The organism is Gracilibacillus salinarum (genome assembly GCF_022919575.1).
GTDB lineage: Bacteria > Bacillota > Bacilli > Bacillales > Amphibacillaceae > Gracilibacillus > Gracilibacillus salinarum.
This window is the reverse complement of sequence record NZ_CP095071.1, coordinates 2,018,503-2,249,188: the sequence shown is the minus strand read 5'-3', so window position 1 is coordinate 2,249,188 and position 230,686 is coordinate 2,018,503. Positions and strand designations below refer to the sequence as shown.

Sequence of the window (230,686 nt, the reverse complement as noted above, 5' to 3'; positions counted from 1 at the left end):
CTAAAGCGTAAAAAATGAATCCGAACAAATTACTTTTCCAGAATTCAGCTTTATATGTTTCCCAGAACTGGGGGAAGACAGGCTGATCGGTTTTTCCCATTAGCCATTGACGAATCAGGGTGAACATCGCAACGGTCGCAGGGAATAATCCGAAGATTCCCAATCCAAGTATCGTAAAAACGATCCACAACAAATTCACATAGGCAAACCGTGTGATCCATTCGGTTGCAGCAAATAAAGAATTTCGCATTATTTTTTTCTCCTAAGATAGTGATTTACATTCATTTTACCACACTCTAATCAGTAGAAAAACATTGACGCTTAAACGCTTACAATCGTAATATGAGTAAAACATGTATAAGCTTATGAATAAGGCGTAGGCGTATCTACTTAGCGACCGTAAATCGTTAAACTATATGTGAGGACCTCCTCCATATAGCATGTGAAGAAAGAGAGGAGCCAATATATGAGCAGACAATTATTAAGAAAAGTAGCACTTGGTGAAGAAAAGGCAGATTTAGTTATACAAAATGGGACGTTAGTTAACGTGATGACAAGAGAATTACAGTCAGGCATTGATGTAGCAATAAAATCTGACAGAATCGCATTTGTTGGGAAGGCAGACCATGTTATCGGTGAGGGGACAACAGTTATTGATGCAAATGGAAAATATATTTCCCCTGGACTAATGGACGGACACATGCATGTGGAAAGTACGATGCTGTCTGTTACAGAGTTTGCCAAAGCAGCACTCAGAAAAGGAACAACAGCTGTCTTCATGGATCCGCATGAAATTGCTAACGTGCTTGGATCAGAAGGGGTAAGGATGATGCATGAAGAGGGGAGACAACTGCCTTTAAAGGTTTTTACAACGTTTCCTTCCTGTGTTCCAGCTACTAATGATTTAGAAGATGCCGGAGCAACGCTTGACGAAAAAGATATCGAAAAAGGTTTGACCTGGGACGGCGTTGTTGGTCTTGGAGAAGTTATGAATTTTCCTGGTGTCGTGTATGACGATCCTAAAATGATCAAAGAAATAGAGGCCACAATAGCAGCTAACAAGACAGTTACGGGTCATTTTCCTGATGGAACAAGTGGCATGCTTCAAGCATATATCGCTTCAGGTGTAGATTCTTGTCATGAAACCGTCGCACGGGAGCAGGCACTGGAGAAAGCGCGATTGGGTATGCATATTATGATTCGTGAAGGTTCTGCATGGCATGATGTGAAAGAAGTAATCAAGATTGTTACAGAAGACGGGATTGATCCGACGAATGTGACGTTAGTGACGGATGATGTTTATCCCCAAACGTTAGTCGATAAAGGGCAATTGAATCATGTTGTTCGTCGTGCGATAGAAGAAGGAACAGATCCGGTTATGGCTATTCAGATGGCAACGATTAATGTCGCTCGATATTTTCAAATGGATAAGCAAATGGGAAGTATCACGCCTGGGAAAATAGCGGATCTTATTATAATCGATGATCTTCAGGTGATGGAAGCCTCTACGGTGATCACAGATGGTGAAATCGTTGTGGCAAATGATCAGATCGTTAAAAAAATCCCGGTGTATACCTATCCTGACAATGCCAAAAACACTGTCAAATTAGCGCGCTCCTTATATGCTTCCGACTTTGCTTACGTGACGGATACGGAAGCAAAGCAAGTGAAGGTTAATGGAATTCGTGCCATAGAAAACAGCGCTAGAACAGAACGTATGGAAGCCAGTTTGAAAGTAGCGGATCATGTTATTCAAATGGATTTGGAACAAGATATCATTCAGCTCGCCTGTATCGATCGTCATCATGGAACTGGTCAGGTCTCATTGGCATTTACACAAGGATTCGGATTGCAATCAGGTGCGGTTGCTTCTACCGTGGCACATGATAGTCATAATTTACTCGTCATGGGTGTTGATCGTGAGGATATGGCACTTGCGGGCAATAAATTGGCGGAATCTGGTGGGGGAATGATTGTTGTTAAAGATGGAAAGGTGTTAGCGCATGTTCCCATGCCGATTGCTGGTTTAATGTCGGACCAGCCGCTTGAGACGGTAGTGGAACAGGTAAAACAATTGGAAGCAGCATGGCGAGAATTAGGTTGCAGCATCCATGCACCGTTTATGACATTCTCACTGATTGCTTTGCCAGTTATACCGGAAATCCGTATCTCCAATCGAGGTTTGGTAGACGTTACGAAGTTCGAATTGATCGATGTCATTCAACACCAAAATACGTTTGTAAAATAATCAATAAGAAAAACCGGGCATAAACCACCCGGTCCTAATTGACTTCATTAATAAACAACTTCCTATGATATGGATTATGTATAGCTAGCTATCGCTGCCAAGTATCCATATTGAGATATTTAATGTGCTGGGATACCGCTTCGGCCAACCACTCCGCGTCCTGCGAGGCACGGCTGAAGCTATGCTACTACCCGAAATACTTCTCTGCTGCCTTGCACCGAGGAAGCCTACTTCGAAGCTTTACTAGTAGAAGCAGGTGCAGACGTTGTGGATCTTCAGCGCCTGCATAATCCCGCGGGAGTCTTCGTGGTTGGTCTACGCTAAAATTGGGACTCTACAATTCTTGTAAGAGCTAGCATATTGATCGTATGCATATATAATAGCTATTGAAAAATGCCTAGAACCACTGCTTTTTGCTGTTACATCCGTTGTAGCACTCTCCTTAAGCGTAGGAAATAGGCGGAGACTCCCGTGGAATCAGCGCGAGCTGAAGATCCATTTCATTTGTGCCTGTGTCTTCAAGCATCGCTTCGAAGTGGGCTTCCTCGGCACAAGGCAGCAAAGATGTTGTTCAAGTAGTAGCCTAGCTGAAGCCGTGCCCACAGGACGCGGAGCCTATTTCCGGAGCTTTGCAACGCAGATAAAATATTTCAAAATGACCGTTTTGCCATACAGCCTTAGCATCACAAATCCATATTATAGGAACTCAGCTTCATGTTCCATATAATTACTGCTGTGACTGCTGTTTTATACTTTCTTGACTGACAAAAAAACCATCGGCTTCTTCAAAATGCCGATGGTTTTTCTTATGAGTCAAGAAAGTATAAATTTTGTGCTATATGATGTTCGCTGACAGAAACGGCCAAGTCCGGCTCCAGCGCCCAGAGACTAGGCGACTTCGCGAAATCGCCCTACGATAAGTCATCATCGATTCGCAAGCTCACCGTGATTCCTTTATCTTAGTTGATTCGCTCCACTCGCTACGTCTCTAAACGGGCGCTTGCGCCTTTGTTCTGAAAATTACCCTTTTACAGAACCCATCATACCAGCAACGAAATGTCTTTGCATCAAGAAGAATACAAGTGCGGTTGGAAGGGTTGCAATAACGATTGCTGTCATAATCACGCCGTAATCTGGTGTATAACCAGCTCCCAGGTTCGAAATTAACAGTGGAATCGTTTGTTTTTCTGGCGATTGTAATACTACTAATGGCCAGAGATAGTTATTCCAGCTGTTCATAAAAGCGATAATCGCAGCTGCTGCGTACGTAGTTTTCATCGTTGGAAGATAGATGCGGAAGAAAATCCCGATCTCACTTAGCCCATCAATTCTTCCAGCTTCCACTAAATCTTTAGCAAACATCTTCGTGTTCTGACGGAAGAAGAAGATGAAGAACGCTGTAATAATTGTAGGTAACAGAGCAGCAGCTAATGTATCAAGACCAATTAATGGTGCATCTGCAGACACTTGACCAAACAAGCGGTAAAGCGGAATCATAATAGCTGCAAATGGAATCATCATCGATAAAATTAATACGCTAAAGATGATATCTTTTCCTTTTGAACGGTAAATTTCAAAACCATAACCAGCCATGGAACCAATTAAAAGCGTTAAGACTGTGGTAATAACCGCAATGATAAGGGAATTCCATATGGCTGTACCGATTTGCGTCTGATCCAATAACTTTTGGACATTCTCAACAAGTGCTGAACCAGGCAATAAACGCCCCTTTGTAATGTCGACAGATTGGTTGGTCATACTTACCAGCATCCATAAGAATGGGAATATCGAAACAAACGCGGCTGCACTTAGAAATAAATAAATGAAAAATCGTTTTAATTTTTTCAATCTCGATCACCTGCCACTTTAAATTGAATAAAGGATAGAATTACAACTAGGATCAAGATGACATAAGAAACAGTTGCTGCATATCCAAAGTCTGGCGTATATTCAAACGATAAGTTATAAATATACATAGAAATTGTCATTGTTGCGTTACCAGGACCACCACTTGTAATGTTCATGACTTCATCAAATAGTTGTAACGTACCGATCGTTGATACAATGGAAGTAAATAAGATGATCGGTTTAAGCATAGGTATCGTAATTTGGAAAAATTGTTGTACAGCGGATGCACCATCAATTTTTGCTGCTTCGTAAATGGATTTATCCACGTTTTGCAATGCTGATAGATAGAAAATCATATTGTACCCTGTCCATCTCCAAGTAATGGCGATGATGATCGTTATCTTAGCCCAGAATGGATCAGATAACCATGCGATCGGGTTGGAAATAAGATTTATACTCATGAGAAAGTCATTGACTAACCCATTATTGGCAAATAAATATTTGAAAATAACAGCATAGGCTACCAGTGATGTAACAGCCGGTAAGAAAATAGCTGTACGGAAAAATCCTTTAAATTTCAATGTAGGATCATTTAATAACACGGAAAAAATTAGTGCTAATACAATCATTACAGGAACCTGAACTAACAAATAAAGGACGGTATTTGTCAACGCTGTAATAAAGGTCGGGTCATTAAATAATCTTACATAGTTGTCAAAACCGACAAAATCAAGATTAGCACCCATACCTGATTGTAAGGATAGCAGGAATGCTTGAATCATTGGATAAAAATAAAAGAGACTGATACCTGCTACAGATAACAGGATAAAAAACCAGCCAATATAATTCTTTTTGAGTTTGTGCATCAGTGATGTTTTCGGTTGCTTTGATACAGTATTGGAAGTTTGATTCACGATTTTCCCCCTCCTCATTCATGAGTTTTCTTTGATTCAATAGATTGTGTTTAAATACCCTTTTAAAGGGGAGTCCGCTAATTGACGGAACTCTCCTTTAAGGGCTTTATTTATTATGTTGATTTCTTTATCTCAGTTGATTCGCTCCAGTCGCTACGTTGCTCCCAGCCGCTCTGCGCTTTTCTAGCTGTCTGGCTCCGAGCGTCAGCAACTAGCAAACTTCCCTCGCCTTCGTCCGATAAGTCAACATCGATTCGCTTGTGCTCATCGTGTTTCCTTTATCTCCTACGGCTCAGTCCAGTTTGTACGTTGCTACCCAGCCGCTCTGCGCTTTTCTAGCTGTCTAGCTCCGAGCGTCAGCAACTAGGCGACTTCACGAATCGCCCTCCGATAAGGCATCATCGGTTCGCTAGCTCACCGTGATTTCTTTATCTCAGTTGATTCGCTCCAGTCGCTACGTTGCTCTCAGCCGCTCTGCGCTTTTCTTACTTAAATTGGTTTTCTGCTTGTGCTTGTGCGTCTGCTAGTACGTCTTCTAGAGATTTACCGTTCAAGTATTGCTGGATTTCTGCTGCTAGGATGTCTTCGATTCCGTAAGTGTTCATACCGTAATCAACTTGTGGAATTTCTTCCATCCATTGAGAGAAATCATAGACAACTTGCTGATTGTTAAAGAATTCGTTTTCGAACTGATAAGCGTCACCTTCAGATGCAGGAGTGTATGTTCCAAGTGCGCCTACGTCTTCTACAAGGCTTTGGTAGAAGTCAGCGTTAGAGCCAAATGTTTGGCCTAAAAATTCTGCTGCTGCTTCTTTACCGTCAATGTTTAGTACATACCATGAGCTACCACCTTGGTTAGATGCATTTTTTGCACCTTCCATGTCAAGACGTGGTGTTGGAGCAACTTTCCAATTGCCTGATTGAGATTCTTCAGCTTCGACACTAGCTGCGATCCAGTTACCAGCAGGGACAGATGCTACGTCGCCACTGTTGAACGCTGCTAAGTATTGGCTCCAGTCAGATACTAATTGAACAAGATCATTAGACATTAGTTCTTTGTAATGTGTTAACGCTAATTTTAATGGCTCATTATCCACTAGATTGATTTCGCCATCTTCATTTGTGTACCAAGTACCAGTTGTTTGCATCATGACACGTAAAATACCTAAATCATTTGGATCAAGTGCTAGCATAGGGTGACCTGTTTTCTCTTTTACATCTTTTGCAATGGTAACGAAATCAGCCCATGTAATATTTGTTAAATCTTCTTCTGTGTAACCAGCTTCTTCAAGGTAATCTGTACGGTAGAAGAAACCAGTAGCACCAGTATCGAATGGAAGACCATATTGTTCACCATCGAAGCTAGTTGGTGCTATTTTATAAGAAGCGAAATCTTCTGTATTGAAATAATCACCGATTGGATAGAATGCATCCGGATAAGACTGTAAAAAGCTTTGTGCACGTTGATCTTCAATTAATACAATGTTTGGCATACCTTTCATCGTACCAGAGCTAAGACCAGTGTTAAGTTTTTGAACGATATCGTCTTGTGCATTTTCGATAACTTCTAATTCAAAACCTTCGGCATCATAATTTTCTTTCGCAAGTTCTAGCGCTGCAATGTTAAAGTTAGGATCCCATGCCCACGCAGTCAGCTGAGAAGTACCTGAAGCATCATCGCCACCTTCAGCATCTCCTTCTGAATCATCCCCACCACATGCTGCTAATACGGTAGCTGTTACAAGCGCTATCATAAGCAACCAGAATTTGTTAGTAATATGTTTACTCATTGCTAAATACCCCCTAAGTATTTTTGTTAGGTACGTTGAAAACGATTTCAACGATGTAACATGATTGTAACAAAAAAATACTAAAGACATCTTGGATGATCTTTAGTAAAAAATAAGATTATTTTTAGAATGGGCAAAACCATAAAATGTTATTCGCAGTTTTTTTAGAAAAAGGTACTTTTTTTAGGTGTTAATTTTACCATTATCCACTTGAGATGGGGAAGGGGGGATCCACCAGCAGGGGGGTAAAACCTGTACTGATGGAGGTCTCCTGTTATTCAGGATGTTCATTTACTGGAAGAACGATAATCACTTTCGTTCCTTTGGCAAGCTCGCTTTCTATTTCGACGCCATAGTCTTTCCCGTACAGTAATTGAATACGCTCGTGTACATTTTTGACACCAATACCACTAAATAATTTTCTTTTTTGTTTCGTTTTGACTGTTTTATTATCGATCTGTTCTTCTCCCATTCCATCGCCGTTATCGACAATTTCACAAACTAATTGATTTTCACGGCGTGCAATTAATATTTGAATAAAGCCGTTTTTCTTTTTGGTAAACGCATGGAAGAACGCATTCTCAATAAAAGGTTGCAGTACAAGCTTCGGCAAGTACAGATCGAGACAATCTGGTGAAATCAGATAATTGACTTTAATCCGGTCGCCATAACGGGCTTGGTTAATTTGTACATAGTTCTTCAGATTTTCTAGCTCTTGTTCCACACTTACTGTCTCATCAACATTACTTAACGAATTTTGAATCAGTGCAATAAAAGAATCCATCGTATTTTCGGCAATTTCTTGCTTTTCCTGTTTAATCATAAATTTGATCGAAGCTAGTGTATTGTATATAAAATGTGGATTGATCTGGTGTTGCAGTGCTTCTAATTCTGCTTTTCTCTGTTTTTCTTGCGTGTTCATAAGCAGCTGTACGTAATCCTGTAACTCATTCAGCATATAATTAAATGCTTCAGCTATTTTTTGCGTTTCATAACCACCTGTCACTTTTAACGGTTTATTGAACTGGTACCTTCCCATATCTGAAATTTGGTTGACTAATTGACTGATGGAGACGGTCATTCTACGTAAAATTAAGAATGCGACCAGTACTGCAATGCCAACAATTGCTACACTTATTAAAATGATGTCACTGGTATCGATGACATTATCGGCTACCACCCTCTGATCGATCAGGTTTACTAGATAAACATCTAGACTGGGAAGATATTGTGAAAGAATCGTATAATCATGATCGAAGACGTTGACTTGACGATATTCTAAATCTTCGTCTTCAAAGCTTTTCGCATAATTTAGTAATTTCTCTGATGTGTCACCAATTCGTTCTTTTAAATTACTGGAAATGATTTTCCCACCGGGGGTAATTAACATTACATTATTGCCAGCACTCGTATAGCTTTCGTAGAACTTCCGCAGATCTCGTTCTGTTAATGAAAAAAACAAATAACCATAAATATAGTCCGATTTCAGACGTAACGCTTTGGAAGCAACGATCATAGGGACTCCATTTGTGACTTCAGAATTCTCGAACTGGTAAACGATATCATTGGAACTTTCCTTAACACGCTTAATTAAATCGGAATTAGCCAGCTTGTTTCCATCTACCGGCCATTTAATATAATTCATATTAAAGACGTGTTGATTGTTACTCATGATGACCATGTTGGCATCGTTAGGGTCTACCTCTGCATAGATTCTATCCATTTCATATTTCATTTCATAATAAAAATTAGATTCATCGACAGTGGTAGGGTGATTTTCTAACAGTGCTTGCTTCATCACACCATTCGTTTCAACTTCTAATGAAGCAGAGACAGTGGATTCCGTGAAGTTGTCGATTCTTTCGGTAATCTGATTCATAATTTTTGAGTTGGTTATGCTGAATGTATCCATAAATAAATTACTCGACATTTGGATACTGCTGTATGTGATGGATAACGATACAGCTATAATACTAATTACCATGACGAGAAAGATTTTGATGAACAAATTATTTGAATGAATAATCTTTAGCATTCTTTTCATTAGTACGTCCTCAATTCATTTACTTATTATCCCGTCGGTACGTGCTTGGAGATACAGATGCTACTTTTTTAAATACTTTAGTGAAGTAACTAGGGTCGGAATAGCCTACTTCCTCACTGATAGCAGAAATCGACAGGTCAGTGCTTCGCAATAGCTTCATTGCATTCTTAATGCGTACATGGTTTAAGTATTCACTAAATCCTTCCTGATGATGTTTACTGAAGTAGCTCGATAAATAGGAAGGATTAAAATGAAAATGGTCAGCCAATGTCTTTAACGTTAAATGTTGCTCATAATGATCATCAATATAATCAAGCAGCAATTGAATATTAGACGTTGTTTCCACATTAGATGGCAGTACTAATAGTTCTACTTTGGCGATAAAGGCATCAAATATAGCAATTGCTTCACGGATATGAAAGGCATCATTAATATCAGAGAAATAGCTGTATTTTTCTGCTTCTAAATCTTTAATTGGATAGTTCATGTTACCAAGCAGCACGATGATATTAAAGATAATATTCTCTAACCAGGATTTGAATTCGAAGGCATCTCGGTCATACTGATGAGAGAGAATGCCGATGTGTTCGTTTAAATAGATAAAGGCTTCCTGGAACTGTTTGCGTTTAAAAAGATAAATTAAGTGATTCAAATCAAAGTCGGGTTGTGTATCATCCTGTGCAGGCAATTGATCATAGGCAAGTAATCTACGATCTGCTAGATAAAAATGATATTGCTGCAGCTTTTTCTGGTTAATTTCATATAGTTCCTTCAATTGATGAATGGAATGGAAAGGTTGTCCGATGATCCACTTTGCAGATGGTGAAGCAGCTGCCCTGCTACCATTCTCTATCGCTGTTCTTACTTGTGGAAGGTCATCCGCATCAAAATTCGCGATAAAAAGGAGACCATGCTCTTGTATAGGGATATCAAAATGAATGACATCCTTCAACTCTTTTTTTAAGAGAGCAGAAATCTGTTGCTTTGACATGTTTGGTGGATGATGTTTACTCCAAAGCGCTTCTATTAAGAGAAAGGTATCGTATGGAAATTGTTCTTGAATAATGTCCATATCACGAATGGATTGATAGCCATCAACCATTTTTCTTAATATACCATGTACAGAAGAATTGCTCGTTTGAATGTTGGGAGACTTCGTTTGTCTTGCTGTGACACGATTTAACGTTTTAATTAACTCTGTTGTGTTTAACTTTGGCTTTAATATATAATCTGCCACACCATTTTGAAAGGTTTGACGAACATAATCAAAATCTTCAAAGCTGCTTAAAACGATAATTTCGGTATCAGGATAGTGTTCTTTCACCCTTTTCACTAATTCAATGCCGTCCATTCCCGGCATGACGATATCCGTAATCATGATCTGTGGCTGATAAGAATCAAGTAATTCTAAAGCCTCTTCACCATTCGAAGCCTCTCCTATAATTTTATAACCTTCTTGTTCCCATTCAATATAATTAATAATGCCTTGTCGTATCAGCATTTCATCATCTACAATTAAAACTTTGTAAAATTCTTTCATTATTCGATTTGTCCTCCTTATCAAGGAAATCCTTTTTCTATTTTATCATGGCATTAACCGTCCGTAATACCCCCACTGATTGAAGTCTTACTTTATCATATCAAATCATGCAGAAGTGTACGATGATAAATAATGGAAGTGGTTTCAAAATCAGAGCGGATTATTTATGTTTTACAGTGGCTCTATGTATAATAGGTGATGAAAACGCAGTCAAATTAAAATGAATGGAGAGGGATTATGCAATATCGTCAATTTGGAAAAACAGATATGAAAATTAGTGAATTAAGCTTTGGTACTTGGGCGGTAGGTGGAGCATGGGGGCAAACAAATGATACAGAAGCACTCAATGGATTAGCAAGAGCAATGGATGCAGGTGTTAATTTCTTTGATACGGCAGATGTCTATGGTGATGGACACAGTGAGGAATTATTAGCAAAAGCAACAAAAGGTAAAGAGGACCAGATTCACATTGCTACGAAATTTTGTCGTGCTGGAGACATTCATGATCCGGCCAATTATTCAGAAGAAGCCGTCACAAATTATGTGGAGAATAGTTTAAGAAGACTGGAGCGCGAGCAACTGGACCTTATTCAAATTCATTGTCCACCAATCGAGATTATAAGAGATGGTGCCGTTTTTGGTGTGTTAGATTCTTTAAAGCGACAGGGGAAAATACGCCACTATGGTGTCAGCGTGGAGACGGTTGAGGAAGGGTTATTAGCGATGGAAAATCCGAATGTTGACGCGCTGCAAGTCATTTTTAACATTTTCCGGCAAAAGCCTGTTACAGAGTTGTTTCCTGTAGCGAAGCAAAAGAATGTTGGAATTCTGGCAAGGGTACCACTGGCAAGCGGGCTATTAACAGGCAAATTCTCAGCTGGCCACCAATTTGAAGAAGATGATCACCGGAAATTTAATCAAAATGGAGAAGCTTTTAATGTAGGAGAAACCTTTGCCGGTTTACCTTTTGATAAAGGGGTGGAATTGAGCAATCAGCTGAACTGGATCAAAGATGGCCGAGGTAATATGACAAGAGCTGCACTGAAGTGGATCTTAAGTCATGATGCTGTTTCCTCCGTAATACCTGGATTTAAGACAATCAAGCAAGTCGATGATAATCTGGCGGCGATGAAAGTACCTGAGTTTACTGAAACCGAGCTTGAACGACTACAAAACTTTTATAAAAATGACGTGCATGATCATATTAGAGGTCCCTATTAATACAATGAGGTATGGAAACTTTCCATACCTTTTATTTTTTTGCGTTTGGAATTAATAAGGAAAAGTGGGGGACGGATATGGCGGAGATTGCATCGGTGATTTTGTTAAGTATGGTTGTGATTATTCTTATTATCCCAGGCATGTTAATGCTATATGCCTTTTTAGTTGACCGAAATCAAAAAAGGCATGCTGTGCTTAAGAATTATCCATTGATCGGCAGAGTTCGTTATTTTTTGGAAAGTATCGGTCCTGAGTTAAGACAGTACTTATTTACGGAGGATAATACCGGAAAGCCTTTTTCGAGGAAAGACTATCAGGATATTGTCCTGCCGGCAAAGTATAAGAGAAGACTAGAGGGATTTGGTTCCAAACGGGATTTTGATCAGCAAGGTTATTATATAAGAAATACGATGTTTCCGAAGTTAAAAGAAGAACTATCTGTTCAGCATGCACCACTTATTGATACCAAAATTTATCACGTTGATAAAGAAAATCTATTCTCACGCAAAGAACATCGTCAATCGCAGCAGGTGTCTCCTTATTTATTAAAAAAGGAACATGAAGTCGTTATTGGCCCGAATGTCAAACATCCTTTTCGTTTGCAAGGACTGATTGGAATGTCTGGAATGAGTTATGGCGCGCTCGGAGATCGAGCCATCAGTGCTTTATCCATTGGCTTAGGCCGTGCAGGCGGTACGTGGATGAACACAGGAGAAGGCGGCTTGTCTGCCTACCACTTCAAAGGAAATGTCGATATCATCATGCAGATCGGTCCTGGTTTATATGGAGTGCGCACCAGCGATGGCAAGATGTCGTGGGAACAATTAAAGCAAAAAGCAGAGATCACACAAATTAAAGCGTTTGAGATTAAATTAGCACAAGGGGCCAAAACAAGAGGTGGTCATTTAGAAGCTGATAAAGTGACAGAAGAAATTGCGCGTAACCGGGGAATTGAACCATTTAAAGCGAATGACAGTCCTAACCGTTTTCATCAGTTTGATAACGTCTACGGCTTATTAGATTTTGTAGAAGAAGTCAGATCGGTATCGGAAAAGCCGGTAGGTATTAAAATCGTTGTCGGACAGGAAGAGGAGATTTATCATTTGGCAGAAGTAATGAAAGAGACCGGCAAGATTCCTGATTTTATTTCCGTTGATGGCGGTGAAGGTGGAACCGGTGCAACTTTTCAGGAGCTGACAGATAGTGTAGGATTACCGATAAAATCAGCGATCCCGATCCTGAATCAGGCGTTAATCAGTGCTGGTGTACGTGAGAAGGTGAAGATTATTGCCTCAGGGAAATTATTCACACCTGACCGGATGGCTTTAGCGTTAGCACTTGGGGCAGACTTAGTGCAGGCGGCTCGTGCTTTTATGATTACAACTGGCTGTATCATGGCTCAAGTCTGTCATACTAATCATTGTCCGGTAGGTGTCGCAACGACTGACCCTAAATTACAGCGGGGCTTGGATATCGAAGAAAAATCTTATCGTGTTACCAATTATGTGCTATCGATCAGGGAAGGTCTATATAATATTGCATCGGCAGCTGGTGTTGAATCACCATCTCAGTTAAATGAACGGCATATTGCATTTAAAGATAGTAACCATGTTGTTCATAAGAATCATTTAATGACACATAAATAATGTGGTATACTTAGTAAAGTATATTAAGAAAGTTGGGGAACATGATGCTGCGCGGAAGCTTTCAATGGATGAAATCATTAAATAAATCAATTATTCTTAATAAAATTCGTACCTCCGGCTCTATTTCACGTGCTCAAATTGCAAAAGAAACGCAATTAACACCACCAACAGTAGGAACGATTGTCAAAGAATTATTAGAGCAGGGCTTAATTAAAGAAAGTCAGCTCGGCGCTTCGCAAGGTGGCCGAAAGCCTACTATGCTGGTGTTAAATACAACCGGATTTTATATTATTGGCATTGATGTCGGACCAGAGGATATTCAATTTGTCATCTCTGATTTGTCGGGTGATATCATTGATGGGCAGGAACAACCTTTAACCACGGGCATTCAAAAGCAGGACTTTTTGCAAATGCTCTTAGATGTCGTTACGCAATTAATTCAAAAGCATAGTTCGTTACAATTTATTGGTATAGGCGTTGCTATGCATGGTGTGGTCGACGCGGATCAAGGGATATCTATTTTTGCGCCTAACCTTAACTTGCGTGATGTAGCAATCAAACAACACTTAGAGGCTCATTTTGATATGGATGTGAAGGTAGAGAATGATGCAAAAGCATTGGCTTTAGGTGAAGCGTGGTTTGAAAATAAAACGACTCACAGCAGCATGATTGCCGTTAATGTTGGCAGGGGGATTGGTGCTGGTATTGTCATTGATGGCAAATTATTTAGTGGCGAGCATGGTATCGCCGGTGAGATAGGTCATATGATGATTGATTTAAAGGGGAAACGATGTACCTGTGGCAATGATGGCTGCTTACAAACGATTGCCTCTGGCCCTGCAATAGGAGAGCGAGCAATGGAGCTGCTGAGACAAGGTAATCCATCACTTCTATCCGAATATCCCGAACCAATCACAGCCGAACTGGTTCATCAGGCGGCAGTCGAAGAGGATCAGCTGGCCAAAGATATTCTAAAGGAAGCTGGAAGTTATTTAGGCATAGCCCTAACCAACCTGATACATGTCTGTAATCCGAGCTCGATTATCATCGGCGGGGGAGTGGCACAAGCCGGGGATTTCATTTTAGACCCGATTGTTCAGACCATTCAGTCAAGAGCGATTTCCAACCAAGCACAACAAACACCCGTGTCCCTTTCTAACCTGGGGCAATACGGATCTGCCTTAGGTGCAGTTGCTTTAATTTTGAGTGAATTATTTGAACCGAATATGAATTGAAATATTGGAGTCGGCTAAATACCAAGGTATGTGTTTAGCCGTATTTTTATTGTCTGATGGCGAAGGAAAGGAATATATTGTTCAGAGATTATATGAATGATTTTTTATCACGGCGCTAACCGTCCGTAATACCCCGGCTGATTGAAGTCACGCTTTATAATACGAATTCTTTAGTCGACGCAGCTTCTGTTTTCCAAATGAATGTCAAAAAGAATTTGGCTCCTCTTCCATATTTCAATTATAATAGAATAAGTAGTTCTATTAGATTATAAGAAGAAAGGGGATAGCTGATGGATGAGAAAAAACGTTTTACTTTTTCTGTATCGGAGAATCCATTGCCCTTGTATATAGAGAGTATTGGGTATAATTCAAATGAATTAGATTTTAATCGTCCTGAAGGATATCCATATTATCATTGGCTGCAAACAGTAAATGGTGAAGGTATTATAGAATTAGGAAGTGAATCTTTTTTCTTACCGCGTGGGAAAGCGATTCTTTTGACACCGTACACTCCACATAAATATTATTCGAATCATGGATCAAATAAAAATTGGGAAACGTACTACATTACTTTTACAGGAGTAGCAATTGATCCTATTTTAAATGCATTAGACATGAACTATTCTGCTTTCTATGAAGAGAATGAAAAGATTTCATTTAGTACACATGTGGAGAAAATCATTGAAAAATTGGAAGAATATCAATCGCCACATCATTTAGCCCACGAGATATCTGCTGATTTATATCAATTTTTAATGCGGTTGAAAAAGTATGGTCAAATGAATAATAGATTGTCAGTCTTGCAATCATTTGAAAAAATCAGGGAGATTGTAGAATGGTTGGAACAAGTGTATCCACAGGACATTGGCCTATTAGAGATATCAGAAAAAGCACGAGTAAGTTCGCAACATTTAAATTCGATGTTTCATGATACATTCGGTATTAGTCCATATTCTTTTCTGGTACAATTGCGGATCAGAGAGGCAAAACGAATCTTACTAACTACACCAGATTTATCTTTGAAAGAGATTGCCAAACAAGTAGGATTCAATGGTGTTAGTCATTTTGTAGCGACATTTAAAAAACGGGAAGGTATAACACCTTCCACTTATCGAAACCTGCATTTATAATAATGCAGGTTTTTTTATCAAACAGAAAGTATGTAAGTACAGTCACAGCAGTAATCATACTGAACATGAATTTGAGTTCCTATAATATGGATTATGTAAACTAAGGCTATATGGAAAAATGGTCATTTTGAAATATTTTATCTGCGTTGCAAAGCTTCGGAAATAGGCTCCGCGTCCTGCGGGCACGGCTTCAGCTAATTTATGAAAGAAAATTCTTTTCTTTCATAAATGGATCTTCAGCTCGCGCTGATTCCACGGGAGTCTCCGCCTATTTCCTACGCTTGAGGGAAGTGCTACAACGTATGGAACAGCAAAAAGCAGTGATTCTAAGCATTTTTCAATAGCTATTATATATGCATACGATCAATATACTAGCTCTTACAAAAATTGTAGAGCCCCCATCCTAGCGTAGGCCAACCACGGAGACTCCCGCGGGATTGTGCAGGTGCTGGAGATCCACTTTGTGAAGCGTTCTTCTTCACAAAGTTAGCTCCAGCCGTGCCCCGCAGGACGCGGAGTGGTTGGACGGAGCGGTATCCTAGCACATTAAATATCTCAATATGGATGCTTGGCAGCGATGGCTAGTTAACATAATCCAATTATGGGTGATTGTGTATTTTTTAATTAATTATGTCTAGGTGAATTTTCCTGTTTTTATTAGTTTTTATAACTGCAATAAAATCAAGGTGGGTACATATTCCTGAAAAGCAAATTACATTATCTGAAACTGATATAGAATATTTTGATATATATTTAAAAATGAAATCGCTTTATAATTAACTTGTATTAATTAATTAAATTTATTAAGGAGGTCAATTAGTTGAAAAAGTTTAAAGTGTTTTTGGGTTTATTATTAGTTATAGCTGTTCTCACATTGGTTGCTTGTGCCCCGGAGCGTGAAGGAGCTTCACAATCTGAAGAAAATAAAGAACAAGGGGAAGAGAACCAAAGCGAAGAGAAACCAGATGAATTAAAAGTATGGGTGAATGATGAAGAAGAAGCGATTGAGGCAGCAGAAGAAATGTTTACGAAATATAAAGAAGAAACAGGAATAGACGTTGTTGTTGAACAGGTTCCAATGCCTGATCAACTGCAGAAACTTAGTTTGGCTGGACCAACAGGTGATGGGCCAGACTTATTCTTCCAGCCGCAGGATAGATTAGGAGATGTGGTTGCTCAAGGGTTAGCAGAACCGTTTGAGTATACTGATGAGGAGTTAAGTGGGTATAGTGAAGCTGCGATAGATGCTTTCACTTATGAAGGACAGTTATATGGATCTCCTGTAACGATCGATACCTATTTTCTCTACTATAACAAAAGTTTAGTAGATTCACCGCCAGAGACAATGGACGAAGTATATGAGATTTCAAAAGAATTGACAGCGCCTGAGAAAGATCAATTTGGATTTTTAATCTCCCCTGAGTTTTATTACTTATATTCCTTTATGAATGCTTACGGTGGTTATATCTTTGGAGAAGAAGACGGAGTATATGATACGTCAGATATCGGTTTAGATAATGAAGGTTCAATTGCTGGCTTGCAAGAATATAAAAAATTCATCGATGAAGGTTTACTGCCTAAAAGTCTGACAGTTGATGTGATTGATGGATTATTTACAGAAGGAAAAGTCGGGATGGCTGTTAGTGGTCCATGGAATATTCCAATTTATCAAGAGGCGCTCGGTGAAGATTTAGGCACTGCTCCTTTACCAAAAATTAATGGAGAGGCTGCTCCTTCATTTGTAGGAGTAAAAGCATGGTTAGTATCTTCTTATTCGGAAAGTCCTGAATGGGCAATGAATTTAGCTAAATACATGACGAATAATGAAAATTCTCAGCTGTATTATGATTTGACAGGAGAAATACCTCCAAGACCAGAAATTCTAGAAAGTATTGAAGATCCTGTGTATGACGGCTATACAGCACAAATTCCAAATGGAACGCCTATGCCAAATATCCCTGAAATGTCAGTAGTATGGGATATGGATGATGCCATTGAATTAATTGTAAATGGTGGAGATGTAGAGGAAAATTTAAAAGATGTTGTAGGCAATATTAAAGATAAAATACAACTTTCAGAATAGTAGTTGCTTAGAATGAGAAGGTTTCCTTCTCATTCTAAATTTAAACAGAGGATGATTGAAATGTCTAAGAATGAAATTTATTCTGAAAATATTCAGGACAGAAAGAATAATCATAATCCAACTATTGCAACAATATTATCCATTATTTTTGCGGGATTAGGACAATTATATAATAGAAGATTTTTGAAAGGTACCATTTTAATTTTATTAGAAATATGTTTTCTGCTGACATGCGCTAAATTTATTAATTTGGGGTTATGGGGAATCAGAACATTAGGGACAATAGCTGGAGAAGACCATTCCATTTTTTTATTGGTATATGGTTTGATTTCATTGATCCTAATAGTGTTTGCGGTTATTTTTTATGTGCTAAATGTTAAAGATGCTAGAAAACAAGCACAGCTTATTGCTCAAGGCTGGCAAGCACCTAGTATAAGAGAATCCGTAAAAATCGCTTATGACAAGAGTTTTGTTTATATTTTGATAATACCTGGGTTCGTATTGTTAATTTTTTCAGTGTTATTGCCTTTACTGTTTGCAGTATCTTTAGCATTTACGAATTATGACCTATATAATTCACCTCCGAAAAATTTAATAGACTGGGTAGGATTTGAGAATTTCGGAACACTTCTTACTGCTCCACTCTGGAAAGATACATTTGTCAGTGTATTTGCCTGGACTATTATTTGGACATTGGTGGCAACAACTTTTCAAATTGTATTAGGTTTATTTTTAGCGTTATTAGCAAATGACAGTAGAATTAAATTTAAAAAAGCTATCAGAACAATTTTGATTTTACCGTGGGCAGTTCCGGGTTTTGTGTCCATATTAATTTTTGCTGCAATGTTTAACAATGAGTTTGGGACTATTAATCGTGACATAATCATACCCCTTTTTGGTGGGGAAGGAATTCCGTGGTTGTCAGATCCATTTTATACGAGAATAGTGCTTATACTCATTCAGACATGGTTAGGGTATCCGTTTGTATTTGCCTTATTTTCTGGAGTTCTTCAAAGTGTGTCAAAGGACTGGTATGAGGCTGCCGAAGTGGACGGTGCTACCAGATGGCAGAAATTTAAGAATATAACACTTCCGCACGTTTTATTCGCAACAGCTCCTTTATTAATAATTCAATATACTACCAATTTCAACAATTTCAACGTCATTTATTTATTTAATGAAGGTGGTCCTGCCGTTCAGGGACAAAATGCAGGCGGTACGGATATATTAATTTCATGGGTGTATAAACTAACGTTTGAAACGAATAATTACAGTATGGCTGCTGCGATTTCTTTAATAATTGGTATTTTAATATCGGTATTTGCCATTTTGCAATTCCGTAGAACCAGTTCTTTTAAGCAGGAGGGTAAAATTTAATGAATGCCAAGTTTAAATCAAATTTAGAAGTAGCAGGAATATATCTCATCTTTGGTATTATGACTGTAATTATTGTATATCCGATTATTTGGGCTATTGGAATGTCGTTGAACTCTAGTACCAGTTTTTATTCATCATCTATCATTCCTGAAAACTGGTCATTCGTTCACTATAAATGGCTATTCACAGATCCTAGCAGTGATTACCTTAATTGGTATAAGAACAGTATGATAGTTTCCAGTGCATCTGCTATCTTTTCTGTCGTTATGACATCTTTAGTAGCTTATGCTTTTTCTAGATATAATTTTGTTGGTAAAAAAACAGGATTGTATACGTTTTTGATTTTGCAAATGTTTCCGGCAATGATGGCAATGGTTGCCCTTTATATCCTGTTAAATTTAGTAGGCTTACTTGATACATTAACAGGATTGGTTCTTATTTATGTTGGTGGTCAGATACCTTTCAATGCATGGCTTGTAAAGGGTTATTTAGACACGATTCCTAGAGAATTAGATGAAGCTGCACGAATTGACGGTGCTGGGCATTTAACAGTATTTTTGAAAATCATTATGCCGTTAGCTAAACCAATTCTAGCTGTAGTTGCTTTATTTAATTTTATGAATCCATTGTTTGATTTTCTGTTGCCATCTATCATTCTGCAAAGTTCAGAGAATTATACTTTAGCATTGGGTCTGTTCAATTTTATTAATGATCAGTTTTCGAACAATTTTACCCGCTTTGCTGCAGGCGCCATTTTAATAGCTGCTCCTGTTGCGGTTCTGTATTTATTCTTGCAAAGGTATTTAATATCTGGTCTAACTGCAGGTGGGACAAAAGGCTAACACTAAAAAAGAAATTAACTATTGGGGAGGCAATACTATTTTGAATCAGGAATTTATTAAAGGTGTAGATATTTCGATATTAGATGAAGTTGAAAAATTTGGCGGAGAATTCTTTTTGAATAACCAAAAAAGAGATTTATTTGAAATATTAAAAACGAAAGGTATTGATACGGTAAGACTTCGATTATGGGTAAATCCTTTCGATTCACAAGGGAATCCTTATTTAGGAGGAACAAATGATTTAAGTACAACGCTTCGATTAGCCAGAAGAGCTAAGGCTGAAGGCATGAAGTTGATGTTGAATTTACATTACAGCGATTTTTGGGCAGATCCAAAAAAACAACAAAAACCGAAAGAATGGGCAAGCTTAAGTCAAGAGGAATTAATAGAAAAGGTATACAGCTATACGAAAGAAGTATTAGCAGTGTTTGATAAAGAAAATTTGGTGCCTGAGTACATCCAAATTGGTAATGAAATAACAAACGGTATGCTATGGCCAGATGGTCAAACCCCAAAATTCAAATTTGAAGAAAAGGAATTTGAGGTATGGGAAGAGCATGAAAGAGATGGGGCTTATGATAGATTAGCAGATTTGCTGAAAGCTGGAGTTTCGGCCGTAAGAGAAAACTATCATACTGATCAAATGAAAATTATTCTGCATCTTGATTTCGGCGGTGCGAATAAGCTATATCGAATTTGGTTTGATGAAATCTGTAAAAGAGACGTAGATTTTGACATTATCGGTTTGTCATACTACCCATACTGGCACGGCAGTTTAGCAGATCTAAGTTCTAATTTGAAAGATATAGGAGATAGATTCAAAAAAGATTTATTGATTGTAGAAACTGCGTATGCATTTACAGATGAGTCACCTAAAGATGAAGACAGTATATTTAATAGAGAACTATCTGATATAGCTGGTTATCCTCCTACACCTAAAGGACAGCAAGATTTCTTGATAGATCTTATGAATACTGTTAAAAACCTTAAAACAGATGACTATTGTGGATTAGGCATTGTATATTGGGAACCGGCTTGGCTGCCTGTTAAACAAACTACTTGGGCAAGTATTGAAGGTATGAAATATGGTAATGATCTTGGCCGGGGAGGTAATCACTGGGCCAATCAAGGATTGTTTGATTTCAAGGGGAATGCTTTAGAGACATTGGATGTGTTTCATTCATTTTAAATAAATATAGGAGGTTCATTTTATGAAAAAGCTAAAAGTATTTTTTACTGGTAGTATTTTATTCCTTAGTTTATTTATTCTAACAAGTATTACGAATCCTGGTGATCTTCAAGCATCAAGTAATCTTATCATGGGTGGAGATGTTTCCATGCTAGAAGAAGTGGAGGAGCTGGGAGGCACTTTCTATGAAGATGGTGTTGAAAAAGATGCACTTGAAATCTTAAGCTCAAATGGTATGAATTACGTTCGATTACGACTATGGGTGGATCCTTATGATGCACAAGGTAATCCTTACGGTGGAGGAACGAATGATATACAAACTGCTCTTTCTTTAGCAAAACGTGCAAAAGCAGAAGGGATGGGGATTTTACTTGATCTTCATTACAGTGATTTTTGGGCAGATCCGGGAACACAGACTAAACCTAAAGCATGGCAAGACTTATCTTACACTGAATTAAAAGATGAGGTATATAATTACTCTAAAAATGTAATAGAAACATTTAAACAGGAAAATGTGATGCCGCAGATGGTTCAAGTAGGAAATGAAACTACATCTGGAATTCTATGGGACGATGGAAAGGTAGGTACAGATAATACTGATTTCACACAATTAGCGGAACTGTTCTCTTCTGGAATTTCTGGGATTAATGATGCGCTAGATAGTGGGGAAGATGTAGAAATAGTACTGCACCTTGACCATGGAGGGGATAATAGTTTATATAGATGGTGGTTTGATGAAATAACTAATTTAGGGGTGGACTTCGATATAATTGGTCTATCCTATTACCCTTTTTGGCATGGTACGATGGGGGAATTACATTATAATTTAAATGATATCAGTAAAAGATATAATAAAGATGTCATGATTGTAGAAACTGCTTATGGATTTACATTAGCTGATGGTGATGGTTTAGGTAATTCATTTTACGAGACAGAAGAAGAAGTTGGTGGCTATCCGGCTACTCCGCAGGGACAAATGGACTATATGAAAGATTTACAAGAAATAGTTGCAGACATTCCGAATGATAGAGGCAGAGGGATCTTCTGGTGGGAACCCACTTGGCTTCCTGTAGAAGGAGCGAATTGGGGCACGGATGCTGGTAAACTTTATAATGATGATACTGGTTTATTGTCCAACCCTTGGGATAATCAAACGTTATTTGATTTTAATGGGAATGCATTAGAAAGTGTTTCTGTCTTTAATAGTACGGTCCCAACTAATTTGCTTCAAAACCATGATTTTGAACAAGATGGTTGGACAAACTCTCCAACTGATTGGGGTGTTTGGACACAAGATAGCAGTAATAGTGATGCAGTAGTTGTAGAAAGTCCAGGAATAAATGGTGATTATAAACTGACGCATTGGAAAGATAATGACTATACTGTATCAACCTATCAGACAATAAGTGGACTTGAAGATGGCGAATATACTTTGTCAGCATGGGTTCTGAATAGTGGTGGACAAGATGATGTGTATATCTATGCCAAAAACTATGGTGGTACGGAATTACAACAGGATTTACCGGTAAGTGCGGATAGTTGGGTGAAGGTGGAAATAGAAAACATTACTGTTACAAATGGCCAATGTGAAATTGGTATTATTTCATATGCGAATGCAGGTAATTGGATGAATATCGATAATATGAAATTTTATAAGAATAATTAATGGTATACTAACATAACAACATTGAAAGACAGGTGATAACATGAAATTCAAACCAGTAAGTGAAAAAATACCAAAAATGTTACACGGGGCAGATTATAACCCGGAACAGTGGGAAAAATACCCGGAAGTGTTGGAGGAAGATATTCGATTAATGAAGCTGGCCAATTGTAATGTGATGTCAGTCGGTATCTTTTCCTGGGCGAAATTAGAGCCGGAGGAAGGAACGTTTACTTTCGATTGGATGGATAAATTATTGGATAAGTTCCATGAAAACGGTATATTTGCGTTTTTAGCAACGCCAAGTGGGGCAAGACCTGCCTGGATGTCAGAGAAGTATCCAGAAGTATTGAGAGTGGAGGCGAATCGTGTTCGTAATTTACACGGTTTACGTCACAATCACTGTTATACGTCTCCGGTATATCGTGATAAAGTCACCACAATGAACACGAAATTAGCGGAGCGTTATGCAGATCATCCGGCTGTGATCGGTTGGCATGTTTCCAATGAATATGGTGGTGAATGTCACTGTGATTACTGTCAGGAAGCATTTCGTGACTGGTTAAAAGAAAAATACCAAACATTGGATGCTTTAAATGATGCGTGGTGGACCACGTTCTGGAGTCATACGTATTCCAGCTGGTCACAAGTGGAGTCACCAGCTCCGCACGGGGAATCCATGGTGCACGGATTAAACCTTGATTGGAAACGCTTTGTTACGCACCAAACATTAGATTTTTATCGTCATGAAGTGAAACCGTTAAAGGCAGTAAAACCAGAAATGCCAGCAACGGCAAACTTTATGGAATTATTCGAACCGTTAAATTATGCAAAAATGGCAGATGATATCGACTTTATTTCATGGGATTCGTACCCATTGTGGCATGATACAAGTGATCCATCCTATCGTGCAGCCTATACAGCGATGAATCATGATTGGTTCCGTTCTTTAAAAGATGGACAGCCATTCTTATTAATGGAAAGCACGCCAAGCTTAACGAACTGGCAGCCAATCAGTAAATTGAAAAAACCGGGCATGCATAATTTGTCTTCCCTGCAGGCGGTTGCTCATGGTTCTGATTCTGTACAGTATTTCCAATGGCGTAAGAGTCGTGGATCCAGTGAGAAGTTCCATGGTGCAGTCGTTGATCATCTTGGTACTGAACACAACCGTGTTTTTCAGGAAGTAAAAGAATTGGGCGAAAACCTGTCCCAATTAGATGAAGTTGTGGGAACGACGGTAGATGCGGAAGTTGCGATCATTTTTGATACGGAAAATCGCTGGGCTGTCAACGATTCACAAGGTCCACGTAACAGTGGTGTGCATTATGAGCGTACGGTAACCGAGCACTATCAGGCATTCTGGGAACAAGGCATCGCAGTTGATGTGATTGATTCCGAGAAGGACCTTTCCAAGTATAAAGTAGTCGTGGCGCCAATGTTATATATGGTTCGTGAAGGTGTTGGCGAGAACATCGAGAAATTTGTGCAAAATGGTGGCACGTTCGTTACAACTTACTGGTCCGGAATTGTTAATGAAACGGATTTATGTTTCTTAGGCGGATTCCCAGGTCCATTACGTAAAACGCTAGGTATCTGGTCAGAAGAAATAGACGGTTTATATGATGGTCAGACGAATCATGTCAAAGTCATCGGCAATAATGAATTAGGCTTAAGTGGAGAATATCAGGCGAAGGAGCTTTGTGACCTGATTCATTTGGAAGGCGCTCAGGCTTTAGCGCAATATGGAAGTGATTTCTATGCGGACAGACCGGCCTTGACAGTGAACGAATTCGGACAAGGAAAAGCGTATTATATCGCTTCTCGTAATGACCGTTCCTTCCACAAGGAATTTTTCGAGAAATTAGCAGATCAAGCAGGATTAACACGAGCAACAGGCGGGACACTGCCAGTTGGTGTCAGCGCACAAGTACGTACAGATGGCAGCAATGACTATTTATTCTTGATGAACTTCTCCAGTGAAAGCCAGGAAATTACCCTCGCTGAAGGGGAATACCAGGATCATATAACAGGAGAAGCAGTAACAGGAAATGTAACATTAACAGCATATGATGTGAAAGTGTTGAAAAAATAACAGGAATAGCTGAACAGACCAGATCAATGATGATTTGGTCTGTTTTTCTTATCAATCAAGATAGTATAAAAGTGCAGTCACAGCATTAATCATATGGAATATGAAGCTGAGTTCCTATAATATGGATTATGTCAACTAACAGCTTAGTATTTATTTTGATATGATTCATGTGCTATAATACCGCTCCGGCCAACCACTTCGCGTCCTGCGGGGCACGGCTGAAGCTAACTTTGTGAAGAAGAGCGCTTCACAAAGTGGATCTTCAGCGCCTGCCTGTCCCGCGGGAGTCTACGTGGTTGGCCTACGCTAAAGTTTAGCTCTGCAACTAATACCACAGCTTGTATATAGAGTGCTATGCTCAGTGTCATATTTCACTGTTAGATGTATCATGTTTAGCGCTACTGCTTTTAGCTCTGCCAATCGTTGTAGCACTTCCCTCAAGCGTAGGAAATAGGCGGAGACTCCCGTGGAATCAGCGCGAGCTGAAGATCCACTTAGGAAAGAAAAGAATTTTCTTTCCTAAGTTAGCTGAAGCCGTGCCCACAGGACGCGGAGCCTATTTCCGGAGCTTTGCAACGCAGATAAAATATTTCAAAATGACCGTTTTGCCATACAGCCTTAGTTGACATAATCCATATTATAGGAAGAAGTTTATTAATTAAGTCAATTAAGATCGGGTGGTTTATTGCCGTTTTTTCTTAGGAAAAACAGCAAGTCATTTGTTATTTTATGTTAAAATTGGAAGTAATACATTTTTTTCATCAGTTGGGAGAAGGTTTCATTGAGAAGAAGATGGATTTTTTTAATGACCTTAATAGTTGTCACTTTGGCTATATTCTTCATTAGTAATCAATGGCGGATTGTGACGTATAAAGAAGTGATGGCGGATATGATAGGAGAAGAAGAAGTGTCATCGATAAGTATTACAGATTGGGAAAATAACAGAGAATTTAACAGTCAGGATAAAGCTGTTATTGCCCCTTTTTTAACAGGATCTTCAAACATGTCATTAAAGAAACGCAATGTAAATGTCGATGTCGACTATATGATGTACATCGAAACAGAAAGTGGCGCACGCTTTGATTTGGGGATTGGAAAGAATAGAATGACGATTTCACATGCAGGTGAATTTTCGATTATCGGTCAAAATACGCTTTACCCATTATTTGAACATGCAGATTGGCAATCTAAGTAAGCTGTAGTGTTAGGGGTTATTCGATTGCAAGGGAAACCGAAGAAATATAGGTATTGGATTCCATTTGTATGTGCCATGTTTGTTTTGATTAATGTTGTGATGAAGATCAATGATATGGAAACCCCGCAAACCGGAGTATGGTCACCGCCAGATCCGAAACTCATCTTATTTATAAAATGGTATGGTGGAATAATGGCAGGAATATCATTTGCTTTCGGTTTGTATGGTTTATATCGATATAAAAAAGTGATGAGGTTGAAAACAAATAAAGAAGGGGAAATGTGAGATGAACTGGCAAGCACTCGGCAGTATGGGCTGGTTACTATTAATATTCATGATCGTGATATGTTTAATAGCCTTTATTTTTCATAGTGTAGGTACATTTTTTAAAGATAATGGAGGCGATAACACTTATACGCCTACTAGGAAGGAAAGAAATATTGAGCAGAAGTTAGATCGAATTATTGAGTTGTTGGAAAAAGAAAAGAATTGAATGCGTATGAAAAGGAAGGTGATTTTCCGTGAGTAATCAAACACCAGAAGAGAGAAGAGAGCGGTTGAGACAACAGAAGTTGAAAGGAAATCCATCAGGCAGTATTCATGGTGGCGGAATTGCTGATTTAGTTGGAAGTTTAGGATGGAAAGGTACGGGCATTTTAATTGTAGTGATAATCGTTGGTGTTATCATTTATAATGTCTTTTTCCGTTAAAGTAGAATAATGGAGGATAATACATACACATGATCATATTGAAAGGAAATAAAGTCATTTTACAAGAAGCAAATGATGGGGATTTAGCGGAGTTATTCTATTGGAAATTTGAAGAGAAGGAACAAGCAGCAAAAAAGTGGAATGGTCCTTATATCAAAGAAAAGAGAGTGTCAAAAGAAGCGTATCGGCAAAGTTGGAAGCAAGATATTATCGAAGGTATTCCTTCCTCGTTAGTAATCAAAACGGGTGAGAAAGTGATTGGATATGTTGGCTCCTACTGGGTGGATAAACACACCAATTGGCTAGAAACAGGGATAGTGATCTATGACAGTAACTATTGGAACGGCGGTTATGGTTCAGAGGCTTATAATCTGTGGATTGACTATCTTTTTGCATCTACTGCTATTCACCGGCTTGGTATGTCAACATGGTCCGGTAATAGCAGAATGATAAGGGTTGCGGAAAAACTGGGAATGAAGGAAGAAGCAAGAGTAAGAGAGGCAAGAGTGGTGAACGGTGAATATTTTGACGCTATTAAGATGGGAATTTTGAGGCGAGAATGGGAAGGATTAAAATAAGGAAAGCCGACCAATCGAGGCCGGCTTCTTTCCGTTAACACTGAAATAAACTTATTCCTCTAACCACATTTTCGCCATCTCTTTTTGGTCCAAGTTAAAATACTCAATCTTCGTACTTGGAAAGAGACTTTCTAACTTAGAATCTTCTTTCAGATATTTACTGTCCGCAACAAAGGCAGTTTTATTGAAGCTTTTCCAGTGCTTAATCATTTTGAAATCTTCTATTAGTGCTTTAAAGGTTAATCCTTCCCAATTTTCCAAGAGGAGCAGCACGTTCACTTTTTCTAAGTCACTAACTTTATTGTCAAAGAAATCGTCGACTTGCTGAATGTCCTCCTTAGTTAATTTTCCACTTGCACTTATTTCTACAATAGAGCTGTTCTCAATATTTGCAATCTCAATCATCTAATTTCATCCTTTCCGTGCTTATCTATTTAACCATTCCTTGTTTGAGAGTGGATTAAACATGCTCGGCATGCTTTTGAAAAATTATAAGTAATGAAAAATCGATTATATAAAGGAGAGATAAAATGTATCTGTTAATATCTATCATATCTAGCGCGATACTAGGCTTACTTCTTTTCATGCTGGGTCCAATTTTTGGCGGGTTAATCGCATTTGGGATTATAGTCGGCTGTCTGTTTAGAGGATTATATTTATTAAGTGCGATACATCAACAATTAAGCCAGGTTACGTCGAACGAAACTGAAGTCTCTCGAATACTTGGAAGAGAAGGAGCAAAGCAGTAGGTGAGATGCTCTGCTCTTGTTAGTCTAACTGAACATAACCTTTAAGTTTGAAATCGCCGTACTCTTTAGCAAAAGTAAAGCGGTATGTATGCTGTTCCCTGGTACCCTCTGTTTCCTTCTCCACTTTAGCTATGAGGTTAAACAGGTAGAGAGAACGACTGACCTCATCCACATGGATATCTAGCAATCTTCCTTCAGGATAAAGCTCTTGCTCTATCACCGAGAACACCATCTCTTCCTTCAATACGGCGTCAGCAATTGCCTTGAAATCTTCTTCATCAGTAAGCGCATAATAGGATTCCAACAGATCTTTCCCAATATTCACTAATTTTTGATCGGAATAAAAATAAGGAGTAAATAACTGATACATAAAAAAGAATAAAATAAGTATGCTCGCTATTACGCGAATCGGAATATGAAAGCGAATGTCGTCTAACCATTGATCTATTTTCATAGAAAACCAGATAAATGTTGTTAGTGCTATCGCTAAAATAATGAAATACATAAAGTGATCCATATGAAACCAATCGTCTCTGATCAAAAAATAAAAGAAATAACTAGACAAACATAATATGAACGTTAGTCTGACAACCTTTTGCCTTGCATTGCTCTTAGAAAAAGGTCGATCACTCATCACAATACCTCCACTTCTTGTGCCATTCATGCATTATCCTTGGCATTATATTCTGTTATTACTGTTTATCACGGCGGGCGCTAACCTTCCGTAATAGCCCCGCTGATTGAAGTCTCACTTTATTCATTGTAACAAAACTGCAAACGATTTCGAAAATCAATTGACGTTAAGCGTATTTCTCGCTACAATTAAATTATTCCATAATATAAAATAGTGTTCCACATTATGAAATTTGAGGAGGTGGAGTAATGGCACAGGTTCAATCGGTGGAGCGAACTTTTTCAATACTGGAAATTGTTGCACAGTACCCGAGCGGGATCAGTATTACCGCCTTAGCTAAAGAAATGGACTTGGCTAAAAGTACTGTCCATCGTTTGCTGGGTACATTGGTAGCTAGAGGTTATGTCCAAAAAGACGCCCATACAGGTTATTATCAGCTAGGTGTTCAATGTCTGGTATTAGCAAGTTCACTGTTAAATAATCTAGATATTCGAAGCATTGCCAAAGACGCGTTGCACCGCCTTGCTGAGTATGCCGGTGAAGTCGTTCACTTATGCATTCATGATCAGAATGAAGTCGTTTACATCGATAAAGTTGAAAGTGAACAAACACTCAGAATGTACTCACAAATAGGAAAAAGGGCTTTGATGCACTGTACCGGGGTGGGAAAGGCATTGCTTTCAGGATTTAGTGAGCAAGCCATTGACCAATTAGTGAAGGAAAAAGGCTTACCTTCATTTACAGATACAACGATAACGACGAAGGAAGAGCTGGAGCAATCGTTAAAGACTATTCAAGAACAAGGTTATGCCATTGATGAACAGGAACATGAGATGGGAATCCGTTGTATTGCAGCACCTATTTTTGATCATGATGGTCATGTAGTTGCCGCAATTAGTATTGCTGGTCCTATTGAAAGAATGACAAAAGAACGAGTAGAAGGCGATTTGACAAGAGCGATATTGAAAGAAAGTCATGATATATCAGCGAAGTTAGGCTATCTTAACAAATAAAGGAGAAGGTGACAAAATGAAGATTACCAATATTGAAACGTTTGTCGTACCGCCAAGATGGTGCTTTGTGAAAGTAGAGACCGATGAAGGTATTGCGGGTTGGGGAGAGCCGGTCATTGAAGGGAAAGCAGCTACTGTCGAAACGGCGGTACAAGAGCTGTCAGAATTTTTAATTGGAAAAGATCCACTGAATATTGAAGACCACTGGAATGTGATGTATCGTGCCGGCTTCTACCGTGGTGGTCCAATATTGATGAGTGCGATTGCCGGGTTGGATCAGGCTTTATGGGATATAAAGGGTAAATATTTCAATGCACCTGTTTATCAGCTGTTAGGTGGCGCTTGTCGGGAATCTATTCGTGTGTATTCCTGGATTGGCGGTGACAGGCCAAGTGATGTTGGAGAGGCTGCTAAGAAAGTAGTCGATGCCGGCTTTACAGCAGTGAAAATGAACGGTACAGAAGAACTGCAATACGTAGACAGTTATGAAAAAATTGATCATGTAGTCGAAAGAATAGCTTCTGTCCGGGAAGCGGTTGGGCCATATATCGGTATTGGCATCGATTTTCATGGAAGGGTTCACAAACCGATGGCCAAAATACTTGCTAAAGAATTAGAAGTATTTCGTCCTATGTTTATAGAGGAGCCTGTTTTGCCGGAAAATAATGAAGCGTTAGCGGAAATAACCAAGCATACTTCCATTCCAATTGCGACTGGCGAACGGATGTATTCACGCTGGGATTTCAAACCATTATTTGAAGCTGGTTACGCTGATATTATTCAGCCTGATCTATCACATGCAGGTGGTATTACGGAAGTGAAGAAGATTGCCTCGATGGCAGAAGCTTATGATGTTGCAGTTGCACCACACTGTCCGTTAGGTCCAATTGCACTTGCGGCTTGCTTACAGATGGATGCAACAGCTCATAATGCGTTTATTCAGGAGCAAAGCTTAGGCATTCACTACAATAAAGGAAATGATCTGCTTGATTATATAACCGATCACGCTGTTTTTCATTATCAAGATGGACACGTGAAGATTCCGCAAGGTCCAGGATTGGGCATTGAGATAAATGAAGAAAAAGTAAAAGAATTAGCGAAAACGGGACATAAATGGCGTAACCCAGTTTGGCGTCATCAGGACGGAACGGTAGCAGAATGGTAAGGAGGTCGTATGATGGATGTCGTAACAATCGGTGAAACGATGGCCTTGTTTACACCAGAAACAACAGGAAAGATGCGTTATTCATCTCATTTTTCCCGGAAGTTCGCTGGTGCCGAAACGAATGTAGCCATTGGATTAGAACGGCTGGGATTCCATGCTGGATGGATCAGCAAGGTTGGAAATGATGAGTTAGGCAAAGCGCTTCTCTCTTTTGTCCGCGGAGAAGGTGTGGATGTTTCTGGTGTAACAACGGATGATCAGGCACCAACTGGTCTGTATTTTAAAGAGCTGCGAACAGAGAATGATGTCAGGGTGTACTATTATCGGGCGGGTTCAGCAGCAAGCAGAATAACACCGGATGATATTATGGAAGACTATATTGCAAATGCGAAGTATCTTCATCTGACGGGGATTACGCCTGCTTTAAGCGACAGTTGTTATCAGGCGGTATTACAAGCGATCCAATATGCTAAAAAACATCAGGTGACAATTGTATTTGACCCGAACATTCGTGAGAAATTATGGGCATCGAAAGAAAAAGCAAAAGAAGTTCTTTTGCAGTTGTCGGCTCAGGCGGATATTGTTTTGCCTGGTATCAGTGAAGCAAAATATCTCTTTGGTGAACAGAAATCAGCGGATTATGGCAGGCTTTTTATCGAGAACGGGGCCGCTACTGTAATTTTAAAAGAAGGAAGTAAGGGTGCACATTACTTTTCTGATAATGCAAGCGGATTTGTCCCGAGTTATCCGGTAGATCGAGTGGTAGACCCGATTGGAGCAGGGGATGGCTTTGCAGCCGGTATTCTGTCAGGTTTACTGGAAGGCATGTCGCTAGAGAGAGTTATCGCCCGTGGTAATGCGATCGGGGCAATGGTGACGATGGTCAATGGAGACGTTGAGGGATTGCCGGATTTAGAAGAAATCGCCCATTTTATGAAAAAAGACAAAGAGGATGTCAAACGGTAAAGGAGCGAAATGCAAATGGAAACCTTGCAAAAAATTTATCAGCATAAATTAGTTGCGATCATCCGTGGTGTAGCGCCAAAGGATGTGATCGACGTGACGAAGGCATTGTATGAAGGCGGTATCAGAACGTTAGAAATAACGGCAGATACACCGAAGGTATTGGAGATTATTGAGAAAGTAAGGACGGAATTTGATGATCAAATGATTGTCGGTGCTGGAACGGTTTTGGATGCGGAAACAGCACGTGCTGCAATTATGGCAGGTTCACAATTTATTTTTTCGCCAACGGTAGATGTCGATACCATTAAGCTAACCAAAAGATATGGCATCGTCAGCATTCCAGGGGCGATGACGCCAACCGAAATATTGACAGCTTATGAGAATGGCGGGGATTTAATTAAAGTGTTTCCTGCTACAATTCTTGGCCCCACCTATTTGAAAGACATGAAAGGACCGTTGCCTCACATTCCATTAATGCCAACAGGTGGTGTTAATCTCGACAATATCTCGGAATACTTTAAAGTAGGTGCCAAAGCAGCAGGCCTAGGCAGTGCGTTAGTCCGTGGCCAAGACAACTATTCAGCAGCAGATCTTCAAGCATTAACGAAGAGAGCACAACAGTTTACTGCAAAACTGTAAGCAGGGGAGTGACAAACATGACAAAAGATTGGCAAACATTATCTGTCCTGGAACGAAACCGGACAAAAGCGAGAGCACACTATATTCCTTATGCAGATCAGCAGACAGCAAAAAAGGATGTGCGCTCTCATTCAGATCGTTTTCAACTGTTGAATGGCAAGTGGAAATTTGCGTATTTTCCGACAGATCAGCATGTGCCAAACGACGTGGCTCAGTGTGATGTCAGTGATTGGGATCAGTTGTACGTGCCATCGAATTGGCAAATGCATGGCTATGGAATTCCGCACTATACGAATAAACAATATCCATTTCCAATTGACCCGCCGCATATCCCTACGGAAAATCCTACAGGGGTCTACCGGCGAACTTTTTATCTTAATGAAGAATGGGAAGACAAACGAGTATTTATTCGTTTTGAAGGTGTCGACAGTGCTTTTCATCTTCTGATCAATGGAGCGGAAGTAGGATATAGTCAAGGTAGTCGAATCCCGAGTGAATTTGCCATTTCTGATTTCGTGCAACCTGGAGAAAATGAGATTACCGTGAAGGTGTATCAATGGTCAGATGCCAGTTATATCGAAGATCAGGATATGTGGTGGCTGAGTGGAATCTTCCGGGATGTGTATGTATTGGCACGCCCAGCATGTCACGTGGAAGACTTTTTTGTCCAAACTGTGCTGGATGAGAATTATCAGGATGCTACGTTGCAGATAGAAACAGTACTCAATATCGATCCGGGCAGTGATTACCAGCTTCAATTCCAATTATTTGATTCAGAGGATAAGTTGTTGAAGGTATGGGACACAGCACTGACTGGCAGAACAACGATGACATCGGCAGAATTGGCAAATCCGAAGAAATGGAGTACCGAAAGTCCAGCATTGTATCAGCTGCTCATTACCTTAAAGCACAATAATCAGGTGGTGGAAGTGATACCGGCTCAAGTTGGCTTTCGCTCTGTTGAATTGAAAAATGGTCTGATGCTCGTAAATGGAAAAGCGATCAAATTAAAAGGTGTAAATCGTCACGATCATCATCCGGATCTCGGTAAAGCAGTACCGCTAGAATGGATGATTGAGGATGTGAAACTGATGAAACGCCACAATATTAATGCTGTCAGAACGGCGCATTATCCGAATGATCCTCGTTTTTATAAGCTGTGTAATGAATATGGGTTGTATGTGATTGATGAAGCTGATTTGGAATGTCACGGCTTTGAATACATCGGCCAGCCGCATATGATCAGTGATGATCGAGAGTGGCAAGAAGCCTATCTCGACCGGATGATCCGGATGGTAGAACGTGATAAAAATGAACCGTCGATTATTATGTGGTCATTAGGGAATGAATCTGGCTACGGACAGAATCATGATGCTATGTATCAGTGGAGCAAAGAGCGTGATCCTTCTCGGCTTGTACATTATGAAGGAGAATGCCGTACCATCATGAATGCGAGCGACAAAGATCCGAGTGTAGATCCCGTTTCTTCTGATGTGTTTACAACCATGTATACAGATATCGATATACTAGAAAATCTGGGAACGAAGGATTTCCTGAAAACACCGCATATTGTCTGTGAATATGCGCATGCGATGGGGAACAGTCCTGGTGCGTTAAAGGAATATTGGGATACATTCTATCGTTATCCAAGATTGCAAGGTGGATTTGTCTGGGAATGGATGGATCACGGGATTAGAACGAAAACAGATGATGGAACAGAATATTTTGCCTATGGTGGCGATTTTGGTGATCAGCCGAACGATTCCAATTTTGTGATGGATGGGTTGGTTATGTCTGATCATACGCCATCGCCAGCACTTGCTGAGTACAAGAAAGTACTTGAGCCTGTATATATGGAAGGTTTTGATTGGGGAGAGAAGACGGTAAATGTAACGAATCGTTATGATTTCATAAGCCTTGGGCATTTGCTGCTTGTGTGGACGATAGAAGTAGATGGCAAAGTGATCGAAAGTGGTTCAATCCCATTAGAAGAGATTCAGCCTTTTGAAACAAAAAAAATAGTGGTGCCGATTCAGACGGGAGCACTTACTGAGGATGCTTGGCTGAATATGAAATGCGTATTGGCCGAAGATGTTGCCTGGGCACGAGCAGGTTATGAAATGGCATGGTCTCAGTACCAGGTGCCTGCTGTAGATAAGCGAACACCGCTATATCGTGCACAGTCCGGCTTTTTGTCTGTTACAGAGCATGCACAGCAACTGGAGATTCAATCTGCTGACTTTTTGATAGCATTCGATAAAATAAAGGGTGAGCTTGCGAAGTGGGAGGTTCGAGGAGAGAACCTGCTATCCCGTGCACCGAAGTTAAATGTGTGGCGAGCATTAATCGATAACGACATATATGAAACGAATCAATGGAAACCAGTGAGTAACATGAGCTACTGGAAACAATTCGGTTTGCATTGGTTGCAGCATCGCCTTGAGCGGTTGGACTATCATATCAGCGAAGATCGCAAGAAAGTGGAAGTAAAGGCGACAGTCCGGATTGCACCGCCGAAATTGGCCTGGTCGATTGATACTACGTACACTTATCACATTTTTGCAAGTGGTGATATAAGGCTGCGTGTCCAAGGAGGCTTTAACGGTGATGTGCCGGAAACGATTCCGAGAATTGGTCTGCAAATGAAAGTACCACGAGACTTTCAGCAGGTGAGTTGGGATGGTGGGGGACCTGGTGAGGCTTATGTCGATAGTCGAGAGGCATCTCGTCAGGGCGTCTGGTCGAGTCAAGTAGCTGACTTGTTTACCAATTATGCGGTGCCACAGGAAAATGGTAATCGCCATCAGGTAAAATGGATGACCTTAACCGCTGAACAATCTGCTGGAATGCTTGTCATTGGCGAACCAGACTTTGATTTCAGTGTGCAACGATACGATATGGAAACGATTGATCAGGCGCGTCATACCTATGATTTAACAGAAGCAGAGGCACTGACCGTCAACCTTGATTATAAACAGCATGGGCTAGGTTCGGCGAGTTGTGGTCCAGATGTGTTAGAACAGTATCAATTACGACCAGAAGACTTTTCATTTACGCTGCGGCTTATGCCATATACTAGCGAGGATGATGCAGCTTCTTTAGCAAAAACAGTCTTGCAATAAATTTTATGGCCACTTTTCGCTGTTTTATGGTCACTTTTCGTTATTTAATGGCCACTTTTTCGTTTTTTATGGTCACTTTCAGCAACTTAATGGCCACTTTTCCGCTTTTTATGGCCACTTAGCTAAAAATTCCCGACTCCAAATGGAAAGCGGGAATTTTGGTGTTTCATTAAATGGTATCAAAAGTGAACGTTGTTTTCGTGAAGTATTTTTCCCCTTTGTTTAGCCAAACAGATGGGAAGCCTTCATGGTGAATCGAAGCTGGTGATGCTTGTGTTTCCAGGCAAAGACCAAGGTATCTTACCGATTCGCGCTCACGTAGTTTTAATCCTTCTGGAAGGTTATTAGACGTGTACATGACTACTCCAGGCTGATCTGTTACAACAGATAATCGGCGGCCACTGTTATGATCAATGACTTCTGCATTTTCGCTGCTGTCCTGGTCGAACAGGAAGTAGTGATCATAGCCGTGATTGGCTACGAGATTTTGTTTGTAATCAGATGTGACACCATCTTTCATCGGACGGCCCTCACGAAAATCATAAACGGATCCATCAACATCAAGAATGGTACCGGTAGGAATTAATTCGTCATCTAATTCTACAAATCTGCTACTGTCTAACCTGATCTCATGATCTTGAATATCGGATTTCAGATTACCACTTAAGTTAAAATAGCTGTGATTTGTTGTCGTTAATACCGTACCGTGATCTGAGATGCCTTCATACGTAATCGTAAAGGCATTTTCATTTGTTAAGGAATAAGTAACATTCATATCCAAATTTCCAGGATAACCATTTTCGCCATCTTTACTATGAAGAGTTAAGGTCAAGCCAACTTCTTCATTATTCTCAAACGGTGTCGTTGTCCAGATCGATTTATGAAAACCAGGTTCACCACCATGAAGATGATGTGCTCCTTCATTCTGCGGTAATGTATAAGTCTTGCCGTTCATATCGAATTCTGCTTTTTCAACCCTGCCGGCAACACGCCCGATTAAGGCACCGAAATAGCCAGGATTCACAAGGTAATCAGCATAATCATCAAAGCCGATCACGACATTTTCCAAGTTTCCTTCTCGGTCAGGGGCAAGAATTTTTGTAATAATTCCGCCAAAATTAAGAATGGAAACAGCCATTCCATTATCATTGACAAGCGTAAACTCTTTCCATTGCTGATCTTGTACGTTGATTACTTCTGTTTTTACTTCCATTATCCGGTCCTCCTACTGCTTATGCATCGTTAAGATGTGACAGAAATCGTTTGAATGCGGCGCGTCCTGCAGTATCTGTTTTGTATACACCTGCATCTTCTAATACGCGGGCGAATTTCTTTCCTAATTCATCCTCAACAATTTTGTCCACGTTTGTTTCGGTAATGCTTTCATAACTGTCCTTTATTGATTGTACCCAATTCGCATGATAGTCTGCAACCGTTATCGTTTGATCCAGCAGATGTTGCTTGATCATTTCTAACTCATCTTTGAGACGAGGAGGTAATACGGCGAGGCCCATCACCTCAATTAATCCGATGTTTTCTTTTTTGATATGATGGACGTCTTCATGTGGATGGAAGATACCCATTGGATGTTCGTCCGTCGTGCGATTATTACGAAGAACAAGGTCGATTTCAAATTGTCCATTTCGCTTGCGAGCAATTGGCGTAATCGTATTATGTGGCGTTGTATCCGTATATGCAAGTATATCTGCATCCGGATCACTGTAGTCACGCCATTTTTGCAAAATATAATCGGATGCTTCGACTAACCGGTTGCGGTCACGGTGACGCAGGCGAATAACTGATAATGGCCATTTCACTACAACTGCTTCGACATCGGAAAATGTATCCAGGTCAAACTGGAATTCTTCTTCTGCATCTGTCATTGCAAAGGTATAATGTCCGCCCTGATAATGGTCATGCGACAGAATACTGCCACCAACAATCGGTAAGTCGGCATTGGAACCAATGAAATAATGAGGGAATTTCTCTACAAATGCAGTCAGTCTGGCGAATGAATGCCAATCAATTTTCATTGGTCGGTGTTCACGGGCAAAAATGATACTGTGTTCATTGTAATAAACATACGGTGAATATTGTAAGAACCAGGACTCATCTTCTAAGGGAACTTCAATGACCCGGTGATTCGAGCGGGCTGGGTGACCAATCCGTCCAACATAACCTTCATTCTCAGCACAAAGCAAACACTTCGGATAGGCGCTATCCTGTTTCATTTCTTTTTCACGTCTGATTTGTTCTGGATCTTTTTCCGGCTTCGATAAGTTTATGGTGATATCTAACTCTCCGTAGTCGGAAGGGGTTTTGAACTGAATGTTATGTGCAATTCGCTTCGTTTGGATGTAATTACTATCTTTACTTAGTCGATAAAAATAATTGGTCGCCGTTTCAGCTGAGTCTTGATATTTCTGATAAAAGACAGCATTGATTTCAGATGGCTTCGAAAGGAAGACATCCATTATTTTCGCTGTCAGCTGTTCGCGTTCGTCCAGTAATCCTTCAATTAATTGTTTTTCTACTGCGAGATCCGCTAACTCCTCCAGGACATCAGGAATCTCCAACTCTAGTGCCGGAGCATCCTCCTGATATGCTACTTCTTCTAAGAGTCCTAGTACCTGATTACGGGAGTAAATTCGATCACTTGCTTTAATTAGTTCTTTTTCGACGGCTTTATCTACTAAGGTGTTTACTAAACTCGCAATCTCTGCCATCCTTAATCCTCCTTGTAACCATGTGGGTTTGCCTGATGCCAGTTCCAAGCATCTGTTAAAATGCGGTCAATATCCGTTCTCGATGGATTCCAGCCAAGCATTCGTTTTGCTTTGTCCGAAGCAGCAATTAATGTGCTAGGGTCACCAGCTCTTCTTGGAGCTACAACGGCAGGGATTTCATGCTTGGTTACTTTACGCGCTGCATCGATAATCTCTTTTACAGAGAAGCCCTGACTGCTTCCTAAGTTGAAGACGTTACTGTCTCCGCCTTCTTTCAAGTATTTTAAGGCAAGGATATGTGCATCAATTAAATCCTCTACATGAATATAATCACGGATACATGTGCCATCTTCCGTGTTATAGTCATCACCAAAGATTGAGATATGTTGACGTTGATTTAATGCTACTTGTAAGACAATAGGAATCAGATGAGTTTCTGGACGGTGATCTTCACCGATTTCACCAGTACTGCGAGCTCCTGCCACATTAAAATAGCGAAGGGAAACAAATCGGGTACCGTGTGCTGCTTCGGTCCATTTCATCATTTTTTCCATAGTCAGCTTTGTTTCACCGTACGTGTTTGTCGGCTGTGTCGGCATTGTTTCGGTAATTGGTACTTGCTCAGGCTCTCCATAAGTTGCAGCAGTTGATGAGAAGACGATATGTTTAATGTCAAACTCGGTCATCGCTTGCAACAGGACTTGTGTACCGTACACGTTGTTATCAAAATATTTAAGCGGATTTTCCATCGATTCACCGACTAATGAATTTGCCGCAAAGTGCAGAACGCCATCGATCTGCTCGTGGCTGAATACTTCGCGGAGAAAATCGATATCACGAATATCACCGTTATAGAAGGTCGCATCTGGATGAATGGCACCTTGATGTCCTGTTAATAAGTTATCAATCACCACTACCTCATATCCTTGATCCATTAATTGATAGACAGCATGGGAACCAATATATCCCGCTCCACCTAAAACTAAAATACGCATCACAAATTCCCCCTTATTATAATGAAATTTCTTTCGCACCGTCGCCAATAGCGGCTACATAGAAAGTAGGCGCATAGCCAATTTTCTCCTGATAGGCTTTGTCGATCGCTGCTTTTACTTGTTCTACTTCTGTTTTTTCTACAATGGCAATGGCACAGCCGCCAAAGCCTGCACCTGTCATACGAGCTCCGAGGACTCCTTTTTGCTGCCATGCTGTGTCAGCGATGGTATCCAGTTCCACACCTGTTACTTCATAATCATCACGCAATGAAATGTGCGATTGGTTAACAAGCTGACCAAATGTTTCCAAGTCACCTTCTTTTAACTTTTGCAATGCTTTAATGGTTCTTGCATTCTCGTATACGGCATGTTTAGCCCGTTTTTGATTGATGGCATCTTTAATAAGATCACGATTTTCTTCAAACTGTTCAGGTGTTAACTCACCCAGGCTGTTAATGTCCAGTTTTGCCTGCAGATCTGCTAAAGCCTGCTCGCATTGACTGCGACGTTCGTTGTATTTCGAGTCTGCTAATTCACGGCGTTTGTTCGTATTGATAATAATAATATCGTGTTGTTCTAACTGAATCGGTGCATATTCATAATGTAGCGTATCACAATCTAATAACATGGCGTTATCTTTTTTACCCATCCCAATTGCGAATTGATCCATGATACCACTGTTAACACCGATGTATTGATTCTCGACTTTTTGTCCGATTTTTACCATGCGGATACGGTCAATATCTAAGCGATAGAGATTCTCTAATAACACGCCGGTTACCAGCTCAATTGAAGCAGAGGAGGATAGTCCAGCCCCATTCGGAATATTTCCGTAGATAAGCACATCAAAACCGCTGTCAATCTGAAATCCTTCTTCTTGGAAATAGAGAATCATTCCCTTAGGAAAGTTCGTCCAGTCATCTTCTTTTTTATACGTTAGATCGTCTAAAGATACTTCGAAGATACCTTTGTCAGCAAAATTCTCAGAGAATAAGCGTATCGTACGATCTTGACGAGGGACAGCTACAGCATAAGTTCCAAAAGAAATTGCTGCAGGGAAAACGTGTCCGCCATTATAATCTGTGTGCTCGCCAATTAAGTTAATTCTTCCAGGGGCGAAAAAAGTTCTTGGTTGCTCGGTAGTTTGAAAAACGTCTTGAAATTTAGCTACTAGGTTAGAAAGTTCCATCTATCCAGTAACCTCCTTTGATGTATTTTGTCGACTTAATTAAATTAATTTACTAACTTTATTGTAAGCGATTTTGACAAGATATACAACATGAATAAGAAAAATAATTTATGATTAGATTTACAAAAGTTAACAATATCTTTACTACTAGTTTAATTTTCCCCAATTTTCGACTGCTACACTTACTTATGTAGTAAAAATTAAAGGAGGGCAAGAAATGAAAACACGGTCAAAATGGAAGGTCACAAGTTTGTTTCTGGCATGTTTAGTTTTCTTTACACAATTGACTAGCGCATTTGTTCCAGTCGTACAACTGGATGCAGCAGGGAATGATGCAGATGATTTACTTTTTTCAGAGTATGTGGAAGGTAGCAGCAATAATAAAGCATTGGAAATATACAATGGAACAGGGAGTGAGGTCGATCTATCTTCGTATGCTTTGGAACTGTATTCAAACGGGAATACCTCTGTTCAATCCACATTACAATTATCCGGAACGTTAAGTGATGGTGATGTTTATGTGATTGCTAACAGTAGTGCTTCAGCTGAGATCAAAGCGGTAGCAGACCTTTTGCATAATATTAGTAATTTTAATGGCAATGATGCCGTTATCCTGAAGAAGAACAATGAACAAATCGATGTAATTGGTGAGATTGGCAACGATACAGAATATGCAAAAGATGTCACCTTAGTACGTAATGTTTCTGTGTTGTCTGGGAACTTAAGCTTCGATGCATCAGAATGGATGGAATATCCGCAAGATACGTTGACTTATCTCGGCAGCTATGGAGAAGGAGATGATTCTTCAGAAGGAGATCCAACAGAAGCTGGTGAAGTAATTGCTATCGCAGATGCACGTCAACAAGCAAATGGGAATGAGGTAACCATTGAAGGTGTCGTTACTTCTGGGAATTTAGCTGATCCTAGTGGTACGCAATTATCCTATTACATACAAGATCAGTCAGCCGGTATTAATTTATTCAGCTTGGATGGAGCAGGCTATACTGAATTAACAGAAGGAGATCGCATTAAGGTTACAGGTGAATTGGATGAATATAATGGCTTGAAAGAGATCGTTCCTGCTTCCCATGAGGCGATCGTGGTTCATGCTAAAGGAGAAAGTTTGCCATCTCCGGCAGCCGTTACTATTGCGGAATTAAATAATGCAGAAGTGGCAGAACCGTTAGAAGGTCAGCTCGTTCAGCTTACAGGATATATGGACTCGATTCCGGTCAGCCCAGCTGGTGGCGGATATAACATATCTTTAACAGATAGTGAATTAAATAGTACGACCTTACGTGTAATGGAAGGAACGATCGATCCCGCTACATTGCAAGAAGGTAAATGGTATGACATTACGGCGGTATTAAGCCAGTATAACAGCTATCAATTACTTCCGCGAAAAGCAGCAGATGTCCAACTGGCTGATGAGCAGCCTGAAGGACCTGATGCCAGTGGTGAATATACCGCGACAGTTGATTATGTAACAGATGGCGACACGATTCGTTTACAAGAAGGCGTATTAGGCTCTGATCGGGTTCGTTTTATTAATATCGATACGCCTGAACTTAGTGTAGCTGGAGCTAATGGTGTTGATGAAGCAAATCAAAAAGAGCACGCACAAGCTGCGAAGGATCGTTTGTCAGAATTACTGCAGCCAGGCGATCAAATTACCTTGAAAATTGGAGAAGAAGCAACAGATCAATATGGTAGATTATTGGCGGAAGTCATTAATAAAGATGGAATCAATACCAATCTGCAAATGGTCGAAGAAGGATTGGCGACCACTTATTTTATATGGCCGATCGGTGATGAACAGGTATACCAGACATATCAGGATACAGTAAAAGCAGCAATCGATAGTGAGCTAGGTATTTGGGATCCGGAAAATCCTTTGAAAGAACTTCCATTTGAATATCGTGCCATCACGGAGGGTGGCGATTTCCATCGTTATGTAGGGAATTCGGAAACGATGAAATATGTAGAACCTACCGAATATGAAGAAGTACCAGTTGAAAAGAGAATATTCTTTGCAAGTGCTGAGGAAGCAGAGGCACAAGGATTTACAGCTGCTGGTGAAGATCCAGGTACAGATCCAGACACGGATCCAGATAGTGAAATGTTAGACGTTCAACTTTTAAGCATGAATGATCTTCATGGGAAAATCGATCAGGAATACACACTGAATCTTGATGGCAATGATGCTGTTTATGGTCGTATGGATTATACGGCGAGCGCTATTAAACAACGCGAACAAGAAAATGAAAACACGTTACTTGTTCATGCCGGTGATATGATCGGTGGAAGCTCGCCAGTATCTGCGTTATTACAGGATGAGCCGACAGTAGAGATCATGAACGAAATGGGCTTTGATGTTGGTACATTAGGAAATCATGAATATGATGAAGGCTTGGCTGAGCTTAATCGTATGATTGACGGGGGAGACCATCCGGAAGGCCTAGGTACAGAAGGGTACGGAGGTATGAATATTGATATGATTTGTGCCAACTGTATTCAGGAAGATACAGGTGAGACATTCCTTCCGCCATATGTCATTAAAGAAGTAGATGGTGTGGAAATTGGTTTTGTTGGGGTGAACACACAGGAAACGATGAATATGGTAATGCCGTCCTCGTTAGAGAATGTAGCATTTACTGATGAAACAGCAGCTGTTAATGATGCAGTAGAAGAGCTGCAGGAACAAGGTGTAGAATCGATTGTTGTATTAGCTCACATGTCTGCCACACAGTCAGGTGCATCTGCTTCGGGTGCAGCAGCTGACTTAGCAAAAGGTGTAAATGATGCGGTGGATATTATCTTTGCTGCTCATAATCATCAGGTTGTGGACGGAGTGGTCGATAATAAGTGGATTATTCAGGCATCAGAATATGGAAAAGCTTTTGCCGATGTTGACCTTCAAATTGATCGTGAGTCAAAAGATATTAAAGATGTGCAAGCAGAAGTCGTTTTTGTAAAACAAGCGGACTACCAGCCTGATCCGGCGGTAAAAGAAATACTGGATTATTATCAATCAGAAGTGGAAACCATTATTAATGAAGAAATCGGCTATAATGGGCAAGAATTGACGGGTCAATATACAAATGATGGCGACCATGGTTTAGGAAATTTAATTGCAGATGGGATGAAATGGGCAATGGATGCTGATTTTGCCATGCATAATGGCGGCGGTATTCGTGACAGTTTGGATGTTGGTCCTATCACTTGGGGTGAAGTGTTTAACATTTTACCATTTGCCAATACATTGATGTCAGTTGATATTAAAGGGAAGGATCTTATTCCGATCTTAAATAACAACTTATCAAGCTATGGTTCTGACTATAGTGTTTCGGGCTTACACTATACGTACAATTACGATTATCAGCATGTAGTCGATATTACACTACCAGACGGTACACCGATTGATCCGGAAGCAACCTATACACTGGCTACAAACAATTATATCGGCACACAAGATGGACCAATTAAAAATTTGGGTACCAATGTACAAATGGGACCTGTTGATGTTGATGCAGCGGTAGATTATTTGAAGTATTTAGATACGACTGAAACGAATCCGTTAGAGATTGGACCAGAAGGCCGAATTGCTCAAACGGACGAGATCCCGGATATGGACACAGAAGGCGAAGTGATTGGTTATAATGCAGAGGATTTAATGGGGGCTTACACCAATGGAAAGGATCATGGCTTAGGGAATCTGATTACCGATAGTATGAAGGCAGAGATGGACAGTGACTTTGCTGTAACTAATGGTGGTGGAATCAGCTCTACTCTACTTAAAGGAGACATTACTGCTGAGTCATTAGAGAAAATCTTGAAGCATGGTAATACATTAGTGAAAATGGAGGTAACAGGGGCAGAGTTAGAAGCAATTTTAAATAACCAGCTCTCTGAAGATGGATCTGACTACAGTGTAGCAGGCTTCCATTATCAATATGATCACGCCGAGCAAAAAGTAGTATCGATTACACTGCCAAATGGTGAGGCCGTACAAGCAGATCAAGTCTATACATTGACGACGAATAATTATCTTGCAGAACGTGGTGTGTTTGCATCGATTGATTCTGAACGAGAAGATGGACTTGTTGATGTCGAAGCACTGGAGAATTATATTGTCTCCTTAGAAACGACTGAGGAAAATCCGTTAATGTATGGACCAGAAGGCCGTATTTCGACAGTGCCGGTAGTAACAGTTCCAGAAGTAAAGGAGAATACGGTTACGGTTAAAGAGGAAGACATTGATAAAGTACCGGATCATGGAACGATTGTTATTAACTTGCGTGACAACGAGCATATAGACGAAAGCAAATCTCTGGAAGTTTCACTTACAAAAGAGCAAATAGTTAAACTGAAAGAGAAGCAAGCGGAAATAATGATCGAGAAAAATGATGTTACGCTCGTTTTCCCACTTAGCCTGTTCAGTGGTGAGGAGAGTGTTACCATCAAAATAGAAAAGCTGGAAGAGGTCGAAGGTGCCTTAAGTAGCGTATATGATTTCACGATTATCGAAGGTGATAAAATAATCGATGACTTTTCGGATCATGGCAGGGTAACAATGACGTTTAAAGTAGATGAAGAAGATGTAACTGATGTGGATCTGATGAAAATCTTTTATTTAAATGAAGAAACAGGTGAATGGGAAGTAATCGGTGGTTCTTATGAAAATGGCATGGTAACAGCAACAACCAACCATTTCTCCACCTTCACCGTGATGCTGGAAACTTCTTCGGATGGGGGAGATGACTTAGATCCTGAACAACCAGTGAACCCCGAAGATCCAGTAGACCCGGAAGAACCCGGTGATAATACTGACACCGATGGGGGCAATGACAACAATGATCAAGATACCGATGATAAGGATGCTTCAACAGATTCAAATGCAAGTAACACATTACCAGAAACGGCAACATCAATCTTTCATTACATGCTGGCAGGATTAATCGTGTTGGCATTAGGCTTGCTAATAATGATTCGCCAACGAATTAAACAATCATAAGCACAAAAGCTGCATCCAATCGCCGGATGCAGCTTTTTGTGCTGAGGTAAGAAAGAAAATGATAAGTTGTCGTATCGCTTTTTAACATGAACGGCCATGTCCAGCTACAGCGCCCTGAAACTAAGTGACTTCCTGCATCGCCCTACGATAAAGAAGATTTGCCAATTGGTGATAACCAGAGGCCTAGTCGCCCTTATGCCCTTGGGCGAAAGTCATCAGCTACATCACTTGCTCACCGTGATTCCTTTATCTCAGTTGATGCCGTCCAGTCGTGGAAGTAATCATGCTGAACAGGAAGATAGGTTCCTATAATATGGATTATGTCAACTAAGGCTATATGGCAAAACGGTCATTTTGAAATATTTTATCTGCGTTGCAAAGCTCCAGAAATAGGCTCCGCGTCCTGTGGGCACGGCTTCAGCTAACTTATGAAAGAAAAGAATTTTCTTTCATAAGTGGATCTTCAGCTCGCGCTGATTCCACGGGAGTCTCCGCCTATTTCCTACGCTTAGGGGAAGTGCTACAACGCATGGAACAGCTAAAAGCAGTGGTTCTAGGCAATGTATTTCATCAATTAAGGTGTAATCTTGCCATATCCTAGCTGTCGCATAAATTGTGGAGCTATACATCAGCGGAGGCCAACCACGGAGACTCCCGCGGGATTGTGCAGGTGCTGGAGATCCACTTTGTGAAGCGTTCTTCTTCACAAAGTTAGCTCCAGCCGTGCCCCGCAGGACGCGGAGTGGTTGGACGGAGCGGTATCCCAGCACATTAAATATCTCAATATGGCTGCTTGGCTAGCGATGACTAGTTGACACAATTCATATTATGGGAAGTTTTATAAATGGTGGAATCCTACCATGCAGCAAGATGAAAAGAGAAGTCCATTATGAATGAGGGACAGTTTATTCTTCAACTGTAAGAAGCAAAACATCGACATCCCACTGATGGAATGTCGATGTTCGTTACAAGCTAATTAATTCTGCTTAATCGCAGCATATTCTTTTCTTGCCAGTTTCGCAGCTTCTACCATTTTTTCTAAAGCAGCGATTGTTTCTGGCTCTTGTCTGGTTTTGAGACCGCAGTCCGGGTTAATCCAGAATTGCTCTACATCAATCGTTTCCAGTGCGCGTTTGATGTTTGCCTCTAACTCATCCAATGTTGGTACACGAGGGCTGTGGATATCATAAACACCGAGTCCGATATCTTTCTTGTAATCATTTGTTTCAAATGTTTCTACCATTTCACCATGGCTTCGAGAAGTTTCGATCGAAATCACATCAGCATCTAAACCATCGATAGCTTCATAGATTTCTCCGAATTCAGAATAGCACATGTGTGTATGAATTTGTGTTTCTGGTTTCACCGTCGATGTTGCCAGTAAGAAGGCATTTACTGCAGCATCGAAATAAGCTGGCCATTTCAAACGATCAAGTGGTAAGCCCTCGCGCAATGCAGGTTCATCAACCTGAATAATACCAACACCCGCTTTTTCAAGTGCCAATACTTCTTTCTCAAGTGCTAAAGCAATTTGATCCTGTACATTGAAACGAGGCAGACCTTCATGAACAAAGGACCAGTTTAAGATTGTAACAGGACCTGTCAGCATCCCTTTTACCGGTTTGTCTGTTAAAGATTGGGCATATTCGATTTCTTTTACCGTAATCGGTTTTTCCCATTCAACATTACCAGCAAGTAGTGGTGGCTTTACACAACGGGAGCCATAGGATTGAACCCAGCCAAATTCTGTAACGGCAAACCCTTTCAGCTTCTCACCGAAGTATTCGACCATATCGGTACGCTCGAATTCACCGTGGACAAGCACATCCAGATCTAAATCCTCTTGAATCTGAATCCATTTCTTTGTTTCTGATTCTACAAATTGTACATACTGCTCGTTCGTTATTTCCGCTTTGCGCCATTTCGTTCTGGTACGTTTTACTTCAGCTGTTTGTGGCAAACTTCCGATTGTTGTTGTCGGTAATAAAGGCAGATTGAGCTTTTCCTGCTGACGTTTTTTTCTTTCGGCAAAAGGTAAATCCCGTTTCGCATCCTGTCTAGCAGCTTCAGGCGTTTGGTTGCGGTATTCCGATTGGTTTAACGCATCAATGGCTTCTGTACTAGCAAGAAATGCTTCTTTGACAGTTTCTTTTCCATCACGAAGCGCAGTGGTCAATGTATGGAGCTCTGTCAATTTTTCATCGGCAAAGCTTAATCCGCCTTTGACTACATCATCCAGTTTCTCTTCCAACTGCTTGGTAACAGGTACATGTAATAGGGAAGAAGAAGGCTGAACAATGAGTGTATCAACCGCTGCTGCCTGTTTAACTTCTTCAAGCAGTTGATATTTTTCCTCTAAATCCGCTCGCCAGACGTTACGTCCGTTAATAATACCTGCGCCTAGAACTTTATCAGTCGGGAAGCCGAATTTTTGAATAAGGGATAAATTATCACCATGGACAAAATCTAAGCCAATCCCGCTTACTGGGAGCTGGATGACACGCTCGTAATGCTGAACTGTTTCAAAGTATGTTTGCAGGATGATTTGAATACCGTTGACATTCTGGGCAATCGTTTGATAAACATTTTCGACGATTTCTATTTCTTTTTCAGAAAGATTTGTACCTAATACGGGCTCATCGACTTGTACCCAAGTAGCGCCAGCATCTGCTAATTCCTGAAGTACTTGCTCATATAGAGGTAATAATTTGTTTACCCAGCTTTCTAATTCATCTTCCTGGTAACCTTTCGCTAATTTAACAAATGTAACAGGGCCAACGATAACTGGTTTTCCATCAATATCTAATTCTTGCTTCGCTTCTTGATAATAGTGAAGCGCGCGGTTTTCGATTAATTTTGGTTCGGTATCCTTCAGTTCAGGTACGATGTAGTGATAATTTGTGTTAAACCATTTAGTCATCTCAGCAGCAACAGCATCTTTCTCACCACGCGCAATAGCGAAATAAGTAGACAAAGCGGATGGATCATGGTGCTGGAATCTTTTTGGAATAATATTGAACGCAACCGCCGTATCTAAAACGTGGTCATAGAAAGAAAAATCGGCTACTGGGATTACATCGATACCTTGTTCCTTCTGCTTCTTTAGCGCTTTTAAACGTAATTGTTTCGTCTGATTTAATAAGGATGCCTCGTTAATATCACCTTTCCAGAAAGCCTCAATTGCTTTTTTCCATTCTCTTTTTTCTCCAATACGTGGATACCCTAGATTTGCGCTTAAAATAGTAGTCATTAAAAAAACTCCTTTTCGATTTATATTTTCGTTACAGCTTTGGTTTGCTGGTGTACATATTCTGTTAATTCGGCTGTCGCCGGATAGTGCATAAATGGTGTAATAATATAGATGCCGTGAAAGTATTGAACGGCTGTATCAATTAATTCTTTCGCAATATTGATTCCTTCTCTGCGGCTGTCCTCTTTGTTCTGATGCTGCTGCATGCGTGATCGAACTTCGTCTGACAGCTTCATGCCTGGTACTTCATTATGTAGAAATTCTGCGTTGCGATGAGAGGTGAGTGGCATGATGCCAATAAATATCGGTTTGTCAATGTGTTTCGTTAACCGGTGTAATTGAATGATTTGTTCATGATTAAAAATCGGTTGAGTGAGAAAATAATCAGCGCCATGCTTGATTTTTTTCTCCATCCGTTTTACTGCTTTTTCAAGGTTGGCAACGTTCGGATTAAAAGCTGCTGCCACTTGAAAATTGGTTTTGGTTTTCAATGAGCTGCCAGAGAAAGATAATCCTTGATTACATTGTTTGATCAATCTGGTTAATTCAAAAGACGTTACATCAAATACAGAGGACGCGCCTGGGAACCCGCCAATGCGTGTCGGATCGCCAGTGATGGCAAGAATTTCATCGAATCCTAATGTGTGCATGCCTAATAAGTGTGATTGCAATCCAATTAAATTGCGATCGCGGCAAGTTAAATGAATCAGCGGTTTTACCTTACATCCAAGCTCTTTCATTTTGACTGCCATGGCGACATTACTGATTCTTGGTGTAGCTAACGAATTGTCTGCTAATGTAATGGCATCCACACCGGCTTTTTCCAAGGCAAAGACACCTTCGATGAAGTCATTCGTATCTAAATGTTTTGGTGCGTCCAGTTCGACTATTACTGTATGATCCTGCCTGGCTTTATCGGCCAAAGTAGCATGTTGTGGCGGTGTTGCTTGTTGTTCAGGTGTGAACGTAATGGTTTTGACTTCTTTTTCTTTTAATGGTGTTAAATCTTTAACACCATCTTTAAAAGCACGGATATGCTCAGGTGTCGTACCACAACAGCCACCGAGTAACCGGACACCTTGATCACGGAAGTCTTTGGCACACTGTTCAAAATATTGGGTGCGTTCGCTATACACCAATTTCCCGTTTTCATAGGCGGGCAGGCTGGCATTCGGATAAGCAGCCAGGTATGCTTTTTCTAATAAAGGCACAGATTCCAATGCTTTAAGCATGTAATATGGCCCAAGGTGACAATTGACACCAACGACATCAGCCCCTGAATCTTCCAATTTAGCTAATGCATAGGGAAGGCTGATACCATTTTCCAAAACGCCCGGTTCATGCATGGAGACGTTAGTAATGATTGGTATATTCGTCTCTGCACGGGCAATTTGTAATGCTTCCTGGATCTCTTCGAAGTCATAATAGGTTTCAAGTAGAATCCCATCAACACCTTCGAGTAAAAGGGTGAAGAGCTGTTCCTTGAAACTGCGGACAATTTCTTTCCGCGAAGCTACTAACTTTTGTACACCTCGTATACCACCCATTGTACCGAGTACGGCCGCCTTATCGCCTGCTGCACTTTTGGCGATTTTGACCGCTTTGGAATTAATATGATGGACACGATCTTCCAATCCGAAGCGTGTCAGTTTAATATAATTGGCACCATACGTATTGGTTTGAATCACTTCGGAACCGGCATCAAGATAGGATTGATGCACACGTAAGATGTCATCTGGATGACTTAAGTTGTACGATTCAAAGCATCGATCAACACCATGAGCATAGAGCAGGGTGCCGATCGCGCCATCTGCCACAACCAAACGATCTCTTAAACTAGTAAGAATGTCTGGCAAGGAGAATCACCTCTTTTCTGCAAAATAAAAAATCCCCGTCTACTTAAAGACGGAGATAGATTGGTAAATGTCTCTCATCTTCAAGCTTTGCGCTTGCTGGAATTAGCACCTTGTCATTAATATGACGGTTGCTGAGGTATCGTCAGGCCAGTCCCTCCACCTCTCTGGATAAGAAAGTATGTAATTGTTAGTAACTTTTGTAAGTATATTACATTAAAAACAATTCAATTACAAGTATTTTTTGGAAAAAGTTTCAGAAAATTTAGTTTGCTTGACAGTATACACAGCTGTGATAAGATTAAAATAGTTGAAAATGATTATCATTAACAGAGGGGAGAGCCTTCATGAGTTTACAACAGTTAATTAAAGAACGCCGCTCAATCGGCTCGTATTTAGATAAGGAAGTGTCGATAGAACAAATAGAAGAAATGTTGGAGACGGCTGTTTGGGTACCCAATCATAAAATGACAGAACCTTGGCGTTTTGTATTTCTGCAAGAGGAAACAAAACAAAAATTAGCCGAAATTAATCGGGAAGTGGCAAAAGCAAAAAGCCATAATGCTTCAGAAGAAGATCTGAAAGTGATAGGTGATAATGCATATCAAAAGGTGATGAATGTACCTTTTATTTTCTTTGTCATTAATACATTACACAAACAGGAAAAACTTCAAGAAGAAGACTATGCATCCTCAAGCTGTTTACTGCAAAACTTCAGTCTATTAGCCTGGGAGCAGGGCTTAAGCGTATTTTGGAAGTCTGGTAAATTGGCATTCTGTGAGGAGACAGCAGCATTAATCGGTTTGCAGGACAATGAACGTGTGGTAGGACAAATTCATGTCGGTTACCCATCCAAATCCCAAACACCAGTACCAAGAACACCAGCCAAAAACCGCATCACGATTTTATAATACAACAGGAGGGAAGTTTCCCTGTTGTATTTTTTTATGTGTCAGGAAAGTATAAATTTTAGGCTATATGATGTTTCGCTGACAGAATCGGCCACGTCCGGCTCCAGCGCCCAGAGACTAGGCGACTTCGCGAAATCGCCCTACGATAAGTCATCATCGATTCGCAAGTTCACCGTGATTCCTTTATCTCAGTTGATTCGCTCCACTCGCTACGTCTCTAAACGGGCGCTTGCGCCTTTGTTCTGTGGCAGGAAAATTTTAGCGATAAAGAAGCGCGATGTAATGAAAGTCTTGAATGTAGCAAGTATAGGAAAAACTACGGTACTTGCTGATAAGAATGAAAAATAGATAATTCCTCTCAGTAGCGAGATAAGAAAGGAGCCAAAAGTAGTGAGAGGTAGTGCGAGATTTGTACCGTTTATTGAGAAAGGGACCAAAAGTAGTGAGAGGTAGTGCGAGATTTGTATCGTTTATCGAGAAAGGGATCAAAAGTGGTGTGAGGTAGTGCGAGATTTGTATCGTTTATTTAGAAAGGAACCAAAAGTGGTGAGGAGCAGTGCGAGATTTGTATCGTTTATCGAGAAAGGAACCAAAAGTGGTAAGCAGCGTAACAAGATTTGTAGTGTTTAAAAAGAAAGAAGACAAATGATGGTGTTTCCCAGGTGTTTGTTATTTATTTTAAGCAAAGAAAGTATATAAGTACAGTCGTAGAAGTAATCATGCTGAATAGGAGATAGGTAACTATAATATGGATTATGTCAACTAAGGCTGTATGGAAAACGGTCATTTTGAAATATTTTATCTACGTTGTGTATTTCGCAAGTGAAAAGTGAGCCAAATCGCAATTTAAATTTGAGCCACTTCCTCAGCACTTGTTTTTAGCCAATCCTCCGTTTCTTTCATTCTGAAAGAAGGCCCATTCATGTTTAACACATGTGATTTGTGTGTTAAACGGTCTGTTAATGCGGCAGTAAGTACTGGATCGTGGAAAATCTCCTGCCATTTTAGAAATGACAGGTTGCTTGTAATAATGGTTGATTTCCTTCCTGCTCTTAACGATAGGTGAGAAAATAATAATTCTGCACCTTCTTTGTCAAATGAGATATAACCTAATTCATCGAGAACAACCAAATCATATTTTTCAAATTTCAATTCAAATGATCGCAGTGTTCTCTCCGAACGATGTTCCTTAAGCTGGTTAATTAACGAGGGTACCGTCGCAAAAAACACTCTATATCCAGCTAAGCATGCTTCCATACCTAATCCTATGGCAATATGTGACTTACCTGTACCTGGTGATCCTGTAAGAATGACATTTTGTCCTTCCGTAATAAAATCCAAAGTTTTTAGAAACGGTAATTTTTGTTTTGCTTGACTTGGCAATGCCTCTACGATTAATTCTTCTAATAGCTTTTTCTGCGGGAAATTAGCTGCACGGATTCTGTTTTGCTTTGCGCGTACTAACCGATCACTTTTCTCCTGTAAAAGAACTTGCAATAAAACTTCATAGGCTTGTTTTGGATTTTGAAAATCTGTTTCCTCCTGTACCATTTTCCGAATGCTTGGTAAACGTAATTCTTTACATATCTCTACAATTTGCTGCTTTTTATCCATATTTAGTTACTCCTTCATCTATTTGCTTAAACATATTGGCATAGGCTCTCATATTGTTTTCTGATTGATACATCGTTTCATCAGGGTTATATACTTGGACTCCTTCAGGAGTAGATTGTTCACAAATGAATAAAATTCTTTCCGTATTTACATATCCTGTTCGTATAGAATTTAATTCTTCCACCGCCTTTAAGACCCTGTCTAAGTTGTTATTTTCTTTAATATAGAGGAGTAACTCTATGAATTCTTTTTCTTTTCCGATATAATGATGGTTGTATATATTTTTTATTTGTGTTGGTGCCTGCTTAAAGCTTTGACTTTGAGTGATGGCACCTTTTTTCTTTTGAAATGTTTTTAAATAATGGTAGATATTCATCTCCCATTGATGTAACCCCCAATTTCGTGGATGTTCTGCCACTAGCTCTCCTTCTACAAATAATTTGATTTCCTCTGCTCCTACCTTTGCTTTAAGGTATTTTCCTACATGTCCTTCTGGAACAGAATAATGATTTTGTTTAATAACTACTGTACTATACTTATCCACTCGACATTCAACCAGATCAGCAACGTCAAATGGGGTAATCACTGCGAGTTTTGATACAGACTTTTCCTTTTCCATTAAAATCACGTGCTTTTCTTTATGTTCATGATGATGTCGCCCATTTATTCTTTGTAATGATCTAGAAAGATGGTCTTCAGCCTCTCTTAAACTCGTAAAAGAGTATTTCGATGAAAAGGCTTTTCGCCTTATAAACTCTACACTTCGCTCCACGTGTCCCTTCTGGTTACCTTTTCTTGGTTCACAGAGACGAATTTTAAATTGATAATAGTTAGATAGATGAATCATGCTATCCGTAATGGCCCTCTCTGTTCCAATAAATGATTTCACAACGGTTCGCATATTGTCATAGGTAAATACCGAAGGTATAAAACCAACATGATCGATAAATTTCGTATGAACATCTAACACGCAAACTTGTGACTCAGATTGATATAGCCTCGCAAATCGATAATTACTATGTGCTAACGTAAACACTGCAAGTGAAAAACTTCTAATCTTCCCATCTATCTCTAGCTTTACTTCCCCCCAGTCAAATTCAACTTCATATCCTGGTTCACAATACCGTCTGATGAAAACTTCCTTTGTTTTTGCTGCTTCCTCATTAACAAAGTTCCTAACAGTTGTATAACTAATGGGATACCCAGCATCTATTAGGCTCTCGTGCATATCTATTATTTTCATTTGCTGTTTATTCATATAGTGATTTCTTTTCCACTCATTATCCTTTATGTAGCCTCTAAGAATATTTTTAATTTCCTCTGTTAATACTCTCTTTTTACCCGTTCTCTTTTTATAAGCAGGGGGCTTTACAATATCTTCTGTAATCGGTAGATTACGAACATCATTCTTCCTACTTTTCTCAAATTCTTTTATATACTTACTGACAGTATTCCTTGCCTTCTTTGTTTCCTTAGCAATCTTTCTCTCACTCATTCCCTCCAAATATAATTGTATGATGGTCTGTTTCTCGCTCAACATAATCACTCCTGATGCTTCCCCCTAATATGTCATTAGGGTTATTTTCTATCAAAGTGGCTCAGTTTTCAATTGCTATAGTGGCTCACTTTTAAGTTACCATATACATACGTTGCAAAGCTCCGGAAATAGGCTCCGCGTCCTGTAAGCACGGCTTCAGCTAGGATACTACTTGAACAGCATCTTTGCTTTGCTGCCTTGTGCCGAGGAAGCTCACCTCGAAGTAACACTGGCAGACACAGGCACAGATAAATGGATCTTCAGCTCGCGCTGATTATACGGGAGTCTCCGCCTATTTCCTACGCTTTAGGGAAGTGCTACAACGGATGAAACAGCAAAAAGCAGTGGTTCTAGACATTTTTCAATAGCAATTATATATGCATACGATCACTATTCTATCTCTTACAAAAGTTGTAGAGTCCACATCTTAGCGGAGGCCAACCACGGAGACTCCCGCGGGATTGTGCAGGCGCTGAAGATCCACTTTGAGAAGCGGTCTTCTTCACAAAGTTAGCTTCAGCCGTGCCCCGCAGGACGTGGACCTCCCCCTGTCAAGTAAACAACTAAAATAATAAAAGACTAAGCTACTGTATTTTCAAAACATTCCATCGGGGTATAACCATTTAATGTTAGTTGTAAACGTTCATAATTGTAAAAGTGAATATACTCCATAATGGCTTGTACTAATTGAGAAAAGGTTTGATATTCTTGTTGATGTAGATAATATTTTTCGCATTTTAATGAACTCCAAAAGCCCTCCATCGGTCCATTATCAATACATTTCCCTGGACGCGACATACTATGTTGTAGTCCTGCATTCTCCACGATTCGTTTAAATCCATACGAGGTATATTGTACGCCTCGATCCGTGTGAATGAGAGGGTGCTCGCCGTCTGATAACTCGTTTAAAGCCTCAATCAACGTATCAAATACCAATTCATTGTTATTCGCTCTTCTTATCTTAAATGCCACAATTCGGTTTTCGTTTAAATCTAATATGGCGCTTAAATAAGCTTTGTTCCCTTTTCCGTACTTAAATTCTGTCACATCTGTTAACCATTTCTCATTCGGCTTATCTGCGTGAAACTCGCGATTTAAGATATTCGCTGCTGTGTGCTCAGGTCTTGATGGTATATAGGATCTGGTTTTTCGTCGTATAACTGCTTTTATCCCTTCAATATCCATTAATCGATAGATACGCTTGTGATTGATCGGATGCTCAAATTTTCTTTTTAACTCGCTAGTCATTCGCAGATAACCAATTGCTTGATCCCATTCATCGTACAACTTACGTATCTCTTGTAACAATTCTCGATTAAACTGATCTTCCTCTGTATCTTCTCGGATTAGCCACCTGTGATAGGCACCACGATTAACCCCTGCCACCTCACACAATAGACAAATCGAAAAGGCCGTTTCTTTTTGTAGTTGTTGAATCACCTGATAGAGATGCTCATGACGTACTCTAGTTATCGTCGTGACCACCTCCTCTCCTAGCTCGTCCCACTTTTTTAAGAAAGCCACCTCTGCACGCAATCTTTCATTTTCCTTATCTTTTTCTCGATTTTCACGCTTTAGTTTCTCCTCTTTCGTTAAATCAGCCCATGATTTTGGTTTTCCACGTCGATCCTGAAGTCCATCCCAGCCTTTAGCTTCAAATTTCCGTATCCATTGATATACCTGTTGATAAGAAACACCATACATGTCAGCGGTGTATTGGTAATCCTTATCATGATATAACGCAAATTTCACGATTTCAATGCGTTCTGTCATCGCTGTTGGTCGTCTTTTAACCGTCATAGAGAATCCCCTTTCTTCAGCACGTGCTTGTCTCTCCCTATACCGATTATACTTTTTCAACCAATTCCTTAAAACCGATGCATCTGATATATCATGCATTTCTGTCACTTCTCGAACTGAATAGTTCCCAGATAAATAATCTCGGATGGCTTTACGTTTCCGTTCCTTCGAATAATATTGAATCTCGCCTTGTTTATTTAAACCTTGTTTTCCTTCTTTTTCTACGATTTTGGCCCATTTCTTAACGGTAGAATGATGCACACCGTATTTTTTCGTCATCTTCTCCAACACACGGCCTTCATTTTTATATTCTTGAACCACTTTCCATTTGAATTCTGTTGAATAATATGGACGTCCCACAATTTGTTTCCTCCCTTTAACAGTTTATTTTTTTTATTTAAGCTGTCTACCCTAAAGGGAGGTTATCAACGCGGAGTGGTTGGCCGGAGCGGCATCATACCACACATAATATTTCAAAATAACCACTAAGCTGTTAGTTGACATAATCCACATTATAGGAAGTCGTTCATTAATGAAGTCAATTAGGACCGGGCGCGTTGGGCTTTTCAGATCTTATATACCTAATCCGTTGCATAAAAAATCCGAATATAACACGGATTTTACTGAATGCTTCTCGTGTTATATTCGGCATACTTTATATAAATATCTAACTTTTCTATCTGTCCAGTACAACTCTCGTGTTGCCAATCATATCATGAATACCTTGTTTCTGATTGGTAAAGGCGACAAAGGCATAAAGCAAAATCGTTATCGGAAACACACGATGAAGAAATCTTCCAATTACTTCACGAAAGATCAGATCGCTCCAGCTCAGTGGCCCATGGTCTTCCCGAATCACTCTCAAACCAAATATCACCTTGCCTAACGTTTGATTGAAAAACTTTGTCGTCAATAGGAAGTACAGATAAAAAACGATCGAGCTGATGATACTTGTAATCGTCCAGAAACCTATTTCCAGATCAAAACCATTGTCCACAAACTTAAACGGAATAAGCAAGATGCCGTTAATGCTGAAGACAATAATTAAATCAACCAGATAAGCCCATAAACGCATCCAAAAACCTGCATATCTATGATGAATGGTTGTTTCAGATGCATATTCTATTTGATTTTCAGTCATAGCGACACCTCCTTATCTCGAATATAGGTACATAGCTCGTGGTGCATTTTCTTGACGTAGCAACTCGGTAATACCTGATAACTGTGACTCTGAACCAAGCATGCTTTGAACTGTACCGCCAAGCAATTGGTTAAAAGGCATACCCTGATTATATTCAATGACCTGTGCATTACCTAACTCGTAATCTTCTTCCATCATTGCGATCGTATCATCTAACGTTCCAATCTCATCAACCAGACCTGCTTCCTGCGCCTGTGATCCGGTATATACTCTGCCATCACCAAGTTCACGAACTCGATCTTCAGTTAAACCTCTGCCATCGACGATCACTTGAACGAAATCGTCATACATATCATCAATCATCGTTTGCAGGATCTCGCGTTCTTCATCTGTCATATCACGATAAGATGATAATATATCCTTATGTTTACCGCTTTTAATCGTATTAAAATCAATTCCCAGCTGATCCGCTAATTCTGATAAATTAATACTTTCCATGATTACGCCGATTGATCCTGTTAATGTCGCTTTATGGGCAACAATTTTATCCGATGGAGCGGAGATATAATATCCGCCGGAAGCTGCTGTGTTCCCCATCGACACATAGACGGGCTTTTCGTATTCCTCTTTAATTTCTACAATTTTGTCATGGATTTCTGCACTTTCTACGACACCACCTCCAGGGGTGTTCACTTGTAATACGATGCCTTTAACGCTCTCATCTTCTCCTGCTTTTTCAAGCTTTTTTAAGAAACGACTATGGTTATAAGAAGTCGTATTGATTAATGTACTAGGTGTTGTATCCTGAATCACTCCATTTACATGTAGGACAGCTATTTTATTCATATTAGAACCTTGTTCCACTACTTTCTCAGCCATCCCATCCTCTTCTGGTATGCTGAACATGTTCTCAAAGTCTGCCGTAAGCATACTGGACAAAAATTGAAAGCCAATCGAAGCAAAAAATAACCCAGCTGCCACTAAAAGTGCAATCCAGCGTTTCTTGTTCATACGTTTCATCTCCTTCTTTTTATTATGTAAAAGGGAAAAATAAAAAGAGCCCTTCATTCTGCTCTCTCATCTATACGTTCTAATAAGCTATATGTTTCAACTTTTTTATCCTGAGAAAATGACACTTGATTCGTTATAAATCATAACAATCTATGCGATTATATTAGGCACTCTGATTATAATAGAAAAAGAGCCGATGATAGGACATCACCGGCCAAAAGAAAAAGGGGCTATCATTTTGTGAGAAAGCAATCTTTGCAGCATTGCTCAATTTGGAACATCTTTAATATATCAAATGAATGAAAAGGGCGTGTTAAATCTAAGTAAAGATCATGTAAAGTTTTTCCTGTTCTACTATTTTCTCGTTATAATAATGATAGTTAATTTGTTAGGAGGACTGGTGATGAAGCGTTTTTCGATATGTATAACAAGTGATGTGCATGGCTATATTATGCCAAATAATTATCGCAACCAAGAGGAGGAAGCGATGGGATTGGCTAAGGCAGCCTCCATTATTAGTGAGATACGAAAGAAGCATCGTATGATATTAATTGACAATGGTGATTTTATTCAAGGAAGTCCTTTCACCTATTACTTCGCAAAAAAAGTGTCCCGTAAGCCAAGCCCGATGATTAAATCTGCCAATCTATTAGGGTATGATGCAGCCATTATTGGTAATCATGAATTTAATTATGGTATGTCCTATTTAAATAATACGATAGATGCTTCTGATTTTCCGTGGCTCTCAGCTAATATCGTCCATCATGATACAGGTGAACCGGTATTTGGCCAACCTTACATTATCAAAGAGATTGATCATGTGCGCGTAGCTATTCTTGGTACTACCACACACTATATACCTAATTGGGAGGATCCGAAAACAATAGAAGGTTTGTCTTTCGAAGATGCATGTCAATCTATTAAAAAATGGGTTGACTTTATTAAAGTAACAGAAGCACCTGATGTCATGGTCGTTTGTTACCATGGCGGCTTCGAACGTGATCCTTCCTCAGGTGAGCCGACGGAAGCGTCCACAGGGGAAAATCAAGGCTATCAAATTTGTGAAACGGTCGATGGGATCGATATATTGATTACAGGACATCAACATCGTTACATAGCCGAGGTGATCAAAGGAGTAACAGTTATTCAGCCTGGCAGTAATGGACAGGCTCTTGGTGAGATTGTTGTGAGCTATAATGAGGCGGAAGTTGCTTCAATAAGTACAGCGATTCATTATGTAGGAGAACAAACAACTGTTGATACACAGATAACAGACGGAATAGCGGAGGAAGAAAAAGAAGTGCAAGCATTTCTGGATCAGACCATTGCAACGACAGCTGGTGCTATGGAAATTCAAGATCCCTTGTCCGTTAGAATGCAGGGACACCCTTTTATTAACTATATCAATGCACTGCAAATGAAAGTGTCTGATGCGCCTATTTCCTGTACGGCGTTATTCCATGATCAATCTCCAGGATTTCCAAAGCAGATCACGATGCGGGATATTGTCGCCAACTATATTTATCCGAACACATTGAAAGTTCTGCGTGTTACCGGTAATGACATTAAAGCAGCTTTAGAGAAATCGGCTACTTTTTTTACGGTAGATAATGGACAAATTAATATCAATCCTGATTTTATCCATCCGAAACCTCAACCATACAATTATGATATGTGGCAAGGAATTGACTATCAAATCAAAGTCTCTAATCCAATCGGTGATAGAGTTATCAAGCTTAGCTTCCAAGGTGAGCCGATCGAGCCTGAACAATATTATCAAGTGGTGATGAATAATTACCGTGCCAGTGGCGGTGGAGACTATCATATGTTCAAACAAAAAGAAGTGATAAAAGATATTCCTGTTGACATGACGGAATTGATTACAGATGATCTGTTAAAACAGGGCGTAATCCATCCAGATTTGACTAGACATTTTGAAATTCTGAGATAATAGTAGAATCAAATATTGGTAATTAAATAGAGAAATATTACGAAATGATGTATAAAATCTATCATTGTTGCCCCATAATGACAAATGTGACAAGCTACTGTAACGTCGTAATTTTTGTTACAGACTCTTAAAATCGCTGTAACCACAACGGGTATTTTCTTGTGTTATAGTGGTGCTTGTCAACATGAAAGGAGGCAACTTTGATGAAAAAGTTTTTTGTGTCATTAGGATTTGCAGCGACTAGTTTCCTATTTGTGCTACCAGTATCGGCAGCAGAATATCAAGTAGAAAAGGGAGACAATCTTTGGTCCATTGCGGAGGAACATAAAACATCAGTTGCGGAATTAATGGAAACGAACAACCTGGAGTCAGACTTAATTTTTCCAGAACAGAAATTAGAGATAGATAAAGAATTAACTTACATTGTAGAAAAAGGTGACTCACTTAGTGAAATAGCAGTAGAACATGATGTAACAGTGAGTGATCTTAAAGAGTGGAATAATCTTGAAACAGATTTAATCATCATTGGTGAAAAACTAATGATTAAAGATTCTAAGAAAGCAACAGAAGAAGATACAGATCAGAAAGCTCAAACAAAGCAAACAGCTAAAGAGGACAAGCAGCAAGAAAGTACAAAACAAGAAAGCACTCAGGAAGAAACACCGGAAGCTTCTGAACCAGCAGTAGAACAAACAAACTCTGAGAAAGAAGCATCATCAGAAAAATCTGGTGAAACAATCAGTGTAAGTGCAACAGCATACACTGCACAATGTGAAGGTTGCTCTGGTGTAACAGCAACAGGAATTGACTTAAATGAAAATCCAAATATGAAAGTCATTGCTGTAGATCCAAATGTTATTCCACTAGGCTCAAGAGTCTATGTTGAAGGCTATGGTGAAGCTATTGCAGCAGATACAGGCGGAGCAATCAAAGGTAACAAGATTGATATCCACGTTCCAAACAAAGATGAAGCAACTGATTGGGGCGTACGAACAGTAGACGTCACAATCCTTGAATAATCAATGTAAGGCAACTTCAGCTCTCTCGTATATCGAGAGAGCTTTTATTTTTGCTTAATAGCAGAAATTGCTAAGTTATTCATCGTTAGACGTTGTATAAATCGCTATGTTAATCTTGAAATAGAAGGAACAAACTAATTCATTTTGTGACATTATATTGCTGAGGGGATGAGGTATATGCGATATAGAGGAAAGAAACAGGTAATGAGAACGTTGCTGTTGATGATATTGTTGTACTTTTTGTTAATTAAAGACAATGTAACTGTTTATATCGTGGGAATTATCATCTTTTTCACTATGGAGATAGCTCTTATATTATTAAACATATTTCAAAAAAAAGAGGATGGGACAACGTTAATGTCGATGATCATATATTAGGATAGCCTGATATCCATGTGCTCTCAACGCTTATTAGCATCAAGCTGTCATTACTGTGCAAGCCTTCATGAGTATCATAGACCTTTATATCTTGCCAGTTCGTTTATTCTCTAAATCTCCTAAACAAATAAATTCAAAAACATTTAAAAAAATTCACAGATTAAGAGTTGCTATTTTGCCATAAATACCTTATAATCTTAACAACGTTGTTATTTAAAACTGCAAGCGATTACAAAAACTTACATTGGGAGTGTTCGATTTGAAGAAAAAATATGTCCTAGTAGGAACTGGTGGACGTGCAGAATTCTTTTATGGTTCATTGGTGAGAGACTTTCAGGAAACAAGTGAATTAGTAGCTTTTTGTGACTCCAATCAGACAAGACTCGATTATGCCAATCAATTGTTAGTAGACAAATATAATGTAGAAGCAATTAATACGTATACAGCAGATCGATTCGATGAAATGATAGAATCCGAGAAACCGGACATTGTCATCGTTACATCCATGGACAGAACACATCATCGTTATATCATCAGAGCGTTGGAGTTAGGCTGTGATGCCATAACGGAAAAACCAATGACAGTCGATGCAGAAAAAACACAGGCCATTATCGACGCAATTGAGCGCACTGGACAAAATGTTCGGGTGACATTCAATTATCGTTATGCACCACATAATACCAAGATTCGTGAATTGATTCGCGATGACGTCATAGGAAAAGTCAATTCTGTTCACTTCGAATGGGCATTAGATACACAGCATGGGGCTGATTATTTCCGTCGCTGGCACCGTGATAAGCGTAATAGCGGAGGTTTGCTCGTGCATAAATCAACCCACCATTTTGACCTTGTTAACTTCTGGCTTAACACAGAACCTGAAACTGTGTATGCTACAGGTGGCTTGCAATTTTACGGGAAAGAAAATGCTGAAGAGCGCGGTGTTACGAAGTTTTATGAACGAGCGCATGGCAGTGATTACGCGAAGGACGATCCATTCGCGATTGATATGGAGTCCAATCCGCACTTAAAAGCGATGTATTTGGATGCCGAGAAAGAAGACGGCTATCACCGTGATCAGAGTGTGTTTGGTGATGGTATTAATATTGAAGATACATTAGGCGTCAATGTTACGTATAAAAATAAAGCAATATTAACGTATTCCTTAAATGCGTACCTGCCTTGGGAAGGATTCCAAATTGCTTTCAACGGAACGAAAGGGAGAATTGAAGTTGCAGTAAGAGAACAATCCTATATTAATTCCGGAGGAGAAAAAGGTGACGAAGGGAAACTGAAAGAGAAAACGATTCGTGTGCTGCCAATGTTTGGCGAACCATACGAAGTGGAAGTGGAAGAAAAAGAAGGAGGCCACGGAGGTGGTGATCCTGAATTGTTAAATGATTTATTCGGTGAACCGAAAGAAGATGAATTCAAGCGAGCAGCATCACATGTTGATGGAGCTATTTCCATCTTGACAGGTATTGCTGGTAATCAATCATTAGCAACAGGTCAAGCAGTAAAAATTAAAGATTTAGTAGATTTGAAGAGGTAAAATTAGAAAAAAACAGTCATTCGCCTCGTCTATTAGCGAGTACCGAAGTTTTTCTACCCTTTCCTACCATACAAATCAGGCTGTTGAATCCGCTTCAACAGCCTTCTGTTTTCTCCTATTGATCTTGGTCCGTTTGATACACTTCATCATTTAATGATTGGTCGGCATTCGTATAGCCGATTACACTGAAGCCGGTGATTAATAGAAGAAATAACACTACTAACAATTTTCTCATAGGTTACCCCTCCCATTTGTTTGTCAATCTAAGATATATTGTATATGATAAACCGTATAATAGCTATATAAATTCTGTGGAAATTTGTCACAAATTTGTGTATGGGAGGGAGAAATATGGATACATCTTTTCAGGAAGCAGAAATTATCAAAGTGGAATCAATTGGAGAAGGATCAAGAGTTTGCCTGGATTTTGTGGATGCTCTGGCCCCGACAGAAGGAATTTTGCTCGGGAATACCGGGCATGGCTACGTATTTGTATTAGCAGAGAATCGTTCTACAGATACATACCCTGCCAGACCTTTTCGGATTAATAGTGGTGCGATTCATCACTATGCCTTGAAAAGTGAGGACACTACTGCTTACTTAGCTGAATTACAACCAGGTCAAGTAATGTCTGTCTATAATGCGCAAGGTGAAATCAGACAAATCGCAATCGGCCGAGTGAAGGTGGAGAAGAGGCCATTGATGAGGGTCGTTGCAAAAGTTGGTGACACCGAGATCTCTGCGACACTGCAAGAAGCAGATAGTGTACATGTTTATGCTGCTGATGAAGGGGAGAAGCAAGCAATCACCTTACAGACTGGTGACCGGATTTTAGTGAAATTGGATCAGCCGGGCAGACACCTTGGACAAAAGATTGAAGAAGATATCGTTGAATTTTAACGTTGTGTAAATATTCAGAAAAATAATCAAAAGGCATTGACAAAAGATGAAGACCGTACTATGATAGTAACAAGATTTCATAACGTGTTGGCTTTGACGAAGAGAAGTAGCTTCTTCTTAAGCACTAAAGAGAGCTGATGGTTGGTGTGAATCAGCGTGCTGGAATAGTGAATGGACTTCTGAGCCCCAAACCGAACGAATTTCTAGTAGGCTTTGGCGAGATTTCCACTCGTTGCAAAGGGGTAGCGCTATATATGGCGTGATAAGAGAGCTGTATGAATCAGCTAATGAAGGTGGTACCACGGGTTTCCTCGTCCTTTTTATGGATGGGGGAACCCTTTTTGTTTATACGTTAGGAAAGTATAAAATTTTAGGCTATAGGATGTTCGCTGACAGAAACGGCCACGTCCGGCTCCAGCGCCCAGAGACTAGGCGACTTCGCGAAATCGCCCTACGATAAGTCATCATCGATTCGCAAGCTCACCGTGATTCCTTTATCTCAGTTGATTCGCTCCACTCGCTACGTCTCTAAACGGGCGCTTGCGCCTTTGTTCTAACAAAATAAAGAAATCGATGAGAAGGATTAGTACAATTTTCCGCTGTATCAAAGAGAGCCGGGGAGGCTGGGAACCCGGTATACATGGAGGTTGGAATGGACCTTTGAGAGTGGACTGGAAATGACAGTACAGCCCGCCGGCTAATCACCGTTAACCGATCAAGAGCGGAAGGCTGTCAACAATGATAGTCCTTCAAATAGAGTGGCACCGCGGAATCCGAACCGTCCCTATTTCCTACACAAGCGTATGGAATAGGGGCGTTTTTTTTGTTTATCACGGCGCTAACCGTCCGCTGATTGAAGTCTCACTTTATAGAACGTAAGGCAAGATCAACATATATACTTAAAAATTTGCAAAAAGGAGTCGAACAAGATGATTAATTATAAATCTACGATATTAAATGGGGATACGATCACACCGATCTCTGTCTTCAACCGCATCAAAGGAAAGAAAAAGTTCTTACTGGAAAGCTCCGTCAGTCACGGTGATAAAGGTCGTTTTTCTTTTATCGGCATTAATCCGTACAAAGAAATTATCGGTACGAAAGCAGAAACAACCATCATTGACTATAGCAAGGACACAAGAGAGACCATTCAGCAATTGCCGTTAGAAGTTGTCAAAGCACATATACCAAATCAGGAATTGCCATTACCATTTGTTTTCTATGGAGGGGCAATTGGTTATATCGGTTACGATGCGATCAGACAATATGAAGATATTGGCGCTCTGTTGGAGGATGAAATTGAGATGCCGGATGTCCACATGATGTTTTATCAGGATGTTATCGTCTTTGACCATAAGAAACAAGAAGTGACGGTCACGACCATTAACTTAGATGAAACACGAAATGATCAGCAATTAGAACAGCAACTCTACCAGCTGCAGGATCAAATTCTGACACCTGAGACGACGATGACGGACGAAGCGTTGCATGTCAGCTTCCAGCCATCGATTGAAAAAGAAAGATTCTTACAAATGGTTGAGTCCGCAAAACAACATATTATCGATGGTGATATCTTTCAAGTTGTTTTATCACAGCGGATGAAAGCAAGCTTTGATGCTGATCCTTTCACTTTTTACCGGAAATTACGAGTCGCTAATCCATCGCCTTATATGTATTTCATCGATTTTGAGGACTACATTGTGCTAGGTGCATCACCGGAAAGTTTGATTAAAACAACTGGTAAAGAGGTCGTGACCAATCCAATTGCTGGTACGAGACCAAGAGGGAAATCAGAAGATGAGGATCGTCAGTTCGAAACAGATCTGATCGGAGATGACAAAGAGCTTGCCGAGCACAAGATGTTAGTAGACTTAAGCCGGAATGATCTTGGTCGTGTTTGTGAGATTGGTTCGATAACGATTCCGAAATATATGACGATTGAGCGCTATCAGCATGTTATGCATATCGTTTCCGAAGTACATGGACAATTGACCGAAGCATACACAGGACTGGATGCACTAATTTCGGCCTTGCCAGCTGGCACCGTATCAGGGGCACCGAAAATTCGTGCCATGCAAATTATTAATGACCTGGAAGAAAAGAAACGCGGCGTCTATGCCGGTGCAGTTGGCTATATCAATATGAATGGTGATCTTGATTTAGCGTTAGCCATTCGCACCATGGTGATTAAAGGCAAGAATGCTTATGTACAGGCAGGAGCGGGCATTGTCTATGATTCTAATCCAGAATCGGAATATCAAGAAACATTAAATAAAGCAAAATCATTATTGGAGGTAAGTAAAAAATGATTCTCTTAATCGATAATTATGATTCCTTTACCTATAACTTATTTCAATACGTGTCAGAGCTTGGCAAGGAAGTCGAAGTAGTCCGTAACGACAGAATAACATTGGACGAAATCAGATCAAAGGAACCGGAAGCGATTATACTCTCACCTGGCCCAGGGACACCAGAAGAAGCAGGTATTTGCATTGATGTTGTCAAGCATTTGGCAACGGAATTTCCGATATTGGGCATTTGTTTAGGGCATCAGGCAATTGGAGCAGCATATGGAGCAACCATTAGTCATGCAGGTCAAATCAAACATGGTAAAACATCGATGATTCGTCATCAAAATGATGAAATTTTTCATTATTTGGAACAGCCGTTGGAAGTGATGCGATACCATTCTTTAGTCATTGAAAAGAACTCGATCCCAAGTGATTTGTTAGTGACAGCAACAGCAATGGATGATCAGGAAATCATGGCGGTCAAACACACGTATCTACCGGTTTATGGTTTGCAGTTTCACCCTGAATCGATTGGTACAGGGAAGGGGAAAAAGTTGTTAAATAACTTCTTTGAAGCGATAAGAAAGGAGAAAATATCATGAGGGATTTTTTGAATAAGGTAATTGCCGGAGAAGATTTGTCCTTGGAGGAAATGGAATTGGCAGCTCGACATATGTTTGCCGAAGACACAAGTGATATTGCAATTGGTGGCTTCTTGTCCGCTTTAAAAGCTAAAGGGGAGACATCAGATGAAATCACCGGCTTAGTCAATGTGATCAGGGAAAAATCTACACTGCAGCTGCCGGGAGAAATAGTAGGGGCAATCGATAATTGCGGCACAGGTGGCGATGGATCGCAAAGTTTTAATATTAGTACAACATCTGCCTTTGTGATTGCGGGAGCAGGAATTACTGTTGCCAAGCATGGTAACCGGAGTATTTCCAGTAAAACAGGAAGTGCCGATGTACTGGAACGTCTCGGGGTATCATTAGCCTTCACACCTGAGCAGACACAGGAGATCCTAAAGGAAAATGATATTGCCTTCTTATTCGCACCGAATGTACATCCAGCTATGAAACGGGTGATGAAAGCACGTAAAGAATTAGGCGTACCAACTATTTTTAATTTAATTGGTCCATTAACCAATCCGGTGGCATTAACTACCCAACTGCTAGGAACATACCGTCGTGACTCTCTTGATATCATGGCAAATGTCTTGCATAAGTTAGGACGGAAAAGAGCGTTAGTTGTTAATGGAGCAGGCCATATGGATGAAGCCTCTTTAGCTGGTGACAATCATTTAGTATTATTAGAAAGAGGAGAGATTATGCAATTCACGCTGCATCCCGATGAGGTAGGGTTATCTGTGGTGGATAACGAAGCGATCAAAGGTGGCGATGCGGAAGACAACGCACAAATCTTACGTGATGTATTAGAAGGGAAAGCAGGTCCGCATCGTGATACGGTTGTTTTGAATGCTGGACTTGGCATCTTCGCGAATGGAAAAGCAGAAACTGTTCAACAAGGAGTGGCGCTTGCTAAAGAATCGATTGATTCAGGTGCCGCCTTGCAAAAATTAGAAAACTTAATTGCCTACAGCAATAAAGTGAAGCAAGAGGTGTAATATGACAATATTAGATAAAATCTTAGCAGAAAAAGAAAAAGAAGTGGCACAACTAAAAGCAGAATATCAGCCCGGTACCATTCAGGGAAAACGAGTAAACATCTCACTGTATGATCAGTTTATGAATGCTGACTACATGAGTATTATTGCTGAAATGAAGCGAGCTTCACCGTCGAAAGGATTGATTAATGACGGAGTGGATCCTGCAGAACAAGGCAGTTTATATGAGAAATGCGGGGCTGGTGCCATTTCTGTTTTGACCGATACGCCTTTTTTTCAAGGCAAAATGGAAGACATGCAGGCAGTACGTGAAGCAGTCAGCATTCCGGTTTTAAATAAAGACTTTATCATCGATGAAATCCAGATTGATCGCGCTTATGATGCTGGGGCGAACCTGATTTTATTAATTGCTGCCGCCTTGCCGGAAGGCCGTTTAGCAACGTTATATCAGTATGCTGCCAATAAAGGTCTGGAAATTCTCTTTGAAGTGCATAACGAAGAGGAATTGAAGGTAGCACAGAAGATTGGAGCCAGCATCATCGGTATTAATAATCGTGATCTCAAGACGTTTGAGGTCGACTTAGCGATTACTGAGAAATTGGCTGAACGAATCGATACGAGCAAGACATTAGTAATCAGTGAAAGTGGTATGAAAGAAAAAGCAGATGTTGAACGAGTGAGGAATGCAGGAGCGCGAGGAATTCTCGTCGGTGAGACAATGATGCGATCCGCGAATGTAAAAGAAACCTTTGATCAACTTCGGGTTCCGTTAGGAGAATAAGTGATGACTCAAGTGAAAATCTGTGGTTTACAGAATCAACTAGCAATCGAGGCAGCTGCCGGCGCTGATTTTATCGGTTTTGTGTTTGCTAAGAGTACACGAAGAGTAACAATAGACGAAGCGACCGAACTGGCAAAATACGTTCCAGATGGCGTGAAGAAAGTGGGCGTTTTTGTTAATGAAAGCATGGAAACCATCCGAACGATAGCTGAACAAGTGAATTTGGACTATGTGCAACTGCACGGGGATGAGTCGCCTGCCTTTTGCCGGGACATTGGGTTGCCTGTGATTAAGGCATTTGAGGTGCGAGATCCAAGTGATTTAGAAAAGGTTGCACAGTACGACTGTGACTATTACTTGCTCGACAGTCCAGGCGGAAAGTACCGAGGCGGATCAGGTGAAACCTTCGACTGGTCCATTGCTAAGCAATATGATTTTCTGCAGAAACGAATTATTCTCGCTGGGGGATTAAGACCAGGGAACGTTCAAGAAGCGATCACAGAGGTTATGCCTCATGGTGTAGATGTTTCGAGCGGAGTAGAGACAGATGGTGAGAAAGATCTAGACAAAATACATGCATTTATAGATGCAGTAAAGAAAGGTGATAAAGATGGCATATCAAGCACCAAATGAAACAGGTCATTACGGTGAATACGGAGGACGTTTTGTTCCGGAAACGTTAATGCCCGCTGTATTAGAATTAGAAAAGGCATATAAGGAAGCGATTCAGGATCAGGCATTCCTAGATGAATTCGATTATTATTTGAAAGAATATGTGGGACGCGAAACACCGTTGTATTATGCAGAACGTTTTTCTAAAAAATTGGGAGGACCTAAGATTTACTTGAAGCGTGAAGATTTAAATCATACAGGTGCTCACAAAATCAATAATGCATTAGGACAGGCGCTGTTAACCGTACGAATGGGTAAGAAAAAAGTAGTTGCTGAAACAGGTGCAGGACAGCATGGTGTTGCGACGGCAACAGTTTGTGCTTTATTAGGGTTAGAGTGTGTAATTTTTATGGGGAAAGAAGATGTCAGAAGGCAGAAGCTTAACGTGTTCCGGATGGAATTGCTAGGAGCGAGAGTCGAAAGTGTTGATCAGGGTAGTGGTACATTGAAAGATGCGGTGAATGAGGCGTTACGTTACTGGGTAACGAATGTGGAAGATACGCACTATATTATTGGATCTGTTGTTGGTCCACATCCATTCCCGCAGATTGTGCGTGATTTCCAAAGTATGATTGGTTCAGAAACGAAAAAGCAAATACAGCAAAAAGAAGGACGATTACCAGATGCGGTTGTTGCTTGTATCGGTGGAGGCAGTAACTCGATGGGAATGTTCTATCCGTTTGTGGAAGATGACGATGTGCGTCTATATGGAGTCGAAGCCGGTGGAAAAGGCGTCGAGACAGATAAGCATGCTGTCACATTACAATACGGGACTAAAGGGATGCTGCACGGTACCATGACGTATCTGTTGCAGGATGAACATGGCCAGATTCAAGAGGCTCATTCGATCTCAGCAGGTCTCGATTACCCAGGTGTAGGTCCTGAGCATAGTTATCTGCGAGATATTGGGCGCGTCAATTATGTTCACATTACTGATCAGGAAGCATTGGAAGGCTTGCAGGAGCTGTCACGGATAGAAGGAATTATCCCGGCATTGGAGAGCTCTCATGCGATTGCCTATGCGATGAAATTGGCAAAAGAAATGAAAGAGGATGACGTGATGGTGATCTGCTTATCCGGCAGAGGCGATAAAGACGTAGAAACGGTAAGAGATGCATTAGGGGGTGAAGCAAATGGGTAAGGCAAAATTAGAGCAAGCTTTTAATCGTGTTTTAGATCGTGGAGACAAAGCATTTGTACCCTACATTATGGCTGGTGATGGCGGTCTTGATCAGTTAGACGAACAATTGAATTTTCTTGAAGAGGCAGGAGCAACAGTAGTCGAATTAGGGATCGCTTTTTCCGATCCGGTAGCGGATGGTCCGACGATTCAAGAGGCAGGTTTACGCGCATTGGAAAATGGTGTTTCGCTTCACGCCGTGCTGGAGAAGTTACAGGAAACGAAGCAAACTCGTCAGATTCCGATTGTCTTAATGACATATATCAATCCGATTCATACGTATGGTATCGAACGTTTTGCAAAGGCGTGTGAAGAAGCGGGAGTAGATGGACTGATTATTCCAGACTTACCTCTTGAAGAAGAGGGGATGATCGTACCGACACTTCATGATCACGAAATTGCCTTGATCCGGCTTGCGGCCTTAACGAGTACAGAAGAACGCCTAACCGAAATTGCAAAACGGACGGAAGGCTTCTTGTATGCTGTGACAGTAACAGGTACGACTGGTGCAAGAGCATCTTTCCAAGAGAATCTGGGTGAGCATCTTGCGTCCTTACGAGAAAAAAGTAATGCACCTGTACTTGCAGGTTTCGGTGTATCCACCCCCGAACACGTCCGTTCGTTAACGGAGCACTGTGATGGTGTAGTTGTCGGAAGTAAGATTGTTGACTCTTTACACCGAGGCGACCGAGCAGGCATTGAGGAATTGATAAAATCGGCCCAGATAACTTCTCAGCAGATTAAATAAGCGGAGACTGAAAGAAGTATCCTAATCTATGAATAGCTGAACATAACCGGAGTTGTATGAAACAACCAACGTGTTATGTTCGGCTTTTTTTGTGTATGGATATACTGAGAAGTAAGTTCTAAAACAGATCTAGAAAAAGCGTGATCAGACGAATAGGAAAACATTTTATTTCGATTGGGTCATTTTGATATTTTTAATGTGCTTGGCAAAGCTCCGGAAATAGGCTCCGCGTCCTGTGGGCACGGCTTCAGCTAGGCTACTACTTGAAATAACATCTGTGCTGCCTTGTGCCGAGGAAGCTTACATCGAAGCGATACTAGAAGACACAGGCACAGACCAAGTGGATCTTCAGCTCGCGCTGATTCCACGGGAGTCTTCGCCTATTTCCTACGCTTAAGGGAAGTGCTACAACGATTGCAATAAACAAAAGCAGCAGTTCTAGGCATTATTCTAGTAGTAGTGTAGGATGAACGTTTATGAATAACACTCAAAATACTACAACCTACATCAGTTGTAGAGCCTAAATATTAGCGTAGGCCAACCACGGAGACTCCCGCGGGATTGTGCAGGTGCTGGAGATCCACAACGTCTGCACCTGTGTCTTCTAGTAAAGCTTCGAAGTAGGCTTCCTCGGTGCAAGGCAGCAAAGAAGTATTTCGGGTAGTAGCCTAGCTCCAGCCGTGCCCCGCAGGACGCGGAGTGGTTGGACGGAGCGGTATCCCAGCACATTATCTATTTCAAAATGATCTCATCGCTAAAGTCTTTTTACTTCGCAGTATGCTTCAACTTGAATTCACACAAGCATCCGGGAACGCTCTGTTAGTTTTTGTTAATAAAATAGTTAAATAAAACCGGTATAATATACTTAATGTTCAATGAATAGTCATAATTTCTGATCTTACTTAATAGAATGATAAAGTATAAAATAGGACAAGTATGTGCTATGAATCTAAAAAAAAGATATGTTTTTACAAAAAAAGTGAATTCACACAATCCCCTTATAGTGGCATACTGTAAATAAGTTCTATTGCAATAGATCCACAATTTGTACGAACAACATTACTTAAGGCTATTTGTCTTCATTTTTTTACTGATGTATGAAAGCGATAACAAAAGTACAGCGGGATTGTGCATTGTTTGGCTAATTAACAAAATAATGTGTATCCTGTTGGAAGTCATTACCTTATTGAAATAATTAATTAGGGGGAGTTTAGCTTGAAAAAGAAAATAGTATTGTTCATTTTTGTTGGTTTGCTATTGTTCCTTGCTGCTTGTAGTAATGATGAAGCTAGTAATGAGCCGGAGGAAACGGAAGATGGAAGAGTGGTCCTTACAGGTTTAATTACGAAGCACCCGTTAACGAAGGAATTAAAAGATATGGAATGGTTAGAAGAAGTCGAGAAAAAAGCTGGTGTAGATATAAAGTGGGAGGAAGTAACAGCTGATTGGGATCAGAAAAAAGGTGCGATGTTAGCTGGTGGCGATATTCCAGACATTATTGTCGGTCCTAATGCGATTACAGACGCTGATTTTGCTCAATTCCCAGGACTTTTTGAAAATTTAAAACCGTTGATTGAAGAAAACGGCGCTAACATTCAGGCCATGTTTGAACAACAGCCCAAAACCGAAATTCTTTCCACGCAGTCAAACGGAGATATTTACGGTTTATCGAAATACCAACGTTTTTGGCCAGATACAGCGACTATGCAGTTTATCAATCAGCAATGGTTAGATAATCTGGGATTGGAAGTCCCGACAAACTGGGATGAATTATTTGACGTATTGATGGCGTTTAAAGAAGAAGATGCAAATGGTAACGGTGATCCTAATGACGAAATACCAATGGACTTTTCTCCTGTTGGTGAAGGCGGATTTGGTTACTTCCAGCCGACCGTATTACTTGGCAGCACTGGCATGACGATTACCGGCGGCGGTGGCCAAGGATATTTCTTAGAAGATGGCGAAGTGAAGAACTTCTTCACAGATGATCGTTACAAGGACTTAGTGTCTTCCCTTCATAAATTGTACGCGAACGGCCTAATTAGTGAAGAAGCCTTTACCCAGGACTATTCACAGTACCAGGCAGTAGCACGTGGTGAAGGAGAAAATGCGAAAGTAGGTTATACATTCGGTTGGGAAAAGACAGACCGTTTCGGCTTACAAGTTGCCGATCAATATGTCTCGTTTGCTCCGATGAAACAGTCAGCTGACTATCAAGGTGACGTATCCTGGTCCTATGATTACGACAACTTGAATTACGGTGTCAATTTTGTTCAAATGTCTTCCCAAACAAGTAATAAAGAAGCTGCGATGCGCTTTATCAATGAATTATACGATCCAGAAGTAAGTTTACAAGTATTATTTGGTTCAATTGGACCGAATATTGAAAAAACAGGCGATAATGCTTACAAAGTGTTAGCTCCACAAGACGAAGAAATGGATCCTGGTACGTGGAAATGGACGTCTTCATGGGCAGATAATGGTCCGATGTATATTGCAGATGACTTAGAAGTGGAATTACCGACGGATATGCAGTCTGTAGATGAACAGCAGGCACCATTTAAAGAGGTATTTGAAACCGTAGATGAAAATGACGTCTTTCCAGGTATGATGCTGAAGTATTCAGAAGAAGACAACAACAAAATGACATTAGTAAATACTGATTTTATGAACCTTGCCATCTCCAAATTTGGTGAATGGATCACATCAGGTGGAATTGATGAACAATGGGATGATTATGTGAAACAAGTAGATCAAATCGGTCTTCCATCCAACATTGAGATTATTCAAAGCTACTATGATGATTACAAAGCACAATTAGATTAAGGAAAAAAATCAGACGAGAGAGATATCACGAAGTGGGTATCTCTCTCTTACAAAGGAGAGTCGGGAATGGCCTTTGCACAAGCAACCAAATCAAAAAGTGTATCCCAACCTAAAAAAGCCACTATTTTGAATACGTTTAGAAGAGACTATCAGCTTTGGCTTATGATTCTACCTGCGATCATCTGTGTCATTATATTTAATTATATCCCGATGTACGGTATTCAGTTAGCTTTTCGTAAATATGATTTCACAGCTGGTTTAACGGGTGGAGAATTTGTTGGGTTTCAGTATTTTATTCAGTTTTTCAATAGTCATCTTTTCTGGGATTTAATTCGTAATACATTATTGATCAGTATCACGACCATCGTCGTCGGATTTCCGGCACCGATAGCGTTAGCGCTTCTGGTCAACCAAATTCGCTGGAAAAGAGGAAAACGGATTTTGCAAACGACGGTCTATCTGCCACATTTTATTTCGATTGTGGTATTGGTAGGGTTGTTAAACGTGATGTTATCGCCAAATACCGGTGTACTTGGTCTATTATTAGCGAAGCTCGGCGTTGAAGGGAATTTACTCGCTTCGGTCAATGCGTTTATTCCTATTTATGTGTTATCAGATGTCTGGCAACATGTCGGCTGGAACAGCATCATCTATCTCGCCGCACTGGCTTCGGTAGATCCGCAGTTGTATGATGCAGCCAAGATAGATGGGGCAAATCGTTGGCAGATCATTCGCAATGTAGAGATTCCGGCCATTATTCCGACAATTGTCATTTTATTAATTCTGAACATGGGAACCGTCATCAGTACCGGATTCGAGAAAATCTTCCTCATGCAGAACAGTCTCAACCTGCCAATATCGGAAGTCATCGAAACATACGTTTATAAAACGGGGATCATGTCCAATCAGTTCAGCTATGCTGCTGCGATCGGATTATTTAATACAATGATTAACTTTATGATGCTGGTAGTGGTCAATACGATTGCCAAAAAAGTGGCACGTATCAGCCTGTGGTAAAAATGTGTAAAGGAGGACAAATCTATGACTTCGATCTCGCTAAATAGAATCCGAAACAAGAAACCAGGCGATTTGCTGTTTGACATTTTTATAGTGGCCCTATGTGTCTTAATGTTTTTCGTTGTCGCCTATCCAATATATTTTATCATTATTGCATCGATCAGTGACCCGACGCTTGTGTCGACAGGTAAGGTACTGTTTATGCCAAAAGGCTTCAGCTTCTTCGGCTATGAGCAAATTTTCCAGGATTCACGTGTCTGGATCGGGTACCGTAATACATTATTCTATGCGCTATTCGGAACGTTGATTAACTTGATGTTAACCTTACCGGCAGCATATGTACTGTCTCGGTATGAATTTAAAGCTCGTCGCCTGCTGATGTTTTTCTTTATATTTACGATGTTTTTCAACGGTGGGTTAATCCCGACTTACATGCTGATGAAAGATTTAAGTTTATTAGATACGGTCTGGGTGTTTATTTTTAACCCATTAACGGTCAACGTATTTAATTTAATCATTACGCGAACTTTCTTTGAAAATAACATTCCGGGCGAAATGTACGAAGCAGCAACGATGGACGGCTGTTCGCACTTCCGTTTCTTCACCTCGATCGTGATGCCGCTGTCGAAGGCGGTTACTGCCGTAATTGGTCTCTATTATTTAGTCTGGCACTGGAATGACTTTTTTACCGGATTGATTTATATTCGAAACTACGATCTGCAGCCATTGCAAATCGTCCTAAGGGATATTCTATTATCCAATCAAGTATTCTCAGAAGGTGCAGGAAGCGGTGGTACCGGTGGTGGATATGCACAACGTTATGCTGACCAGGTCAAATACGGTGTCATCATCGTATCCTCCTTGCCAGTGCTAATGTTGTATCCATTCATTCAGAAGTATTTTGAAAAAGGTGTATTGATTGGATCAGTAAAAGGATAGGAAGAGGAAGAAAGCCGGGCTACCCGGCTTTTTTCATGTGATAAGAAAATATAAAAAGCGTTCAAACGGACAACCAGCGCAAGCAATATGTCACAGTAACGAGTATGAAGGAATCGTCGCGTTTGTTCGGCTATCTTGTAAGACGAGAAACTCTATAACCATTGTCATTTTGGAAGCTTATACAAAGGTAGTAAGGGCCGGGTGGTTTATGCCTGATTTTTCTTATAGGTTAAGAAAATGTTAACGAAGGTGTAGTTCAGCGTAGTGAAAAACTAGAATGTACCAAGTATAAGAAAAACGATGGTATTCGCTATGAAACGAGCCGAATGCCGCTTTTTTTCTATAGTAAAAGGAGCCAAGAGTAGAGAGCGGTGCGATGAAATTTGTATTGTTTAAAGAGAAAGGGACCAAAAGTGATAAGCAGCGCAACGAGATTTGTATTGTTTAAAGAGAAAGGAACCGAAAGTGGTAAGCAGCGCAACGAGATTTGTATTGTTTAAAGAGAAAGGAACCGAAAGTGGTAAGCAGCGCAACGAGATTTGTATTGTTTAAAGAGAAAGGAACCGAAAGTGGTAAGCAGCGCAACGAGATTTGTATCGTTTAAGGAGAAAGGAACCAAAAGTGATAAGCAGCGCAACGAGATTTGTATCGTTTAAGGAGAAAGGAACCAAAAGTGGTAAGCAGAGGAACGAGATTTGTATCGTTTAGGGAGAAAGGAACCAAAAGTGGTAACCAGTCCAACAAGATTTGTAGAGTTTTAAAAGAAAGAAGACAAATCTGGTTGTTTCCCGGCTGGTTTTGTCTCCTTACATAGTCTGTACCAAGCGCAGGCGCGCCCGTTTTTTATAAGCAAAGAAAGTATATGTTGTAGAGCAAACATCCTAGAGTAGGCCAACCACGTAGACTCCCGCAGGACGCGGAGTGGTTGACCGAAGCGGTATCCCAGCACATTAAATATCTCAACATGGGTGCTCGGCTAGCAAAGGCTAGTTGACATAATCCTATCAACTAAGCACCTTCTGCAACCTGGGCAAATGTTGGGTAGGCAATCCGCATGATCAGATAAGCTAGTAAACTGACACCTAACGCGGGAATGAAACCTGGTATGGAATAATAGAAATAACAAACCCCAGCAACCAAGGCGAGCATTATGATTGTTTTGATCGGTTTGCCGATTGCTAGAATAGCTGAATATTTAAAGTAGCCAAGAAATGAAAATTGATAGTGCACAAAGATCGGAAATAGAAAAATAGCGACAATTGCGATAATCGCTAACAATATATAGCTCATCACCATCATAAATGATTTAAATAATGAGGCATCCATCAGTCCTAATACGTGAATATTGAACAATATTAGAGCTGTCGCAATCGCAATAATATAGCCTAATACATTGGATTTGAGAAACTCTTTTTTATAATAATGGAAAAAGGTGCGAAATAATTTCACATCATCCTCTTCTTTGATATCCTGCCTGATCGTTGCGAATAATGCAGCTGTTGCTGGGAAGATACCGAATGCCACTAAACCAAGCAACGTAAAGATAAACCAGTAGAGATTAAGCAATAAAATCTTAAACAGCCATTCTCCGATTGAAATATATGATGTCATTCCTTTATTCATTGCAAGAACCTCCTGTAATCGTTTTCTAACTATTATATTAAGCATACACAAAATATATATCCTGGTAAATTCAATTTAAACAAAACGAAAAAAAAGATAGGTATTCAAAAAATAAGTAAGGAATTGCGAAAAGTAAGGCGGTTATATAAAATGAATCTAAACTAAAGGAGTGATAGAAATGATTTTAGAAGCGGTTATGCTCCAAGTGAAGTCAGGAATGGAAGTGGATTTTGAACATACTTTCGCAGAGGCATCATCAATTATTACCTCGATGAAAGGGTATCTATCACATGAATTACAACGGTGTATCGAGGAGAAGGGCAAATATTTATTGCTAGTTCGCTGGGAGACATTAGAAGCTCACACTATCGGCTTTCGCGGATCTGAAGAATATCAGGAGTGGAAAAGTTTACTCCATCACTTTTATGACCCTTTTCCAACCGTTGAACACTTTGAGCTGGTATCACCAACTAAATGAGAAGGTGGTGACAGGGATGAAGGGATTGCCAGATCGATTATCTAAGAAAGTAGAAGGGTTTTCATGGAAACAAATGACGATTGGCTGTTCGGAAGCGAAGACATACTTTTTGCAAGGACCCGCGTATAATCAATACCTTAAAATACAACCAGCGAATGCGGTAGAAAATTTGTCCGATGAAAAGGACAGATTAGTCTGGTTGCAGGGAAAGTTAGCCGTTCCAGAGGTGATTGATTATGATAACGATCACCAAAACAAATACTTATTAATGACAGAAGTTAAAGGAATCAATGCGTCTGAGCGTGTCCACTTGGCAAATGTAACAGATTTGATGGAGCAAGTGGGCGCTGGTCTGCAAGTTATACACAATGTCAACACGACAGGCTGTCTGTTTGATCAAACACTTGAAATTAAAATTACAGAAGCGAATAGAAGGGTACAAAATGGCCTTGCGGATGAAGAGGATTTTGATTGGGAAAGAAAAGGGAGGAAGGCATCCAAACTCTTCGAAGAATTGCTTTTCAAAAAGCCTTCTAATGAAGATCTCGTTTTCACTCATGGTGACTATTGTTTACCTAACATTATACTGAATAAGGGCGAAGTCAGTGGTTTTATTGACGTCGGGAGAACAGGAATCGCCGACAGGTATCAGGATGTCGCTCTAGCGGTCAGAAGCATTGCCTTTAATTTTGGCAAGGAGTATATATCGTATTTTCTTGAAGCGTATGGAATGCCAGATGTCGATGAAACGAAAATGGATTACTATCATCTGATGGATGAATTTTTTTAACATATGGAGGTGAGGTTTGATGAAGAAGAGCACAAGAATGGTGATTAGCATATGTACTCTAGCTTTGTTAATAACTCTATTTTTAATCGGTACGCAAGCTTACTTCCATAAAAATGAAATCAATCTTGCAAGTGACCGATGTCAGGAATCGGGTGGAATACCGGAAGTAGAAAGTGATTTATTATCTTTACATTATACTTTCTCTTGCGATAAATCCTAACAAAGTAAAAAATTGACTGGGACATAACAAAAAAATGCATATGTGAAAAACGAACAACTCAGAAATAAATAGGAACTTTCTAAGTACAATTATACGTAGTTGAAGCATACTGCGAAGTAATGACTATTTAGCGATGTATCATATTTTATGCTAAGTAAGAATCTATCTAATGCTGTAAAATTGTATTTCTATTTGGTGATTATGACATTTTTATTGTGCTTGGCAAAGCTCCGGAAATATGCTCCGCGTCCTGTGGGCACGGCTTCAGCTAACTTATGAAAGAAAATTCTTTTTTTTCATAAGTGGATCTTCAGCTCGCGCTGATTCCACGGGAGTCTCCGCATATTTCCTACGCTTAAGGAAGTGCTACAACGCATGGAACAGCTAAAAGCAGTGGTGCTAGGCATTTTACATATTATAGACACTAAAGGACACGCTCAAAATACTAGCTGTATTATTAGTTGTAGAGCAAAACCATAACGTAGGCCAACCACGGAGACTCCCGCGGGATTGTGCAGGTGCTGAAGATCCACAATGTCTGCACCTGCGTCTACCAGTAATGCTTCGAAGTAGGCTTCCTCGGTGCAAGGCAGCAAAGAAGTAACTCGAGTAGTAGCCTAGCTTCAGCCGTGCCCCGCAGGACGCGGAGTGGTAGGACGGAGGGGCATTCTTGCAGACAAAGCATGTCAAAATGGTCTCCCAGCTGATCACGATACCTATATTTCGCGCTTCGTGTTACTTCTCAGTATATCCATACAGCACATCAAAAAAGCCAAACGCACCACGAATGTTAGTTGGAAACATTTTGTGTTTCGTTTGGCTTTTGATTAACGAAAATACTTTTATCTCAAGCTGCTCTCTGTTTTACACGTACATTGCCTGAATTTCTTTTTGAAGCTTCTGATCTGCTACATACTCATCATAGCTGATCTCTTTATCCACAATGCCTTTAGGCGTAATCTCAATCAGACGATTGGCGATACTATTAATAAACTGATGGTCATGAGAAGTGAAAAGGATCGAGCCTTTAAATTTAATCAGACCATTGTTTAAGGACGTAATCGATTCAAGATCAAGGTGGTTGGTTGGCTCATCTAATACGAGTACGTTGGCATTGCTTAACATCATTTTAGACAGCATACAACGAACCTTTTCACCACCGGACAGGACGTTTGCTTTCTTCAATGCTTGCTCACCAGAGAATAACATACGACCTAAGAAACCGCGTAAGAACGTTTCAGTCTGATCCTCAGGAGAGTATTGGCGAAGCCACTCCACTAATGTCATATTATTGCCCTCAAAGTATTCCGAGTTATCTTTAGGGAAATAAGATTGAGAAGTGGTGACACCCCAAGAGAAAGTACCTTCATCAGGTTCCATTTCACCCATTAAAATATCTAATAACGTAGTCTTGGCAATTTCATTTGGACCAACGAACGCTACTTTGTCATATGGCTTTAAAATAAAGCTGACATTATCAAGAACTTTCACGCCATCAATCGTTTTGGAAATACCTTCAACACGTAACAAGTCGTTTCCAATATCGCGGCCAGGTGTGAACGCAACATATGGGTAACGACGAGAAGAAGGCTTGATATCATCTAGTGTAATGTTATCGAGCATCTTCTTACGGGAAGTTGCCTGCTTTGATTTCGATGCATTCGCACTAAAGCGGGCGATGAAGTTCTGTAAATCCTTCATTTTTTCTTCTTTCTTCTTGTTTTGCTCTTTTGCCATTTGTAATGCTAACTGGCTGGATTCATACCAGAAATCATAGTTCCCAACATACATTTCAATCTTTCCGTAATCGACATCCGCGATGTGCGTACATACTTTGTTTAAGAAATGACGGTCGTGGGATACGACGATAACGGTATTTTCAAAATTGATTAAAAATTCCTCTAACCATTGGATTGCCTGAATATCCAAGTGGTTGGTCGGCTCATCGAGTAATAGGATATCCGGGTTGCCAAATAAGGCTTGAGCTAGTAACACTTTTACTTTTTCCGAACCAGATAATTCTGCCATTGTCTTGTAATGCAGATCCTCGCTAATGCCAAGTCCTTTTAATAGAATGGCAGCATCGGACTCTGCTTCCCAACCGTTCATTTCAGCGAATTCACCTTCTAATTCTGCGGCGCGCATACCATCTTCTTCCGTGAATTCACCTTTCGCATAAATGGCATCTTTTTCTTGCATCACTTCATATAAACGAGTGTGGCCCATGATGACAGTCTTCAAAACTTCAAATTCTTCATAAGCAAAGTGATCCTGCTTTAATACGGCCAGACGTTCATCTTTGCCAAGAGAAACATGACCTGATTGTGGTTCGAGTTCTCCTGATAATATTTTCAAAAAAGTAGACTTACCGGCCCCATTTGCACCGATTAAGCCGTAGCAATTTCCAGCTGTAAATTTAATATTGACATCTTCAAATAACTTTTTATCACCGAAACGTAAACTAACATTGGTTGCTTGTAGCATAACTTCACAATTCCTCCATTATCTCATATATAAAGCAAGCTTAAGTGATTTATGGTAGGAAGTCAATCAAGGAGTGATATAATTTGTGTAGAAGGAGGGATTCGGATGCAATCTTATGCCAAGCATCATACCTATGGTTTTCGTTTCAAAGGGGAGCATCAGGAGCGCGTAGCAGGCTTGCATGCGATCGGGAAAGAAAAGCAAACAGAAGAGAGTTACAGATGGGATGGCCTGCAACGAGCGGAGCATGGTCGCATTGTCTTTCAATATACGTTGGATGGTCGGGGCGCGATACGAATCGGAGAGACCATCCACCAATTGGAAAAAGGGGACGCTTTTTTTGTAAAGATTCCTAGTGATCATTGCTATTATTTACCTGACGATTCTTCGCATTGGGAGTTTGCGTTTATTACATTGTATGGGGATGAAGTGAACAGTCAATATGAGCGGATCACTGAAAAAGCGGGCCACATTAGTCATTTGCCACTGCACTCGCGACCAATTAAGCATATTTTTCGTTTGCTCGATATTATTGAGACAACCGGGATTCAGCATGGCTATGATGCTTCAGCTTACGCGTATTCTTTTCTGATGGAGTACTTACAATATGTCGAATATGAAGAGCGTCAGGAAGCTGATCTCCCTGTTGCAGTAGCGAAGGCAGTGACCTTTATTGAAAAAAACTATGCAGCTGATATTGGCTTGGATGATATTGTTGTTATTTCTGGTTTATCCAAATATCATTTCACGCGATTATTTTCTAAACATTTCAAACAAACACCGATTCAATTTCTGACGAAGGTACGTATTGAAAGGGCACTTGAATTATTGCAGCAAACCGAAGATTCGATTGAGGAGATCGCTTTTGCGGTTGGATATGCCAGTAGTAATTATTTCACTAAGGTATTCAAGCAGTTACTTCACGAAACACCAAGTGCATATCGCCAAAGCAAATCCGTTATGCCGGTGGATCGCCTTTTTATCGATTGATAGAGCAATATATTACTCATTTCATCGATATTTACGATTGTAAACGGTTGTAAACCTTTTTATGATAGAAGCAGTAGGAAGCAATTTTTTGCGAATCATAAGGAGGGAATCACTTGTCAAAGATAACTTTTTTAGGTGCTGGAAGTACGGTTTTTGCGAAGAATGTGTTAGGGGATTGTATGACAGTGGAGGCGCTTAAGGATTTTGAATTTGCCCTATTTGATATTGATCAAGAACGTTTACATGATTCTGAAATGATGTTGAATAATATGAAGAGCAGTATAGCACCGACAGTCAAAGTAAAGGCCTATCAAGATCGAAAAGAAGCACTGCGAGGCGCGAAATATGTGATCAATGCGATTCAAGTCGGCGGCTATGATCCTTGTACGATAACGGACTTTGAGATTCCGAAAAAATATGGACTCCGGCAGACGATTGCGGATACGCTTGGGATCGGCGGTATTTTCCGTAATTTGAGAACGATTCCAGTCATGAAAGAATTCGCCCGTGATATGAAGGAAGTTTGTCCAGATGCATGGTTTTTAAATTATACGAATCCGATGGCGGTGTTGACGAATGTGATGCTCGAAGAAGGGATCAAAACAGTAGGACTGTGTCATAGTGTTCAGGTTTGTGCAGATCATCTGCTCGATTCGCTGGACATGCCAAAGGATAATATTCAATGGAAGATTGCAGGTATTAATCATATGGCGTGGTTGCTCGAAATTACCCGTGACGGAAAAGATCTATATCCCGAAATTAAAAAACGAGCGAAGCAAAAGCAGCAAGAAAAGCATGATGACATGGTCCGTTTTGAATTAATGGATAAATTCGGCTATTACGTAACGGAATCCTCAGAGCATAATGCAGAGTATCATCCATATTTTATCAAAAGTAAGTATCCCGAATTAATTGATCGTTTTCAGATTCCGCTTGACGAATACCCACGTCGTTGTGTGAATCAGATTGAAGGTTGGAAGAAAATGCGTAATGAATTGGTGAATGATCAGCATTTAACGCACGAACGGACTCATGAATATGGCTCTTACATTATTGAAGCTATGGAAACAAATCAGCCGTTCAAAATAGGCGGAAATGTTCAAAATACGGGTGGCTTAATTCGTAACTTGCCTGAAAAAGCTGTCGTCGAAGTCCCTTGTCTAGTCGACGCGAGCGGTGTCACACCAACACATGTCGGAGAGTTACCAGAGCAGCTGGCAGCATTGAACCGGACTAATATCAACACACAGCTGCTAACGATGGAAGCGGCTCGAACACGTAGCAAACAAAAAATTTATCAGGCAGCCATGCTCGATCCGCATACAGCAGCAGAACTATCGCTCGATGACATAGTAGCGCTTTGTGATGATCTGATCGAAGCACATGGTGAATGGTTACCGGAATATTACTAAAAAGTAAGGGAGTATCAACATGGCAATCATAATTAATCAGCTAACAAAAGAATTCCACCTGCAAACGAAGAACTCCAGTTATATTTTTAATGTATTGGAGAATGAACAATTAGGGCATTTATATTATGGCAAAAAAATTCGTCATAAAGATTCGTTTGAACACCTGCTTGTCAAAATGAATCGAGGAAATACATCTTATGTGAAGGAAGGCGATATGTCCTTCTCACTGGAACAAACGAAGCAGGAATATCCATCTTATGGAACAACGGATTACAGAGAGCCTGCTTTTCAAGTATTACAGGAAAACGGCAGCCGCATTACTAATTTTCAATACCGAAGTCATCGTCTCCTGACTGGTAAACCAAAGCTTACTGGTTTACCTGCAACATACGCCGAAAAAGGGGATAATGTCGAGACAATAGAAATAACGATGTATGATGAGGTTATTGATGCTGAACTGGTGTTGCTATATTCTGTTTTTGAAGATCAGGATGCAATTGTAAGAAGTGCACGATTCACGAACCAAGGTCAAAACGGCTTACAATTAACACGAGCAATGAGCGCGAGTGTCGACCTGTTTGACTCTGATTACGAGATGCTTCAGCTGTCAGGTGCCTGGATTCGGGAGAGACATTTGAAAACTCGAAAACTGCAATCTGGCATACAAAGTGTTTCGAGCACGAGAGGGGCCAGCAGCAGTCATCAAAACCCGTTCCTTGCGTTGAAGCGCCCTGCAACAACAGAGTTTCAGGGAGATGCATTTGGATTTAGCTTAGTGTACAGTGGTAACTTCCTGGCTCAGGTCGAAGTGGATTATTTGGATGTTTCGAGAGTCAGTCTAGGTATTAATCCATTTGATTTTAACTGGTTATTGGAAAAAGAGGAAAGCTTCCAAACGCCAGAGATGGTAATGGTTTACTCGGATCAAGGGCTGAATGGCATGAGCCAGCAATTCCATGATTTATATCAAAATCGTCTGGTCAGAGGAAAATGGCGCAATCAAACACGCCCTGTATTGACGAACAATTGGGAAGGAACTTATTTTGACTTTAATGAAGAAAAAATAGTAGATATGGCAAAGCAGTCGAAGGAATTGGGTGTAGAGTTGTTTGTGCTTGATGATGGCTGGTTTGGTAAACGTGATGATGATACGACTTCATTAGGTGATTGGTTCGTCGACGAGCGGAAATTGCCTAATGGAATCAAGGGTCTGGCGGAAAAGATTGTGGCGCTGGATATGGATTTTGGATTATGGTTTGAACCGGAGATGATCTCGAAAGTAAGTGAATTGTATGAACAGCATCCAGATTGGCTTATTCAGGTACCAGACCGCAATCTATCCCACGCCAGGAATCAGTATATCCTTGATTTTTCTAGAAAAGAAGTGGTCGATGCCTTATATGAGATGATGGCTGATATCTTAAGTGATTCGCCAATTTCTTATGTGAAATGGGATATGAACCGATACATGACAGAAATTGGATCTGTGGCATTGCCAGCAGCGCGTCAGCAAGAAGTACCACACCGGTATATTCTTGGTGTCTATGATCTATATGAACGGTTAACAAGTGCATTTCCGGACATTTTGTTCGAATCTTGTGCAAGTGGTGGTGGTCGTTTCGATCCGGGAATGCTATATTATGCACCACAAGCCTGGACGAGTGATGATTCCGATGCAGTTGAACGTTTGAAAATTCAATACGGCACGTCGCTTGTGTACCCGGTCAGTGCGATGGGCGCACACGTATCAGCGGTTCCAAATCATCAGGTAGGTCGGCTGACCAGCCTTCGTACCCGCGCTGAGGTAGCCTACTTTGGGGCGTTTGGTTATGAATTGGACGTTACCCAAATGCCGGAAGAAGAAAAAGCCGAGATGAAAGAACAAATTAACTTTTACAAACAGCATCGCGATTTATTCCAATTTGGTACGTTTTACAGGATTCACAGCCCGTTTGAACAAGACGGCAACCGCACGAGCTGGACAATGGTAGCAAATGATAAATCAAAAGCAATCGTCGCAGACTATCACGTGTTGTGCCGCCCGAATCCCGGATTTATCCGGTTACAATTGGTTGGGTTGGACCCAGAAGCCGATTATCAAATCGAAGGCTATGAGGGAGTTTTTCATGGGGATGAGCTGATGGAAGCAGGCCTGCAGCTGGACCACGAACAATTCCGTGAATACGAAGCCTTTGAGGCAGTAGGGGATTTCTATTCTCGTATTTTTATTTTGAATAAGATATAAAGAAAAGGACCGTTGGAGAGACGGTCCTTTTTGTGTCAGTATGAAAGTATATAAGTGCAGTTACAGCAGTAAACATATAGAACATGGAGTTTTTTCCTGTAATATTGATAGGTTTGAGATGCTTTACAAAGCTCCGGAAATAGGCTCCTCGTCCTGTGGGCACTGCTCATAGCCGTCAAGCTAAGGAAAAGAGCAAAAGTTGTCTATAAGAAGAATTACCTTAACTTGACGGCTATGGGGCACGGGTTGCAGTTAGGCTACTACTTGAATAGCATCAGTGCTGCCTTGTGCCGAGGAAGCCCATATTGGCAGACACAGGAACAGATAAACGGACGATAACTTCCTGATAGCAATCAGTAGGGGGTCAACCCCCACACTGATTGAAGTCTCACATGCCCGTTTATTATTATTTAGGTGCTAATTTCGCGAATTCTTGTACTTCTAGTTTTTCACTGGTACCATCGTGCCACGTTGCTTGAGCATCGGTTCGGCGATGTGGCGGCGGAAGTATTGGACGAGAGGTCCGGTGAAAAAGGCAAAGATAACGGTTGCGATACCGACGATGGCGCCAAAGGAAAAGCCAATGGCAACGCAAAGGACATCAGTCGTAATACGCGCAATCGGGAATGGTATTTTTTGTTTCGATACATTTTCAATGACAAACGCCATTGCATCATAAGGAGCAACGCCTAATTCCGGTGTAATGTATAACGCGACACCGAAGCAGGCTATCACGAAGGCCACTGCCATCAAAATTAACCGTATCCCCAAATGAGATAAGTCATCGGTAATAATTGACATACATAAGACAAAGAAATCCGATATAAAACCGATTCCCACCATATTCACAATCGTCCCGATTCCGAGTGATTTTCGATAAAAAGGGATGACGACAGCTAATAAAATAATATTGAAAAATAACTGATACATTCCGAATGACAAATCGAACAGACTGCTTAATCCTAAATTAATCGTAGTAAAAGGGTCTGTACCTAAGGCACTTACTCGCAAAATAGCTACAGCTAAACCAATCAGGATGTTTCCAAACAACACCATGAAAAATGAACGCCAAGTAATAGTTTTCATGTTATGTCCCCTATTCTTTTCTCTAGTATATGTGATCGTTTCCAACCCTTATTATATCGAAAACAATAGTAGATAGATAGAGACATTTGCTGAAAATTCAAGAAATGATGAACTTGACAGAAGAAAAGAAAGGTAGTAAATTTATACCCATAGGGGTAAAATACCCTGATAGGTATATGGGAGGCGAGAGCAAGATGATACAAGCAGATAAGGTAGTGGATGCGCAAGGATTAGCTTGTCCAATGCCAATTGTCAAAACAAAACAGGGTATATCAGATATGCAGGATGGACAAGTGATCGAAGTACAGGCAACAGATAAAGGATCGAAAGCAGATTTGGCAGCCTGGTCAAGAAGTGCTGGTCATCAATATCTTGGAACGATAGAAGAAGGAGAAGTACTCAAGCATTATCTTCGAAAATCATCCAATGATGATAACTTGGAAAGAAAGCATCCGGATATCATCAGTAATCAAGCATTAAAAAATAAAATTACTGAAGGTGAACAGCTGTTGGTCCTTGATGTTAGGGAAGAAGCAGAATATGCTTTTGACCATATACCAGGAGCGGTATCTGTTCCATTAGGTGAAATCGACAACCGAATGACCGAGGTAGATCCAAACAAAAACGTCTATATCGTATGCCGCACAGGTAGCCGAAGTGATCTAGCTGCTCAAAAGCTAGCAGCGAACGGATACAAGCAAGTGTATAATGTCGTCCCAGGTATGAGCGAATGGGACGGACCAACAGAAACGAATTGAGTAGGTGCAGATGGAAACAGAGCATTCATCTGCTTTTATTAGATATCTGTTAATACCGTAGGGGGTAAAAAAAGATGACCATAACAGCTATGAAGTCTGCGGAGTTAGTAAAACGTATATTTAACAAAGATTCATTATTTATTTTAGATGTTAGAAACAAAGAGGCATATGAAGATTGGAAAATTGAAGGAGAGCATTTGGACTATTTAAATGTACCATATTTTGACCTTTTAGAAGGTGTCGAATCGATTATCGATCAATTGCCAACAGATAAAGAAATTGTAGTTGTCTGTGCTAAACAGCCGTCATCGGTAATGGTGGCGGAGATGCTGGCGGATAAAGGGCTGGATGTATTTTACCTGGAAGGTGGGATGAAAGCCTGGAGTGAACACTTAGAACCTGTGAAGATCGGTGACATTGGAGAAGCTGGTGAAATTTATCAGTTTATACGGATTGGCAAAGGTTGTCTTTCGTATATGGTGATTTCGGCTGACGAAGCAGCGATTATTGACGCCACGAGAATGATCGACATATATCAGGATTTTGCTAAAGAAAAAGGTGTCCGGATCACCCATGTAATGGACACCCATCTGCATGCTGATCATATTTCGGGAGGACGTAAGCTGGCAAAGGCATCTGGTGCGAACTATTGGCTGCCGCCGAAAGATGCAACGGAAGTAACGTTTGATTATCACGCCTTACAAGATGGAGATACGATTACTATTGGCGATGTTGTGATCGATATTCAGCCGCTTTACACACCAGGTCACACAGTAGGTTCGACCTCTTTTATCGTTGAGGATCGCTACCTGTTAACTGGTGATATATTGTTTATCGATTCAATTGGCCGACCTGACCTGGCTGGTAAAGCAAACGATTGGGTTGCTGATCTGAGAGAAACCCTTTATTCGCGATATCGAGCATTAGCAGGGGAGCTGCTCGTGTTACCTGCACATTTTATGACAAACGATGAAATGAATGATGATGGAACGGTTGCAGCGAAATTAGCAACTCTTTTTGCCTACAATCATGGGCTGCAAGTCGCTGATGAAGAGAAGTTTCGCAAGATGGTGACAGAAAATCTTCCGCCACAACCAAATGCCCATCAACAAATCCGTGACACCAATATGGGGAAAGTAAATCCGGATATGGAAGAGCAACGTGAGATGGAAGTAGGACCTAATCGCTGTGCAGTGCAATAATTAGAGGAGGATAACGAATGGATAGTAAAAAAATAGTAGATGCAAAAGGGTTGGCGTGTCCAATGCCGATCGTCAAGACAAAAAAAGAAATGGAAATGGTTGAATCAGGTGATATTTTGGAAGTGCAGGCTACAGACAAAGGTGCCAAAAGTGATTTAACAGCGTGGACCAGATCGGGCGGTCATGTTTTATTAGATAGTAAAGAAGAAAATGGTGTGTTTACTTTCTGGATCAAAAAAGGATAAACAAAGAAGTGGGAACCTCTAACGGTTCCCCTTCTGCTTTATAGGAGGTGTAAGGATGGATGCAATGTTTCTCATCACCATTTTTCTGATAGGTTTTGCCGGCTCTTTTATCTCAGGAATGATCGGGATTGGTGGATCGATTATCAATTATCCGATGTTATTATATATTCCGTCATTGTTAGGGTTCACTGCCTTTACTGCACATGAGGTGTCTGGCATTACCGCTGTCCAGGTTTTTTTCGCGACGATTGGTGGTGTCTGGGTATATCGTAAGGGTGGATATGTCAATAAAGCATTGATTCTGTATATGGGAATCAGTATTTTAATTGGTAGCTTTATAGGTAGTTTTGGATCACGTTTGTTATCAGAAGCAGGAATTAACATCACGTATGGTATCTTAGCATTAATAGCTGCGGTCATAATGTTTCTGCCAAAGAAAGGAATGGATGAAACACCACTGGAGCAAGTTACATTCTCAAAAGGACTGGCAGTTGCCTTATCACTTTTGGTCGGAGTAGGAGCGGGGATTGTCGGAGCAGCAGGAGCTTTTCTATTAGTGCCGATTATGCTGGTAGTCTTGAAGATTCCCACAAGAATGACGATTGCTTCTTCTTTAGCGATTACATTTATTTCGTCAATTGGGACAACACTTGGAAAAATGACTTCTGGACAAATTGACTATTATCCAGCGCTGATTATGGTCATTGCTAGTTTGATTGCTTCACCTTTGGGTGCGATGACGGGTAAGAAAATAAATACAAGTTTATTGCAAATGATCTTGGCACTATTAATCGTCGGAACAGCGGTGAAAATGTGGATGGACATCTTGTAATCGTATAAAACTTGCTGGGTAAGCTGACATTATTTGCTGTGCTATCACATATTAGTAGTTATAGAGTATGCCTTGTAATAGGACATCCTGCATACAGGAGGTAACTTATAATGAAAAAAATACTACCAATCGTTATGTTGTTAGCAATGGCTGTATGGGCAGTGTTTAACTTTGTGAAACAGGATTCAAGCGCTGAAGAGAAGGATGTAGGTTTACAAATCGGTAATCTGGCACCAGACTTTGAGTTGCAGACCTTAGCTGGTGAAACGGTACGATTATCCGATTTTCGTGGAGAGCCTGTCCTGTTGAATTTTTGGGCAACATGGTGCGGACCGTGCCGCTCGGAGATGCCTGATATGCAACGATTCCACGAAGATACAGGAGCAGCAGTATTAGCAATCAACTTAACCGATACCGAAACAAACACGCAGAATGTCCCCGATTTTCAAAAGGAATATGCCTTAACGTTTCCGATTTTGCTGGATGAAGACGGGAAGGTTAGTAAACGATATGAAATAAGACCGATTCCGACAACCTATATTATCGATTCCGATGGCATCATTCAGTTTTTTGTATTCGGTCCATTAAACTATGAACAGATGAAGCTGGAATTTGATAAGCTTGAATAAGCAAAAAGTTCTGATCATCGTTGTCCGTTGATCAGAACTTTATTTTAATAGATAAAAGAGTAGTTCTTATAATGTGGATTATGTAAACTAACAGCTTAGTATTTATTTTGAAATGATTCATGTGCTAGAATACAGCTCCTGCCAACCACTTCGCGTCCTGCGGGGCACGGCTGAAGCTAGGCTACTACTTGCGTTACTTCTTTGCTGCCTTGCACCGAGGAAGCCTACTTCGAAGCATTACTAGTAGACGTAGGTGCAGACGTTGTGGATCTTCAGCACCTGCCTGTCCCGCGGGAGTCTACGTGGTTGGCCTACGCTAAAGTTTAGCTCTACAACTAATATCACTGCTAGTATATAGAGTGCTATGCTTCTGTGTCTTACCTCATTGTTAGATGTATCATGTTTAGTGCTACTGCTTTTAGCTGTGCCGATCGTTGTAGCACTTCCCTAAAGCGGAGCCTATTTCCGGAGCTTTGTAAAGCACATCAAATCTATCAAAATGACAGCAAAGTCAGATAGCTCTACTTTACATAATCCACATTATAGGAAGTTGTCTATTATTTATGTCAATTAAAACCGGGCTGGTAAGGCCCGGTCCTAAATTTAGAATGTCACAAGAAATGGCTGTTTTTCGTGATTCAAGCAGTGTTCTATTCGTTCCCGAAAATTCCCCCATGTCACCATTTTCAATGCCTGATCAACTGGGAAGAAGCCAACCTCTAAGCTTTCTGGACTGGTAGTGGGCTGTCCGCCGACTGCTTTTGCCAGAAATAAAGTATTACATATCGAACGATTGACATTCTGAAAGATGCCGCAGAATTGGATGATTTCCACATCGATTCCTGATTCTTCTTTTGTTTCCCTAATGGCAGCATCTTGCAGCGATTCGCCTTCTTCTACTTGCCCACCAGGCATTTCCCATCCTCTTTTTGGTCCTTTTATCAATAAGATTTCGTTCTTATCATTGCGTATAACGGAAGCTGCTGACACAATATGTTTCGGTGGCTCCATCATCCATTCCTCCTTCGGGATTTAATCACGGTGCTAATCGTCCGTAATACCCTACTGATTTATGCTGGTGTCTCGTCGGATCCAATAATACAGTGCAAATATAAACAGGAAAAGGGGATGGCTGCAACCATTTTCCATCCATTATTTGCACCGGAAAAATAATAAGCAATGGGTAACGAGGTAAACATACTGATCAGCATAAACAGCCATGATTTTTTGAACAGACCAAACAGAACCATTACGATCGATAGTACGAGACAAATTTGCCAAAGAAAAACTGTTAGTGTAAAGCTATTCATTAGACTCCTGCTCCTTTTATTACGGCGCTAACCGTCCGTAATACTTCCACTGTTAGAAAGTTAACATGGCGCCTCTTTCATCAAAGACAGCAGATGGATTCCAAGCTACTTCCCAAATATTATTCTCAGGATCAGCAAAATAAGCTGTTCTTCCACCCCAAAAAGCATCACTTGGTTTACGGAGGATGGTGGCTCCGGCTTCTTTGATTGCATCCATGGTCTGATCCACTTCCTCGGCACTGTCTACATTAATCGCGAAGGTTACACCATGGAATTTCTCCGGTTTTTTTTCTAATGTGATACCGGCATCATTGGCTAGTTCTTCCACTGGAAAAAGGGTAAGCATAACACCAGCTGTTTGAAAGGCTGCATAGCTATCGGAACTAAACGCTGTTTCCACCCAGCCTAATTTCTGATAGAAAGAGCGAAGCATTGGTAAATCGAAAGCGCCTATGGTAATAAGACTTATGCGTTGTTTGACCATCGTATGAAGTTCCTCCTATAAAAATAAGTTATAACTATATAATTCGATGATGGCTTGTCTGATTCCTGCATAGGTAACAGAACTAACGATGGTAATTTTCACAATTAATAATAATATCACCGCTTCTTGGGACTTATTTCATTAATTCGATCATGTGCCTGCTTGGTCGATTCCTCCAATCTGGTTACTCGCTCCGATATTTCTGCGACTACTTTTTCGTTGGCTTTTAAATCGACCTTAATATCATCTACTCCTCTGCTAATATAGAGAAGAGAAGTGCGAACCTCTGCTTCTTTTTCGGTTTCCGATTTCATATGTTGATCGGCTTGTAATTTCTGTCTTTGTTTGTTGAGCTGATAACCCATGAAAGCAGTGATTAGAGATAAGCATGCAATAATAATACCTAGCAATTCTGCACTCATAATCAACCACCCCTTGTACAGCATATGCGAATCTTGCCATTTCGTATACGCAATCTGACCCCCTTTCCGAAAACAGCTTCTTCATCCCTTTTCCACTATACGCATTGTCGTGTTAAAATAAAGTGAGACTTCAATCAGTGGGGGTATTACGGACGGTTTGCACCGTGATAAAAAATGACGTATGTTAAAGTATAAGTACGTGTCAAAAAGTTTTCGAATGAGTAGCAAGAAAGTTCGATAAAGTGAACATATCAAGAGGTTCGCTGCTTATCCTGTAAAGAAGTGAAGGTATGAGAAAGGATTGTATATATGAGTAAAACAGTAGTAATTGCAGAAAAACCTTCAGTAGGTCGTGATATTGCACGTGTACTGAAGTGTAATAAAAAGGGCAACGGGTATTTAGAAGGTTCTTCCTACATTGTGACGTGGGCGCTTGGCCATTTAGTGACATTAGCGGATCCTGAGGCATACGACAATAAGTATAAAACATGGAATCTTGATGATTTGCCGATGCTTCCACAAAACTTGAAGCTGGTCGTCATCAAGAAAACCGGAAAGCAATTTCAAACGGTCAAAAGTCAATTGATTCGTAAAGATGTCAAGGATGTTGTCATTGCAACAGATGCCGGACGTGAAGGGGAACTGGTTGCACGCTGGATCCTGGATAAAGTTCGGATCAATAAACCGGTCAAGCGTTTGTGGATTTCGTCTGTAACGGACCAGGCAATTAAGAAAGGCTTCCAATATCTCAAGCCAGCCAAACAATATGATAATCTTTATGCTTCAGCCGTCGCAAGATCTGAAGCCGATTGGTATGTAGGATTGAACGCAACAAGAGCATTAACGACCAAGTTTAACGCGCAATTATCGAGTGGTCGTGTGCAAACACCAACATTAGAGATGATCGCAACAAGAGAAAAAGAAATTAAACAATTTAAGCCGAAGAAGTTTTATCAGATCAAAGCGAAGACCAACGACGGGATTACGTTAACCTGGCAGCATCCGAAAGGGGAAAAGCGCATATTTGATCAGCAAAAGGCGAAACAGCTTGTATCAAAGCTGCAAAACCAGCCGCTCAAAGTAGCCAGCATCGATAAAAAGCAGAAAAAAAACTATGCGCCAACGTTATATGACTTAACCGATTTGCAGCGCGATGCCAACCGTATTTTTGGTTTTTCCGGGAAACAAACGTTATCGATTATGCAGAAATTGTATGAACAGCATAAAGTATTAACATACCCGCGTACGGATTCCAAATATATCTCAACGGATATTGTTCCAACGTTAAAAGAACGAGTGGCAAGCTGTGGTGTTGGTCCATATGCCAAAGCAGCCAATCAAATTAAAAAGCAGCCGATCAAGGCCAATAAATCATTTGTCGACAATGCCAAAGTTTCCGATCACCACGCGATTATTCCGACAGAAGAACCTGTCTACTTATCGAAATTATCAGATCAGGAACAAAAGATTTATGACCTGGTGATCAAACGTTTCTTAGCTGTCCTGCTTCCGCCTTTTCAGTTTGAACAAATCCAATTAACCGCTGATTTAGCAGGTGAGACGTTCACGGCAAGCGGTAAACGTGTGATCGATTTAGGTTACAAGAAAGTCTATAATGATGAACAGGAACAGGATGACGAACAAAAAATCGGTAACATCAGTGAAAATCATACTTGGAAACAGCCGACATTAACGATGACAGAAGGCGAAACGAAGCCACCAGAGCGTCTGACAGAAGGTACGTTACTAAGTGCAATGGAAAACCCGGCGAAGTTCCTCCAGGATAATGAAAAGCATGCCACCAAAACATTAAAGGAAACAGGTGGTCTCGGTACCGTTGCAACCAGAGCGGACATCATTGAGAAGCTGTTCAATACGTTTTATATGGAGAAAAAAGGCAAGTATCTCTATTTAACGTCAAAAGGGAAACAGCTGTTAGACCTTGTGCCAGATGACTTGCGTTCGCCAATGTTAACGGCTGAGTGGGAGAAGAAGCTAACTCAAATTGCAAATGGTAAGCTGAAGAAAGAAGCGTTCTTGCAAGAAATCAAAGGCTATACGAAAGAAGTGGTCCATCAGGTAAAAACAAGTGACGCCAAGTATAAGCACGATAATATGACCGGCACGAAATGTCCGAAATGTGGCAAGTTAATGCTCGAAGTTAATGGCAAAAAAGGACGCATGCTCGTCTGTCAGGATCGCGAGTGCGGCGAACGTAAACCGATCGCGAAGAAAACAAATGCCCGCTGTCCAAATTGTCACAAGCGTATGGAAATGAGAGGACAGGGAGATGCCCAGACCTTCTCTTGTGTATGTGGATATCGCGAGAAATTATCCACCTTCCAGAAACGGAAAGAAAAACAAGGAAAGAATAAAGCAACGAAACGGGACGTTAATAAGTATCTGAAAAAGCAGGATGATGATTTCGCCAACACCGCTTTAGCAGATGCACTGAAAAAACTGAAGAAATAAGTGTAGAACGATACAAGGTGAGAGATGGCCTTGTATCGTTTTTGTTTATACAAAATTTTAGCAATGAAGAAGTTCGACGTAGTGAAAATTAGTATGTACCAAGTATAAGAAATTTTGTGCCGCCTTTTAACATGACCAGCCATGTCCAGCTACAGCACACAGAAACTAGCCGACTTCCTGCATCCTTTACGATGAAGAATACTTGCCGATCAGAGGATCAGTCGTCCTTATGCTCTTAGGCGAAATTATCATCGGCATCACTTGCATATTGTGATACCTCAGTCGCTATGTTTCTATACGGGTGCTTGCGCTTTTCTAATAAGAATGAAAACGATATAATCATTCGCATTAGTAAGATAATAAAAAGCAATATCAGAAAGTTCTTTTACTATATTTGTATGGATTAGCGAGAAAGGAACCAAAAGTGGGGAGCAGCCATCAGAGATTTGTATCGATTAGCAAGAAAGGAACCAAAAGTGGGGAGCAGCCATCAGAGATTTGTATCGTTTAGCAAGAAAGGAACCAAAAGTGGGAAGCAGCCATCAGAGATTTGTATCGTTTAGCAAGAAAGGAACCAAAAGTGGGGAGCAGCCATCAGAGATTTGTATTGTTTAGCGAGAAAGGAACCAAAAGTGGAAAGCAGCCATCAGAGATTTGTATCGTTTAGCAAGAAAGGAACCAAAAGTGAGGAGCAGCCATCAGAGATTTGTATCGTTTAGCAAGAAAGGAAACAAAAGTGGAAAGCATCCACCGGAGATTTGTATCGTTTAGCAAGAAAGGAACCAAAAGTGGGAGCAGCTATCAGAGATTTGTATCGTTTAGCGAGAAAGGAACCAAAAGTGGGGAGCAGTCACCAGATATTTGTAGTGTTTAAAAAGATAAGCACAGGCCGGCACATAGACTCCCGCGAAGAGCAGAATCCCGGCACATGAATCAATTTAAAATGACCACTAAGCTGCTAGATTGCATAATTCGTATTTCAGGTAGTTCCGTACACAAAGAGTAAATCTTTACACTTTTTTTATACTTTTCTAGTCAAATTATTGATAACTGTCATTTATGCTATAGATATTACGATTGAAAGGAAGAGAGTGCTTATGTCAGATACGATTCTGAAAGCTACGAATATTTCAAAGATATACGGCTCACACCGGGCGTTAAATAAAGTGAGTCTGAAGATTAAACGCGGGATGATTTATGGATTGATCGGGGCTAATGGAGCGGGGAAATCTACGTTCATGCGAACCGTCATGGGCCTAATCTCTACGGATGAGGGAGCGCTTGAATTATTTGGTCAATCTGGAGTGAAGGAATTACAGCAGGCAAGGAGAAAAATGGGCCAATCGATTGAAACACCAGCACTTTATCCTAACCTGAGCGCTAGAGAAAACCTGCAAGTTCAAGCGGCAAATGGTGGGGTAAGTGAACGGGAAATTAACTATTTACTGCAATTAATGAACCTTAGCGATACAGGTAAAAAGAAAGCAAAAAACTTCTCATTAGGAATGCGTCAGCGTTTGGCGATCGCTTCTACTTTAATTACCAATCCTGAATTCTTAATACTCGATGAACCGACGAATGGACTTGATCCTTCCGGTATTGTCGAAATGCGGTCGATTATTCAACGATTGGTGACAGAACGAGGCATCACGGTATTGCTTTCCAGTCATTTGCTTGATGAATTGTCACAGGTTGCGACCCATTATGGTATTTTGCACGATGGAGAGTTAATCAGTGAATTTTCGAAGGAAGAGCTGGCAGGCAAAACGCGTCAGTACATGGAGTTGGAAACAGCAGATGTGCAGCAAGCAATCGTCGTTCTCGATCAATTAAATGTGAAGGATTATGAAGTAATAAATGGGACGGAAATATATATTTATGAACAATTGGATAACGTCGCGGACATCAATCATGCGTTGGTTCTGGCTAATGTGAAGGTGTCCCGAATAGGAACAACGCGGCAAAAATTAGAAGATTACTTTTTACAATTAACAGGTGGTGGCGAGCATGCTTAATCTTCTTACAGCAGAAAGAATTAAATTATTCCGAAGTAGAAAACTAATCATAGTTCTAGCTATATTGGCGATTCTTCCTATTATCCAAGTAGCCAACAGCAAAATGACGGTGCATTATGGGAACGAGCTGGTCCAAGTAATTGACACAGTCATCAATGGTGCAACAGGTGTACTGATGATCAAGAAGAATGGATTAACCGTACTGCTCGTATTAAGTGCATTTATTAATTTGTTTATAGGAGAAGAATTTCAAAACGGCACAATTCGAAATGCGTTGTCACTAGGAAGGAGTCGTACCCACTATTATGCGTCGAAGCTAGTCATTGCCGCGATTCTTTCATTAGTTGGTGTACTGATAATGGCGGTGATTGGTATGATCAGCTATTCCGCTGTATTTGGATTTGGTGAAGTGGCGGAAATAAATAATTATGCCGTCTATGCTGTTCAATCGTTCGGCACGCTTTACTTATTGATTCTGGCAAATGTTTCGATTTATGTGATGATTACCTTTCTGACAAAAAACAGTGCGGTTTCGCTGATTTGGAGTTTTCTATATACATTGGCCACAGGATTTGGTGCAGGGATCTTTCAGCAAACCGAACATTTTAAACAAGTGACTTATTGGTTTACGGAATCCTTTTTGTTTTATTTCAATTTCGCAAGTACTGAAGATGTGGCAAGATACCCTGAGATGATGCTAGTAAGTTTGATTACAATCATGATATCATCGATCATAGGAATTGTTATATTCAAACGAACAGATATAAAGTAGGGCGATAATATGACAACGATATTAATTATGGAAGACGATTAAGCCATTCACTCTTTAATAAAAGAGGCGCTCGAATTAGAAGGATTCACCACGATAAGTGCTTTTTCGGGAACGGAAGGGAAATTGCTGTTTGAGCAATATCAGATCGATTTAGTGCTGTTGGATCTGATGCTTCCCGGAATGAATGGAGATGTTTTTCTGGAAGACATCCGTAACAGTTCAACGGTGCCAGTGATTGTAATTTCCGCAATCAATGCACAAGCTTCTAAATTAGAGCTGCTGACGAGTGGAGCAGATGATTACATTACCAAACCGTTTGATGTGAAGGAATTACTGGCCCGCGTGCAGATACAACTGCGTCATGCTGAAAAAGCAACGGATAGCATGATAAAGGAAGTACAATACAAGAATATCAGTGTGAATATCGATACACGTGAGGTCAAGTGTAATAAACAAGTCATTCATCTCACAGGACGTGAATATGCGATTCTGCTTCTATTGCTTGCCCATCCGCACAAAGTATTCAGTCGTGCTAACATTTATGAAAGTGTGTGGAACGAACCGTTTTTAGCAAATGATAAAACGATTAACATGCATATCAGTAATCTGCGTCAAAAGCTAAATGTGGAAGATACCAATTATATTAAAACAGTGTGGGGGATTGGCTTTAAATTTGATTAGTGAGAGGAAGTATTCGTGATGTGGGGATTGGTATTTGTATTTCTTTCCTTAGCGCTTCTTTTCTATCTTTTTTTCCTTAAGCGAGAATTAAGAAAACTAAAAAAGGATATTCGCGCGCTTCCGGATCATTCCAGCTTTGGCAGTCGTTTATATCTCGATTTCCGTACGAAGGAATTGCTGGAGTTAGTCGATGAATTGAATGAGATGATCGATGCGTTTGAAGCGAAAAACCAGCAAACAAAACAGATGGAGGAAAACGTGAAAGTATCGATTGTCGGTCTTTCTCATGATTTAAGGACACCACTGACTGCGATGAATGGTTATGTGCAGCTGTTGCAAACAACAACCGATGACAAGAAAAAAGCACATTATTTACCTATCATCGAACAATCGATCAAGCGGCTGTTGGATATGACCGAGCATTTTTATGATTTAGCACGGATCGAAACGAACCAAAAGGATTTGGAGTTGCGTTCACTGTTATTTCCAAAACTAGTGGAGGAAATCTTTCTAGATTATTATGAGCAATTTGAGGATAAGCAAATAGAGGTCCGGTTTCCAGAACAAATTGATTCACAACGTATTATTGGAGATAAGCTGATGTTAATACGGGTTATTCAGAACCTCGTTCAAAACATCTTGCGTTATGCCAAAAGCAAAGCAATAATCAGTTATCAAAGTGATCACCAGTATCTTATTTTACGAGTGGAAAATGACATCAAACCTGATAGCAAAATCGCTATCGAAAAAGTTTTTATGCGATTTTATACGGAAGTTACCAGCAGAACCAATACAGAATCTAGCGGCCTGGGCCTGTATTTATCCAAACAGATTATCGAAAAAATGAATGGAAAAATGGAAGCGAAACTGCAGGGAGAATGGTTTGTTCTTGAAATGTATATTCCGCTTGATAGGATGGATGTTTAAGATTATAACTTTGAAAAGTTTTTCAATACAAAGGGTTTTTGAAACAAAAAAAATAACGAAGATACCGGGAACTCATCGAACTAGATTCGTGCTTTACGGCAGGAAAGTATAATTTTTAACAATGAAGGATCTCGATGTAGAAGTAATCATGCTGAATAGGAAGATAGGTTCCTATAATATGGATTATGTCCACTAGCCATTGCTAGCCGAGCATCCATATTGAGATATTTAATGTGCTGGGATACCACTCCGGCCAACCACTTCGCGTCCTGCGGGGCACGGCTGAAGCTAACTTTGTGAAGAAGGGCACTTCACAAAGTGGATCTTCAGCGCCTGCATAATCCCGCGGGAGTCTACGTGGTTGGCCTACGCTATGGCTTTGCTCTACAATTAATAATACAGCTAGTATTTTGTTCGGTATCCTTTAGTGTCTATACCTCATCTTTAATATGGATAATGCCTAGCACCTCTGCTTTTCACTTTTATATACGTTGTAGCACTTCCCTTAAGCGTAGGAAATAGGCGGAGACTCCCGTGGAATCAGCGCGAGCTGAAGATCCATTTATGAAAGAAAAGAATTTTCTTTCATAAATTAGCTGAAGCCGTGCCCACAGGACGCGGAGCCTATTTCCGGAGCTTTGCTAAGCAGATAAAATTTTCAAAATGACCGTTTTGCCATATAGCCTTAGTTGACATAATCCATATTATAGGAAGTTGTTTATTAATTAAGTCAACTAGGTCCGGATGATTTATGCCCGGTTTTTCTTATGAAGTAAATACAAACACCCGGGAAGTGTAGCATGCTTTGGTCGAAAGAGCACTCCGATCGGACAATAACACTCCACTTTAATCACCTATTGATCGAAAGCGGGTACTGACGTACGAATTCACTATCTTGCTGCATACATTAACAAACAGAACTTCTTATTTCGTCATCCTAACTTTTCAACAACCGGTTCATCGTCGGCTTACTCTTCTTCGAAACCAGAATATACAGGATATCGCCGGTTTCGATCACTGTATCACCACTAGGTGTGACGAGTTCGTTTTTTCGGATGATGGCATTGATCAGGACATCATCAGGGAAATCGATGTTTTTGATGATGGACTGGTTAATCGGTGATTCTTCGTTGACTTCATATTCCATTATTTCGGCATTGGCTTTGCCTATCGAAACCAATTCCAATGAATGACGTGGTTCCACTTTCTTTGGACCTGTCAGTTTAAATATCTTTGCGAAGTAAGCGATAGTTGAGCCTTGTAATAAGGTAGACGTCAAGACAACGAAAAATACAACGTTAAAGATCATTGGACTGTTTTCGATTCCGGCAATGAGCGGATAGGTGGCCAGAACGATTGGAACGGCACCTCGCAGTCCTGCCCAAGCTAGGAATAATTTATCCCGCCATTTGAATCCCATTCTGGTTGTCGAAAGGAAAACGGCAATCGGTCGGGCGATAATAATTAAGGTTACAGCGAGCAGGACAGCTTTCCAAATCACGTCAAAGGTTAATAATTGGGAAGGGAAAACGAGTAACCCTAAAATAATAAACATCACAATTTGCATGATCCAGGCAAAGCCTTCATGGAATTTGATAATCGAGTGACGATAGGTAAGGTCGGCATTCCCGATGAACATGGCCGCTAAATACACCGCTAATAAACCACTTGCTCCTACGAAATTCGTAATACTGTATGCCAGAAGTGCGAAAGCGACCGCAAATACAGGATACAAACCACTCGACTCTAAGTTGACGCGATTAATAGCGAAGATTCCTAGTTTACCAGCAAGAAAACCAATTAATAACCCCATTCCCATTTGCCAAAAGAAAGAGCCGAAGATTAACAAGTAGGATGGACTGTCGTTCGTTAATAACTCAATAAACGAGATCGTTAGAAAGACAGCCATCGGATCATTCGTACCAGATTCTACTTCCAATGTGGCACCTAATCTTTCCTTCACATTCTGTCCTTTTAACACAGAAAAAACAGCTGCCGCATCGGTCGAACCAACGATCGAACCAAATAAGAAAGCCTCCAGCCAGCTAATGTCCAGAATGAGCTTTGCAGCTACAGCGACAATCGATGTTGTGATTAATACGCCTAGTGTAGCTAGGGATAAGGCTGGTTTAGCAACAGATCTCACGGTCTTGAAGCTCGTTTGTAAACCACCTTCAAATAAAATAATGACTAATGCGATAATACCAATTACCTGAGCAAGTCTGGCATTATCAAAATAAATCAGACCTAACCCTTCACTGCCGCTGATCATACCGACAATGATAAACAGAATCAAGGAAGGAACTCCTAGTTTGGAAGATATTTTTGTTGTTAGAACACCAGTAATTAACAGGATGGAGGCGATAAACATGAAGTCTTCTAACGATAGTAATGCATGGTCCATTGTAACTCCTCCTTTTTTATAGATTTACATCAATCTGAATAATGGAGTCATTGTTATCGTGAATATCTAAATAATGTAATGTTTCATTGGTGGACGCGTGGTGGAACATTTTCTGCAGTAAGGATATCGCTACTCCTTTTTTGTAGGCATGATAGCCAAATGTTTTTCTTAGTGTGTGCGCACCGATGTTTTCTTGTACACCAATTGCTTCAGCGGCTTTCTTTATGATTCGGTATGCTTGTTGACGGGTGATAGGGGCATTTCCTTTGTTTGATTGAAATAAAAAATGGTCAGGCTGAAAATCTTTCATGTGTACATAGTCAAAAATCGCGTTCTGCGCATTTTGATTGAGGAAAAAAGGTGTGTCACTGTCGTTGGGGTAGAGATAAGACGTTACTTGCTGTCCATCCCAGACATCTCTCACGTTGAGGGTGAGTAAATCGGATAATCGGAGACCGGTGTTGATACCTAGAACAAAAAACAGGTAATCCCGCTTTGAATGACGAAGTAGGTGCTGTTTGATTTCATTAATGGCTTTTGGGTCCTTGATCGGATGGACAAATTCCATAATTACGCCTCCTAATGTTACATATTATTAATTATAAAGGTGATATGTAACATTATCAACTAATTGAACTGCTCTTTTATTAGGAGCAACAGAATATAATCCATCAAAAACCGAATATAATCAATAGAGTGTGAACGGTTTCTTTTATATAATGACAGTATTACGGAGGAAGTATAGGAGGAACTTATGCGTACCTATCAATTGGATATTACAACAGAACCGAAAGAAATTTATCCGGCATTAACCAATTTTCATCAACAAAATAAGACCGGTGACACGATCAGCTTCACTAATTATTATATGGAATGGAATCAGCAGCCATTTTTCGGTATTAGTGGAGAGTTTCATTTTAGCCGTTACTATGAACAATTCTGGGAAGATGAAATAATTAAAATGAAAATGAGTGGCATCAACATTATCTCAACTTATATTTTTTGGAATCACCATGAAGAAACCCAAGGAAGCTTTGTATGGGAAGACAATAAAAACGTCAGAAGATTTATCGAGTTGTGTGCCAAGCATCAATTGCTTGTTAATATTCGGATCGGTCCTTTTAATCATGGAGAAGCAAGGAATGGCGGCATGCCGGATTGGCTCTTTGGCCGTCCATTTTCATTGCGATCGAATGATGAGGAATACCTTTATTATGTGAAGAGACTTTTTCAGCAAATAGGCAAACAAGTAGACGGGCTTCTGTTTAAAGAGGGTGGTCCAATCATCAGTACGCAGTTGGAAAATGAATTTCAGCATGCTGGTGCACCGTGGGAAATGACGACAGGGACGAGCAATGAGTGGCTGGAGGCTGGCACGGACGGTGAAGCACACATCAAGCAACTGAAAAAGCTTGCGCTAGAAGTCGGAATCGATACGCCGATATACAGTGCAACTGGCTGGGGTGGTGCGGCTGCCCCGACAAATACTGTTCTGCCCTTGTGGGGTGGCTATGCCTACTGGCCGTGGATTTTTTATGGAGAGGTAGAAAAGCATCCAGCAACGCCTAGCTTTATCTTTCGAGATTACCATAACAATCAGGTACCCGAGACGTTTGATTTTGAGCCTGCTTATCAGCCGGAAAGTGTGCCATATGCCTGTGCTGAAATGGGCGGTGGCATGACGGTGTTTTACTATTATCGTTTTCAGTTGCCTTATCCAAGTGTCGATGCATTAAGTTCGATAAAAGTAGCGGGCGGTTGTAATTTTGTCGGCTATTATGTGTTCCATGGCGGCTCGAATCCGAAGGGGAAGCATACACCATTTCTAAATGAGACGGTCACACCGAAAATAAGTTATGACTACCAGGCACCGATCGGTGAATTCGGACAAGTCAGGGATTCCTATCACCGTTTGAAAAGACAGCACTTATTCTACCAGCAATACGGAAAAAGCTTTGCCAGCACGAAAACAATTTTACCAACGGAGGAAATTCAGCCGGAAGACATCGATACGGTACGGTATGCGGTTCGTACAGATGGAAAGTCGGGCTTTCTCTATATTAATAATTTTCAGGATCATATCGAGACGAAGGATCAGAAGGACTTTACCATTGAACTTAAGCGTGGGGATGACCTTATCCGATTTGCTTCATTATCCTTAGCGAAAGATGAAAATTGTATCCTGCCATTTCATATTGATCTGGATGGTATCCACCTTCGCTATGCGACCAATCAACTGATTACGGAAACGAGCTATCAGGGCGAAACGTATTATTTTTTCTTCACGCCAAAAGGGATGAGAAGTGAATACGTGTTAGATACTGCTGGGATTCGCGAAATACATGCAGCGGATGGAACGATTGAGCGAAAGGATAAAGATATCAGGGTTAACCTGCCACAGAAGCTGACCCGGTTGGATATAACGACAAATCAGGGTGAAATGGTTCATATTTGTACGCTTACGCATGAGCAAAGTATGCAGTTTTGGAAGGTGGATGACCGCATTCTCTTGACAAAAGCAAATGTGCTAGCCGGTGAATCCGGACTAAGATTAGAAAGCGAAGGGGCCGATAGCATCGACTTGGCAACTTTTCCACCGTTAGCAGATAAACAAGCCATATTTACGGAGTACAAGGTCCCATTTATCAAGGAAGAGATTGGCTTTGATGTCGATTACAGGTCAGATAACAAAGCGGTCATCACCTTTGCCCCAACGGCTTTTGCCAATGTAAAAGAATTATTGTTGAAAATCGATTATGAAGGGGACATTGGCTATGCATTTATTGATGGAGAGCTGATTCACGATCATTTTGCCAATCAGGACACATGGGAAATAGGGTTAAAACGATTTGAAAAAGAATTACTGGAAAAAGGGATGTATCTTTATATTTCTCCGATTAAGGAAGGGGTAGCGGTTAAAAGTGATTCATCAATGGCGGCCCGGACAGAAGTAGCGGAAAAAGTGACCGCTGCGATTGCATCGATTCAGGTTGTGCCGATTTATGAGGTAGGTATCGAGTAAGTTCACTTCCTCCTAAGTTTATGTACTAATTAGCCAATGCCAGACCATAAACTAGGTACAGGGAGGGGAAAAGTATGACCATCCATGTTGTAAAAAGTGGGGAATCGTTGTGGCAAATTGCAAATCTTTATCAGCTTCCGATCGTTACTATTATGGAAGTGAATGGATTACCTTCTGCCAATACAATCATCCCTGGACTGGCACTTTATATTCCGAATGTACCTGTTATTCAGAATAGAGCATATATGGTGAAAGCCGGCGATACCATCTGGCAGCTGGCAAATCGTTATAATACGACGATTGAAGCGATCATACAGGCAAACCCTGGTCTTAATCCTGCTGCATTATATGTAGGACAGATACTGATGATTCCAACAGCAATGAGACCTCAAATAGAGACTTTAGGTTTTGTGATTCCCTATTCACAGGAATCTGTGCTAACGGTTATCCGCTCGTTAGCGAATTTGCTTACGTATGTGGCCGTGGTGTCTTATTCATTTACTGACGAAGGCTATGCCTATGTATTGTTAGATGATACAGAAGTGGTGCGCGAAAGTAATCAGCTCGGTGTTACACCATTATTGATGATTCGTAATTTTACAGCAGAGGATTTTGATGCGGAATTAGCAGGCAACGTGTTTGCTAACCCTGTTTATCGCCGGAACTTAATTGATAGTTTAATGCGTTTCGTGAATGAAAAAGGATATGGCGGTGTTTCGCTCGATATCGAATTTATCCCACCTGCAAGAAGACAAAATTTTAATACCTTTTTGCAGGAATTGAAAGCGGCGCTCGGGTCCTTGATTTTACATGTAAATGTCCATGCCAAATCAGAGGACTTGCCAACCAATCGGATTGTTGGTGCCTATGACTACCAGCAGATTGGAGCAATAGCAGACATTGTAGCCATCATGACGATTGATTATGGCTATCCAGGTGGCCCGCCTGATCCAGTAGCGCCGTTGTGGTGGATGAATGAAGTTGTCCAGTATGCAACGAGCCTGATTGATTCCCGTAAGCTGCAAATTGCTTTTCCTTTGTACGGTTATGATTGGCGGGTGAGTGATAACAATACCACCGCTTTGTCGGTCAACGGAGCACAAGACCAGGCGATCGCAGCGAATACCGTGATTGCCTATAATCAGCCGGCAGCCTCGCCTTGGTATCGTTATTGGGACGGGACGGAAGAGCACATCGTCTGGTTTGAGGATAGCAGGAGTTACCAGGCGAAGTATAACGTCGTTGATTTATATCAGTTATTAGGTGTTACTTACTGGCAGTTAAATTTGCCAGCACCGCAAAATTGGGCCTATTTACATGATCATTATACCGTGACAAAGATTTGATTCTTAAGCACCCCTTACATCATCGAAGGGGTTCTTTTTGTGGGAAATTATGTTAAAATTATTTCGTGCACTTATAAAAAGGTGGGATTTTTTGCGGAAGATAGTAATAAATTGTGTGAGTTTGATTGCCTTGTTTTTCGCGGGAAGTTTTTCTAATATGGATATTTCGGCCCCATTAGGTGTTGGATCGTTAGGAAAAGGTTTCCCGGAAGGCAAAGAGATAGCGCTAGTGGAAGTCGGAAATAATAGTAAGTTTGGCGATATTCATATCGAAGAGGTACTGGTAAATAATGATCAGCAGCCTGAAAAAGTGAAAATGCAAGTAAGTAATCATGATAAAGGCATGATTGTTTCGGGAAACTTTAAGGGTGCCGAGGAGAAAGGATTCATTTTTAAAGAAGTATCAAATGTAAATCTGGAACCTGATACTGATCCTAACAGACAATTTGAAAAGGTTCAGCAAGGTATGGAAGAAGCAGATCTAATCACTTATGCCATCACACTGGTACATCAAGAGCGCGTAAATCAAGTGATTATTAAGTATCGTCATCTAGGTGAAGCATATGAAAAAGTAGTAGGGATAGATATGCCACAGTCTGGAGGTTAGTAATGAACAGATGGAAAACGCTAGAATCAAAGTATCTTCATAAAAGTCCTTTTGGTAATATCCGAAAAGATAGTTGCGAATTACCGAACGGCACTGTGATAGAAGACTATTATGTCAATGAATATGCGGCTTGGATAAATGCTATTGTTCTGACGAAAGATTATAAGTTAGTACTGGTAGAGCAATATCGTCATGTGGGTGAAGACTTTTTCTTAGAAGTTCCTGCTGGTAAAAAGGAAGGGAATGAAACAGATGAAGAAGGAATAGTCCGGGAAGTAAAGGAAGAAACGGGCTATATCAGTGAACAAAAGCCAATCCTTCTTGGGGAATTCATGGTTAATCCAGCAACGCAAAACAATTCTGTAAAAACCTTTCTGCTTTTGGAAGCGTTCCAAGCCTATCAGCAAGACTTAGATGAGACAGAAGATGTCAAAGTGAGAATGGTAGATTTTGAGCAGTTTGGCTATCAAATGACAACCAAGCAAATAAAGTCACAGTTATTCACTGCCAATGCCTATTTTATGGCGAAGAATTATCTGAGGCAGAAGGAAGTGGAACGTTGAGAAGAGTAAAGGTCTGCACGTATCAGAATATATGGCCGTCGATCTTTGCCACGGAAGCGGAGCAGCTGAAAGAAATCTTTGGTGGAGAGTGTACAGCTATTTATCACATTGGAAGTACAGCAGTTCCTGAACTCCACGCCAAGCCGATCATTGACATAATGCCGATTGTGAAAAAGATTGACATCATTGATACATATAATAACCAAATGAAGGAAATCGGCTATACACCAAAAGGAGAAAATGGTATTCCGCAACGCAGGTATTTTCAAAAAGGTGGCGATAATCGTACACATCATGTTCATATCTATCAGGAAGGAAGTCATCAAATTACAAGGCATTTAGCCTTTCGTGAATACTTAAGAGAGCATCCAGGTGAACGCAATCGCTATGGTCAATGGAAAGTGAAATTAGCAAATCAATTTCCTTATGAAATTAGTTCTTATATTGATGGGAAAGATGATCTCGTTAAGGAAATAGAGAATAAAGCGTTGGAATGGTATAAAGGTTTCTAAAAGGAGTATTGAAGAAAAAGCGCAGTACTTTTATATTACAGTCGGCTATGCAGGTATTTTGATTTTACTAACCAAGCATTCATATTGAGATATTTATACATACAACAGAGGAGATAAGGAAATGAGAACAGAAAAAGAAAAAATGGTAGCTGGAGAAATGTATAATCCAGCAGATAATGAATTAGTAAGTGGCCGGATGAATGCCAGACGTATCGTTCGCCAATATAATCAAACAGAAGAAGCAAAACGAGTGGAGCTGTTAAAAGAATTACTAGGATCGACAGGCGAAATGGTCTACATGGAACCAAATATCCGCTTTGATTACGGTTATAACACACATGTGGGAGAAAATTTCTTTGCAAATTTTGACTGCACCATTTTAGACGTTTGTGAAGTTCGCTTTGGCGATAATTGTATGTTAGCGCCAGGCGTGCAAATCTATACGGCAACATACCCGCTCAATCCAACTGAGCGTAATTCCGGGAAAGAATATGCAAAACCGATTACGATAGGCGATAATGTCTGGATTGGTGGAAGCGCCATTATTAATCCTGGTGTAACGATTGGAAACAATGCAGTGATAGCATCAGGTGCAGTCGTCACGAAAGATGTACCTGATAATGTAGTGGTGGGCGGCAACCCTGCTAGAGTGTTACGAGAAATAGCGTTATAAGAAAAAAGCCAGAGAAAGAGCACAAATCAAAAAGAAAAGCGGAGACATTTGTATCGTAAGCGAGGAAAGGGAACAAATCCAGGAAGAGTGCTGATAGATTTGTATCGATCGTCCAAGAAAGAGCACAAATCTAAAAGAAAAGCGGAGACATTTGTATCATAAGCGAGGAAAGGGAACAAATCCAGGAAAAGTGCTGATAGATTTGTATCGATCGTCCAAGAAAGAGCACAAATCTAAAAGAAAAGTGGAGACATTTGTATCATAAGCGAGGAAAGGGAACAAATCCAGGAAAAGTGCTGATAGATTTGTATCGATCGTCCAAGAAAGAACACAAATCAAAAAGAAAAGCGGAGACATTTGTATCGTAAGCGAGGAAAGGGAACAAATCTAGGGAAGAGCGCTGCTAGATTTGTATCGATCGTCCAAGAAAGAACACAAATTTAAAAGAAAAGCGGAGACATTTGTATCATAAGCGAGGAAAGGGAACAAATCTAGAGAAGAGTGCTGGTAGATTTGTATCGATAGTCAGAGACAGAGCATCATTCGCAGGGAAAGCAGACAGAATTGTTTCCATATTCAGAAGTAGAGACGCATTAAGGTTTGCAAAACTATAAATTCTGCTGTTTTCGCTTGAAAAAGTAACGGGAGGCGTACAGTTTGGAGATCGAAAAGTTCAACGTGTCTGATATTGAGGAAGTGGTTTCCTTATTCTATGATACGGTTCATCATGTTAACCGAAAAGATTACTCAACAACAGCGCTTCATGCTTGGGCACCAGCAGATGAACAGGCGGAAAAACTGGCAACCTGGTGTGAATCGTTACGTGCAAACATAGCGTATGTAGCAAAATCTCAAGGAAGGATCGTAGGATTTGCTGATCTATCTTTTTTAGGTCATATAGATAGATTGTATGTCCATAAGGATTTTCAACGGAAAGGGATAGCGACGGCATTAGTCGATGCTCTGGAATCAGAAGCGAAGAAATGGAACCTTTTAACGGTTGATACCGATGCTAGTATTACAGCAAAACCTTTTTTCATAAAGCGAGGTTATCGAGTCGTTCGTCCTCAAATAGTAAAACGAAGAGGAGTAGAGTTGAGGAATTATAAAATGATCAAGGAATGGAAGGAGTAGAGGTCTGATGACGGTGATAAGCAACATCTACTTGGAAGAACTCACCGAAGATGACAGTCATGATCTGTACATTTGATATGCCAACACTTCAAGATTCAAGAGATAACTAAGAAGCTAAGTGGGGGATAAACGGACGATAACTTCCTGATAAGTTTCGCTAGCAATCAAGGGAGCAAAAACCCTCCCCTGATTGTAGTTTCACTTTACGTAGCCGAACTATGTATCGACAATCGGGAGCAGGGAAATGGCTACGGAACAAGTCTGCTTACCTATTTAGAAAAAAAGCTCACAAGTATAGGGATAGAAAGTCTATACTTAATAACTGCTAATGATGGGAAAGCAAAATCATTTTATCAAAAAAATGACTACTTCATACATGATAATAGACTAGTGATGAAGAAGCTTCTAACTTAAGAGATACAGATAGGCGTGAGATAATGACTAAACTAATAATAGACTCGACAAACAAAGAATCGTTGCAAGAAATCGATGATCTATAAGCAAAAAGCTTGGAATCATGGGGTAAAGATGAACAGATTGGAGTGAAACTAGATGAAAATAAGAAATGTCACAAGCGCTGATTATGATAGTATTTTTCCTGTCATTAATGATTGGTGGGGTGGCAGACAGATGGCTCACCTGCTGCCTAAAGTATTTTTTGTTCACTTTAACAATACTAGTTTTATTATCGAACAAAAGGGAGAAATAATTGGTTTTTTAATTGGATTTTTCTCACAATCTGATCAAGATGTAGCTTATATTCATTTTGTCGGTGTGCATCCCGACTTTCGCCAGCAACAGATTGGTAAGCAGCTTTACCATGCATTTTTTAATGAGGCAGAAAAGAATGGCAAAAGATTTGTTCGTGCGGTAACTTCTCCTGTTAATAAAACTTCTATTGCTTACCACACAAAGATCGGATTTGCGATCGAGCAAGGTAACAAAGAAGTAGACGGTGTTTCTGTTTTGGCAAATTATGATGGAGAGGACCAGGATAGAGTTTTGTTCGTGAAGAAAATCTATTAAAAAGGATGAAAATATGAAAAAAACCGTATTATTTATCCATAGCGCTGGACCACAGGGACCGAATGAAGGAAGTAGTAATTTAATCGCTTATCTCGAAAAAGAACTCAGTGATTCCTATCGTCTAATCACGCCTGAAATGCCTGCACCTGAAGAGCCAAAGTATGATCAGTGGAAACATCAGCTTGAGAAAGAAATTAACAAACTTCATGGCGAGGTAATAGTAATCGGCCATTCCTTAGGTGGTTCTGTTTTGCTAAAGTACCTTTCTGAGCAGGCTTGTAAGCTTACGATCAGAGGTATGTTCATTCTTGCATCTCCGTATTGGGGCTTGGATGATGAATGGCAGTTAAATGATTTTATCCTTCCGCACCACTTTGCAGAGAATCTCCCTCCGATAGCTAACGTATTTCTGTATCATAGTCGTAATGAGAAAATTGTTCCTTTTATCCATCACCAAGCCTATGCAAAAAAACTGCCCCAGGCAACGCTGAGACAGATCGAAGGTGATCGTCATCTTTTTCATGATGGGTTAGTTGAACTGGTTGATGATATAAAAGGTTTATAACAAACAGGGAGGGTGTTTATGGAAATCTGGGATATTTACGATCAAAATAGAAAGAGAACAGGAAGAACGCATAAACGGGGGCTTCCAATGGCAGATGGTGATTATCATATCGTTGTTAGTGTCTGGATTATCAATGAGAACGGGGATATCCTTTTAACTAAAAGACATCCGGACAAATCGCATCCTAATCTCTGGGAAGGCACAGGTGGCTCGATATTAGCTGGTGAAAACAGTCTGGAGGGTGCTTTGCGGGAAGTAAAAGAAGAGATAGGAGTCCCCCTTTCTAAGAAAAATGGAAAGCTGGTAAAAAGCACAAGACGAGATGGATTTCACGATTTCAAGGATGATTGGCTGTTTGCAGAAAACGTTGATATTCGGGATGTTGTGTTGCAGGAAGAGGAAGTAGTCGATATCAAATGGGTGACGAGGAAAGAGTTGAAAGCAATGTATGACAGTCATCAGCTTGTTCCAACGCTTCGGTATGTGGAAGAATTACTATAAGAGGTTGTTCAAAAAGTCACCAAAAGATAAGCAGCGAATCTCTTCGTTGGTTTGCGAGTCCGCTTCTCACGTATTCATACCATACGTTCCGATGCTCCTCGCTGCACCGCCTTGACCTTCTTGCTTCTCATTTGTCGATTTTTGAACAGGCACTATAAGGAAAATCTAGCAGATTGGAGAGGTAATTATGAAAAGGTATCACGCCTCAATATGCATTGTTCTGTTGATAGTTTTAGCTGGTTGTTCTTCCCATTTTAATGACGATGATATTATTTTTCGGGTAGAAGAAGGTGGAGAACCAAAGCTTATTGTTACCAACCAAACTGGTTTTGATTTAGTAGATTTATCATATGAACTAAGCTATGCTGTTGAAAATGAAAACGATGAGGAAGTCCTTTATCCAGAAAATGATTTTACGATAAAAGATGCAGAACAGAAAGAATTCTCTCTCCCATCGACTGATGATAGTAATCTTGATCTGAATAAACTGGTTGTCAGATTAAAGGGAGATGTGAAAACTTCCCTCTTTAAAAAAGTACCATTTGGGATAAGCGGTTCATTAAGCGGATTAGTGGAAAGGTGAATGATATGGAAATAAAGCTGGAAAAAGCAGTAGTAGATGATGCAAACTCAATATTTCCCATTCAGAGAGAAGCCTTTTTGCCTCTTTTAGAAAAGTATAAAGATTATCACACGAACCCAGCAGCAGAATCTATTGATAGAGTAATCAAAAGAATCAGTGATCCATCTGGTGGCTTTTTCAAAATAGTAGCGGATAACGAGTTGGTTGGAGCCATTTGTGTTACTAGTAAAGATAACTTACAATATTGGATCAGTCCAATGTTCATCTTGCCCGCTTTTCAAGGAAGAGGAATAGCTCAAAAAAGTATAACCCTCGTTGAACAATTATTTACGAAGGCGCGGACGTGGGAGTTAGCCACTATTTTAGAAGAAAAACGAAATGGTCATCTGTACGAGAAAATGGGCTATCAAAAAACAGGTATAATCCGGAAGCTAAATGAGCAGACAACGTTGATTTATTATCGAAAGAAGACTTACTGATAAGTTCTAGTTGCTTTCTTGATCAATTCCTGACTTACACTACAGAGCTGTTCGACTTGAGTCATGGAGAATGGAGAAAAACCTAGCATCGTTAATTCTTTCTGTAGCGATAACGGCAGCTCTTTCTGAAAATCTTCGTAAGGTAATCCATTGGCTGTCTCTAAATATAGTCCGACTGCTTCACCGTACATTTGCCATTGCAGTTGCAAAATATGATTAGCATGATTCAATCTTTCTATTTTTTTATCACACAGGACATCATGTATGTCAGTTAACTGATTGCTGTTATATCCCTGTTTTCTTAAGAATTGTCGGAAGTGACGAAGACAAGCAGAGATGTTATGGTCTTGTGATAGAGAAAAAGGAGAAGCTTTCATAAAAGTTTCCTTGTGGTTATGAATCACTTCAGAGAACATAGCCTCTGTAGAACATGATTGTTTTCTTATAAACAAATATAAAAATCCAGCATCCGCCATCGCCCCCATCGCTGTTATATTAGCTGAAATGGTCATATGGTTATGGATACACTCCACTGCGTATGTGCACCGTTCTTTTACCACCGCAGAAACAAATTGGATCATCTTTTGCTTTGCTTGAACGGAATTTAAATAGCAAATTGCCCATTCCCGTAACGCTTGGTAGATCCCATCTGTGTCTTTTATGATCATAGTCTCCGTAATAAAACGATAATTCCATGGCTCTTCACGAATGGCTTGTTTAGTTGGCAATTGCGTCGCTGGCAGTACCTCTGCTTGTATTATTTCTTTCTCATAGTATAGGTCGATATTTTTAGAAGTGACAGCAGTTTTTGTAAATACCGTTACATCGACATCACTATAACGATCTGCTTCTCCTCTGCCAACAGATCCTCCAACAGAGGCATAAACAACCTCTGGTTCACAATTGTTAATAAACTGGTGCGCTACATGAATCAAGTACTCATTTCTACTTCGCAAACGGCTCTCCTCCCTTGCTATTCATCCAGTACCACATCAAATTCCTTAACAAACACCGCATTTCCACTAATCCGAATCTCATAGGTCTCCTTATTTCGTGAGACATCGACTAGTACACGTCCATCTTTTTTTATTTCATGCCCCTGTTCTACCAGAAGCTGCAGTGAATCGGAAAAGTCCGGGTTCATATAAGTAGCGTAATACGCACCCATCACTCCAGATGCAGTGCCAGTCACGGCATCCTCCACCGTTCCTGAGTAGGGAGAAGAGAAGTGTCGCGCATGCATATCCGCTTCCGGATCAATCGTTTCCATGCAAAATGGATGGATAGATGCTCTTTTATTCTCTCGTAAGATAGCGGGAAAACATTTGGTGTTAGGGTTCATCTTTTGAAATGAAGCGAGTTCTTTTATGGGAATTAATAGTGTCCATGTACCAGTACTGCCATAAACGACAGGAATATCCGTACGAATTTCTGTTTCTTCTAATCCGATCGCGTTCGCTAATTTTTTTGCAGATCCATTAAATGCTGCAAATGCTGGAGATGCTTGTTTCATTGTCAGAAATAGCTCATTTTTCACAGTCTCTATGTTTACTGGTAAAATACCTGCGTTTGTCTCAATAGTAACTTCCGTTTTATCACTTAGCAGTCCTTTTGAATGTAAGGCATAGACCGTCGCTATTGTGGCGTGGCCGCACAGGTTCATTTCGTGGCCAGGTGTAAAAAAACGGATGCGTAAGTCTGCTATATCTGATGGCAGCGGAAATGCAGTTTCGTTAAAACCAACTTTCAATGCTGTCTTCTGCATTTCTTCATCTGTTAACTGCTCGCCATTCAAAACGATTCCCGCCGGATTTCCTTTACCCGCTTTTTTACTAAATGCATCATAATGATAGACGGTAACCTTCCTCATTCTCCTATCCCTCCCGCTTTATCACGGTGCTAACCGTCTGTAAGACTCCCACTTCAAGCTTCGAGTATCACAAAGAAGGTAAGTGGGAGTAAACAGACACTATTACCCTGATAAGTTACGTTAATGATCAGTGGGGGTCAAAAACCTCCACTGATCAAAGTCTCTCTGCATTTCCAATAACCTCCATTCCATTATAACCTACTTAGCGCTTAAGAACATAATCCATCAAAAACCGAATTTCGTTAATTGGTAAAGCGCTTTAAAGAAGCTATTGTATAACTATAGCCATAAAAGGAGTGAAACGAATGAGTGAGGTTCAAATCGCTAACGTGAAAGTATGGGAAGAAACACGGGAAATTCCAACATATGAGACAGGGAAACCAGATAAGAATCCAATGTTTCTGGAAAAAAGAGTCTATCAGGGAAGTTCTGGCCGCGTCTATCCTTATCCGGTGATTGATAAAATCGATGACGAGAAAGTGATGAAAAGCTATCAACTTGTGATTCTGGAAAATCAGTATATTCGCGTAGAATTGATGCCGGAGATTGGCGGAAGAATTTACCGGGCATTAGATAAAACAAATGATTATGATTTCGTGTACTACAACCGGGTGATCAAGCCAGCCCTGGTCGGATTAGCAGGTCCGTGGATTTCGGGTGGAATAGAATTTAATTGGCCCCAGCACCATCGTCCCAATACGTTTGGTCCTGTGGAATACCGGATGGAGAAGGAAGAGGGGGGCAGTGCCGTATTATGGATCAGTGAAATCGACCGGATGTATGGCACGAAGATGACCGCAGGATTCCGACTGTATCCGGACAAAGCGTATGTGGAAATAGATGCACAGCTCTACAATCGTACCAGTCAGGATCAGACGTTCCTATGGTGGGCAAACCCTGCTGTCGCGGTGAATGACAAGACACAATCTATTTTTCCACCGGATGTCCATGCTGTTTTTGATCACGGAAAGCGCGATGTATCCCGTTTTCCGATCGCCACTGGAACCTATTATAAGAAAGATTATTCAGAGGGCGTTGATATCTCGCGGTATAAGAATATTCCTGTTCCGACCTCTTACATGGCCTATAAATCAGACTATAACTTCGTAGGCGGTTATGATCATGGTGTGCAGGCTGGGTTGCTGCATGTCGCCAATCATCATATTTCACCAGGAAAGAAGCAGTGGACGTGGGGGAACGGTGAATTCGGTCAGGCGTGGGATCGCCAGTTAACGGATGAAGACGGACCATATATTGAATTAATGACAGGAGTTTATACCGATAATCAGCCAGATTTCACCTGGTTAAAACCTTATGAGGAAAAGGCATTTACGCAATACTTCATGCCTTATAAGAACATCGGTGAAGTGAAAAATGCCTCGAAAGACGCGGCTGTTAATCTGGAAATAGAGGGAGACAATCAAGCAGAAATAAAGGTCTATACGACGTCTCCTTTCGACAAGGTTCAAATAGAATTGACAGGACGTAAGAAAACGTATCTTTCCGAGATTTCCAGCTTGTCACCGACGAATACCTTTTCTGCTAAAGTTGCACTGGATGAGGCAGAGCGGGAGCATGACCTGCGACTGATCGTCAAGACACAGGAAAGCGTGCTCGTTGCTTATCAGCCAAAGAAAGAAGAAATAGAGGAAATACCAGCACCTGCAGAGCCGATGAAGGAGCCGAAAGCATTACAGACTACTGAAGATTTATATTTAGCAGGATTGCATTTGGAGCAGTATCGTCATGCTACATTTAATCCGGCAGACTATTATCTTGAGGGGCTGAAACGAGAGCCACGGGATAGCAGGCTTAATATTGCTTATGGCAAATGGTTATTGCGGAAAGGTCAATTTGCTGATGCAGAGGGACATTTCAAAAAAGCCATCCATGCGATAACCGTAAGAAATCCCAATCCCTATGACGGAGAAGCCTATTTTCAGCTCGGTTTAGCCTTACAGTATCAACAGCAATACGATCAAGCATTTGCAGCATTCTATAAGGCGGTTTGGAGTGCGGATTGGCAGGATAGCGGCTATTTCGCCCTTGCCCAAATTGCGACGATCAAGGGAAGCTATCAGGAAGCATTGGAGCTGGTGAACCGTTCTTTGATTCGTAATGATCACCATTACCAGGCGCGACTGCTGAAAATCGCTTTATTAAGAAGGATGGGTTCCCGAGATCAAGCCATTTCATGTGCAAAAGAAACACTGGAACGCGATAAAATGGCACTGGCTGTATTTCATGAGTTAGCACAGCTCTATCGTCAGACAGGTGAGCAACAACTGGCTGACGATACGCAGACAATTTTTAATCAGGTTATGAGAGCGGATGTGACGAATTATCTGGCACTGGCGGATGATTATCAGCATGCCGGGCTCTACACGGAAGCAGTTGAATTGTTGGAAACGATCAGTGAACAACGGCATCCAATGGTACATTATGCCTTGTGTTATTTATATCAGTTACTCGGAAAAAGTGACAAGTCGGAGCAGCAACATCAATTTGCCAAGCAGGCTCCATCTGATTATTGTTTCCCTAACAGTCTTTTCGACTATCAGGTGCTGGCTTTCGCTATTGAACAGGATCATGCTGACAGTAATGCCCATTACTATATCGGGAACTTACTCTATGATAAAAAAAGATATCACGATGCTATCTGGCATTGGGAAAAATCTGCGAAACTGGATGCCTCCTTTGCCACGGTTCACCGCAACCTTGCCTTAGCTTATGTTAATAAAGAAAGTAAGCCGGAACAGGCTCAACAGTCATTAGAAAAAGCGTTTGAGCTGAATAAGCAGGATGCCCGCGTCTTCTATGAATTGGATCAGCTTTATAAAAAGATCAATAAAGCACCGGCAGAACGTCTGAATCAGTTAAAGGCGTATCGTCATCTGGTAGAAATGCGCGATGATTTGTATCTGGAATACGTCACGTTACTGAATACATTGGGTCAGTATGAGGATGCACTGCGAGCGCTGCAGATAAGAAAGTTCCATCCGTGGGAAGGTGGCGAAGGAAAAGTCACTGGACAATATGTGATCGCAAATGTGGAATTGGCGAAACAAAGCTTAGAAAACGAACAGTATCAGGAAGCGGTGGACTACCTGACACAAGCCCTGCATTTTCCAGAAAACTTAGGGGAAGGCAAGCTGGAAGGTGCACAGGAAAATAATATCTATTATTACTTAGGATGTGCCTATCAGCATGTAGAGGCATCGGAGAAAGCAGCGGAGGCATTCAGCATAGCATCGACAGGTTTAATGGAACCAGCCAGTGCAATGTATTATAATGACCAGCCACCGGAGATGATCTTTTACCAAGGACTTGCCTGGTTGGCTTTAAATAATGAAAAAGAGGCAAAACGCCGGTTTCATAAGCTGATCGATTACGGTGAATCACATTTCTATGATCAAGTAAAGATTGATTATTTTGCTGTTTCTTTACCAGATTTCCTCGTGTTTGAAGAGGACTTAATCCTGCGAAATAAGCTGCATTGCCAGTTTATGATCGGGTTAGGAATGCTGGGATTGGGTGACATTCAGCAAGCAGAATATTATTTTTGTAACGTCCTGAAAGAAAATAGTAATCACCAGGATGCGCTGATTCACTTGAATCTATGTCAGCAGAAGGGAGATAGTTATCATGCTTAATTTAAATGGAACGTGGCATTTTTCACTTGATCCGAATGACGAGCAGAATTGGATAGAAGGGATTCCCGAAGAGACGATTCAAGTTCCTGGATCCATAGAAGAGCAAGGGTATGGAGAAGCGACTGCACATCAGCCGATTGGAACATGGAAAAAGAAACGGGAATATGAAGGGGTGGCTTGGTATGTAAAGGAAATAACCATCCCCGAAGATGTGGCTGGAAAAGACGTTATCTTACAACTGGATGGTGTCAGATGGATTACGGAATGCTGGTTAGATAGTCAGTATCTTGGTAAAGAAGATCGTTTGTCAACTGCTCAATGCTATTCTGTCAGTCATGTGCTCAAGCCAGGTGAAAAACAGCGACTTGTGGTGAAGTTAGATAACCGGATGCACCTGCCCATGCAGGAAAGTCATATTCATTCCCAGCATACTTCCACCTATTGGGGAGGGATTACTGGTGGTATCCAGTTAATTGCCAGACCGCGTCAGGGAATAAAGGATATAGCCATTACGTCAGATATCAACCGTCATCTGGTAGAGCTAAATATCGCGCTTCGTCATGAGAACCGTGAATCATTATCAATGGAAGCAGCAATAGTGGATGATCAGGGAAAAGAGGTGACGAGCGTCAGCTTACAAGAACTACCGCAAGAAGGGCGTTTGCAGTTAGAGATGGCGAAGGATGCAAGAAAATGGTCACCGGAAGATCCTTATCTGTATACGGTGGAAGTAAGCTTATTTCGTGACGGTCACCTATATGACAAACGAGCGGTGTCTTTCGGTTTTCGAGAAATCACAATAGCCAAATATCAAATCCTGCTAAATGACGTACCGGTATTTCTGACAGGCTATGTAGATTGCTGTATCTTCCCTCAGACCGGCTATCCAGTCTGGGATATCGACCATTACCGAAAACAGTTTGCGATCGTGAAGTCATATGGATTTAATCATGTGAGGCTTCATGGCTGGACACCACCTGAAGTGTTCTGGCAAGCAGCTGATGAAGCTGGTATGCTGGTTCAGACTGAATTACCACATTGGAGCAGGCAGTATAATGACCCGACAAAGAATGCGCCAGAAAGTGTCCATCAGTTTTTGAAGAAGGAATTAAAAAGCATTCTGCATGCATTAAAAAATCACCCTTCTTTTGTCATGCTCTCCATGGGGAATGAGTTGATCAGCGAAGAAGGTCACCCGCAAATGAATGAACTGGTCAAAATGGCAAGGGAATGCGATAACAGCAGAATCTACACAGATAATACCGGTTTCGGAAATCTTCCTGCGCAAACTCGCGAAGGTGACTTTTTTGTTCCAACATTAAATTGGCATCCGCCTTATAATATTGATCACGCTGCAACAACGGATACAACGACTGATTATGCAGAAGTGACACGATTGGAAGAGAAACCGTTGATCGCCCATGAACACGGCCAGTTTACCATGTATGTCAGACCGCAGGAAGCGGAGAAATATCAAGGCATCCTGCAACCATATTGGCTCGAGACGATTAATGAAACACTTGCTGCTAAAGGCCTTGATCAGCAAACAGAAGCGTTTATCGAAGCAACTGGCGTACACCTCGTGCGGGCATTAAAGGAAAACATCGAGAAAGCGAGGCGTACACCGAATTTATCCGGCATACAGCTGTTGGATATTCGCGACTTTCCTGGGCAAGGACATGCAACAGTGGGCATTCTTGATGTTTTCTGGGATGACAAGGGATTGATCGAGCCAGAGGCGTTCCGGCAATTCAATGAGCCGACCGTATTATTAATGCGGTCGAAGCAGCGAACGTATTTCAGTCAAGAACATCTCACTATCCAGCTGGAGCTATCCCATTTCGGCATACCTTGTCCGACGGCTAATGTCCATTGGCAACTGGTGGATGAAGAAAAGGTGTATGAAAAAGGTGTTGAGCAATTACATGATATTGCTGGTGATGGAATTCGGGAAGTCGTCACCATAAAAGAAGCGATAATCGTGGATCAAGCGAAAAAAATAACATTGAAGGCATGGACAGATTGCAACGGAAAGCAAGTCAGCAATCAGTGGGATTTCTGGGTGTATCCAAAGCAAAACCTTCCACGTCATGTAGAACGGATTTGGACCAATATCGACGAGCTTCGTGCCAGTCTGTATGGAGCAAGGTTTGAAAATGAGCTTGGCGTAAATGAACTGAGTTTTCAGCCGGAAACAGAGGTCGACTTAGCGATCACAGATCAGCTGTCCCGAGATGTCATGCAATACGTGCTGGATGGCGGAAACCTGTGGCTCATGGCGAAGGAGGGCGGCCAATATGATGAAGTGATCACCCGTTACCTTCCGACGTTCTGGAATTACTTATGGTTTCCTGAACAGGTGGGTACTACAATGGGGATGCAGATTCATTCGCATCCACTACTTAATCGTTTACCGCATGATGGTTTTTCGGATTGGCAATGGTATCATTTAGTCGATCGCACGGTTGCGTTGAACCTGGAATCAATACCAAAGGTACAACCATTGATCGAAGTGGTTGATAACTTTAATCGAGCGAAGAAGCTAGCCTATATGTTCGAAGTTCGTCTTGGAAGAGGGAAGATTTTTGTATCCACTTTAAATCTGACCAATCGCAAACAGATGAAATCACCTGAAACACAGCATGCTTTTTTCAACATAATTGATTATCTGCAAAGTGAAGACTTTCAACCAGACGCATCGATCACGGTAGGTGAATTGTTAGGGTTGTTTAAGGTGAAATCCTTGATTAAATTGACGTACTGAGCTAATTTATAAGTAAAAAAAGGGGCACGTAATGAGAGTTTTGATTAGGCAAGAAACAGAAGAGGATCACGAATTGACTGAAAAGATCATTAAAAAAGCCTTTGAAAATGAGGAGTTAAGTGATCATCAAGAGCACTTACTGGTCGAGCGTCTTAGAGCTTCCGAAGCTTTCATCCCGGAATTGTCATTGGTTGCTTTACATGATGAGCAGGATATTGTCGGACATATTCTGTTATCCAACATAAAAATCGTTGATGGCGATCATGTGACAGATTCATTGGCATTGGCGCCAGTTTCCGTGCTTCCCGATTATCAAAATCATGGGATAGGGAGTCAGCTTATTCAAGTTGCCCTGACAAAAGCAGAAGAGCTTGGCTTTGCTTCTGTGATTGTCTTGGGGCATCCGGCGTATTACCCAAGATTCGGTTTTCAGCGTGCCAGCAGATGGGGAATTCAAGCGCCATTTGATGTGCCAGATGATGCCTTTATGGCGCTCGAGCTATTGGAAAATAGTTTAGCAGAATTCAGTGGCGTTGTTCAATATGACGCGACGTTCGGTTAAGCAGAGGCGTGGATAGTGTTGAACATATAGCAATCAAGGACACTTTGGTTTTTAATGTCGGAGTGTTCTTGATTATTTAACTAATTTGAATGTAATGATATACAAGTATTTATCCTAGTGGGAAAAGTAATAAAATGGAAGAATTGAAGTAGTGGAACATTCCCTTTGTCACTTATAACTCCTCCTACTACTAAGTCAAATGGAAAACTTAAAAATGAGCTAAATAATCGACATCACTTGATCTACAAAACTTCAATGTGTGCGTTTATTTATAAAAGTTTTTTGATCTCTTTTATTAATTCAGGAATTTTATTTTGGACAACATCCCATACAATCTGGTAATTAATAGAGAAGTATCCATGAATCATCATATCTCTCATACCGGCCATTTTTCGCCATTCAATCTGGGGGTTCTCTTTTTGTGTTGGTTCAGGAATATTTTTGGTAGCCTCACCGATAACTAATATGTTTTTCAATACAGCATCAGAAACTAAATCATTATCAATGAAATCGTCAAATGAAAGGCCATCAGTGTAAGTTTTAATTTTTATTGCAGCAGTATATATATCCTCTAAAAAAACCCTAGGCTCCCTCTGCATACTTTGCACTCCTTAAAATACTAGGTTTAAGTGCTGGCTTAATATCATCGATTATAACCAAATCAACAGATTTTTGAAATAGATCTTCAAGATTGAATTTTAAGTCCATATAGTTATCAAATGTCATCGCGTTATCTTCAAATTCTACTAACAAATCAATATCACTGGAACTATTTTGTTCTTCGCGAGAGTACGATCCAAACAAAGCGACACTATTTAATCCGTATTTCTCTTTCCAATTTTTTAAGTTTACAGATAGCACATCCAGGATTTCCTGCTGCGATAACATATTGACCACCACCATCTTATAGTATTCCGTATTATATTCTATTATAGCACTAATAAAGGATGTTCAAAAGGTCCGGACCAAAACGCTATGAACTACTGTCATGGCTTGCCTCTCCGTTTCTCTTGTATGAACAAGCATACATTCCGGTAATTGAAGTTAAGTCGCCTAGCATTTCTTTACGCCTTTTGTTCTCATTTCATCAATGCACCTCCATCCGTTACAAGGCTAAAAAATGAATCGCTTAAGAAAGAACGTTGCTTCACCCTTTCTGCTGCTGTCGATAAGCAGTAGGGGACATCCCAATTACTTTTTTGAACAGCCGGGAAAAATAATAAGGATCTTTCATGCCCAATGAATGACTGATCTCCTTTAAGCTCCATTCGGTTAGATCGAGTAACTGACAGGCGTGCTGGATTTTCATTTTGATAAAATAATCGATTGGCGGTGTACCTGTTTCTTTTTTGAAAATGTAGATGACATGTTGTTTGGAAAGGCCGATGTGCCGGGCAATATCATCGAGTTGCAGCATTCCGTCCAGATGCTCATGCATATAATTAATCGCATTGTCGAGATAATGTTCCCGTTTTTCGTCCTGCTGAGAGCGGATCACATGGAGGCCAATCGTACTCAGTAAATAACGCATTGTTTGCGATAAATGAATATGATGCAGACTGGAATAAGCTTTCATCGTCAATAGATTATAACAGCGCTCGAATAATTCGACGAATGTCCCGAAGAAATGAGAGGGAAACCGTAATACGCTGTTATCCAGTTCAAATTGTTTAATAAAAACTGCCACTTGTTCTCCGGTTAAATGAAACCAGTAAATACTCCAGGGATCGTGATCAGCTGCTCCATACCGATGCGGAACGTCGGCAGGTATGACGGTTAACATATGTTTTTGAACCGTCAGTTTGTTCTGACCGTTAAGCTCCACCCAGCCTTCGCCATCTGAGCAATAGATAAAAAGATAAGAATCAGCTCCATCAGGTCGATCGCGATAATGAAATGCAGCTTTCGGAAAATAACCAATGTCTGTTACCATCAGCTCTTTTATCAGTTCGTGCTGACGAAACTCTTTTTGCATATAATCTGGTAATACAAAAAGCTTTTCCGATTTAAAACCATCTTTTTTACGCATTTTCGTAAACTCCTGTCTAAGTAAGTAGTTAAGCATATTGTCCATCAGAGGCGTTGCTGTGTCAATCGAAGGTCATCGAGAAAAGGTATTCGAATGCTACCTGCAATCTCGGCACATTTTTATAGCAATATACACTGATGGAAATTCGAAAAAAATATGCTAATCTGTTAATGAAATCGCTTACTTTTAATGTTAAGATTAAGGGAGGGAAAGGGATGAACAGGTTTAATCGTGAATGGCGTCCTATCCAAAAAGGATTAATGGGTGGATTGTGCGGTATCGCGTTATTGTTAGCTGGATGTGCCGATAATGCAAGCAGCAATGGAGAAGAGACGATAAGTATTATGGCTAATGTGCATACACCACAAGTGGCAACAGACAGTCCGATTGTGGAACAGATCGAAGAAAAAGCAGGTGTGAATTTAGATATAACATGGGCACCGGACGAAACGTACGATGACAAAATGAATACCGTGATCGCGACACAAAGTTTTCCAAGAGCCATGTTCGTGAAGAATTCTGAGTCGTATACGCAAATGAAGGACTCCTTAACTGATGATGTCTATTGGGAAATAGGACCATATCTTGATGACTATGAGAACCTGAGTAAATTAGATCCGGTAGTATTGAACAATACGGCAGTGGACGGTAAGGTGTTTGCCTTGTACCGCGAAACGCCTTTATCAAGATGGGGCATTATGTACCGAAAGGATTGGGCAGCGAATTTAGGTATCGAAGCACCTGAAACAACGGAAGATTTATATGAGATGTTCAAAGCTTTTACCGAGGAAGACCCGGATGGTAATGGAAAAGATGATACTTTTGGCGTCGCAGTCAATTCGGACCTGGTGTATGGTGGTTTTAAATTTGTCAGCTCCTACTTTGGAACGCCTAACAACTGGGGAGAGAAAGACGGAGAGCTGATGCCGGAATTTATGTTTGAGGAATACATCGATACAATGAATTTCTTCAAAAAGCTACGTGATGACGGCTATGTCAATAAAGATTTCCCTGTAACAAGTAAGACAAGTCAGACCGAAATGCTGACTAGCGGCAAAGCAGGAGCTATTGTAGGCTGTCTCTGTAATGCGGCAGGTTTCCAGGAAAATTTGCAACTTTCCCATCCGGAAGGTGAATTAGATGTGCAGAATCGCATCTCTACTGCAGATGGTGAACCCGGAACATGGGCTACCGCCGGATATGGATCTGTTGTTTTATTTCCAAAAGAAAGCAATAAAACAGAAGAGGATCTAAAAGAAGTACTGTCGTTATTCGATACAATGATGGAGCCAGATATTTATAATTCGATCGTTTATGGTACAGAAGGAGAGCATTATGAAATGGTTGATGGCAAAGCGAAGAAATTGGAAAGTGGTGCCGATTCCTTCGAAACAGAAATTCAGCCCCTGTTAGGATTGGCAATCGGTGGTGAGAATGCTATTGATGCACTGACACGAAGTTTTGCTAATGATTTGGATGAGAAGCAATATAACCAGACGATGGATAATAACAATATTCTGATTCATGACCCTACTGTTGCGCTTCATTCTGAAACATATGGGGAGAATGGAACGTACCTGCAGCAAATTATCGATGATGCAACCATTCAATATATGTTAGGTGACATTGACTTAGAAGGATTCCAATCAGCTGTCGATAAGTGGAAAGAAGAAGGCGGCGGACAAATTATTACGGAATACAATGAAGCATATCAGGAAGCAGAAAGTAACTAAATGTTGGAGTGATAGATAGATGCGTTATAATATTGCAGAACTAGAATCACAATATAAGCAAACGATTGATAGTATTGTAGACCCAGAGCACAAGGCAACTCCAGGTAGGCCGGTTTACCGAAGTATTCAGGAAGCGGTAGATGGTCTCGCTGAATCAGGTGGTTGTATTTTTATTGCAAAAGGTGTGTATCGGGAGAAATTGATAATCAACAAAGCATCTGTAACGTTGATCGGTGAGTGCCGTGATCAGACCATTGTAACCTATGATGTGGCAAGTGGTAGTGAAAAAACAGATGGCTCGACATATGGTACGTTTGGAAGTGCTAGTGTCATCGTTCAGCAGCCGAATTTTACAGCGGTTAATCTGACGTTTGAAAATCGTTTTGATTTCATGAAGGAATATCTGAAAAAGGATAATGATCCATCCAAAATGAAAAACTTACAGGCTGTTGCTTTTCGTACAGCAGATCAGAGTGATCATACGAAACTGGAAAACTGTTATTTCAAAGGATATCAGGATACGTTGCTTGTTGATCAGGGAGCGCACTATTTTGATAAGTGTATCATCGAAGGAGCAATTGATTTTATTTTTGGTGCTGGTCAGGCTGTTTTTGAAAAATGTGAGATTGTATCCTTAAATCTTCAGGATTCTATTCATAATGGCTTTGTCACAGCTGCCAGTACTTCGATTGAGGTGCCTTATGGATATTTGTTCGATCAGTGCCGATTGCAGAGAGAATCGAATCAAATGCCGGATCATACGGTATATTTAGGGAGACCGTGGCATCCAGGCGGAGATCCGGATGCGATAGCGAGTGTACTATTTTACCAATGTGAGATAGACGCTCATATTAAAGAGGAAGGCTGGACCGAAATGGGTGGCTTCTCTCCTTTGGATGCCAGATTATATGAATATAATAATCAAGGTACAGGGGCTGTAATCAATCCGAACAGGAGAAGTATATCTCAGCAGGAAGCGGAGAAATGGCGCCAGCATCTAAGCAAGATTTGTGTTCGGTAAAGAGGAGGAAGGAGGCGATTGATTCATGGCAGAAACACCGATTGAGTTCCATGAAGAGCATGTCCCGGGCTTTCTTATTCATCACAAACAGGATCCATCACAAATGAACGTCTTTCATAGACATCAAGGCTATGAAATTGTTTGGTTAAAAGCAGGAGAAGCCTTGTACGTATTTGAAGAGAAAGTGTATCATTTACGGAAAAATACTATTCTGCTTTTCAAAAGCTCGGAATTTCACCGGGTAAGCTTACGGGATGGTGCAGCATATGAAAGAGTAGTTGTGATGTTTACTGCTGACTTTTTTTCGTTTGATCATGTGCTGCTCAAATCTTTTTTTCATTTCATGGATCAATTGCCTTTTCCGCATTTTAAGCTGGATTTATTTGTTTGGGATACCGATACATTTCAAGCGATGATCGATAACCTTTTGTTTGAAAGTAATCATAAAAACAACTGGCAACAGAAAGCGGCTCTCGAGATTTATCTGATGGAATTGATCCTGTTTCTAAGCCGTTCAATGAACATCGATCAACAAGCCAATCATAAGCTCGATCGTGTTAGTGAGCAGCAAAATCCGGTAGATTTCCATGATCAGATCGTCAAGGAAATCAATGAAGTCTGGAACACAGAATGGCGATTGGATACCATAGCTGAACATTTGCATATCAGTAAGTTCTATCTGTGCCGTTTTTTCAAAAAAGAATTTGGTGTCACCATTCAGGAATATATTCTGCAGCGACGATTATTTGAAGCAAACCGTCTGCTGACGGAGTCTTCTTTAACTGTTCATGAGATTTCGGAGCATGTTGGATTTCAGTCCGCTTCCAGTTTTATTAGAAGGTTTAAGGAGCGAAATCGTGTGACACCGAATCAGTACCGGAAGAAACAACAAGCGCTGCGTGATAGCAAATGACAGATATTATTTAGCACCACAGTAGGGACAAGAGACGCGTGTGTCATCGTATTCACTATTACACCTCGGGCATTGGATGATTTTCTTTCGTTCGGCGTTGGCTAATTTTCTCTGTGCAAACAGTTCGTTCATGATTACTTCCTGGTTATCGATGATCTCTGCAACTGCGAAGAGCAGCATCCCAATAACAATGCCGATAAAAGTATAAAGCAGAAACATTATAAAGTGGCCTGACATAATCCCGATAAGCACACTTAGAACGATGGCGATAGTTCCAAGACTAAATAGTATTTTTATCACGGCGCTAACCGTCCGTAATACCCACTTCAAGATTCGCGAGATCCATAAGAAGCTAAGTGGGGGATAAACGGACGATAACTTCCTGATAAGTTTCGCTAGCAATCAGTGGGGGCAAAAAACCCCCACTGATTGAAGTCTCACTTTATCATCATATTTCACTCCTTTTTTTAGTACCTCTCCGGTTTATCACGGCGGTAATCGCCCATAATTCCCCCCAATAATTGATGTCTCACTTTATCCTTCACTAAGTTTCATCATACCTATTGCACAATAAGTAAAAATATAATATAGTAAAAATTATTATTAGATTTCAAAATTTTCCATATGGAAACATAGCACTCCAAAGATGAATCAAACCTAATTTAATAAATAAGCAAGGAGTGGACTGTGTTGAAAAAGGTATACCTGCTTTTTACGGATACGGGAACACTGTTATCACGTCTTATAAATTTGTGCACCAATTCTAATTTAAATCATGCTTCCATTGCATTCGACAGCTCATTGACAGAAGTCTACAGCTTCGGTAGAAAAAGAACCTATAATCCGTGGAGTGGCGGCTTCGTCCAAGAGAATTTACGGACACCATTTTTTCGCCGTTCTCAATGTGCTATTTATCAATTAACCATCCCTGACGAGACCTATTACCTGTTGAAACAACGTATTGAAAAAATAGAAGCAGAAACAGATCATTACCGTTATAATCTGCTAGGCTTATTTGGCGTGTTATTAAATTTGGAATGGCAACGAGAGCAAGCCTATTTCTGTTCGGAATTCGTTGCAACTGTTTTAAACGAAGCAGGTATTTATATGGCAGAAAAACCAGCATGCCTGGTGAAACCACAGGATTTAAAAGAATGGGAAGCGTTACAATTAATCTACCATGGTGAACTGATTGCTTATTTACAATACCATGGCGGTTATGATGTACCTGTAACCCTTTGGCAAAGGTATTTGATGTAGATCGGTTATCACGGCGCTAACCGTCCGTAATACCTCCACTTTAAGGTTTGAGAGATAACTAAGAAGCTAAGCGGGGAATAAATGGCCGGTAACTCCCTGATACGTTTCGCTAGCAATCAGCAGGGGTCAAAAGCCCCTACTGATTGAAGTCTCACTTTATTCTTGGTTATTTTCTAATTTTTGCTTATTAACTTTGAGTAACTCTTTCAATACACGGTGAATGTTTTGCAAGCTGATCAAAATAATACCTAACATGATGAATGTAACAATTTCTCCTGTGATGAAAGAAAGTAATGCTATTAAAGTAGCATACAGTATATATAACCAATTGTTCATAAGTATCATCCTTTTCCATTTTATATGGATTATTTTAACATAAATAAAGCATCGTGATGATTCTTTATTCAAAAATAATAGGCATTTGTCACAACATCAGTACTTCGATTCATACAATAAGTTGTATCAACACGAAGGAGCTGATGAATATGTATCCCTATTACAATTATGGTTACACCAATTCTTATATGATGAGACCTCAAACCCTTAATGGAACAGCAACTTGGACAAATGGCGGCAATGTTACCAAATGCGGTATTCCGTGGTCTTATAATCAATATATGACAGTGGCGGTCAGCAGTAATTCCAGCTTTCAATGTGGGCAGACGCTTAAAGTGACCAATCCCCAGAATGGCAGAGAGGCAATTGTGACAGTGGTGGACACTGTGCCAAATGTACCGGCAAACCAATTGAATTTACATCAACGAGCATTTCAGATATTGGCGAATCCAAGTGTCGGTGTGCTTCCTGTACAATTTCAGGCATCCCCTGAGGTTGAACAGGAAAAATGGGGCAAGTATTTATTAGAAGTGACGCAGACAGCCTATCCGAATTATAATGTGACCGATTATGGATTCGTAGAAAGGACGCCTGTAACCAACGACCAAGTCAAAGAAGTGTACGATTTTTATCTCACAAACGGCCAGGAGCAATTAACGGTGAGAGGAACGGTTGTCTACAATCCCATGACAAATCGTGTGGTTTCGTTTGGAATTACGGAATTATAGGCGAGGATAGAGCAGGAGCGTGGATGTTATCATGCTTCTGTTTTTTTGTCAGACTGCTCACAGCAGTAATCATATTGAACATGATTGGAGTTCCTATAATATGGATTATGTAAACAAGCCCCTTGCTAACCAAGCATCCACCTTGAGAGATTTAATGTGCTGGGATACCGCTTCGGCCAACCACTCCGCGTCCTGCGGGGCACGGCTGAAGCTAACTTTGTGAAGAAGATCGCTTCACAAAGTGGATCTTCAGCGCCTGCCTGTCCCGCGGGAGTCTACGTGGTTGGCCTACGCTAGGATAAGGACTCTACAACTTTTGTAAGAGCTAGCAGATTGATTTCACCATAAATATCACCTTTTTAATAAGTTAATGCCTAGAACCACTGCTTTTAGCTGTGCCATAAGTTGTAGCACTTCCTCCTAAGCGTAGGAAATAGGCGGAGACTCCCGTGGAATCAGCACGAGCTGAAGATCCACTTTAGAAAGAAAAGAATTTTCTTTCTAAAGTTAGCTGAAGCCGTGCCCACAGGACGCGAAGCCTATTTCCGGAGCTTTTCTACGCAGATGATATCTATCAAAATTACCACTATTTCAGATAGTTGACATAATCCTTATTATAGGAAGTTGTTTATTGATTAAGTCAATTAGGACCGGGCGGTTTATGCCCGGTTTTTCTATATTAAAACATTCCGTTTTCGTTTTTACTTTCTTCCGGAACAGGCTGTCCAATGTCCCACATTTCAACAATTTTGCCGTTTTCAAAGCGAAAGATATGAACAGCTGCAGCGCCTGGATCACCTTGGTTCTGTCTGATATGGGAATAGACGACAACTTTTTCTACTTCCTGAATGACGAGTTTAATGTCCAAAATTTTTGCCGGACTTTGTGATGCATTCTCTTCCATCGCCAGCATAAGTGAATCTGCATCACCTGGAAAGTAGGGATTATGGTGGCGGAATGAAGCACTTATGTATTGCTGGTATGCCTCACGAATTCTATTTGATACGACGAGTTGTAAAAATGATACAGCTTTTTCCTTTACATCAACATTCATTGAAAGCATCCTTTCCTGTATGGTTATGTGCATTATATGGTCCGTTTTTACTGCTGTCAACAATAGAAAATACGCCCCAAGGCTTAGTTCAAAATATAACCTCAGCCTGTTACTGATTCCGCCAAGACAAGCTATCATATAAGTATGGAAGGAGGGAACGTCAATGAGAACATTTCTACTCATTAGTTTAGCGGTGATCGCTGCCATTATCTTACTAGCCAATATTGGCCCGATGATTATGCTGTTGATCAGTCTGGTCATTGCTTATTACGGAGTGAAAAAATTCATCACGGCCGACACAACCGGTTCGAAAGTTGGGTGGGGGATTGTCATTCTGATCGGTGTATCGATGTCGATTTCAAACATCCCAGCCTTGATCGGTGTGGTTGCAATGGTTGTGTTGTATTACACATACAAAAAATGGAAGCAAGAGAAAGAATACGAAGATTACTTAGAGTGGGACAAGCTGTAAACATATAAGGAGGAATAAATAATGGCAAACTTATTTTCACGCATGAAAGACACAGTGATGGCAGATTTACACGAAGCAATGGATCGGAAAGAGGAAAAAAATCCAATCGCACATGTAAACCAGTATATTCGTGAATGCGAGCAGGAAGTAAAGAAAATTAAACGACTAGTTGAAAAACAATATGAAATAAAGCACGATATCGCAAAAGAATTAACGCAGGCAAAAACGATGGTAGAAAAACGCAAGCGTCAAATTCAACTAGCAGAAGAAATGCAGGAAGCGGAATTAGCCAAAGAAGCACAAGTGGAATTAGAACAATTTGAAGCGCGGGTCATTCAGTTGAACGAAATGTCGGACAAAGCGATAAAAGATTTGGAAACGTTAGAATCAAAATATGTGCAAATGAAGCAAAAATTAAAGGACCTTTATGTGAAACGTCTTGAATTACGAAGCAGAGAAAATATTGCCCGCACGAAACAAGGCATGAACAAAGTGCTCGAAACAGAGCTAGTTTCCAAAAGTGTATCCAAATTCGCCGAGCTCGAAAGCTATATTGAGCGTATCGAACAACGCGTTCAAACAGAGCACCGCCTGCACACTTTGGATGCCCGTTTTCAAGAATTAGAAAAAAGAGCTACAACAACTAACTAAAAACATGCTATTCTATAAAGGTGCAGAAAAAATCTGCACCTTTTCATGTCTGGAAAAGCACTTGGAATAAATACTACCGACAAACGATACAAAACTTGAGGACAGGTAAAGAGATTTGTATCGATTGATAGGGAAAGAACACAAATCTCAAAAAAATGCGAATAGATTTGTATCGAAAACGTGAAAAGGAAACAAATCAGGGCAGCGAGCGTTTCGATTTGTATCGATTGGCAGGGAAAGGAAACAAATCTCAAAGACATTCGAGCAGATTTGTATCGAAAGGCATAGAAAGAGTACAAATCTCAACTAATTCCGATCACATTTGTCCTCAAAGCCAGAAAACAAATCCCAAGGCTGCTTCTAAACAACGTACGAGGCAACTCATTCTAAGAGCCATCAGTTTACATTAATAAAAAAGGGGTGACCCTATATGTCAAAAAAGACAGGCTATGATTTAATGCAATTATTATTAATCATAGGTGCGGTATTTTTGTTAATTGAATTAATTTTCATCGATGTAGGTCTGCTTTTCTTGATCGCAATCGGAGCGGTGGCGATCTATTTCGGCAGACGATCTTTTAAAAGTACGACTGGCAAAACGATTTTCTGGGGTGGTGTATTCTTCGTTATCATTGCGATCCTGCAGACGTTTGCGATACGTTTTTTTATTTTTGCAATTATAATCTATTTGGTATGGCAGTGGTATCAGCAAAAGCAAAAAGAAAATCAAGGGCTGCCGCAATTTATCGATATCACCGAAGAGACGTTATACGAAGACCAGATGATTCAAAACAAATGGTTTGGTAAATACCAGACAACGAAAAACGGTTTTTCCTGGCAGGATTTAAACATCCAGTCGGGAATTGGTGATACTCAGGTGGATTTAAATAATACGATGTTGCCAAATGAAGAGAATGTCATGGTGATACGCCACTTTGCCGGAAAAATTAAAGTGATTGTCCCTTATGATGTCGAAGTCACGATTGATCATTCTGTCATTTTCGGTGACATCCATGCCTTTGATCATCAGAAGAAAAATGTGTTCAATCGACATGTCCAGCTGCAAACAAAAGGCTATCGTCAATCTCGCCAAAAAGTGAAAATCTATACACAGATGATCGTTGGAAAGCTTGAGGTGAGAAGAGGATGAAGTTATATACCAGGATGATTGCGACGACGACTTTACTCGCTTTCCTGCTGCTGCTGATTTTGACCGTCTTTTATTATTTAGCATTTCCGATTCATAATTGGCAACTGCTGTGGACACATAAAGTGATGGAAATTCCAGTTGTGCTGATGATGCCAGCGGTCACTATTTTGTTTGGTATTGTCATCGGTATTATTATCGCCGCGGTTTGGCAACGTCGCATTCATTTTATCGAAAATAGTCTGCATCGTGTATTAAATAACCAATCGGTTGCCGATCCTGTATCCTATGAGGAGATGACCGATGTATTGAGTCGTTTAAGGGACGTGCAGCAATACATTCAGGATCAAACGAAGCGGACACAAAAATTGATTGAAGAACGAGCAACGGCACAGGAAGAGACCATCAATCAAGTCATCTCAGAGGAACGCAATCGCTTGGCCAGAGAATTGCACGATTCCGTCAGTCAAGAACTGTTTGCCGCGTCCATGCTGGTGTCAGCTGTACTGGCTGCCAATATCGAACAAGACGAAAAAACCACGAAGCAATTACACCAGATCGAAGCGATGATTCAGCAGGCCCAACTGGAAATGCGTGCATTATTGCTGCATTTACGACCAGTATTGTTAAAAGACAAAACATTGAATGAAGGAATGGAGCAATTACTTGAAGAACTCCATGCCAAGGTGCCGATGGATATCAATTGGCGCTTAGAAACAATTGAAGTGAACAAAGGGATGGAAGATCAGCTGTTCCGGATTTTGCAAGAGGCGATCTCTAATGCACTACGTCATGCGAAGGCGTCATTAGTCGAAGTTTTGCTAATGGAACGGGATGATTTTCTTATATTGCGAATTTCGGATAATGGAATCGGATTTGATGTAGAGGAAAAACAGCATAACTCCTACGGTCTTACCAATATGTATGAGCGTGCTGCTGAAATAGGGGCTCGTCTCAATATTGTCAGTTTGGAGAACGAAGGAACAAAGATAGAAATTCGTGTACCACTAATGAGCGAAGAAGGTGAGAAGGAATGATTCGCGTCTTATTTGTTGATGATCATGAGATGGTTCGGATCGGAGTCAGTGCATATTTAACGACACAGGAAGATATTGACGTAATCGCTGAAGCGGAAAATGGCCAGGATGCGGTTGATTTAGCGTTATCCTTGCGTCCGGATGTGATCTTGATGGATCTTGTTATGGACGGGATGGATGGCATTGAAGCGACCAGGCAGATTATCGCGAAGTGGCCAGAGGCAAAAATCTTAATCGTGACCAGTTTTATTGATGATGACAAAGTGTATCCTGCCTTAGAAGCAGGCGCCACCAGCTATCTGTTGAAGACGTCCAAGGCAGACGTGATTGCGAGAGCGATTCGTGATACCTATAATGGAGAGTCTGTATTGGAAAAAGAAGTGACAGCAAAAATGATGGCGAAGTTCTCCTCCTCTCATGATGTGCCGCTTCATGACAGTCTGACAAAAAGAGAGATGGAAATCCTGCTGTTAATTGCTGAAGGGAAGACAAACCAGGAGATTGCTGATCAGCTATTTATCGCTTTGAAAACAGCGAAAGTACATGTCAGCAACATCCTCAGTAAGCTCGAAGTGCAGGACCGCACACAAGCAGCTGTCTATGTGTATCAAAATAATTTATTGTAAAAGAAATCCCGCTCCGATGGAAGCGGGATTTTTGTTGAAGTGGCCATAAAATGATGAAAAGTGGCCATAAAACCGCATGAAGTGGCCATAAAGTATCGAAAAGTGGCCATAAAACAGACGAAAGTGACCATAAAACACGTCAAAGTGGCCATAAAACTTGCTATAACCCCAAAGTAGCATTAGGAATTTTAATGCGGAAGGAGATATTGTCATTCGCCAGGTCAATTTGTTGGGCACGCACTCGGAAGTTGCTGTCTAAGTTCATTTGTGTGACAGCAATGTAGATCTGTTCTTCTTTAGGATCGATCGTAATCCATTCCGGTGTTTCGACGCGACTGCTGACATATTGCAAAATCCGATCCTCTGGTAACCGTAATAAGCCAAGAGACATTCCGGTTGCTTGCAAAATGATGTCACCATTTTGCTGGACTTGCGGTTCGAATTTTATATTGACGGGAACTTCACTTGAAAAAGCCTCAATCGTTCCCATTAAATGTACTTGTTCATCGAATTTAACGGTATACTGAATATTCTCGCCAAGCTTCGGTAATTTATCGATATATGCATTGACCAGTTCGTTCAAATTCGATTTGCTCGAACGAATGGTGAATTCTGCACCTGCTTCATCCTCAATAAATACTTGTTCCGGCTCTTCAGCACTCGGAGCTGGCCAGAAAATAAACAGTACAATTGCCAAAAGCAAAGCCAGGTTAATCGATACTAACGTAATAAATAATTTTCTCCAGTTCCTCACTTTTTTTTCTGCCATGTTGGTCATCCTTTATTCTTCTTCTGCTTGTCGTAAGTTATTTTCCAGATAGGTAATAACACGTTCCGCAATTAACTGATAGCCACGATGATTCGGGTGGAAATTATCATCAGCGTAAACATTCTCTGTTTCGTTCTGAAAAACGTCCTGCATTGGTATATATTGCACCTGTTCGAATTGGTTGGTTACTTCTAAACTTTTGTTGTTCCATCTGGTGATGATTTGATTTAATGCTTCAATTTCACCGAAATATTGTTCGAATGGATTGAAAAAACCAATTAAATAAATCTTGGCATCTGGCTGTAATGACGTGATCTTATCAAAAATAGCTGTAAGCCGTTCTCCGTATGGTCCTCGTCCTTCAATAAAAGGTTCCTCCGTAAGGTTTACGAAATTATCCTTCATTATTTTCATGATATCATTAGCACCGATCGTAATTAAGACCGTATCAGCTTTTTTAAGGGAATCTTGAATTTCTTCTTGTTCCAGTCGTTTTAATAAATGATCGGTACGATTACCGCGTTTTCCGAAATTATCGATGGAAACATTAATGCTCTGGTTATCAAGCTGCTCTTCTAAGACACCAACATATCCACCGTTTTCTTCCTCGTCTCCAACACCTTGTGTCAACGAATCCCCAATAGCGACAATATGTGCATCTTTTTTGAAGAAATGAAGAGCTTCCATCACTGCCTCACGGACGTGTGAAGAAATCGAGCTGTCTTCTTCTGGTTCTTCAGTTTGTTCCTCTTCAGCGGTTTCGTCCTCTGATTCTGTCTGATTATTTGTTGTCTCGTCGGTCGTGTTTGAATGTTCTTGCGGATCTGATGGCCAATTAAAATAAACAACCACCGTGATCGCAGCAATCAGTAATACGACCAGCATTAATACCTTTTTCCTCATGGTCAACACCTACAGTTATAAATCTTATCCTTATTAAGTATACCCGTCCATTTATGATTGCTAACATGTGTTATAGAATATGCATGTTAACGATTGAAAATGAGTCAATTTGTGAAATGATACGAATTGTATCATATATAATCTGACCGTGTTAAGAAAATTCGTTATAAAAAAGCATAAGACCGCAAACCGGAATGGCCTGCGGTCTCACATATATATATTTATCTTGGGGAGATAAATAACGATAGTCAGGGAGAGTTACTCTCCTCGGCGCAAGCGGTCTGCCTCATAAAATGGGCATTTGTTCTCGACAACGACTTGTCCGTTTGCTTCCGCCTTCTCTTTTACAGCAGGTTCTGTCTGCCCTTCAGCAAACCAGATGATTTTGGCTTGGTTTGTATAAGCAGCAGCTGCTTCTTTTTGATTTAAAATGTATAATATATCAATCTCACCGTCTGCTTGATCGGCTTCGGTGATGTGATAACCTAATTTAGATAATTTGCTGAGTGCTTCCGATTCTTCGATTGAGCCAGCCACTGCGATGGTCTTCGGACGAATATCGCCATTCTCTCTCGCAAGTGGGGAAGATAATGCCCAGGAAATGGCTTTCTCTGCACCCGTTGAAATAGTTGGTTCGCTCTCTGTTGCAACGGCTATCGCCTGATCTAAGTCCGCGATAATATCTTCAGCTGTTTCAATACCTACAGAAAGGCGAATTAATTCTTCTGTAACACCAGATTTCTTCAATTCTTCCTTCGACAATTGCTGGTGAGTAGTGGATGCTGGATGAATAATTAATGATTTCGCATCACCCACATTGGCAACATGAGACCATAATTGTACATGATCTATCACTTTTCGTCCAGTTTCTCTACCACCCTTTATACCAAAGACGATCATAGAACCAAAAAGGTTACAAAAATATTTTTTTGCTAATGTGTGGGAAGGGTGATCCTCGAGTCCAGGATAAGAAACCCATTCCACTTGTGGATGATTTTTCAGGTAATGCGCAACAGCTTCGGTATTCTCACTATGACGTTTCACTCTTAAATGCAACGTTTCAAGACCTTGTAAGAAATAAAAAGCATTCTGCGGGCTTAATGATGGACCAATATCTCTTAGCAATTGGACTCGAAGTTTAATCGCAAATGCCGGTGGCCCAATATCAATTCCGAAGCGAATACCATTATACGAATCATCCGGTTCGGTAAAACCAGGGAATCGGTCACTATTCCAATTAAATCGTCCACTGTCTACCACAATCCCACCGATGGAAGTTCCGTGTCCGCCAATCCATTTGGTAGCGGAGTGCACGACAATGTCAGCTCCCCAGCTAATTGGTTTGCACACATATGGAGTAGCAAAGGTATTATCGATGATAAGTGGTACGCCATTTTCATGAGCGATGTCTGCGACTGCTTCGATATCAAGTACATGTAAGCTAGGGTTGGTAATCACTTCACCATAGACAGCTTTTGTCTTGTCCGTGATCGCATCTCTGAAATTATCAGGATTGGTACCATCGACGAACTTCACGTTAATACCGTATTTAGGTAAAGTTGTGTTAAACAGGTTGTAAGTCCCGCCATACAAATTGCTGTCTGCTACAATTTCATCACCAGCATTGGCCAGATTCAGAATGGCGAGTGTAATAGCAGATGCACCTGAAGCAGTGCCAACAGCTGCAACGCCATCTTCTAATAAAGCAATACGCTGTTCGAAGACGTCGACCGTTGGATTCATGATACGTGAATAAATATTGCCCATTTCTGCTAGAGCAAAAAGATTTTGGGCATGCTCGGTGTTGTTGAATACATAAGAAGTAGTTTGATAGATTGGTACTGCACGTGCATTGGTTGCAGGATCAACTTGTTGGCCGCCATGCAATAAATTGGTTTCACTTCCTGGAAACTGAAACGGATTTGTCATTGATGTACCTCCTTTAAACTAATAAAAAAACCTCTTCTCACCGAGAGTAAGAAGAGGTTGCTTATGTAAGTTCAGTCCTCCTCTTATCTTTCAGGTCAAACCTGTAGGATTTAGCACCTTTTCAACAAAAAAATTGACGGTTGCCGGGCTTCGCAGGGCCTATTCCCTCTGCCGCTCGAAATAAGAGTTTGTATCTATTGAATTGTCTACATTATAAGTCATCTATTGCCAAGCGTCAACAAATTTATCAGAATTTTGCGAAGAACAGTAATCTTGGCGGTTTAACATAAACTTTATCAAGGGATAAACAGACGATCACTCCCCGATACGCTTCGCCAGCAATCAGTGGCGATCAAAAATCCCCACCAATTGAAGTCTCCTTTTATGATCATTTTTCGTTCGCTATGCATAGGATAAAGTGGGTAAAGAGACCAGGAGGGATGAACATGTCACAAAAAGGTGGAAAGAATGAGTGGGGCGAAGATCTTATCAAGAAACTAGATGCATTCCTTTATGAAAAACCAAATCGCAATGTAATGGAAACGATTGACAGTTTCTTTGAACAGGTAAAGATGCCAAAACAGATTCCCGCAGATGTTGTGGAGACAGACGATGAGTGGATCGTTCGTGTTGATTTGCCAGGGGTAAAAAAAGAACAGATCAAGTTGAAATTGCTAGGCAATCAAATATCTGTATCCGTTGAACAGGAAGAGGAAACCGATCAGCAACAACAATCATATCAATATCATCATAAGGAAAGAAGACAGCAACGCAAACAGCGGACGATCACCTTACCATATGCAGTCGATAAAAAAACAGCCAAGGCAAGTTTTCAAGATGGCGTATTGGAAATAAGAGGGCCAAAAAATCAAGCAGAGGATGACGCTCTAAGTATTGACTGAGCTAATAGCAATTGCTATTAGCTTGCTCATAATTGTGCTATATTAGGAATAGACGAGTTTATTAAAAAAGGAGGTTTTCGTTTGGCGATTACCCAGCTCATTATCAGTTTTTTGTTGGTATTTAATATTGTCTTATCATTAACTATCATCTTCCTTGAGCGAAAAAATGCCACAGCGACTTGGGCTTGGATCATGGTGTTAACCTTCATTCCGATATTTGGATTTATTTTATATCTTATTTTTGGAAGAAAGTTAAGCAACAAAACGATTTTTACTTGGGATACCAAAAGTAAATTAGGGGTAAAAAAAGCTGTGCAGCACCAATTGCGGGAGATAGAGAACGGTGATTTCTTTATTAATGATCCCCGTTTGTATTCCTATAAGGATTTATTTTATTTACATTTGCGTAATAATGATGCGATTTTCACACAGGACAATGCAGTCAATATTTTTACAGATGGTAATCGTAAGTTTAACTCGTTATTAGATGACATCGAACAAGCGACAGACCATATCCATTTACTTTATTACATAGTAAGGTCTGATCAGCTCGGAGTCCGACTTGCAGAAGCATTGATTAGGAAAGCGAAAGAAGGGGTGGAAGTACGTTTCCTTTATGATGATCTTGGTTCGAGAACATTAAGCAGAAAATTAGTCCGCAAAATGCGACATGCTGGTGCAGAGGTAGAAGGATTCTTCCCGCCATTAATTCCAAAGGTCAATCTTAAAATCAATCACCGTAACCACCGGAAATTGGTGATTATTGATGGGAAAGTAGGCTATATCGGTGGTTTCAATATTGGTGATGAATACCTTGGACAGGATAAAAGATTTGGCTATTGGCGTGATACGCACTTACGGATTGAGGGAAGTGCCGTTAAGAATTTACAGACTCGTTTTATATTAGACTGGAATCAGGCCTCGCGTCACGATATTGAATATGATGAGCGTTATTACGATGCTGTGCCAATGGGACACGCCGGTATGCAAATTGTTTCAAGTGGACCGGATTCAGACTGGGAGCAAATTAAGCATGGTTATATTAAGATGATCATGTCAGCAAAAGAGTATGTGTATATACAAACCCCTTATTTCATACCAGATGAAAGTCTGCTCGATGCTCTGAGAATAGCTTGTCTTTCCGGAGTAGATGTCCGAATTATGATCCCGAACAAGCCAGATCATCCGTTTGTCTATTGGGCAACCTATTCATATATTGGTGAACTATTAAAAGCCGGTGCAACGGTTTATATTTATCAAAAAGGCTTCCTGCATGCTAAAATGATAGTAGTGGATAGTAAGATTGCCTCCATCGGAACGGCAAATATTGATGTGAGGAGTTTCCGTCTCAATTTTGAGGTGAATGCCTTCTTATATAATGAAACACTTGCAGAAATGCTGGTAGATGAATTTGAGAAAGATATGGAATATGTAACTACGTTAACCTTGCCACTGTATCAAAAACGGTCACTCTGGATTCGTACGAAAGAATCGATTGCAAGGTTAATATCGCCAATCCTGTAAAAAGAACTTGGCAGCAGCTAAGTTCTTTTTCGCAGATGGTCCACCATCATTGTAAAAAGTAGATGTCACAACTCTTAAATATAGCTTGCAATCAAATGAACCACAGGCGAAAGGATCGATAGAATGCGCACGTTAAAAGTAGAAGAACTTGTGAAAACATACGGTGACAAATCGTTATTTGATCATATTTCCTTTTCGATCACGGATCAGGACCGAATTGGACTGATCGGTGTCAATGGAACAGGAAAGTCAACCTTGCTGAAAGTACTGGCAGGCATGGACCAGGCGGAGCAAGGAACGATTGATCATCCGAATGACTACCACATTGAATATTTAGATCAGGAGCCTCGTCTTGCTGAAGGCGACACGGTATTAGATCAGATTTATTATGGGGATGCTGAAATCATGGTGACGCTTAGAAAATATGAAGCGGCCGTTTTTGCATTGGAGCAAGATCCTGCCAATGAAAAAATGCAACAGCAGCTCATAAACATGCAGGACAAGATGGATCAACTGCAAGCATGGGATGCCATGACAATTGCCAAAACCATTTTGACCAGATTAGGAGTACCTTCATTTGACAAAAAGATCGAACAATTGTCAGGAGGTCAGCGAAAACGGGTGGCAATCGCCAAAGCATTAATTCAGCCTGCTGATTTACTGATTTTGGATGAGCCTACCAACCATCTTGATAATGATACCATTGAATGGCTCGAAGAATTTCTGCCTTCTTATTCTGGCGCTATTTTACTCGTTACGCACGACCGTTACTTTCTGAACCGGATTACGAATCGTATGTTTGAATTGGACAAGGGCAATTTATATACATATGTTGGCAACTATCAGACATTTCTTGAACAGCGGGCACTGCGCGAAGAACAAGAGCAGCAAGCAGAACGCAAGCACCAGAATATCCTTAAGAAAGAAATAGCTTGGTTAAAAGCAGGCGTGAAGGCAAGAACAACGAAACAAAAAGCTCGCATTGACCGTGTCGAAGATATGAAGGAAAAAACATTCGATACGAACAAACAAACGTTATCGTTTCAGGTCGGCTCTACCCGCCTGGGGAAAAAGGTAATGGAAATGACCAACTTAAGTAAATCCTATGATGGCAATGTTTTGTTCAAGGATTTTAATCTGTTAATCAAGCCTGGTGACAGGTTAGGGATTGTCGGCGCCAATGGAAGTGGTAAGACAACATTGCTCAACATGCTTGCCGGAAAAATCGAACCAGATGCTGGGGAGATTGAAGTTGGGGAGACTGTGAAAATTGGTTATTATACACAAGAGCATCCACCACTGGATGAAAATTTGAAAGTGATTGATCTTGTTCGCGAAGTGGCAGAAGTGGTGCATACGGTCGATGGATCCGTAATTACAGCAGAACAAATGCTGGAACGCTTCCTTTTTCCAAGGTCACAGCAGTGGACATTGGTCCGTAAGCTCTCTGGTGGCGAACGAAGAAGATTGTACTTGCTGACGGTTTTAATGAAGGAACCGAATGTGCTGTTCTTAGATGAGCCCACCAATGATCTGGATACCGAGACGTTAACCGTATTAGAAGATTACCTGGAACAATTTCCTGGCGTTGTAATTACCGTTTCCCACGACCGTTATTTCTTAGATAAATCGATCGAGCAGATCATCGCATTCACAGGAAGTCCGTCGTTAACCACCTTTTATGGTAATTATTCTGAATTCCGTGAGCAGCAGAAGCAAGAAGAGGAACAGAGCCAGCCTGCGAAATCGCAAGCAGCGCAGAAGCCCAAGCGGAAAAAGAAAAAATTATCGTACCATGAACAAAAAGAGTGGGATACGATTGAAGACGAGATTACCGAATTAGAATCGGAACTGGAACAGGTGCAAACGGAAATTACTGAAGCAGGCAGTGATATTGGTGCGATTCAGCCGTTATACAACAAACAAAGTGAATTAGAAGAGCAATTGGAACAAAAAATGGTTAGATGGGAAGAGCTTTCCCTTTTAATAGAAGAAATGAAGGAGGAGTCATAAATGGCAGATCAACAACTGCAAGAAAAATACGCAGAACTGGCGTTAAAGACAGGTGTGAACTTACAAGAAGGACAAGCACTAGTCATTAATTCATCAATTGAGGGAGCCGATTTTGCCAAAATTGTCGTTCGCAAAGCATACGAAATGGGCGCGAAAAATGTACACGTTAACTGGGCAGATGATGAATTAACCTTGTTAAAATATCAATATGCTTCTGAGGAAGTGCTAACGGATATCCCGGAATGGCAAATTGCTAAACAATTAGCATTTGCAGAAGATGGTGCAGCTTTATTATCGATCCGTTCTACCAATCCGGATTTGTTAAAAGATATTGATCCTTCCAAAGTAGCAAAAGCAAATAAAGCTGCTGGCGAAGCAATGAAAGAATTCCGCCAATATACGATGAACGATCGTATCCCATGGTCGATCATTTCGATTCCAACCGGTGACTGGGCACAAAAAATCTTCCCGGATCAATCAAAAGAAGAGGCAAAAGAAAGCTTATGGGAGCAAATTTTCAAAATTGTCCGCGTTGACAAAGAAGATCCCGTTGCTGCATGGGATGCACATAACGATACATTAAAGCAAGCTCGCGAATATTTAAATAAAAAATCGTACAAAGCATTACTTTTCAAATCAGAAGGTACCAATATTCGCTTTGAATTACCGGAGGGTCACATTTGGAAAGGCGGCGCGGCCCAAACGCCAAATGGCAATGCCTTTAATCCAAACATGCCTACAGAAGAAGTATTTACGATGCCGCACAAATACAAGGTTGACGGAACAGTTACCGCAACGAAACCACTTGTATATGGCGGGAATATGATTGATGGATTCAGCCTGACATTTAAAGATGGAAAAGTGGTTGATTTCAAAGCAGATCAAGGCTACGATACCTTGAAGCACCTGCTTGATACCGATGAAGGTGCCAGCCGATTGGGAGAGCTTGCATTAGTACCGCATGCATCACCAATTTCACAGTCCGGCTTAATTTTCTATAACACGCTATATGACGAAAATGCGTCCTGCCATATCGCATTAGGAAAAGCTTATCCAACCAATATGGAAGGCGGCTCTGACATGAATGAAGAACAGCTTGATCAGCATGGCGTCAACGACAGCTTAACTCACGTTGACTTCATGATCGGTTCAGCGGATCTCGATATCGAAGGCGAAACAGCAGACGGCTCAACCGAACCCGTCTTCCGCCAAGGCGCATGGGCAATTGACTTTGACTAAGATGGAAAGGAAAGACTTGATCCCGAGAGGATCAAGTCTTTTTTTGTCATCATTCAAGAAAGTATAAAAGTGCAGTCACGGCAGTAATCATATGGATAATGTAAACTACGGCTGTATATCAGATTGGCCATTTTGATATATTTTATCTGCTTAGCAAAGCTCCGGAAATAGGCTCCGCGTCCTGTGGGGTCGGGTTCAGCCTCCTCGCGAGCAAAAACCGCTCACTGTGGGGTCTTCACACACGACTGATCCCACGGGAGTCTCCGCCTATTTCCTGCGCTTAAAGCAAGTGCTACAACGTATGGAACAGCTAAAAGCAGTGGTTCTAGGCATTATGTTGTTCATTCAATTACTGTTATATATAATCGATATGCTATCTCTTACAAATGTTGTAGAGTCCCTATCCTAGCGTAGGCCAACCACGGAGACTCCCGCGGGACCAGGCAGGTGCTGAAGATCCACAACGTCTGCACCTGCGTCTTCTAGTAACGCTTCGAGGTAGGCTTCCTCGGTGCAAGGCAGCAGAGAAGTATTTCGGGTAGTAGCCTAGCTTCAGCCGTGCCCCGCAGGACGCGGAGTGGTTGGACGGAGCGGTATCCAAGCACACATAATATTTCAAAATGACCACTGAGCTGCTAGTTGATTTAATCCGTATTATGGTTAGTTGTATATAATTTTGTTTGTTAGATCTAGTGAAAACTTAACCCGATTTTTCTAATCTTATACATATCATGTTGTATAATTGAGTATAAAGCATAATTGAAAATCGACAGCAGTTATCGGCATCTATGATCTTCGACAGTGGTCCGACCATATACAAAGGAGAGAGAGCTATGAGTCAAAAATGGAAAGTCGGTATTTTCCTTTTTCACGATGTAGAAGTATTAGATTTTGCTGGTCCATTTGAAGTTTTTTCTGTTACATATGCTAACAATGGTGAAAAACCTTTTGACGTAACGACGGTTTCGGAGACGGGAGAATTATTGCAAGCTCGTAACGGACTACGCATTCAACCTGATTATCATTTTCAGAATGCGCCAAAATTCGATATTTTAGTTATTCCGGGTGGACCTGGTACGCGGGAAATAGAGCATAATCAAAAAGTAATAAAATGGATAGAGGGACAAATGCAGTCTGTATCACTTATGACATCTGTATGTACAGGTGCGTTCCTTCTTGCAAAAGCAGGTCTATTAACAAATTTGAAATGTACCAAACATTGGGGGAGTCTGGAAAGGTTGCAAAAGGAATATCCCGATATTGATGTAAAAGCTGGTGTGAAATTTATAGATGAAGGAAACATCATTACTTCAGCAGGTATTTCTGCAGGTATCAATATGTCTTTTCACGTGTTGCAACGGTTAGTGGGAAGGGAGATAGCAAAAGCTACAGCTCACCGGATGGAGTATGATATTGAATTATAAAAGCGAGGTTGGTTGGGGTATTCTCATCTTACTTTTTAGTTGTGTATAGTGTTGAATTACGAGCATGTCTCCAACGATAACATCGAAAAAGAACTAAAAACACCACCCAGCTAATTCATACCGGGTGGTGTTTCTCTCAATTTTCCTCCACTAACTCAACAAAGCATTCCAAAAAGAGTTCGCCGTATTGCTCATATTTTCGCTGGCCAACCCCATTGATCTCCAGCATTTCGTATTTTGTAGTGGGTTTGACTCTCGACATTTCTTTCAACGTCTTATCAGAGAATATTACATATGGCGGCACTGCCTGTTCGGTTGCAAGGGTTTTGCGCAGCCTTCTTAATTGTTCAAACATATCCACATCATAATTGTCATCTTCCTGCGCTTTCACTTTGGCCACTTGCACGTATACTTTTTCCTCGCCTTTGAGTACGGTCTTGGATCGTTTGCCGAGCTGTAACACTGGAAATTGTCCACCTTTGGAAACTAAATACTCTTCCGCTACTAAAAATTGAATGAAGGAGAGCACTTCTTTTTCCGTTAATTCCTTTAGTAAACCGTAAGTTGTCAGGCGGTCAAAGCGGAACTGCTTCACTTTTTTATCCTGCGATCCTTTTAATACTTTGGCAACAAGGCTGGCACCAAAGCGTTCATTCATCCGTTTGACACAAGATAAAACCATTTGTGCTTCTTTCGTATGATCGACCAATTCTTTCTCGTTATCGCAATTAGAGCAATGACCGCATGGTTCGTTTGACGAAAACTCGTCATTAAAGTAACGCAATATATATTGCTGTAAACACTGCTCAGTATGACAGTAATTAATCATCGCTTGTAACTTCTTATATTCATTATGCTTCTTGTCATCTTGCATTTCCGATTGATCAATTAAATATTTTTGCAAATTAATATCCTGTCCGGAAAAAAGGACGACACACTGGCTGGGCTCCCCGTCACGACCTGCCCGACCGGCTTCTTGATAGTAGCTTTCCAAATTCTTTGGTAATGCGTAATGCACCACATATCTAACATTGGACTTATCTATTCCCATCCCGAAGGCATTCGTTGCGACCATAACTTGTGCATTATCATAAATAAAGTCATTTTGTGCTTGTTTTCGTGCTTCTTCGGACATTCCGGCGTGATATTTTTGTACCGCATATCCTTTCTCCTGAAGTAAATGATAAAGCAAGTCGACCTGTTTTCTTGTAATGGCATAAATAATACCTGTTTCTGATGCATGAGCTTTTAAATAATCAAGCACATATGTCTGCCGGTCGTGCCCCTTTACTACCTGAAACATCAAATTTTGTCGGGCAAATCCGGTATTGACGACAGCATCCGTTCCGACATCGAGTAATTGCTGTAAATCTTGTGTAACTTCCACTGTTGCGGTAGCCGTTAATCCAACCAGAATGGGGCGCTGATTCAATTGATTCACGACTTGTACAACAGTTCGGTAGCTCGGTCGGAAATCATGCCCCCACTGTGAAATACAGTGTGCTTCATCGAAAGCAATGAGTGCAATAGGCAGCTGGTTAATGGCATGGAAAAAAGAGTTGGATTCAAATCGTTCAGGTGCTACGTAAACAAATTTGTATTCATTGCGCCTTAACGCTTGCAGTCTGTTTGCTTGTTCTTCAGATGAAAGGGAGCTATTAATATATGTAGCAGCAATGCCTAATGAGCGAAGTGCATCAACCTGGTCCTTCATTAATGAAATGAGAGGGGAGATGACTACAGTAATCCCATCCATCGCGAGGCCGGGTATTTGATAGCAGATTGATTTTCCGCCACCAGTCGGCATAATCGCAAGCGTATTATCACCATTCATAATTTGACCGACAATTTGTTCTTGTCCTGGTCGAAATGTGTCATAACCAAAATATTTTTTTAATAAAGCTAATGTATCCTTAGACATCTGAACCATCCTTTATATCATTCAAATTTTATCTTAACATGTTCCGTGTATCCATGCAGGTAAAAATTGCTCGAAATAAAATGATTTACATCTATTCTTTTAACCTTTAAAATAATGCTATCTTGTGTGTAAAAAAAGATCAGATATAGATAGATAAGAAAACAGATAGGGGGATAATGATGGACTCTTTATTATTAATACTTATGCTGGTAGCAGTTCTCGGCATCGGCTCGCAATGGCTGGCCTGGAAATTTCAATTACCGGCGATTGTTGTGATGTCGATTGCCGGGTTGTTAGTCGGACCTGTATTTGGTTTGATGAATCCGGAAGAGGCATTTGGGGATATGTATCGTCCATTTATCTCCATTGCAGTTGCAATCATTCTGTTTGAGGGAAGTCTTAATCTTAATTTTAAGGAAGTCAAAGGATTAGGGAAGCCTGTCTTTCGGATCGTAACATGGGGGGCCTTTATAGCATGGATCTTAGGCTCTGTCGCTGCTCATTTTGTTGCAGGCATGTCGTGGGCGGTTGCCTTTGTCATTGGTGGTATCTTTATTGTAACAGGTCCTACTGTTATTTTACCACTATTAAGACAATCAAAATTAAAGCCGAAACCTGCCAAAATATTAAAATGGGAAGGAATCATTGTTGACCCATTCGGTGCGTTAGTCGCCATATTCGCATTTGAGTTTATTCTTTTCCTTTCAGCAGATGGGCGAGATGCGACTTCCTTGTTCTTGTTCTTACTGGCGGCGTTATTCGCAGTTGTCCTTGGTTATATATTTGGAAAAGTGGTCGCCTGGATGTTCGAGTCGGGTCATGTTCCAGAATTTCTAAAATCACCTGCTGTATTCGTAGCGGTTATTGCCTGTTTTATTCTTGCTGATGAAGTGAAACATGAAACAGGATTACTAGCTGTTACAGCGATGGGGATGACTATGGCGAATTTAGGAATATCCTCGATCAAAGACATGCGCCATTTCAAAGAAAATATTTCGATCTTACTCATATCAACGGTATTTATCCTATTAACGTCCTCCTTAACAACGGAGACATTAATGGATGTGTTTCGACCGGAAATTATCGGTTTTGTATTATTAATGCTATTTGTCGTTCGACCACTTTCCGTTTTTCTTTCGACAGTTAATTCAGGTTTGAATCTGAGGGAAAAAACATTAGTCGGCTGGATTGCGCCAAGAGGTATTGTGGCACTAACTGTAGCAAGTTATTTTGCCTCGATATTGGCAGATGAAGGATTTGATGGTGCGTCACTTATTACACCGCTAACCTTCGCACTTGTTTTTTCAACGGTTGTGGTCCATGGATTCTCCATCGGCTGGCTGGCCAAAAAGCTGAACCTGTCAGCAGAAGGAAACCCGGGCGTGTTAATTGTCGGTTCCAACCGTTTTTCGAACGCGCTAGTGAAGGTGATGCAGGAGCTCGATATTCCATCTGTAGTAGTTGACTCTTCATGGGACCGTCTGCAGCGTGCCCGAAAAGCCGGCATACCGCATAATCATTGTGAGATATTGTCGGAGCAGACGGAATATACGATGAATTTTACACCGTATGATTATTTATTAGCTTCGACAGAATATGACGCGTATAACGCTTTGGTTTGTTCAACGTTCTTACCAGAGTTCGGTCGTAAAAATGTTTTCCGATTACCTAATCAAAGTCACAGCGGTGATCAAATTAACGATATTGACCATACGATTGGGGGAAGAGAAGTCTTTTCACCAATGGAGGGCATCGAAGAATTAAAATATAAAATGAAAAGCGGTTATGTTATGCGCAAAACATCGCTGACAGATCAATACCGTTATAAAGATTATTTAGAAGATCGTCATGAAGAAACGATTCTGTTGTTTATCTTAAAGCAATCGAAACAAATCACTTTCTTTACAAATGACGTAGAAATATCTGCCTCACCAGGAGATACTATCGTCAGCATGACACCGCCAAGTAAAGAATTTAATAAAATTAAAGAGAAATTAGAAGAACAACGCAACGAAAAAGGCTAGCCACTTGGCTAGCCTTTTAAAGTCTTTCTAATCAGACAAGAAGGTATAAGAGTGCAGTCACAGCAGTAATTATATTGAATTGTAAGTTGAGTTCCCATAATATAGGACCGGGCGGGGTATGCCCGGCTTTTCTAACTTATTCCTTCGTATGTTGCAACTGTTTTCTTAATCCAGCAATCTGCTCAGCAAGTCGTTCCAGCTCATCCTCGTTATGTTCCGTTCTTCCTCCTACGTACACAAGCTTCTCTAAATCAGCCGAAAGTCTTGCATAGTCCGCCTTTAAATCCTCAATCTCAGCCTCGATTTCCTTACGGTTCATATGCCTCAAGCCTCCATCAATCGTTTTCTTAAGCGTAAAACAGATCCAGTTAATAAGCAAGATTAATGCGATTTCCATATTATAGGTCACGTTTGGGTAAATAGCTACCAATTTTTGAGTATTCTTGATTATTTATGAGGAAATGCCATCATATATCCATGATTGAAGAACATTTTTACGTAGTCAGAAAATTTGTGGTTTATTTGCGCTGAATAAGGGTATAGTACATTTGTGAATGTTGCAACAATTCTGTAACATTATTATTATGAAAAAATTTCGGTATTTGAAATGAATCCTTTGAGGAGGAAAAAAAGGTTGAAAGTATTTCAGTTGTTAGACAAATTCATCATGAAATTAGAAGAATTTATACTAAGTTTTTCTATTATACTTATCTCAATTATGATAGTAGGAAACGTCATTGCACGTGAAATCTTTAGTTCCGGTGCCTTTTATTTTGCATATGAAGTGAGTAAATTCGCTATTGTCATTGCGACATTCATCGGAATTTCTTACGCAGCAAGAAAAGGTCGTCATATCAGTATGTCAGCATTTTATGATTTTGCACCTTTTAAAGTTCGTAAAGTCATGATGATTATCATTAATTTTGTGACAGCCATTGTGATGTTCGTAATGGCATACTTTACGTTTAATTTCGTAATGTTTGAATATGAAACAGGAGCGATTACAACTTCACTCGAAGTACCTCGCTATTTTATGTCTGTAATTATTCCAATCGGTTTTATTTCTGCAGGGATTCAATTCTTGCGTAATACATTTATTAACTTCACTAAGAAGGCGAAAGACAAAGTGTATTTAGGAATCGATGCTGTAGATTATAATGATGAAGAGAAAAAAGATATTAAGATGGAAGATATTTCTATCTAAAAAGTCAATGTGGAGAGGAAAAGACTATGTTAACGACTTTGTTATCAATAATGATTGTATTATTGCTGTTGAATTTTCCGATGATGATACCGTTAATTATTGCACCAGTCATCATCATGTTAATTTATAATCCCAATTTAAGTATGGATTTATTAATGAAACAGCTCTTAACAGGTATCGAATCACCTGTATTACTATGTGTGCCGTTATTTATATTTGCGGCTGACATTATGACCTCAGGAAAAACTTCCCAGCGTTTGTTAGACTTCATTGGAGCGTTTGTTGGTCATATTCGTGGTGGATATGCGGTTACAACCGCTGCAGCTTGTACGCTTTTTGGTGCGATTTCCGGATCAACACAAGCAACTGTTGTAGCAATCGGACGTCCAATGAGAGAGAAATTATTAAAAATAGGATATCGTGACTCTAGTGCAATTGCATTAATTATTAACTCCAGTGACGTGGCATTATTGGTACCACCAAGTATTGGGATGATTATTTATGCTTTGGCAGCAGGTTCTGGTGTATCTGTCGGAGACTTGTTTATTGCAGGTATTATACCGGGGGTAATGGTATTTTTAGCGTTTGCCATCTATAGTGTAATCTATGCAAAGGTTAAAAATATTCCATTAGCAGAAAAAGTTTCTTGGCCAGACAGATTCAAATTTTTCAGAAGATCTTTATTACCTTTAGGTTTCCCTGTAATTATCGTTGGTGGTATTTACATGGGGTACTTTACACCGGTTGAAGCATCTGGTATTTCCGTATTATATGCCATTATTTTAGAAGTGTTAGTGTACAAAACAATTCCGTGGAGAAAGCTTCCTAGTATCGCATTATCTACAGGATTGGTTACTTCAGCAGTATTTATTCTAGTTGCTGGTGGTCAGTTATTTACTTGGGTTTTAGGTTATGCTCGTATACCACAACAGATAACAGAAACTGTATTGGGATCAGATCCTAGTGCACTATATGTATTATTAATTGTTAGTATCTTTTTCTTTGTGGGTTGTATGTTTGTTGACCCAATTGTCGTTATATTAATTCTGACGCCTATTTTTGTACCAGCAGCTGAGACTGCAGGTGTCGATTTAATACACTTAGGTATTATTATTACATTCCAGGCAGCATTAGGTTCAGCAACCCCACCATTTGGTGTCGATATATTTACTGCCAGTGCGGTATTTAAGAAACCATATCTGGAGGTTATCAGGAGTACACCGCCGTTTATTATTATGTTACTGGTGATTGGCGTGTTGCTAATTCTGTTCCCGCAATTATCATTAGCATTAATTTAAGTTAGTAAAGTGAGCAGCAATAAGCTGTTCACTTTATATAAAATATTTTATTAAATTACACAGGGGGTAATGGTCATTTTAAACAAAAAGTATTTACTCATGTTACTTTCCATTCTGACGCTTAGTTTTGTACTAGTAGCGTGTGGTGGAGGCGAAGAAGAAGGCACTGAAGAAGGAAACTCTGGAGAAGATACAGGATCTGAAGGCGGAGAAGAAGCTTCAGGTGAGTTTGAAGAACAGTCATGGCAATTTGTAACAGAAGAGCTTCAAGGTGAAGTACAATACGAATATGCAGCAGAATTTGCTAAACGTATTAATGAGAAGTCTGGTGGAGCTATTACAGTAGAACCATTGGAATATGGTGCGTTAGGTAGCGAAGTAGACCAGGCACAATTATTACAACAAGGTGGCGTTCAGTTAGCAGTGATGTCACCAGGTTTTACGGGTGGTCAAGTACCAGATGGTCAGATTTTCTCACTACACTATTTCTTCCCATCTGAACCAGAAAAAGTTCAAGAAGTATTAACAACTAGTGAAGCTCTAAATACAGATCTTCGTGCTAAGTATGAGGAACATAGTATTTCTCCACTTTCATTCTGGACAGAAGGTGCAATGGCTTGGACTAGTAATGTTGGGATCGAGTCTCCATCTGACTGGGAAGGCTTGAACATGCGTGTACAGGAATCTCCATTAATGCGTGAAACATATGATGCTTATGGTGCAACTGTACAATCATTAAGCTGGAGTGAGTTGTATACAGCACTAGATCGGGAAACAGTTGATGCACAAGAGAACCCGTTATTCTTTATTGAATCAGCAAGTTTCCATGAAGTTCAAGATACAATCACTATCTCTCACCATAACAACTATGTAGCAATGACTACTGTAAATACAGAGTGGTATAATGGACTTGATGACAATGTTAAGGAAATAGTGGATGAAACAGTTACAGAAATGCAAGATTGGGTATTCGATGAACAAAAAGCTCAAAATGAAGCAGGTTTAGAAGCGATTAAAGCAGACGAAGAAAACCCAACGGAAATCATCGAATTAACAGATGAGCAAATTGCTGAATTCAAAAAAGCTGCAGAGCCAGTACACGAATACTACAAAAACGAAGTAGAAGGTATTGACCCAGCTATTTATGACAAATTAAAAGAAGAAATCGCAGCAGTTGAAGGCGAATAATTCTAAAAGACCCTGTTCCTTACAAAAAGGAACAGGGTCTTTTTTATAAGCAAAGAAAGTATATAAGTACAGTCGTAGAAGTAATCATGCTGAATAAGTTGGAGTGAAGTGTTTACTTTTTCAGAAAAAAAAAGAGTTGAAGCAATTGATAAAGAATGTCAGGTATCTATGTCCTTTTGAGACATTCGTTAAAACAGCAGAAAGCTAAGGGGGTTATGATCGATAGAAACAAGTTTTATAGAATATTTTCAGTGGTTTTGAGCTCTGAGTAACGGCCCATCTGCACTAAGTAATAACTCTTATAAGAATGGTAATCAACCGTGTTCAATAATATCATATAATTTCTGCAAAACATTATACTTACACGAATACTATGAACGGAGACTACCGGTGAAGAACTTCATTTAAGCGCAGGAAATATGCGGTAATTCTCTTGAATCAGAGCGGTTTAGATCCTTAGTTTTACAAAGAAACGCATCATTGTAACAAAAATTTCACACAGATTTGATTCCGCTTCCATTGACGGAATCGCAATATCGAAATATACTTAAAACATTAGCAATATTTTTTGCTAAAAATTTCAAAAGGAGCTGGTTATGTGAAGACAAGTATCAGACAATGTACAATCGATGACTTGTATTTGTTACAAGAGATAGGCACAGATACGTATAACGAAACTTATAGCCATTTAAATACTCCCGAAAACATAAATGAATATTTGGAGAATGCCTTCAACGTAGATCAACTCACCAAAGAATTATCCAACCCATCATCAACCTTTTTATTCCAGTATGTAGACAATAACCTCGCCGGTTACTTAAAAATTAATGAAGCAGAAGCTCAAACTTATAACGTCAATGATAACGCATTAGAAATAGAACGCATTTATATAAAAAATAATTACAGAAGCATGGGTTTAGGGAGAGTATTGCTGGACAAATCGATAGATATTGCCAAAGAGCGTCAAAAAAGTGAAATATGGCTGGGAGTATGGCGAAAAAATAAAAATGCCATCGATTTTCATAAAAATATGGGATTTGAATCAAGAGGTTCCTATTCTTTATATTTCGGAGATGACGAGCAAATTATGTACATTATGGCAAAAAAGTTATAATCCTTTGCAATAACTAGGGATAAAGGCTATTGCCACTTCACTGGCAATAAGCCATCATACCCTATGTTGAACAGCATTACAGCAGATCTGGATCTTTCTCAGGCTGTCTTTCTTTCCATTCTTGATAGAAATGCGAAATAATCGTTTTGACTACGGCATATGCAGGAATGATAAATAACAATCCTAAAAATCCAGCGATACCCCCAGCAGCTAAGATTAAAGTGATAACTGTTAACGGGTGGATCGAGAGAGCCCTTCCCATAATATTTGGCGAGATAAGATTACTCTCAATCTGTTGTGCAATTACCATGACAACAGTTGCCCAGACAGCCATCATAGGTTCCTGGAAGAATCCGACAATGATCGCTGGTATAGCTGATAAGAATGGCCCGATAAACGGTATAAAGTTCATGACGAGACCGAACAAAGCCAAGGATAGAGAGTAATCCAGTTTAATGATCACATATCCAATGTACAGCATGATCCCTACACAAAGACTGACAAAAAATTGTCCTTGGATGAATGATGACAGCGTATGATTAATATTAGCTGTTAGAGTCTTAAAGCTGTCCGCTTTTTTCGGAGTTAAAAATCTCGAAACAAAAGGTACCAGTTTATAGCCGTCCATCAACATAAAGTAAAGAAAGAACGGAATCAGGACAATCGAAAAGACAAAGCTGAATATTTGTCCGATGGCACTGATAATCCCCGTCGTGATCTTCTCCGCATAGCCACTAATATTATCCAGCACGTTCTGAAGTGCACTTTCAAATTGAGGTGGAATAATGTTTTGATTCTGCTGCCACAGCTCAAATAGATCTTGCGCACTTTTTACCATCTTTGGCACACTATCAACAAAATTGGAAAATTGTCGTTGTACAATCGGCGCGATGAATAAGACAACTAGTGTGATAACCGCGATAATTAACAGGAATACAATCATCGTTCCAATAAAACGGGGCACTTTTTTTCGTGACAGCCAATTCACGATCGGACTAGTAATATAATAAATGATACCAGAGCCGATAATTGGTACGGCGATAGCTGCTAAATATGCCCCAACCGGTTGGAAAATAAAGCGTGATAAATAAATTAAATATACTAAGATGAAAATTAAAATGAATGTTATCAGCGTTCTAATGCTTTTCTTCTGTAACAAATGCTTCACAACCTTTTTTCATTATCATACTGTCATTCTATCATCTATAGACAAATGATGGTATTTTTTTGTGAGAGTTGGAAAGGATTATTCAGCATATTGCTAGACGTGTTTATGCATGTAAAATAAATAGAAACAACAGCAAGACTATGCTACTATAGGGTTATAATAATGTAAGTTAAGGGGGAAATCGTATGTCATGGCAAGATACATTAAAGAAATGGACATCGTTTGCGACGTTGGATGAAGATTTATTAAAACAGTTGAACGCGCTGTCAGATAATGAAAAAGAATTAGAAGATTCGTTTTACAAAAATTTAACCTTTGGAACTGGTGGTATGCGCGGGATGCTGGGTCCAGGAACGAATCGTATGAATATATATACGGTGCGTAAGGCGGTAGAAGGCCTCGCGAATTACATAGTAAAAAATGTGAAAGATGCAGAGAATCGTGGAGTGGTGATTGCTTATGATTCACGTTATATGTCGCAGGAATTCGCTGTGGAGGCGGCAAGAGTTTTAGGCGCGCATAAAGTGAAAACCTATGTGTTTGAATCATTAAGACCAACTCCATTACTTTCCTTCGCTGTCCGTCATTTACACACAGCTGCAGGTATTATGATAACTGCAAGTCATAATCCGCCAGAATATAACGGATTTAAGGTGTACAATGCAGATGGCGGTCAGGTTCCACTCGAAGAAGCAGCAGCTATTATTGATGAAGTGGACAAAGTAGAAGATGAGCTGCAAGTAAACGTATTAGAACGAGAAGAATTGGAGTCAGCTGATCTGTTGGAGTGGATCGGCGAATCTGTTGATACAGCTTATTTAAAGGAACTGAAAACGATCCAGAAACAATCAGCTGAGGATCAAGTCAATATCGTCTTCACCCCTTTACACGGAACAGCACATGATTTGGTGTTAGAAGGATTAGCACAAATCGGTTTTAAAAACGTCCATGTTGTCAAAGAGCAAGCACAACCTGATCCTGAGTTTTCTACTGTTGCATCACCTAATCCGGAAGAACATCAAGCTTTTGAAATGGCAATTGCACAAGGAACTGAAGTAGATGCCGATATCCTGATCGGAACAGATCCGGATGCTGATCGTCTTGGTGTCGCAGTGAAAGACGGCCAAGGCTCCTATCAGGTATTGACAGGTAACCAGCTCGGTTCCTTGTTACTGGATTTTACGTTAGCACAGTTGGAAGCGGATCAGTTACAAGATGGTCAAGTGGTAAAAACCATAGTAACGACAGAATTAGGCAGAGCGATCGCCTCCTATTATGGCGTCGATACGATAGATACGTTAACTGGCTTTAAATTTATTGGTGAAAAAATAAAACAATTTGAATCAGATAACCGCCATTTCCTTTTTGGTTATGAAGAAAGCTATGGCTATCTGATCGGTGACTTTGTCCGTGATAAAGATGCAGTACAGGCAGCAGTTGCAGCTTGTGAGATGGCTAACTATTGGAAAGCACAAGGTAAGACATTGTTAGAAGCGCTGGATGTATTGTACGAGCGTCATGGTTATTACCTCGAAGATATGAAATCTTTAACGTTAAAAGGGAAAGATGGCGCAGAACAAATTGCAGCGATTATGGATGATATTAGAAAACAACCGTTCGAGCAATTAGCTGGATTGAAAGTGATAGCGGTAGAGGACTATCATAGCAGTATCCGCCAGCTTCCATTACAAGAGTCAGAAGAAGACATTACCTTACCAAAGGAAAATGTAATGAAATTTTTATTAGAAGAAGAAGCATGGGTTTGCTTCCGCCCGTCTGGTACGGAGCCAAAAATTAAAAGCTACTTCGGCGTGAAAACAGCTAAATCTGAACAAAGCAAGGCGCTGGTCAAACAGCTGCAAGCGGAAGTTGATGACCGTATCAGTAAAGTCATTGATGCATAATTTCGAGTAGATAAGAAGAACCTAAACCTAATCTGATGGTGAAGGTTCTTTTTTCTATAAGTGCGTGTTCAAGTATGCCAAATGAAAAATGAATGTGAAGTAGCATTTGGTGAATTTTTGAATATCCTATTTAAGAAAAGATTGACAGAATCGGAAAAAGAACGTATATTTAAAATATACATAAAGGGGAGTAGCTGTTACAATAAATGTCGTCATTTCGAGAGAAAATCTCCGGCATTATTGGCAACTCGACGTTGTTAGCGAGACCTTTACCATCCGTGGTAAAGGTCTCGCTATTTTTGTGTGATCTTTACTGGCAGGTGGAGAACATATCAAAGAGGAGTTGAAGCAGTTGGAATTAATTTTAGAGTATGGTTGGGTATTATTAGTATTAATTGGTTTAGAAGGTATATTAGCAGCAGATAACGCACTTGTGCTTGCAATAATGGTAAGACACTTGCCAGAAAAGCAGCGAAAACGGGCTTTATTTTATGGTTTAGCAGGGGCTTTTGTCTTACGTTTTGGTTCATTATTCATTATTTCGTTTCTTGTCGATGTATGGCAAGTGCAGGCAATAGGTGCTGCGTATCTATTGTTCATTTCAATTAAAAATCTATATGATATTTATAAAAGGCGCAAGAACGAAGGTAATGAGGAAGAGGGCGAAGATGCTGAGAAGAAGGGCAGTGGCTTCTGGATGACTGTTCTGAAGGTCGAATTAGCAGACTTAGCGTTTGCTGTGGATTCAATTTTGGCAGCTGTAGCATTAGCAGTCGCGCTTCCGGCAACAGGCATAGGTACGATTGGAAGTCTTGATACTGGTCAATTCTTAGTTGTTTTAGCAGGTGGTATGATCGGTCTGATCATTATGCGTTTTGCGGCAAATGTCTTTGTGAAATTGTTGCACGACCGCCCAGGATTGGAAGCCGCAGCATTTCTTATCGTCGGCTGGGTTGGTGTGAAGCTGGTAGTAACCGTACTGGCACATGAGGATATTCATTTATTACCGCATGACTTTGCCCACTCCACAGCTTGGAAGTTATTCTTCTATGCCGTGCTTGTAGCAATTGCCGTAGGTGGCTGGTTCTTATCAGGTAAGAACAAAAACAAAGAAGAGGCATAAAGAGAGACTGCAATCAGTGAGGGTTATGAAGGACGGTTAGCGCCATGATAAATCATTTTAGTTTCATCTGATCCATCTCCTGTCTATAATAGGGAAGAAGAAAGGATGGTACAGATGGCATTACATCATTTTTATCTAGAAGCGTCGTGGCCTGGTGGCAGAAATGAAGTAGGAGAGCTGGAAGCAGGGAATTTGAAGACCCAAATTTCGATTCCTCCAGAGATGGATGGCCCTGGTATTGGTACCAATCCAGATGAAATGCTGCTAGGCGCGGCTTCAACCTGCTATATCATTACATTGGCCGCAATGATCGAACGAGCTCATCTTCCGCTGGACTATTTACATTTAGATTCTGTCGGAGATGTCGACGTCACGAACGGCGTTTTTACTTATAAAAGAATCACACACCGTCCAGTGGTCCGATTAAAAAAAGAAGCAACAGCAGACCAACTGGTTCAATTAGAAAAAATCGTAACCGACGCAGAAGCATCCTGCATGATATCAAGAGCTATCAAAGGCAATGTCGAAGTTGTTTTAGAAGAAGACATATCGGTTACATGATACGGATGATGTTGCTAAGGAAAGCTCCGGAAATTGTCTTGCTTGTGATGAGTAAAATTAGCTGAAGTCGTTGGCTGGAACGGATAAGAAAAGAACCAAAATAGAAAGCGGTGCCACGAAATGTGTATTGTTTCAGAGGAAAGGAGCCAAAAGAGGAGGGCGGTCCCCAGAGATTTGTATCGTTTAGCAAGAAAGGAACCAAAAGAGGAGGGCAGTCCCGAGAGATTTGTATCGTTTAGCGAGAAAGGAACCAAAAGAGGAGGGCAGTCTCCAGAGATTTGTAACGTTTAGCGAGAAAGGAACCAAAAGTGAAGAGAAGTCCCCAGAGATTTGTATCCTTTAGCAAGAAAGGGACCAAAAGTGAAGAGAAGTCCCCAGAGATTTGTATCGTTTAGCAAGAAAGGGACCAAAAGTGAAGAGAAGTCCTCAGAGATTTGTATCGTTTAGCGAGAAAGGGACAAAAGTGAAGGGTAGTCCTCAGAGATTTGTATCGTTTCAGAGGAAAGGACCCAAATGCTGGTGTTACCCGGCTGGTTTTGTCTCTTTAAAGAGTACCATAGCGCATGCAGGCACATAGACCCTTCAAGACGAAAAAATGGCTGGTTAATACACTTATGCTGAGCATTTGCTCCCGTGCATGTTGCTTTTACCAGGCTAGCAATCATTCGTTTTCATTCATTATTCGTCCATTCAATTTTTTGACATCATTAAGTTGACAGTTGAGTAAAATGATAGTAATATATCATAGTATTTTAATCGGGATTATATTATATGAGGGAGGAAATAAGCATGGATACATTTTTGGTTATTATAAATATTGCAATTATGTTAGTATTCATTGGTGTTTTAATCGGTATGCAACGAAAATACGTATCGTTTAGTAAACGTGTTTTCACCGGTTTAGGTTTAGGTATTCTGCTTGGGGCATTTTTACAACTTGTCTACTCAGCAGATTCAGAGATTGTCAGTTCCACAACAGATTGGTACAACATCGTAGGTAGAGGGTATGTGCGATTATTAATGGTTATCGTTATTCCTTTAGTTATGGTGTCGATCATCCAATCGATTATTAATTTAGAGAAATCTTCTGAATTAGGAAAAATGTCAGCATGGCTTATTGGTATTTTAGTTACGACAGCTATGATTGCTGCTGTCGTGGGTATTACCAGCTCAACTATATTCAATTTAAATGCAGATCAAATTGAAATGGGGCAGGCCGAAGAAGAGCGTGGTCTGGCGCTTGAAGAAAGACTCGGTTCTTTAGAAGGCATGACGACTCCGCAAAAAATATTAGAGTTTATCCCATCGAATATTTTCTTAGATATGACAGGTGAGAGAGCAACTTCTGTTATTGCTGTCGTCATCTTCTCGATTTTAGTTGGGGTTGCCGTATTAGGGGTTAGGCGAAAACAACCGGAACAAGCAGCGAAGTTCGTTGAAATAGTCAATGCAATTTATGCGGTAGTGATGCGAATGGTGACGATTATTTTACGTCTTGCACCATACGGTATCATGGGGTTAATGGCGAACACAGTAGCACAGACGAATGTGGCTGGTATTATTGAGCTCGGGAAATTCGTAGGTGCATCCTATGTTGCTTTATTGATCATGTTTGCCATTCATTTAATTTTGCTGGCGATATTCGGTCTCAATCCATTCTTGTATGTTCGTAAGGTTTTACCTGTATTGAGTTTTGCTTTTACGTCAAGATCAAGTGCAGGAACCATCCCGTTAACGATTCAAGTACAGAAAGAAAGCCTGGGTGTGCACAGTGGTACTGCGAATATGGCAGCATCGTTCGGTGCAACAATCGGTCAAAATGGCTGTGCCGGTATTTATCCAGCGATGCTTGCTGTGATGATTGCTCCATCACAAGGGATCGATCCGTTATCACCAAGCTTTCTCATTTCCTTGGTATTAATTATTGGTATCAGTTCATTTGGTGTGGCTGGTGTAGGTGGCGGTGCAACATTTGCAGCGTTAATCGTACTTTCATCGATGAACTTACCAGTAGCATTAGCCGGGTTACTGATTACTGTCGAGCCGTTAATTGATATGGGACGTACAGCATTGAACGTAAATGACTCGATTTTGTCAGGTACGCTTACTTCTAAAATTATGAAAAAATTAAACATTGCAAAATATAATGACAAAGAAGCAGTAAACAAAGATATTGCATTGTAACATACAAAAAATCCCCAAGTCATCAACAGGCTTGGGGATTTTTCAGTTTATCATGTATATATCCATTTGAGTGTAATGTTGAAATGACTCTTTTACCAGCATAATGCCCTTGCCAACCACTATCAAATCCCCCCTTTAGCTTAGGACCGAGCAGTTTGGTTGTGCTTTTCTTATCAGTCAAAGAAAGTATATAAGTGGAGTCACAACAGTAATCATATTGACATGAAGTTGAGTTCTTATAATATGGATTATGTAAACTACCAGCATAGTGGTCATTTTGAAAAATTATGTGTGGTATGATACCGCTCCGTCCAACCACTCCGCGTCCTGCGGGGCACGGCTGAAGCTAACTTTGTGAAGAAGAGCGCTTCACAAAGTGGATCTCCAGCACCTGCACAATCCCGCGGGAGTCTCCGTGGTTGGCCTCCGCTGATTTATAGCTCCACAATTTATGCGACAGCTAGGATATGAAGCACTATCTGCAAGATTTACACCTTAATTGATGAAATACATTGCCTAGAACCACTGCTTTTAGCTGTACCATACGTTGTAGCACTTCCTTAAGCGTAGGAAATAGGCGAAGACTCCCGTGGGATCAGTCGTGTGTGAAGACCCCGCAGTGAGCGGTTTTTGCTCGCGAGGAGGCTGAACCCGACCCCACAGGACGCGGAGCCTATTTCCGGAGCTTTGCTAAGCAGATGAAATCTATCAAAATTACCACAATGTCAGACAGTTCTACTTTACATAATCCATATCATAAGAACTCACTTTCATGCACAGCATGATTACTTATATACTTTCACCAGAAAAAAACCGGGCACTTATTAGGCCCGGTCCTTCTTCTTAGCTTGAAACTTTTCCATGGTCATATAGAAAGCTGGTAATAATAGCAAGGTTAATACAGTTGAGAAGATTAGCCCCGCTACAATGGAGACAGCCAATGGCTTGAACAAGACATCACCCATGAAAATAATTGGCGTTAATGCTGCAATCGACGTTAAGGTCGTCAGAATAATTGGTCTTAATCTTGCGCGACCGGCAGCAATAATAGCTTCTGCTGTATTTCCTTCATACTGGTCTTTATTTTGCTGAATGAACTCAATGATGAGAATCGAGTTTCGTACAACAATACCAGAAAGGGAGACGATACCTAAGACAGCTAAGAAGCTGAGCGGCTGACCGCTGACAAATAGTCCCACAACAGCGCCTGTAATTGCTAAGAAAATCGTACTTGTTATTAAAAATGGTGTCAGTAACGAATTAAATTGAATTGCCAGTGTAATGTAAATCAAGAACAAGACAATCACAAATAACTTCGCTATCTCTACAAAGAATTCTGTTTCTGCACTTGCTTCTCCATCTTCACCAAGAGCATAATCACCATCAATATCATCTAGCTCGCTACGCATCGAATCAATTACTTCAGATGTTTCGGCTGCGAAATCCCCTTCACCTGTTTCATAGGCGGATATCGTAATCGTCCGGTCACCATTGTTATGTGTGATCGCAGCAATTTGCTGATCTTCACTGCTTGTAATAAATTCGTCAAAGGAATAGATCGATGGCGCTCCTTGATCAGAGGCGACAACAGCACTCAATTCACTTAAATCAATCGCATCCTCTGTTCCTTCATTCAAACGCAATTCCATGTTTAATTTTTGGTCATCCACCTTGATTTCAGATAGCGGAACTCCTGCATTGGCCAGCTGTAATGTACCTGTCACTTGACTGAGGGAGATCCCGTTTTGCGCAAGAAAGTCACGATCAATATCATAGCTTTTGACAGGCTGACTCGTTCCGGTGTTCACTGTAGCAATCTCGACAGAATCCAGTTCGTTTAATTGATCCTTTAATGCCGTTGATTTTTCTAATAATACATCGAGGTCAGGACCTTTCAGTTTCAATTCAATTGCCGGGGATGGTGGTGGCCCGGAAACAATGGTTTCTAAGAAAATTTCACTATCTGGAAATTCATCTCGTAATTCTTGTTCATATTGCTCAATAAAGGCACTGGCTGATGTTTTATCACGGTCTACTCGGACGACAATTTGCCCGGTGTTTTCACCTGACCTGGTTAAGCCGGAATTGAAAATATTCGGCAATCCGCTGCCTGTATAACGTGCGGTTTCCGTGATGTTAGCTGCGTTCTCTTCAATGTAGCTCTCGATATCTGCCAGTTTTTGATCCGTTTCTTCGATTGGTGTGCCTTCATCTAATGTTAATGACAGTGTTACTTCAGCACGATCAGCAGCAGGGAAGAATTCAAATGGTACTTTTACTGCTAAAAGTAATAAGAGAATACAAATGACAATACCACTGATTACTGTAAGCCATGGTTTTTTTATAATGGCTGGTAAAACATTGTCAGCATAGCGGTTCTCTAACCAACGGAAAAAGCTCGTTAAGAGACCGACACGACGTTTTTTTGTTTTATACAGCTTCAGTTGTCTTGTGTATTGCACCGTTGGAATTAAAGTCAATGCCAGCAAAGTCGATGCAATAATGGTACCCATCAGTGCGATTGGTAAAGCACGGATAAATTCTCCGTTGCTGCCCGAAAGGAACGTAAGCGGGAAGAAGCTGAATACGATTAATAAAGTAGAAGTAACAATCGATACTCTTACTTCCTTCAGACCGCGTTTGACTCCTTCCATCGGTCCATCTCCTAGTTGATAGCGCCGCATGATATTATCGTTGACAACAATGGCGTCATCGACAAGAATCCCGATGGCGACGATAATACCGATGATCGATATTTGATTAAGGTCGACTCCTGCATATGGCAGTGGGGTGAGCCCGACAATAATCGAAATCGGAATAGCGAGGGCAACCAATATGGCTGAAGATATTGGTAAACCGAGTACCATGATGATAATGACAGATAATAAGGAAATCGCTAATGAGACCAGTAAGCTGTTATATACTTCATTAATGACAGTGCTTTGAGAGTAGAAGCGGTCAGCGGTTATTTCCTCTGGCAAGTCTTCTTTTAACGCTGTTACCTTCTCATCGATTTGGTCCTGAAGACTGGAAACATTTCCGCCATCCTCAGCAAATACGGTTAATGACAAGGCAGCCTGATCTTTGTAGGTAATTAAATCTTCTGTAGCTTCATCCTGTACCTCAATCGATGCTATGTCTGAAAGGGTTGTTTCACCAGCGATATAGATTTCTTCTAATTGTGCTAAATCGTCAACAGACTCAAGGTTTAACAGGATGTTTTGCTGTTGGTTACTTTCCGTTCCTAAAGCTGTCGGACTTAACTCATTCTGAATGGCTTCAATCACTTGATTCGGCTGAATCTGACTGTCAGCAAGTGCTTCTTGATCAAGTGAGATCAGTACTTTTTGTTCAGGGAGACCTTTTACCGAAACAGAGGAGATGCCACTGATTTCAGTTAGGCTTGATTTCCAATTCTCCACCTGATCACGAATTGCATATAGGTCATCGCGGTTATCACTAAGTAAATGGTATGTAGCGACACTTGATGTTACAAGGTCTGTTTCGACTTCTGGAGAAAAGGCATCATCCGGGAAGCTGCTTTCGGCATCCTGTACGTATTGTCGAATAGTGGAGTAAACAGAATCCGAATTAGCGTTATCACTTACGGTTACCGTCACGGTAGAAAAGCCGTTTGTGGAAGCAGAAGTAACATTGTCAACGCCTTCAATCTCCAACACTTTCTCTTCAATTGGATTAGTAATTTCGCTTTCTACAATTTCTGGATTGGCTCCAGGATAAACAGTTGAAATCGATGCGATATTTTGACTGATTTCAGGAATATCGCGTTTGGGAGTTTGTAAATAGGTGAAGATACCTGTAATAATAAGCAGCAGGACAAATATCCACACAATTTTCCGATATTTTAGTAATGTCTCCATCTCATAAATCACCTCTATATAGTTATTAATGCCATAGTATATGAAAGAAGTAAACGAAAAAGATTTGCTTTTTTCATGGAATAAGTTAGCATATTACTATAGTTCACTTTGGAGAGGAGCAGTAAACATGAAAGAAGCATTAACGAAGTATGCAAAGTTAGCATTACAAACAGGTGTAAATTTGCAAAAAGGACAAGGACTCATTGTGCAGGCGCCGATAGAAGCTGCCGATTTCGTTCGTCTCGTTGTCAAGGAAGCCTACCTTGCTGGAGCGAAAAATGTTCATGTCGAATGGAACGACGATGATTTAACCTATCTAAAAATGAAAAATGCGCCGATGGAAGTGTTGGAAACCTTTCCGGAATGGCGAAAAGATGCGATGCTTAGCATGGTGAAGGATGGCTATGCCATTTTAAATATTTATGGTGAAAACCCTGACCTGCTGAAAGATATTGATTCCAAACGAATGGCTGCCGTTACCAAGGCGAGTTCAACTGCTTTAAAAGAGTATCGTGATTACATAATGAATGATCGGGCGCGCTGGTCGATTGTTGGATACCCAACTGCAGCTTGGGCGGAAAAAGTGTATCCCGATCTGTCTGAAGAAGAAGCAACAGAAAAGTTGTGGCAGGAGATTTTCCGAATTTCACGTGTAGATAAGGAAGATCCGGTTCAAGCGTGGGAAGAGCATAATGCCTTATTACGTAACGCTCGCGAATATTTAAATGATAAAAACTATGCCAAACTGCATTTCACAGCAGAAGGTACTGATTTAACAATCGAGTTGCCTGAAGGACATATTTGGCACGGTGGTGCAACGAAGGCAACAGATGGCGTGACTTTCAATCCGAATATGCCAACAGAAGAAGTTTTCTCCATGCCACATAAATATGGAGTCAATGGCAAAGTTACCAGCACGAAGCCGTTAAGTTTTCAAGGTCAGCTAATTGAAAATTTCACCTTAACATTTGAAAAAGGGAAAGTAGTTGACTTTACATGCGAGAAGGGAGAGCATGCATTGAAGGAACTGCTCGATGCTGATAAAGACGGTGCATCCCGATTAGGTGAAGTAGCGCTTGTGCCCCATGAGTCACCAGTTTCGCAGTCAGGACTGATCTTCTTTAATACATTATTTGATGAAAATGCATCCTGCCACATTGCCCTTGGAAAAGCCTATCCGACGAATATTGAGGGTGGCTCTGATATGACAGAGGCGGAAATGGATCAGCACGGAGTCAACGACAGTATTGTTCACGAAGATTTCATGATCGGCTCCCAGGAAATGAACATCGACGGCATCACCCAGGATGGCCAAACAGAAGCCATCTTCCGTAATGGTACATGGGCAATTGCATTTTAAGTGAGAAAAACACCCCGGAGCGGGTGTTTTTTTATTTTACGAGTAAACAAAGTATATAAGTACAGTCACAGCAGTAATCACATTGAACATGAATTTTAGTTCCTATAATATGGATTATGTGAACTAACTGCTTAGTGGTTATTTTGAAATATTATGTGTGGTATGATGCCGCTTCGGCCAACCACTTCGCGTCCTGCGGGGCACGGCTGAAGCTAGGCTACTACTAGAATTGCTTCTCTGCTGCCTTGCACCGAGGAAGCCTACTTCGAAGCGTTACTAGTAGACACAGGTGCAGACGTTGTGGATCTTCAGCGCCCGCCTAATCCCGCGGGAGTCTACGTGGTTGGCCTACGCTATGGCTTTGCTCTACAATTAATAATACAGCTAGTATTTTGATCGATATCCTTTAGTGTCTTTACCTCATCTTTAATATGGATAATGCCTAGCACCGCTGCTTTTCACTTTTATATACGTTGTAGCACTTCCCTTAAGCGCAGGAAATAGGCGGAGACTCCCGTGGGATCAGCGCGAGCTGAAAATCCATTTCATTTGTGCCTGTGTCTGCCAGTATTGCTTCGAAGTGGGCTTCCTCGGCACAAGGCAGCACAGGTGCTGTTCAAGTAGTAGCCTAGCTGAAGCCGTGCCCACAGGACGCGGAGCCTATTTCCGGAGCTTTGTTAAGCAGACGAAAACTATCATAATTAACTCCATGTAAGAAAGATCCAGTTCACATAATCCATATTATAGGTAGTTAAATAAAATTTAAATCAATTAGTGCCGGGCGGGTTATGCCCGGTTTTCTTAATTAAAAAATGAAAATATGAGCGTTTGTTCATTGTATTATCAGAATTTTCTCATTATTCGTTCATAGGTTTCTCATTCTTATATGGAATACTAGTAATAGATCAAGAGGAGGTGAAAATAAATGACCTATTTTGATGTAGTAACACCAGCCGCATCCACCGAAACATCTAGTGTGAGTTACAGCGAAGAGAGTTACAGCGCTCCAAGTAACAGTGATTCATAATTGCAGAGTTAGAATGTTGATCTTTTTGCAGAGATGAGAGGAATGGAATGTTAAGAGACTTGTTTAGGCTTCTCATTCTTGCATGAAGCACTAGTACAAGATCAAGAGGAGGTGAAAATAAAATGACCTATTTTGATGTAGTAACACCAGCCGCATCCACCGAAATATCTAGTGTGAGTTATAGCGAAGAAAGTTACAGTGCTCCAAGTAACAGTGATTCATAATCGCAGAGTTAGAACACTTTATGTGCGGCTCCTTCTTATAGGAGCCCTCTCTTTCAAGGGGGAGAGGTATGAAAGAAAGAATACAGCGAATAGTAGATAAAATGAAACAACTTTCACTTTTTCATAGATTTAAGAGCTTATGGAGAATAGAAGATACTGGTGATAATCTGATATCTGAATCTCCGCCTGTTCCAGTAATGGATATCTTCCGCAGGTTTTGGCCATATGCTCGGCCTTACCGTTATTGGATCATCTTAAGCTTACTGTTGATCGCGCTTCAGCCAATCGTTCAGTCAGGAACCATTTGGCTTTTACAGGTTTTTATCGACAGCGTACTCACAAATGGTGATTTCGATCCCCTCTATTGGCTCATCTTTTCGTATTTAGGACTGACAATAATACACGGCATACTTTATTTTAGTGGGACTTATTTATCCAATTGGGTCGGAGAAAGTTTTATTCTTTCCTTAAGGAAAAGCCTTTTTGAACATCTGCAAGGATTGTCTCTTCACTTTTTTGTTGAGCACAAACTTGGGGATATTATCTCAAGAATCTCAGGTGATATTGCATCCATTGAACGTCTGGTTATAACTGGAGCAACCTCCGCTGTTTCCTATCTATTTCAAATAGTTGTTTTTACGGGGATGCTTTTTTTCATGGAGTGGAAATTGGCGTTGGTTTCTCTCGTTGTTGTTCCACTTTTTTATTTGGTGACACGCTTTTTCTCAAAAAGAATAAAGATGGCTTCACGTGAGCGCACTCGTAGAGAAGGAGCAATAAACGCTTTATCTGAGGAAAGCTTTTCAAACGTAGCTCTAATGCAAGCATATAACCAGCAGGAAGCAGAAAGTAAACGATTCTCCTTACAAAATCAGCGAAGCTTTAAGGCAAAAATGTTGAAAGTACGATTAAAGGCAGCATTTACACCTGTAATAAGTTTTATTGAGATGGCAGGGACACTGGTTGTCATGGTTGCCGGGGCTTGGCTCCTTTTTAATGGTGGTATTACACTAGGGACACTTATCGCATTTGTAACCCTGCTAAGCAAGTTATACGCCCCTGTGCGAAGATTAAGCAAATTATTAAATACTATCTATTCCGCATCAGCAAGTGCTGAAAGAGTGATCGAATATTTGGAAGAAAAGCCATTAGTCAAAGAATCTGCGTATGCATTGGAACATCCTGCTGCTCGGATAGAATTTGATCAAGTTTCTTTTTCCTATCCAGATAAGTCGAAAACGATTCTTTCTAATGTTTCTTTTCAAATTGAACCAGGTGAATCTGTTGCACTCGTTGGTTCGAGTGGAGTAGGTAAATCAACTATTGTTAAATTACTCATGCGCTTTTATGACCCAACGAACGGCAGAATTTTACTGGACGGAAATGTGCTGAAAGGATTACAGATCGATTCATTAAGAGAAAACATAGCTGTGCTTTTTCAAGAATCACTTATTTTCGATGGCACAGTAAAAGAAAATATTGCATACGGAAATCCTGGAGCTACAGATGAGGAGATTGTAAAAGCTGCGAAATTTGCAGATGCGCATGAATTTATACGAGATATGGATAACGGATACGATACATGGATAGGGCAAAAAGGCAGGAATTTATCAGGCGGGCAGCAAAAACGGCTAGCCATTGCCAGATCGATGATCCGAAATGCGCCTATTTTAATTCTTGATGAACCAACGGAAGGGCTTGATGGCGGTTCAGAAAGACGTCTTTTGAATCCAATTAAGCGGTTGATGGAGGAGAAAGCCACCCTCATTATCACTCATAACTTAAGAAGTGCTGCATTTGCAGACCGGATATTATATCTTGAAGAGGGAGAAGTGAAGGAAATGGGATCGCACGAAGCATTACTGGCACAAGACGGAAAATACGCGACCCTCTATTATATGCAGCAAGGAGAGACAGGGCATGAAACTGCTGTTCACTCATTGTAAGAAGCATCAGATTACGGAAAGGGAGTTGATCCATTCTTATGGTACCGCAAACGAATATGCTTAATAAAAGCGGAAATAAAGACCCGCTGCTTAAGGGAGAATCGCTGATCCCTGGTTATACAGTGATTCATCATATGAGACGTGGGAAAGATTGCGATGTCTACTACGTCTGGAGTGATGAGCGACTTACGGGATGTATTGCAAAAACCTTGCAACCGGAGGCGGTAGAAAATGAGCTTGCGCATAACCGATTGATAAAAGAAGGCGAGTGTTTAACAGCTTTGTCTCACCATAACCTGGTTCGTGGATACGAAATAGCAGCCACTCCAATTCCGGTATTGATAGAAGAAACGTTAACAGGCGAGACACTCTCCCGTTTGATTAGAAATCTTACGAATCAAAACAAATGCTTGTCAGTAAAGGAGTTGGCACATCTTGGCGTGCAGCTTTGCTCAGTCATTCATTATTTGCACCTGAATGACCTTTTACACTTAGATCTTAAGCCTTCTAATATCATTTCTCAGCCACCACTTGTTAAGGTGATTGATCTCAATCTGGCTGCGACACCAGGGGAAATTAAAAAAGGAATTGGAACAAAGCAGTATATGGCTCCGGAACAGGCACGCGGAGAAATTTTGACAACAGCTGCGGATGTATGGGGAATTGGAGCAGTACTTTTCTTTGCTGCAACTGGCAAGCGACCGTTTCAATCTTTCGAAGGGGAACGATATGAGCAACTCGAAAGACCAGCAGCCCGCGTACAGACATATCGGGAGATGGATGAATCATTAGCAACCATCATTGACCGCTGTCTGCAGCAAGAAGTGCGTCAACGTCCGTGTGTCAAAGAAATCTATGATCGGTTACATTTTTTTCTGGAAAAGAATAGTACGCATTAAGGTGTAGAGATTTTACTACACCTATTTTTATAAGTAAAGAAAGTATATAAGTACAGTCACAGCAGTAATCACATTGAACATGAATTTTAGTTCCTATAATATGGATTATGTGAACTGGATCTTTCTTATATGGAGTTAATTATGATAGTTTTCGTCTGCTTAACAAAGCTCCGGAAATAGGCTCCGCGTCCTGTGGGCACGGCTTCAGCTAATTTATGAAAGAAAATTCTTTTCTTTCATAAATGGATCTTCAGCTCGCGCTGATTCCACGGGAGTCTCCGCCTATTTCCTGCGCTTAAGGGAAGTGCTACATCATATGGAACAGCTAAAAGCAGTGGATCTAGGCATTATGTTATTCATTCAATTGCTGTTATATATACAGTGATCAATATGCTATCTCTTACAAAAGTTGTAGAGTCCACATCCTAGCGTAGGCCAACCACGGAGACTCCCGCGGGATTATGCAGGCGCTGAAGATCCACTTTGTGAAGCGATCTTCTTCACAAAGTTAGCTTCAGCCGTGCCCCGCAGGACGCGGAGTGGTTGGGCGGAGCGGTATCCTAGCACTTGAAACATTTCAAAATTACCGTACCGCTAAGCTGCTAGTTTACATAATCCATATTATAGGAAGTTGTTTATTGATTAAGTCAATTAGGACCGGGCGGATTATGCCCGGTTTTTCTTATTATCCAAAGTAAATTAATTTCATTTAAATAATCCGTCTGCTAACGGTGATCTATGAGTGAGAGTACACGGTGGGATTTTCATATAAAGTCCCGCCCTAACGGTTAATAAATGCCAAATGCCCATCACCACCTTCCTCATTACATCTTCATGAAAATCCTCCGAAAAATATTACGTAAACAATGATAGCTTTGCAGTTTTTTAACATCTAATTTACAAAAGGATAACAATTGTCAGATTTGCTTTTTGTTCTTCTTTAAAGTGGGTATTATGGAAATATCGAAAAGTAAGGGAGAATGTAAAATGCAAAGAGAAGCATACTTTGATAATGCCAAACTCTTATTTATTTTTTTGGTAGTATTCGGGCATTTAATTCAGCCCCTTAAAGAAAATATTGAATTAGTAAATGTACTTTATCAATGGATATATTTATTTCACATGCCAATATTCGTATTGGTAAGCGGTTTTTTTGCAAAAGGAATAGGTAACAAGCAATATATAGGTAAATTAGCAAAACGAATTCTGGTACCATACCTGTTGTTCCAAGCCTTTTATTTCCTTTATTTTTTAGGGATAGGGAAGGATAGCTGGGACACTACTTTATACGATCCGTTGTGGGGCTTATGGTTCCTGCTTAGTTTATTCAGCTGGCACTTGCTCCTGATTGGATATAAGAAAATCAAGCCGAAATACGGGATACCACTTGCCTTCGCAGTTGGGGTGGTAGCAGGATATATCTCATGGATAGGACCTAGTTTCAGTTTATCCCGGACACTTGTGTTTTTTCCGTTCTTTTTAATCGGGTATTGGTTAACGAAAGACCAACTGTTTAAATGGCAAACGCGTGCAATGAAAATAGCAGCCGTCAGCGTACTTGTCGTCGTATTCGCTATCTGCTTTATCGAGCCAACCGTTCCATCTGAATGGATGTTCGGATCTAAATCCTATCAAACATTAGAGGCAGGTATTTATGGTGGAGTGTTCCGAGCATTGTTATACGCTGTTTCATCTCTAATGGTGTTCGCGATCTTGCTACTCGTGCCAAGACGTGGATTTACTTTTACGGTGCTAGGTCAAAATACGATGTATGTCTATCTGCTGCACGGTATCATTATTCAATACGTGCGCGAGGCAAGCTTATTGAGAGTAGATCATAATCTCGATACGATCGGGATGGGCATTATCGCCGCAGCAATCGTCTGGTTCCTGGCTTCCAAGCCGGTAGTAACCTTCACGCAGCCCATTGTCGAAGGGAAATTCAACAATCTTCAGCAATGGTGGCAAAACAGAAAAGAACAGAAAGCCTATCATTACCAGGAAAAAACCAGAGAACAATATTCATCTGCTAAATAATTAGAAAACACGGTATTCGCTTAGCGAGTACCGTGTTTTCTTGCACGTTGGGAAAGTATATAGGTGCTGTAATCATATTGCTATGGAGTTAAGTTCCCATAATATGGACTATGTTAGCAGCTTGGTGTTCATTTTGAAATATTATGTGTGGTATGAAGCCTTTTGCCAACCACTTTCCGTTCCGCGGGGCACGACTCACAGCCGATAAGCTAAGAAAAAGAGATGAATCGTCTTACATGTTCGCTCCTATCATATTATCCATTCTTATGGACAGTTGAAGAGGAAAAAGGAAAAAGTTGTCCGTAAGAATGGATGTTATGGACAGTTGAAAAGGAAAAGAGAAAAAGTTGTCCATAAGAATGGATGTTATGGACAGTTGAAAAAGAAAAGAGAAAAAGCTGTCCATAAGAATCCAATGTATGACCACTCAAGGATATCAAAAGGGCTCTTGTGCTTAATTTGTATAATTTCGAAAACCGACAATACAGCAGGAATAGCATTTATCACAGTGCTAACCGTTCATAAAACCCCACTGATTGAAGTCTCAATTTATCTCCCAATCTCTACACGGAGTAATGGTCTAGTATACGATCGACACTTGATCCATATGCTTCACCAAATAAGTTCAAATGCACGAGCAAATAGAACAGTTGATAGAGCGGTTTTACGTCTTCGTAGTAATCCTCTAATGGAAAGGAAGACTGATAGCTTTGGTAAAAGGGAGCAGGAAAGCCGCCGAACAACTCGGTGAATGCTAATTCAAACAGATGGTCACCATAAAGGACAGAAGGATCAATCAGATAAGGCTGACCGTGAGCACCTGTAAGCCAGTTTCCACCCCACAAATCACCATGTAATAAGGAAGTGCGAGGCTTTGCCGGGATAAAGCGTTCGAGATTGATTAGCAAATATTCTAATTTCGTTTGGCGGATACCAGTTATACGACCATTCGATATCCCCAGGTCTAATTGCGGTCGCAGGCGCTTGTCCCGATAATAATCTACCCAGTTGTCATACCAATGATTTTGTTGAGTGAGTGAACCGACGTATGTTCTTTGGTCTAAACCATATTGCGCGCCGGCATCGGTAGCGTGCATGGCTGCTAATTGCTCTCCTAATCTTTTGCCAGTCTGTTCGGTTGGCTGTCCGTCTACCCATTCCATGATCAATGCTAATTCCTGATCTGCATCGTCATGATCTACATGGTAAACAGCTGGGACCGCAATCGTTTCGGTATTCCTGATTCGTTCTAATCCATCTGCTTCTATTTGAAAGAAATCCGCCGGGACGTCCTGATTGGTTTTGACAAAATATTCATGGTTCGCTGTCTGCACATAATAAGCTTGATTAATATCGCCGCCAGACACTGGTTGAATCTTCTTAACCGGACTCTGATCGCCCGTTAATTTAATTTTTTCCTGCATCATAAATCCTCCTTAATCGGGCCGTCATATTAAAATATCTTTACATCATTATATCATCATAAAATCAAGGTAGAAAAGCGAATGCTTATCATGTACAATAAGGAAAGCTTTTATAATTTGTTGAATGAGGTGAAACAATTTGCAACGAGAAAATTGGACTTCGAGAATAGGGTTCATGTTGGCTGCAATGGGCTCAGCAGTTGGTTTAGGTAATATTTGGCGTTTCTCATACGTAGCAGGTGAAAGTGGTGGAGGCGCATTTTTAATTTTATATATTTTAAGTGTGTTAGTCATAGGTATTCCGTTGTTACTAGTTGAGGTAAGTATTGGAAGAAAGGCGCGTCAGGATATTGTCGGGTCTTATAAGAAACTAGCTCCGGATAAACCGTGGTATATGCTTGGTTATTTAGGGGTTGCCAGTGCCTTTTTAATCTTAAGTTTTTACAGTGTTGTAGCAGGTTGGGCATTGTATTACTGGTGGCGTTACCTGACAGGATCGATGTCTGTTATGCCTGACGTCGGTTTTGGCGGTTCATTTGAAACCTTTATTGCCCAGGATTACGCACCGTTAGGCTGGCATGCTTTGTTTATGGTGATTACGATGTTTATCGTCCTTGGTGGTGTGCAGAAAGGAATCGAATTAGCAAACAAGATTTTAATGCCATTATTAGCACTTATGATGATAGGTTTGGCGATTTACAGTGTGACATTGCCGGGAGCTTCAGAAGGTCTTGCCTTTTTATTTAAACCAGACTGGTCGGTGCTGGATGATCCGAGCGTTTATATTTCGGCATTAGGACAAGCATTTTTCTCCTTAAGTCTTGGGGTAGGGACGATGATGACGTATGGCAGTTACTTAACCAAAGAACACAAGCTGCCTAGTGCTACGGTTGGTATTGGGATCATGGATACGTGCTTTGCGATTATTTCAGGGATCGTCATTTTTCCAGCAGTATTTGCCTTTGGGATTGATCCAAGCTCTGGACCACCGCTTGTGTTTATTACATTACCGGAAATTTTCTATCAAATGAATTTCGGTGGAATTGTCGGTTTTATCTTCTTCACGGCCTTAAGTTTAGCAGCTATTTCTTCTTCGATCTCCATGTTGGAAGTACCAGTTGCCTATTTGATGCGTGCACGTAACATGTCGAGAAAAAAGGCATCATTAATCGCAAGTATCGTGATTTTCATCTCTGGTATTACCGTTTCACTCGGTATGGGAAAATGGAGTGGCGTCACCTTAATTGGCGATCATAACATTTTAGATTCCTTTGATTATATCACGTCGAATGTGTTCTTGCCGATTGGCGGTTTAACGATGGCACTGTTTGTCGGCTGGTATTTTACCAGAAGCGAGGCATTAGAAGCGGCGGATTTAACGGAAAGTGCGTTGGCATCGGTTTGGTTAGTCCTAATTCGAATTGTCGCACCAATTATAATCATTATTATTTCCTTAAATTCACTAGGAATTGTATAATGACAGTGAGAGGATGAAGGAAGATGGCGATAACGAATCAGCAGATTTTGCGAAAAATTATAACAGAATGTGAACAAGCATTGCACAATGAATCGAAAGTCCGCGAACATGCGAAAGCTGTCCAATCGTTGACCGACTTATTGTTAGATCAGGATTCCAAAGTAACGACAACAAGCAGTTCATCCATTGATCCTTTAGAATGGGAAAAGATGGTGGGGCAGCCAAGTCCGAAACCATCGACAACAGACAGCAAGAAGTTAAAGGAAGAAGATGCAAATGGAGATTCGTTACTTGACTTTTAATACAGGGGAGCGATAGAACGAATGAAGATATTTTTATTGTTAGGTATCCTAAATGGTTTTCTTGCCGTAGCACTCGGAGCGTTCGGTGCACATGGACTGGAAGGAAAATTATCAGAGAAAATGCTGGCGACGTGGGATAAAGCAGTGTTGTATCAAATGTTCCATACCGTGGCATTACTCGCAACCGGATTATTGATGCAGAAGTTTACCGGAGGAAGTATTGTCTCTGCAGGCTGGTTCTTCTTTGCCGGTATCATACTATTCTCAGGCAGTCTGTATGTATATTCAACGACTGCGATTAAGACGTTTGCAATGATTACACCACTCGGCGGCGTCGCCTTCTTAATCGGCTGGGTGCTGTTAGGTTATGCAGTCATGAAGTATGTGTAATGCACATAAGATAGAATACGTTGAACGATGAAAGAGGGATGTGAAGAACACCCTCTTTTTCTATACATTAGGGAATTAAATGGAACTGTATTGCCAAATGGTTATTTTGATATAAATTATCTGCTGAGCAAAGCTCCGGAAATAGGCTCCGCGTCCTGTGGGAACGGCTTCAGCTAGGCTACTACTTGAACAGCACCTGTGCTGCCTTGTGCCGAGGAAGCCCACTTCGAAGCAATACTGGCAGACACAGGCACAAATGAAATGGATCTTCAGCTCGCGCTGATTCCACGGGAGTCTCCGCCTATTTCCTACGCTTTGGGGAAGTGCTACAACGTATGTAACAGCAAATAGCAGTGGTTCTTGGCATTTTTCCATAGCTATTATATATGCATGCAATCAATATATTAGCTCTGACAAAGATTGTAGAGTCCCAATCTTAGCGTAGGCCAACCACGTAGACTCCCGCGGGATTATGCAGGCGCTGAAGATCCACAACGTCTGCACCTGTGTCTACTAGTAACGCTTCGAAGTAGGCTTCCTCGGTGCAAGGCAGCAGAGAAGCAATTCTAGTAGTAGCCTAGCTTAAGCCGTGCCCCGCAGGACGCGAAGTGGTTGGCCGGAGCGGTATCATACCACACATAATATTTCAAAATAACCACTAAGCTGTTAGTTGGCATAATCCATATTATAAGAAGTTGTTTATTAATTAAGTCAATAGAACCGGCGGGTTATGCCCGTTTTTCTAACACGTTAGGAAAGTATAAAATTTTAGCATAGAAGCAGTTCGACGTAGTGAAAATTTAAAATGTAACAAGTATAAGAAAAACTACGGCACTCGCTAATGGACGAGGCGAATGCCGAGTTTTTCTAATAAAAAAACTGCTTGGAGATGGGATCATGACGAGAAACTGGAGGAAAGCAGGAGACGCTTTGAATAAGATTGAGGTGGAATCCACTTCTCAGAATCAGCCTGTTCTTATCAAAGGGACGTCTGATGAGTTGAAATGCATCGGCATTGGTACAGATGCGGCTGTTTTTCAACATGTGGACTTACCTGAGTATGCATTTAAGCTATATGCGAAAGACAAAACGCACAAGCTGTCTATCGAGGAAGGGATTTATCAACAGCTGGGAGAAAATCAATTTTTTCCGACTTGTTATGGTGCGACTGCACAATATCTTGTCATTAGTTATGAGGAAGGTATTACACTATTTGATTGCATCTTACAAGGTGTGTATATTCCGAAAGAAGTGATAGCAGAGGTGGAAGAGGCACGTACCTATGTGCGAGAGCTTGGCCTGAACCCACGTGATATTCATACGAAGAATATTTTACTGCAAAATGGGCGGGCCAAAATCATCGATGTCTCGGAGTATTCGCAAGCTGGCAATGATTATCGCTGGGAACATTTGAAGAAGGCATATGATGAGCATTACCATCTGATTGCGAATAAGCCGATTCCGTTCTGGGTCGTGGAGACAGTGAGAAAGTGGTATAATCAGCGATCTCGAAGTTATTCGACGTTTGACGACTTTGTCGGTGCTGTTTTAAAATGGACCACTTTTTCCAAACAGAATCTGTCAAACAAAGAAGAGAAGGATAGCGATCCCAAGTAGACCTAAACCTCTGAACAGCTGTTGTGAGAAGAATAGCGGTGGGCGACCAAGCTTCCATTCTTTGAAAGCCTCCATAAAAAAATTAACGCTCAGACTGGTTAAAGCAAGCATCCAAAGCAGGACGGAATGAAATTGCCAGGCTAACACAATCAATGCAAGGGATATGCAAAAGAAGCTAATCATTACTTCGTGTGTTTCGGCTTTTTTATTCATGTTTTTGCCTCCTGAAAAAGAAGATAAAAGAAATCCGCTGGTCTCATAGGGCCAGCGGATTTTAGCGTCTGTTAGCGTGGTGTGTAGTTGGCCGTTTGTGCACCATATGGGTATTCGTAGACAATTTCTTCGTCAAACGTAATGTAATCTAAGTATACCATTAACAGAATGTAGCGTTTTCCGGTTTCAGGATCACTTAATATGATGTGATCGCGACCGGCTGCTTCAATAATCCCTTTAAAAATCTTGGCATTCCAACGGTCATTGTTTTCAAAAGTCATATAAACGGTTGCTGTCTTTCCTTTGTTTAAACGCAAAATGTTCTCAATATACGACTCTTCCATGGGAAGCATGCCAGGTGTGGCAGTCATGCTAGGCTGTTGCTGCTGGGCATATGGATATTGTTGCATCTGGTTATACATCGGATACGAGTAACCTCCAGTGTACCCGTCCTGCATACCATAATTATACGTTTGCGGGATATATGGCTGAGTAGTTGTCGGCTGCTGCGGCCTGCTTTGACTCTGATTTGGGTTTTGTCCTTGACTCATCTTTGAAAAGCTCCTTTCCGTTGTCGGGAATCCATTCGTGCTTTTTTTCCGTATTCCTACTAGCCATCTATATGCAGTATCTAAAACAAACATGCATAAAGAAAATGAAGGCATTCTCCAAGTACGGTCGGAAGCCATAAAATTTCAGCAATGTTAAAGTACGACGTAGTGGGAAATGAGTATGTACTACGCCAAGTCCACACGAGCGCTCAAAAACAATGCAACCTTACGATAAAAAAACACACGGTCTAAACCGTGTGTTTAAATAGCTAAATAAGCTGGGACGTCTTCTGTTTTTAAAATATTGCCGACATAGAAAGGTCCGAATTCCCCGTAGCGGGCACTGACCACATCAAAGCGCATTTCATAGACAATTTTCTTCAATTGTAACACGTCTTTGGCAAAGAGCGTGACGCTCCATTCCCAGTCATCAAAGCCCATCGAACCAGTAATGACCTGCTTCACTTCACCTGCATATTTTCTGCCGGTAAAACTGTGCTCATACATTAATTGGCGACGCTCATCGAAAGGAAGCATGTACCAATTATCGTTTCCTTCGCGACGCTTGTCCATTGGATAAAAGCAAATATGATCCCAAAGTGGTAATTTTGGCGCTAAGCGGGCACGTACACCTGGATTGTCTTCCGGATTATCACTTTCCTTCGACATATATTTAGAGAGTTCCACCACAGATACATAGGAATAACTAGGCTTTGTAAACTCTGCAATTTTTGACTTATTGAAACGAAGCTCTATCTCGCTTAATTCCTGCATCGTCGGACGCAAGATCATAAGAAGGATGTCTGCTTTTTGTCCCATAATAGAATAGAAGGCATGGCTGCCATCTCGTGCTTCTGCTACTTCTTCCCATTCGCGGAGCATCGTCTGTAACTCCTCAACGGCTTGCTGGCGCTCCGCTTCGGTTGCTTTTTTCCATTTTGTCCAGTCGATTGTTCGTAAATCGTGTAAACAATACCAACCGTCCATTGTTTCTACTGCTTCTGGCATTTAGCTTCACTCCTTTGCTTACTAACTCTTGTTTTAATATAACACATTTAGGGGAAAATACTTATTGAAAAGCAATGATCATCACCTAGTATTTACCATAAATTTGAACAAATAAAAAATTTTGAAGATAAAACGCCTTCATTTTAGCTGATGCTTTCATTATGACACGAAAAGGCGTATCATATAATACAGATAAGATATTGGAGGGTGTAATCATGAGTGAATTATTTACAGATATTAAAAGCAGATTACAGGGAAATGCTAGAAAAATCGTTTTTCCTGAAGGATTAGATGAACGAATTCTAACAGCGGCAAGTAAGTTAAAGGAAGACCAATTTGTAGAACCTGTACTAGTCGGAATTCAAGAAAAAATAGAACAGAAAGCAAAAGAATTATCGATCGCGATCGATGGAGTAGAAATCATCGATCCAAGCACATATCCAGCATTTGATGAAATGGTAGCAGCTTTTGTGGAGCGAAGAAAAGGTAAAGCGACCGAAGAAGATGCCCGCAAGATTCTACTAGATGAAAATTATTTCGGGACAATGCTTGTTTATATGGGTAACGCAGACGGACTTGTAAGTGGAGCGGCTCATTCTACTGCGGACACAGTACGTCCAGCCTTACAAATCATCAAAACAAAAGCAGGTGTCAAAAAGACTTCAGGTGTCTTCGTGATGGTGCGTGGAGAAGAGAAATACGTCTTCGCAGATTGTGCCATTAATATTTCACCAGACAGCCAGGATCTTGCTGAAATTGCCATTGGCAGTGCAGAAACAGCAAAACTTTTCAATATCGACCCTCGTGTAGCGATGCTAAGTTTCTCTACAAAAGGATCTGCGAAATCAGACGAAACAGAAAAAGTAGCAGAAGCAGTAAAAGTAGCGAAAGAAATGGCACCGGACGTAACGTTAGATGGCGAGTTCCAATTCGACGCAGCGTTCGTACCGTCCGTCGCAGAGAAAAAAGCACCGGGATCTGTTCTGAAAGGGGACGCGAACGTATTCGTATTCCCAAGCTTAGAAGCAGGTAACATCGGCTACAAAATCGCACAGCGCCTAGGTAATTTTGACGCAGTAGGACCAGTCCTGCAAGGGTTAAACCAGCCAGTCAACGATCTATCCCGCGGCTGCAGCAGTGACGACGCTTATAAATTAGCATTAATCACAGCAGCACAAGCACTAGATGCCTCTGAAGCGAAATAAATATAATTATCAAAAAAGCCGAACTGCTTGTGTTAGTTCGGCTTTTTTTTGCTATACTAAATTAGCAGAAAGGAGAGATTTTATTGATTCCAGAATCCGCGATCATTTGGCAGCAATACCAGGCGCTCTCCGAATTGCTACCTCCTGATCACCCCGAATATGTTCAAGTAATAGAGCAATTCAGACTGCATGACATCGGTCAAGCCAGTGAAGACAGCCTCGCATTTTACCTCAAGCAGTCACAAATTCCACTTAATCTCTGTATAAAAAGGCTTCGACTCGAACATCACGTTCCCTTTCAATTAGATTGGCTGATCTTAACAGAAGCATTTCGTCATTTTTGAAGTGAAAGGTCACACTGGAGAGATCTATTTTGATGCCAAGTCCCATCAGCTTGTCCGCGAATCAGAAACGAAAAAGGAAGTATTTGACGACCCCATCTTGCAGGTGGATCGCCAGTATGCCAATTTGAGAACTTTTTTCAGTGATTACCAAATCGACCAGCTTCCAACTTACCGCTTTGCCGTATTTACGAATGCCAACGTTATTCTTAAGCTTCACGACTATCCTGAGCACGAAAGGATCCTCACCGCCCAAGCCGTCCCGACTATTTTAGAGCGATTAACGAAAAATCACTCCGCCCAAATCTCTCATGAACAAAATAAACAGATTCGATCCTTCCTCATTTCACAGCATCAAGAACGATTTAGCGCAATACTAGAAAAACATCATATTTTGTGGGAAGATTTAAAGAAAGGAGTTCCGTGTCCGGATTGCCGCAAACGTGCGATGATGCGTGAAAGAATGCGCTGGCAATGCACGTATTGCGGAACGCGGAGTACGGATGCACACGTACAGCTTCTCTATAAGCTAGCTTTACTTACGAACAATCGTCTTACGACAGCAATGGTGCAAGATTTTTTGCAAATACCTTCTGCGGATGCGACGAGAAAATTAATCGCTCGTGCAGCTTTTCATAAGACAGGAGTAAGAAAAGGTGCTACCTATTATCATCCAGAAATTGCAGCAAGTGGCCATAAAACACAAGCAAGTGGCCATAAAACTAGTAAAAGTGGCCATAAAGTGAGAAAAAGTGGCCATAAAACACAAAAAAGTGGCCATAAAACATCCAAAAGTGGCCATAAAAGGAGCCACGTCTATGATTACGATTGAAAAATGCATCCTTCATCGCTTCAAGATGTCGTTGAAGCATCCCTTTGCTAACAGCAGTACGACAGTAACGGAAAAAGATATAATCATCACAGAATTAATCGATCGTGAAGGGCGTAGCGGCTTTGGTGAGTCAGTCGCTTTTGATGCGCCTTGGTATACAGAGGAGACAACGGATACGGTAGCAGTCATGATTGAAAACCATCTGTGGCCGCTGATCAGGCACCAGACTTTTTCAGATCCGGGAGCTATTCCGTTCCACACGGTTCGCCGAAACCATATGGCGAAAGCAGCCATCGAGGGAGCTGTTTGGGATTTATACGCCAAGCAGCAGCAACAACCACTCTACCAACTAATTGGCGCGCAAACGAACAAAATCCCAGTCGGAGCGGCGATAGGACTGCAGCCAAGTGACGACCTAATGCTTACCAAAATCGAACAAGCAATCCAAGCGGGCTATCAACGGATCAAGCTAAAAATAAAGCCAGGGTATGACCTGACATTACTAGAAAAAGTACGCAGTCATTTTCCAGACGTACCGATAATGGCGGACGCTAACTCGGCCTATACGTTAAACGATATCGACCATCTCAAAAAGTTCGACGATTACAACTTAATGATGATCGAACAGCCATTGGCGCACAACGATTTCATCGATCATGCCCGGTTGCAGGAGCAATTGCAAACACCGATTTGTTTAGACGAGAGCATTCACACATTTGCAGATGTCCGAACGGCAATTCAGCTAAAAAGCTGCCAGATCATCAGCATTAAACTAGGAAAAGTAGGTGGCTTTACCAATGCGATTCGCATCCACGATTATTGTCAGCAACATGGCATTCCCGTCTGGTGCGGCGGTATGCTTGAAGCCGGAGTAGGGCGCGTGCAATCGTTGGCGCTGGCAACACTCCCCAATTTTCAATACCCTGCCGATCCCGGGGCTTCGAATCGCTATTGGCATCAGGACATCATCACACCAGAGGTAGAAGTAGAGAACGGCTACGTCACATTACCAGACGAGCACGGCATCGGTTATCAGGTCCAGCTTCCTCAATCGAATCAAAAAGTACTCACTTGAGTACTTTTCGATTGCGATCGACCATTTGTTTCATCCGTTCTTCAAACACTTTGAGCTCAGCCCCGGCGAGATCACGCCATTCCACATCACCCAACAGTCTTATCACCCGCTCGATACTATCTTCCACCGTCAATGCTTCGCCCGTTAATTCTGCTAAAGACATCATCGTTTCCGGCTCCACAACGGGATAGGTGAACCGCTCGGACTTAACAGCATCTCCTTTTTGATAAAAATCACGGATCAATGCCGCGCGCTCGGCTCCACTGCCGCGTACGCATAAATAAATCTGTACCGCGATTCCTTTTTTGACCCGGCGCTGGGAAATACCGGCGAATTTTTTGCCGCGAATACTTAAATCATAATCACCAGGACAATAAGAACCAACGACCTCAAAGGCTTCAATCTCATCGGTCAGATCGCGATACATATCCTGGACGAATGCTGTCATCAGCTGATAGCCGGAGTGAATCCCCATCTCCTGCAAATCGGGTAAAATAAAGGAGAAGTTGAGTACATCCTCATCCAGCACTACCGCTAGTCCACCAGAATTGCGGACGACAACATCATAGCCTGCATCTTCTAAAAAATCGATTGCCTCACGGATCGCAGGAAGACGACTGTCCAATATCCCAAGTACCACTGTTTTGTCGTGGACCCAGAAACGGCAGGCGATATCATCTTTTGTCTGACCGATCGATTCACATAAGGCGTCATCAGCAGCAAAGGATGCCATCGCTGTTCCAAGCGCTTCCGGATCGCGGTGATCAACCACTCGTATTTGTTTATCTAAAAAAAATTGCTTCCAATCTTTCATTATTATCCTCCAAACCTTTTCGTACATTTGAATCTATATTATACTAATAGTAAGAAAAAAGAGGAAGGTATTTGCCATGGCTTATAAAGATGACCAGTTACACGAGGAGAAAGTATTTAAAGATCCTGTTCACCGGTACGTGCACGTGCGGGACCGCGTGATCTGGGATTTGATCGGCACGAAAGAATTTCAACGGTTAAGACGAATTAAGCAGCTTGGCACATCGTTTTTCACTTTCCACGGTGCAGAACATAGTCGCTTCAATCATTCGCTGGGTGTCTATGAAATTGTACGTCGCATTTTAATTAATTTTGCGGACAGGCCTAAATGGAATCATGAAGAGCGCTTGCTGTGCTTGTGTGCCGCGTTGCTGCATGACCTGGGACATGGACCGTTTTCCCACTCATTCGAAAAAGTGTTCCGCCTCGATCACGAGGAGTTCACCAGAGCGATTATATTAGGTGATACCGAAGTTAATCGCGTGTTAACCCGAGTAAGCAAAGATTTCCCGCAAAAAGTTGCAGATGTTATTAACAAAACCTATCATGACAAACTGGTTGTCAGCCTGATTTCCAGTCAGATTGATGCCGACCGGATGGATTACCTGCAGCGTGATGCCTATTTCACAGGGGTCAGTTACGGCCATTTTGATATGGAACGGATCCTCCGCGTGATGCGCCCGGTTGAAGATCAAGTCGTGATTAAAGAGTCGGGGATGCATGCGGTCGAGGACTATATCATGAGCCGCTATCAGATGTATTGGCAGGTTTATTTTCACCCGGTTACCCGCAGCGCCGAAGTCATCTTGACGAAAATCCTGCATCGCGTCAAACAGTTGTTTGAAGAGGGCTATACGTTTAAAGTAGAGCCGACGCCGTTTGAGTCATTTTTTAAAGAACAGGTTTCCTTAGAAGATTACATTCGTTTGGATGAAGCTTTCGTTCTTTATTATTTCCAAATGTGGGCCGAAGAAGACGATCCGATTTTAAGTGATCTCGCCTATCGATTTGTCAACAGGCGTTTATTTAAATATGTCGAATTTAATCCGAATTTACAAATGAACGAATGGATGCAGTTATACCAACTGTTCCAGGCAATCGATCTTGATCCTGACTATTATTTGGTAGTTGATTCTTCGTCCGATTTGCCGTATGATTTTTATCGTCCAGGTGAAGAGGAGGAACGTCTGCCGATTCATCTATTATTACCAAATCAGGAATTACGAGAGTTGTCCCGTCAGTCTGATATTGTTGAGGCGATATCAGGTAAAAAACGGACAGACCATAAACTATATTATCCTAAAGATTTAATCGAACAATTACCGGATGATCGACCGGAAAAGGCGAAAATCAAAGAGATATTAAACTGATAAAAAACTGGGGTGTTTTCATTGTTAGATAACCATGCAAAGCTTGTTAAAGTAATCGCAGCATCGGAAGGAATTGTCGGTCGGAAGAAACTGCAGAAAATCATTTACATTATGAAAAAATTAGGGCTGCCATTTGAGGAGAAATATACCTTTTATTTCTATGGACCCTACTCAGAAGAACTAAGCTTACGAATCGAGGAGTTAACGAATCTTGGATTTGTATCAGAGGTAAAAGAAAAGAAGAGCAATTATTATCAATATCGTTATCAAGTAACGGAACAAGGTGAAGATTTTCTTAAACATTCCAACACAGAACTGCCCCCGGAGATTTCGATAGCAAAGCAAATGAAAGAACAGAGTTCCCGTTTCTTAGAGCTCGTTTCCACCATGCTTTATTTTGATCACTTACCAAAGCAGGAAATTGAACAAAAAGTGCAGGAAGTCAAAGCAAAATCGAACTACACATCAGAAGATATCGAACAAGCTTGGGAATATATTAACAGCATTAAAAAATAACCCCCTTACGAAGGTGGGTTATTTTTTTTCGTCTAATAGACGATCCAACTTATCCTCAATCCGATTCATTTGCTGTTTGCGAGGTCTCAAGCGCGACGTGTACCAGGTCACCGTGATCACTATAACTATTAACAGCAGTAATACGAGTGAGAAAACAATGTCGCCCCAATATAACCCGCCGATACTTACGAAAAGCATGCTATACACAACCTTTAACACAAAAGTAGTTAAGGAGATTATAGCACAAAAGAGGATAAAAGTGGAATTGCTTGTGGTGAGTATGATTCTATTACCTTTTCCTATCAAATAATCAAAAGAAAAAGCAGTAATGAACGAGTGACTAAACAACCAAGCAAAACACATCCCCACGAACCTGTCACAGTTACAGTTGCATTTTCATTAGAAAAACCGGTAAAGTCAGCCTGTTAGCCGAGCATCCATATTGAGATATTTAATGTGCTGGGATATCGCTTCGGCCAACCACTCCGCGTCCTGCGGGGCACGGCTGAAGCTAGGCTACTACACGAATCACTTCTCTGCTGCCTTGCACCGAGGAAGCCTACTTCGAAGCGTTACTAGAAGACGCAGGTGCAGACGTTGTGGATCTTCAGCGCCTGCATAATCCCGCGGGAGTCTCCGTGGTTGGCCTACGCTAGGATAGGGACTCTACAACTTTTGTCAGAGCTAGCTTATTGATCACATGCATATATAATAGCTATGGATAAATGCCTAGAACCACTGCTTTTTGCTGTTCCATACATTGTAGCACTTCCCTAAAGCGTAGGAAATAGGCGGAGACTCCCGTGGAATCAGCGCGAGCTGAAGATCCACTTAGGAAAGAAAAGGATTTTCTTTCCTAAGTTAGCTGAAGCCGTGCCCACAGGACGCGGAGCCTATTTCCGGAGCTTTGCGAAGCAGATGAAATCTTTCAAAATGACCACAATGTCAGACTGTTCTACTTTACTTAATCCCCCGACTGATGGAAGTCTCTCTTTGTGACAGTGATTATATGCTTTCTTGACTTGAAATAAAAAAGCCGAACGAAACAAATCGCTCGGCTTTCACAATAAATCAATCAACCAGACGCTTACCGCCAACACCATAATTACGCTTATCAATATCCTCTACGAATACGACAACCTTATCGCGGGTCGCGCCAGTTGTTTCGACGACGGCGTCGGTTACTTTTTCGATTAGTGCTTTGCGTTGTTCATCTGTTCTTCCTTCTAGCATTTGTACGGTGACATATGGCATATGATCTGCTCCTTTATCATAAAAGATATATATATTGTATCGTAAAAAGCAAAAACGGGGAAACAAAGAAGATGAAAACACCATTTTAAACATGCTACAATGAAAAGTAAAAGAAGTAGGAGGATAAATCATGAGTGAAGAGAAGAAAAAGAAATCCAATGCGTTTACGATCATGAAGGACGATTCGACGGATGGTCATGGTGGATACGGTGTTGGTTCGGTTAGTTTAGAAAATATTTCTCCTGTTATCATTGATCCGAATGAAGACCGTGCCTTTGTCGATATGGGGCGATGCACGCCAGAAGTGAAGTCGAGCGCAGGGTGAAATTTTTAAAAGACAGAAACGAAGTACCGAACGGCAAGCTGTATTGGATTGTATGGGTTACTGTAGAGCGTGGCGAGAATGGTCCGTACTTTCATGGCGTGACCGGCTGCGAAATTCTGGTAGACCGTTCGATTAAACGTGCTTATAAATCGATGCCGGAGCATGTCAATCACATGGACAAATCGATGAAAGGCCATGTCATCGTGGAACATATGGACGAAAAATCGCAAAAATTATTAGCCGATTTTCTGCGTGAATTCGATGCTGACATGTGGGAAAATTCTTCAGATGAATTAAAGCAATCTTTGCCAAAATAATGAACATTTTGTGAACATTAATTAGATTGACAACATTTTACTTGTCGACTCCGTTCCTTTTTTTATAAAATGAACACACATGGTAACTCTTTGTTACTAGGACCGGAAAAGGCTGGGCATTTGCCCAGCCTTTTTCCGTTAATAGCGATCTATTGCTCGTCTTCGCCTGTCCACAGCCATTCCCACCAGTTCTCCAGTAAAGCGTCGTCTGGAATCCCTTCATTGAGATCATCAGGGTGTTCCGGTGTGAAGCCATCATCTAAATGCAACGTACATTGTTTCGTCGGTTCTGTTCCTTTTACAAAATACATCTTATGCGTCTGTCCGCAATCTTCTGTTGCCAAAAGTCCGGTATTCAAGTCAACATTGACTTCAACTACGTTATCCGGTTTCACAACATGTTCTTCCGGTAAATCCTCGTGTGCCGCTTCCATGAAATCAGCCCAGACCTGCTTGGCAAAATGCTTATCATTCGTCTTGGTAATGTCGCGGTTATCATCATAGCCCGTCCACACACCGGCTACAAGCGATGGACTGAAGCCGATCATCCAGTTATCCGAATTGGTTGTGCCCGATTTACCAGCGTATTCATGGGTCAGCTGATTGGCGATCGATGACCCCGTCACTTGCATATAGCCATCAAGTTCATGATTAAACATACCTTTCATCAGATCCTGTAAGATAAACGTATACGCTTCGTCCAGCACTTGTTTATCATCTTCTTTCGGAAAAAGGCTCCACGCCTCATCTTCCTTCTGCACTTCTTCCCGGTCGTACAGCACTTTGCCGTATGCGTCGGTTACTTTCGTTATCGTGTGAGAATTTACCTCAGCGCCGCCATTTGCAATCATACCGTATCCTTGCACCATTTCCTGCATCGTTACGACCTCTGTACCGAGTGCCAATGCCGGTACTGCATCCAGCTCACTTTTGAAGCCGAATTTATCCTTGACGACACGTACGAAGCGCTCCGGCGTCAGGTAAAGATTCGTTTTCACGGCAAAAATATTATCCGATAATGCCAAAGCCTGTGCCATCGTAATCGGTTCGTTAGCATAATAATCGTTGTAATTACTAGGCTGATACATCTTACCATCCGCAAGCTCAAATGACGTCGGCTTACTCATCAGGGTGGTCGCTGCCGTCATGCCATTTTCCAATGCGGCATAGTAAAGAAATGGTTTAAAAGAGGAGCCTGGCATCCGCTGTGCCTGTGTCACACGGTTAAAGGATGACGCCTCGTAATCCTGTCCGCCGATTAATGCGGTAATTGCACCTGAATGAGGATTCATTGCCATTGCGCCAATTTCGATTTCTTTGTTGGAAACGTCCCGCGCTGTGACATCTTCCAATGCTTGCTGCTGCTTCATATCGAGCGTTGTGTACACCTTGTAACCACCCGAGCGAATCTTCTCCATATCGACATCCAGCAATTGCTTCAATTCTTCGACGACCACGTCCTGAAAATAAGGTGCAGCACTTTGCGTTGTAATGACATGATCTTCTGAGAAGGCGAGCTCTTCTGCTAAGGCAGATTGATAGGTTGTCTCATCGACCACTCCATGTGCATACAGATTATCCAAAATGAACCTTTGTCTGTTTTTCGCTTTCTCTTCATCGTGAAAAGGTGAGTAGGTCGACGGCCCTTTTGGAATGCCGGCCAGCATGGCAGCCTCTGCCCAGCTTAAGTCTTCTGCTGACTTATTGAAATAATACTTACTGGCGGCTTCAATCCCATAGGCGCCATGTCCATAGTAAATCGTGTTCAAATAGCCTTCGAGCAATTCATCCTTATCATAGTACATTTCCAACCGAATCGTATAAAAAGCTTCATATAACTTACGCTTCCATGTCTTTTCATGAGAGAGAAACAGATTTCGCGCATATTGCTGGGTAATCGTACTGGCACCTTCTTTAAGAGAAAAGGAGGTAATGTTCTTGACGACAGCAGACATTAATCGTTTGAAGTCAAAACCAATATGATCATAGAAATGCTGATCTTCCGTCCAGATCGTTGCCTTTTCCAAATCATCATCAATCTCCGCGAGGGATACCCAGTATCTTTTTTCTGATCCGTATTCTTCCCCGATCACTTCTTCTGCATTGCCATAGTAAATCGTATTCTGCGGGCGCTCTAAGGACGGAGGGCCAAGCAGAAAGCTGGCAAGCAATAGCACAGCAAGGCAGGAACCTGCCATCATCACTAAAAAAAATAATAATTTCATTACCCGGACTTTCTTTCTTCTACGCCTGCGACTCACAGCTATACCCCCATCTATATTTTTTGCTATACAGTAGCTGTTATATATGAGAACCTATTGTTATTAGCATTATGGTTAAAACCACCAGTCACTAAACATCAAATGTAAAGAATTACTTGATTTTTTAAGGAAAAACTCTAAAATAGTATTGTTTCCTAGTAAATAAAGTGAGATTTCAATTAGTGGACGGTTAGCACCGTGCTAAATTGATTGGATATAGATAAAGGAGCGATTCCAGATGGGATTATGGTTCACAGAGAAACAGACAGAAAACTTCGGTATTACAGCAAAAATTAAACAGACTTATCATTCCGAGCAAACCGATTTTCAGAAATTAGATATGGTAGAGACGGCAGAATGGGGCAATATGCTTTTGTTAGATGACATGGTGATGACCACGGAAAAAGATGAATTCGTGTATCACGAAATGGTCGCGCATGTTCCGTTATTTACCCACCCTAATCCGAAAGATGTCTTAGTAGTAGGTGGGGGAGACGGCGGTGTCATCCGTGAAATTTTGAAACATCGATCCGTGCAGAAAGCCGTACTGGTCGATATTGATGGAAAAGTCATTGAATATTCCAAGCAATACTTGCCATCGATCGCTGGTAAATTAGAGGATCCTCGCGTAGAAGTGCGGGTAGCAGATGGATTCATGCATATTGCCGAAAGTGAAAAAGCATATGATGTCATCATGGTAGATTCTACCGAGCCGGTTGGACCAGCGGTGAACCTTTTCTCGAAAGGATTCTATGCAGGTATCGCTAACGCGTTAAAAGATGACGGTATTTTTGTCGCGCAAACGGATAATCCATGGTTTAAAGCGGACCTGATCCAACAAGTATTCCACGACGTCCAGGAGATTTTTCCGGTAACACGATTATATACAGCCAATATACCAACGTATCCGAGTGGATTATGGACCTTTACGTTAGGCAGTAAGATACATGACCCGCTGAAGGTGAAAGAAGAGCGGTTCTTTGAATTGGATACGAAATATTATACGAAAAACATCCACCATGCAGCCTTTGTATTACCTAAATTTGTGGAGGATTTAACGAAGTAGAGGAGATGAGAGCTATGCGTTTTGATGAAGCTTATTCTGGCAAAGTATTTATCATGTCACGCCCGACCTATGAAGACGCCGATGCGATTCTGTACGGGATGCCAATGGATTGGACAGTCAGCTTTCGTCCGGGATCCCGCTTTGGCCCGAACCGTATTCGTGAAGCCTCGCTTGGTTTAGAAGAATACAGTCCTTATTTAGATCGTCATCTGGAAGAAGTGACTTATTTTGATGCAGGTGACATTCCGTTACCATTCGGAAATGCCCAGCGCAGTTTAGAGATGATCCAGTCATATATCGAGCAGATTTTAGCAAAAGGGAAATTCCCGCTTGGACTAGGTGGGGAACATCTAGTCAGCTGGCCGATCATTCAGGCCATTTATCAAAAATATCCGGATCTTGCGGTCATACATATTGACGCACATGCAGATTTACGTGAAGAATATGAAGGGGAAGCCTTATCCCATTCGACACCGATTCGAAAAGTATGTGAAAAAATTGGACCGGAAAACGTCTATTCCTTTGGGATTCGCTCAGGTGACCGCGATGAATTCCGCTATGCAAAAGAAAGCGGCATGCATATGGCAAAATATGAGGTGGCTGAACCATTGAAGAAGGTGTTGCCTTCATTAGCTGGAAGACCGGTTTACGTCACAATAGATATTGATGTGTTAGATCCTGCCTTTGCTCCTGGTACGGGAACCGCAGAAGCTGGCGGCATTTCGTCGAAGGAACTGCTTGAAGCGATTCATCTGATTGCTCGTTCGGATCTTCGCGTTGTTGGTGCAGATTTAGTCGAAGTAGCACCGAATTATGATCCTGCAGAACAAACGGCGATTGCTGCCAGTAAGTTCGTGCGTGAAATGCTGCTTGGCTGGGTGAAACCGTCCAAGTAGTATAGATTAGATGTAAGTTTGCTTGTAAATATGATAAAATATGATACGAGCTTACGAAAAGTTTAGGGGTTTTTCACATGAGAAGAAATCAATTTATGCATGAGTTTTTGACAAAAGAGACAGAAATACCACTACATGTCGTTCATCAACAGTTAAAAGGTCATCCACATGAATTGCAGGATATGAAAGAGATCTGTTTAGTAACAGAAAAAGAAGCCAACCTTTGTACGGCAATGGAATATTTATACGATAACGGATTGTTAACAGAGTTAAAAGAGCTTATTGATAAAACAAAGCATGCAGAGAGTGAACAGCTTCGCAAAACATCACGAATCTATCAGATCATGTACAACCGCAAAAAGTTGAAAGCAAAACAAATAAAACCAGATGATCCGGAGTATTGCATTAAATATGTCAACCGGATCAGACTAAAGGACACGGATTATCGGCTCCATATATTACGAGATCTTGTCCAAATCTATTGCTATTTCGATATTCATCAGTATGGCAAGATCGGTACCTTTAATGAGAAGATAAAACAGAACTTAGCACATATTAAAGACCCATTGCAATATCAATTATTTAAATCGAGACTGGATGAGACATTGTTTGTTTTTCATTGGAAGCGAAATGAGATGATCTTATCACGCAAGTACGGCTATCGCTTATTAACCGAAACAAACAATACACGCAAAAAAATCGATATTCATAACATACTGGCACAAGGTTATTTATTTGAAAGCTACGATCAGGCGATGAATCATATGAACATGGCGATTGACATTGCCGGACAATTAGGGGCCGGACGAGCTTTTTATGGGTTGAAGAACTATACGCTGGCATTCATTGCTGCTTATTACAAACAAACAGCGGGCATTTCCAGTGAAGACAGGGCAGAGAAAGCCCATATTGCGCTGGCCGAGAATGACATAGATACCTGTGTCCGTATATTGGAAGACTTTGAAACGTTATCGCCCTTCCAGCAATATTATTTAGGGCTTGCTAAGCAGGATAAACAGTTATTGCGAACTTCCTACCAGCGATTTATCGAAGAACGCGATGATTATTTTTACGCAAAATTACCACTAGAAGCGTTAAACACGCTTGATGAATAAAAGGAAGCATGATAATGTGAATAAATCACAAGTTGCCATCAAAATGACGATGGAAATAGTCGATACTTCTCAGAAGGATGTCACGGTAATAGAGGAAACCGGTCAACTTTTTGAGAATGAGGGAAAGACGGTCTTGAAATTCAGTGAATTAAATGAGAATAAGGAACAAACCAATTCATTGATCACGATTCATCCGGACAAAGTCAGCGTCAAACGATCTGGCGCTGTATCGATGCTGCAACAGTTCCAGCGAAAGCAAAAGACGGAAAATGTCTATCGACATCAATTCGGTACGATTCATATGGAAACTGAAACAGATCAGATTCTCTATCAATCCCCTGAAGCACAAAGAGCAGGAAAGCTGTTTATCAGCTATCAGACAAGTTTAAATGGTGAGCCGCCGAGACGTCACCGTTTGACCATCACCGTGAAAAAAGAAAACTAATGGAGGTTATTGCATGAACGTGATGCAGGAAATGCAGGAAAATTTAAAAGCAGAAATAAAACGTGCAGTCTTAGCCGCAGAATTAGCATCAGAAGCAGAAATTCCTGATGTATTATTAGAGCAGCCAAAAGACAAATCGCACGGAGATTACGCAACGAATATTGCCATGCAATTAGCGAAAGTGGCAAAGAAAGCACCACGCCAGATTGCAGAAGATATTGCCGGACAATTAGATCAGTCCAAAGCATCGATTAAAAGTGTGGACATCGCCGGACCAGGTTTCATAAACTTCTTTATCGACAACAGCTATTTAACAAAGCTGATTCCGACCATTCTGGATCAGCAGGAAGCATACGGTGCTTCTGAAACTGGCAAGGGTGAACGCATCCAGGTAGAGTTTGTATCGGCGAATCCTACTGGTGATCTTCACTTAGGGCACGCGCGTGGTGCATCCGTTGGTGATGCTTTGTGTAACGTTCTTAGTAAAGCTGGCTATGAGGTGCAGCGTGAATATTATATCAATGATGCCGGGAATCAGATTAACAATCTTGCCTTATCGGTTCAGGCACGTTACATGCAAGCATTAGGTAAAGAATTTCCAATGCCAGAGGATGGTTACCATGGGGCCGACATTATTGGGATCGGGGAGACGCTTGCAAAGGAATACGGCGAATCCATTCTAGATAAGTCTGAGCAAGACCAGTTTGCTTTTTACCGTTCTTACGGTCTGAAGTTCGAATTAGATAAATTGGCAAAAGATCTCGGGCAGTTCCGTGTCGATTTTGATCATTGGTTCTCCGAAACTTCGTTATATGAAGAAGAGAAAATTGTACCAGCCATTGATCTTTTGAAAGAAAAAGGCTTTATTTATGAGCAGGATGGTGCAACCTGGTTCCGTACGACGGATTTCGATGATGATAAAGATCGTGTATTAGTGAAACAGGACGGTTCCTACACCTATTTATCACCAGATATTGCTTACCATAAAAACAAACTCGATCGCGGCTTTGACAAATTAATTAATATTTGGGGAGCAGACCACCATGGCTATATCCCGCGTATGCGTGCCGCCATTCAAGCACTAGGCTATGATGCAGACACGTTAGAGGTGGAAATCATTCAAATGGTCAATCTGTTTGAGAATGGTGAAAAGGTAAAAATGAGTAAGCGTACCGGTAAAGCGGTCACGCTCCGTGAATTGATGGAGGAAGTCGGTATTGATGCGATGCGTTATTTCTTCGTGATGCGTTCTGCCGATTCTCACCTTGATTTCGATATGGACTTGGCGAAATCGCAATCGAATGACAACCCTGTATACTATGTCCAATATGCGCACGCGCGTATTTGTACGATGCTGAAACAGGCACAGGATAAAGGCATTGACTTTACTGGCTATGACAGCAGTCTGCTTCAATCAGAAAAAGCAGAAGATTTACTGAAGAAGCTTGGCGAATTCACCCAGGTTATTGCGGATGCAGCCGAAAACCGTACGCCACACCGCATTACCCAGTATATCTTCGACTTGGCCGCTAACCTGCACAGCTTCTACAATGCAGAAAAAGTTATCAACGAAGACGACGTAGAAGCGACCAAAGCAAGACTGGCACTAATGGAAGCAGTCCGTATCACACTATCAAACGGAATGAACTTAATCGGTGTACACGCACCAGAAAGTATGTAAGCAAAAAAGCTGCGAAGCGTAACTCGCAGCTTTTTTTGTTTAAGAAATGATCGAAAGAATACGAACGGTTGAAGAAAGAGGAAGTTCAAGCGGAAGCGGGATTGAGAGTGGAGCTAACGCCCGAAGATGAAGGAAGTTCAAGGGAAAGCGGGTTTGAAAGAGGAGTCAACGTCCGAAGATGAGGGAAGTTCAAGCGGAAGCGGGCTCAAGAGAGTAGCCAACGCCCGAAGATGAAGGAAGTTCAAGGGAAAGCGGGCTCAAGAGAGTAGCCAACGTCCGAAGATGAAGGAAGTTCAAGCGGAAGCGGGTTCAAGAGAAGAGTCAACGCCTGATGAAACACCAAGTTCGAACCATGGTCACTTTTAAATCAATTTCAAACCACATGGGCTTGTCAAGAAAAGAAGCGATTATTTCAGAAAAGTGCTTCAGCCCTATATGCGTACCATATTTCCGTAGCTTTGATACGCATATACAACCTTTCAAAATTACAATTTTCTCAGTTTTTCTTATAACAGCCCACATGATCAATCACAAAATAAACCTGCTACAACAATTTCCGTATCGGTACAACCACCTTGGCTAGCAGTTTGAGGTACATCGGCTGGTGCTTGATCCAGTGCTCGCTCATTTTTTTGCTGGACTGAATGTCGGCGTCGAAGGCTGTGCGCATCTTGTCATAGAGCGGATGGCTGTTTGTGGCGATGATGTTGATCTCCTGGTTTAGCTCAACGCTTCGGCGATCAAAATTGGCCGTGCCGAAATCACACATTTTCCCATCAAAAAACAACACTTTTCCGTGAAAAAATCCATCCGTATACAGATAAATAGATGCACCGGCGTGTTGCATTTTTTCCAGATAAGGAAGTGCAGCCGCCTTTGTCAGAATATGATCGGCCTTATCAGGAAAAAGAATCGTTATCTTCACACCACGCTTGATCGCATGATGGAGAGCAAGCTCCATCTTTTTGGTCGGAATAAAATAAGGCGAGCCAATTTCGATTGATTCGCTGCTTTCTTTAATAAAACGAACAATTTCTTTTTCCAGGACATTTCCTTCTGTGGACAGAATTTGCAGATCACCATCATGCGTCCTTTTCTGCTCGATTTTCTCGCCCCAATCGATAGCAAAACATTGTTGGAAAACCTCTGAAATCTCACCTTCGAGCCGTAAATGATAATCCCGCCAATTGCCTAATTCGATATTTTTCCCTAGGTAGTCATCGCCGAGATTAAAACCTCCAATGTAACTAATTTGTTCATCGATAATCATCAGCTTTCGGTGATTCCGTTGCTGGATCCGGTAAAAAAGGGGAATGCGCGGCTTATTCGTTTTAAGAAACGGGAATTTATCCGAAACCCATTTGGAACGAAAAGCAATACTGCCAGCCCAATCCGCCATGAAGCGAACCTGTACCCCATCAGCCTGCTTATTTGCAAGCAGCGAATAGAATTGATTACTGATTCGGTCATTGCGAATAATAAAAAATTGAATATCAATCGAATGACGAGCGTTTTCGATATCCGTAAGCATCGCATCAAATAATGCATCACCTGTCGTAAATACATCCACTTTATCGGCGCGAGAGCGGATATGCTGGCTTTTGTTATGAATAGAAACGAGATAATTACCAATAAGAAAATCAATCCATATTAATAAAAGCAGTATGATAATCAGAAAAATCCAAAGCATGTCTATTCCCCATTTCATCAAGATACCTTCTCCTTACTTTGCCCTAATTACCGGGAAAACATAAGCAACATAATGGATGCGTTTTTTAAAATAATACGTTACCATATAGAAGGAATAGATAATATTAAATGAGGTGTAAACGTGCAGAAATTAGTATTTTTCGTTGGTGTAGCAGGAACAGGAAAAACAACCGTAGCAGAGAAAGTCACAGAGCAGATCCCATGTGCTTTCCTTGATCGTGATACAGTGGGCGGTCGTTTTGTGGAACGTTTTTTGGAAATGAATGATTTGGACCCGAATGATCGTGATTCTTCTTTTTATAAAGAAAATCTTCGTGATTTAGAATACGATACAACAAAAGATATATGTATTGAAAATTTACGCGTTGGACAAAATGTTTTTATGATTTCTCCATTTACAGCAGAACTAAAAAATAAGCAATGGTTGGAAGAGGTCATTGCAGCAAGTGGCAAAACAAAGGAAGATATTGATGTGAAAGTGGTTGTCGTAACCTTGGCAGACATTGAACAGCAGCGCAAACGAATCGAGGAACGCGGCACGGTTCGTGATTCATGGAAGCTGGATAATTGGGGCGATTACGAAACAAGAGTGGACTTTGTGCCAACGATTAATTGGGACATTCCAGAGGATCATATCGAGATTTTTGATAATTCCGGAGACTTGTCCGAAGAAAAAGTGACAAAATTAGTCGGATTTATTAACAAATAGTTGCCTGTTATATTGTTGCATTTCAATAAACAAAGCCATATAATATGATGGTAGAACTTAACTAGTCAGTCAGTGGCTTTACATATAGATTTGATAAAGGGGTGCTAGAAACGTGAGTTTACAGGACTTAACGAAAGAACGCGCAGAAGACATGGCAATGATTGATATTGCAACATTGATTTTAGAAGAAGAAAATAAAGCATTGAATTTCCGTGAGATTTTTGACCGTGTAGCGAAGATCAAAGGATTAACAGAAGCACAAATGGATATGTCGATCTCACAATTTTATACTGATTTAAATATAGATGGCCGTTTTATGACAAAAGGCTCGAACCTTTGGGGCTTAAAGAGATGGTATCCAGTCGAAGAAATTGATGAAGATATTACACCAGTTCCGAAGAAGAAGAAAAAGAAAAAGGCAGCAGCCAAGAAGAAGAAAAAGAAAGCAGCACCAGTAGAAGAAGTGGATGAAACAGAAGATCTGGATGAATCCATTGACCAGGACAGTGATAATGATGTTGTCGGCTTCGATGATGAAGATCTTGATTCAGATGTCGATGATCTGTCAGATGATGAAGATGATTTCGATTTTGATGATGACGAAGATCTCGACGATGATATCGATGAAGATTTTGACGATGATGATGAGGAAGACGACGAAGAGGACAATAAATAAAAAAATAGTTCTTATAGAGACTTGACTTTCGATAAGCTTCTGAGTAAAATTTTTATTGGGCTCTATAATTTAAGGAATCTTACAGCGTTCCCCTGCTTAAGGGGAGCGCTTTTTATTTTTTATTACCATGTACGACTTTATTTAACAATAGTTAGTATGAAAAAAATGATTCATACTAAGCAACAAATAGAACATTTAAAGAAAGAGGGATACAGTGTGACGAAATATATCTTTGTAACTGGTGGAGTAGTATCATCCATTGGTAAAGGAATCACGGCAGCATCATTAGGACGCCTGTTAAAAAACAGAGGCTTGAAAGTAACCATCCAGAAATTTGACCCCTACATTAATGTCGATCCTGGTACGATGAGCCCGTATCAGCACGGTGAAGTGTTTGTAACAGATGATGGCGCGGAAACAGACCTTGACCTTGGTCACTATGAGCGATTCATTGACATTAATTTAAATAAATACAGCAATATTACAACTGGTAAAATTTATTCTACTGTCATCAAGAAGGAACGTCGTGGCGATTATTTAGGTGGAACAGTCCAGGTTATCCCGCACATTACCAATGAAATTAAAGACAAAGTATTTCAAGCAGGTAAACAGACCAATGCAGATATCGTTATTACCGAAATCGGTGGTACGGTTGGGGACATCGAGTCATTACCATTTATCGAAGCGATTCGCCAAATCAAAAGCAATATCGGTAAAGAAAATGTTATGTACATCCATTGTACACTGGTACCTTACATTAAAGCTGCCGGCGAATTAAAAACAAAACCGACACAGCATAGTGTAAAAGAATTACGTTCTTTAGGTATTCAGCCTGATGTCATTGTGTTACGTACAGAGCATAAAATCAGCCAGGAAATGAAAGAAAAAATCGCATTGTTCTGTGATATTAATGAAAAAGCAGTAGTGGAATCTGGCGATGCGGATACTCTTTACCATGTGCCACTAGCGATGCAGGAGCAAAAATTGGATCAATTAACATGTGATCATTTTGGTCTGGATTGTCAATCTGCTGATATGACAGAGTGGAATCAACTCGTCGACCGCGTACTGAACTTATCGAAGAAAGTTACGATCGGCCTGGTAGGAAAGTATGTGGAGTTACCTGATGCCTATATCTCGGTAGTCGAAGCATTAAAACATGCCGGATTTGCACATGATGCAGATGTTGACGTGAAATGGATTAATGCTGAAGAAGTAGCTGTGGAGAATGTTGCTGCTGAATTAGCCGATGTCGATGGTTTATTAGTACCAGGTGGATTCGGTGATCGTGGTATCGAAGGAAAAATTGAAGCAATTCGTTACGCGCGTGAAAACAAGCTGCCGTTCCTTGGAATTTGCCTTGGTATGCAACTGGCAACTGTAGAATTCGCTCGTCACGTATTAGGATTAGATGGTGCGAACTCAGCAGAAATTGACCCGAACACACCTTATCCAATCATCGATCTTCTGCCAGAACAAAAAGATATATCTGACCTAGGTGGAACATTACGCTTAGGATTGTATCCATGTCGATTAAAAGATGGTACCAAAACAAAAGAAGCTTATGAAAACGAAGATGTTGTTTATGAGCGTCACCGTCACCGTTTCGAATTCAACAATCAATACCGTGACCAAATGGAAGAGCATGGTTTCATTTTCTCCGGGACAAGCCCAGACGAAAAATTAGTAGAAACCATCGAACTGAACGACCACCCTTGGTTCGTAGCATCCCAGTTCCACCCAGAATTCAAATCAAGACCAACAAGACCACAAGAGCTATTCAAAGGCTTCATTAACGCAACAGTGAATAGATAAAACAAGAAACAGGAGATCATTCTCCTGTTTTTCTTTTTTTGATCAGACGAGTATACAGCAGTTATCATAGGGAACGTGAAATTAAGTTTCTATAATGTGGGTTATGTTAACAAAGCAGTCGTGCTAGACATTGTATTTCATTAAAACTAAGGTGTAAATCTCGCAGATAGTGCTCGTTATCCTAGCTGCTGCATGAATTGTGGAGCTATACATCAGCGCAGGCAAACCACTTCGCATCATGTGGGCACGGCTGAAGCTAGGCTGCTACTTGAGCTACTTGTCAGAGCTAGCATATTGATCGCATGCATATATAATAGCTATGGAAAAATGCCAAGAACCACTGCTATCTGCTGTTACATACGTTGTAACACTTCCTTAAGCGTAGGAAATAGGCGGAGACTCCCGTGGGATCAGCACGAGCTAAAGATCCACTTTTGAAAGGAAAGAATTTTCTTTCAAAAGTTAGCTTCAGCCGTGCCCCACAGGACGCGGAGCCTATTTCCGAAGCTTTGCTAAGCAGATAATCTATGTCAAAATAAGCATTTTGCAATACAGTTCTACAAAATAGCTAGTTGTATATTATTTGGACCAATTAGTCCCGTTTCCAGCACATGCACTTTTTTCAAAATAAGAAAAATCATCCAAAATATGGACATGTAATAAATGATGATCAATCAAGCGTATTTTCCTAAATTAGTATGCCAAACATCTATTTTTTGTAAATAAATTATGTATTTCATACGAATTTTGCAGGATTTTCTCGCTTTATATCGAACTATTAAGTAAAAGGGCTTATAATATGCTGTATCATTTTCCATAAACCAGTGATTCATATTATTTATATAGAGATAAAACGTAATAAAGGAGCTGGCAAATAATGAATAAAACAGTGTTAGTAGTAGACGATCAAATTGGAATACGCCTTTTATTAGAAGAGGTAATACAGCAAGAGGGCTATCAGGTAGAGTTAGCATTAAACGGGAAAGAAGCATTAGATAAAGTGACAGAAAGTAAGCCTGATTTAATGATGTTAGACTATAAACTGCCGATTATCGACGGATCAAAATTAGTGAAACAATTAGAAGAACAAGGAATCATGATACCGACCATTATCATGAGTGGTCTTCCGGAAAAAGCAAAGGAAGATGTTGAAAATCTCCAGTCCGTCAAAGAAACGATTGGAAAGCCATTTCAATTGAATGATATTCGTGAATTAGTCAATAGAATGTTAAGTGAATAAGCTTCCATTTTTGTGTAATGTTCATAAATTCGCAAAAAATTTATGAGGTAAGCGTTTTCTATGAATTGCGATGTTGCACCTTTTTGTCGGAATTGGTATTCTATTTATGGGTGCAATCTATCGATGTATGATCGATTGTTTTTAACAATTGTCTATACATACCTTAAAGGAGGAGCAATTATGCCATTAGTTTCAATGAAAGAAATGTTAGAGACTGCTAATAAGAATCGTTATGCGGTTGGGCAATTTAACCTTAACAACCTAGAATATGTACAAGCTATTCTTCAAGCAGCAGAAGAAGAAAAATCTCCAGTAATCCTAGGAGTATCTGAAGGTGCTGGAAAATACATGGGTGGTTTCAACGTTGTAGTAGCAATGGTTGAAGCAACAATGGAAGCACAAGGTACAACAGTTCCTGTAGCTATCCACTTAGACCATGGTTCAAGCTTCGAATCTTGTGCGAAAGCAATCCATGCAGGATTCACTTCTGTTATGATTGACGCTTCACACGATCCATTCGATGAAAATATCGCTGTTACTTCTAAAGTAGTAGAACTGGCACATTTCCACGGAGTTTCTGTAGAAGCAGAGCTTGGTACAGTTGGTGGTAATGAAGATGGCGTACAAGGTGGAATCATGTATGCAGATGCAAATGAATGTAAAGAGCTAGTTCAACGTACTGGTATTGACTGTCTTGCACCTGCACTAGGTTCTGTACACGGTCCTTACCAAGGTGAACCAAACTTAGGATTCAAAGAAATGGAAGAAATCAACACTATTGCTGGTATTCCATTAGTACTTCATGGTGGAACTGGTATCCCTGTAAAAGATATTCAAAAGGCCATTTCTTATGGTACATCTAAAATCAATGTAAATACAGAAAACCAAATCCAACAAACAAAAGTGGTTCGTGAAGTATTAGAAGCAAACCCAGAAATGATCGACCCACGTAAATATTTAGGACCTGGACGCGACGCAATCAAAGAAACAGTTATTTCTAAAATGCGCGAATTCGGTTCTTCTAATAAAGCGTAAGTATACATGTAAAGCCACTCTTCACGGAGTGGCTTTTTGTATGGATTTTTAGAGGGATCGTGAAAGTTGTTCATAAGGATGGAGCTAATGGACAGAAAATAAGCGAAGTCGGAAAAGTTGTCCGCAAGAAAGGATCTTATGGACAGAAAATGAGCGAAGACGAAAAAGCTGTCCATAAGAATCAATCCGATTGTCTTTTCATGTCCAAAGCTGCACTATTCGTCATTTGGATAACTGCCTTATTCAAGATCCAGCCCAGGGGCTAGTTCTATTACTGCAAACTCATGCAATAAGTCTCCACCATCAACAACCCACATTTATTTCATCAAATAGTCATCGAATCAACTGTTTGAAAACCTCTATAAATAAGATATAATAAGATTAATGTGTTTTTTATTACATAAATTTGGCAAGTGTTGCACAAGCTATAATTATACATGTTAAGTGGACAAAATGACGACAGGAATCCTTGAAAGTGAGGGAATAGATACCATGCAAAAGTTGCTTATTGAGGGCGGCCATTTGTTAAACGGAAAAGTTCGGATCAGCGGCGCGAAGAATAGTGCGGTGGCGTTGTTACCAGCATCGATTTTGGCAGATTCGAAAGTAATTATTGAAGGTTTACCAGATATTTCAGATGTAGAAACGTTAAGTTGTTTATTAGAAGAAATCGGTGGAACAGTGGAACGAAGAGGACAAACTGTTCATATTGACCCGGCTGAGATGACGGCTATGCCATTACCGAATGGACGGGTGAAGAAATTAAGAGCATCCTATTATTTCATGGGAGCGATGCTGGGACGATTTAAAGAAGCAGTTATCGGTTTGCCAGGTGGCTGTTACCTTGGTCCACGACCGATCGATCAGCATATTAAAGGTTTCGAAGCACTTGGTGCAACTGTTACCAATGAACAGGGTGCAATTTATTTGCGTGCCAAAGAATTGACAGGAGCCCGTATCTATCTTGACGTGGTCAGTGTTGGCGCGACTATTAATATTATGCTGGCAGCTGTGAAGGCAAAAGGCAGAACAGTTATTGAAAATGCGGCAAGAGAACCCGAAATTATTGATGTAGCAACATTATTGACAAGCATGGGCGCAAGAATCAAAGGTGCTGGTACTGATGTGATCAGAATCGATGGCGTTGAGGAATTGACTGGTTGCATGCATACGATTATTCCTGACCGAATTGAAGCGGGTACCTATACGATCATGGCGGCAGCACAAGGTGAAAAGGTACTGATTGATAATGTGATTCCGCAGCACCTGGAACCATTGCTGGCAAAATTGCGTGAGATGGGCGTGCAAATTGAGGAAGGGGAAGAACAGCTCTTAATTTCTCGAAGTGATAAGCTTAAGTGCGTGGACATTAAGACGTTAGTCCATCCTGGCTTCCCAACCGATTTACAGCAGCCATTCACCTCCCTAATGACGAAAGCGGAAGGCACAGGAGTTGTCACTGATACAATTTACCAGGCAAGGTTTAAACATATCGATGAATTGCGAAGAATGAACGCTCAGATTAAAGTAGAAGGCAGCTCAGCGATCATTCAAGGACCGACACCGCTAGAAGGTGCTAAAGTAAAAGCGAGTGACCTCCGCGCTGGTGCGTCATTAATTGTAGCGGGTCTGATGGCGAACGGTGTAACGGAGATTACCGGTTTAGATCACATTGACCGCGGCTATGCCAATATTACCGAAAAATTAGAAAACCTCGGAGCAAAAGTATGGCGCGAAGAAATGACAGAAAAAGAAATTCAGCAATTCCAAAATTCATAACTAAAAAAAGAGAAGCGCCAAGCGTTTCTCTTTTTTATCGCAGAAGAAAGCTATAAACACAGTCACAGCAGTAAGCACATTGAACAAGAAATGGACTTCCTATAATATGGATTGTGTCAAATAAGGCTGTATTATAGAATAGTAATTTTGATATAGTTTATCTGCTTAGCAAAGCTCCGGAAATAGGCTTCGCGTCCTGGTGGCACGGATTCAGCTAGGCTACTACTTGAATAACATCTGTGCTGCCTTGTGCCGAGGAAGCTCACTTCGAAGCAATGCTTGCAGACACAGTCACAAATGATGTGGATCTTCAGCTCGCGCTGAGGCATGAGGAGTCTCCGCCTATTTCCTACGCTTCAGGGAAGTGCTACAACGAATGGCAGAGCTAAAAGCAGTGGTGCTAGACATTATAAATCATAAAAATGGCTATCCATGCAGATAGTGGTCCATATCCTTCATGTCGCATCAGTTGTAGAGCTCCCATCCTAGCGTAGGCCAACCACGTAGACTCCCACGGGACAGGCAGGCGCTGAAGATCCACAACGTCTGCACCTGTGTCTACTAGTAACGCTTCGAAGTAGGCTTCCTCGGTGCAAGGCAGCAGAGTAGTAATTCTAGTAATAGCCTAGCTTCAGCCGTGCCCCGCAGGACGCGAAGTGGTTGGACGGAGCGGTATCCCAGTACATGAAACATATCAAAATAACCACTGTGCTGATAAGTTAACTGGCAAGTGGTCATGTTGATATGTATTGTATACATATCTGCAAGGAGCATCTTTCATTATTGGAACTGTAAAGCCCCTTATATTCCACAAAAAGTCATTTTTTCACAAACTAAATCATAAAAAATATGAAATTCTGCAAAAATTAGTTGAATATCTTGTCCTAACCATGTACTATATAAAAAGAATACAAGATCTCGATTTTTCCGTATAATGGAGTTCTTCCAAGTATCAAATAAAAAGTAAAATATAACTTGCTTCCATCTCATACTCTTCTTGGGATTTTAAGTGATCTCAGTGCTCCAATTGAGTTTCCTAAACTGATTACATTTTTAAAAACATTGAAACAATTTTATTAACCATTGAATAATAGTCAATTCATAGAATTGATGCTATTCCCCGTGTTTATCAAGTTGTGAACGGTTAATCTCGAATTACGAAAGATGGAACAACATAAAAAATAGGTGTGGTGATTTTGTGAGTGAAGTAACAATTTCTGAATTAGAATCAATGACATTAAAAGAACTTTATGCACAAGCGAAAGAATATAAAGTGTCTTATTATGCTAAATTAACAAAACGTGAATTAATCTTTTCTATATTAAAAGCACAAGCAGAGAAAAGCGGCTACTTATTTATGGATGGTATTCTGGAAATTATCCCGACAGAAGGGTTTGGTTTCCTTCGTCCAATAAATTATTCGCCAAGTGCAGAGGATATTTATATCTCGGCATCGCAAATTCGTCGTTTTGATTTGCGTAACGGTGATAAAGTCTCCGGTAAAGTTCGTCCTCCAAAAGAAAATGAGCGTTACTATGGACTATTGCATGTAGATGCGGTAAACGGTGAAGATCCGGAAGCGGCGAAAGAACGTGTACACTTTCCAGCTCTGACCCCATTGTATCCAGATCGTTTAATGAACCTTGAAACAGACACGAAGTTAATCTCGACTAGAATTATGGACTTGTTAACGCCAGTTGGTTATGGGCAGCGTGGACTGATCGTTGCACCGCCAAAAGCGGGGAAGACGATGCTGTTGAAACAAATTGCCAACAGTATCACCAGAAATCATCCAAATACGAAGCTGATTATCCTGCTGGTGGACGAGCGTCCTGAGGAAGTAACGGATATCGAACGCTCGGTTGACGAGAATGTCGATGTTGTCAGCTCGACGTTTGATGAAGTGCCGGAAAATCATATTAAAGTAGCAGAACTTGTGCTAGAACGTGCGATGCGTTTAGTGGAACATAAGAAAGACGTTGTTGTCTTAATGGATAGTATTACACGTCTTGCGCGAGCATATAACCTGGTAATTCCTCCGAGTGGAAGAACGTTATCTGGTGGTATTGACCCTGCAGCGTTCCACCGTCCGAAACGATTCTTCGGTGCTGCCCGTAATATCGAAGATGGCGGAAGCTTTACTATTTTGGCAACAGCGCTCGTGGAAACAGGTTCTCGAATGGATGATGTGATTTACGAAGAATTTAAAGGAACTGGAAATATGGAGCTGCATCTTGACCGTAATCTTGCCCAGCGTCGTATTTTCCCTGCGATTGATATTCTTCGTTCCAGCACACGTAAAGAAGAATTACTTGTGTCGAAGCAGCATTTAGAAAAAATGTGGGCGATCCGCAAGAGTATGCAGGATTCACCAGATTTCTTAGAGCGGTTCCTGCGTAAATTACGCTCCACGAAAAATAATGAAGAATTCATTTCTGTATTAGAGGAAGAAATGAAGCGAAAAGGGACAAAAAAACCGACAAATAATTAAGGGAAGATGACAATTGATACCAGCTATTGATTTTTATTAAATTAAGCTTGCATTCAATAGGTGAGATTGTTATAATCTTTCTGTATGACAAAAGTGCGTGCGTCGCATAATCTCACTCTGTTTCTTAAGGATTCAGGGCAAAAGGAGTGGACAGACATGAAAAAAGGCATTCATCCAGAATACCAAAAAGTAGTTTTTCTTGATACAAGTTCTGACTACAAATTTCTAGGCGGATCTACAACATCATCTGATGAAACAATCGAATGGGAAGATGGCAACACATACCCATTAATCCGTGTAGAGATCAGCTCAGCTTCTCACCCGTTCTATACTGGTAAGCAAAAAGCTGACAAAGTCGGCGGTCGTGTTGACCGATTCAAGAAAAAATACAACCTTAGCTAATTGGTATTTTTTCATTGTACGGAGATATAATAGGATATTAATCCTTCGAAACAGGCAAATGCATCAATTATTTGCCTGTTTTTTATTTCCGAAATTGATTAGAAAACACAATTTTGATTATGAATATAGATAATGACGACTCCAATTTTGCCAGCAAATGGGGCATCTGCGGGGAAGTTCTGTTACGAAAAAGTACAAGTAAGGATGCTTCATATGGATTATGTAAAATGGAGCTGTCTGATTTTGTGGTGATTTTGATAGAATCTGCTTAGCAAAGCTCCGGAAATAGGCTCCGTGCCCCGCTTGCACATACAATATATCAAAATCATCGCAACGCTAGTAAATATAATCCCTATTATAGGTAATTGAATTTTATTTATGTTAGCTAGAGCCGGTTGGGCTTTTTCGTAACATGTACATGAAACAGGGGCGGTTCTCCTGTTGCGTTTATTGAGACGATTAACATAAATACAACAGGAGAATCGTCTCTAATTTTTACACATAGAGAACAAAACTCTAGGGAAAATCAGAAGACCTTTAATCGATAAGGCAGCAATGAAGGACCAGAAGAGATATCTGTTAGACAGATAAAAAGGAAAGTGAAGGTTAAGGGGGAGAATTGTGGCACAATTATATTTTAAATATGGAGCAATGAATAGTGGGAAATCAATCGAAATATTAAAGGTAGCCCATAACTACGAAGAACAGGATAAACCAGTTTTAATCTTCACTTCGGGAATTGATGACAGAAATGAGATAGGTTACGTTTCTAGCAGAATCGGTCTTAAAAGAAAAGCACTTCCAATATATGAAGAATCAAATATATACGACGTAGTTAAGTTTTGCGAGCAAAGACCACATTGTGTACTGGTGGACGAGGCGCAATTCCTAAACAAAGAACACGTTCTACAGTTAACGAAGATCGTTGATGATCTTGATATTCCTGTAATGGGCTTTGGCTTAAAAAATGACTTCCAAAACGAATTGTTTGAAGGAAGTAAATATTTTTTACTGTATGCCGATAAAATTGAAGAAATGAAAACAATATGTTGGTTTTGTGCAAGAAAAGCTATTATGAATTTGCGTGTAGATGAAAGAGGCAAGCCAGTCTATAAAGGTGAACAAATTCATATTGGAGGAAATGATGCCTACTATCCGGTATGTCGTAAATGCCACGTCAATCCACCACTTTGAAAACATTTCTTGTTTGATTAAATAGAACATAAGTTAACTCAATAAATCCCACCTGCATCAGTAGGTGGGATTTATTGATGTTGTATTTATAAAAGAGGTTTCTCTGCTAATGGTGCTGGTTTTTACCCCCGCATACTTTTGCAATTGCTTTATAATCAGGTTATTAAACTTGAGAGTAAAATCAAACTGTTCAGCTATCAAATAATGGTTAGTATAGGATGGATCAAATTTAAAACTAAAAAATTAAACTACAGGTATTATTACCTATAATAAGGAAAAATATTTAAAAAAAGAAAAAAAAGCCGATAAAGGTTATAGAATTATATTTTAAAAAATAAGAAGTAAAATGAAAAAGTTTATTGTTTCATTACTTGTACGAATTGCACACTGTTATTTGTTACCTTAAGTTAGTGCTACTGACTACTGAGACCTTCTGATATTATACAACTGGTTGTTACTTCTAATCGTAACGAATTAGATTCGAATGAGAATTGACTTTATCATTTTGCTTATTCCATGTATCGACCTCACTAAAAGGAGTGACTAAACTTGTACATTAACACATTTAATAATCAGTCTTTACACTTGAATAATAGTTTGCGTATTGAATCCAATCAAACAACACGTGAGGATATTAAGAATTCAGCGAGTATAAAGTTGGACAAGTTAACTCTTTCTGATGTTGTAGGAGAGATGAGAAAAGATGCTGATTTAAGGTTGAAAGTTACTGAAATGAAGGAGAAAGAACAAAATGACTCAGATTATGACAAATATTACTCTTCATTTTTGGGGAAATTAGAAGGGGTTCCTGAAGAAGATAAAAATCAGCTAACAGAACTAATTAAAACAGCATTAAAACGTAATGGAGATTATTTTTCAAATGGTTGGACGAGTGATAAAGAAAGCATGTATCATCTTCAGACTCAAGAAAAGTTAAACCTTATAGCTGAAAAGCTGGCTCCTGATTCAGTTAGAGATGAACTGCTCTCAATAACAAACCAGTACACAAACGATAAGTTGGATCAGACGGTTAACAAGTCATTAAGTGTTTACGAGGCTATTTATAACCGGGACAAAGGAAAAGCAGGAGAATATGTTCAGATTGTAAATCGGATGAAAAATTCCATTAAGAACATTCAGGAAGGTAATCATGATGTTCAAGTTGAGCAAAAACAGTACAAGGAGTTATTTTCTAATTTAAACTCATTGCCCCCATTTCAAAACCAATATGAAGAGGTTATGACGGGATATAAGGAAATCCAAAAAGATCAATTAGATGGATCTTGGAATAAGAAGACCGAATCGCGTATAGATAAAAATATTCAGTTATTAAGAGAAGATTGGAATGATTTTGTTAGTCAATTTGAAGAACTGGATTTTTATAGACTTTCTTCCGATAAATACTCTAAGATCGATTTCAAAGTTTAAATGTCGGGTTGTTACTGGTTTAGATTAGTCTGGTCGTAATTATATTGCGACTAGGCTTTTTTTATTTTAATTACCTAAATAAGCACGAATAATGTACAATAGTAGTTATGCTCTCCTTTTTGGGATAACATCCATTGAAGTGAATTTCGCTAACCTTCAATGGACAACCCTCCCCATTGAAGGAAGTCTCGCTTTATACTATACTGTAACTTAGTGAAGTTTCGTTAATCGTAGAAAGAGGTGAAGGGCGTGTTAGATCGTTTAGAATCGTTAGAAGCACGTTATGATAAATTAAATGAATTATTGAGTGATCCGGAAGTCATTAATGATTCGAAGAAATTAAGAGAATATTCGAAGGAACAGGCGGATTTACAAGACATTATTACGGCGTATCGTGAATATAAAGACATTACGGAGCAGTTGAGTGATGCGAAGGAAATGCTCGAGGATGACTTGGATGATGAAATGCGTGAAATGACCAAAATGGAAATTTCGGAGCTTTCGGAGAAACAGGAAGAATTGGAAGAGCGCCTGAAGATTTTATTATTGCCAAAAGATCCGAACGATGACAAAAACGTTATCATGGAAGTTCGTGGGGCTGCTGGTGGTGATGAGGCTGCTTTATTTGCCGGGGATTTATTCCGGATGTATAACCGCTATGCGGAAGCGCAGGGCTGGAAGATTGATATTATGGACTCGAACACAACGGGTGTCGGTGGATTTAAAGAGGTTGTCTTTATGATCAACGGGAATGGCGCCTATTCAAAATTGAAATATGAAAATGGGGCGCACCGTGTACAGCGTGTGCCTGAGACTGAGTCTGGCGGACGTATCCATACTTCTACTGCAACAGTAGTCGTTATGCCGGAAGCAGAGGAAGTGGAAGTTGACGTTCATGAGAAAGATATCCGCGTTGATACCTTTGCATCAAGTGGACCTGGTGGGCAGTCGGTTAACACGACAATGTCTGCCGTACGTTTAACACACGAGCCGACTGGTATTGTTGTATCGATTCAGGATGAAAAATCACAAATTAAAAACAAAGAAAAAGCGATGAAGGTATTGCGTGCTCGTATTTATGATAAATTCCAGCAGGAAGCACAGGCAGAATACGATCAGACACGTAAGTCAGCGGTTGGTTCCGGGGACCGTTCGGAACGGATCAGAACGTATAACTTCCCGCAAAACCGTGTAACAGATCACCGGATTGGTCTTACGATTCAAAAGCTTGATCAAATTCTGGAAGGTAAAATGAACGAAATCGTTGAAGCATTAATCATCGAAGAACAAGCGCAAAAGATGGAAGAAATCGGTGAATAATGATGACTTCTAAGACGATTCATGAGGCCCTGACATGGGCTTCTTCTTTTTTAGAAGCACATCAATGTGAACCAAAAGTCGCCGAGATTCTTTTGCTGCATGAACTGAACTGGACCAAAACCGATCTGCTTCTCGGCTTGCGTGACAGTCTGCCAGCAGAAAAATGGCAATCATTCTCCAAAAATGTTTCCACACATGCTGAAACCAAAGTGCCGGTACAGCATTTAACCGGTGTGGAAAACTTTTACGGCAGAAGCTTTCGTGTGAATCAGCACGTCTTAATCCCGCGTCCGGAAACGGAAGAGCTCGTCCAATATGTGCTCGGACATATGAACAACGCTGTGCAGAGTGGTGTCGATATTGGCACAGGCAGTGGAGTCATCGCGATAACATTAGCGAAAGAATCGCGATCCCCCATTGAGATGCTGGCAATCGATCTGTCGGATCAGGCCTTACAGATGGCACGGCGTAATGCAGACGAACAGCAGGCAGCGATTACCTTTTACCAGGGAAGTTTCCTGACGCCGCTCGTTACAGAAGGGAAAAAAGTAGACATGATCGTCTCGAATCCACCTTATATTGCCTATGAGGAGGCTGATTCCTTAAATGAGACGGTGCGTCTATTTGATCCTGAGCTTGCGTTGTTTGCTAAAGAAAACGGACTCTATGCCTATCAGCAAATCATCAGCCAGGCACCACACGTATTAACCGAAGGCGGCCCGCTCTTTTTCGAAATTGGCCATACACAAGGAGATGCCGTATCAGCAATGATCAAGGACCAATTTCCAGCCTATCAGACCAGCGTGATACAGGATATCAACGGAAAAGACCGGATTGTGCATGGTTACTTACCTGACTCTGCAAAAAAATAATAGTTTACCAGTTTAAAAGTTTTCGTTCTTGTCCACAATAGGACTAGCAAAAGATTGAGCTAGGAGGAGAAGAGAATGCGAAAACTTTTTTTATTTTCTGTACTTATTTTTTTAATTATCGGTTTTTTTCCGCAAAAAATAGAAAGCAAGGACGAAAATGCGTACCAGGTGATTCCGGATGAAGCGATTCGTCTGCGAATTTTAGCTAATAGTGATAAGGAAGAAGATCAGGCACTCAAACGGGAAGTACGGGATGCGGTCAATCAAGAGGTCACCAAATGGGTCGAAAAAATGGATGACATTGATGAAGCGCGCCAGCTTATTTCTTCTCGAATCGATGAAGTAGAGCAAATCGTTGCAGATACTGTTGCTGAAGAGCAGGTTGAATATAAAGTGGAATACCGTAAGGACGTGAAGTTCCCAACGAAATTATATGATCATTATTTATATCCGGCAGGTGAATATGAAGCGATTCTTATCTCACTAGGAGAAGCGAAGGGTGCTAATTGGTGGTGCGTCGTCTTTCCGCCGTTATGTTTCCTCGATTTCTCTTTTGGTACAACCGTTCAGGATGAAGAAAAAGAAGAGGCTGCCGAATCGGAATCAGAAGATAACGAGGCGGAAGAGAAGGAAGAAGAGGTAGAATATACATTTTTCTTCTTAAAATGGTTTCAATAGGCATAACTCTATCATTTCGTCATAGATTAGTAGTAAGACCAAATGATAGAGGTGATAGGATGTTAAAAGCAACAAATTCTATATCCGATCAAGAATTTGACGCGTTTTTTAACCAGCAGTTAGCCATGTTCGATCGAGATGAAATGAAAAAATATGGGTATTTCTTGTATCAACAGGATCAACCAGCTGCCTTTTTTTCCTTACTGCCAGTTGACCGTAACAGCTATTGGCTGCGAACACTCGTGATGAAGCAGCACGTTTCTAAGTTATTACCGATCACTATTTTTGAATCAGCAGAAAGCTTAACCCACAATTTCGGAGCATCCTCCTTAATTGTGCACAGTAAGACGACGATATTAAATGAGTTATTAACACAATTAGGTTATCAACAGACTGAGCAGGTTTTGGACGAATCACTCGATGCCTCTTGGTGGATAACCACTGTGTCAAATGTGGATAAAAAACACAGTTATTCACACGAATAAAGCGATTTGTGCATAACATTGTAACGATTGTGGGTAACAAGTAAAACTATCTGATAATTTCGAAATTAATCTGTGTATAAAACTGCCGTTTATGCACAGATTTTGTTCGTGATGTGGAAAAGGTTGTGGATAGTTGCAGATCCTTGCGAAAATAACAGAATCGTTTCATAATAACGATAGAATATATCGAGAACGAGGGATAGTATGAAAACAGAATTTTTGGATGCTACACCATCCGCATTACAACAAGCCGCTCAATGGTTACAAGCACAAGATGTTGTCGCCTTTCCGACCGAAACGGTGTACGGACTAGGTGCAGACGCTACCAGCGAACCAGCAGTAGCGAAGATTTTTCAGGCAAAAGGGCGTCCCGCTGACAATCCGTTAATTGTCCATGTTCATGGACGTGACCAAATTGCACGCTATGTCACGGACGTTTCCCTGATGGCACAGACGTTAATCGATCAGTTTATGCCGGGACCTTTTACGATTATTCTAAAAAGTAATGGGACGGTAACGCCGACCGTAACGGCTGGATTAGACACGGTCGCGATACGTATACCGGCTCATCCGGTGGCAAGAGATCTTATCGAAGCGGCCGCTTTACCAATCGCTGCACCGAGCGCCAATCTGTCCGGTAAGCCAAGTCCGACGACCGCTAGTCACGTGTATCAGGATTTAAATGGCAGAATTGCAGCCATTATCGATGGCGGTGCAACGGGCATTGGGCTTGAGTCAACTGTAGTCGATGCAACTGGAGAAGTCCCTGTTATCCTGCGACCAGGTGGTGTCACCAAGCAGGACATCGAACAGGCGGTTGGACGAGTAGAACTGGCAGGGACACTGACAGAACAAGAAGCACAGCCGAAATCGCCAGGCATGAAATATAATCATTATGAACCGGATGCACCGCTCGTTTTAATTAGTGGCGATTCAGCATTTTTCCAAGCGCAGATCCAAAGCTATCAGCAAGAAGGAAAAAAGGTTGGAGTCATTGCCAGTAATGAACGGTTGACGCAACTCGCTGCAGATCACGATTATGCGTGTGGCAGCAGAGACCACTTAGAGGAAGTGGCAGCAAAGTTGTATTACGCACTGCGCTATTTTAATGATACAGATGTGGATATCATTTTGGCCGAAACATTTACACAAGCAGGAATCGGCGCAGCTATTATGAACAGGCTGTCCAAAGCAGCTACTTATGAGAAGAAGCAACAATAAAACATATAACAAAGCCTCCTAGCATAAAAATGGGACAAGGGGACAGTTTTGTCCAATTGTTTTGTTTGACGGCGAAGGAGGCTTTTTTATGGTGGCGTCAATAAATGAAATCGTATCGATTATATGCATGGCGTTTGCATTAGGGATGGATGCTTTTTCAGTCGGGTTGGGAATTGGAATGCAGGCAATCCGTCTTAAACGAATATTGCTGATCGGTTTTGTCGTCGGAATTTTTCATGTTGTGATGCCGTTTATCGGATTAATGCTCGGCTCGATTCTGTCCAGCAAAATTGAAAGTATCGCGATATTGGCAGCGGGGTTATTGTTATGTGCGATCGGTTTTCAAATGATATGCCAAACCTTTATGAAACAGCAGAAACCAATATTAGCACCGGTTGGCTTTGGACTGTTTATCTTTTCTTTCAGTGTCAGTCTTGACAGTTTTTCGATCGGTTTATCGCTTGGTTTATCTGGTGCCGCTACTGCTTTTGCGATCACGATGTTTGGCTTATTCAGTATGGTGTTAACATGGACAGCCTTATTGATCGGGAGACGGACCCATCATTTATTAGGTACGTACAGTGAATTATTGGGCGGTGTTATTCTGTTTGGCTTCGGCTTGGTCGTGCTGTTGTAAACACTGCGAGAGACATCCTCCATATGCTATAATAGAGGTGGATCATCAAAAATGGAGGAACCAACATGACCAATATATTATTTGTATGTACGGGTAATACGTGCAGAAGTCCGATGGCTCAGGCGATCATGCAGCATAGAAGTGAATGGAATGTCCAATCAGCTGGTATTTTTGCTGGAGAAGGTGCCGATGCCTCCCAAGGTACGAAAGAAGTGCTGCATGCGAAAGGTATCCCTTTTCTGCATCAATCGCAGCCTGTTACGGATTCCTTGCTGGAGTGGGCGGATCTGGTCCTGACAATGACGCAGAACCACCGTGATCTGTTAAAACAACAATACCAAGCGGCAACGAACAAGATTTATGCGCTGAAAGAATACATCGATCCAGATTATGAACAAGCATGGACAGAGCTGAAAGAAGCGTATGCGCAGCTCGAAGATCAGAAGCTGGTTGGAAAAGAAATGCAAGCAGATGTTATCAGAAAGATCAATAAACTCGAGAAAAAGGTACAGAATGTCGATATTAGTGATCCCTTTGGCGGAAATATCATGACTTATCAAAAAACTTATGAAGAATTAGATAATTATCTTGCACAATTAGTCAAAAAGATGGAGAATGAAAATAGATAAAAAGTCATGTTTTTACCTTAGGAGGACTCCATATGGAACAAGCAAAAAAAGGTGCAAGTTTACGCATTAAACTGGTGGTTTTCACGACGTTACTAGCTGTTATTACCTATTCCACCAGTGCTTTCTTTATCTATTTTCTACAGGAAGTCATTCGGCCCATCATCCAGATTCCGGAGATGGTCTACGTATTAGCGACATTATTATTAGGAATTATCTGGTCCGGCATTCTGGCGTTTGCTGCAGCAGGATTTATCACGAAATCATTAACCAAGCTGAAGGAAGTCGCCGAGCGAGTGGCGGAAGGAGATTTGAATCAGGAAATCGAGTCTCCGAAATCAAGAGGTGACGAGGTGGCAGCCCTAACCATTGCTTTTCAAAAAATGGTCGGTCAGCTAAAAACAGTTTTGCTTGATATTGATCAGCATGCCTCGGAAACGACAGAATCGGTACATAAGATGAAAGAAGCGGCTTCGAATACGAAGGAGCAGACCAATACGTTAGAGGATACCGTTGGCCAAATATCTGCTGGTGCAGAAGAAACGTCTGAAGCGATTCAGCAGACAGCGGAAGCCGTGGAGAATTCTACGAGACTCGCCACCCAGGTCGATCAGAAAGCAGAAGAATCACAACGGAAATCGAATGAAATGGTCGAGCAATTGAATCAATCGAAAGACGTAATTAGTCAGTTAGTCACAGGTATTACCCAGCTTGCTGATAATCAGGACCATGCGCTCCATGATGTTAATCGATTGTCACAAAATGCCAAGGAAGTAGAGAATGTCATTTCTTTAGTAGGTGATATTAGTGAACAGACCAACCTGTTAGCACTTAATGCCTCCATTGAAGCTTCGCGTGCAGGGGAAGAGGGCCGAGGTTTCGCTGTCGTTGCCGAAGAAGTGCGAAAATTGGCGGATCAAAGCTCAGACGCGGTCAAAACTATCTCGGAATTAATCCAAGCTATGCAAAAGGATGTCGAGTTAGTCGTAACGAATATGCGCACGCAAGTGGACGAAGCGAGAGGCGAAGTCCAAAAAGGCGAACAAACAACAGCTGTCATCGATCATATGTCGACCTCCGTACTTCAAGTAGCGGGTGCCATAAAAGAAATTTCGGACCTGGTCGACCATCAGCTGCAGGAAATCGAAGCAACCCAGGCGAAGTCCCAAAACGTGGCAGCGATTGCGGAAGAAACATCGGCAGGGGCAGAAGAAATGCGAGCTACCATCGAAGAACAGGCTAACTTCGCTGAAAGTTTAGAAGGATTGGCGATTTCACTCGAACAGCAAGCACAAAACTTGAAATTAAAAATCGGCCAATTTAAGCTAAGCTAAACAACAACTTTTTCAAAAGGAGCTTGAAACAGTATGAAAGTCATTTTGGCATCAGATCACGGGGGGATTAATCTCTCAAAAGAAATCGTTTCATTATTGGAAGAATTGAATATTGAGTATGAAGATATCGGCTGTAACTGCGCTGATTCAGTAGACTATCCTGATTATGGCATACCAGCTGCAGAACGAGTGGCGAGTGGGGAATTCGATCGTGGTATCTTAATTTGCGGTACCGGTATTGGCATGTCGATTGCGGCCAACAAGGTAAAAGGTATTCGCGCGGCCCTTGTGCATGACCTTTTTAGTGCGAAGGCAACGCGTGAACACAATGACTCCAACATGATCACAATGGGAGAACGTGTCATTGGTCCTGGTCTGGCAAGAGAAATTGTCAAAGAATGGTTAGGAACAGATTTTCAAGGTGGACGTCATGCCAACCGTATCGGCAAAGTAGCAGATTACGAAAATAACTAACAGAAAGAGAGGGGAAATCCATGAATTTAGATCAATGGGCACAGGATGTAAGATCAATAGTGGATGAATGGATTTCACAAGCAATTCTTTCAGAAGGTGATTTGTTCATCGTCGGCTGTTCGACGAGCGAAGTCGCTGGTGAGCGAATCGGAACGGCAGGCAGTGAAGAAGTAGCGGCGATGGTTTTTCAGGAACTGACCCGTTTGCAGGAGAAGACAGGTGTTTCTCTTTGTTTTCAATGCTGTGAACATTTAAATCGTGCGGTTGTTATCGAAAAGTCGCATCTTCGGGAACGTCAATTGACACAAGTAGCTGTCCGCCCTGTCCGAAAAGCAGGTGGCGCGATGGCTTCCTATGCATTCGATCATATCGAGGATGCTGTCCTCGTTGAATCGATACAGGCTGATGCCGGTATTGATATCGGTGAAACCATGATTGGTATGCACTTGAAACCGGTAGCTGTGCCGCTTCGTATGGAGAAACGCTACGTCGGGCATGCCCGCACAACGAATGCTCGAACGCGACCGAAGTTAATCGGCGGACCGAGAGCTGTTTATCAATAAGACCGCTTCAAGTATTAGAAAGAAGCAAAGTGGGAGTAGACAGACGCTGACACCTTGCTAATGATCAGCGGGGGCAAAAACACCTGCTGATCAAAGTCCCACTTTAGCTTGATTAAATAGGATAAAATACGCAATTGTTCGTTATTCACGAATAAAAGGTGCGTATTTTATTTTTTTATTCGTGAAAATCTCTAGATTTATTTACTGAATGATGTTATTTTAGAGATGGATCATAGAATTAACGAATAATGAACTTTTAGGGGGAGCTAACAAATGGACCACGTAAAAAACTTTGATGCAGAAATTTTTCAATCAATCGAAAATGAACGTAAACGTCAAAATGACAAAATTGAATTAATCGCATCCGAAAACTTTGTTTCAGAAGCAGTAATGGAAGCACAAGGATCAGTTTTAACGAACAAGTACGCAGAAGGCTACCCAGGCCGTCGTTATTATGGTGGATGTGAGCATGTTGATGTGGCAGAAGACTTAGCGCGTGATCGTGCCAAAGAACTGTTTGGAGCAGAGTACGTAAATGTGCAGCCACACTCTGGTGCACAAGCCAACATGGCAGTGTACTTCACGATCTTAGAACCAGGTGATACTGTGCTTGGTATGAACCTAAGCCATGGTGGGCACTTAACACACGGCAGCCCGGTTAACTTCAGCGGTAAATTGTTTAATTTCGTAGACTATGGTGTGAATCAGGAATCCGAACAAATTGATTATGACGCCGTATTAGCGAAAGCGAAAGAAGTACAGCCTAAGTTGATTGTAGCTGGCGCGAGTGCGTATTCCCGCCAAATTGATTTTGCTAAATTCCGTGAAATCGCAGACGAGGTAGATGCTTATTTAATGGTAGATATGGCACATATTGCTGGTCTTGTTGCAACAGGATTACATCCAGATCCGGTTCCTCATGCACATTTCGTTACAACAACGACACACAAAACATTGCGAGGACCTCGCGGCGGTATGATCTTATGTAAAGAAGAGTTCGGTAAGAAGATTGATAAGACTGTATTCCCTGGTATGCAAGGTGGTCCGTTAATGCATGTCATCGCAGCAAAAGCAGTAGCATTCAAAGAGGCATTACAACCGTCTTTCAAAACATATGGTGAGAATATTATTAAAAATGCCAAAAAATTCGGCGAAGTATTAGAAGCTGAAGGCATCCGCACTGTATCAGGCGGAACGGACAACCATCTGTTATTATTAGATGTTCGTGGATTAAATCTAACTGGTAAAGTTGCTGAGAAAGCACTAGACGAAGTAGGAATCACAACGAACAAAAATACGATTCCTTTCGATCCGGAAAGTCCGTTCGTAACAAGCGGTGTACGTGTTGGTACCGCAGCTGTCACTTCCCGTGGCTTCGGTGAAGATGAAATGGCAGAAGTAGCAAAAATCATCGCCCTGACGTTGAAAAATCCAGAAGACGAACAAACACTGAATGAAGCACGCGAACGCGTAGCAGCATTAACAAAGCAATTCCCTTTATATCAATAAATAACGAAAGACGTGATCAATGAGATCACGTCTTTTTTTAGACAAGAAAAGTGCAGTCACAGCAGTAATTATATTGAATAGGAAGAGTTGAGTTCCTATGATATGGATTATGTCAGCCATCGCTAGCCAAGCATCCATATTGATATATATAATGTGCTGAGATACCGCTTCGTCCAACCACTCCGCGTCCTGCGGGGCACGGCTGAAGCTAGGCTACTACACGAATCACTTCTCTGCTGCCTTGCACCGAGGAAGCTTACTTCGAAGCGTTACTAGAAGACGCAGGTGCAGACGTTGTGGATCTTCAGCACCTGCCTGTCCCGCGGGAGTCTCCGTGGTTGGCCTACGCTGATTTATAGATCTACAATTTATGCGATAGCTAGGATATGAGGCACTACCTGCAAAATTACATCTTAATTGATGTAATACATTGCTTAGCACCACTGCTTCTAGCTGTTCCAATCGTTGTAGTACTTCCCATTAGCGTAGGAAATAGGCGGAGACTCCTCATGCCTCAGCGCGAGCTGAAGATCCACTTCATTTGTGCCTGTGTCTACAAGCATTGCTTCGAAGTGAACTTTCTCGGCACAAGGCAGCAAAGAAGCATTTTTAAGTTGTAGCCTAGCTGAAGCCGTTCCCACAGGACGCGGAGCCTATTTCCGGAGCTTTGCTGAGCAGATAAATTATATCAAAATGACCATTCAGCAATACAGCCTTTGTGGACATAATCCATATTATAGGAAGTTGTTTATTAATCGGAGTTATGTCCAGTTTTTATTAATGAATAACGTGACCAGCAAGCCGTAAATTGCTAAGTCCAAGTCATGCAGGTGAAAATTGACCGGATAGAAGATTCAATCGGCCAAAAAAGGGGGATAAGTAGGTCTCGCTTGTCCGATAGAAGGGTTCAATCGGCCAAGAGGAGGGTCAAGTAGGTCCCGCTTGTCCGATAGAAGGGTTCAATCGGCCAAAAAGAGGGTCGAAGAGATCCCGCTTGTCCGATAGAAGAGCTCAAACGGACAAAGAGAGGATCAAAGAGGTCCCGCTTGTCCGATAGAAGAGCTCAAACGGCAAAAAAGAGGATCGAAGAGGCACTGTTTGTCCGATAGAAGTGCTTAACCGGCCAAAAAGAGAGTCGAGCACCTAACAATTGTCCGATAGAATGACCCACCGCAAAGCACCACCCACCCCACCTCCCCCAGCACGAATCCCAAAGTAAATATTTCCAACCACAACCCTACCACGATCAAAAACCCTGCTCACGCCACATAGCGCAAGCCTCCAGCACCAATTGAAAATAATTTAACATGACACTTGCATCAGCATCTGATTTTCTGTACAATTTTAAGGATGAATATTGTGGGTTATGGAATATTAATTGTTAAAGGAGAGGTATCCTCATGAGTAAATTATTTGTTTTGGATCATCCGTTAATTCAGCATAAGTTAACGTACATACGAAATAAAAACACGGGAACGAAAGAATTCCGCGCGTTAGTAGACGAAGTGTCAACTTTAATGGCATTTGAAATTACAAGGGACATGCCTCTTGAAGAAACGACGATCGAAACACCGGTCACACAAGCAACAACGAAAGTGATCAGTGGTAAGAAAATTGGATTAATTCCAATTTTGCGAGCTGGATTAGGTATGGTGGACGGAATCTTGAAACTGATCCCAGCTGCAAAAGTAGGACATGTCGGCTTGTATCGTGATCCAGTAACATTTACACCAACAGAGTATTATATTAAATTGCCTTCAGATATAGAAGAACGTGAATTGATCGTAATTGACCCGATGTTAGCAACAGGCGGATCAGCAAATGACGCCATCCACTCCTTGAAAAAGCGTGGCGCAACGAACATTAAACTAATGTGTCTGATTGCAGCACCGGAAGGCATTGAAGTCCTTCAAAAAGAACATCCTGATGTCGACATTTACCTAGGTGCTCTTGATGAGAAACTGAACGAAAAAGGTTACATCGTACCAGGGCTAGGCGATGCAGGAGACCGATTATTCGGAACAAAATAACACCAATCAAAACAGCTGGAACCCGGTCACCGCGTTTCAGTTGTTTTTTCTAACCAACATATCCCATGTTCTTATCAGCAATTTTCTCCATCTTCCATACATATCTTTTCCAACCCAAGTTAACAATACTCCTATCTAGTGGAAGGAGTGCTTGTCGTGTCATTTATCTTATCTTTATTCCTTTTTACATCGATACATACCGAGCAGCCATTACCTTTTATTATAGAAGTAGAAGGGGATCCTCATCAGGTGGCAGAAGAAATCGAAACATATCATCCTAGTGTGGAGATATTATCGATTTATGACACGATATTTAATGGCATAGCAATAAAAACAGACCCGAAAAACTTAGAGGATATTAAAGAAAACAGTTATTTCAAACAGACCTATCCGGTGCAAAACTATCAAACCCAGCAAACCGAGGAGAACATCAATCAAAGCATTCCCTTCCTTATCCCGAATGAGACAGGCTATACAGGAAAAGGCGTCAAGGTTGGCGTGATTGATACAGGCATTGATTATACCCATCCAGACTTGCAGCCAAATTTCAAAGGTGGCTTCGACCTGGTCGATTTTGATGAAGACCCAATGGAGACCAAACCGGATCAGGGTATTCCTACATTGCATGGCAGTCATGTCGCTGGCGTGATTGCAGCCAATGGCAAGATGAAAGGAATAGCGCCTGATGCTGAATTATATGCCTATCGCGCCCTTGGCCCGGGTGGAACCGGGACGTCTGTGCAAGTGATGGCTGCTATCGAAAAAGCGGTCAAAGATGGGATGGATATAATCAACTTATCTTTAGGTAATTCGATTAATGGACCGGATTGGCCGACGAGTGTTGCTGTTAATCGTGCTGCCGATGAAGGAGTGGCCGTCGTTATCGCCAACGGGAATACTGGTCCAGATCTATGGACAGTAGGTTCGCCGGCCACAGCTGACCATGTCATTTCTGTCGGTGCATCGACACCAGCAATGGAATCTGCCTATTTATATGAACGATTCCATGACAAAAAAATTAACATGTTACCGATGCAAGGCTCACAGCCATGGGATTTTGCCAGAGATATGAAGGTGACAAACAATCCAGATAAGATTGCACATGATACGATTTTAATAATAGAGCGAGGCGAGATTCCTTTTACGCAATTGGCTTATGAGGCACAGGAAAAAGGAGCCGCTGCTTTACTAATCGCTAATAATGAAGACGGCATGTTTCAAGGTGGCATTGATCCAAATATCACGATTCCTGTGGCAGCGATAACGAAGGAAGATGGCGAATGGCTCAAGCACAACCCAGGCTACTTGAACCTCGAATACCAGCATGTCCAGGATACCGTAACAGATTTTAGTTCGCGCGGACCTGTCACCGTTAACTGGGCGATTAAACCGGAAGTGGTAGCACCGGGTGCCGCTATTTTAAGTACAGTACCCGGCGGTTATCAGAAACTTAGCGGTACGAGCATGGCGGCTCCCCATGTCGCCGGCGTGATAGCCTTACTGAAAGAAGCCCATCCAGACTGGACACCGAAACAATTAAAAGCCGCTCTGCTGACAACCGCTGATCCATTTCAGGCTTTTGAACCAACTGCGCAAGGTGCAGGAAAAGTAAATGCGCAGGAAGCGATCAATACAGACACGCTGATCTATCAATCCTTATTGCGCTTTGGCAAAATTGGTGACAATAGTGAGCAGAAGCAAGACACACTAATCATCGAAAATATATCCGATCAGACGAAGGAATATGCCTTTCAACTGCCCGATCAGCAAAAAGCGATCCATTTTCAGCTGCCGCGGTCTTTTACATTGCAACCACATGAGAAAAAAGAAATAGTGGTGAAGGCAACGATCCGGCCTAGTTTATTGGAAGAAACGATTAAGCAAGGCTACCTGTATCTTAATGAAACGCCGATTCCGTATATGTTCCTGTCAGATGATCACGAGATTCCGACAGCGATGGGGCTCGAGCTGTCTGTTACCCCATTGGAAGACGGTTATCATTATCAGCTTTATTTAGTAGAAGAAGCAGAGAAATTAACAATTGATTTGTATAATCCGCAAACCTTCGCCTATGAGACGACCATTGTTGAACGTGAAGATTTGCAGCCTGGCGTAATTGAAGGGGATATCGAACGTAATTCAGACATAAAAGGTCAATATATTGCAAATATCACCATTGAAACGAAAGAAAAAAAGACATTTCAATACCAAACAATTTGGTATGGGAGTGGTTAAATGATCGGTTTTTCTACAAAAAAAGCGGTTGTTTCGACACTCGAATGAATTGTCACAATTCTTTCGAAAAGTGAAACTATTCACTTGAAAGCTGTTATTAAAGGGTTTTGATTACCGATGTGGATACTTGTCCGTTTATTTTTAGTTTTTGTGGTCAAAAGAGATTGACATTAGATTACCCCTATTGTATGCTAATTTAGTGTGGATGATAAGGGTTTCAATATAGTGACAAAATCTATCTGTTTGGTTAGATTTTCTTCCTTTGTACATATAAAGAGATTGTGCGAAATTAGGAGTGAGTAGATGTCACCGCCCAAGAAAAGTACCTATTACGGTTTGACAGTATATTCTGCAATTTTGTCACAACTTGTCGGAGCGCCACTTGTAGGGTTATTTATTGGAAGATTTATTGACAGACATTTATCCACATCACCACTTTTTTTATTAATCGGACTCTTTATCGGTTTAGGAGCCGGGTTATACGGAATGTTCCATTATGTTAGAGAGTTAACGGGAGACGAATGATAATGAATCAATATAAGCAAATAATTACCCGTCAGCGTAAATGGATGTTCTACCTTCTTGCATTATTTGTTCTTGGATTAGGCCTAACACCTTTTACGAGAATATTCCTCGGACTCCTCCTGGGAACTACACTAAGTTTTTATAATTTATGGGTAATGCAACGAAAGATCGACCGGTTTGGACAAGTTGTCGTAGAGGGTGGTCGTGCTTTCGGGATAGGAACCTTTACCCGTTTTGCCACTGCAGGATTAGCGGTGTTAATCGCTCTGTACTATGACGAACATTTCCATTCTTTATCGGTTATTATGGGATTAATGACAACTTATGTTGTTATTATGATAGATTTTGCACTATTTAGAAATCAAGACTAGCAAAGGAAGTGAGGTGAAGGAATTGGATCATGAGGCACCAATAGTTCATGATGTATTAGGAATTCCATGGTTGGATTTTAATTTATCTACTATTTTGATGACATTTATTGCTTCAGCAATAGTATTTATTATCTGTACGGTTGGAGCGAGAAAATTACAAATGAAGCCAACTGGTTTCCAGAATTTCATGGAATGGATTATTGATTTCGTGAAAGGTATTATTGGCGACACGATGGATTGGAAAACAGGTAAAACGTTCTTACCCTTGGGATTAACTTTACTAGTTTTTATATTTGTCAGTAATATATTAGGGGTTATTACTATGGTGGTTTTTGGGCACGACCTCTGGTGGAAATCACCGACTTCTGATGCGGTATTGACATTAACATTGTCATCGCTTGTCATTGTCTTATCCCATTATTATGGGGTAAAGGAAAAAGGGTTCAAGGAATACGCGAAAGATTATGTTAGACCTGTACCATTTTTACTTCCATTTAAGATTATTGAAGAGTTTACAAATACATTAACTTTAGGTTTGCGTCTCTTCGGTAATATCTTTGCTGGTGAAATTTTATTATCACTTATTACCAAAATGGCGATGATAGCTTTCCCTTTAACAACTGTCGTATCCATCGTTCCAATGGTGGCATGGCAAGGGTTCAGTTTATTTATAGGCGCTATTCAAGCATTTATTTTTACTATGTTAACGATGGTTTATATGTCTCATAAAGTGAGTTCAGACCATTAAAATAAAACAATTTTAATAATTTATACTTTTTAAAGGAGGAAACAATAATGGGTCCATTAGCAGCAGCAATAGCAATTGGTTTAGCGGCACTAGGTGCTGGTTTAGGTAACGGTATGATCGTAAGTCGTACAGTAGAAGGGATTGCACGTCAGCCAGAATTAAGAGGTGCACTTCAAACGACAATGTTTATCGGGGTAGCATTGGTAGAGGCGATTCCGATCTTTGCGGTAGTTATCGCGTTTATCGTAATGGGTAGCTAATAGTTTTAGATGAAACAGAATGGCGGAGTTCGTCGATGACAACCTTCGCCATTCGTTTATGAAAAAATATTCATTGCTAATTGGCATTGTGGTGCCGTTGTGCAACGAATTTGAATACAGAATGCAATTTATAGATGGATATAGATGATTATACGGAGGAAGGAGTGAACACTGTGCAACTTTTATCAAGTGGACTCATCATTCAGGCGTCAATCGGCGGTTTACATGGTGGAGATATTCTCTTCTCATTAGTCAGCTTTTTGGTTTTACTTGCTTTATTGAAGAAATTCGCGTGGGGACCAATCATGAATACCATGCAAAAGCGTGAAAATCATATCGCAAATGAGATCGAAACAGCTGAAAAGAACCGTGTCGATGCTGAAAAAGCATCACGTGAAGCGAATGAGCAATTGAAAGCAACACGTCAGGAAGCGCAACAAATTATTGAAGATGCAAAGAAAGCTGGTCAGGAACAAGAACGTTCGATTATCGAAGCGGCAAACCAAGCAGCAACTCGTATCAAGAAATCTGCTGAAGAAGATATCGCACGTGAGAAAGAAAAAGCAGTCGAAGCACTTCAGGCACAAGTGGCAACATTGTCAGTACAGATTGCTACTAAAGTGATTGAAAAAGAAATCGATGCAAAAGATCAGGAACAGTTGATCAGTGACTACATTAAAAAGATAGGAGAAGAGCAATGAGTAAAACGAATGTAGCCAAGCGTTATGCAGAAGCTCTTTTTCAAATTGCAACAGAAAAAGAAACGATTGATTTTCTTGAAGCAGAACTAGCAACAGTGAAAGAAGTTTTTCAAAATAATCAAGCATTTCTTAAGTTCTTGCACCATCCGAAAGTAGAAGCAGATAAGAAGAAACAACTGTTAAACGAAGCGTTCCAGGGATTCTCGAAGGATGTGTTACATACACTTTCGTTATTGGTGGACCGCCACAATGAAGCAATTATAGAAGATGTTGCAACAACTTTCATTACCCTTGCACAAGAGGCAAGAGGTGTTAAAGAAGCGACAGTCTATTCTGTTCGTGCATTGTCTGATGCAGAGCAGCAAGAGATTCAACAAGTATTCGTTAAGAGATTGAACATTAAAGAATTGAAGATAAATAATCAAATTGATCCGAAGCTTTTAGGTGGAGTGAAAATCAGAATTGGCAATACAGTGTATGATGGTTCCATCAAAGGAAAGCTCGATCGATTAGAACGACAAATCGCAACTGCAAATTAAGAACGATAGGGGTGAAATGGCATGAGCATTAAAGCTGAAGAAATCAGTGCACTGATTAAACAGCAAATCGAAAGCTATGATTCAGACATCGAAGTAGCAGATGTTGGTACAGTTATCGAAATCGGTGATGGTATCGCACGTGCACACGGTTTAGATAACGTAATGTCTGGAGAGCTTGTTGAATTTTCAAATGGTGTCATGGGTATGGCACAGAACTTAGAAGAATCAAACGTAGGTATTGTCATTCTTGGGCCATATACAGGTATTCGTGAAGGCGATGAAGTTCGTCGTACCGGCCGTATTATGGAAGTGCCAGTAGGGGAGGAACTTATTGGTCGTGTTGTTAACCCATTAGGACAACCTGTTGATGGTAAAGGTCCAGTGGAGACATCTAAGACTCGTCCAATCGAATCTCCAGCACCTGGTGTAATGGATCGTAAATCAGTTGATGAGCCATTACAGACAGGTATCAAAGCGATTGACGCATTAGTGCCAATCGGTCGTGGTCAACGTGAGTTAATCATCGGGGATCGTCAAACTGGTAAAACAACTGTAGCAATCGATGCTATCTTAAACCAGGCAGATCAGGATATGATTTGTATTTATGTAGCAATCGGTCAAAAAGATTCAACTGTACGTGGAACAGTAGAAACATTACGTCGTTATGGCGCGCTTGATTACACGATTGTAGTAACAGCAGGTGCCAGTGAACCAGCTCCATTACAATACCTTGCACCATATGCAGGTGTATCAATGGGTGAAGATTTCATGTATAACGGCAAGCACGTATTGGTTGTATATGATGATTTATCTAAACAAGCGAACGCATACCGTGAGCTTTCCTTATTATTACGTCGTCCGCCAGGTCGTGAGGCATTCCCAGGGGATGTATTCTACTTACACTCTCGTTTACTTGAGCGTGCAGCGAAGCTTAGTGATGCAAAAGGTGGAGGATCTTTAACAGCTCTTCCATTCGTTGAAACACAAGCAGGTGATATCTCAGCATATATCCCAACAAACGTTATCTCCATCACGGATGGACAAATCTTCTTACAGTCTGACTTATTCTTCTCTGGTGTTCGTCCAGCGATAAACCCGGGTCTATCTGTATCACGTGTTGGTGGTTCTGCACAGATCAAAGCGATGAAGAAAGTTGCCGGTACGCTTCGTCTTGACTTAGCGTCGTTCCGTGAGCTGGAATCATTCGCACAATTCGGTTCTGATTTAGATAAAGCAACAGCTGCTAAATTGAACCGTGGTCAACGTACAGTAGAAGTATTAAAACAAGGTCTTCACAAGCCATTAGTAGTAGAAAAACAAGTTATGATCATCTTTGCTTTAACAAAAGGGCATCTTGATGATATTCCTGTTACAGATATTACGCGCTTTGAAGATGAGTTCTTGAATTGGATGGACCAAAACAAGAAAGACTTGCTTAACTCAATCAGAGAAACTGGTCAACTAGCTGACGCTGACGAAATGAGCGGAGCAGTAGAAGAATTCAAGAAAACATTTGTAGTATCCGAATAAGAAGCAAGCGTTTCTGTAGCGAGTTAACGTTACAGAACTCCCTTCGCTTTCAATATAGGAAACGTTCAACCTTTTTGGAAAGGGCGGTGAAAAATAGTGGCATCTCTTAGAGATATAAAAACGCGTATTAATTCTACGAAAAAAACAAAACAGATCACAAAAGCTATGCACATGGTTTCTGCTTCAAAGCTAAATAAAGCAGAAGAATTAACGAAATCTTTTGATCCATACAGCAATAAGATTAAAGAAGTCGTCCATAGCATTGCCGGAAGTGGCCAGGATGCAGATCATCCCATGCTGCAAACACGTGAGGTGAAGAAAACAGCCTATTTTGTTATCACATCTGACCGTGGTTTAGCAGGTGCGTTTAATAGTGGAGTATTACGCCAAGTATATCGAAAAATAGAAGAAAAACATCAATCAAAAGATGAATATACGATTATCACTTTAGGTCGTATGGGTCGTGATTTCTTTAAGAAACGTGACATGCCGATTTTGAGAGAAATTACTGGTGTTTCCGATCAGCCAAGCTTTGCGGAAATTAAAGAATTAACATCTGAAACGGTACAACTTTTTATTGATGAAGAAATCGATGAATTAGTGATTTTCTATAATCACTTCATCAGTGCGATTTCACAAGAAATAACAGAGAAAAAGCTTTTACCATTAACAGACTTGTCCGAAATGTCTGAAGGGGTACAAAGCACGTATGAATATGAACCAAATCAACAAGAAATTTTAAATGTATTATTGCCACAATATGCGGAAAGCTTGATCTTCGGCGCACTTCTTGACAGTAAAGCGAGTGAACATGCATCTCGTATGACAGCGATGAAGAGTGCGACGGACAATGCGGATGATCTTATTGATGATCTGTCCTTACAATATAACCGTGCAAGACAAGCAGCCATTACGCAAGAAATCACCGAAATCGTCGGTGGGGCAGCCGCTTTAGAATAATACCATTCGGAATCATTTAGTTAGGAGGGAAATCGATGGCAAAAGGACACGTTATTCAAATTATGGGGCCGGTAGTTGACGTTAAGTTCGAAGACGGACACCTCCCTGAAATTTACAACGCGTTAAAAGTACAGTATGAAGCGAACGGTGAAACGCAGGATCTTACAGTAGAAGTTGCACTTCACTTAGGCGATGACGCTGTACGTACAATTGCAATGTCATCTACAGAAGGTGTACAACGTGGTGCAGCAGTATTAGATATGAACGCACCGATTTCTGTACCAGTAGGTGAAGAAACATTAGGCCGTGTCTTCAACGTATTAGGTGAGAAGATTGACCTTGATGAAGAATTAGGAGAACAAGTTCGCCGTGATCCAATTCACCGTCAATCACCGAAATTTGAAGATTTAGCAACAGAAACAGAGATCT

General features: G+C 40.8%; 198 protein-coding genes, 1 pseudogene, 3 riboswitches and 2 other annotated features (2 of these 204 running past the window's edge). Of the genes and pseudogenes, 147 read left to right on the top strand and 52 right to left on the bottom strand.

The annotated features are described in order from the left end of the window. A protein-coding gene (locus MUN87_RS10385; RefSeq protein ID WP_244747694.1) for a YesL family protein crosses the window boundary here: on the bottom strand, positions 1-250 show its beginning. The gene continues 368 nt to the left of window position 1, outside the view; 250 of the gene's 618 nt are visible here — the first part of the coding sequence; it begins with the start codon at positions 248-250; the stop codon falls past the left edge of the window. A gap of 83 nt (positions 251-333) precedes the next feature. Further along, a riboswitch (purine riboswitch) is annotated at positions 334-435 on the top strand. Positions 436-466: 31 nt separating this feature from the next. On the opposite strand from MUN87_RS10385, the gene ade reads away from it, so the two are divergent. Continuing rightward, complete coding sequence (gene ade, locus MUN87_RS10380) at positions 467-2,248, top strand: adenine deaminase (RefSeq protein ID WP_244747693.1); 1,782 nt, start codon at positions 467-469, stop codon at positions 2,246-2,248. Positions 2,249-3,268: 1,020 nt separating this feature from the next. Here ade and MUN87_RS10375 read toward each other — a convergent pair. The 5 genes from MUN87_RS10375 to MUN87_RS10355 form a co-directional block, all read right to left on the bottom strand. Next, the gene (locus MUN87_RS10375; RefSeq protein WP_244747692.1) at positions 3,269-4,096 is read right to left on the bottom strand and encodes a carbohydrate ABC transporter permease; all 828 of its coding nucleotides are present in this window, start codon (positions 4,094-4,096) and stop codon (positions 3,269-3,271) included. Next, on the bottom strand, positions 4,093-4,962 hold the full coding sequence (locus tag MUN87_RS10370) for a carbohydrate ABC transporter permease (RefSeq protein ID WP_244747948.1): 870 nt from the start codon (positions 4,960-4,962) through the stop codon (positions 4,093-4,095). The genes MUN87_RS10375 and MUN87_RS10370 overlap by 4 nt, the downstream gene beginning before the upstream one ends. Before the next feature lie 533 nt (positions 4,963-5,495). Next, complete coding sequence (locus tag MUN87_RS10365; RefSeq protein WP_244747691.1) at positions 5,496-6,800, bottom strand: ABC transporter substrate-binding protein; 1,305 nt, start codon at positions 6,798-6,800, stop codon at positions 5,496-5,498. Between the two features lie 274 nt (positions 6,801-7,074). After that, positions 7,075-8,844 carry a cache domain-containing sensor histidine kinase gene (locus MUN87_RS10360; protein ID WP_244747690.1) on the bottom strand — a complete coding sequence of 590 codons (1,770 nt, stop codon included), beginning with the start codon at positions 8,842-8,844 and terminating at the stop codon, positions 7,075-7,077. 19 nt (positions 8,845-8,863) lie between these two features. Continuing rightward, a complete protein-coding gene (locus tag MUN87_RS10355; RefSeq protein ID WP_244747689.1) occupies positions 8,864-10,384 on the bottom strand; it encodes a response regulator transcription factor in 1,521 nt (506 codons plus the stop codon). A gap of 237 nt (positions 10,385-10,621) precedes the next feature. Here MUN87_RS10355 and MUN87_RS10350 point away from each other — a divergent pair, with 237 nt between their 5' ends. The 15 genes from MUN87_RS10350 to MUN87_RS10280 all read left to right on the top strand — a co-directional run bounded on the left by MUN87_RS10350 (position 10,622) and on the right by MUN87_RS10280 (position 27,348). Further along, positions 10,622-11,605: an aldo/keto reductase gene (locus MUN87_RS10350; RefSeq protein ID WP_244747688.1), complete on the top strand. Its 984-nt coding sequence runs from the start codon at positions 10,622-10,624 to the stop codon at positions 11,603-11,605. A gap of 77 nt (positions 11,606-11,682) precedes the next feature. Beyond that, positions 11,683-13,251: an FMN-binding glutamate synthase family protein gene (locus tag MUN87_RS10345; RefSeq protein ID WP_244747687.1), complete on the top strand. Its 1,569-nt coding sequence runs from the start codon at positions 11,683-11,685 to the stop codon at positions 13,249-13,251. Positions 13,252-13,295: 44 nt separating this feature from the next. Beyond that, positions 13,296-14,486: an ROK family transcriptional regulator gene (locus tag MUN87_RS10340; protein ID WP_244747947.1), complete on the top strand. Its 1,191-nt coding sequence runs from the start codon at positions 13,296-13,298 to the stop codon at positions 14,484-14,486. A 290-nt stretch (positions 14,487-14,776) separates the two neighbouring features. Continuing rightward, positions 14,777-15,616, top strand: coding sequence for a helix-turn-helix domain-containing protein (locus MUN87_RS10335; protein WP_244747686.1), 840 nt, complete (start codon positions 14,777-14,779; stop codon positions 15,614-15,616). 820 nt (positions 15,617-16,436) lie between these two features. Then, on the top strand, positions 16,437-17,699 hold the full coding sequence (locus MUN87_RS10330; RefSeq protein ID WP_244747685.1) for a sugar ABC transporter substrate-binding protein: 1,263 nt from the start codon (positions 16,437-16,439) through the stop codon (positions 17,697-17,699). Between the two features lie 60 nt (positions 17,700-17,759). Continuing rightward, entirely contained in the window at positions 17,760-19,076 is a 1,317-nt protein-coding gene (locus MUN87_RS10325; RefSeq protein ID WP_244747684.1) for a carbohydrate ABC transporter permease, read from the top strand. Beyond that, positions 19,076-19,918 (top strand): sugar ABC transporter permease, encoded by an 843-nt coding sequence (locus tag MUN87_RS10320; protein WP_244747683.1) that lies wholly within the window; start codon positions 19,076-19,078, stop codon positions 19,916-19,918. The genes MUN87_RS10325 and MUN87_RS10320 overlap by 1 nt, the downstream gene beginning before the upstream one ends. A gap of 40 nt (positions 19,919-19,958) precedes the next feature. Next, a complete protein-coding gene (locus MUN87_RS10315; protein ID WP_244747682.1) occupies positions 19,959-21,107 on the top strand; it encodes a glycoside hydrolase family 53 protein in 1,149 nt (382 codons plus the stop codon). Positions 21,108-21,129: 22 nt separating this feature from the next. Then, the gene (locus MUN87_RS10310; RefSeq protein WP_244747681.1) at positions 21,130-22,773 is read left to right on the top strand and encodes a glycosyl hydrolase 53 family protein; all 1,644 of its coding nucleotides are present in this window, start codon (positions 21,130-21,132) and stop codon (positions 22,771-22,773) included. A 40-nt stretch (positions 22,774-22,813) separates the two neighbouring features. Next, on the top strand, positions 22,814-24,865 hold the full coding sequence (locus tag MUN87_RS10305) for a beta-galactosidase (RefSeq protein ID WP_305037451.1): 2,052 nt from the start codon (positions 22,814-22,816) through the stop codon (positions 24,863-24,865). 781 nt (positions 24,866-25,646) lie between these two features. Next, positions 25,647-26,060, top strand: coding sequence for a hypothetical protein (locus MUN87_RS10300; RefSeq protein ID WP_244747680.1), 414 nt, complete (start codon positions 25,647-25,649; stop codon positions 26,058-26,060). 24 nt (positions 26,061-26,084) lie between these two features. After that, positions 26,085-26,345, top strand: a complete 261-nt coding sequence (locus tag MUN87_RS10295; protein ID WP_244747679.1) for a hypothetical protein — start codon at positions 26,085-26,087, stop codon at positions 26,343-26,345. A 1-nt stretch (position 26,346) separates the two neighbouring features. After that, positions 26,347-26,553 carry a DUF4083 family protein gene (locus MUN87_RS10290; RefSeq protein ID WP_244747678.1) on the top strand — a complete coding sequence of 69 codons (207 nt, stop codon included), beginning with the start codon at positions 26,347-26,349 and terminating at the stop codon, positions 26,551-26,553. A 28-nt stretch (positions 26,554-26,581) separates the two neighbouring features. Beyond that, entirely contained in the window at positions 26,582-26,770 is a 189-nt protein-coding gene (locus MUN87_RS10285) for a DUF6366 family protein (RefSeq protein ID WP_244747677.1), read from the top strand. Between the two features lie 29 nt (positions 26,771-26,799). Beyond that, positions 26,800-27,348 (top strand): GNAT family N-acetyltransferase, encoded by a 549-nt coding sequence (locus MUN87_RS10280; RefSeq protein WP_244747676.1) that lies wholly within the window; start codon positions 26,800-26,802, stop codon positions 27,346-27,348. A 51-nt stretch (positions 27,349-27,399) separates the two neighbouring features. Here the strand turns inward: MUN87_RS10280 and MUN87_RS10275 are convergent, their stop codons facing one another. Beyond that, positions 27,400-27,753: a SpoIIAA family protein gene (locus MUN87_RS10275; protein WP_244747675.1), complete on the bottom strand. Its 354-nt coding sequence runs from the start codon at positions 27,751-27,753 to the stop codon at positions 27,400-27,402. A gap of 125 nt (positions 27,754-27,878) precedes the next feature. Between MUN87_RS10275 and MUN87_RS10270 the strand changes: the two genes are divergently transcribed. Next, a complete protein-coding gene (locus tag MUN87_RS10270) occupies positions 27,879-28,097 on the top strand; it encodes a hypothetical protein (protein WP_244747674.1) in 219 nt (72 codons plus the stop codon). 19 nt (positions 28,098-28,116) lie between these two features. Here the strand turns inward: MUN87_RS10270 and MUN87_RS10265 are convergent, their stop codons facing one another. Continuing rightward, the gene (locus MUN87_RS10265; protein WP_244747673.1) at positions 28,117-28,731 is read right to left on the bottom strand and encodes a hypothetical protein; all 615 of its coding nucleotides are present in this window, start codon (positions 28,729-28,731) and stop codon (positions 28,117-28,119) included. Positions 28,732-28,979: 248 nt separating this feature from the next. Between MUN87_RS10265 and MUN87_RS10260 the strand changes: the two genes are divergently transcribed. The 5 genes from MUN87_RS10260 to MUN87_RS10240 are packed head-to-tail and all read left to right on the top strand — an operon-like array spanning position 28,980 to position 35,636. Continuing rightward, complete coding sequence (locus MUN87_RS10260) at positions 28,980-29,744, top strand: IclR family transcriptional regulator (protein ID WP_244747672.1); 765 nt, start codon at positions 28,980-28,982, stop codon at positions 29,742-29,744. 16 nt (positions 29,745-29,760) lie between these two features. Further along, positions 29,761-30,909: a galactonate dehydratase gene (dgoD, locus tag MUN87_RS10255; RefSeq protein WP_244747671.1), complete on the top strand. Its 1,149-nt coding sequence runs from the start codon at positions 29,761-29,763 to the stop codon at positions 30,907-30,909. 12 nt (positions 30,910-30,921) lie between these two features. Further along, positions 30,922-31,875, top strand: coding sequence for a sugar kinase (locus MUN87_RS10250; protein WP_244747945.1), 954 nt, complete (start codon positions 30,922-30,924; stop codon positions 31,873-31,875). A gap of 15 nt (positions 31,876-31,890) precedes the next feature. Continuing rightward, positions 31,891-32,514, top strand: coding sequence for a bifunctional 4-hydroxy-2-oxoglutarate aldolase/2-dehydro-3-deoxy-phosphogluconate aldolase (locus MUN87_RS10245; RefSeq protein WP_244747670.1), 624 nt, complete (start codon positions 31,891-31,893; stop codon positions 32,512-32,514). Positions 32,515-32,531: 17 nt separating this feature from the next. Continuing rightward, complete coding sequence (locus MUN87_RS10240) at positions 32,532-35,636, top strand: glycoside hydrolase family 2 TIM barrel-domain containing protein (RefSeq protein WP_244747669.1); 3,105 nt, start codon at positions 32,532-32,534, stop codon at positions 35,634-35,636. Positions 35,637-35,805: 169 nt separating this feature from the next. Here the strand turns inward: MUN87_RS10240 and MUN87_RS10235 are convergent, their stop codons facing one another. Genes MUN87_RS10235 through MUN87_RS10220 form a run of 4 tightly spaced genes read right to left on the bottom strand, consistent with a single transcriptional unit; the run spans position 35,806 to position 40,546 of the window. Beyond that, on the bottom strand, positions 35,806-36,849 hold the full coding sequence (locus MUN87_RS10235; RefSeq protein ID WP_244747668.1) for an aldose epimerase family protein: 1,044 nt from the start codon (positions 36,847-36,849) through the stop codon (positions 35,806-35,808). A gap of 19 nt (positions 36,850-36,868) precedes the next feature. After that, positions 36,869-38,362, bottom strand: a complete 1,494-nt coding sequence (gene galT / locus MUN87_RS10230) for a UDP-glucose--hexose-1-phosphate uridylyltransferase (protein WP_244747667.1) — start codon at positions 38,360-38,362, stop codon at positions 36,869-36,871. A 2-nt stretch (positions 38,363-38,364) separates the two neighbouring features. Then, positions 38,365-39,357 carry a UDP-glucose 4-epimerase GalE gene (galE, locus tag MUN87_RS10225; protein ID WP_244747666.1) on the bottom strand — a complete coding sequence of 331 codons (993 nt, stop codon included), beginning with the start codon at positions 39,355-39,357 and terminating at the stop codon, positions 38,365-38,367. A gap of 16 nt (positions 39,358-39,373) precedes the next feature. Further along, positions 39,374-40,546, bottom strand: a complete 1,173-nt coding sequence (locus MUN87_RS10220; protein ID WP_244747665.1) for a galactokinase — start codon at positions 40,544-40,546, stop codon at positions 39,374-39,376. Positions 40,547-40,763: 217 nt separating this feature from the next. Here MUN87_RS10220 and MUN87_RS10215 point away from each other — a divergent pair, with 217 nt between their 5' ends. Next, positions 40,764-45,560 (top strand): 5'-nucleotidase C-terminal domain-containing protein, encoded by a 4,797-nt coding sequence (locus tag MUN87_RS10215; RefSeq protein WP_244747664.1) that lies wholly within the window; start codon positions 40,764-40,766, stop codon positions 45,558-45,560. A 976-nt stretch (positions 45,561-46,536) separates the two neighbouring features. Here the strand turns inward: MUN87_RS10215 and metE are convergent. Next, a complete protein-coding gene (gene metE, locus MUN87_RS10210) occupies positions 46,537-48,810 on the bottom strand; it encodes a 5-methyltetrahydropteroyltriglutamate--homocysteine S-methyltransferase (RefSeq protein ID WP_244747663.1) in 2,274 nt (757 codons plus the stop codon). Positions 48,811-48,830: 20 nt separating this feature from the next. Then, a complete protein-coding gene (locus MUN87_RS10205; RefSeq protein ID WP_244747662.1) occupies positions 48,831-50,666 on the bottom strand; it encodes a bifunctional homocysteine S-methyltransferase/methylenetetrahydrofolate reductase in 1,836 nt (611 codons plus the stop codon). A gap of 71 nt (positions 50,667-50,737) precedes the next feature. Beyond that, positions 50,738-50,841, bottom strand: a riboswitch (SAM riboswitch). A 169-nt stretch (positions 50,842-51,010) separates the two neighbouring features. Here MUN87_RS10205 and MUN87_RS10200 point away from each other — a divergent pair. Further along, positions 51,011-51,574, top strand: coding sequence for a nitroreductase family protein (locus tag MUN87_RS10200; RefSeq protein ID WP_244747661.1), 564 nt, complete (start codon positions 51,011-51,013; stop codon positions 51,572-51,574). 846 nt (positions 51,575-52,420) lie between these two features. Here the strand turns inward: MUN87_RS10200 and istB are convergent. The 5 genes from istB to sppA all read right to left on the bottom strand — a co-directional run bounded on the left by istB (position 52,421) and on the right by sppA (position 58,677). After that, positions 52,421-53,188 carry an IS21-like element helper ATPase IstB gene (istB, locus tag MUN87_RS10195; RefSeq protein ID WP_244742257.1) on the bottom strand — a complete coding sequence of 256 codons (768 nt, stop codon included), beginning with the start codon at positions 53,186-53,188 and terminating at the stop codon, positions 52,421-52,423. Further along, on the bottom strand, positions 53,181-54,725 hold the full coding sequence (gene istA / locus MUN87_RS10190; RefSeq protein WP_439649668.1) for an IS21 family transposase: 1,545 nt from the start codon (positions 54,723-54,725) through the stop codon (positions 53,181-53,183). The genes istB and istA overlap by 8 nt, the downstream gene beginning before the upstream one ends. A gap of 579 nt (positions 54,726-55,304) precedes the next feature. Next, positions 55,305-56,885 (bottom strand): IS3 family transposase, encoded by a 1,581-nt coding sequence (locus tag MUN87_RS10185; RefSeq protein WP_244744742.1) that lies wholly within the window; start codon positions 56,883-56,885, stop codon positions 55,305-55,307. A gap of 316 nt (positions 56,886-57,201) precedes the next feature. Next, a complete protein-coding gene (locus MUN87_RS10180) occupies positions 57,202-57,666 on the bottom strand; it encodes an RDD family protein (protein ID WP_244747660.1) in 465 nt (154 codons plus the stop codon). 12 nt (positions 57,667-57,678) lie between these two features. After that, a complete protein-coding gene (gene sppA / locus MUN87_RS10175; protein ID WP_244747659.1) occupies positions 57,679-58,677 on the bottom strand; it encodes a signal peptide peptidase SppA in 999 nt (332 codons plus the stop codon). A gap of 403 nt (positions 58,678-59,080) precedes the next feature. On the opposite strand from sppA, the gene MUN87_RS10170 reads away from it, so the two are divergent. From MUN87_RS10170 to MUN87_RS10100, 15 genes are all read left to right on the top strand, one after another. Beyond that, positions 59,081-60,628, top strand: coding sequence for a bifunctional metallophosphatase/5'-nucleotidase (locus MUN87_RS10170; RefSeq protein WP_244747658.1), 1,548 nt, complete (start codon positions 59,081-59,083; stop codon positions 60,626-60,628). 203 nt (positions 60,629-60,831) lie between these two features. Further along, positions 60,832-61,647 (top strand): LysM peptidoglycan-binding and 3D domain-containing protein, encoded by an 816-nt coding sequence (locus MUN87_RS10165; protein WP_244747657.1) that lies wholly within the window; start codon positions 60,832-60,834, stop codon positions 61,645-61,647. A gap of 177 nt (positions 61,648-61,824) precedes the next feature. Next, entirely contained in the window at positions 61,825-62,025 is a 201-nt protein-coding gene (locus MUN87_RS10160) for a hypothetical protein (protein WP_244747656.1), read from the top strand. A gap of 259 nt (positions 62,026-62,284) precedes the next feature. After that, positions 62,285-63,574 (top strand): Gfo/Idh/MocA family protein, encoded by a 1,290-nt coding sequence (locus MUN87_RS10155; protein ID WP_244747655.1) that lies wholly within the window; start codon positions 62,285-62,287, stop codon positions 63,572-63,574. A gap of 351 nt (positions 63,575-63,925) precedes the next feature. After that, positions 63,926-64,474 (top strand): 3-dehydroquinate synthase II domain-containing protein, encoded by a 549-nt coding sequence (locus tag MUN87_RS10150; RefSeq protein WP_244747654.1) that lies wholly within the window; start codon positions 63,926-63,928, stop codon positions 64,472-64,474. 84 nt (positions 64,475-64,558) lie between these two features. Beyond that, positions 64,559-64,796 (top strand) — a binding site (T-box leader). Positions 64,797-65,038: 242 nt separating this feature from the next. After that, positions 65,039-65,263, top strand: a binding site (T-box leader). A gap of 140 nt (positions 65,264-65,403) precedes the next feature. Then, complete coding sequence (gene trpE / locus MUN87_RS10145; RefSeq protein WP_244747653.1) at positions 65,404-66,783, top strand: anthranilate synthase component I; 1,380 nt, start codon at positions 65,404-65,406, stop codon at positions 66,781-66,783. Then, entirely contained in the window at positions 66,780-67,367 is a 588-nt protein-coding gene (locus MUN87_RS10140; protein ID WP_244747652.1) for an anthranilate synthase component II, read from the top strand. Before trpE ends, MUN87_RS10140 begins: the two co-directional genes overlap by 4 nt. Then, positions 67,364-68,389: an anthranilate phosphoribosyltransferase gene (gene trpD, locus MUN87_RS10135; RefSeq protein ID WP_244747651.1), complete on the top strand. Its 1,026-nt coding sequence runs from the start codon at positions 67,364-67,366 to the stop codon at positions 68,387-68,389. The genes MUN87_RS10140 and trpD overlap by 4 nt, the downstream gene beginning before the upstream one ends. Position 68,390: 1 nt before the next feature. Next, the gene (gene trpC, locus MUN87_RS10130; protein ID WP_244747650.1) at positions 68,391-69,170 is read left to right on the top strand and encodes an indole-3-glycerol phosphate synthase TrpC; all 780 of its coding nucleotides are present in this window, start codon (positions 68,391-68,393) and stop codon (positions 69,168-69,170) included. Positions 69,171-69,173: 3 nt separating this feature from the next. Continuing rightward, positions 69,174-69,803: a phosphoribosylanthranilate isomerase gene (locus MUN87_RS10125; RefSeq protein WP_244747649.1), complete on the top strand. Its 630-nt coding sequence runs from the start codon at positions 69,174-69,176 to the stop codon at positions 69,801-69,803. Then, a complete protein-coding gene (trpB, locus tag MUN87_RS10120) occupies positions 69,781-70,983 on the top strand; it encodes a tryptophan synthase subunit beta (RefSeq protein ID WP_244747648.1) in 1,203 nt (400 codons plus the stop codon). The genes MUN87_RS10125 and trpB overlap by 23 nt, the downstream gene beginning before the upstream one ends. Then, a complete protein-coding gene (gene trpA / locus MUN87_RS10115) occupies positions 70,976-71,770 on the top strand; it encodes a tryptophan synthase subunit alpha (protein WP_244747647.1) in 795 nt (264 codons plus the stop codon). Before trpB ends, trpA begins: the two co-directional genes overlap by 8 nt. Before the next feature lie 1,215 nt (positions 71,771-72,985). Next, positions 72,986-74,596, top strand: coding sequence for a type 2 periplasmic-binding domain-containing protein (locus MUN87_RS10110; RefSeq protein WP_244747646.1), 1,611 nt, complete (start codon positions 72,986-72,988; stop codon positions 74,594-74,596). Between the two features lie 66 nt (positions 74,597-74,662). Next, positions 74,663-75,613, top strand: a complete 951-nt coding sequence (locus MUN87_RS10105; RefSeq protein ID WP_244747645.1) for an ABC transporter permease — start codon at positions 74,663-74,665, stop codon at positions 75,611-75,613. Between the two features lie 24 nt (positions 75,614-75,637). Then, positions 75,638-76,552 (top strand): carbohydrate ABC transporter permease, encoded by a 915-nt coding sequence (locus tag MUN87_RS10100; RefSeq protein ID WP_244747644.1) that lies wholly within the window; start codon positions 75,638-75,640, stop codon positions 76,550-76,552. 1,008 nt (positions 76,553-77,560) lie between these two features. Here the strand turns inward: MUN87_RS10100 and MUN87_RS10095 are convergent. After that, entirely contained in the window at positions 77,561-78,175 is a 615-nt protein-coding gene (locus MUN87_RS10095) for a YesL family protein (RefSeq protein WP_244747643.1), read from the bottom strand. 178 nt (positions 78,176-78,353) lie between these two features. Here MUN87_RS10095 and MUN87_RS10090 point away from each other — a divergent pair, with 178 nt between their 5' ends. From MUN87_RS10090 to MUN87_RS10080, 3 genes are read left to right on the top strand one after another with little or no spacing between them, the layout of a single operon-like run. Beyond that, on the top strand, positions 78,354-78,653 hold the full coding sequence (locus tag MUN87_RS10090; RefSeq protein WP_244747642.1) for an antibiotic biosynthesis monooxygenase family protein: 300 nt from the start codon (positions 78,354-78,356) through the stop codon (positions 78,651-78,653). Between the two features lie 16 nt (positions 78,654-78,669). Then, positions 78,670-79,443 (top strand): APH(3') family aminoglycoside O-phosphotransferase, encoded by a 774-nt coding sequence (locus tag MUN87_RS10085; RefSeq protein ID WP_244747641.1) that lies wholly within the window; start codon positions 78,670-78,672, stop codon positions 79,441-79,443. Between the two features lie 19 nt (positions 79,444-79,462). Next, positions 79,463-79,663, top strand: a complete 201-nt coding sequence (locus MUN87_RS10080; RefSeq protein WP_244747640.1) for a hypothetical protein — start codon at positions 79,463-79,465, stop codon at positions 79,661-79,663. A gap of 864 nt (positions 79,664-80,527) precedes the next feature. Here the strand turns inward: MUN87_RS10080 and MUN87_RS10075 are convergent. Next, a complete protein-coding gene (locus MUN87_RS10075) occupies positions 80,528-82,147 on the bottom strand; it encodes an ABC-F family ATP-binding cassette domain-containing protein (RefSeq protein ID WP_244747639.1) in 1,620 nt (539 codons plus the stop codon). Between the two features lie 105 nt (positions 82,148-82,252). Here MUN87_RS10075 and MUN87_RS10070 point away from each other — a divergent pair, with 105 nt between their 5' ends. The 3 genes from MUN87_RS10070 to MUN87_RS10060 all read left to right on the top strand — a co-directional run bounded on the left by MUN87_RS10070 (position 82,253) and on the right by MUN87_RS10060 (position 86,794). Further along, a complete protein-coding gene (locus MUN87_RS10070) occupies positions 82,253-83,137 on the top strand; it encodes an AraC family transcriptional regulator (RefSeq protein WP_244747638.1) in 885 nt (294 codons plus the stop codon). A gap of 113 nt (positions 83,138-83,250) precedes the next feature. Beyond that, complete coding sequence (locus MUN87_RS10065) at positions 83,251-84,549, top strand: alpha-glucosidase/alpha-galactosidase (RefSeq protein WP_244747637.1); 1,299 nt, start codon at positions 83,251-83,253, stop codon at positions 84,547-84,549. A 19-nt stretch (positions 84,550-84,568) separates the two neighbouring features. After that, complete coding sequence (locus tag MUN87_RS10060; RefSeq protein ID WP_244747636.1) at positions 84,569-86,794, top strand: alpha-galactosidase; 2,226 nt, start codon at positions 84,569-84,571, stop codon at positions 86,792-86,794. A 441-nt stretch (positions 86,795-87,235) separates the two neighbouring features. On the opposite strand, the gene MUN87_RS10055 is transcribed toward MUN87_RS10060, so the two are convergent. After that, on the bottom strand, positions 87,236-87,880 hold the full coding sequence (locus MUN87_RS10055) for a YczE/YyaS/YitT family protein (protein ID WP_244747635.1): 645 nt from the start codon (positions 87,878-87,880) through the stop codon (positions 87,236-87,238). 194 nt (positions 87,881-88,074) lie between these two features. Here MUN87_RS10055 and MUN87_RS10050 point away from each other — a divergent pair, with 194 nt between their 5' ends. The 5 genes from MUN87_RS10050 (at position 88,075) to MUN87_RS10030 (ending at position 91,546) form a co-directional block, all read left to right on the top strand. Then, positions 88,075-88,638 carry a sulfurtransferase TusA family protein gene (locus MUN87_RS10050; protein WP_244747634.1) on the top strand — a complete coding sequence of 188 codons (564 nt, stop codon included), beginning with the start codon at positions 88,075-88,077 and terminating at the stop codon, positions 88,636-88,638. A 74-nt stretch (positions 88,639-88,712) separates the two neighbouring features. Next, a complete protein-coding gene (locus MUN87_RS10045) occupies positions 88,713-89,840 on the top strand; it encodes an MBL fold metallo-hydrolase (RefSeq protein ID WP_244747633.1) in 1,128 nt (375 codons plus the stop codon). 17 nt (positions 89,841-89,857) lie between these two features. Continuing rightward, entirely contained in the window at positions 89,858-90,085 is a 228-nt protein-coding gene (locus MUN87_RS10040) for a sulfurtransferase TusA family protein (RefSeq protein ID WP_244747632.1), read from the top strand. Between the two features lie 55 nt (positions 90,086-90,140). Next, positions 90,141-90,917 (top strand): sulfite exporter TauE/SafE family protein, encoded by a 777-nt coding sequence (locus tag MUN87_RS10035; RefSeq protein ID WP_244747631.1) that lies wholly within the window; start codon positions 90,141-90,143, stop codon positions 90,915-90,917. 110 nt (positions 90,918-91,027) lie between these two features. After that, a complete protein-coding gene (locus MUN87_RS10030; RefSeq protein WP_244747630.1) occupies positions 91,028-91,546 on the top strand; it encodes a TlpA disulfide reductase family protein in 519 nt (172 codons plus the stop codon). A gap of 603 nt (positions 91,547-92,149) precedes the next feature. On the opposite strand, the gene MUN87_RS10025 is transcribed toward MUN87_RS10030, so the two are convergent. The 4 genes from MUN87_RS10025 to MUN87_RS10010 all read right to left on the bottom strand — a co-directional run bounded on the left by MUN87_RS10025 (position 92,150) and on the right by MUN87_RS10010 (position 93,762). Further along, the gene (locus MUN87_RS10025) at positions 92,150-92,557 is read right to left on the bottom strand and encodes an NUDIX hydrolase (protein ID WP_244747944.1); all 408 of its coding nucleotides are present in this window, start codon (positions 92,555-92,557) and stop codon (positions 92,150-92,152) included. Between the two features lie 59 nt (positions 92,558-92,616). Next, the gene (locus MUN87_RS10020; RefSeq protein ID WP_244747629.1) at positions 92,617-92,856 is read right to left on the bottom strand and encodes a hypothetical protein; all 240 of its coding nucleotides are present in this window, start codon (positions 92,854-92,856) and stop codon (positions 92,617-92,619) included. 52 nt (positions 92,857-92,908) lie between these two features. Further along, positions 92,909-93,340 (bottom strand): VOC family protein, encoded by a 432-nt coding sequence (locus tag MUN87_RS10015; protein WP_244747628.1) that lies wholly within the window; start codon positions 93,338-93,340, stop codon positions 92,909-92,911. Between the two features lie 116 nt (positions 93,341-93,456). Then, a complete protein-coding gene (locus tag MUN87_RS10010; RefSeq protein ID WP_244747627.1) occupies positions 93,457-93,762 on the bottom strand; it encodes a hypothetical protein in 306 nt (101 codons plus the stop codon). Between the two features lie 309 nt (positions 93,763-94,071). On the opposite strand from MUN87_RS10010, the gene MUN87_RS10005 reads away from it, so the two are divergent. From MUN87_RS10005 to MUN87_RS09985, 5 genes are all read left to right on the top strand, one after another. Further along, entirely contained in the window at positions 94,072-96,234 is a 2,163-nt protein-coding gene (locus MUN87_RS10005) for a DNA topoisomerase III (RefSeq protein ID WP_244747626.1), read from the top strand. A gap of 1,097 nt (positions 96,235-97,331) precedes the next feature. Next, a complete protein-coding gene (locus MUN87_RS10000; protein WP_244747625.1) occupies positions 97,332-98,249 on the top strand; it encodes an ABC transporter ATP-binding protein in 918 nt (305 codons plus the stop codon). Beyond that, a complete protein-coding gene (locus MUN87_RS09995; protein ID WP_244747624.1) occupies positions 98,242-99,021 on the top strand; it encodes a DUF2705 family protein in 780 nt (259 codons plus the stop codon). The genes MUN87_RS10000 and MUN87_RS09995 overlap by 8 nt, the downstream gene beginning before the upstream one ends. 45 nt (positions 99,022-99,066) lie before the next feature. After that, positions 99,067-99,702 (top strand): response regulator transcription factor, encoded by a 636-nt coding sequence (locus MUN87_RS09990; protein ID WP_369414026.1) that lies wholly within the window; start codon positions 99,067-99,069, stop codon positions 99,700-99,702. A gap of 18 nt (positions 99,703-99,720) precedes the next feature. Next, positions 99,721-100,629 carry a sensor histidine kinase gene (locus MUN87_RS09985; RefSeq protein ID WP_244747623.1) on the top strand — a complete coding sequence of 303 codons (909 nt, stop codon included), beginning with the start codon at positions 99,721-99,723 and terminating at the stop codon, positions 100,627-100,629. A gap of 937 nt (positions 100,630-101,566) precedes the next feature. Here MUN87_RS09985 and MUN87_RS09980 read toward each other — a convergent pair. Continuing rightward, positions 101,567-103,033 (bottom strand): potassium/proton antiporter, encoded by a 1,467-nt coding sequence (locus tag MUN87_RS09980; RefSeq protein ID WP_244747622.1) that lies wholly within the window; start codon positions 103,031-103,033, stop codon positions 101,567-101,569. A gap of 16 nt (positions 103,034-103,049) precedes the next feature. Then, on the bottom strand, positions 103,050-103,601 hold the full coding sequence (locus MUN87_RS09975; RefSeq protein ID WP_244747621.1) for a tyrosine-type recombinase/integrase: 552 nt from the start codon (positions 103,599-103,601) through the stop codon (positions 103,050-103,052). 186 nt (positions 103,602-103,787) lie between these two features. Between MUN87_RS09975 and MUN87_RS09970 the strand changes: the two genes are divergently transcribed. From MUN87_RS09970 to MUN87_RS09915, 13 genes are all read left to right on the top strand, one after another. Beyond that, positions 103,788-106,055: a beta-galactosidase gene (locus MUN87_RS09970; RefSeq protein WP_244747620.1), complete on the top strand. Its 2,268-nt coding sequence runs from the start codon at positions 103,788-103,790 to the stop codon at positions 106,053-106,055. 74 nt (positions 106,056-106,129) lie between these two features. Beyond that, positions 106,130-107,401, top strand: coding sequence for a LysM peptidoglycan-binding domain-containing protein (locus tag MUN87_RS09965; RefSeq protein WP_244747619.1), 1,272 nt, complete (start codon positions 106,130-106,132; stop codon positions 107,399-107,401). A gap of 91 nt (positions 107,402-107,492) precedes the next feature. Further along, the gene (locus tag MUN87_RS09960) at positions 107,493-108,008 is read left to right on the top strand and encodes a hypothetical protein (protein ID WP_244747618.1); all 516 of its coding nucleotides are present in this window, start codon (positions 107,493-107,495) and stop codon (positions 108,006-108,008) included. Positions 108,009-108,010: 2 nt separating this feature from the next. Further along, on the top strand, positions 108,011-108,571 hold the full coding sequence (locus tag MUN87_RS09955) for an NUDIX hydrolase (RefSeq protein ID WP_244747617.1): 561 nt from the start codon (positions 108,011-108,013) through the stop codon (positions 108,569-108,571). After that, entirely contained in the window at positions 108,568-109,083 is a 516-nt protein-coding gene (locus MUN87_RS09950; RefSeq protein ID WP_244747616.1) for a GrpB family protein, read from the top strand. The genes MUN87_RS09955 and MUN87_RS09950 overlap by 4 nt, the downstream gene beginning before the upstream one ends. Positions 109,084-109,204: 121 nt before the next feature. Further along, entirely contained in the window at positions 109,205-109,756 is a 552-nt protein-coding gene (locus MUN87_RS09945; protein ID WP_244747615.1) for a sugar O-acetyltransferase, read from the top strand. Positions 109,757-110,413: 657 nt separating this feature from the next. Next, complete coding sequence (locus MUN87_RS09940; RefSeq protein WP_244747614.1) at positions 110,414-110,890, top strand: GNAT family N-acetyltransferase; 477 nt, start codon at positions 110,414-110,416, stop codon at positions 110,888-110,890. Positions 110,891-111,034: 144 nt separating this feature from the next. Further along, the gene (locus MUN87_RS22425; RefSeq protein WP_369414025.1) at positions 111,035-111,304 is read left to right on the top strand and encodes a GNAT family N-acetyltransferase; all 270 of its coding nucleotides are present in this window, start codon (positions 111,035-111,037) and stop codon (positions 111,302-111,304) included. Positions 111,305-111,442: 138 nt separating this feature from the next. Beyond that, entirely contained in the window at positions 111,443-111,916 is a 474-nt protein-coding gene (locus MUN87_RS09935) for a GNAT family N-acetyltransferase (protein ID WP_244747613.1), read from the top strand. Positions 111,917-111,929: 13 nt separating this feature from the next. After that, complete coding sequence (locus tag MUN87_RS09930) at positions 111,930-112,481, top strand: alpha/beta fold hydrolase (protein ID WP_244747612.1); 552 nt, start codon at positions 111,930-111,932, stop codon at positions 112,479-112,481. Positions 112,482-112,499: 18 nt separating this feature from the next. Beyond that, positions 112,500-112,982, top strand: a complete 483-nt coding sequence (locus tag MUN87_RS09925) for an NUDIX hydrolase (protein WP_244747611.1) — start codon at positions 112,500-112,502, stop codon at positions 112,980-112,982. Positions 112,983-113,169: 187 nt separating this feature from the next. Beyond that, entirely contained in the window at positions 113,170-113,565 is a 396-nt protein-coding gene (locus MUN87_RS09920) for a hypothetical protein (RefSeq protein ID WP_244747610.1), read from the top strand. 5 nt (positions 113,566-113,570) lie between these two features. Continuing rightward, complete coding sequence (locus tag MUN87_RS09915; RefSeq protein ID WP_244747609.1) at positions 113,571-114,044, top strand: GNAT family N-acetyltransferase; 474 nt, start codon at positions 113,571-113,573, stop codon at positions 114,042-114,044. Here MUN87_RS09915 and MUN87_RS09910 read toward each other — a convergent pair. Together MUN87_RS09910 and MUN87_RS09905 are read right to left on the bottom strand one after the other, a co-directional pair. Then, the gene (locus MUN87_RS09910; protein ID WP_244747608.1) at positions 114,038-115,000 is read right to left on the bottom strand and encodes a nucleotidyltransferase domain-containing protein; all 963 of its coding nucleotides are present in this window, start codon (positions 114,998-115,000) and stop codon (positions 114,038-114,040) included. The genes MUN87_RS09915 and MUN87_RS09910 overlap by 7 nt on opposite strands. A gap of 17 nt (positions 115,001-115,017) precedes the next feature. After that, complete coding sequence (locus tag MUN87_RS09905) at positions 115,018-115,914, bottom strand: PhzF family phenazine biosynthesis protein (RefSeq protein ID WP_244747607.1); 897 nt, start codon at positions 115,912-115,914, stop codon at positions 115,018-115,020. Between the two features lie 305 nt (positions 115,915-116,219). Between MUN87_RS09905 and MUN87_RS09900 the strand changes: the two genes are divergently transcribed. From MUN87_RS09900 to MUN87_RS09890, 3 genes are read left to right on the top strand one after another with little or no spacing between them, the layout of a single operon-like run. After that, a complete protein-coding gene (locus MUN87_RS09900) occupies positions 116,220-119,567 on the top strand; it encodes a DUF5107 domain-containing protein (RefSeq protein WP_244747606.1) in 3,348 nt (1,115 codons plus the stop codon). After that, positions 119,560-122,331 carry a glycoside hydrolase family 2 protein gene (locus MUN87_RS09895; RefSeq protein ID WP_244747605.1) on the top strand — a complete coding sequence of 924 codons (2,772 nt, stop codon included), beginning with the start codon at positions 119,560-119,562 and terminating at the stop codon, positions 122,329-122,331. Before MUN87_RS09900 ends, MUN87_RS09895 begins: the two co-directional genes overlap by 8 nt. A 31-nt stretch (positions 122,332-122,362) precedes the next feature. Next, positions 122,363-122,893: a GNAT family N-acetyltransferase gene (locus tag MUN87_RS09890; protein WP_244747604.1), complete on the top strand. Its 531-nt coding sequence runs from the start codon at positions 122,363-122,365 to the stop codon at positions 122,891-122,893. Between the two features lie 269 nt (positions 122,894-123,162). Here the strand turns inward: MUN87_RS09890 and MUN87_RS09885 are convergent, their stop codons facing one another. From MUN87_RS09885 to MUN87_RS09875, 3 genes are all read right to left on the bottom strand, one after another. Beyond that, the gene (locus MUN87_RS09885) at positions 123,163-123,492 is read right to left on the bottom strand and encodes a HepT-like ribonuclease domain-containing protein (protein WP_244747603.1); all 330 of its coding nucleotides are present in this window, start codon (positions 123,490-123,492) and stop codon (positions 123,163-123,165) included. Then, positions 123,476-123,781, bottom strand: coding sequence for a nucleotidyltransferase family protein (locus tag MUN87_RS09880; protein WP_244747602.1), 306 nt, complete (start codon positions 123,779-123,781; stop codon positions 123,476-123,478). The genes MUN87_RS09885 and MUN87_RS09880 overlap by 17 nt, the downstream gene beginning before the upstream one ends. Before the next feature lie 259 nt (positions 123,782-124,040). After that, positions 124,041-124,922, bottom strand: a complete 882-nt coding sequence (locus MUN87_RS09875) for an AraC family transcriptional regulator (RefSeq protein WP_244747601.1) — start codon at positions 124,920-124,922, stop codon at positions 124,041-124,043. Positions 124,923-125,137: 215 nt separating this feature from the next. On the opposite strand from MUN87_RS09875, the gene MUN87_RS09870 reads away from it, so the two are divergent. From MUN87_RS09870 to MUN87_RS09860, 3 genes are read left to right on the top strand one after another with little or no spacing between them, the layout of a single operon-like run. Next, entirely contained in the window at positions 125,138-126,655 is a 1,518-nt protein-coding gene (locus MUN87_RS09870; RefSeq protein ID WP_244747600.1) for an extracellular solute-binding protein, read from the top strand. A 19-nt stretch (positions 126,656-126,674) separates the two neighbouring features. Then, positions 126,675-127,676 (top strand): pectinesterase family protein, encoded by a 1,002-nt coding sequence (locus tag MUN87_RS09865; protein ID WP_244747599.1) that lies wholly within the window; start codon positions 126,675-126,677, stop codon positions 127,674-127,676. Between the two features lie 25 nt (positions 127,677-127,701). Then, positions 127,702-128,589, top strand: coding sequence for an AraC family transcriptional regulator (locus MUN87_RS09860; RefSeq protein ID WP_244747598.1), 888 nt, complete (start codon positions 127,702-127,704; stop codon positions 128,587-128,589). 6 nt (positions 128,590-128,595) lie between these two features. Here MUN87_RS09860 and MUN87_RS09855 read toward each other — a convergent pair whose 3' ends face one another. Beyond that, positions 128,596-128,889 (bottom strand): zinc ribbon domain-containing protein, encoded by a 294-nt coding sequence (locus MUN87_RS09855; RefSeq protein WP_244747597.1) that lies wholly within the window; start codon positions 128,887-128,889, stop codon positions 128,596-128,598. 390 nt (positions 128,890-129,279) lie between these two features. Here MUN87_RS09855 and MUN87_RS09850 point away from each other — a divergent pair, with 390 nt between their 5' ends. Beyond that, complete coding sequence (locus MUN87_RS09850; protein ID WP_244747596.1) at positions 129,280-129,849, top strand: hypothetical protein; 570 nt, start codon at positions 129,280-129,282, stop codon at positions 129,847-129,849. A gap of 156 nt (positions 129,850-130,005) precedes the next feature. Here the strand turns inward: MUN87_RS09850 and MUN87_RS09845 are convergent, their stop codons facing one another. Continuing rightward, positions 130,006-130,185, bottom strand: coding sequence for a hypothetical protein (locus MUN87_RS09845; protein ID WP_244747595.1), 180 nt, complete (start codon positions 130,183-130,185; stop codon positions 130,006-130,008). Positions 130,186-130,334: 149 nt separating this feature from the next. Here MUN87_RS09845 and MUN87_RS09840 point away from each other — a divergent pair, with 149 nt between their 5' ends. Beyond that, complete coding sequence (locus MUN87_RS09840) at positions 130,335-130,913, top strand: DUF3889 domain-containing protein (protein ID WP_244747594.1); 579 nt, start codon at positions 130,335-130,337, stop codon at positions 130,911-130,913. Positions 130,914-131,592: 679 nt separating this feature from the next. Here MUN87_RS09840 and MUN87_RS09835 read toward each other — a convergent pair. Then, positions 131,593-131,967 carry a nuclear transport factor 2 family protein gene (locus MUN87_RS09835; protein WP_244747593.1) on the bottom strand — a complete coding sequence of 125 codons (375 nt, stop codon included), beginning with the start codon at positions 131,965-131,967 and terminating at the stop codon, positions 131,593-131,595. Between the two features lie 163 nt (positions 131,968-132,130). Between MUN87_RS09835 and MUN87_RS09830 the strand changes: the two genes are divergently transcribed. From MUN87_RS09830 to MUN87_RS09810, 5 genes are all read left to right on the top strand, one after another. Next, positions 132,131-132,439 (top strand): lmo0954 family membrane protein, encoded by a 309-nt coding sequence (locus MUN87_RS09830; RefSeq protein ID WP_244747592.1) that lies wholly within the window; start codon positions 132,131-132,133, stop codon positions 132,437-132,439. 21 nt (positions 132,440-132,460) lie between these two features. Next, a complete protein-coding gene (locus MUN87_RS09825; RefSeq protein WP_244747591.1) occupies positions 132,461-133,090 on the top strand; it encodes a PspA/IM30 family protein in 630 nt (209 codons plus the stop codon). A gap of 430 nt (positions 133,091-133,520) precedes the next feature. Further along, positions 133,521-134,240 (top strand): cell wall-active antibiotics response protein LiaF, encoded by a 720-nt coding sequence (gene liaF / locus MUN87_RS09820; protein WP_244747590.1) that lies wholly within the window; start codon positions 133,521-133,523, stop codon positions 134,238-134,240. Then, the gene (locus tag MUN87_RS09815; protein ID WP_244747589.1) at positions 134,237-135,274 is read left to right on the top strand and encodes a sensor histidine kinase; all 1,038 of its coding nucleotides are present in this window, start codon (positions 134,237-134,239) and stop codon (positions 135,272-135,274) included. Before liaF ends, MUN87_RS09815 begins: the two co-directional genes overlap by 4 nt. Continuing rightward, complete coding sequence (locus tag MUN87_RS09810; protein ID WP_244747588.1) at positions 135,271-135,900, top strand: response regulator transcription factor; 630 nt, start codon at positions 135,271-135,273, stop codon at positions 135,898-135,900. The genes MUN87_RS09815 and MUN87_RS09810 overlap by 4 nt, the downstream gene beginning before the upstream one ends. A 160-nt stretch (positions 135,901-136,060) precedes the next feature. On the opposite strand, the gene MUN87_RS09805 is transcribed toward MUN87_RS09810, so the two are convergent. The 3 genes from MUN87_RS09805 to MUN87_RS09795 all read right to left on the bottom strand — a co-directional run bounded on the left by MUN87_RS09805 (position 136,061) and on the right by MUN87_RS09795 (position 139,501). Further along, the gene (locus tag MUN87_RS09805; RefSeq protein ID WP_244747587.1) at positions 136,061-136,669 is read right to left on the bottom strand and encodes a YpmS family protein; all 609 of its coding nucleotides are present in this window, start codon (positions 136,667-136,669) and stop codon (positions 136,061-136,063) included. Positions 136,670-136,681: 12 nt separating this feature from the next. Beyond that, positions 136,682-137,572, bottom strand: coding sequence for an SGNH/GDSL hydrolase family protein (locus MUN87_RS09800; protein WP_244747586.1), 891 nt, complete (start codon positions 137,570-137,572; stop codon positions 136,682-136,684). Positions 137,573-137,830: 258 nt separating this feature from the next. Further along, entirely contained in the window at positions 137,831-139,501 is a 1,671-nt protein-coding gene (locus MUN87_RS09795) for a PLP-dependent aspartate aminotransferase family protein (RefSeq protein ID WP_244747585.1), read from the bottom strand. 80 nt (positions 139,502-139,581) lie between these two features. Next, positions 139,582-139,688: riboswitch (SAM riboswitch) on the bottom strand. A 259-nt stretch (positions 139,689-139,947) separates the two neighbouring features. On the opposite strand from MUN87_RS09795, the gene MUN87_RS09790 reads away from it, so the two are divergent. The 5 genes from MUN87_RS09790 (at position 139,948) to MUN87_RS09770 (ending at position 146,603) form a co-directional block, all read left to right on the top strand. Continuing rightward, positions 139,948-140,403, top strand: coding sequence for an Hsp20/alpha crystallin family protein (locus MUN87_RS09790; protein WP_244747584.1), 456 nt, complete (start codon positions 139,948-139,950; stop codon positions 140,401-140,403). 81 nt (positions 140,404-140,484) lie between these two features. Then, the gene (gene cls, locus MUN87_RS09785; RefSeq protein ID WP_244747583.1) at positions 140,485-141,927 is read left to right on the top strand and encodes a cardiolipin synthase; all 1,443 of its coding nucleotides are present in this window, start codon (positions 140,485-140,487) and stop codon (positions 141,925-141,927) included. Between the two features lie 123 nt (positions 141,928-142,050). Continuing rightward, a complete protein-coding gene (locus MUN87_RS09780; RefSeq protein WP_244747582.1) occupies positions 142,051-143,940 on the top strand; it encodes an ABC-F family ATP-binding cassette domain-containing protein in 1,890 nt (629 codons plus the stop codon). Continuing rightward, positions 143,941-145,179 carry an aminopeptidase gene (locus MUN87_RS09775; protein ID WP_244747581.1) on the top strand — a complete coding sequence of 413 codons (1,239 nt, stop codon included), beginning with the start codon at positions 143,941-143,943 and terminating at the stop codon, positions 145,177-145,179. 833 nt (positions 145,180-146,012) lie between these two features. Beyond that, the gene (locus MUN87_RS09770; RefSeq protein WP_244747580.1) at positions 146,013-146,603 is read left to right on the top strand and encodes a DJ-1/PfpI family protein; all 591 of its coding nucleotides are present in this window, start codon (positions 146,013-146,015) and stop codon (positions 146,601-146,603) included. A gap of 136 nt (positions 146,604-146,739) precedes the next feature. On the opposite strand, the gene recQ is transcribed toward MUN87_RS09770, so the two are convergent. Next, positions 146,740-148,524, bottom strand: coding sequence for a DNA helicase RecQ (gene recQ, locus MUN87_RS09765; protein WP_244747579.1), 1,785 nt, complete (start codon positions 148,522-148,524; stop codon positions 146,740-146,742). A gap of 176 nt (positions 148,525-148,700) precedes the next feature. On the opposite strand from recQ, the gene MUN87_RS09760 reads away from it, so the two are divergent. Next, positions 148,701-150,548 carry a cation:proton antiporter gene (locus MUN87_RS09760; RefSeq protein ID WP_244747578.1) on the top strand — a complete coding sequence of 616 codons (1,848 nt, stop codon included), beginning with the start codon at positions 148,701-148,703 and terminating at the stop codon, positions 150,546-150,548. A gap of 136 nt (positions 150,549-150,684) precedes the next feature. Here the strand turns inward: MUN87_RS09760 and MUN87_RS09755 are convergent, their stop codons facing one another. After that, positions 150,685-150,867: an SE1832 family protein gene (locus MUN87_RS09755; protein ID WP_244747577.1), complete on the bottom strand. Its 183-nt coding sequence runs from the start codon at positions 150,865-150,867 to the stop codon at positions 150,685-150,687. A gap of 315 nt (positions 150,868-151,182) precedes the next feature. On the opposite strand from MUN87_RS09755, the gene MUN87_RS09750 reads away from it, so the two are divergent. From MUN87_RS09750 to MUN87_RS09735, 4 genes are all read left to right on the top strand, one after another. After that, positions 151,183-151,752 carry a TRAP transporter small permease gene (locus MUN87_RS09750; RefSeq protein ID WP_244747576.1) on the top strand — a complete coding sequence of 190 codons (570 nt, stop codon included), beginning with the start codon at positions 151,183-151,185 and terminating at the stop codon, positions 151,750-151,752. Positions 151,753-151,778: 26 nt separating this feature from the next. Beyond that, on the top strand, positions 151,779-153,050 hold the full coding sequence (locus MUN87_RS09745) for a TRAP transporter large permease (RefSeq protein ID WP_244747575.1): 1,272 nt from the start codon (positions 151,779-151,781) through the stop codon (positions 153,048-153,050). Positions 153,051-153,119: 69 nt separating this feature from the next. Further along, positions 153,120-154,238, top strand: coding sequence for a TRAP transporter substrate-binding protein DctP (dctP, locus tag MUN87_RS09740; RefSeq protein ID WP_244747574.1), 1,119 nt, complete (start codon positions 153,120-153,122; stop codon positions 154,236-154,238). Between the two features lie 598 nt (positions 154,239-154,836). Next, positions 154,837-155,352, top strand: a complete 516-nt coding sequence (locus MUN87_RS09735) for a GNAT family N-acetyltransferase (RefSeq protein ID WP_244747573.1) — start codon at positions 154,837-154,839, stop codon at positions 155,350-155,352. A gap of 76 nt (positions 155,353-155,428) precedes the next feature. On the opposite strand, the gene MUN87_RS09730 is transcribed toward MUN87_RS09735, so the two are convergent. After that, positions 155,429-156,520, bottom strand: coding sequence for an AI-2E family transporter (locus MUN87_RS09730; protein ID WP_369414020.1), 1,092 nt, complete (start codon positions 156,518-156,520; stop codon positions 155,429-155,431). Positions 156,521-156,705: 185 nt separating this feature from the next. On the opposite strand from MUN87_RS09730, the gene MUN87_RS09725 reads away from it, so the two are divergent. The 4 genes from MUN87_RS09725 to MUN87_RS09710 all read left to right on the top strand — a co-directional run bounded on the left by MUN87_RS09725 (position 156,706) and on the right by MUN87_RS09710 (position 162,292). Then, on the top strand, positions 156,706-158,424 hold the full coding sequence (locus tag MUN87_RS09725) for a phospho-sugar mutase (RefSeq protein WP_244747571.1): 1,719 nt from the start codon (positions 156,706-156,708) through the stop codon (positions 158,422-158,424). A gap of 352 nt (positions 158,425-158,776) precedes the next feature. After that, positions 158,777-159,547: a TerC family protein gene (locus MUN87_RS09720; RefSeq protein ID WP_244747570.1), complete on the top strand. Its 771-nt coding sequence runs from the start codon at positions 158,777-158,779 to the stop codon at positions 159,545-159,547. Positions 159,548-159,661: 114 nt separating this feature from the next. Then, entirely contained in the window at positions 159,662-160,108 is a 447-nt protein-coding gene (locus MUN87_RS09715) for an OsmC family protein (RefSeq protein WP_244747569.1), read from the top strand. 789 nt (positions 160,109-160,897) lie between these two features. Next, a complete protein-coding gene (locus tag MUN87_RS09710) occupies positions 160,898-162,292 on the top strand; it encodes an L-cystine transporter (RefSeq protein ID WP_244747568.1) in 1,395 nt (464 codons plus the stop codon). Positions 162,293-163,116: 824 nt separating this feature from the next. On the opposite strand, the gene MUN87_RS09705 is transcribed toward MUN87_RS09710, so the two are convergent. After that, positions 163,117-166,173, bottom strand: a complete 3,057-nt coding sequence (locus MUN87_RS09705; protein ID WP_244747567.1) for an efflux RND transporter permease subunit — start codon at positions 166,171-166,173, stop codon at positions 163,117-163,119. A 127-nt stretch (positions 166,174-166,300) separates the two neighbouring features. On the opposite strand from MUN87_RS09705, the gene MUN87_RS09700 reads away from it, so the two are divergent. From MUN87_RS09700 to MUN87_RS09685, 4 genes are all read left to right on the top strand, one after another. After that, positions 166,301-167,533 (top strand): aminopeptidase, encoded by a 1,233-nt coding sequence (locus MUN87_RS09700; RefSeq protein WP_244747566.1) that lies wholly within the window; start codon positions 166,301-166,303, stop codon positions 167,531-167,533. A 1,319-nt stretch (positions 167,534-168,852) separates the two neighbouring features. Then, positions 168,853-170,730, top strand: coding sequence for an ABC transporter ATP-binding protein (locus MUN87_RS09695; RefSeq protein WP_244747565.1), 1,878 nt, complete (start codon positions 168,853-168,855; stop codon positions 170,728-170,730). A gap of 38 nt (positions 170,731-170,768) precedes the next feature. After that, complete coding sequence (locus MUN87_RS09690; RefSeq protein WP_244747564.1) at positions 170,769-171,629, top strand: serine/threonine-protein kinase; 861 nt, start codon at positions 170,769-170,771, stop codon at positions 171,627-171,629. 987 nt (positions 171,630-172,616) lie between these two features. Then, complete coding sequence (locus tag MUN87_RS09685; RefSeq protein ID WP_244747563.1) at positions 172,617-173,666, top strand: acyltransferase family protein; 1,050 nt, start codon at positions 172,617-172,619, stop codon at positions 173,664-173,666. A 563-nt stretch (positions 173,667-174,229) separates the two neighbouring features. Here MUN87_RS09685 and MUN87_RS09680 read toward each other — a convergent pair. After that, positions 174,230-175,093, bottom strand: a complete 864-nt coding sequence (locus tag MUN87_RS09680; RefSeq protein ID WP_369414019.1) for a fructosamine kinase family protein — start codon at positions 175,091-175,093, stop codon at positions 174,230-174,232. Between the two features lie 136 nt (positions 175,094-175,229). Here MUN87_RS09680 and MUN87_RS09675 point away from each other — a divergent pair, with 136 nt between their 5' ends. The 4 genes from MUN87_RS09675 to MUN87_RS09660 all read left to right on the top strand — a co-directional run bounded on the left by MUN87_RS09675 (position 175,230) and on the right by MUN87_RS09660 (position 178,876). Further along, positions 175,230-176,567 carry a sodium-dependent transporter gene (locus MUN87_RS09675; RefSeq protein ID WP_244747562.1) on the top strand — a complete coding sequence of 446 codons (1,338 nt, stop codon included), beginning with the start codon at positions 175,230-175,232 and terminating at the stop codon, positions 176,565-176,567. Positions 176,568-176,590: 23 nt separating this feature from the next. Then, positions 176,591-176,869 (top strand): YwdI family protein, encoded by a 279-nt coding sequence (locus MUN87_RS09670; protein WP_244747561.1) that lies wholly within the window; start codon positions 176,591-176,593, stop codon positions 176,867-176,869. 21 nt (positions 176,870-176,890) lie between these two features. Then, positions 176,891-177,259, top strand: a complete 369-nt coding sequence (locus MUN87_RS09665) for a DUF423 domain-containing protein (protein ID WP_244747560.1) — start codon at positions 176,891-176,893, stop codon at positions 177,257-177,259. An 897-nt stretch (positions 177,260-178,156) separates the two neighbouring features. Further along, a complete protein-coding gene (locus MUN87_RS09660; protein ID WP_244747559.1) occupies positions 178,157-178,876 on the top strand; it encodes a serine/threonine protein kinase in 720 nt (239 codons plus the stop codon). On the opposite strand, the gene MUN87_RS09655 is transcribed toward MUN87_RS09660, so the two are convergent. The 3 genes from MUN87_RS09655 to hemQ form a co-directional block, all read right to left on the bottom strand. Continuing rightward, positions 178,841-179,089 carry a hypothetical protein gene (locus MUN87_RS09655; protein ID WP_244747558.1) on the bottom strand — a complete coding sequence of 83 codons (249 nt, stop codon included), beginning with the start codon at positions 179,087-179,089 and terminating at the stop codon, positions 178,841-178,843. The genes MUN87_RS09660 and MUN87_RS09655 overlap by 36 nt on opposite strands. Before the next feature lie 71 nt (positions 179,090-179,160). After that, positions 179,161-179,640 carry a spore coat protein GerQ gene (gerQ, locus tag MUN87_RS09650; RefSeq protein ID WP_244747557.1) on the bottom strand — a complete coding sequence of 160 codons (480 nt, stop codon included), beginning with the start codon at positions 179,638-179,640 and terminating at the stop codon, positions 179,161-179,163. A 261-nt stretch (positions 179,641-179,901) separates the two neighbouring features. After that, positions 179,902-180,648, bottom strand: a complete 747-nt coding sequence (hemQ, locus tag MUN87_RS09645; RefSeq protein WP_244747556.1) for a hydrogen peroxide-dependent heme synthase — start codon at positions 180,646-180,648, stop codon at positions 179,902-179,904. Between the two features lie 215 nt (positions 180,649-180,863). Here hemQ and pta point away from each other — a divergent pair, with 215 nt between their 5' ends. The 4 genes from pta (at position 180,864) to menC (ending at position 184,101) form a co-directional block, all read left to right on the top strand. Then, a complete protein-coding gene (gene pta, locus MUN87_RS09640; protein ID WP_244747555.1) occupies positions 180,864-181,853 on the top strand; it encodes a phosphate acetyltransferase in 990 nt (329 codons plus the stop codon). A gap of 83 nt (positions 181,854-181,936) precedes the next feature. Then, the gene (locus MUN87_RS09635) at positions 181,937-182,197 is read left to right on the top strand and encodes a hypothetical protein (protein WP_244747554.1); all 261 of its coding nucleotides are present in this window, start codon (positions 181,937-181,939) and stop codon (positions 182,195-182,197) included. Position 182,198: 1 nt separating this feature from the next. Then, positions 182,199-183,026 carry an NERD domain-containing protein gene (locus MUN87_RS09630; protein ID WP_244747553.1) on the top strand — a complete coding sequence of 276 codons (828 nt, stop codon included), beginning with the start codon at positions 182,199-182,201 and terminating at the stop codon, positions 183,024-183,026. Further along, on the top strand, positions 183,013-184,101 hold the full coding sequence (gene menC / locus MUN87_RS09625) for an o-succinylbenzoate synthase (protein WP_244747552.1): 1,089 nt from the start codon (positions 183,013-183,015) through the stop codon (positions 184,099-184,101). The genes MUN87_RS09630 and menC overlap by 14 nt, the downstream gene beginning before the upstream one ends. Here menC and MUN87_RS09620 read toward each other — a convergent pair. Beyond that, positions 184,094-184,915, bottom strand: coding sequence for a lipoate--protein ligase family protein (locus tag MUN87_RS09620; protein WP_244747551.1), 822 nt, complete (start codon positions 184,913-184,915; stop codon positions 184,094-184,096). The genes menC and MUN87_RS09620 overlap by 8 nt on opposite strands. 76 nt (positions 184,916-184,991) lie before the next feature. On the opposite strand from MUN87_RS09620, the gene MUN87_RS09615 reads away from it, so the two are divergent. Both MUN87_RS09615 and MUN87_RS09610 read left to right on the top strand, forming a co-directional pair. Continuing rightward, positions 184,992-186,284, top strand: coding sequence for an HD domain-containing protein (locus MUN87_RS09615; protein ID WP_244747550.1), 1,293 nt, complete (start codon positions 184,992-184,994; stop codon positions 186,282-186,284). Between the two features lie 21 nt (positions 186,285-186,305). Then, entirely contained in the window at positions 186,306-186,800 is a 495-nt protein-coding gene (locus tag MUN87_RS09610; protein ID WP_244747549.1) for a YwgA family protein, read from the top strand. Between the two features lie 18 nt (positions 186,801-186,818). Here the strand turns inward: MUN87_RS09610 and MUN87_RS09605 are convergent, their stop codons facing one another. After that, positions 186,819-186,998, bottom strand: a complete 180-nt coding sequence (locus MUN87_RS09605; RefSeq protein WP_244747548.1) for a hypothetical protein — start codon at positions 186,996-186,998, stop codon at positions 186,819-186,821. Between the two features lie 873 nt (positions 186,999-187,871). Next, complete coding sequence (thmT, locus tag MUN87_RS09600; protein WP_244747547.1) at positions 187,872-188,054, bottom strand: 2-hydroxymuconate tautomerase; 183 nt, start codon at positions 188,052-188,054, stop codon at positions 187,872-187,874. Between the two features lie 130 nt (positions 188,055-188,184). On the opposite strand from thmT, the pseudogene MUN87_RS09595 reads away from it, so the two are divergent. Then, positions 188,185-188,696, top strand: a pseudogene (locus MUN87_RS09595) (YwhD family protein). Between the two features lie 149 nt (positions 188,697-188,845). On the opposite strand, the gene MUN87_RS09590 reads toward MUN87_RS09595, so the two are convergent. Further along, entirely contained in the window at positions 188,846-190,921 is a 2,076-nt protein-coding gene (locus tag MUN87_RS09590) for a transglycosylase domain-containing protein (protein ID WP_244747546.1), read from the bottom strand. Positions 190,922-191,195: 274 nt separating this feature from the next. On the opposite strand from MUN87_RS09590, the gene speE reads away from it, so the two are divergent. The 5 genes from speE to argS all read left to right on the top strand — a co-directional run bounded on the left by speE (position 191,196) and on the right by argS (position 196,160). Continuing rightward, a complete protein-coding gene (gene speE / locus MUN87_RS09585) occupies positions 191,196-192,023 on the top strand; it encodes a spermidine synthase (RefSeq protein ID WP_244747545.1) in 828 nt (275 codons plus the stop codon). Positions 192,024-192,037: 14 nt separating this feature from the next. After that, positions 192,038-192,919 carry an agmatinase gene (gene speB / locus MUN87_RS09580; RefSeq protein ID WP_244747544.1) on the top strand — a complete coding sequence of 294 codons (882 nt, stop codon included), beginning with the start codon at positions 192,038-192,040 and terminating at the stop codon, positions 192,917-192,919. Positions 192,920-192,996: 77 nt separating this feature from the next. Continuing rightward, positions 192,997-194,034: an AimR family lysis-lysogeny pheromone receptor gene (locus MUN87_RS09575; protein WP_244747543.1), complete on the top strand. Its 1,038-nt coding sequence runs from the start codon at positions 192,997-192,999 to the stop codon at positions 194,032-194,034. Positions 194,035-194,050: 16 nt separating this feature from the next. After that, positions 194,051-194,479: a YwiB family protein gene (locus tag MUN87_RS09570; RefSeq protein WP_244747542.1), complete on the top strand. Its 429-nt coding sequence runs from the start codon at positions 194,051-194,053 to the stop codon at positions 194,477-194,479. A gap of 13 nt (positions 194,480-194,492) precedes the next feature. After that, positions 194,493-196,160 (top strand): arginine--tRNA ligase, encoded by a 1,668-nt coding sequence (gene argS, locus MUN87_RS09565; protein WP_244747541.1) that lies wholly within the window; start codon positions 194,493-194,495, stop codon positions 196,158-196,160. A 544-nt stretch (positions 196,161-196,704) separates the two neighbouring features. On the opposite strand, the gene MUN87_RS09560 is transcribed toward argS, so the two are convergent. Beyond that, a complete protein-coding gene (locus MUN87_RS09560; RefSeq protein ID WP_244747941.1) occupies positions 196,705-197,868 on the bottom strand; it encodes a phospholipase D-like domain-containing protein in 1,164 nt (387 codons plus the stop codon). Positions 197,869-197,991: 123 nt separating this feature from the next. Between MUN87_RS09560 and MUN87_RS09555 the strand changes: the two genes are divergently transcribed. The 32 genes from MUN87_RS09555 to atpD all read left to right on the top strand — a co-directional run. Beyond that, complete coding sequence (locus MUN87_RS09555) at positions 197,992-198,579, top strand: P-loop nucleotide/nucleoside kinase family protein (protein WP_244747540.1); 588 nt, start codon at positions 197,992-197,994, stop codon at positions 198,577-198,579. A 112-nt stretch (positions 198,580-198,691) separates the two neighbouring features. After that, positions 198,692-199,255: a DNA-directed RNA polymerase subunit delta gene (rpoE, locus tag MUN87_RS09550; RefSeq protein ID WP_244747539.1), complete on the top strand. Its 564-nt coding sequence runs from the start codon at positions 198,692-198,694 to the stop codon at positions 199,253-199,255. A gap of 216 nt (positions 199,256-199,471) precedes the next feature. Beyond that, positions 199,472-201,070, top strand: coding sequence for a CTP synthase (gene pyrG, locus MUN87_RS09545; RefSeq protein ID WP_244747538.1), 1,599 nt, complete (start codon positions 199,472-199,474; stop codon positions 201,068-201,070). Between the two features lie 877 nt (positions 201,071-201,947). Further along, positions 201,948-202,310, top strand: coding sequence for a response regulator (locus MUN87_RS09540; RefSeq protein ID WP_244747537.1), 363 nt, complete (start codon positions 201,948-201,950; stop codon positions 202,308-202,310). 180 nt (positions 202,311-202,490) lie between these two features. Then, positions 202,491-203,345 carry a class II fructose-1,6-bisphosphate aldolase gene (gene fba, locus MUN87_RS09535; RefSeq protein WP_244747536.1) on the top strand — a complete coding sequence of 285 codons (855 nt, stop codon included), beginning with the start codon at positions 202,491-202,493 and terminating at the stop codon, positions 203,343-203,345. Between the two features lie 492 nt (positions 203,346-203,837). Next, positions 203,838-205,124 carry a UDP-N-acetylglucosamine 1-carboxyvinyltransferase gene (gene murA, locus MUN87_RS09530; RefSeq protein WP_244747940.1) on the top strand — a complete coding sequence of 429 codons (1,287 nt, stop codon included), beginning with the start codon at positions 203,838-203,840 and terminating at the stop codon, positions 205,122-205,124. A gap of 1,198 nt (positions 205,125-206,322) precedes the next feature. Then, positions 206,323-207,615, top strand: coding sequence for a transcription termination factor Rho (gene rho / locus MUN87_RS09525; RefSeq protein WP_244747535.1), 1,293 nt, complete (start codon positions 206,323-206,325; stop codon positions 207,613-207,615). 156 nt (positions 207,616-207,771) lie between these two features. Then, positions 207,772-208,017 carry a type B 50S ribosomal protein L31 gene (locus MUN87_RS09520; protein ID WP_244747534.1) on the top strand — a complete coding sequence of 82 codons (246 nt, stop codon included), beginning with the start codon at positions 207,772-207,774 and terminating at the stop codon, positions 208,015-208,017. A gap of 621 nt (positions 208,018-208,638) precedes the next feature. After that, on the top strand, positions 208,639-209,211 hold the full coding sequence (locus tag MUN87_RS09515; protein WP_244747533.1) for a thymidine kinase: 573 nt from the start codon (positions 208,639-208,641) through the stop codon (positions 209,209-209,211). Between the two features lie 549 nt (positions 209,212-209,760). Then, complete coding sequence (locus MUN87_RS09510; RefSeq protein WP_244747532.1) at positions 209,761-210,639, top strand: hypothetical protein; 879 nt, start codon at positions 209,761-209,763, stop codon at positions 210,637-210,639. Between the two features lie 249 nt (positions 210,640-210,888). Then, a complete protein-coding gene (gene prfA, locus MUN87_RS09505) occupies positions 210,889-211,959 on the top strand; it encodes a peptide chain release factor 1 (protein ID WP_244747531.1) in 1,071 nt (356 codons plus the stop codon). Further along, on the top strand, positions 211,959-212,831 hold the full coding sequence (gene prmC / locus MUN87_RS09500) for a peptide chain release factor N(5)-glutamine methyltransferase (RefSeq protein WP_369414018.1): 873 nt from the start codon (positions 211,959-211,961) through the stop codon (positions 212,829-212,831). Before prfA ends, prmC begins: the two co-directional genes overlap by 1 nt. 75 nt (positions 212,832-212,906) lie before the next feature. Next, positions 212,907-213,509 (top strand): stage II sporulation protein R, encoded by a 603-nt coding sequence (spoIIR, locus tag MUN87_RS09495; protein WP_244747530.1) that lies wholly within the window; start codon positions 212,907-212,909, stop codon positions 213,507-213,509. Between the two features lie 59 nt (positions 213,510-213,568). Continuing rightward, the gene (locus MUN87_RS09490; protein WP_244747529.1) at positions 213,569-213,994 is read left to right on the top strand and encodes a hypothetical protein; all 426 of its coding nucleotides are present in this window, start codon (positions 213,569-213,571) and stop codon (positions 213,992-213,994) included. Between the two features lie 204 nt (positions 213,995-214,198). After that, positions 214,199-215,215 carry an L-threonylcarbamoyladenylate synthase gene (locus MUN87_RS09485; RefSeq protein ID WP_244747528.1) on the top strand — a complete coding sequence of 339 codons (1,017 nt, stop codon included), beginning with the start codon at positions 214,199-214,201 and terminating at the stop codon, positions 215,213-215,215. Positions 215,216-215,303: 88 nt separating this feature from the next. Continuing rightward, positions 215,304-215,852: a manganese efflux pump MntP gene (locus MUN87_RS09480; RefSeq protein ID WP_244747527.1), complete on the top strand. Its 549-nt coding sequence runs from the start codon at positions 215,304-215,306 to the stop codon at positions 215,850-215,852. 65 nt (positions 215,853-215,917) lie between these two features. Further along, positions 215,918-216,481: a low molecular weight protein arginine phosphatase gene (locus MUN87_RS09475; protein ID WP_244747526.1), complete on the top strand. Its 564-nt coding sequence runs from the start codon at positions 215,918-215,920 to the stop codon at positions 216,479-216,481. Between the two features lie 32 nt (positions 216,482-216,513). Next, the gene (locus MUN87_RS09470) at positions 216,514-217,812 is read left to right on the top strand and encodes a methyl-accepting chemotaxis protein (protein WP_244747525.1); all 1,299 of its coding nucleotides are present in this window, start codon (positions 216,514-216,516) and stop codon (positions 217,810-217,812) included. 33 nt (positions 217,813-217,845) lie between these two features. Further along, positions 217,846-218,286 (top strand): ribose 5-phosphate isomerase B, encoded by a 441-nt coding sequence (rpiB, locus tag MUN87_RS09465; protein WP_244747524.1) that lies wholly within the window; start codon positions 217,846-217,848, stop codon positions 218,284-218,286. Between the two features lie 20 nt (positions 218,287-218,306). After that, positions 218,307-218,849 (top strand): TIGR01440 family protein, encoded by a 543-nt coding sequence (locus MUN87_RS09460; RefSeq protein WP_244747523.1) that lies wholly within the window; start codon positions 218,307-218,309, stop codon positions 218,847-218,849. Between the two features lie 273 nt (positions 218,850-219,122). After that, a complete protein-coding gene (glyA, locus tag MUN87_RS09455) occupies positions 219,123-220,358 on the top strand; it encodes a serine hydroxymethyltransferase (RefSeq protein WP_244747522.1) in 1,236 nt (411 codons plus the stop codon). Between the two features lie 1,400 nt (positions 220,359-221,758). Then, on the top strand, positions 221,759-222,388 hold the full coding sequence (gene upp, locus MUN87_RS09450) for a uracil phosphoribosyltransferase (RefSeq protein WP_244747521.1): 630 nt from the start codon (positions 221,759-221,761) through the stop codon (positions 222,386-222,388). 156 nt (positions 222,389-222,544) lie between these two features. Further along, positions 222,545-224,623, top strand: coding sequence for a S8 family serine peptidase (locus MUN87_RS09445; protein ID WP_305037450.1), 2,079 nt, complete (start codon positions 222,545-222,547; stop codon positions 224,621-224,623). 303 nt (positions 224,624-224,926) lie between these two features. Then, the gene (locus MUN87_RS09440) at positions 224,927-225,148 is read left to right on the top strand and encodes an AtpZ/AtpI family protein (RefSeq protein WP_244747520.1); all 222 of its coding nucleotides are present in this window, start codon (positions 224,927-224,929) and stop codon (positions 225,146-225,148) included. A 2-nt stretch (positions 225,149-225,150) separates the two neighbouring features. Next, the gene (locus MUN87_RS09435) at positions 225,151-225,519 is read left to right on the top strand and encodes an ATP synthase subunit I (RefSeq protein ID WP_244747937.1); all 369 of its coding nucleotides are present in this window, start codon (positions 225,151-225,153) and stop codon (positions 225,517-225,519) included. 22 nt (positions 225,520-225,541) lie between these two features. After that, a complete protein-coding gene (atpB, locus tag MUN87_RS09430; RefSeq protein ID WP_244747936.1) occupies positions 225,542-226,267 on the top strand; it encodes a F0F1 ATP synthase subunit A in 726 nt (241 codons plus the stop codon). A gap of 47 nt (positions 226,268-226,314) precedes the next feature. Then, a complete protein-coding gene (atpE, locus tag MUN87_RS09425; RefSeq protein WP_244723677.1) occupies positions 226,315-226,527 on the top strand; it encodes a F0F1 ATP synthase subunit C in 213 nt (70 codons plus the stop codon). Positions 226,528-226,700: 173 nt separating this feature from the next. Beyond that, positions 226,701-227,228 (top strand): F0F1 ATP synthase subunit B, encoded by a 528-nt coding sequence (gene atpF, locus MUN87_RS09420; protein WP_244747519.1) that lies wholly within the window; start codon positions 226,701-226,703, stop codon positions 227,226-227,228. After that, positions 227,225-227,767 carry a F0F1 ATP synthase subunit delta gene (locus MUN87_RS09415; protein ID WP_244747518.1) on the top strand — a complete coding sequence of 181 codons (543 nt, stop codon included), beginning with the start codon at positions 227,225-227,227 and terminating at the stop codon, positions 227,765-227,767. The genes atpF and MUN87_RS09415 overlap by 4 nt, the downstream gene beginning before the upstream one ends. A gap of 21 nt (positions 227,768-227,788) precedes the next feature. Beyond that, positions 227,789-229,297, top strand: coding sequence for a F0F1 ATP synthase subunit alpha (atpA, locus tag MUN87_RS09410; protein ID WP_244747517.1), 1,509 nt, complete (start codon positions 227,789-227,791; stop codon positions 229,295-229,297). A gap of 96 nt (positions 229,298-229,393) precedes the next feature. Further along, positions 229,394-230,257, top strand: a complete 864-nt coding sequence (gene atpG, locus MUN87_RS09405; RefSeq protein WP_244747516.1) for an ATP synthase F1 subunit gamma — start codon at positions 229,394-229,396, stop codon at positions 230,255-230,257. 35 nt (positions 230,258-230,292) lie between these two features. Continuing rightward, positions 230,293-230,686, top strand: partial view of a F0F1 ATP synthase subunit beta gene (atpD, locus tag MUN87_RS09400; RefSeq protein ID WP_244747515.1) — the 5' portion only. The gene runs 1,010 nt beyond the window's last position; 394 of the gene's 1,404 nt are visible here — the first part of the coding sequence; its start codon is at positions 230,293-230,295; its stop codon lies off the right edge, out of view.

Bases quoted from the DNA above. Each gene is read 5' to 3' on its own strand.
- ade (WP_244747693.1), top strand. From the start codon at position 467: ATGAGCAGACAATTATTAAGAAAAGTAGCACTTGGTGAAGAAAAGGCA.
- MUN87_RS10370 (WP_244747948.1), bottom strand. From the start codon at position 4,962: ATGCACAAACTCAAAAAGAATTATATTGGCTGGTTTTTTATCCTGTTA.
- MUN87_RS10365 (WP_244747691.1), bottom strand. From the start codon at position 6,800: ATGAGTAAACATATTACTAACAAATTCTGGTTGCTTATGATAGCGCTT.
- MUN87_RS10360 (WP_244747690.1), bottom strand. From the start codon at position 8,844: ATGAAAAGAATGCTAAAGATTATTCATTCAAATAATTTGTTCATCAAA.
- MUN87_RS10355 (WP_244747689.1), bottom strand. From the start codon at position 10,384: ATGAAAGAATTTTACAAAGTTTTAATTGTAGATGATGAAATGCTGATA.
- MUN87_RS10350 (WP_244747688.1), top strand. From the start codon at position 10,622: ATGCAATATCGTCAATTTGGAAAAACAGATATGAAAATTAGTGAATTA.
- MUN87_RS10345 (WP_244747687.1), top strand. From the start codon at position 11,683: ATGGCGGAGATTGCATCGGTGATTTTGTTAAGTATGGTTGTGATTATT.
- MUN87_RS10340 (WP_244747947.1), top strand. From the start codon at position 13,296: ATGCTGCGCGGAAGCTTTCAATGGATGAAATCATTAAATAAATCAATT.
- MUN87_RS10335 (WP_244747686.1), top strand. From the start codon at position 14,777: ATGGATGAGAAAAAACGTTTTACTTTTTCTGTATCGGAGAATCCATTG.
- MUN87_RS10325 (WP_244747684.1), top strand. From the start codon at position 17,760: ATGTCTAAGAATGAAATTTATTCTGAAAATATTCAGGACAGAAAGAAT.
- MUN87_RS10320 (WP_244747683.1), top strand. From the start codon at position 19,076: ATGAATGCCAAGTTTAAATCAAATTTAGAAGTAGCAGGAATATATCTC.
- MUN87_RS10310 (WP_244747681.1), top strand. From the start codon at position 21,130: ATGAAAAAGCTAAAAGTATTTTTTACTGGTAGTATTTTATTCCTTAGT.
- MUN87_RS10305 (WP_305037451.1), top strand. From the start codon at position 22,814: ATGAAATTCAAACCAGTAAGTGAAAAAATACCAAAAATGTTACACGGG.
- MUN87_RS10290 (WP_244747678.1), top strand. From the start codon at position 26,347: ATGAACTGGCAAGCACTCGGCAGTATGGGCTGGTTACTATTAATATTC.
- MUN87_RS10280 (WP_244747676.1), top strand. From the start codon at position 26,800: ATGATCATATTGAAAGGAAATAAAGTCATTTTACAAGAAGCAAATGAT.
- MUN87_RS10275 (WP_244747675.1), bottom strand. From the start codon at position 27,753: ATGATTGAGATTGCAAATATTGAGAACAGCTCTATTGTAGAAATAAGT.
- MUN87_RS10270 (WP_244747674.1), top strand. From the start codon at position 27,879: ATGTATCTGTTAATATCTATCATATCTAGCGCGATACTAGGCTTACTT.
- MUN87_RS10265 (WP_244747673.1), bottom strand. From the start codon at position 28,731: ATGAGTGATCGACCTTTTTCTAAGAGCAATGCAAGGCAAAAGGTTGTC.
- MUN87_RS10260 (WP_244747672.1), top strand. From the start codon at position 28,980: ATGGCACAGGTTCAATCGGTGGAGCGAACTTTTTCAATACTGGAAATT.
- dgoD (WP_244747671.1), top strand. From the start codon at position 29,761: ATGAAGATTACCAATATTGAAACGTTTGTCGTACCGCCAAGATGGTGC.
- MUN87_RS10250 (WP_244747945.1), top strand. From the start codon at position 30,922: ATGGATGTCGTAACAATCGGTGAAACGATGGCCTTGTTTACACCAGAA.
- MUN87_RS10245 (WP_244747670.1), top strand. From the start codon at position 31,891: ATGGAAACCTTGCAAAAAATTTATCAGCATAAATTAGTTGCGATCATC.
- MUN87_RS10240 (WP_244747669.1), top strand. From the start codon at position 32,532: ATGACAAAAGATTGGCAAACATTATCTGTCCTGGAACGAAACCGGACA.
- MUN87_RS10235 (WP_244747668.1), bottom strand. From the start codon at position 36,849: ATGGAAGTAAAAACAGAAGTAATCAACGTACAAGATCAGCAATGGAAA.
- galT (WP_244747667.1), bottom strand. From the start codon at position 38,362: ATGGCAGAGATTGCGAGTTTAGTAAACACCTTAGTAGATAAAGCCGTC.
- galE (WP_244747666.1), bottom strand. From the start codon at position 39,357: ATGCGTATTTTAGTTTTAGGTGGAGCGGGATATATTGGTTCCCATGCT.
- MUN87_RS10220 (WP_244747665.1), bottom strand. From the start codon at position 40,546: ATGGAACTTTCTAACCTAGTAGCTAAATTTCAAGACGTTTTTCAAACT.
- MUN87_RS10215 (WP_244747664.1), top strand. From the start codon at position 40,764: ATGAAAACACGGTCAAAATGGAAGGTCACAAGTTTGTTTCTGGCATGT.
- metE (WP_244747663.1), bottom strand. From the start codon at position 48,810: ATGACTACTATTTTAAGCGCAAATCTAGGGTATCCACGTATTGGAGAA.
- MUN87_RS10200 (WP_244747661.1), top strand. From the start codon at position 51,011: ATGAGTTTACAACAGTTAATTAAAGAACGCCGCTCAATCGGCTCGTAT.
- istB (WP_244742257.1), bottom strand. From the start codon at position 53,188: ATGGATAAAAAGCAGCAAATTGTAGAGATATGTAAAGAATTACGTTTA.
- MUN87_RS10180 (WP_244747660.1), bottom strand. From the start codon at position 57,666: ATGACTGAAAATCAAATAGAATATGCATCTGAAACAACCATTCATCAT.
- sppA (WP_244747659.1), bottom strand. From the start codon at position 58,677: ATGAACAAGAAACGCTGGATTGCACTTTTAGTGGCAGCTGGGTTATTT.
- MUN87_RS10170 (WP_244747658.1), top strand. From the start codon at position 59,081: ATGAAGCGTTTTTCGATATGTATAACAAGTGATGTGCATGGCTATATT.
- MUN87_RS10165 (WP_244747657.1), top strand. From the start codon at position 60,832: ATGAAAAAGTTTTTTGTGTCATTAGGATTTGCAGCGACTAGTTTCCTA.
- MUN87_RS10160 (WP_244747656.1), top strand. From the start codon at position 61,825: ATGCGATATAGAGGAAAGAAACAGGTAATGAGAACGTTGCTGTTGATG.
- MUN87_RS10150 (WP_244747654.1), top strand. From the start codon at position 63,926: ATGGATACATCTTTTCAGGAAGCAGAAATTATCAAAGTGGAATCAATT.
- trpE (WP_244747653.1), top strand. From the start codon at position 65,404: ATGATTAATTATAAATCTACGATATTAAATGGGGATACGATCACACCG.
- MUN87_RS10140 (WP_244747652.1), top strand. From the start codon at position 66,780: ATGATTCTCTTAATCGATAATTATGATTCCTTTACCTATAACTTATTT.
- trpD (WP_244747651.1), top strand. From the start codon at position 67,364: ATGAGGGATTTTTTGAATAAGGTAATTGCCGGAGAAGATTTGTCCTTG.
- trpC (WP_244747650.1), top strand. From the start codon at position 68,391: ATGACAATATTAGATAAAATCTTAGCAGAAAAAGAAAAAGAAGTGGCA.
- MUN87_RS10125 (WP_244747649.1), top strand. From the start codon at position 69,174: ATGACTCAAGTGAAAATCTGTGGTTTACAGAATCAACTAGCAATCGAG.
- trpB (WP_244747648.1), top strand. From the start codon at position 69,781: ATGGCATATCAAGCACCAAATGAAACAGGTCATTACGGTGAATACGGA.
- trpA (WP_244747647.1), top strand. From the start codon at position 70,976: ATGGGTAAGGCAAAATTAGAGCAAGCTTTTAATCGTGTTTTAGATCGT.
- MUN87_RS10105 (WP_244747645.1), top strand. From the start codon at position 74,663: ATGGCCTTTGCACAAGCAACCAAATCAAAAAGTGTATCCCAACCTAAA.
- MUN87_RS10100 (WP_244747644.1), top strand. From the start codon at position 75,638: ATGACTTCGATCTCGCTAAATAGAATCCGAAACAAGAAACCAGGCGAT.
- MUN87_RS10095 (WP_244747643.1), bottom strand. From the start codon at position 78,175: ATGAATAAAGGAATGACATCATATATTTCAATCGGAGAATGGCTGTTT.
- MUN87_RS10090 (WP_244747642.1), top strand. From the start codon at position 78,354: ATGATTTTAGAAGCGGTTATGCTCCAAGTGAAGTCAGGAATGGAAGTG.
- MUN87_RS10085 (WP_244747641.1), top strand. From the start codon at position 78,670: ATGAAGGGATTGCCAGATCGATTATCTAAGAAAGTAGAAGGGTTTTCA.
- MUN87_RS10080 (WP_244747640.1), top strand. From the start codon at position 79,463: ATGAAGAAGAGCACAAGAATGGTGATTAGCATATGTACTCTAGCTTTG.
- MUN87_RS10075 (WP_244747639.1), bottom strand. From the start codon at position 82,147: ATGCTACAAGCAACCAATGTTAGTTTACGTTTCGGTGATAAAAAGTTA.
- MUN87_RS10070 (WP_244747638.1), top strand. From the start codon at position 82,253: ATGCAATCTTATGCCAAGCATCATACCTATGGTTTTCGTTTCAAAGGG.
- MUN87_RS10060 (WP_244747636.1), top strand. From the start codon at position 84,569: ATGGCAATCATAATTAATCAGCTAACAAAAGAATTCCACCTGCAAACG.
- MUN87_RS10055 (WP_244747635.1), bottom strand. From the start codon at position 87,880: ATGAAAACTATTACTTGGCGTTCATTTTTCATGGTGTTGTTTGGAAAC.
- MUN87_RS10050 (WP_244747634.1), top strand. From the start codon at position 88,075: ATGATACAAGCAGATAAGGTAGTGGATGCGCAAGGATTAGCTTGTCCA.
- MUN87_RS10045 (WP_244747633.1), top strand. From the start codon at position 88,713: ATGACCATAACAGCTATGAAGTCTGCGGAGTTAGTAAAACGTATATTT.
- MUN87_RS10040 (WP_244747632.1), top strand. From the start codon at position 89,858: ATGGATAGTAAAAAAATAGTAGATGCAAAAGGGTTGGCGTGTCCAATG.
- MUN87_RS10035 (WP_244747631.1), top strand. From the start codon at position 90,141: ATGGATGCAATGTTTCTCATCACCATTTTTCTGATAGGTTTTGCCGGC.
- MUN87_RS10030 (WP_244747630.1), top strand. From the start codon at position 91,028: ATGAAAAAAATACTACCAATCGTTATGTTGTTAGCAATGGCTGTATGG.
- MUN87_RS10025 (WP_244747944.1), bottom strand. From the start codon at position 92,557: ATGGAGCCACCGAAACATATTGTGTCAGCAGCTTCCGTTATACGCAAT.
- MUN87_RS10020 (WP_244747629.1), bottom strand. From the start codon at position 92,856: ATGAATAGCTTTACACTAACAGTTTTTCTTTGGCAAATTTGTCTCGTA.
- MUN87_RS10015 (WP_244747628.1), bottom strand. From the start codon at position 93,340: ATGGTCAAACAACGCATAAGTCTTATTACCATAGGCGCTTTCGATTTA.
- MUN87_RS10010 (WP_244747627.1), bottom strand. From the start codon at position 93,762: ATGAGTGCAGAATTGCTAGGTATTATTATTGCATGCTTATCTCTAATC.
- MUN87_RS10005 (WP_244747626.1), top strand. From the start codon at position 94,072: ATGAGTAAAACAGTAGTAATTGCAGAAAAACCTTCAGTAGGTCGTGAT.
- MUN87_RS10000 (WP_244747625.1), top strand. From the start codon at position 97,332: ATGTCAGATACGATTCTGAAAGCTACGAATATTTCAAAGATATACGGC.
- MUN87_RS09995 (WP_244747624.1), top strand. From the start codon at position 98,242: ATGCTTAATCTTCTTACAGCAGAAAGAATTAAATTATTCCGAAGTAGA.
- MUN87_RS09985 (WP_244747623.1), top strand. From the start codon at position 99,721: ATGTGGGGATTGGTATTTGTATTTCTTTCCTTAGCGCTTCTTTTCTAT.
- MUN87_RS09980 (WP_244747622.1), bottom strand. From the start codon at position 103,033: ATGGACCATGCATTACTATCGTTAGAAGACTTCATGTTTATCGCCTCC.
- MUN87_RS09975 (WP_244747621.1), bottom strand. From the start codon at position 103,601: ATGGAATTTGTCCATCCGATCAAGGACCCAAAAGCCATTAATGAAATC.
- MUN87_RS09970 (WP_244747620.1), top strand. From the start codon at position 103,788: ATGCGTACCTATCAATTGGATATTACAACAGAACCGAAAGAAATTTAT.
- MUN87_RS09965 (WP_244747619.1), top strand. From the start codon at position 106,130: ATGACCATCCATGTTGTAAAAAGTGGGGAATCGTTGTGGCAAATTGCA.
- MUN87_RS09955 (WP_244747617.1), top strand. From the start codon at position 108,011: ATGAACAGATGGAAAACGCTAGAATCAAAGTATCTTCATAAAAGTCCT.
- MUN87_RS09945 (WP_244747615.1), top strand. From the start codon at position 109,205: ATGAGAACAGAAAAAGAAAAAATGGTAGCTGGAGAAATGTATAATCCA.
- MUN87_RS09935 (WP_244747613.1), top strand. From the start codon at position 111,443: ATGAAAATAAGAAATGTCACAAGCGCTGATTATGATAGTATTTTTCCT.
- MUN87_RS09930 (WP_244747612.1), top strand. From the start codon at position 111,930: ATGAAAAAAACCGTATTATTTATCCATAGCGCTGGACCACAGGGACCG.
- MUN87_RS09925 (WP_244747611.1), top strand. From the start codon at position 112,500: ATGGAAATCTGGGATATTTACGATCAAAATAGAAAGAGAACAGGAAGA.
- MUN87_RS09920 (WP_244747610.1), top strand. From the start codon at position 113,170: ATGAAAAGGTATCACGCCTCAATATGCATTGTTCTGTTGATAGTTTTA.
- MUN87_RS09915 (WP_244747609.1), top strand. From the start codon at position 113,571: ATGGAAATAAAGCTGGAAAAAGCAGTAGTAGATGATGCAAACTCAATA.
- MUN87_RS09905 (WP_244747607.1), bottom strand. From the start codon at position 115,914: ATGAGGAAGGTTACCGTCTATCATTATGATGCATTTAGTAAAAAAGCG.
- MUN87_RS09900 (WP_244747606.1), top strand. From the start codon at position 116,220: ATGAGTGAGGTTCAAATCGCTAACGTGAAAGTATGGGAAGAAACACGG.
- MUN87_RS09895 (WP_244747605.1), top strand. From the start codon at position 119,560: ATGCTTAATTTAAATGGAACGTGGCATTTTTCACTTGATCCGAATGAC.
- MUN87_RS09890 (WP_244747604.1), top strand. From the start codon at position 122,363: ATGAGAGTTTTGATTAGGCAAGAAACAGAAGAGGATCACGAATTGACT.
- MUN87_RS09885 (WP_244747603.1), bottom strand. From the start codon at position 123,492: ATGCAGAGGGAGCCTAGGGTTTTTTTAGAGGATATATATACTGCTGCA.
- MUN87_RS09880 (WP_244747602.1), bottom strand. From the start codon at position 123,781: ATGTTATCGCAGCAGGAAATCCTGGATGTGCTATCTGTAAACTTAAAA.
- MUN87_RS09875 (WP_244747601.1), bottom strand. From the start codon at position 124,922: ATGCGTAAAAAAGATGGTTTTAAATCGGAAAAGCTTTTTGTATTACCA.
- MUN87_RS09870 (WP_244747600.1), top strand. From the start codon at position 125,138: ATGAACAGGTTTAATCGTGAATGGCGTCCTATCCAAAAAGGATTAATG.
- MUN87_RS09865 (WP_244747599.1), top strand. From the start codon at position 126,675: ATGCGTTATAATATTGCAGAACTAGAATCACAATATAAGCAAACGATT.
- MUN87_RS09860 (WP_244747598.1), top strand. From the start codon at position 127,702: ATGGCAGAAACACCGATTGAGTTCCATGAAGAGCATGTCCCGGGCTTT.
- MUN87_RS09845 (WP_244747595.1), bottom strand. From the start codon at position 130,185: ATGAACAATTGGTTATATATACTGTATGCTACTTTAATAGCATTACTT.
- MUN87_RS09840 (WP_244747594.1), top strand. From the start codon at position 130,335: ATGTATCCCTATTACAATTATGGTTACACCAATTCTTATATGATGAGA.
- MUN87_RS09835 (WP_244747593.1), bottom strand. From the start codon at position 131,967: ATGAATGTTGATGTAAAGGAAAAAGCTGTATCATTTTTACAACTCGTC.
- MUN87_RS09830 (WP_244747592.1), top strand. From the start codon at position 132,131: ATGAGAACATTTCTACTCATTAGTTTAGCGGTGATCGCTGCCATTATC.
- MUN87_RS09825 (WP_244747591.1), top strand. From the start codon at position 132,461: ATGGCAAACTTATTTTCACGCATGAAAGACACAGTGATGGCAGATTTA.
- liaF (WP_244747590.1), top strand. From the start codon at position 133,521: ATGTCAAAAAAGACAGGCTATGATTTAATGCAATTATTATTAATCATA.
- MUN87_RS09815 (WP_244747589.1), top strand. From the start codon at position 134,237: ATGAAGTTATATACCAGGATGATTGCGACGACGACTTTACTCGCTTTC.
- MUN87_RS09810 (WP_244747588.1), top strand. From the start codon at position 135,271: ATGATTCGCGTCTTATTTGTTGATGATCATGAGATGGTTCGGATCGGA.
- MUN87_RS09805 (WP_244747587.1), bottom strand. From the start codon at position 136,669: ATGGCAGAAAAAAAAGTGAGGAACTGGAGAAAATTATTTATTACGTTA.
- MUN87_RS09800 (WP_244747586.1), bottom strand. From the start codon at position 137,572: ATGAGGAAAAAGGTATTAATGCTGGTCGTATTACTGATTGCTGCGATC.
- MUN87_RS09795 (WP_244747585.1), bottom strand. From the start codon at position 139,501: ATGACAAATCCGTTTCAGTTTCCAGGAAGTGAAACCAATTTATTGCAT.
- MUN87_RS09790 (WP_244747584.1), top strand. From the start codon at position 139,948: ATGTCACAAAAAGGTGGAAAGAATGAGTGGGGCGAAGATCTTATCAAG.
- MUN87_RS09780 (WP_244747582.1), top strand. From the start codon at position 142,051: ATGCGCACGTTAAAAGTAGAAGAACTTGTGAAAACATACGGTGACAAA.
- MUN87_RS09775 (WP_244747581.1), top strand. From the start codon at position 143,941: ATGGCAGATCAACAACTGCAAGAAAAATACGCAGAACTGGCGTTAAAG.
- MUN87_RS09770 (WP_244747580.1), top strand. From the start codon at position 146,013: ATGAGTCAAAAATGGAAAGTCGGTATTTTCCTTTTTCACGATGTAGAA.
- recQ (WP_244747579.1), bottom strand. From the start codon at position 148,524: ATGTCTAAGGATACATTAGCTTTATTAAAAAAATATTTTGGTTATGAC.
- MUN87_RS09760 (WP_244747578.1), top strand. From the start codon at position 148,701: ATGATGGACTCTTTATTATTAATACTTATGCTGGTAGCAGTTCTCGGC.
- MUN87_RS09755 (WP_244747577.1), bottom strand. From the start codon at position 150,867: ATGAACCGTAAGGAAATCGAGGCTGAGATTGAGGATTTAAAGGCGGAC.
- MUN87_RS09745 (WP_244747575.1), top strand. From the start codon at position 151,779: ATGTTAACGACTTTGTTATCAATAATGATTGTATTATTGCTGTTGAAT.
- dctP (WP_244747574.1), top strand. From the start codon at position 153,120: ATGGTCATTTTAAACAAAAAGTATTTACTCATGTTACTTTCCATTCTG.
- MUN87_RS09725 (WP_244747571.1), top strand. From the start codon at position 156,706: ATGTCATGGCAAGATACATTAAAGAAATGGACATCGTTTGCGACGTTG.
- MUN87_RS09715 (WP_244747569.1), top strand. From the start codon at position 159,662: ATGGCATTACATCATTTTTATCTAGAAGCGTCGTGGCCTGGTGGCAGA.
- MUN87_RS09710 (WP_244747568.1), top strand. From the start codon at position 160,898: ATGGATACATTTTTGGTTATTATAAATATTGCAATTATGTTAGTATTC.
- MUN87_RS09705 (WP_244747567.1), bottom strand. From the start codon at position 166,173: ATGGAGACATTACTAAAATATCGGAAAATTGTGTGGATATTTGTCCTG.
- MUN87_RS09700 (WP_244747566.1), top strand. From the start codon at position 166,301: ATGAAAGAAGCATTAACGAAGTATGCAAAGTTAGCATTACAAACAGGT.
- MUN87_RS09695 (WP_244747565.1), top strand. From the start codon at position 168,853: ATGAAAGAAAGAATACAGCGAATAGTAGATAAAATGAAACAACTTTCA.
- MUN87_RS09690 (WP_244747564.1), top strand. From the start codon at position 170,769: ATGGTACCGCAAACGAATATGCTTAATAAAAGCGGAAATAAAGACCCG.
- MUN87_RS09685 (WP_244747563.1), top strand. From the start codon at position 172,617: ATGCAAAGAGAAGCATACTTTGATAATGCCAAACTCTTATTTATTTTT.
- MUN87_RS09680 (WP_369414019.1), bottom strand. From the start codon at position 175,093: ATGATGCAGGAAAAAATTAAATTAACGGGCGATCAGAGTCCGGTTAAG.
- MUN87_RS09670 (WP_244747561.1), top strand. From the start codon at position 176,591: ATGGCGATAACGAATCAGCAGATTTTGCGAAAAATTATAACAGAATGT.
- MUN87_RS09665 (WP_244747560.1), top strand. From the start codon at position 176,891: ATGAAGATATTTTTATTGTTAGGTATCCTAAATGGTTTTCTTGCCGTA.
- MUN87_RS09660 (WP_244747559.1), top strand. From the start codon at position 178,157: ATGACGAGAAACTGGAGGAAAGCAGGAGACGCTTTGAATAAGATTGAG.
- MUN87_RS09655 (WP_244747558.1), bottom strand. From the start codon at position 179,089: ATGAATAAAAAAGCCGAAACACACGAAGTAATGATTAGCTTCTTTTGC.
- gerQ (WP_244747557.1), bottom strand. From the start codon at position 179,640: ATGAGTCAAGGACAAAACCCAAATCAGAGTCAAAGCAGGCCGCAGCAG.
- hemQ (WP_244747556.1), bottom strand. From the start codon at position 180,648: ATGCCAGAAGCAGTAGAAACAATGGACGGTTGGTATTGTTTACACGAT.
- pta (WP_244747555.1), top strand. From the start codon at position 180,864: ATGAGTGAATTATTTACAGATATTAAAAGCAGATTACAGGGAAATGCT.
- menC (WP_244747552.1), top strand. From the start codon at position 183,013: ATGATTACGATTGAAAAATGCATCCTTCATCGCTTCAAGATGTCGTTG.
- MUN87_RS09620 (WP_244747551.1), bottom strand. From the start codon at position 184,915: ATGAAAGATTGGAAGCAATTTTTTTTAGATAAACAAATACGAGTGGTT.
- MUN87_RS09615 (WP_244747550.1), top strand. From the start codon at position 184,992: ATGGCTTATAAAGATGACCAGTTACACGAGGAGAAAGTATTTAAAGAT.
- MUN87_RS09605 (WP_244747548.1), bottom strand. From the start codon at position 186,998: ATGCTTTTCGTAAGTATCGGCGGGTTATATTGGGGCGACATTGTTTTC.
- thmT (WP_244747547.1), bottom strand. From the start codon at position 188,054: ATGCCATATGTCACCGTACAAATGCTAGAAGGAAGAACAGATGAACAA.
- MUN87_RS09590 (WP_244747546.1), bottom strand. From the start codon at position 190,921: ATGAAATTATTATTTTTTTTAGTGATGATGGCAGGTTCCTGCCTTGCT.
- speE (WP_244747545.1), top strand. From the start codon at position 191,196: ATGGGATTATGGTTCACAGAGAAACAGACAGAAAACTTCGGTATTACA.
- speB (WP_244747544.1), top strand. From the start codon at position 192,038: ATGCGTTTTGATGAAGCTTATTCTGGCAAAGTATTTATCATGTCACGC.
- MUN87_RS09575 (WP_244747543.1), top strand. From the start codon at position 192,997: ATGAGAAGAAATCAATTTATGCATGAGTTTTTGACAAAAGAGACAGAA.
- argS (WP_244747541.1), top strand. From the start codon at position 194,493: ATGAACGTGATGCAGGAAATGCAGGAAAATTTAAAAGCAGAAATAAAA.
- MUN87_RS09560 (WP_244747941.1), bottom strand. From the start codon at position 197,868: ATGAAATGGGGAATAGACATGCTTTGGATTTTTCTGATTATCATACTG.
- MUN87_RS09540 (WP_244747537.1), top strand. From the start codon at position 201,948: ATGAATAAAACAGTGTTAGTAGTAGACGATCAAATTGGAATACGCCTT.
- fba (WP_244747536.1), top strand. From the start codon at position 202,491: ATGCCATTAGTTTCAATGAAAGAAATGTTAGAGACTGCTAATAAGAAT.
- murA (WP_244747940.1), top strand. From the start codon at position 203,838: ATGCAAAAGTTGCTTATTGAGGGCGGCCATTTGTTAAACGGAAAAGTT.
- MUN87_RS09520 (WP_244747534.1), top strand. From the start codon at position 207,772: ATGAAAAAAGGCATTCATCCAGAATACCAAAAAGTAGTTTTTCTTGAT.
- prmC (WP_369414018.1), top strand. From the start codon at position 211,959: ATGATGACTTCTAAGACGATTCATGAGGCCCTGACATGGGCTTCTTCT.
- spoIIR (WP_244747530.1), top strand. From the start codon at position 212,907: ATGCGAAAACTTTTTTTATTTTCTGTACTTATTTTTTTAATTATCGGT.
- MUN87_RS09490 (WP_244747529.1), top strand. From the start codon at position 213,569: ATGTTAAAAGCAACAAATTCTATATCCGATCAAGAATTTGACGCGTTT.
- MUN87_RS09485 (WP_244747528.1), top strand. From the start codon at position 214,199: ATGAAAACAGAATTTTTGGATGCTACACCATCCGCATTACAACAAGCC.
- MUN87_RS09480 (WP_244747527.1), top strand. From the start codon at position 215,304: ATGGTGGCGTCAATAAATGAAATCGTATCGATTATATGCATGGCGTTT.
- MUN87_RS09475 (WP_244747526.1), top strand. From the start codon at position 215,918: ATGACCAATATATTATTTGTATGTACGGGTAATACGTGCAGAAGTCCG.
- MUN87_RS09470 (WP_244747525.1), top strand. From the start codon at position 216,514: ATGGAACAAGCAAAAAAAGGTGCAAGTTTACGCATTAAACTGGTGGTT.
- rpiB (WP_244747524.1), top strand. From the start codon at position 217,846: ATGAAAGTCATTTTGGCATCAGATCACGGGGGGATTAATCTCTCAAAA.
- MUN87_RS09460 (WP_244747523.1), top strand. From the start codon at position 218,307: ATGAATTTAGATCAATGGGCACAGGATGTAAGATCAATAGTGGATGAA.
- glyA (WP_244747522.1), top strand. From the start codon at position 219,123: ATGGACCACGTAAAAAACTTTGATGCAGAAATTTTTCAATCAATCGAA.
- upp (WP_244747521.1), top strand. From the start codon at position 221,759: ATGAGTAAATTATTTGTTTTGGATCATCCGTTAATTCAGCATAAGTTA.
- MUN87_RS09440 (WP_244747520.1), top strand. From the start codon at position 224,927: ATGTCACCGCCCAAGAAAAGTACCTATTACGGTTTGACAGTATATTCT.
- MUN87_RS09435 (WP_244747937.1), top strand. From the start codon at position 225,151: ATGAATCAATATAAGCAAATAATTACCCGTCAGCGTAAATGGATGTTC.
- atpE (WP_244723677.1), top strand. From the start codon at position 226,315: ATGGGTCCATTAGCAGCAGCAATAGCAATTGGTTTAGCGGCACTAGGT.
- MUN87_RS09415 (WP_244747518.1), top strand. From the start codon at position 227,225: ATGAGTAAAACGAATGTAGCCAAGCGTTATGCAGAAGCTCTTTTTCAA.
- atpA (WP_244747517.1), top strand. From the start codon at position 227,789: ATGAGCATTAAAGCTGAAGAAATCAGTGCACTGATTAAACAGCAAATC.